Below are 226,401 nucleotides of genomic sequence, written 5' to 3' on the forward strand. Positions count from 1 at the left end.
CTGGTCGGCCCGCGCCTGGAAAGCCTCGGCACCACGCCGCTGAGCGCCGAGGAGGCCAGCCACCTGACCTTCATGCGCAAGCTCGACTGGCCCATGAGCCGGCGCCTGCAGGACGAGCTGCCCTACGTCAGCATCGAATTCCCCGAACGCCCCGAGGACGGCCGCCTGGTCATCCAGCTGCCCGAGCGCCTGCTGCCCAGCGGCCTGACGCCCTGGACCCACGTCATCACCCACGGCGTGGCGCCGACCCTGCTGGCCCTGCTGCTGGGCCTGGCCCTGTACCGCCACCTGGTGGTGCCGCTCAACCGCCTGCGCGACCGCGCCGACGCCCTGCGCGCCGACGACCTCGACAGCCCCGGCCTGCCGCTGCAGGAGCGCCGCGACGAACTGGGCGAACTGGCCCAGGCCTTCGAACACATGGCCGCGCGCCTGCGCCAGAGCCTGGCCCAGCAGCGCCTGCTGCTGCGCACCCTGTCCCACGAACTGCGCACGCCCCTGGCGCGGCTGCGCATCGCCCACGACGGCGAGCTGCCGCCGGAGCAGTTGCGCCAGCGCCTGGGCCGCGAAGTGGCCGACATGCAGCGGCTGCTGGAAGACACCCTCGACCTGGCCTGGATGGACACCGAGCGCCCGCAGTTGCCCACCGAACCGGTGCTGGTGCTCTCGGTGTGGGAAGCGCTGCGCGAGGACGCCTGCTTCGAAAGCGGCTGGGAGCCCGCGCGCCTGCCCTGCTCGCTGGGCACCGAATGCAGCGTGCAGGTACACCTGGACAGCCTGGCCCAGGCCCTGGAGAACCTGCTGCGCAACGCCATCCGCCATTCGCCGGCGGGCGGCCGCGTCAGCCTCGACGGCTGGCGCGAAGGCCGGCACTGGCACCTGTGCCTGCGCGACCAGGGCCCCGGCGTGGCCGAGGCCGACCTGGAACGCATCTTCGAGCCCTACCAGCGCCTGGAAGGCAGCGGCGCCGGCTTCGGCCTGGGCCTGGCCATCGCCCGCCGCGCCATCGAGCTACAGGGCGGCCGCCTGTGGGCCACCAACGCCCACCCCGGCCTGTGCCTGCACCTGCTGTTGCCGGCGGCCTGGAAGTGTTTAGAAAGTTAATGCGCTTTACTCGCAATTGTGAGTAATTATCATCTTCGATCTCTCGCCTTCAGGCTGAACTTCCGGAGATCGAAGATGTCGTCCCGTGCCCAACCCCTAGTCCCCTTCCTGCTGCTGTCCAGCTGCCTGCTGGCCAGCGCCGTCCATGCCGCCAGCCAGGACGAGCAGCCCGTCGAACTGGACAGCCAGACCGTGGTCGCCACCGCCCAGGAAGAAACCAAGCAGGCCCCGGGCGTGTCCGTCATCACCGCCGAGGACATCGCCAAGCGCCCGCCGGCCAACGACCTCTCGCAGATCATCCGCACCATGCCGGGGGTCAACCTCACCGGTAACTCCACCAGCGGCCAGCGCGGCAACAACCGGCAGATCGACATCCGCGGCATGGGCCCGGAGAACACCCTGATCCTGGTCGACGGCAAGCCGGTCAGCAGCCGCAGCTCGGTGCGCTACGGCTGGCGCGGCGAGCGCGACACCCGCGGCGACACCAACTGGGTGCCGGCCGACCAGGTCGAGCGCATCGAAGTCATCCGCGGCCCGGCGGCGGCGCGCTACGGCTCCGGCGCCATGGGCGGGGTGGTGAACATCATCACCAAGCAGGCGGCCAAGCAAACCCACGGCAACCTCACCGTCTACCAGAACTTCCCGCAGCACGGCGACGAAGGCGCCAGCAAGCGCGTGAGCTTCGGCCTCAACGGCCCGCTAACCGATACCCTCAGCTACCGCGTCTACGGCAACCTGGCCAAGACCGACGCCGACGACTGGGACATCAACGCCGGCCACGAATCGGCGCGCACCGGCAACCAGGCCGGCACCCTCCCCGCCGGCCGCGAAGGCGTGCGCAACAAGGACATCAACGGCCAACTGAACTGGAAGTTGGCGCCCAACCAGAGCCTCGAGTTCGAAAGCGGCTTCAGCCGCCAGGGCAACATCTACACCGGCGACACCCAGAACACCAACAGCAACGCCAACGTGAAGAGCATGCTGGGTCACGAGACCAACATCATGTACCGCGAGAACTACTCGGTTACCCACCGCGGCGACTGGGACTTCGGCAGCTCGATGGCCTACCTGCAGTACGAGAAGACGCGCAACAGCCGCATCAACGAAGGCCTGGCCGGCGGCACCGAGGGCATCTTCAGCAACACCGACTTCTACACCTCGACCCTGCGCGACCTGACCGCCCACGGCGAGGTCAACCTGCCGCTGCACGCCTGGCGCGACCAGACACTGACCCTGGGCAGCGAGTGGAACCAGCAGAAGCTCGACGACCCCAGCGCCAACACCCAGACCACCACCGAGGGCGGCTCGGTCGCAGGCCTGACCAGCAGCGGCCGCGACACCACCTCGCAGGCGCAGATCTTCTCGCTGTTCGCCGAAGACAACATCGAGATCCTCCCCGGCACCATGCTCACCCCGGCGCTGCGCTTCGACCACCACAGCATCGTCGGCGACAACTGGAGCCCGTCGCTCAACCTGTCCCACGCGCTGACCGACACCCTCACCCTGAAGGCCGGCATCGCCCGCGCCTACAAGGCGCCGAACCTGTACCAGCTCAACCCCGACTACCTGCTCTACAGCCGCGGCCAGGGCTGCTACGGGCAGAGCACCAGTTGCTACCTGCAGGGCAACGAGAACCTCAAGGCCGAGACCAGCGTCAACAAGGAACTGGGCATCGAGTTCAAGGACGACGGCTGGGTCGCCGGGCTGACCTACTTCCGCAACGACTACAAGAACAAGATCGACTCCGGCCTGACCCCGGTGGGCACCGCCAGCGGCGGCACCGGCAGCTACGCCAACGCCTCGATCTACAAGTGGGAGAACGTGCCCAAGGCGCTGGTCGAGGGCCTGGAAGGCACCCTGAGCATCCCGCTGGCCGCGCAGCTGACCTGGAACAACAACTTCACCTACATGCTGCAGTCGAAGAACAAGGAAACCGGCGACGTACTCTCGGTAACGCCGAAGTACACCCTCAACTCCATGCTCGACTGGCAGGCCAGCGACGACCTCTCGCTGCAGCTGAGCGTGGCCTGGTACGGCAAGCAGAAGCCGAAGAAGTACGACTACCAGGGCAACCGCGTGACCGGCAGCGCCAACGACCAGCTCTCGCCCTACGCGCTGACCGGCGCCAGCGGCACCTACAAGCTCAGCAAGAACCTCAGCCTCACCGCCGGCGTCGACAACATCTTCGACAAGCGCCTGTACCGCGCCGGCAACGCCCAGGGCGTGGCCAACATCGCCGGCGCCGGCGCCGCCACCTACAACGAACCCGGCCGCACCCTCTACACCAGCCTGACCGCGTCCTTCTGAGGACCACCCGGCCCCCGCTCCCGGCGGGGGCCGGCAGACGAGATAGCCTGATGAAAACCACCACCCTGCCCCTGGTCCTGGCGCTGGCACTGGCCGCGCCGGCCCCGGTGGCCCTGGCGCAACCGGCGCCGGACCAGAAGATGGACACCACCTTGCTGCAACGCCAGGACCTGGCCTACCGCTTCACCCAACTGGACCTCGACTCCGCCGACGGCCAGCGCCACTATCGCCTGTGGGTCGGCAAGCCCGAGCGCCCGGCGCCCGTCGCCGGCTACCCGGTGCTGTGGATGCTCGACGGCAACGCCGCCCTCGGCGCGCTCGATGCCGCCAGCCTGGAAAAGCTCGCCAGCGGCCAGGCGCCGCTGCTGGTCGCAGTCGGCTACCAGACCGAGCAGCGCATCGAACGCAACGCCCGCACCTACGACTACACCCCGCCGCTGCCCGGCGAAGCCAGGCAACTCGACCCGCTGACCGGCCAGCCCAGCGGCGGCGTCGACGCCTTCCTCGACCTGCTGCGCCAACGCATGCGCCCCATGGTCGCCGCCGTCGCCCCCATCGACGCCAGCCGGCAGACCCTCTGGGGCCACTCCTACGGCGGCCTGGCCGTGCTCCACGCCCTGTTCACCCGCCCCGGCGAGTTCAGCGCCTACGCCGCCGCCAGCCCCTCGCTGTGGTGGCACGACGGCGCCATCGTCCGCGAAGCCGCCGGCCTGCAACAGCGCCTGGGCGAAAGCCGCCCGCGCCTGCTGCTGATGCGCGGCGGCGACGAACCGGGCAACCCACGCGGCCCGCTGAAAGGCGACGCCGAACGCCCGGCCCGCGAACTGAGCGCCGACCTGGCCAAGGTGCCGGGCCTGCAGGTGCAGTACCAGCGCTTCGACGGCCTGGGGCATGGGCCCATGTTGCCGGCGTCGCTGCGTTATCTGCTGGAGCATTACCCGTAACCGAGGCGCGCCGGGGAGCACGGTCAAACGGCGGATAACCGCGAACGGTTATTCGCCCTACGCCAGGTCCACCCGGTGATGCAGGGCATACAACCGTTCGCGGAAATGACGATGTGCAAGGATGACACCTGACCCCCAGCCCACTCAGGACAGCCCCCTCTCCCTTCAGGGAGAGGGTTGGGGAGAGGGCGCTCTTGAACTCAACACCTACGCCACCGGTAACCCCTGTTCGCGAGCAAGCTCGCTCCTACGAAAAGCCCAAAAGCCAAAAAGCCCAAAAGCCAAAGCCATCCCCTACGCTCTTTCCCCCTTTTTCACACTGGCAATGAAGTTTGCGGCAGGAGCACAATCCAAGGTTCGCCCCTCCCCAGGAAGCCCCCGGATGCCCGACAGCCTGCATGCGGCCCTGCGCCACTTCGTTTCCACCCTGCGCCACGACCCGGCCTTCCGCTCCCTGCGCCTGGTGCAACGGCACAGCCTCGATTGCGGCGTCACCCGCGACCAGCCCGACCCGGTGCGCCACGGCCTCGACCAGGGCGCCATGCTCTGCGCCGAGGTCGATGGCGTGGAAGCCTTCGCCGCCACCAGCGACCTCGGCGAACAAGGCCTGCGCCAGGCCTTCGAGCGCGCCCGCCAGCTCGCCGCCGGCATCGCCGCCCGCGCCCTGCCGCGCCCGGCCCAGGCCGGCGCCGACCTCGGCCGCCAGCGGCGCAGCAGCCCGAACCTCGACACCCCGCTGCCGGACCTGGCGCAATGGCTGGACCTGCTGCGCGCGGAATGCGCCGCGGTGCCGCGCGAGGAACGCATCGTCGACTGGAGCGCCAGCCTGCGCGTGGTGCGCGAACGGCAGCTGTACCTCGACCGCCACGGCAGCGACCTGCTGCACGAGACCCAGCGCCTCTACCCCTGGCTCTCGGTGACCGCCTTCGACGGCCGGCAGAGCCAGACGCGCACCTTCGACGTGGCGCGCCAGGGCGGCGCCGAAGTGGTGCTGCACAGCGGCTTCGCTGGCGCCGCCACGCGCGTCGCCGACGAGGCCCTGCAACTGCTGCTGGCGCCCAACACCCCGGAAGGCACCCGCGACCTGCTGCTGATGCCCGACCAGATGATCCTGCAGATCCACGAATCCATCGGCCACCCGCTGGAGCTGGACCGCATCCTCGGCGACGAGCGCAACTACGCCGGCACCAGCTTCGTCACGCCGGACATGTTCGGCCATTACCAGTACGGCTCGCCGCTGCTCAACGTCAGCTTCGCCCCGGACGTGCCCGACGAACTGGCCAGCTACGCCTACGACGACGAAGGCACCCCCGCCGAGCGCCAACTGCTGATCGCCGGCGGCATCCTCCAGCGTCCCCTGGGCGGCGCCCTGTCCCAGGCCCGCAGCCAGCTCGCCGGGGTGGCCAACAGTCGCGCCAGCAGTTGGAACCGCGCGCCCATCGACCGCATGGCCAACCTCAACGTCGAGCCCGGCGACGAGAACCTGGCGCAACTGATCGGCGGCATCGAAAAAGGCATCCTCATGGCCACCAACCGCTCCTGGTCCATCGACGACGCGCGCAACAAGTTCCAGTTCGGCTGCGAATGGGGCCAGCTGATCGAAAACGGCGAACTCGCCGGCGTGGTGCGCAACCCCAACTACCGCGGCATCTCCGCGCAGTTCTGGCGCAGCCTGGGCGCGGTGGGCGACACCTCCACCTTCAGCGTGCTGGGCACCGCCAACTGCGGCAAGGGCGAGCCCAACCAGGCGATCACCGTCGGCCACGCCTCGCCGGCCTGCGTGTTCAAGGACGTCACCGTGTTCGGAGGGCAGGCCTGATGCAACTGCGACTGTCCCCCGAACACCTGCGCGAACTCGCCGACTGGCTCAAGGGCCGGCTGCGCGGCGACGAGGAATTCAGCCTGTGGCTCGCCGCCGAGGACTCCGACTTCGTGCGCTTCAACCACGCCCGGGTGCGCCAGGCCACCCGCGTGCTGCAGATCGAGGCGCAGCTGCGGCTGATCCGCGGCGCCCGCCACGCCAGTCTGGAGCTGAGCCTGACCGGCGGCGCGGAGGAAGACCGCCAGCGCCTGCAGCAAGGCCTGGAACAACTGCGCGGCACCCTGGAAGTGGTTCCGGAAGACCCCTACCTGCTGCTGGAGGACGAGCCCTGGACCCGCGTCCAGGAAGCCCCCGGCCGCTTGCCGGAAGTCCGCGAGGTGATCGACCAGGTGGACGCCCAGGCGCAAGGCCTGGACCTGGTCGGCATCTACGCCGGCGGCCCGCTGTACCGCGGCTTCGCCAACACCCGCGGCAGCTTCGGCTGGCATGCCGCCGGCAGCGCCAGCCTGGACTGGAGCCTGTTCGCCGACAACGGCGAAGCGGTGAAGACCACCTACGCCGCGCGCGACTGGGATGCCGCAGCCCTGGGCCAGGCCTTCGCCCGCGCCCGCGAGCAGCTGGACTACCTGCAACGCCCACGGCGCACGCTGCAACCCGGCGCCTACCGCGCCTACCTGGCGCCGGCGGCGCTGGAGGAAATCATCTCGCTGCTGTGCTGGGGCGGCTTCTCCGCCCGCGAACTGGCCACCCGCCAGAGCCCGCTGCTGTCGCTGCACCTGGGCCATGCCAGCCTGTCGCCGCAGGTCAGCCTGGAGGAAGCGGCCAGCGCCGGCCTGGAACCGCTGTTCGACAGCGACGGCTTCCTGCGCCGCGACCAGGCGCTGATCGAAGGCGGGCGCATGGTCGGCCAACTGGTCAGCCCGCGCTCGGCGAAGGAGTTCAACCTGCCCGCCTACGGCGCCAACAGCCACGAGACACCGCAGTCCCTGGTCATGGCCGCCGGCGAACTGCCCGAGGACGAAGTACTGGCGCGCCTGGGCACCGGCCTGTACATCGGCAACCTCTGGTACCTGAACTACTCGGACCTGGCCGCCGCGCGCATCACCGGCATGACGCGCTTCGCCAGCTTCTGGGTGGAAGACGGCCGGATAGTCGCGCCCCTGGCCAGCATGCGCTTCGACAACAGCCTCTACAGCCTGCTCGGCGAACACCTGCAGGCGCTGACCCAAGAACGCTCGCTGCGCATCGACACCAACACCTACGGACGCCGCAGCGCAGCCACCCAACTGCTGCCCGGCGCGCTGGTGGAACGTTTCACGCTGACGCTGTAGGGCGTACAACCGTTCGCGGTTGTACGCCGTTACACCCATCTCGACGCTGGCCTCCTGGTCAAGCCCGGAGCGCTCGGAAACGGGAGCTTCGGGTTCGAATCCAGCGCGGCCTGGGGCCAAGGTCAAACGGCGGATAACCGCGAACGGTTATTCGCCCTACGTCACGGTCAGGCCTGGCGTAGGGCGCATAACGCCTACGGCGTTATCCGCCGTTTGGCCTTGGTCCCCGGCGGCTCCGGGGTTGGCCTAGGCGTTGGCTGTGGCCTCGGTGTATCGGCGGATAACCGCGAACGGTTATTCGCCCTACGCCACGCCCAACGCCGTTACCAGTCGCAGTAGCAGCCGGTGGCGAGGGTGCTGGGGGACTTCACCTGGCGGCCTTCGACCAGCGCCTGGATCACCGGCTCGATGAAGCTGTTGGCCGAGGTGCAGGTGGCGCCTTCGCTGTAGGGGCCGAAGTAGGCCAGCTTGCCGTCGCGGTCCCACACCGCCACCGAGGGGCTGGCGGCGATGGGCGGCGGCGAGGGGAATTCCGGCAGCGGCTTCAGGCCCCACAGCTCGCTGGCCAGGCGGCCCTGGGTGCCGGGCTTGCGGTAGGCGTAGAAATCCACGCCCTGGGGCTCGAAGCGCTTGATCAGCGAGGCCAGATGCTGCTGGTTGGCAACGTTGCACGGGCATTCCGGGTCCCAGAAATGCACCACGCGGATGTGCCCCGGGCCGGCCAGTTGCGCCGGCAGTTGCAGCGCCTGGCCATCGAACAGTTGGGTGGTATCGGGATAGCTGCGCAGGTAGCGGCCTTGGAACGACCAGAAGGCGGCGAACAGGATGCCGAGCCAGGCCACGATGAGCACGCCCGCGAGAACGACTTTGCGATTGAGCGACATGATGCGGAAGGGGTGGACAGGAGGGCCGCTAGCTTGCCACGTCCAGCCGCCAGGGCAAGCCTTTCCTGACCGGCAGGCTGTGGCCGCAGCCTGCCGGATGACGACAAAACCAGGCGGCCCCGTTCGCATACGCAGGCTAGAGCGAAGCTCGCAGGCGCCCCAGCCAGCCACTGCCTTCGCCGCTGCAAGGGCTGAAGGTGGGCAATTGCTGCAGCGGCACCCATAGCTCACCCTGCCAGTCCAGCAACGTCACCCGTTGCGAGCGCCAGCTCATCAGCACCCGCCGGGGCCGTTGCGGATCGACGCGGCCCTGGTCGCGCAGCAGCGGAATCACCTGCTCGCCCAGCCAACGCCCCAGGGCTCGGTTCTCCGGGTGACCGAAGCGGATCAACGCCTTGTACAGCGCGGCTTCGTTGACCACCTCCAGCCACTCCTCGGCGCCGGAGGCCGCGCACAACAGCACCGAGCGCGCTTCGTGCGCATCCAGCCGCCGCGCCAGCGCCTGTGGATGATGCAGCCCGAGCAGGCGCGCCAGGTCGTGGGCGACGAACCAGGGTTGGTCATCGATCAGCAGGCCGCGCAGGGGACGGTTGTGGCGGAGGAAGGTGGTGGCGATAAATGCATCGTGCATGGCGTAGCTCCTGGAGAAGAGTAGAGAGCTGCCACTCATCGCTGTCTTCGAAGGGTGGCAGACCGCGCGGGGTTGACAGACCGGCTCCAGGACCGGCAGACCGTGAAGGCCTCCCCGCGCGGACCGCCATTGAAGCGTTGCAGAAGAATCCTGCATTCGCACGGGGACCTGCGAAAACGGTTCGCCGTTTTCACATGCACCAGCGTGGGCGCATCGCGCCTGGAGATCGAGCTGTCAAACCCGGCCACGGGATCGACCGTGACCGGCGGAGAATAGAGAGGCGCGATGTAAGCCCGTAACGGATAGCCATGTGGGAAGCCTCCGAAACGCTGTTCGGGGCATGGTCCGAGCGGGCCCGCTCAACCATCGTCCAGCCTTCGCCTATCGGGAGCACCACCATGAACACACGCCAACATACGGCACGCGCCGTTTCGCTCACCCAGTTGAAAAGAACGCTCGACGCCAGGCTGCGGGAAGTCGCGGCGCGAAAGCACGAGAAACTGGTAGTCGTCAGGGGCAGGATTCCCATGGCGGTCATCCTGGACGTCGAGTCCTACCAGGCCCTGCTCGATGAGTTGTACGACCTGCGCCTGGAGAACCTCGCCCATGATCGCCTGGCCGGTTTCGAACCGGGCCAGGCGATCCGCCATGAGGATCTCGTGGAAAGCTTCAGCGACCGCTGAACACCTCTTCAGGCGCCGCCACATGGGCGAGCGCCGGTGCTCCCATGGAGCACCGGCATCCGTCGCCCCACCTTCGCCACACCCCGCGCCGGTGTTAGCATGCGCGCCCCATGCGCCTGACCGATTTCGACCAACGCCTCGCCGACCTCGGCGCCCTGCCCCGCCATCGCGGGCGGATGCTGCGTGCCTGGCTGCAGGGCCGGGCGCTGGATGCCGGGACCAAGCGCCAGGCCAGCGAGGACTTCCTGCCGCTGGCGGTGCGCACCGCCGTGCCGGAGCTGGCCGCGCAGCTGGAAGGCCTGGCGCGCCTGCATTCCCGCCACCCCGCCGGGGACGGCTCCGAGCGCCTGCTGGTGAGCCTGGCCGACGGGCAGATGGTGGAGAGCGTGCTGCTGCCGCGCGATGGGCTGTGCGTCTCCAGCCAGGTCGGCTGCGCGGTGGGCTGCCGCTTCTGCATGACCGGCCGCAGCGGCCTGCTGCGCCAGGTCAGCGCCGCCGAGATGGTCGCCCAGGTGGTGCTGGCGCGGCGCCTGCGGCGGGTGAAGAAGGTGGTGTTCATGGGCATGGGCGAGCCGGCGCACAACCTCGACAACGTGCTGGAGGCCATCGATGTCCTTGGCAGCGACGGCGGCATCGGCCACAAGCACCTGGTGTTCTCCACGGTGGGCGACCCGCGAGTGTTCGAGCGCCTGCCGCAACAGCGGGTGAAGCCGGCCCTGGCCCTGTCGCTGCACACCACCCGCGCGGACCTGCGCGAACACCTGCTGCCCAAGGCGCCGAAGCTCACCCCGGACGAGTTGGTGGAACTGGGCGAGGCCTACGCCCGCCAGGTCGGCTACCCCATCCAGTACCAGTGGACGCTGCTCAAGGGCGTGAACGATGGCCAGGATGAATTGGACGGCATCCTGCGCCTGCTCAGGGGCAAGTTCGCGGTGCTCAACCTGATCCCCTTCAACGCCCTGGAAGGCGACGCCTACCAGCGCCCGGACGGCGGGCGCATCGTCGAGATCGTGCGCTACCTGCACAGTCGGGGGGTGCTGACCAAGGTGCGCAACAGCGCCGGGCAGGATGTGGAGGGTGGTTGCGGGCAGTTGCGGGCGCGGGTGGTGGAGTTGGTGGATACCAGCCGGCTGAGCATCGCGCCAAGGCGCTCTTCGTAGGAGCGAGCTTGCTCGCGAAGGGAGTTTCCCGGTGACTGTGGTGTTGGGGGTAAGAGCGCCCTCTCCCCAACCCTCTCCCTGAAGGGAGAGGGGGCCGTTCGGAGCGAATGGCACCCTCTCCCTTCAGGGAGAGGGGGCCGTTCGGAGCGAATGGCGAATCCAGAGTTACCCATAGGAGCGGACCTTGTCCGCGATGGCCGGAACCACCGGCGCGGTTCGCGGATGAGATCCGCTCCTACGCTGCCCCACCCGCGCCATTCCCCTGTAGGAGCGCGCCCTGCGCGCGAAATCGCGGGCAGGGCCCGCTCCTACAGGTTGCTGGGGAGCACAGCGTGCCTCCCGTAGGAGCGGACCTTGTCCGCGATAGCCGGAACCACCGGCGCGGTTCGCGGATGAGATCCTACGGGGCTGCGTCCTCGGCGGCGGCGCACGGCGCCAGGGCCTGGCGGGCGTGTTCGATCCAGTCGTGTTCGCTGGCGAAGTCGGTCGAGTAGTCGGCCAGGCCCACGCTCAGCGAGAGCGGCGGCAGCGAGGCTTCGTCGAAGTTGCCGAACAGTTGGGCGATGCGTTCGACGCAGGCCCGGGCGCCGGCGCCGTGGGTCTGGCGGAACAGCACCAGGTATTCGTCCGGGTGCTTGCGGCTGACGTGGTCGGTGTTGCGCACCTCGGCCTTGATCAGGTGGCCCAGGCGCACGCTGAGGGCTTCGGCGGTGAGGTTGCCGTAGCGCAGGCGCAGGCGGGCGTGGTCGTCGATGCGGATCAGCGCCAGGGTCGCCCGCGGCCCGCCGCGCCGGCAGCGGCCGAATTCCTGGGCCAGGCGGTGCAGCCAGACGTCGTAGGACAGCAGCAACTGCTGGTCGAAGCAGTCCACCAGGGAAAAGGCGCGGCGCTGGGCGTGCAGGCGGCGCGCCAGGCTGTAGCTGGTCCAGCCCACCGCCAGCGGGTAGAAGAACAGCATCGGCAGGCAGGCCCAGATCACCCGCCCGGGCGTCTCCAGGTCCACCTGGTAGCCAGTCAGCAAGCCCATCGCCAGGATGCCCGCCGCGTTGGCCAGCAGGCCCTTGAGCATGAAGCCGGGGCCGTTGGCCGCCACGTTGTGCATGGTGACCATCGACAGCAGCAGCGCCGAGGGCAGCAGGCTGAAGTGCATGATCGCCACCCAACCGCCGGCGAACAGCGAATCCAGCAGCAGGTTGCGCAGCTCGGCCCGGTAGGGCACGGCGGCGCGCACGGCGATGAAGCGGGCCAGGCCCGGCCAGAGGAAGCCGTTGACCAGCATCCAGGCCCAGAGCGCGGGGTGCCCGGGATAGGTGAGCACCGCGATGAAAACGAAGCTGAGACCACAGCCCAGGCTGCGTGGCGCGTAGATGCGCCTGGCGAAGGCGATACCGGCGCAAGTACTGCTTTCCATTTCCATACATCAATCCAGAGACGGCCTTCGGCGAAGGGTCGCCAGGCGGCATCGGCAACTGCGCCTGTAAATTGCCAGCATGTCTGACGTGCCTTTCCCGCTGGGCGCGTTATGCTTCCCCATTGGGTGAAAGCGTCAGCCTTCCGTCCACATAGCGGCGACGTTTACCCGCAAGACCGGCAATGTCAAAAAATCGCCATTGCCATGAACATTGATGACTTGCCCCTCGCCAGGCGGGTGGCAAGCGTTGACGAATCGGTCAGGAATGGAAGCCACCGCCTCCCTGCCGGACAGGGTCCCAGGCCATTACCGCACGCGCGCAGCTCTAGCGGCTGCTGCGAATCGAGAAGGGCCGTGCCGTCCCCTGGCTGCCAGGCGCAGCGGGGCACAACCGGCACGGGCGGCCGCACGGCTGGCCAACCTTAAAATACGAACGTATTCTAATGCAGAAGAGGCCTGATGAGTAAGCGCCCCGTCATTGATAGAGGCAAGGTCCTGGATGCCGCCGAAGGCCTGGTCATGCGCGAAGGCGTTGCGGCGCTGTCCATTGGCGAGGTGGCCAAGGCCGCCGGGATCAGCAAGGGTGGCGTGCAATCCTGCTTCGGCACCAAGGATGGGCTGATCGAGGCCATGTTCAACCGATGGAAAGCGGAGTTCGAGGTGGCTGTACGCGACAACGCCCCAGACGAAGCGGAACCGCTCGACAACCTGCGCGCCCACGTGCAACTGCTGGCCGCCAGCGACGAGGCCCTGGCCAAGCGCGCCGCGGCCGTGCTGGCGGCGATGCTCAGCCGGGAGGAACTGCGCCAGCGCTCCAGCGACTGGTACCGCCCCTTGCTGATCCAGGACGGCGGCGACGACGAGCGCAGCCGCAACGCCCGCCTGGCCTTCCTCGCCGCCAAGGGCGCCTTCCTGCTGCGCTCCTTCGGCCTGATGGAGATGAGCGAGGCGGAATGGCAGGCGATCTTCCGCGAGATCGACACACTGCTCCCGCCAGGGGAATGAACGTTCGATGACCGGGGAGGGGCAGGCCTTCCCTTCCCGCAGTGCACCCGCCGCCCGAGAACCCACGCCGATAGTCCACCGGGATAACCCCGGGAAAGTCGCGCCTATTCAATAACTAGACGAAGCAACTAGTTCCATGTGGATATACCCAAGTTATCCACCCACTTCCATAATTCAAAAGTCGAGCCCTATGCAAAACCAGAAGAACGACTCATCCTTCATTCAAGGAATGCCATGCAAGCGAAAGTTCAATACGAGGACTCCGGTCTGCTCTGGATGTATGGTCATCTCAGAAGAATAGGTTGCAGCTTCCCCACCGCCCTGTACCGCAGCATGCGCTTCAGGCTGCTGGGTGATACCGGTGACTTCAGAAGCGAGGTCAGCTGGCAGAAGATCCGCTTCTCCAGGGCCCGGGCCGGCTAGCCCGGCGCGCAACCTCGCCCCCTTCGCGCAGCCGCTACGTTCCTAGCCGCGCGCCCCTGAGCAACACCTGGCCGCCCCGTTGCAGGGACAGCCTCCCGCCTTTTCTACCTCATTCGTCTTCAGGATTGCGCCGCCTACGGGCGGAGTTTCTCAATACGCGGAGAAACTCAAGGACAATAACAACAAGCACGCCAGCAAGAATCGCCAACAGCATATCAATGCCCTCGCTATATCATCGTCGCAATCAATCGTTCTTCGAATGATGAAAAACAAAGTATGCCCCGGGGGCAACTTTGCCCAACATCGGAATCTATTTCTACATCGCAAGAAAAAACCGGCGAACTTCTTCGCCGGCAATCATCACCCCGGAACTTTCAGCCTTCCGCCAGGGGCAGGCGGATGACGAATAGCGCCCCCGTTTCGGCGTTGCTCACGCACAGGCTGCCGCCCATGTTGCGGATCAGGTCGTGGCTCACCGACAGGCCCAGCCCGGTGCCCTGCCCCACCGGCTTGGTGGTGAAGAAGGGTTCGAAGATGCGTTCCAGCAGTGCCGGCTCGATGCCCCCGGCGCTGTCGCACACGTGCAGTTCCAGCCACCCGGGCTCGGCGCAAGGGTGCTGGCCCAGGCGGATCCACCTGTCGCCCTCGCGCTTTTCCAGCAAGGCGTCGCGGGCGTTGGCCAGCAGGTTCACCAGCACCTGTTCCAACTGGTCGGCGAAGCCCATGACCTTCGGCCGCGCCTGGGGCGCCTCCAGCTCCAGGGTGATGCCCTGCTGGGTCATGCTCTCGCCCAGCAGCAGCACCACCGCCTCGCAGCAGGCCTGGGGATCGAACGGGGCCATGTCCAGGTCGGACTTGCGGCTGAACACCCCCATGTGGTTGACCACGCGGGTCAGCCGGTCGACCTGGGCATCCACCCGCTTGAGCTTCTCGCCCAGGTACTGCGGGTCGTCCAGGCGCTGCCAGGCGTTGAACAGCGCCAGGCGCATGACGTGCAGGGGCTGCTTCATCTCGTGGGCCATGCCGCTGACCATCTGCCCCAGGGCGGCCATCTTGGCGCCCTGGGCGAGCTGTTGCTGGGAATGGCGCACCGAGGTGTTGTCGCGGGCGACCGCCTGGACTTCGCGCAGCCGGCCCTGGTCGTCGAACAGCAGGCGGTCGCTCCAGATCAGCCAGCGGCACTCGCGCCCGGGCAGGTTGAAGCGCAGCTCCCAGGATTCCTCGACGCCACCGCCGGCCCCTTCGACCAGGCGGGCGCGCAGGGCGCTGCAATCGCGCTCGGACAGCCAGTAGTCCAGGCGCCGCCCCAGCAGGGCCTCCACCGGCTCGCCGAGGAAGCTGGCGAAGGTGTGGTTGACGAAGGTCAGCACCAGGCTGGCCGAATAGCGGCAGATCAGCGCCGGCGAATCCTCCACCAGCATCCGGTAGCGCTCCTCGCTCTCGGCGATGCGCTGCGCGGCCTGGTGCCGCTCGGTCACGTCCAGCCACAGGCCCACCACTTCCCGCGGCAGGCCCTGGGCGTCGCGCAGCAGCTTGGCCTCGTCGTACAGCCAGTGCCATTGCCCGGCGCCGTCGCGCAGTCGGTATTCGGCGTTGACGCGCCCTTCGCGCAGCAGCGTGCGGCCGCGCTCGAAGAAGCTGCCCAGGTCGTCCGGGTGCACGCGCTCGGCCAGGGCCTGCCAGCTGTTCGCCTGCAGGTCCAGGCCCAGCAGGTTGCCGGCGCTTTCGCTGTAGAACTCCGGAATCAGCTGGCCGTCTTCCACGCGCTGCACGTAGATCACCACCGGCGCCTTGTCGATCAGGTTGCGCAGGCGCGCATGGGTGGCCTCGGCCTGCTGCGCCTGCTGGCGGGCCTCGCTGACGTCGAGCAGCACGCCGTCGAGGAAACCGTGCTCGCTGCCGCCCTGCCAGCGCCCCTGCAGGTGCAGCCAGCGGCGGATGCGGGTCCAGGAGTCCGGGCAGAGGCGCAGGTCCTGCGCCAGCTCCCCGCCGGGGCCCAGTTGGCGCAGGCGTATCAGCAGTTCGTCGGCATCGGCGGGATGCAGCCGCTGCAGCAGTTCCTCCCGCGACAGCCGCGTCTGCCCCTCGGGCAATTCCAGGATGGCCGCCACCGCGGCGGAGAACTCGAAGCCTTCGCGCGCCGCGTCGTAGCGCCAGTAGCCGCCCTGCACCCTGCTCTCCAGCAGGTTCAGCCGGTGCAGGGCATTGCGCAGGCGCTTGCGTTCGAGGCGGCCGAAGACCTGCAGCGCCAGTTGTTCGGCCAGGCACTGCCAGTCGCCGGGCGACAGTCCCGCGCGGCCTTCGTCGAGGCCGTCCGGTTCGCCGATCAGCCAGGCGCCCTGCCCGCCCTGCGGCGTCGCCGGCACCACCCGCAGGCGTTCGCAGCACAGTTGCTTGAGCAAGGCCGAGCCGGGCCCGCCGGCGCCGAGCAGGGTGCTGTCGGCCAGGGCGGCGAGCCCGCAATCCGGCAGGGCCAGGCCTTCGCGCAGCAGGCTGTGGGCGCCGGGGCGGACGTAGCAGGCGAACACCCGCCCGCCGCCGCCCGGCTCCGCCAGGACCAGCGCCATGGATTGCAGCGCGAAGCTGTTGGCCATGACCTCCAGCACTTCGCCCAGCGCGCCCGGCAGCTCGGCCAGGGCGACGTGGCTGAGCCGGGAGAGCAACTGCTTGATCACGTTGAAGCACTGCATCTGCGACTTTTCCCGGTCGCTCTGCCAGTTCAGGTCGGAGATGTCGGTGCCCAGCAGCAGGCAGCCGCGGCCGGCCAGCGGGCTGACCTGCACGCGGAAGACCAGCGGCTGCTGGTCGAGGCTGCGCAGGGCCAGGTCCGCCTGGCGGCCCTGGCGCAATTCCAGCGGCGCCCCGGCGGGCCGGGACCTGCGCTCCAGGTAGTCGCCCAGGCGCGCCGCATCGGCATGTGTCGGCTGCGCCAGGCAGCGGGCGCGGCGCCCGCCCAGGCGGCACACGCGGTCCTCGGCATCCAGCTCGATGCACAGGTCCCAGTGCGCCTGGCTCCATTGCCAGAACGGCTCGTCCAGGCCGCTCTGTGTCTCTTGCATCAGCGCATCGCCACCGGGTACCGGGGCGGCCTTGTCGTTGGACTGGCCACGGAACAGGCCTCGCATCGTCGACCTCACAGCAGCAGGCTGGCCTGGGCCTGCAGCACCGCGGGCAACCGCGGCACCGGGCCAATGCCCGGCAGTGTCAGCACCGGCACCAGCGGGGTGGCATCAGCGGGGTAGCGCACGCAGACGGTGATGCGCGTGTAGCGGCCCTCGGCCACCGGCGCGGCCACGTACTTGCCGCCGCTGCAGCCGGTGTACCAGCGGCTCGGCATCCAGCCCAGGCGGCTCGACACGGCCTGGGCCACGGTGTCCTGCAGGGCCGCCTGGTACTGCTGCGAGCCCAGCGAGTCGTTCACCGACAGCGCCACCCGCGCGCCGGCGGCCGCGGCGTCGTTGAACGACTGCAGCACCAGCATGGGGATGCCGTACGCCAGCACGCCGTACATCACGGTGAAGAACAGGATGAAGGCGGCGGCGAACTCGATGGTCACGGCGCCGCGCTGGCGGCTCGGGTGTTTCTGCTGCATGGGTTCCCCCGGGTAGAGTCGTGGTTGCCTGGCGACGGCCGTGGCCTAGATCAGGAGTTGGGCGCCCGGGGTGCGCAGGTCGATGATGCGCACGTCGAGGGTGCCGGTCTGGATGCCCAGCAGTTGCAGCAGCGGGTCGATCAGCTGGCTGCCCAGGCTGGCGAGCACCGAGGCCAGCGCCTGGGTCAGCAGGCTGGTCAGGTCGCCGAGCGAATTCACCAGGCCGCCGACCACGCCGTCGAGCAGTTTCCCCAGCGGGCAGAGCAGCCAGCCGACCAGGGGCGCCTTGCACAGCAGGCCCTGGGTGTTCAGTTCGACGGACAGGCTCAGGTTCCGCGACAGGCTGGCGATGCCCGCCGCCAGCGAGGCGCCCAGGGGGCTCTGCACGCGCTGCACGGCGCTGGGCAGGTCGGCCGGCGAGGCAATGTCGAAGGCCAGCGGCTGTTCCCCGGGGGCAGCCAGCGCCACGTCGCCCTTGCGGGTATTCACCGACACGCTGGCCAGGTAGGCGTTGCCGTTGCCCAGCAGCTTCACGCTCAGGTCGTTGAGCGCCACCGCCGCCACGCCGGGCTGCGCCTTGACGTTGACTTGGGAGGCTCGCTGGGCGCCGCCGCAGGCGATGCTGTCCAGGGCGGCGTAGCCCTGGGCCACGCTGGCGCCCAGGTCGATATGGGCGTTGACCAGCCCGAGCTTGAGCAGGTCCACGTCGGCCACTACGTTCAGGGCCACCTGCACCGAGCTGGCGCGGGTCCGCCACTGCCCTGTGGCGTCCTTGCCGGGGTAGCCGACGGCGATGGTTGGCGGGCTGATCACCGTGAGCTTCACCGTCAGGCTGGTCAGCCCCGGCACGTTCAGCGTCAGGCCGGGAATCGCCAGCGCATGCTGCTTGTTGGCCACCAGCGCGGTGGTCATCAGCAGGTCCAGCAGGTTGACGTCGGCGCCCAGGGCCGCGTTGCGCGCGCTGTCCGGGGCGATGACGCTGATGATCTGCCCCAGGCTGATGTTCGCCGAGGGCACCTTGATGCTGGCCAGGGCGCTGCGCAGCAGGGCGAGGTTGACGCCGGCGACCTGCGAGGCGTCGGCGGCGTCGATGGCGGCCTGCAGCAGTTGCGCCACGCTGACGTCGGCGTCCAGCAGGCTGTCCACCGAGCCGAGGTCGAGGTCGACGCCGGCCAGTTGCAGCTGTTCGCCCAGGGCGAGCAGGTTGACGTTGGCGCCGGCGATGCCCTGGTAGGTCACCAGGTCGAGGTTCAGCCGGGTGCCCAGCAGGCCGCCGAGCAAGGCGTTGAGCAGAGGTGAATTGCTGCTGTCCAGGCGCAGCAGGCCGCTGCCCGCCGACAGCGCGGCCATGGCCTGGCGCCGGGCCACCGCCTGGGCCTGGAGGGTGACGCTGGTGGGCGTGCCGGCGCCGAACACCGAGGCGACGTTCAGCACCAGGCTCGAAGGCACCGTGCGGCTGGCGACGACCTGCACCGAGTCGTTCCAGCTGCTATTGGCGGCGCGGAACACGCGCCGCTGGCCGCTGCCGTCGAAGACCACGTCGCCCAGGCTTGCGACCAGCCGGCCGTCGTCGGGGAAGCCGTTGCGCCGCGCGCTGGTGATCGCCAGCGCCTGCACGTCGGCGTTCGCCTGGGTAGCGCACATGCCGCTCTGGGTGGCGCTCTCCAGCGCCGCCATGTCTGCCACCCGCTGCAGCTTGCGCTGCTCCAGGTACAGGCGCCCGGTGTCCACCACCAGGGCCATGCAGATCAGCACCAACAGCAGGGTGACTGCCGCCAGCACACCGATAGCGCCGCGCTGCCGCTTGCCGAACATGGACATCTCCTTGACGTCGGGGATCACTTCTTGCCGGTGTTGAAGCCCTGGTTCTCGTCCAGCAGGTACTCGGGGATCGGGTGGCTGTAGCTGTCCAGGTAGCGCCGGTAGGCGCGGTCGCGCTCGGCCGCGGTGGCGGCCTGGCGGTTGGCCGAGGCCTGCCGGCCGCTGGCCTGCAGTTGCAGCCACTGCTCGACTTCCCACTGGTCGCGGACGCTGCTGCCCGCTTGCGGCCGCACCGACTCGGTGGCGCCAAGGCTCAGGGGGGCGGCCAGCAGAAGGCCGCTGAGGATGATCCGTTTCATAGCTAGTCTCCGTTTCCATCGCGGGCCCTGGCCGCCTTGCGGCCGGGCGCCCGCCGTCGATTACCTGATCTGCTGTTCCACCAGCGGCTGCGGCAGGGGCTGCGCCTGCACGCGGACCTGGGCCACGCTGGCGCCGTCTGCTGCCGGCACGGCTGGCAGCGGCGCTGCCACTTGAGCCGCCCGCGGCGCCGGCGCGCCGCTCCTGAGCGCATCGGCGCGCTGGCGGGCCTGGCGCACCTGCTCATCGGACAGCCGCGCCTTCTCGGCCAGCGCCGTGGCCTGGGCGGTCTTGCCCTCCAGCAGCAACAGGCTGAGCAGGTTGCTGGCCGGCAGCTTGTCGTCGCCGTCCAGTTCCAGGGCGGTGAGGAATTCGAAGCGCGCGCCTTCGCGGTCGCCCTTGCGCAGCAGCACCACGCCCAGGTCGTTGCGCACCAGCCGGTCGGTGGGCTGCAACCGCGCCGCCACGCGCAGTTCGCGCTCGGCCTCGGCGATGCGCCCCTCGCGCAGGGCGATCTGGCCCAGGCCGTGGTGCGCCTCGCCGGCCTTGCAGGTGCCGAGCAGGGCCTGGTACTCGGCCCTGGCCTGCGGGCTGCCGATGCGGCGCAGCGCCACGGCCTTGCTTTCGCGCACGTCCAGCGACTGCGCCGGCAGCGTCTGCAGGTGCGCCAGGGCGGCGTGCAGGCGGCCCTCGCGCAACATGCCGCGGGCCATGTCCAGCTGCAGTTCCTGGTCCTGGCTCAGGCGGCTGCCGCAGCTCTGGCCGAGGGCCGGGAAGCTCTCCGCCAGGTTGCCGCGCAGGTCGTCCGGCAGGTTGGCGCAGCCGCCCAGGGCCAGGCCGATAAAGCCCAGCAAGCACAACGTCCTCATCACATTCCCCCCAGTGCCTTGGTGATGGCCATGAACCCCGGCCCGGCCAGGATGATCAGCAGCGCCGGGAACAGCAGGGTGATCATCACCAGGCTCATCTTCGCCGCCAGCTTGCTGATCTTTTCCTGCAGCGAGGTCAGCCGGCGGTCCTCGAACAGGGCCTTGAGCGTCGCCAGCGAGGCCCGTGCGCTGCCGCCCTGGCGCAGCATCTGGCGCAGCACGCCGCAGCAGTCGGCAAGCTCGGCCACCTGCAGGCGCCTGGCCAGCTGGTCCAGCTCGTCGGCCAGGTCCAGGCCGCTGTCGGCGTGGGCCAGCACCAGGTCCAGCTCCTGGGTCAGCAGCGGCACGATGTTGCGGCCCTCCAGTTGCACCACCCGCAACGCCTGTTCCACGGTCAGGCCGGTGTCGAAGAGGATGCGGATCAGTTGGATGAAGACGATGACTTCCTCGGCCAGGCGCCGGCAGCGCTTGTCCGCCAGGTGCGCCAGCACGCGCTTGGGCAGCAGGAAGCCGAGGCCGGCGGCGAAGACCAGCGGCAGCAGCAGGTCGTCCAGGGCGTCGCCGCGCAGCAGGCCGGCCAGCGCCACCAGGGCGCAGGCCAGCAGCGGCAAGGCCAGCTGCGCGGCCTGGTAGAGGCTGCGCGGCAGGTTGCCGTTCCAGCCGGCGCGGGCCAGCAGGTCGCGCACCTCCTGGTCGCCCGGCTGCAGGCGCCGCCCCAGCGGGCCGTCGCCGAGCCGTTCGATGGCCCGGGCGCCCCAGCGCGCGGCGTCCTCGCCGCCCTGCGCGGCGGCGCCCAGGCGTTGTTCGATCAGGTGCTGCTCGCGGTTGGCCGCGCGGCTCTGCGACACCAGCAGGGCCAGCGCCGCGCCGAACAGCAGCAGGGCCAGGAGTACGTACCAGGTTGCGTCCATGTCCGTCTCCTACACGCTCTTGAGCATGCGCCACAGCGTGACGCAGCCGACCGCCTGCAGCCCCAGCGAGGTCAGCAGCAGCGTGCGGCCGAAGCCGTCGCTCCACATGGCCATCAGGTAGCCGGGGTTGCTGGCCAGGATGTACATGCCCAGGCCCAGCGGCAGCACCGCCAGCACCAGGGCGCTGAAGCGCGTCTCGCCGGTCATGGCGCGCAGCTGGCGGCCGATCTTCTCGCGCTCGTGGATGACCTTGATGATGTTGTCCAGCAGGTCCGTGGTGTTGCCGCCGTAGCGGTAGTTCACCGTCACGCCCAGGGCGAGGATGTGCAGCTCTTCCACGTCGTAGAGTTCGGCGATGTCCTGCAGCGCCTCGGGCAGGCTGATGCCCAGCTGCACGTGGCTGCTGGCGCGGGCGAAGATCGAGCGCAGCGGGTCGTCGGCCGCCGCCACCGCCTGCTCGATGGCGTCGCCCAGGGTGCGCCCGGCCTGCAGGCTGCGTACCACCTGGTCGAGGAAGGCCGGCATCTGCCGGATCATCTTCTGCAGGCGGCGCTGGTACAGCAGGCCGAGCAGGCCGTTGAACAGCAGCAGCACCAGCGGCACGGCCAGCAGCACGCCGAACACGTTCAGCAGGCGCCAGCCCGGCACGACCAGCGCCAGCATCGCCAGCCCCGCCCCGACCAGCCAGGGGCGCATCTGCACGATGCCGGCGCGGCGCATGCGCCGCACCAGCCAATGCTGGGTGCGCGGCCGCGCCGCGGCGAGGTCGCCCAGGGCCTGGCCGGGCACCAGGCGGCGCACCACCTGTTCGTTGTTGCGTGCGCGCAGGCCCAGGCCGAGCAGCAGCACGGCCAGGCCCACCAGCGCCAGGCTGGCCACCGCCAGCAACAGCGCCCCGGCGCTCATGCCGCCACCTGGCGCAGCTTCAGCCCCGACGGCACGCCGGTGCGCACGAACCTGCCGCTGGCGCGCCGGTCCAGGCTGAACAGCGAGTTGGTGACGTAGATGCCGTCGCGCACCTCCAGCACTTCCAGCACTTCGCTGATGCAGCGCCGGCCGTTGGCCTGGCGGGTGATCTGCACCACGATGTCCAGCGCCGCGCAGATCATCTGCCGCAGCGTCTGCTCGGGCAGCTTGTGCCCGGCCAGGCCCACCAGCATTTCCATGCGCAGCAGCGAGTCCATCGCCGAGTTGGCGTGCACCGTGCTCATCGAGCCGTCGTGGCCGGTGTTCATCGCCTGCAGCACGTCGAGCACTTCCACCCCGCGGATCTCGCCGAGGATGATGCGGTCCGGGCGCATGCGCAGGGCGTTGCGGATCAGGTCGCGGGCGGTCACCTCGCCGTAGCCCTCGGCGTTCGGCGGGCGCGTCTCCAGGCGCACCACGTGGTCATGGCCCAGCTGCAGTTCGGCGGTGTCCTCGATGGTGACGATGCGCTCGCGCGCGTCGATGAAGCCGCTCAGCACGTTGAGCAGCGTGGTCTTGCCGGTGCCGGTGCCGCCGCTGATGAGGATGTTGCAGCGGTTCTCCACGGCCTGGCGGAGGAACCCCAGCAGCGCCTCGTCGACGCTCTGGTAGGCCAGCAGGTCGGCGCTCTGCAGCAGCTCCTTGCTGAACTTGCGGATGGAGATGCACGGGCCGTCCAGGGCCACCGGCGGGATGATGGCGTTGACCCGGCTGCCGTCGGGCAGGCGCGCGTCGACCATCGGGCTGGATTCGTCCAGGCGCCGCCCCAGGGGCGCCAGGATGCGCTGGATGACGCGGTACACGTGGTGGTCGTCGATGAAGCGCAGGTCGCTCTGGTACAGGCGGCCGCGCTGTTCGATGAAGACGCGGTCGGGGCCGTTGACCAGGATTTCGCTGATGTCCGGGTCGCGCAGCAGCACTTCCAGCGGGCCGAAGCCGGTCAGCTCGTCCACCACTTCCTCGGCCAGGCGGTCCAGCTCGTAGCGGGAGATCGCCAGTTGGCGCCGCGCGGCGTACTCGCCGACCTTCTCGGCGACGTACTGGGCCACCGCCGGGCGCGCGCCCTCCAGCAGGTTCACGCCGTCTTCGTCGATCTCGTCGATGATGTAGCGGTGCAGGCGCATCTTCAGCAGCTGCATTTCCTGCTCGTGCGCGCCGAGGCTGCTGGCGTAGCTCATGGACGCGCGCCCCGGAAGCGGCCGAACCAGGGGAAGCGCCGCCGCGCCTGGCCGCCCACCGCGCCGAGCGGCTCGGCCAGGGCGCGCAGCTTGAGCGCCAGGGGGTCGCGCGGGGCCACCTCGAACAGGCTGCGCCCGAGGTTCTTCGCCCGCAGGCGCGCCTCGGCCGAGGCCGGCAGCACGCCGAAGAGTTCCAGGCCGAACATGCGGCACAGGGCCTGCTCGTCCGGCGGCACCGCGGGCAGGTAGCGCTCCACCAGCAGTTCGATGCGCGGCAGCGCCTGGCTGTTCTCGCGCAGGCGGCGCAGGCTTTCCAGGCCCTTCCGGCACGAGGGCACGCTCTGGTCCACCAGCCACAGCACGCGGCTGGCCTGTTGCAGCAACTGGCGGGCGAGCTCGCCTTCGGGCATGGCGGTGAAGTTGATCAGCACGTGGCTGAAGGCGCCGCGCAGGTTGCCCAGCAGCAGGTACAGCTCGGCGGTGGTCATGCGCTCCAGCACCCCGGGCTCGTCGGTCAGGCTGAGCAGGCGCAGGCCGGAGTCGTGGCGGCTGAAGGCGCTGTCGATCAGCGTCTGGTCGAGGCGGCGCAGGTTGCGCATGGCGTCGGCGAAGGTGAAGGGCGCGTCCATGCCGAGGATGGCCAGGGCCTCGCCGGCCGGCTGGCCGATGTCCACCAGCAGCACCCGGTTGCCCTCCTGGGCTTGCAACGCCAACGCCAGGTGCAGGGCGACGAAGGCGCCGTCGGCGTCCGGCCGGGCGCTGGCCAGGGCGAACAGCTCGCCCTGCTGCACGGCGCTCACCGGCACGCTGGGCAGGCGTCCGCCCAGGCGCCGGACCAACCCGCCCAGTTCGCTGGCGCGGGCGCCGTAGGTGACGAAGTCGCGGGCGCCGGCGCGCATGGCCGCCAGCACCAATTGGTTATCCAGGCCATCGCCCACGGCCACCACCGCCAGCATCGGCCGCGCCGACACCAGGCCCTCGATCAGGGCGCCATGGACCATCAGGTTGGCCTTGTTCAGGCTGATGAAGAGCACGCCGGCGCCGGTCACTTCCAGCAGCGCCAGCAGCTCCTCCAGGGTGCCGCTGGTGGCGGCGACCACCTGGCCGGCGCTGGCCAGGCTGCTCTGCAGCCATTCCAGCTCGCCGGCGTGCTGGGTCAGCGCGACGAAGGTCTGGGCGGCGTTGCGGCTTTGCGCGGCGGGCACGCGGCTGCCACTGCGGCCCAGCGGATCGCCGGCCATCACTGGGACATCCCGCTGGCCGAAGCGCGGCCGTCGTACTGGCCGTTCTCCAGGAAGTAGAACTCGCCGAAGCCGGGGTCGTAGTTGCGCAGGCCCTCGCCGGGCAGCTTGGGCAGCGCGGCATTGGCCGCCAGCGGCTGGACCAGGTGCGGGGTAACCACCATCAGCAGTTCGCGGTCGTCCTTGTCCAGCTGCGAGGAGCGGAAGAACGCGCCCAGCACCGGCAGGTTGCCCAGGCCGGGGAACTTGTCGACGTTGCTCACCGTGTTGCTGCTGATCAGGCCGCTGATCACGAAGCTCTCGCCGTCGGCGAGGATCACGCTGGTGTCGGTGCGCCGCACGTTGAGCGCCGGCACCGCGATGCCGTTGGTCTGGATGCCGGCGGAGAAGTCCAGCTCGCTGACCTCCGGCGCCACCTTCAGGGCGATGCGCCCGGTGGACATCACCGTCGGCGTCAGGGTCAGGCGCACGCCGTATTCCTTGTACTCAATGGTGATGTTGTTGTTATCGCCGTTGGGCACCGGGATGGGGAACTCGCCGCCGGCCAGGAAGGACGCGCTCTGCCCGCTGGTGGCCACCAGGCTGGGGCGCGCCAGGGTGTAGGCGAAGCCGCTGCCTTCGAGCATGTTGAGGAAGCCCAGCACCTTGCTGCTGCCGCCGCCCCAGATGACATTGAAGCCGCTGTCGCTGGTGCCGAAGTTGCCCGTCACGCCGCCGTCGGAGCCCACGCTGATGCCGCTCAGGCTGCCCGGCGCGCCGAGCATGAACAGGTTGGAGCCGCGCCGCACCAGCGAGGTGCTGGCCTGCTTGAGCTTGCTGCGGCTGACCTCGACGAAGCGGATGTCGGTCTGCACCTGGCTGGCCAGGTTGGCGGCGGCGACGGCGTCGCTGGTCGCGCCCACGTCGCGGATCGAGCGCCCGGCCACCTGCACCTGGGCCCGCAGCGGGTCGCCCGGGCAGCCGGTCCAGACCAGCAGGCTGGTCTCGCCCTGGGCCTTGCCGGTGACCAGGAAGTTGCGCTTGTCCAGCAGCTGCACGTCGGCGATCTGCGGGTCGCCAATGGCCAGGCGCTTGATCGGCAGCGGCAGCTGCTGGTCCTGCTGGGCGCCCTGCTGCAGCGCCAGCACCAGCTTCTGCGGCAACTGCGCCAGCCCTTCGCAGGCCTTGGGCGCGGCCTGCGCCGAACCCAGCAGCGCCCATGCCATGACGCCCGCGAGGCAAACGCCCGCCCCACCAGCCGGACGCCGGTATCCCATATTGCAAGCCATCCTAACTACTCCCTCTCCCTGCTTCAGGGGCTGATTCAAGGCGCCTCGTGCGCGACCGTGCCGCCGCGGTAGACCGTCACGCCCGCAGCGGCCCGCGGCCGGGCCGGGCTGCGCGGAGCCGCCGCGGCCACCGGCTGGCGGCGGCCGAGCAGTTGCTCCAGGGTGATGGACTCGGTGTTCGCGGCGGTCAGGGCGGTGTGCTGGTAGCTGCCCTGCTGCTCTTTCTCGTAGAGCTTCTCGTCCTTGCTGCGCACCGCCAGGCGCAACGAGCCGGCCTGGCTGGCCAGCATCAGCCGCGCGGTGGCATTCGCCGGCACCGCCAGCACCGCGGTGCGCGCCACCTTGCGTTCCTTGCCCTGGCCGTCGTCGGCATTGCGCTGCTGGCCGTCGCCGGCCACGGCGATCTGCTCGCCATAGGTGAGGACGCGCACGCCCGGCAGCACCAGCTGGGCGCGGACGTCGCGCTGGATGCCCTGCTGGTCGGCGACGTAGAGCACCACATCGACGTAGTCGCCCGGCAGCACGAAGCCGCCGCCGCCGACCACGTCGTCCACGGCGATGGCCATGGCCCGCTCGTCCGCGCGGATGGTCCGCGCCAGCGGGCCGCCGGGTTCGAGCACGGCGCCGGAAAGGATGCTGCCGGCCGCCACCGGCACCCACACGCGCTGGCCGAGCAAGGCCTCGACCTTGGGGTAGCTGCCCGCCGGCGCGGTCTGCAGGTATTCCAGGCGCAGGTCGTCCTTGCCCAGCAGCGCCAGCGCCGGCAGGTCGCGGGTGACCACCACCACGGGGGTGCGCTGCAGCTTGTCCGGGTCGGTGGGGAGCACGGCAGGAACGGGTTCGCTGGCGACCACCGGCGCCTCGGGCCTGCCGATGGACAACCCCAGGTAACCGACCACCACCGCCCCCAGTAACAGAAGCCCGGCAAACGCCATCAACAATTTACTTTTCATGATGATTATTTCGTTGCAGCCAGCGGAAAGCACATTCGGGAAGCAAGTATCGAAAGCAGACTCGTCGATCTCGCGAGAAGGCCGGCAAGCTACCTTGGCGCCCCGATAAATAAAACGACCAAAAGCTACTATGCCCTTCCTACTAGTTGTAAAAAGTTACTCCCCATAAAAGAATCGGAAGATATACCCGCAACGGAGGCACCATGAACTTCAAGTTGAAAATCCACAAACTCGTCTCTTCCATGAAGGCATTCGCCAAGGACAAGGAAGGGGCCACCGCGATCGAGTACGCGGTCATCGCCGGGCTGATCTCCGTGGCCATCATCGCCACCTTGAAGCTGCTAGGTCCCAAGCTGGTCTCGGTCTTCGAGAAGATCACCAACTCGCTCTGATTTCCCGCCGCGGCAATAGCACCGCCCCACTTCATATCCGCAATCGAAGTGGGGCAAATTCATGAATATCCGCGCGCGCACTGAGCAGGTTCAATCAATAAGACCTGCCCAGCGGAAATGCAAAAGGAAACAGGCGAATACCACTCTCCGCAGAACTTCGGTAAAAGCGATGCTGACCCGATCGGAACTTCCGCTGATATTGCTCGTTGACGACGACCCGGACGCACTGGCCTCGACGGCGGAGTTGTTCGAAAGTCTCTTCAATATAAAAACCGCGGGCTCCGGCCACGAAGCCCTCGGCACGCTGGAGGAAACGCCCCTGCCGGACATCGTCATCGCCGACCTGGGCATGCCGGGCATGAACGGGCATCAGTTGTGCGAAGCGATCAAGTCCGACGCGCGCACCCGCGACATCACCATCATCTTCCTCACCGGCGAGGACACCACCGAAGCCGAGCTGGAGGGCTTCGAGCTGGGCGCGGCCGACTTCATCCCCAAGCCGGTGGAGCCCCGCACCTTCGTCAGCCGGATCAGGTCGCACATGCGCAGGAAGCTGGAGCGCGACAGGCTCCAGGACCTGAGCGAATACCTCGAACTGCGCTCACGGAACCTCACGCAATCCAGCTGAACCGCCGGGGCCCGGCGCCTGCGCAACAAGGTCTGAACACAGTGGCTACGACAAGAAAAGCGAACCTGCACGGGCACCAGGCACTCATCCTCGACGACGAGCCCGACATCGTCGAAGAGGTCGTCGACCTGCTGAACTGCGCCGGCTACCCCTGCCTGGGCGCGCACACCGCGGAACAGGCCCTGGCGCTGTTCCAGGCCAACCCCGGCATCGACATGCTGATCCTCGATTTCGACCTGCAGGACAGCCAGGGCCCGCGGGTGCTGGAGCGCATGCAGGCGCTGGCCGGCAGCGAAAGGTTGTTCGAGGCCATCACCATCAGCGGGCGGGCCGGCAAGGACGAACTGATCGACGTGCTGCGCAGCGGCTTCTGCGACTTCCTCGCCAAGCCGCTGAACCCCGAGCACCTGCTGGCCGCGCTGGAGAAGCTGGCCGAAAAGCTGGAGGAACGGGCCCGCGACCGGCAGCGGGTCATCCGCGCGGAGTCGCGCCTGGACGTGCTGACCGAGAGCCTGAAGTCCCTGGCCAGCGATGCGAAGAAGGCCATCAACTACGCGAGCACTGCGTCCAGGCCCGCCAGGGGCGAGCCCTCGAAGGACGACGAGGCCCTGTTGAACACGCCGGAAGACCAGTTGGCCAACCCCTTCTTCGCCAAGCTCTCCCTGCGCCAGCTCGACGTGGTCAGGCTGATCGGCAAGGGCCTGAGCAACTACCAGATCGCCTGCAAGCTAGGCATCAGCGAGCATACGGTGAAGCTCTACGTCTCCCAGTCGCTGCGCCTCACCGGGCTGAGCAACCGCACGCAGCTGGCGCTCAAGTCATCGCCCAGGCGCAAGGCGAACCACGACCTGTAGGCGCCCGCTTATTGCGGATTACCTCAGCGCCCCCCTGGCATCCACGCCCCCCGGCGCGCCGGAGGAGGCGGCCAGCAGCATGGCCAGCTGGGTGCGGTTACTGACCCGCAGCAGCTTGAATATCTGGGTGATGTAGAGCTTCACCGTGTTCTCGGAAATGCCCAGCTCATGGGCCACCCGGTAGTTCGAATAGCCCTTGCAGATCAACTGCGCGACTTCCTGCTGGCGCTGCGTCAGGTTGAAGAACAGCGGGCTGCTGATGTCGACCTTGTCCGGGGCGGCGTGCTCGTCATCGTCCAGGTCGAAGACGTTCGGGCCGCCGTGGACGTCCATCTTGATCGCGCTGACGTCCTGGAACAGCGAGTTCAGCGACTCCGCGATATGTTCCAGCCGGCCGTTGAGGTGAAGGATCCTGCGTTGCCGGCGGATGCTCTGCAGCAGCTTGCCCTCCACCCGCTCCACCGACTCGATCAGCTCCTGCGGCGACACCGGCTTCATCAGGAAGTCCGAGGCCCCGGCGCGCATCGCCTCGACCACCTTGTCGCTTTCGCCGTACCCGGTGAGGACGATGACTTCGAAGAGGTAGTCGTCGCCCACCGCGCCTTGGATTTCCTTGATGGCGTCCAGGCCCCATTCGCTGCCCAGGTTCAGGTCGCACACCAGGATGCGCAACTTGGCGTTCTTCTTGAACAGCGCGACCGCCTCGGCGATGGAACTGCAACCGACCGAGGAGAAACCGACGCTCTCCAGCACTTCGGAAAGCTCCGATGCGACCAGCGGCTCATCGTCGATGACGAGCACCTCGAACGCCCGGCGTTGTTTGTTTTTCATTTGACTCCCCACACTCGCCCCCTAAGCCCGCAAGCCGCCAGGGCCTTTCCTTTCCAAAAATAAAACGCGGGACTTCACGGGTTGCTTCCCAGTAACCCCATCATTTCTTCCATGGAGTCCAAGTCCCCTGTTTCTGCCAGTTCTCGCAAGTACACCGCCAACTCCCCAGAGGCATCGGCGAGTGTTCGACTCCATTCGATGAGGTCGGTGATGGCGCCCGCTTCCACGAGCGCCTGAAGCTGTTGCCGCTGCCCTCGGCTCAAGGATTCCAACTGCCCGGCCAGCGCTTGCTGACGGCGGTCAGGCTTTTCGGTCACGCCGGCCAGGCCGCCGCGCAGGCGCAGCAGTTGGGCCAGGGTCACGCCCAGGTCGGCCAGGCTGATGGGCTTCACCAGGCTGGCGTCGAACGGCAGGCCGCCCGCCTGGCCGAGGGAATGCATGGTCTGCTGGGTGGCGGACATCAGCACCACCGGCAGCCCGGGCCAGCGCTCGCGCAGCGCCAGCAGGAGCTCACCGCCGTTGCAGCGCGGCATCAGGTAGTCGGTCAGGACCAGGTCCGGCCGCTGCCCGCCCGGGCCCATCAGGCGCTCCAGGCAGTCCTGCCCGTCGACGGCCGCCTCGACGCGGAAGCGACTGGCCTCGAGCAGGTCCACCAGCATGTCGCGGATGTCGGCGTTGTCCTCGACGACCCACACCAGCTGCCCCTCGCCGCGCACCGGCAGGCTCTTCATCGGCAGGTCGAACAGTTGCGGCTGGGCCATGTCCTGCTCGGTGCCGACGGCCAGGGTCAGCTCGAAGAAAACCCGGGTGCCTTCGCCGGGCGCGCTCTGCACCGTCACCCGTCCGCCCATGAGCTGGACCCAGTGCTCGACGATGGCCAGGCCGAGCCCGGCGCCTTCCACGCCGGTGGCGTCGCAGCGGAAGAACGGGGTGAAGAGCTTGGGCAGGTCCTGCTCGGGGATGCCGCAGCCGGTGTCGCTGACGCAGAAGCGCAGCTGCGCCAGGCCCGCCTGCGGCGGCTGCCCGGCGGCCTGCACCTGCAGGGCGATGCGCCCGTCGCGGGTGAACTTGGCGGCGTTGTCCAGCAGGTTGGTCAGCACCTGGCGCAGGCGCTTGGCATCCAGTTGCAGCACCGTGGGAATGTCGCCGCACAGCGTCAGGCGGAAGGCGTTGCGGTTGCGCTGGGCGAGGATGTGCGCGTCCATCGCCACCGCGTCGAGCAGGCCGTGGATGTACACCGGCTGGATGTCCAGGCGGTCGCTGGAAACGCCGCGGGCGTGGTCGATCAGGTCGTTGATCAGGGTCAGCATGTGGCCGGCGCTGCGCAGGATGACACCGGCCTTGCGGGTGCTGCGCCCGCCCTCCTCCAGCAGCAGCTGGGCGTAGCCGATGATGGAGGTCAGCGGCGAACGCAGGTCGTGGCTGACGCGCCCGAGGAAGTCGATCTTCGCCTGGTTGGCGTCCTTGGCCTTCACCAGCGCGGCCTGCAGCTCCGCGGTGCGCCGGGATACCGCCTCTTCCAGCTGCGCCTTCTGCCGGCGTTCGCTCTGCAGGCTCTCGGTTTCCAGGCGTTGCTTGCGCATCTGCTGCTGCAGGGTGAACAGGCCGATGATGCCGATGATGATGCTCAGCCTGAGCATCACCACGTCCACGCTGAACTGCCCGCTGTAGCCCAGGTTGAGCAGGTAGCGGAGGATGAACCAGAAGCTTTCCGCCCAGCTCAGCAGGAACAGCCCCGCCAGCACCTGCCGGCAGAAGTCGCCGCGCAGCCGCAGCGAGAACAGCGACAGCGGCCAGCAGGCCAGGAGGCAGAAGCTCAGCGACAGGTTCAGCGTGCGCACCAGGTTGTTCGGCAGCAGCGGCAGGGCGACGGCCAGCGCCAGGCAGGCGAACACGCCGGCCAGGTACAGGCGCCGCCATGCGCCCTGCCCGGCCAGGCCGAGCAGGCGCCGGGCGGCGACCAGGAAGCCGACCAGGGAAACCAGCCAGAAGGCGATGCGCATGCCCGGGCCGTGGATGAACTGCCCGCTGAACAGGTGGAAGGCCAGGTAGCCCTCCTTTTCCGCCTCCAGGGCGTAGGCCGCGCCCAGCCACACGGCGAGCATGGCGAAGCTCCAGTCCAGGCGCAGCAACAGCAGCACGGTCAGGGTGAGCACGCAGCCGAACAGCATCGCATGGGTCAGTTGCTCGACATTGTCCTGGGCCAGCACGGCGCCCATGTCCCACAGGTTCAGGGCCAGGCTCGGGCGGCTCTCGCTGCGCACCCGCAGCAGCAGCTCGCGGCTCTCCCCGGGGGCCAGCGCCACCGGCAGCAGGTTGCGCCGGCTGTGCAGCGAACGCTCGGCCAGGGGCACCGACAGGCCGATGCGCCAGTGCCCGTCGACGCGCCCGCCGGCCGCGTCCAGGCGGTACAGGTCGACCTCGCCGACGCGCCAGGGCGCCACTTCCAGCCAGCGCTCCCAGGCGAGGGCGTCGGGGTTTTCCAGCCGCAGGCGCAGCCAGAGCGTCGACTCCCGACGCGGCGCCGCCAGGCTGCTGGCATCGGCCGGCCGCCAGTCCGCCTGGCGCCAGGCCTGCTCGGGCGTCAGCGCCTGGCCGGGGGCCTCCTCGAACACTTGGGCGCTGCGGGTCAGGTCGATGTAGGGCGCCTGCAGGTCGCCGCGGTTGAGGAACAGCGACACGCCCATGACCAGCAGCAGCGCCAGGCTCCCCAGCAGGGCCGTGAAGGCGGCGCGCGGGTCAGGGCGCATCGCCGGGCTCCAGGTCCAGGCGCGACTGGCGGAACTGGCTGGGCGAGAGGCCATAGCGCTCGCGGAAGGCGGTGGAGAAGTTGGCCCCGCTGGTGAAACCCACCTCCAGCGCGATGGCCTGGATCGGCAGGCCGGTGCCGCTGAGCAGCACGCAGGCCTCCTTCATGCGTTCCTCGCGCAGGTACTCGAAGACCGTCACGCCCACGCACTGGCGGAAGGCCTCGTTCAGGCGCTTGCTGTTGGTGCCCACGGCCTCGGCCAGCTCCTGCAGTTCCGGGGTGTGCGACAGCGCGCGCAGCAGCACCTGGCGGGCCGACTGGAAGAGGATGCTGTCGAGGTTGCCGGCGTGGCTGGGCGGCATGGGCGAGGCTTGCCGGTCGGTGCCCCAGCGGCGCAGGTGGATGGCCAGGCGCAGGCGGATTTCTTCGAGGTTGAAGGGCTTGGTGATGTAGTCGACGGCGCCCACCAGCAGCCCCTGGACGCGCTCCTCGGGGGTGTTCGCCCCGCTCAGGAACACCACCGGGATGTCCCGCGTATGGGTGTTCGCCTGCATCATCCGGCAGCAGGTCAGGCCGTCCCACACGGGCATCAGCACGTCCATCAGCACCAGGTCCGGGTTGATCATCTGGACTTTCTTGAAGGCGTCCTGGCCGTTGCTCGCCAGGTAGATGCGGCAGCCCTGCTGCTGCAAGTATTCGGCGAGCAGGCGACGCTCGCTCTCCAGATCATCGACGACCAGGATGCGCTGCCCCTCCAGCGCATCGGGAATAAAGCTCGGCATTCCGATGAGTTCCTACACGTCAGTCCCCGCCCGACCGTTACTTTGCCATTACAGAGGGAATTTTCCGTATACGACGAAAATATTTTGCCTGCTGGCAAAGGGCCACAGCACTCCAGCAGAAGCGCTACTTCCTGGCGCCGAGATAATGGCACCGAACGAAGGAGAGGCCCCTTGGCCCGTAGGTACCCCATGCCAGCAGAGTGCGTGACTGTCTCGCCCGCCCGCCCCGGCCGGCGTTCCCCGGAGGGCTGCCGCAGCCCGGCGCCGCCGCCACGGAGCCTGCCCCATGCTTAAGCGGATTCGCACCGACCAGGTTCGCCTGGGCATGTTCATCCAGTCGCTGGAGGGCAGCTGGCTGTCCCACCCCTTCTGGAAGACCCGCTTCATGCTGGAGAACCCCGGCGACCTGCGCGCCCTGCAGAACAGCGGCGTGCAATGGCTGTGGATCGACGACGCCCGCGGCCTGGGCGTCACCGACGCCGTCGCGCCGGCGGCGCAGGGCCCCGGCGCGGCGCCCGCCGCAGGCATCGCCGAGCCGGTCGTGGCGCTGGCCAGCGAGGCGCCGCCGGCCATCTATCCGAACGAGTTCTTCGAAGCCGCGCGCATTCTCGAACGCTCCAAGCTGACGCTGATGGAGCTGTTCCGCGAGGCGCGCATGGGCCGGGCGATCGACCTGGACCTGTGCCTGCCGCTGGTGGAGGACATCTGCGCCTCGCTGGCCCGCGACGCCTCGGCGCTGATCAGCCTGGCGCGGCTGAAGAACAAGGACGAATACACCTACATGCACTCGGTGACGGTGTGCGCGCTGATGGTCGCCCTGGCCCGCCAGCTCGGCCTGGACGTCGAGGCCCAGCGCGAGGCCGGGCTGGCCGGGATGCTCCACGACATCGGCAAGATGGCCATGCCGCCAGCGATCCTCAACAAGCCCGGCAAGCTCGACGAGGCCGAACTCGCCATCATGCGCACCCACCCCGAACGCGGCCACGAGATGCTGCGCCAGCACACCCGGCTGTCGCCCCAGGTGCTGGACGTCTGCCTGCACCACCACGAGCGCTACGACGGCACCGGCTACCCGCACCGCCTGGCCGGCAACCAGATCAGCCTGCTGGCGCGCATGGCGGCGATCTGCGACGTCTACGACGCCATCACCTCGGACCGCCCGTACAAGTGCGCCTGGGAAGCCGCCGGCTCCCTGGCGCGCATGGCCAGCTGGGAGGGGCATTTCGACCCGCAGCTGTTCCAGGCCTTCGTCAAGACCATCGGCATCTACCCCATCGGCAGCCTGGTGCGCCTGGAGTCCGGGCACCTCGGGGTGGTGGTCCAGCAGAACCCGGAGAACCTGACGCGCCCGCAGGTGCAGGTGTTCTTCTGCTCCCACCGGCGCCAGGCCATCGCCAAGGAACTGCGCGACCTGGCCGACGTGCGCATCTACGACCGCATCGTCCAGCGCGAGGACCCGCTGCGCTGGGGCTTCAGGAACCTGGAGCGGCTCTGGCTGCCCGACGGCCTGGTGCCGCCCGGGATGGTCCCCAGCCGGGGCCACGACGACGGGCACGACTGAGGGCGTGCCCAGGCCCCGGCGGCGTTCGGGGCTCAGACGTGGAAGCGGCCGACCAGCGCCTGCAGCTCGCCGCCCAGCCGCGCCAGCTCCACGCTGGAAGCGGCGACCTGCTCGCTGGCCGCGGCGGTCTGCTCGGAAACGTCGCGCACGCTGACCACGCTGCGGCTGATCTCCTCGGCCACCGCGCTTTGTTCCTCGGCGGCGGTGGCTATCTGCTGGTTCATCGCCTGGATGCTGGACACCGTGCGGGTGATGCTGCCCAGCGACTCGCCGGCCTGGCGGCTGAGGGCCACGCTGCTGGCGGTCAGCTCGCGGCTGCCGAGCATGGCGCTGGAGACCTGGCGGGTGCCGTTCTGCAGGCCGGCGACCAGGGCTTCGATCTCCTCGGTGGACTGCCGGGTGCGCAAGGCCAGGCCGCGCACCTCGTCGGCCACCACGGCGAAGCCGCGGCCGGCTTCCCCCGCGCGGGCCGCCTCGATGGCGGCGTTGAGCGCCAGCAGGTTGGTCTGTTCGGCCACCGACTTGATCACGTCCATCACCTTGCCGATCTTCTCGCTCTCCTGCTCCAGGCGCTGCATGGCATCGGCCGAGCGCTCCACCTCCCGGGCCAGGCGCTCGATGCGCTCCACCGCCTGGTTCACCACGCGGTCGCCGTCGCGGGCCTCGCGGTCGGCGGCGGACGCGGCCTGGGAGGCCTGCTCGGCGTTGCGCGCCACTTCCTGCACGGTGGCGGACATCTCGTGCATGGCGGTGGCCACCTGGTCGGTCTCGACCTTCTGGCTGTTGGCGCCGGCGCTGGTCTGTTCGGTGACCGCCGAAAGCTGCTCGGCGGCGCTGGCGATCTGCGTCACGCCATCGCGGATGCCGCCGATCAGGTCGCGCAGGTTCCAGCTCATGCGCTGCATGCTCTGCTGCAGGCTGCCCAGCTCGTCGCGACGGCGGACCTGGATGTTCTGCGACAGGTCGCCCGAGGCGATGCGCTCGACCACCTGCAGGGTGTCGTGCAACGGCCGGGTGATGCGGCGGGTGATGAACCAGGCGGCCAGGGCGCTGGCCAGTATCGCCAGCAGGGCCACGCAGGCCTGGGCCATGCGGCTGAAGGCCGCCACCTCGTCGCGCAGTTCGATCTGCTGGCGGGTCAGCTCTTGGGTGATCTCGCGGGTCTGCTCGGCGACCTTGACCAGCACCTGGCGGGCCTGTTCCACCGTGGCGGTGGCGGCCCGGTAGGCCTCGATGCACTTGGCGTAGCTCTGCTGGTCCGCCGCCACCGCCAACAGCTCGGCGGGGGGCTGTGCGCCGAAGACCTTGGCCTGGCGCGGGAAGTTCTCCATGGCCAGGCGCATCTGTTCGTTCAGCAGCCGCTCGGATTCCGACCCGGGGTGGGCCACGTAGCCCGCCGCGCGGTAGCGGACCAGCAGCAGGTCCTGCATCAGCTGAGTGCCGGCCTGGTAGTAGGCGAAGCGGCGTTCGTCGTGTTCGTCCAGGCCCGCCGCCAGCGCTTGCAGGGCGCTGAGCGCCGCGAAGGCCCGCTCGGCGCGCTCGGCCATCTCGTCGCGAACGGCGCTGGCCGCATGGTTGGCGGCCTGCAGCTTGCCAAGGGCCTGGCGGTAGTCGCCGACCAGTTCGCCCTGTTGCTGCTCCAGGGCGAGCAGGTCCGCGCGGGCGAACAGCTTGCGCGCCCGCATCGCCGCCTGCTGGCGCTCGAAGTCATCCAGCGCCACGCCCAGGCGCTGCTCGCTGGCCGCCTTGGCGCCGTCCAGCAAATAGTCCTGCAACGACAGGCGCAGTTCCGCCAGCGCTTCGTTGAGCGCGCCGTAGACCTCCTGGGCCCGGCTGCGCTGCAGCAGGCTCTCGCGGCTGATCCAGTCGCCCACCGCGAGCAGCGCGGTGAGGCACAGGACCAGGCCGAAGCCCAGCCCCAGCTTGTAGGTGACGCCGAGGTTGTCAAACCAGTTGCGCATGGCGCGAGTCGCTCCCGTTCCGGGGCCCCCGGCACCCGGCGTGCGCGGAACGGGCCAGTGGATCCAGCTGTGCGAAACGGCCCCGCCGGCGATTGCCGGCGGGGCCCGTTGCGGTTGCTAGAAGTTGTTGGCGAGGTCGATGCCGGACTTGCCCGGCGAGAGGATGTTGTTCGGGTCCAGGGCGCGCTTGATGGCGTGCTCCACCCGGCGCTTGACCGGGCCGTAGATCTGCGCCACGCGGTCCTGGAAGGCGGTGTTCACGCGGTACACCGCGTAGCCCTCCTTGGCGAACTCGTCCAGCAGCTCGGCGAAGCAGTCGTGGGCGCGCTGGGTCTCCTCCGGGTCGGTGCGGTCGTAGAGCACGTCGATCACGTGGTGCATGTCGCGCCAGCCGACGATGAACTCGCCGGTGTAGTCCAGACCGTGCTTGTTGAGGATGCGCTTGGCCAGCACCTTCTGCTTGTCGCACTCGCTGCCGCGCGCCTGGCTGACCGGGGCGAACCACATCGAGCCACCGCCGCCGCGCCAGTTGTACAGGCCGAATTCCTGCAGGTTGGGCACGCCGCTCATCAGCTCGGCGCGGTACTTGAACGGCTGGGTGTCGCCGGCCTGCTCCTGGGTGACGATGCGGCCCTTGCCGGACTTCTTCACGGTCTCGGTGACGATCTTCCAGTTCACCTCCACCTGCTCGGCGGTGCCGTACAGCGCCGCGTAGACGTTCCACTGGCCCAGGCCCTTGTCCTTGACGATCTGCTGGACCACGGAATCCGGTGTCGCGCCCTTCTCCTTGATGTAGTCCGAGCGGCGCACGCTGATGCCGCCGGCCTCCCACAGCGCGTTGGCGATCACCACCGCGTTGGGGATGATCTGGGCGATGCGCAGCGGGCGGATCATCTCGACGATGTCGGCGATGTCCGCCTCGTCGTCGTAGACGATGCTGAAGGGCTTGAACACCGGCGGCTTGGGCATCAGCCAGAAGCCCATCTTGGTGCAGATGCCGTAGTTGGCCTGGGTGAACATGCCGTCCAGGGTCGGGCCGTAGCCCCACTTGAACACCTGCCAGGCCTTGTCGCCGGGCACCCCGCCCATGCCGGTGCGGTAGACGTCGCCGTTGGCCAGCACCACTTCCATGCCGCACTGCATGAGGAAGTGCTCGCCGTAGGGGGTGTAGCCCACGCCGCGGTCCATGGTGTTGCCCACCGGGCCGGCGATGGCCGAGGGCGCGGAGAACGACAGCATCAGCGGCAGGTTATTTTCCTGCAGGTAGTCGTAGAGCTGGCCGTAGGTGACGCCGGGCTCGACCAGGGCGGTGCACAGCTCCGGGTCGACGTGGATGATCTTGTTCATCTTCTTCAGGTCGAGGATGACCTGGCCGCGTTGCGCCGGGGCCGCCGAGCCGTAGCCGAAGTTGCGGCCGGTGGAGATGGTCCACAGCGGGATCTTGAACTCGTTGCAGATCTTCACCACGCCCTGCACCTGCTCGAGGCTGGTGGCGGTGACGGCGGCGGAGGGCGCGTGCTCGGCGTTGTCCACCGGCATCATGATCTTGCCGTAGGGGATCAGCTGGTCGTCCTTGGCCAGGACGTTCTCCTCGCCCAGCAGCTTGCGGAACTTGGCCAGCGCCTGCTGGAAGTGGCTGGCGTCGACGCCGCGCGGGAGCACGGCCTTGTTGGTTGCGTCAGTCATGGGAGGTGCTCCTTCAAGCCTGGATCGAGAACGAAACGAAATGCCCGGCCAGCGGGCTCGGGCGGCCGGCCACCAGCGGCGCGGGCGCCGGCGGCTGCGCGCCGAGCGAGGCCAGGCCGTAGCCTAGGGTGGCGGCCCATTGCTCGGCATTGCCGGCGCTGCGGCCGGCGGCGCCCAGGCGCAGGGGCTGGCGGCTGCCCAGCGGGCACTGCTCGCGCAGGTCGAAGCCGGCGCCGCAGGCGTCCAGCTGCAGGCCCAGTTGCAGGGCGTGGCCGTGGGCGGCGTCCGCGGTGATCAGCCGGTGCCGCGAGGCGCGCGCATCGGCACTGTGCTCACCGAGCCACTGCACGCGGGCGCCGGCGCTGCGCGCCAGGTCGACCACCAGCGCGGCGCTGGCGTCGTCCAGCAGGCCGACGATGCGCTGCGGCCGTCCGGCCTCCAGGCGCCGTTGCAGTTCACGGACGAAAGCCAGGCTGGCATCGCTGCGCAGCAGCTCGGCCCGGGCCGCGGCCGGGTTGGCGGCCAGGCCCTGAAGGAAGGCCGAGCCGGCCACCACCGGGCTGATCAGCACCAGCGTCGGCTGTGCCACGGCGCTGCCGGCGACGCCACGCGCCAGGGCCAGGCCGGAGCCGCCCATGGCGATGCCCGCCAGCCCGCCCAGGGCCATGCCCTTGAGCAGGGAACGACGTTCGAGATTCATGGCGCGCTCCTCAGGGCTTGGCCGCCGGCGCGGGCGCCTGCGAGATGTAGTCGGCGACCTGTTGCAGCGCCTTGTCGTCGATGAAGGAGGCGGGCCAGGCCGGCATCGCCCGCAGGCCGTTGCGCGCCACCGCGACTATGTAGGGCGACGGCAGCTGGCGCCCCTTCAGCTCCGGCCCGATGCCGGTCTCGTGGCAGCGGCCGCAGACTTTCTCGTAGACGTTGGCGCCGCCTTTCCACACGCCGTCGCCGTCGGCGAAGGCGCTACCGGCCAGCACGAGCAAGGGCACGCAAAGGCAAGCAGCGAAGGTCCGTTTCACAGCCGGGCTGTCGAAGGATAAGGACATTTCGTACTCCATCTTGTTATTGGATTGGTGGGGCCGGCGGCCGCTCAGAAGGGATAGGGCCGCGGCGAGTGCTGCAGGGTGATCCAGTGGTCGGTGGTGAATTCCTCGATCGCCCAGTCGCCGTTGAAGCGGCCCAGGCCGGAGTTCTTCTCGCCGCCGAAGGGGGCGTTGGGTTCGTCGTTGACCGGCATGTCGTTGACGTGGGTCATGCCCGCGTGGATGCGCTGGGCGAACTGCACGCCGCGCTCCAGGCTCGACGTGAACACCGCGCTGGACAGGCCGTATTCGCTGCCGTTGGCCAGCTCCAGCGCATGCTCGGCGTCGCGCGCGGCCTGGATGCCCACCAGCGGGCCGAAGATTTCCTCGCGGGCGATCTCCATGCCGGCGTGCACGTCGCCGAACACGTGGGGCGGCATGACGTTGCCCTGGGGCTCGCCGCCGACCAGCAGGCGCGCGCCCTCGTCCAGGGCCTTGGCGACCTTCTCGCGCAGGCCTTGCAGCTGGCGGTCGTTGATCACCGGGCCGACCACGGTTTCCGGCTTGCGCGGGTCGCCGTAGGGCAGCGCCTGGACGCGCTCGACGAAGCGCCGGGTGAAGGCTTCCAGCGCCGGCTGCTCGACGATGATGCGGTTGATCGCCATGCAGATCTGCCCCTGGTGGAGGAACTTGCCCACCACCGCGGCGTTCACCGCCTGCTCGATGTCGGCGTCGGCCAGGACCACGAAGGGGCTGTTGCCGCCCAGCTCCAGGGCCACGTGCTTGAGGTGCGCGCCGCCGCTGGCGATGCGGCCGATGTTGCGCCCGACCTGGGTCGAGCCGGTGAAGGAGATGAAGGCCGGCACCGGGTGCTCGACGAAGGCGTCGCCGATCTCGCTGCCGGCGCCGACCACCACGCTGAGCACGCCGGCCGGCAGCCCGGCCTCCTCGAACACGCGCGCCAGCAGCAGGCCGCCGGACACCGGGGTGTCGCTGGCCGGCTTGACCACCACCGCGTTGCCCAGGGCCAGGGCCGGGGCCAGCGAACGCTGGGTGAGGTGCAGCGGGAAGTTCCACGGGCTGATCACCCCGACCACCCCGAGCGGCACGCGGTACACGCGGCTTTCCTTGCCCTGCACGTTGGAGGCGACGATGCGCCCGTGCACGCGGTTCGGCAGGCTGGCCGCCTCCAGGGTGATGGCGCGCGCCGCGCCCCATTCGATCTGTGCCTTGAGCAGGGTGCTGCCGGATTCGCGGACCAGCCAGTCGATGATCTCCTCGCGGCGCGCATCGAGGATGCGCACCGCTTCGAGCATCACCCGGGCGCGCTCGGCGGGCGCGCTGGCGGCCCAGGCCACCTGGGCCTCGGCGGCCTTGGCATAGGCGGCGTCGAGGTCGGCGCGGTCGGCCAGGGCCAGGCGCAGCAGGCTCTGCCCGGTGTAGGGGTCGACGACTTCCATGTGCCGGCCGCTGCTCCCGGCGCGCCAGGCGCCGGCGATCGGCTGCAGGTCGAGGTTCTGGTAGGGCTGGGGTCTGGTGCTCATCGTTGCTGGTGCCTCTTGTCTGGACGAGGGACGGCCGCCGCCGGCCTGGGCGAAGGCCACGGAAACAGGGAAACGGGCTGGGCGAAGGTCAGTCGCCGGGGCGGGCCGGGCGGCGCCGGGCAAGGGCGGGATGGGCTAGCGCACGGGCATGGCGGAAAGCGCGGAAGATGTTCATGTCGAAATCACCGGTTTCTTGTTATGGATTTTTCAGTTGCAAGTGTTTCGGCATTAACAACTATCGTGCCAGCTGCGCTTTTTATAAAAATATCCTTTAAAAACAAATAGTTGTTATTTTATCGGAGGATTTCTGCGGCGCCTTTCGCGCTGGCGGCGCGGCGGCCGCGGAATTTTGTGCAGAGAAAATCGCGGCGCTGGAGAAAGCTCGACGGACGCGGCCAAAAACGGGATTTCGTGCGGTTATCGTACGTTTTGCGCTCGCCGCCCCTCCCCCTCAGACTGGAATCCGATTGACCGCCGTGGCCGGGCCGGCATACTCCCCAGACCAGCCTGCGTCTTCTTGAACTGCCTTATGACTATTACAAATCCGGGCAAGCACGGGCGCGCGGTGGACGAAGAGTTCTTCCGGCACATGCTCAGCCGGCAGAAACGCCTGATCGTCGACCGCGCCTGCCAATTCGATCCACGGGGCCTGCCTTCTGCCGAGCAACTGGCCGAGACCGTGGCCTTCTCTCCCCAGGATGGCAGCATCTGGCTGTGCGGCCAGCGCATGATGCTGCTGCAGGGCTCCGCCTTCGGCGCCATCCGCCGCGAACTGATCGAGGCCCAGGGGCTGGACAAGGCCCGCGGCCTGCTCACCCGCATCGGCTGGCAGGCCGGCGCGCGCGACGCGGCGCAGGTCAGCGAGCAGTGGCCCGAGGGCGACCACGCCAGCCTGTACAGCGCCGGGCCGCGCCTGCACATGCTCGAAGGGATGGTCAACGTCGAGCCGATCAACTTCGAGATCGACACCAGCATCGGCCACTTCTACTCCGAGTTCTTCTGGCACAACTCGCTGGAGGCCGACGAGCACATCGCCACCTACGGCCTGGGCAGCGAGCCCTCGTGCTGGATGGGCATCGGCTACGCCAGCGGCTATGCCTCGTCGCTGCTCGGGCGCCTGGTGGTGTTCCGCGAGGTGGAGTGCCGCGCCATGGGCCACCACGCCTGCCGCATCATCGGCAAGCCGGCGGAGGAATGGGACGACATCGACGCCGACCTGGCCCACCTGGACGCCAGCGACTTCCTCGGCCGCAGCACCTACGGCAGCAGCCAGGCGACCACGGTCGCCACGCTGCCCAGCCCCGACGATGACCAGCCGATGGTCGGCATCTCCGCCGCCTTCATGGCCGCCAGCCAACTGCTGCAGCGGGTGGCGCCGACCCAGGCGACGGTGCTGCTGACCGGGGAATCCGGCGTGGGCAAGGAACTCTTCGCCCGCACCCTGCACCAGGCCAGCAAGCGCAGCCAGGGGCCGCTGGTGGCGCTGAACTGCGCGACCCTGCCGGAGAACCTGGTGGAGGCCGAGCTGTTCGGCGTCGAGCGCGGGGCCTTCACCGGCGCGGAGCGCTCGCGGCCCGGGCGCTTCGAAAGGGCCAACGGCGGCACCCTGTTCCTCGACGAGATCGCCACCCTCAGCCTGGCCGCGCAGAGCAAGATCCTGCGCGTGCTGCAGGAAGGCGAGCTGGAGCGGGTCGGCGGCACCACGGCGATCCGCGTGGACGTGCGGGTGGTCGCGGCCACCAACCTCGACCTGCGCCGCGAGGTGGAGGCCGGGCGCTTCCGCGAGGACCTGTTCTACCGCCTGAACGTCTTCCCCATCCACCTGCCGCCGCTGCGCGAGCGCCGGGAAGACATCCCGCTGCTGATGAGCTACTTCCTGCGCAAGTTCAGCCTGCGCCACGGCCGGCAACTGGCGGGCTTCAGCACGCGCCTGGTCAACGCGCTGCTGACCTACCGCTTCCCGGGCAACATCCGCGAGCTGCAGAACCTCATCGAACGCGGCGTCATCGCCGCCGCCGATGGCGAGGTGATGGACGTCATCCACCTGGCCGAAGGCGGCGCCGCGCCGATAGCCGCGCCCATAGGGCTGACGGCGGAAGGCCGGCTGTCCCGCCCCCTCGCCGAAACCGCCAGCGAACCGCCCGCGCAGGCGCCAGCGACGCCCGAGGCAGCGCCCGGCAAGGCCGTGGAAGAACCCGAACTGGCCAGCCTGCTCGCCTTCGTCTCCGGCCGCAACCCGACCCTCGGCATCTCCCTGGAAGACGTGGAAAGACGCCTGGTGCAAGTGGCGATGGAACGCACCGGCGGCAACATCACCGCCGCCGCGCAGATGCTCGGCATGAGCCGCGCCCAGGTCAGCTACCGGTTGAAGGGGCGCTGAGGCCGCAACTGTCTTGCGAACTGTGCCGAGGCGCTTTTCGTAGGATGGGTTGAGCTTGCGAAACCCATCGGGCCATGGTGATGGGTATCGCTTCGCTCAACCCATCCTACGGGGCGTCATGTTTACCGTAGGAGACCTTGTCCGCGATTCGCGCGCAGGGCGCGCTCCTACAGGGGAATGGCGTAGGCGGGGCAGCGTAGGCGGATCTCATCCGCGAATCGCGCCGGTGGTTCCGGCTATCGCGGAGAAGCTCCGCTCCTACGAAGAACCCCTACCCTCTCAAAGCGGCGTGGTGAACTTGAACCAGAAGGTCTGCCCATCCGGGCGGTTGCGCACGCCCGTATCGTCCTGCCACTTGGCGCTGAAGAACCAGCCGTCCTTGCTCGCGTACTGCACCGCCGGGCCGATGGAGAAGGTCCGGCCGCGGGAATCCTCGACGGTATGGCCATCGAGCTTGTCGTCGCTGATCTGCTGGTAGGCGTGGCCGCCGACGCCGAGCACCCAGCCGTTGCCCATGCCCCAGCCGAGGGTGTAGTCAGCGTGCAGTTCACGGCCGGACTGGTAGTCGGTGGCGCGGTTCTCGAAGTTGTAGTCGTGCATCAGGCGGATGTCGGCGTTGGGCCCCGCCGGGTCCACGTAGGTCATCGCCAGCACCGCCTGCACTGTGTAGTAGTGGGTGCCCAGGTTGATGATGTCGTCCTTGTCGTAGCTGCCGGTGGGCAGCACGAAGTCGACGCCGGTGGCCACGTGGAACTTCTCGCTCGGGTGGAAGCCGATCACCGGCCCCAGGTGGGCGTCGCCGATGCCGCGCTTGTGGTCGTGGGGGCCATTCTTGATGTTCAGGCGCATGTCGGTGAGCGGCAGCAGGGCGTGGAAGCCGAGGTCGCCGCCCAGCACCTTCTGCTCGGTCACCCAGACGAAACGCGGCACCAGGGTGGAAACGCGCAGGTCGATGTCGGCGGCCTTGTGGCCACCGTTGTCGCGCAACGTATCGGCCAGGTAGTTGCCCGCGAACAGCTGGGCGTAGGTGCCAGGCGGTGGAAGGATGCCCATCCCGTAGATCTCGATGCCCATGGGCCAGGAGGAGGTGCCGCCCTCCGTGGCGAGGGCCGAGGTGGCGGCGCCGGCCAGGAGCATGGCGCAGGCGAGGCGGGATACGCGAAGGCGAACGGATTGATCGAACATGGGAGTGCCGGCCTTTTGTTGTTATCGGATTGGCGCGCGGCCACTTGCGTGCCGCGCCGGCGACCCCCAATCAATTACCATGCCACGATTTAAATACTTAAAAATCAATTAGTTATAAATATTCAGCGGACAAGCCAAGCGAATACTCTTAAGAAAATTCCACTCTTCGCGGAAAAGTCTCCAGCCCTGCCCTCCCGCCGTAGATCGGCCACCTGAGCGATCCATGAAAAGTCCAGGTTATCTGTTGGATAGTGACTTCTGCAGCAGAATCCACCCACCAAAAATGCAGGCGCCAATAACAACAACCGAACCGCGACCTGGAGACATGGTGATGGGCATATTCGACTGGAAACACTGGCTGGTCCTGCTGCTGGTGGCGCTGCTGGTATTCGGCAGCAAGCGGGTGAAACACCTGGGCAGCGACCTCGGCGAAGCCATCAAGGGCTTCCGCCGCTCGGTCAACACCGACAACGAGCCGGCGGCGGCGCAGAAGCTGGCCGGGGAAGAAGCCATCGCCGAGCCCCGGCGACTGCAGGAAAGCGCCCGCCAGCAAGCCTGAAAGCCCACAACCTGTAGCGGGCCCTGCCCGCGAAATCGCGCGCAGGGCACGCTCCTACAGGGGAATGGCGCAGGTGGGGCAGCGTAGGAGCGGATCTTATCCGCGAAGCGCGCCGATACATCCGGCTATCGCGGAGAAGCTTCGCTCCTACGTTGCAGGCGAGCACGGCTTTTCGTAGGAGCGAGCTTGCTCGCGAACCGCATGGCGCCGCGCTTGTTCGCGAGCAAGCTCGCTCCTACAAGAGCACCTCGGCCAAGCGCCCCACCGCCTGCTCGAACGCCGCCTTCATCTCCTCCACCACCGCATCGGTATGGGCGAAGGACAGGTACAGCCGGCCATAGGGCGACGGCATCAGCAACAGGCCCGCGCGGCGCAGTTCCAGGTGCAGCGCCTTGCTGAAGCCGGGGTTGGCGATGCGCGCGGCTTCGTCGAAGTCCCGCGGCGCCTGCTCTGCCGGCCAGAGGCCGAAGACGTTGCCGTAGCCGCTGGTGGCCAGGGGCATGCCGCGTTCGCGGAACAGCCGCTCGAGCCAGCTGCGAAGCGCCTCGCCACGCGCCATCAGCGCGGCATAGTCGGCGTCTTCGAGCTGCGCCAGCGTCGCCTGCACCGCCGCGCAGGCCATGGGGTTGCCGCTGAAGGTGCCGCCGCGCAGCACCCGGCCTTCCTCGAAACCGGCCAGGATGTGCGCCTTGCCCAGCACCGCCGAGACCGGCACGCCATTGCCGATGGCCTTGCCGACGCTGGCCAGGTCCGGGTCCAGCCCCTCGTACAGGCTGCTCAGCCCGGCGTGACGGCGAAAGCCCATCAGCACCTCGTCGCTGATCACCAGCGCGCCATGGGCGTGGGCCACGCGCTGCACGTGCGCCAGGTAGCCGGGCGCGGCCATGATGCAGCCGGCATTGGCCAGCATGGGTTCGAGCAGCACGGCGGCGATGTCGCTGTGCTCGGCGAACAGCCGCTCGACGTCGTCGAAGTCGTTGTAGCGCAGCAGCGTCAGGCGCTCGCTCGCCGGGCGCTCGCCAGGGGCGAAAGTGGCTTCGGCGGAACCGACGTTGCCCAGGGTCACCTCGTCGAACCAGCCGTCGAAGCCGGCGGCCATCTTGGCGATGCGCGGCCGGCCGGTGTAGGCGCGCGCCGCGCGGCAGGCCAGGTGCACCGCCTCGCTGCCGGAGTTGGTGAAGATCACCTTGTCGAGCGCGCCGCCGTGGCGCGCCAGGCAGTCGGCGGCGGCATGCTCGCGCACGTGGGCCCAGGACGGCGCGGCGGCATCCTGCAGGGCGGCGCCCACCGCCTCGATCACCGCCGGCTCGGAATGGCCGAGCAGCACCGCGCCGAAGCCCAGCGCGGTATCGATGTAGCGCCGCCCCTGGGCATCCCAGAGGTAGGCTCCCCTGCCCCGCTGGATGAACAGCTTCTCGCCGTCCAGGTCGGGAAGAATGCGCGCGGCGCTGGATACGTCACCCACCAGATGGGCCATGGTCTACTCCTGCATCGCGCCCGCCATGCGGGCGCCTCGTGAAAGGGTCGTAACGGACTGCCCTAGGACAGGCTCCAGGGTGCCTCCCGCAGGCGCTGTTCGAGGAAGTCGCGGAAGACCTTGATCCTCGGGCTCAGGTGCTTGCGGTTGGCATAGATCAGGTACACCGGCTCGCGCAGGTCCGAAGGGTATTCCTCCAGCACCTGCACCAGGCGGCCGGCGCGGATGTCGGCGCCGATATGGAAGTCGGCCAGGCGCACGATGCCGGCGCCGGCCAGGGCCATGTCGCGCAGCAGGTCGCCCTGGGCGAAGGTCGCCGCGGGCGTCACCGGCACGCTCAGGCGCTCCGGGCCTGCGCGGAAGCTCCAGCGGTTCCACGGGCTGTCGAAGCTGAACTGGAAGCAGCGGTGGCGCAGCAACTCCTGCGGATGGCGCGGCGTGCCGCAGCGCGCCAGGTAGGCCGGGGCGGCGCAGGTGATCCACTGCGTCTCGCCCAGGCGCCGGGTCACCCGGCTGGAGTCCGGCAGCACGCCGCTGTGGATGGCCAGGTCCAGGCCCTGCTCGAACTGGTCGACGTACTGCGCGCCGACCTGGATCTCCACCTGCAGCGCCGGGTAGCGGTCGAGGAACTCCGGCAGCCAGGGCGCTATCTGGTGCTTGGCGAAGGTGGTCATGGTGTGGATGCGCAGGGTGCCGCTGACCCGCGTCGGCAGCGCCTCGGCCAGCGAGTCCGCCTCGGCCATCGCCTCCACCACGGCGCGGGCGCTGCGCAGGTAGGCGGCGCCCTCCTCCGTCAGCGTCAGGCTCCGCGTGCCGCGCTGGAACAGGCGCACCTGCAGGCGATCCTCCAGGCGGCTGATCAGCTTGCTGACCGCCGAAGGCGTCATCTCGTGGGCGCGCGCCGCGGCGGAGAAATTGCCGTGCTCGACCGCCCAGATGAAGGCCAGCAGTTGCGAATAGTTGTCCATGTCCGGTCCTCGATGCGCCGTGGCGGCGAGCATAGCGCCCACCGTGCCGGCCCGCTTCAGCGGATGAAGCGCTCGACGTAGTCCTCGCCCAGGCCGATGGACGCATAGTGCCGGCGCGCTGCCTCCAGCTTGGTGAAGACGTCCTCGTAGCCCACCGCCACGCCCTGCGGATCGACGTAGGTGTAGCCGCCCTGGACGTGGAACCAGGTGATCATTTCCTCGACGTCCTCGGGCACGAACAGGGTGTGGGTCTCGCCCGGCGGCTCGAAGGCGAAGGAGCCCTGCTCGGCGATCCAGTCGTGCTCCAGGTACCACCAGCGGCCCTTGAGCACCAGCGCGTGCACGCCGCCGGTGTGGCGATGGCGCGACAGCACGCCGCTCTGGCGCACGCGCAGCAGGTTGATGTAGTAGCCGCCGCTCACGCTCAGCAGCAGCGGCTTGAAGGAGACGCTGGCGGTCACCGGGACCCACAGCCGGTCGTCTTCCAGCCACTGGTCCAGCACGCCGGGCAGGACCATGTCCGGCGCCATGAACGGCACCTGCGGCAGTTGGTAGGGAATCGCCAGTTCGTCCGGCTTCATCGCGATGCTCATCGATCACTCTCTATCAGGCGGTTGGGGAAGGCCACGGCGGGCTCGGCGAGCCGCGCCACGGGCAGGTTAGGTGTGCTCCGGCGGCGGAAAAACCGGGCCGCCGGCACAGGCGTTGTGAAGCGGCGTCACAGCGCCGCCAGTTCGCCGAAGCCGCCCTGCGCGCGCTGCGCGGAGAGCTGCGGCTGGCGCTTCTGCAGGTACAGGCCGATGCCCGCCAGCACGGCGCTCAGGGCCAGGGTGGTGAGCAGTTCTCCGCGGTGGCCGGGGAACACCGACATGATCGCCAGGATGCCGACGATCAGCGCGATGGTCGCCAGGGTCAGCCAGGGGAAGGCCCACATCTCCACCGCCAGGGGCTCGCCGCTGGCGCGCAGCTTGCGGCGCATGCACAGCTGGGTGATGGCGATCACCAGGTACATCAGCAGGGCGATGGCTCCGCTGGAGGCGAGCAGGAAGTCGAACACCTCCTTGGGCAGCAGGTAGTTCGCGCCCAGCGCCAGCAGGGCCACGCCGGCGGTGCTCAGCACCGCGCCCAGCGGCACGCCGCGGCGGTTGGTGCGGCCCCAGGCGCGCGGCGCATCGCCGCGATAGGCCAGCGAGTAGGCCATGCGCGAGGCGGTGTAGATCGCCGAGTTCAGGCAACTGCTCACCGCCACCAGCACCACCACGCTCATGATCTGCGGCGCGTAGGGAATGTTCATCGCCGCCAGCACCGACTGGTAGGAACCCTGCGCCAGCCCCGGCGCGTTCCACGGCACCAGGCACACCACCACCAGCATCGAGCCGAGGTAGAACAGCCCCAGGCGCCAGACCACCGCGCGGATCGCCTTGCGGATATTCGCGCGCGGCTCCTTGGTCTCGGCGGCGGCGATGGTCACGATCTCGCTGCCCTGGAAGCTGAACATCGCCGTGAGCATGGCCGCCACCACCGACACCGGGCCCTTGGGCATGAAACCGCCGTCGGCATACAGGTGCTGCACGCCGGAAGTGGAAGAACCCGGCAGCAAGCCGAAGATCGCCAGCACGCCGAGGACGATGAAGCCGACGATGGAAACCACCTTGAACAACGCCAGCCAGTACTCCAGCTCGCCGAAGTTGCCGACGCTCAGGCAGTTGCACAGCGTCAGCGCCAGGGTGATGCCCAGCGCCGCCACCCAGGGCGCCACGCCCAGCCAGGGCGCGAGGATGTTGCCGGCGACTATGGCCTCGATGCTGATCACCAGCACGTAGAACCACCAGTACAGCCAGCCGATGGAAAACCCGGCCCAGCGCCCCATGGCCTGGTCGGCATAGGACGAGAAGGAACCGGTGTCCGGCCGCGCGGTGGCCATCTCGCCAAGCATCTGCATCACCAGCACGACGATGACCGCAGCCAGCAGATAGGCCAGCAACACCGCCGGCCCGGCGGTGGCGATGGCATTGGAGGAACCGACGAAAAGCCCGGCGCCGATCACGCCGCCGATGGAAATCATGGTCACCTGGCGGCTCTTCAGGCCGTGGCCCAGGCGGTTCTTGGGTGGGTTCTCAGGCGTCGCGTTCATCGACAGCACCTCGGCACGCAGGATTGTTCTTGTGATTGTCCAGGGCCTCATGGGCCCTGGTCTGCGCAGGGTAGGGAGCCGGGGGCGGGGTGATAATCCCCGTTGGTGGCATAGGGGCTGTGAACTGGGTTCACAGCTAGGGATGAGGGATAGCCGAAGGATTCAGCACAGTCGGAACCGCGCTGCTCATTGAAGCAATCGCCATTTGGGTAGTGATGCGCGATTCAACCCGCTCATAGGCTGAACGTCACAGTGTTGGCAGAGGCAAAGAAAAAAGCGTCCGCAGACGGTTCAAATTCGGTCCGAATTCAGGCTACGATACGAAACCGATCGGCAGATTCAACTGTCGACGTGTGAATCCCATCGGTTGCCTGGATATGGAGCCTGGTGGAGTTCGAACACCGTAGAACCTGAGCTCCAGGCCTTGAGTGTTCCCACAGCAATGGAGGTACCGACTCATGCGAGTCGAGACAATTAGTTATTTGAAACGCCATGCGGCTGACCTGGATTTATCCGAGCCAATGGTCGTCACACAGAACGGTGTTCCTGCCTACGTGATTGAGTCATATGCAGAACGAAAGCAACGTGACGAAGCAATTGCGTTGGTGAAGCTGCTTGCGATCGGCTCTCGTCAATACGCAGAAGGCAAACATCGCTCTGTAGATGATCTGAAAGCTCGTCTTTCCAGGAGGTTCGATCAACCAGAATAAGGAGGTTCGATGTCCAAGCTCGTCATCCGTCTCACCGATACCGCAGAACAAAGCATCGAAGACCAAGTACACCACTTGGCTCAATTCCAAGGTTCGCAGGCTGCACTCCAGTCAGTGCTGAGCCTTTTGGATGAGATTGAAGAGAAGATTTCTCTTACACCCCAAGGTTACCCTATCAGCCAGCAGGCAAGCCTTTTGGGGGTGTTGAACTATCGCGAACTCAATACCGGCCCTTATCGCGTCTTTTACGAACTACACGAAGAGCAAGGCGAGGTCGCGGTTATCCTGGTCTTACGCCAGAAGCAGAGTGTGGAACAGCAATTGATTCGCTACTGCTTGGTGGGGCCTATCGGGTGATGGCTCTCTGCGCCCAAGTGCGTATGAGCAAGTATGCCTCGACACTTTTTCGACACCTTCCCGCCCCCCAAAAAGCAAAACCCCCGAAACGCTAGGCATTTCAGGGGCTTGGCAGGGTGTTCTGGAGCGGGCGAAGGGAACATCACGCCGCACTCATATCGTTGATTGATAACGGGTTTATTCCGTTGGCGCTACGGAATCAGGCCAGATCATGTACCGGTCGAACCGCATCGGCAACCAGATACTGTCCGCATTTGTCTGCGGACATTCGCGATCAGTCATCAACGCGCGCTCCAGGCAGGCGAGTTTCATTCTATCGTTTGATGTATAAGATCAACGAAATCAAGGAACACCTTTGGGACGATGGAAAGATCCTCACATGCCCAGCGCGCTCTTGCCCTGCTCCACAAGCAGGGCTTCCTGCGCACCAGCGACTTGGACACCATCGCCGCGCCGCGGGTGGTGCTGACACGTCTGTCTACTTCCGGGCAGTTGGAGCGTGTCGGGCGCGGCCTCTACCGTTTGCCAGGCACCCCCATGTCCGAGCACGAGGACCTTGCCACGATTGCAGTCAAGGTTCCCAAAGCCGTGTTCTGCTTGCTGACGGCACTCCAGTTCCACGAACTGACCACGCAACTGCCTCGCCAGGTTTGGATTGCCATGCCTCGCGGCAGCCACACCCCACGTATCGAGCAGCCGCCGATCAAGATGGTGCAGATGGCGGGTGATGCCTATGCCTCGGGCATTGATGAGCACGAACGCGACGGCGCTAGACTGCGGATCTACAGTGCCGCAAAAACCGTGGCGGACTGCTTCAAGCACCGCAACCAGATCGGCCTGGACGTGGCCATTGAGGCAGCTGCCTGGAGGACACGCAAGGCTTCAGCCGATGACCTATGGCGCCATGCCAAGGTCTGTCGGGTCGCAAATGTCATGCGTCCTTACCTGGAGGCGGTTTCGCATGAGTGACCACGCTGCCTTGATTCACGCTTGCCGGGCGAGCCGATCCGTAAATTCGGATCGAGACGTCGTTGTCAACGAACGGCTCGAATAGGCAGCCCATCATGGCACTGGACCACCTCACGCTCACGACATACCGCGATCGGCATCCTGCATGGCGATTGCTCGCCTCGCCACATGCGCCATTGGTAGCAAGCTTCCTGTACCGGGTGTTCGTTGCACCGAACGTGCGGCTGACGAGCGAAGCGGATCTGGCCGAAATGCTGGAAGACGAGTTGTTTGCCCTGCGCGAACAGCTCGGTGCCGAGGCGTATCCGAAAGCCGCAACCGAATACCTGAATGACTGGTGCGCGCCGGACAAGGGCTGGCTGCGCAAATTCTACAAGCCCGGCACCGACGAGGCCCAGTTCGATCTCACCCCTGCCACGGAAAAGGCCATCGCCTGGCTGGTGTCGCTGACCGAACGGCCTTTCGTCGGTACCGAATCGCGCCTGCTGACCTTGTTCGCGCTGCTGGAGCAGATCAGCACCGGAAGCGAGGCCGATCCAGCCAAGCGCCTGGAGGAACTGCGCCGCAAGCGCGATGAGATCGACGCCGAGATTGGCCGCGTCCTGTCCGGCGATGTGCCGCTCATGGATGACACGGCCATCAAGGATCGCTTCCTGCAATTCCAGCAGTTGGCGCGCGAACTGCTGAGCGATTTTCGCCAGGTGGAACACAACTTCCGCCAACTCGACCGCAGCGTCCGCGAGAAGATCGCGTTGTGGGACGGGAGCAAGGGGGCGCTGCTCGACGAGGTCATGGGCGAGCGCGACGCCATCGGGGATTCCGACCAGGGGCGCAGCTTCCGTGCATTCTGGGACTTCCTGATGTCCAGCCGTCGCCAGGAAGAACTGTCCGCACGGCTCGACCAGATCCTCGGCCTGCCCGCCGTGGTTGCGCTCAAGCCGGAGCCGCGCACCCGCCGGGTGCACCACGATTGGCTGGAAGCGGGCGAACATACCCAACGCACGGTAGCGCAGTTGTCGCAACAACTGCGCCGCTTCCTGGATGACCGGGCCTTCCAGGAAAACCGCCGCATCCTCGAACTCTTGCACGGCATCGAAACCAAGGCGCTGGCCTTGCGCGACATGCCTCCGGCCGGCGACGTGATACGCCTCGACGAGATGGGCGCGGACATCGCCTTGCCGCAGGAACGCCCCCTGTTCGCGCTTCATGCCAAGCCACGCCTGGCGGAACTGGTCCTTGAGGACGGTGACGACGACATCGACACCGCACGCCTGTTCGACCAGCACGTCGTGGACAAGACCCGCCTGCGTCAGGCCCTGCGGCAGGCATTGCGGCAGCAGTCGCAGATCAGCTTGCGCGCGTTGCTGGAGACGCAGCCGCTGCAACAGGGATTGGCCGAGCTGGTGACCTGGCTGGAACTGGCGCACGCGGGCAGCCGCGGGCTGGATGGCCTCAGGGCCACGGTGGATGACGATGTGCAGGAGATCGTCGAATGGGCCATGCAGGACAGCGATGGCTCAACGGTACGACGGCGGGCGCGAATGCCCCGCGTTATTTTTGCGCGTTGAATGCAAGCTGCGACGGATAGAGCGAAGAGCCATGAACGACATGCACCAGGATGATCCAGAAGGCAGTACCGAGTCCCGCCCGCCCGTTGTCGCGGAACTCTCGCAACTGATGGTGCATTTGCTCAAAGGCGTGTTGTACCGTCAGGACGACGAGCGCCTGTGGGCCAGCCTGCTGAGCCTGCAAGCGCGGGTGCGGGAGCAGGCGGCGGTGCTGTTGCTGGATCTGGTACTGGACGAAGCCGAGGGTTACGCCTTCCTCAAAAGTCAGCCGGAGCCGGAGCATGCGGACGCCACACCCCGTCCGCCACGCCTGATCGCGCGACGGCCGCTGTCCTACCCGGTCAGCCTGATGCTGGCCTTGCTGCGCAAGCGCATGGCCGAATCCGACGCCAGCGGCGGCGATACCCGGCTGGTGCTGTCGCGCGAGGAGATCGCCGAATTGATGCGCGTGTTCCTGCCGGACGGCACCAACGAGGCGCGCCTCATCGACCAAGTGGATTCGACCATCACCAAGGTGGTGGAACTGGGTTATCTGCGCAAGCTCAAGCCCGCTGCTGGCGCAGCTCAGCAGGCAACTCGCTACGAGGTACGGCGCATCCTCAAGGCGTTCGTCGATGCACAGTGGCTGGCCGACTTCGATGCACGCCTGGAGGGCTATCGCACCGCATTGTCAGGTGCCGATCGCGACAAGGAAGCCGGCCGATGAACGATTTTTCGCCACAGGAGCTCGATTTCGTGGCCGACGACAGCCGCGTCGGCTTTCGCCTGCAGCGGCTGGAAGTCCTGAACTGGGGCACATTCGACCGGCGTGTCTGGCGCTATGAACTCGATGGGCGCAACGGCCTGCTGACTGGCGACATCGGTTCGGGCAAATCCACCCTGGTCGATGCCGTCACCACGCTGCTGGTGCCGGCGCAACGCATCGCCTACAACAAGGCTGCAGGCGCCGAGACGCGTGAACGATCACTGCGGTCCTACGTGCTGGGCCACTACAAGAGCGAGCGCAACGAAACCACCGGCAGCACCCGCCCGGTGGCGCTACGCGACACCACCAGCTACAGCGTGATCCTGGGTGTATTCCGCAACGAAGGCTACGGCCAGGCGGTCACACTGGCGCAAGTCTTCTGGTTTCGCGAACCACAGGGCCAGCCTGCGCGCTTGTTCGTGGCTGTAGAGCGGGAACTGTCCATCACCGAGCACTTTTCCGGATTCGGCAGCGACATCAACGGCCTGCGCAAGAAGTTACGCGCGATGGGCTGCGAACTGAACGACAGCTTCCCGCCCTACGGCGCCTGGTTCCGCCGCCGCTTCGGCATCGAGCACGAGCAGGCACTGGAACTGTTCCATCAGACGGTTTCCATGAAATCGGTTGGCAATCTGACCGATTTCGTGCGCAGCCACATGCTCGAACCGTTCGACGTAGGGCGCCGCATCGAGGCACTGCTCGGCCATTTCGATGACCTCGACCGCGCCCACCAGTCGGTACTCAAGGCCAAGCGCCAGATCGAGTTGTTGGCTCCGCTGGTGGAGGATGGCCTTCGCCACGGGCAAATCACCGGCGAGATCCAGGCGCTGCGCCAAGGACGCGATGCATTACGCCCGTACTTTGCCGGTTTGAAGGCAGCATTGCTGGAGAGGCGCCTGGAATTGTTGACTCAGGATGCGACGCGCTGGGATGCCCGCATCAAGCAATTGGGAGAGCAACGAGACAACGCCCGAATCGAGCAGGGGAAACTCGAAGGCGCACTGCGCGAGAACGGCGGCGACCGGCTGCAACAACTCGCTGCCGCCATTCAGCAGCAGGAGGCCGAGAAACAGCAACGGCAGGAGAAAGCCGACGCGTACACCACGCTATTGACGCGCATTGGCGAAGCAGCGCCGGGAGACGAAGCTGCTTTCATGACACAAAGATCCACCATCGGAGAACACGCCGAAGCGCTGCGTACAAGCATTGCGGACCACGATACGCAGATCAATGAAGACGGCTATGCGCTGCGGCGGGGTCAGGAAGAACACAAAGCGCTCAGCGACGAGATCGACAGCCTTGCGCGTCGCAAGAGCAATATCGACGCGGCCCAAGTGCGTATCCGCGAGGCATTGTGCACCGCCCTGTCCATCGCAGAGGAAGACCTGCCCTTTGCCGGTGAACTGATCCAGGTGCGCGAGGACGAACGCGACTGGGAGGGCGCGGCCGAACGCCTGCTGCATGGCTTCGGCCTGTCCCTGCTGGTGCCGGATGTGCACTACAAGGACGTGGCCGATTGGGTGGAACGCCAGCACCTTGGCACGCGTCTGGTGTACTTCCACGTGCGTGCGCGCAAGTCCACGCAGGCCGTCAGCCTGCCCCCCCAGTCGCTGGTGCGCAAGCTGCTCATCAAGCCCGACACGCAGCACTACGATTGGCTGGAACGCGAACTGCACCACCGCTTCGACCTGGCCTGCTGCGACAACACCGAGCAGTTCCGCCGCGAGACCCGCGCCATCACCCGCGCCGGACAGATCAAGGACCCGAGCGGACGCCACGAAAAGGACGACCGCCGCCGCATCGACGACCGCAGCCGCTACGTGCTGGGCTGGAGCAACGCCGACAAGCTGCGCATCTTGCGCGACGAACGCGAGGGCTTGGAACAGCAACTGGGCGACATCGGTCTGCGCATTGCCAACACACAGCGATTGCGCGGGCAATGCCAGGCGCAACTGGAGGCCTTGGCCAAGCTCGAAGTCTTCACCCGCTACAGCGAAATCGACTGGCAGGCACCGGCACGCGAGATTGCCCGGCTGACCGAGGAACGCGACCGCCTCAAGGCGGCCTCCGATACCCTGCGGGAACTGGAAAGCCAACTGGCGCAGGTCGTTGAGCGCCTGAAGGAGATCGAAGACGATCTTGGCGAGGCACAAGGCAAACGCGGAGAAATCCGCAGCAAACACGAAACTGCCCAGGCACAGCATGCGCAGGCTCTCGAAATCCAGACGCAAGCCGCACTCGACGACATGTTGCTGCAATCTCTTGAGGGCTGGCGCGCCGAAGTCCTGGGCGACCACCAGCTCACGGTGGAATCCTGCGACAACCGCGAACAGGACGTGCGCAATGGCTTGCAGGCGCGCATCGATGCCGAAGACAAGCGTCTCTCACGCTTGACCGAACGCATCATCAACGCCATGCGCGGTTTCAAGGAGGCCTTCAAGGCAGAGACCGCCGAGATCGACATCAGCCTGGCCGCGCTGCCCGAGTTCGAGCGACTGATGAAGGATTTGCAGCACGACGACCTGCCGCGCTTCGAAGCGCGTTTCAAGGAACTGCTCAACGTCAATACCATCAACGAGATCGCCAACTTCAATGCCCAGCTCGCGCGCGAGCGGGAAACGATCAAGGAGCGGGTCGATGTCATCAACCAATCCTTGCAGGTGATCGACTACAACCCCGGACGCTACATCCGGCTGCTGGCGCAACCCAGCCCCGATGCGGAGATCCGCGACTTCCTGCAGGATCTGCGTGCCTGCACCGAAGGCGCGCTGAGCGGCTCGGAAGACGAACAGTATTCCGAGACCAAGTTCCTGCAGGTCAAAGCCATCATCGACCGCTTCCGGGGGCGTGAGGGACTGGCCGAGATCGACCGGCGCTGGATGCAGAAGGTGACCGACGTGCGCAACGGCTTCCTGTTTTCCGCCAGCGAGCGCTGGCGCGAGGACGATGCCGAGCACGAACACTATTCCGACTCCGGCGGCAAATCCGGCGGGCAGAAGGAGAAGCTGGCCTATACCGTGCTGGCCGCCAGCCTGGCCTACCAGTTCGGCCTGGAATGGGGGGCGGTGCGCTCTCGCTCGTTCCGTTTTGTCGTGATCGACGAAGCCTTCGGGCGCGGCTCGGATGAATCGGCCCAGTATGGGCTGGAACTGTTCCGCCAGCTCAACCTGCAACTGCTGATCATCACGCCGCTGCAGAAGATCCACATCATCGAGCCATACGTGTCCAGCGTCGGCTTCGTGCACAACGAAGGCGGCCGTGAGTCGCGGCTGCGCAGCCTGAGCATCGAGGAATACCGGGCACAGAAGGCTGCCGCCAGGGGCGGCGCTGTATGACATGGAGCCAGCCCGCCGACCTTCGCGCGCAGATCGAACGGCTGTGGCAGCGCGGCGAGTTGCTGCGTGCCGTGGTCGGCGACGGCACGCTGGGCTGGCCGTTGCGTCTGTCGCTGAAATCGCCGTCCGCCGCCGATCTCAGCAACCGTTTCGATGCCGTGCGCGGCTGGGTGCGCGACATCAGCGCCATGCCACTCGTGCGCATCGAATGGCGCGAGTGGACGCACCGGGTGCAGGGACGGCAGCGCCTGCCGGATACGCTCTGGATCGATACGCTGGAAGACGCGCTGGCGATGATCGGTAAGACCGGCGATGCCCACCGATTCCAGGCGCTCTGGCAGCAAACTGCCGAAGCGCAACCCGCACTGCTGCCGTGGCTGCACAGAGCACCGTTGCAGACCTTGGCACTGGCCGAACACTGGCCGCGCCTGCTGGCCGTGGTGGCCTGGGTGCAAACCCATCCGCGCCCCGGCGTCTATCTTCGGCAGGTCGATGCTCCGGGCGTGGACAGCAAGTTCATTGAAGCGCATCGCGGTACGCTGGCTCAGTGGCTGGACCTGGCCTTGCCGACTGAAGCCATTGAGCCTGCTGCAACCGGGATGACCGGGTTTGCCCGTCGCTACGGCTTTCTGGAAAAGCCCGTTCGCATCCGCCTGCGCTTGCTCGATCCGCAACTGCCCCAACTTCCCGGCTGCACCGGCCTGACCGACATCACCCTGGATGAGGACAGCTTCGCCGCGCTCGCACTGCCTGCGCAGCGTGTCTTCATCACCGAAAACGAGGTGAACTTCCTGGCCTTTCCGCCGGTGTCCGGTGCCATCGTCGTGTTCGGTGCTGGCTATGGCTGGGGAGCGCTCGCCCGGGCCGACTGGCTGCATCGCGCCTCTCTGCACTATTGGGGAGACATCGATACCCATGGCTTTGCCATTCTGGACAGCCTGCGCAAGTATTTCCCGCTGGCCGCTTCGTTTCTCATGGACCGCTCCACCCTGATGGCCCACGCACTTCAATGGGGTGAGGAGCCCCTCGACAAACGCCATACGTTGCCCTTGTCCCGACTGGTCGATGATGAACCCGCTCTCTACGACGACTTGCGCGGTGATCGAATCCGGCCACAACTGCGGCTGGAACAGGAACGCATCGGCTATCGCTGGCTGTGCGCGGCGTTGGTCGCAACAGTCCGGGACGATTTCCGGCCGTAGCGGCATTTCCTGCCGGCGTTGTCAGGGCGTGGTCGATTCGACGAACGCCGGCTCGAAGTCCAGCAGGTCGGTGCCGCGCATGCCCAAGCCCCGGGCCACCGCGCGCCAGCCCGCCACGGCCTGGGCCACCTCGTTCCAGATCGCTCCCGCTTGCGCTGGATCCAGCCTGAAATACGGCGCCGCGGCCATCAGCATGTCCCGACTATCGATGACGCCCGCATCCTCGGTCAGCCAGGTCTTGCTCTCCCGACGGTCGCCCGGCATCGGGTTCAGGTCGAAGGCCGGCGACAGGCGCCAGCCGCGCTGGCGCGCGTCGTACAGGAAGCCGGTGTTGCACAGGTGGTCGTCGGTGTTGCAGATCAGGAAATTGAAGACCAGCCGGCGCCACAGCTCATGGATGTCGGCAATCGGATCGGCGCCGGTCTGGAGCAGCACATCCACCAGTTCGGTGTAGGCATGCGTCGCGTCTCGGCCATCGGACTGGAGCATCGTCGCGGCCGACACGTAGGGGATGCGAGCGCCGTCGTCGGTGCGGTCGAAACGCCGGATGACGGCGACCGCCGTGCCGCCGATCACTTCCACGCGCGCCGGCGCCACGCGGATGCCGGCCTCGTCCGCCAGTTGCATGGCCAGCACTTCGCCCCGGATCACGTCGCGCCGATCCGCCTGGCTGGGAAATTTGCCGACCGCCAGGCGTCCATCGGTATCGCGCACCGTGGACTTGGGCCTGGCACCACCCAGCGAGGTGCCTTGCCCCAGCAGGTAGCGCAGGTCCTGCACGCTTTCCGTTCCGTCTTCCAGGGCGCGGGCCGCGTGGAGCACCTTGTCCAGTTCCACCAGGGGCGGTACACGCCGATTCGCTCCTCCGGCGCGCAGGTAGGCGCCAGATTGCGGATCGAACAGGCGCAGCGCGCCGATGCGCGCCTCGTCATCCACCCACATCACGAAGTCCACCGGGTCCAGGGCGGGCGTGTCGCGGTCTTCCTGCCGCAGCTTCGCATGGGCGCGCCGGATCACGCGCTCGCCCCAGGCGTCGGGCGCGGTGTCCTCCAGCGCGAGGAAGAACACCTGCCGGGGGTGCTGCACGCCGGCCACCGGCTGGAGATCGGGCGACAGCGTGAAGAAACGGGCATCCCGCAGCCAGCCTTCGTCGTAGCTGAACGCGCTGCGCCGGCCGCTGCCCAGATGTAGGCGCCCCACGACCAGGCCGCTCGCCCCCAGGTGGACTTCGAGGTCCGGACGTCGTGTGGGCCGAGGCGCTGCCATCAGAATCCCTTCAGGTCATCGGCCGGCGCGGGCACATCGCCTTTGTCGACGACGGGGGCTGCCTGCCGCTTCCTGCCGGCAGAGGTGCGTACCCGCTGCGGCAGTTGCTCCCGCACCAGTTCCATGCCGAGCGCGTCGTTCTCCAGGGTCATCGCCTGGGTCAGTTCATCGAGCCGGCCCAGCACGTGCAGCGCGCGCAGGAAGGTGTGCAGCGCGGTGCCGGGATAGCCATCTTCCATGCGCCTGACGGTGCTCAGGGACGTGCCGATGCGTTGAGCAAGGTCTTCCTGGCTCAGGCGGCGCATGCGCCGCGCCGCCGAGATGTCCTGCCCTAGGCGGCGCAATGCGCGCGCGACAGGCTGCGGCATCGCCACCTGCGCGCCAGAACGCTTTTGCTCGGAAGAAGACATCTTTTACGGCCTCAAATATGAGCTTATTTACCAAATAATCGTTCATATTTGAACGCAAAAATGGAGGGCGGTCAATCCAGCCCATGCCTGCCCCTTGCAGTTCCGGTGACCGCGCTGTTCCATTGCGAGCGGTCCTGTTCGGGGGAGGTAACAACGGGCTGCCAGCACCATTTGAAATCCGACGGGTGATCTCGCCTCTTCACCGCTCGATTGCGTTGCAGGAGCCACCAAACGGCTCTTTCGCACGCGTGCGAGAAACGGGGGGCATGCTTTGTCGATCTGGAGGCAGACCGCTGGAGTCTTGCCCGAAACCTCGTCGCACCCCGTCTAAGCGGCATCACTACACCTGATTCCGCCCGAACCGCGTCTGCTGACAGACCGTCGCTGTCTTGCATGCCGGTGACGACCAGGCTCTAACGCGAGAAGACCGAATCCGTCTTTCGCCTTGATGGCGTCTGTAGCAAAACCTCGTTATCGAGCCATCCTGCCATGAGCAGTCAACCCCTTGAAGCATACCGCCACGCAGAGGCTCGGTGCTGGTGGACAAGTGCCATATCGACAGGCGGCTGCTCTGGTGAACATCCGTCATCCCGGCCTTTCCCACAAGCCAAGCCGCCACCGTCTCGCGCCGTGAAGGTGCGTGCCGGCAGCGATTCCAATCAACGAGGGAAACAGATGTCCTGAATCCGGTTACCAGGGAGCAGCCATGCGAAAGCCACCTTCATCCGGCCCCCAAGCCAAGGTCTTTTACCGTCCGATCGAGGCGGCCATCCGGTGGACGGGGCTGTCACGCTTCGAGCGCCGCATCCTCGATCTCGCCAGGGGGATGAACCGGCTGCCGATGTCGGTGATCTGGTCGGCGATACGGAACTGGATCGACCAGGGGCTGGTGTAGCCATGACCACGGCCGGCGCACCACGGCGCGAAGGCCCGGTTGCGCTGTCGGCGGTGTTCGACGAGGCGCTGCGGCACCTTGAGCCGAAGGAACCGGCGCAGGGCACGGCGCCAAGCCAGGACGGGTTTCTCTACAGCGGCAACCGCCATGAGAGCGTGCCGCGCCGACTGTTCCTCGACCGGCGCCTGACCCCGCTGGAGCGCAACGCCTGGCAGGTGTTCCGCCTGCAGCTCAACGACGACGGCGTGACCGCCTTTCCCACCTACGACCAATTGCGCCCCTACCTGGCCTCGATGCCCTGCGCGGCGCAGGCATCGCACGAGACCGTGGCGCGCGCCCTGACGCTGCTGCGGCTGACGCGCTGGCTGAGCCTGGTGCGACGACGGCGCGACCCGAAGACCGGCCGCATCCAAGGCAACCTCTATGTGCTGCACGACGAACCGCTGTCGCCCTTCGAGGCGATGCAGCTCGATGCCGACTACCTCGGCCTGGTCAGCCAGGCGCTGACCCATGCCGCCAAGGCGGTGCAGATCGTGGGCATGAACACGCTCAAGGAGATTGCCGAAGACCCGCTGCTCAGCGCCGCACGCTGCCGACCCGCCTGCAGGTGCTGGCGCAGCGCATGGCGCTGCATGGCCGAACGACGCCAGGTTATCCACAGGAGGGTGCGGACCACGAATCCGAAGAAGGCCAGGAAGCCCATCTTCGGAATGCTGCGCGCCCGTCTTCGGAATCCGAAGCAGGGCCGAAACCCGCGCCGGACGGCTCTCTTCGGATTCCGAAGGAGGACCGTACAGTACGTAGTGATCGTATAAATGAAGTACGTACAGTACCGCGCGCGAGGGCCTTGCAGAACCTGCGGCTACCCGAGCGTTTCCTGCGCCTGAAGGACGAGCAGCAGGCCGGTGCGCTGGTGGCACTGCAGCAGGTGGACGAGGCCCAGCGGCAGGCCGTACTCGACGAGTGGGCGGCACGCTGCCGAAACGGCGCGGTGCGCAACCCGGCCGGCTATCTCTTCGGCATCATCCAGAAGGCGATCCGCGGGGAGTTCAAGGCGTGGGCGGGCGACGGTGCCACAGTAGCGCCAGCAGTTCGTCCACCGCCATCCGCACCGGCACCGGCACCGGCACCGGCATCCCCCGAGGTGGTGCGTGCCCACCTGGCACGGCTGCGGGCGGCGCTGCGCGACCCCTGACCGAGCGGGCTATCCCCAGGGGATGGCTGGGACAGGGAGCCTTCCGGGAGGCTCATTGGCATAAAATGCCAACACTGCTATTCTGACGCTGTTTCATCGTGGAGGCCAAGACCATGCCCACCCGCAATGTGGTGCTCAGTGAGCATCAACACGCTTTTGTCGAGGCCCTGGTTCAGTCCGGGCGTTACCAGAACGCGAGCGAAGTGCTGCGCGAAGGCCTGCGCCTGATCGAGCGGCGCGAGCAACTCGAAGAAACCAAGCTCAAGGCGCTGCAGAAAGCCGCCAAGACGGGCTGGGCCGATGTGGCCGCCGGCCGCTATACGGATGTGGACGATGACAAGCTCGAAGACTTCATCGGGCAGTTGGGGCAACAAGCCGCCGGTCGGGTGCAGACAGCTCGCTGATGGCGCGATATCGACTATCCGCTGCGGCACAGACGGACCTCATCGACATCCTGGCCTGGACGCACGAACACTTCGGCGACGTAGCACGCAAGCGCTACGAGGCGTTGATCGTGGCCGCGTTGCGCGATGTTTCCGCCCAACCTGACCGGCCCGGTAGTATCGAACGACCGGAGCTTGGCGACGGCGTGCGCTCCTGGCATCTGCACTTGAGCCGGGAGCGTGGCCGCACCGATAGCGGCATCGTACGTCGGCCGCGGCATTTCCTGATCTACCGCACGGAGACCGACGTGACCGTCGTCGGTCGTGTGCTTCACGACGCGATGGAGCTGGCACGACACCTCGACCCCGAGGCGTCCTAGGAATAACCGGCACCTCCTGCGGCACACCTATCCCCAGGGGATAGCCGGCACACACAGCCTTCCGTGCGGAACAAACCGGGCGCGCATGGGCTGCGGTTTGTTGACTGACGGCCTTCCTGCCGATGCCGATGCTGGCGACTCGCCCCTTCACCGCGAGTCGCTCCCATGGCCAACGAACGCACAGAACCCCTGCAACTGAATCTCGGATCGCTGCGCAGCGCGATGTCGCTGACGCTGCACACTCATCACGCTTCGCGCATCTGGCACGGCCGCGCACCGGCGGAGGGACGCGCCGGCATCATCGGCCTCAACGGCTTCATCAGCGCGATGAACAAGATGAAGCGCGGTTCCGAGCAGGATGATCCGTACTCCGATTTCTGGATGCTGCGTATCGAAGACAAGCTGGAGCAGACCAAGAGCACGCTGCAGGCGCTGCGCGAGCAGGTGGACCAGGCGCTGGCCGATGTACCCCCGGCGCTGTCGCTGGGCGAGAACATGAACGTGCAGCCAGTGAAGCTGCCGCTGTTCGTGAACGCCCAACTCGGCTTCATGGCGGTGTACCTGCTGGCCGACTACGACGACCTGGCACGCAAACTCATCCTGGCGCACCACACGGCGCTGATCGACCGCAGCACCTTGGAGCGCTGGCTCAATGATGGCGCGCACGCGTTGCGCAGCCTTTTCTCGCTGGCCCAGCAGTACCGCTACTCGGGCACGACGCGCGACGACTTCGCGGCGAAGAACGCCGCGGCGAGAGCAGCATTGGAGAAGTTCGGCGAACTGCCGCAGGACGTGCTGGAAGGCACGCGCCGCTCGCGCTTCGCGCCACCGATCGCGCGGCGGACAACCAAGCCCGGAATGCCGCCTGTTGCGCCTGCCATCAAGCCCGATGCGCCGGTTCCCACGGACGGCGCAGCCGATGGTGCGGCGGGCGACAAGGGGGCTGGCGCATGACCGCATCGCCCCCCATCAGCCACTCCACGCGCTTCGTGGCGCTGGAACAGGCGGACTTCCAGCGGCTGGAACACGCAGGCTACCTAAAAGGCCTTTTACAGCCTTTTAAGGGTAAGGGGAGTCTGGAGACCTGGGCCAGCCAGTGCGCAGCGCTGCGCGACGACGTGATTGGCCTGGCGCAGCGGCGCGTGCTGCCCCAGGCGCGCGCCTACCCCTTCAGCCTGCTCGACGTGCAACTGGCCCAGCAGGCCACTGGCGCAGGGACGACCTTCCTGCGCTGGCGCAATCTGGACCGTTCCTCCATGGGCGTGTCGTTGTGGGAGGCCCTGCTGGCCAACCCCGCGACGCCGGCGTCGCTGATCGACGAACTGTACGCGATGGAACTGCAGCGCATCGTGCTGAACATGCAGATCAGCCTGACCCACAGCATCGCTCGCCAAGCCCTGGAATGCGCCAGCAAGGCCGCCCAGGCGGAAGCGGCTTACCTGCGGCGTGTCCACGGGCATACCGCGGCCGTTCCACCCACCACCAAGGAGTCACCATGAGCACGCACTTCGTCGGCGAGGGCAACATCGGTTCTGCGCCGGACTATCGCGAATTTCCGAACGGCAACGACGAGCCGCGCCGGCTGCTTCGCCTGAACGTCTACTTCGACAACCCGATCCCGAAGAAGGACGGCGAGTACGAAGATCGCGGCGGCTACTGGGCACCGGTCGAGCTGTGGCATCGCGACGCCGAGCACTGGAAGACGCTGTACCAGAAAGGCATGCGGGTGCTGGTCGAGGGCCGCACCGTGCGCGACGAATGGGAGGACGCCGACGAGAACGAGCGCGTCACGTTCAAGGTCGAGGCGCGGCGCGGCGCGTGGGCATCCTGCCGTACCGCATCGAGTCGGTGGCGCTCAGCGCCAGGCCCGCCGCCGGACAGTAATTCGCCCATCGCCGTTCCCCCGAGGGCGGCTGTAGCAACCGTCATGCGCCCGCGATGCACCAGCGAGCCATCCCCAGGGGGGGCTCCAAGGTCGTCCACGGAGTTCCAGCCGCCCCTCCCGAAACGACGTCCTTGCTGCGCCAGATCCTGCGGTCTATGCGCACCGCTGCGGCAACGGACTGCCTGCCGATCACAAAGCGGCGCCTGCTTCAATCGGCTTCCTTGCTGCCGGCATCTCCTGGCCCTGCCAAGCTGACGCCCATCCGATGAACCGCATATTTCCGAGGAGGCTTCATGCGCGTATTCCTGTGCGAGAAGCCGTCCCAGGGCAAGGACATTGCCCGTGTGCTGGGCGCTGGCCAACGCGGCAACGGCTGCTACAGCGGTGCCGCGGTCGTCGTGACCTGGTGCATCGGTCATCTGGTCGAGGCGGTTCCGCCCGAAGGGTACGGCGAACAATACAAGCGCTGGGCCATCGAGCAACTGCCCATTCTTCCCGAGCGCTGGCGTGTCGAGCCCAAGGCGGCGACCGCGGTGCAATTCAAGGTCGTGCGGCAACTCGTCGCCAAGGCAAGCGAACTGGTGATCGCGACTGACGCCAACCGCGAGGGCGAGATGATCGCCCGCGAGATCATCGACCTGTGCGGCTACCACGGGCCGATTCAGCGCCTGTGGCTGTCGGCGCTCAACGATGCGTCGATCCACAAGGCGCTGGGCGCGCTCAAACCGTCCGCCGAGACGCTGCCACTGTATTTCTCCGCACTCGCCCGATCGCGCGCCGACTGGCTGATCGGCATGAACCTGAGCCGGCTGTTCACCCTGCTCGGGCGCCAGGGAGGCAACTGACGATCCATGTGCCCCCCGATCTGCGCTCGGGCAGCACCCGCGCCTGGTGGGATGTGCCGCCCGAGAGTGTCTATGCCTTCGCCTTCTACGTCTGGCAGCAGGTCCAGCGCTGGCCGACGGATGGCGAACAGAATTACCCGCGCAACCTCCACGCGCTGTCGGCCTATTTCACACCGGCCTGCCAGGCCTTCCTGCGCCAGGACTACGAGCACCGGCGCAGCAGCGGCGAACTGCGCCAGCGGGTGCGCGGCATCTACGAGATTCCGGGGCGCGGCTTCGGCGACAACCCCACGATGCGGGTAAAGACGGTTTCCAGTCGCGACTGGATCGTCACGCTCGATGTCAGCGCGGACGAGTACTACGGCGCCGAGCAGGTCAAGCGGGCCCTGGTGCGCTATCCACTGAAAGTAGTGCGGCTGGACGTCGATTCCCCGCGCAACCCCTTCGGCCTTGCGCTGGACTGCTATGACGGCGCGCCGCAGCGGATCGAGGCACCGTCGCAGGCAGTGCCTCCGTCCGGCACGCCCGGCGGCGGCCTTTCGCAGGGAGGCAACCCTTGAAACACCACGTCTTCACCATCGTGGCGAGCCTGGCCCTTGGCTTCGGCCTGGTACCGGACAGCCATGCCATCGAGATCCTGCGCTGGCAGCGGCTGCCGCTGGCCGTCCCGCTGGTCGTCGGCCAGGAGCGCGTGGTCTTCATCGACCGCAACGTGCGTGTCGGCCTGCCCCCGAGCCAGGGCGAGCGGCTGCGCGTGCAGAGCGCGGGTGGAGCCATCTACCTGCGCGCCAGCGAGACCATCGCGCCGACGCGGCTGCAACTGCAGGACGTGGAATCCGGTGCCATCGTGCTGGTCGACATCGCCGCCACGGACGCCCGGGAAGGCGAGCAGCCGCTGGAGCCTGTACGCATCGTCCTGCAGGACGCCGCCGCGGAGGCCAGCAAAGACACCGCCGCCGGTCCGAGCCAAGCAGCGCAACCCGCCAAGCGTCGGCAGACGCCGGTAGCCGTTGTCCTGACGCGCTACGCTGCGCAGAACCTTTACGCACCGCTGCGCACCGTCGAGCCCGTGGCCGGCATCGGGCGCGTGCCGCTGCGGCGCCCGCTCGCGCTGGACACACTGCTGCCAACGCTGCCGCTCAAGGCGCGGGCGCTGGCAGCCTGGCGACTCGAAGACCAGTGGGTCACCGCGGTGCGCCTGACCAACACCTCGCCTCACCGTATCGATCTCGATCCAAGGGCGCTGCAAGGCGACTTCGTGGCCGCGACCTTCCAGCATCCCGACCTGGGGCCAGCGGGCGCTTCGACCGACACCACGATGGTCTATCTGGTCACGCGCGACCGCGGCCTGGCCGAGTCCCTGATGCCGGTGCTCAGCCCCATCGATGCCGGCACGAACTTGCCGCCGGCCGCCGCTGCGGGGAGGACGTCCGATGAGGAGTAATCCCCTGTTGAAGTGGCTGCTGATTCCGATGGCATTGTTGCTGGTGTTCGTCGGTGCCAGGCTGTTCTCGGGCAGCGACGCCGCACCTGGCAAGCCGGATGTCCCCGGGCAGCTCACTCCGGAGGAAATGAAGGCGCTCGGCATCGCGGGCGACACCCCGCGCGACACCGTCGCCACCCTGGTCGCGCAGGTCAAGCAACTCCGTACCGAATTGCAGACCGCGCTGAGCGACAACCGCCAGCACAAGGCCGAGAACGAGCGCCTGCGTACCCGCGAGGGTGCGATCGACCAGCGCATCCAAAACGCTCTCGACAGCGAACGCCGTCGCCTGGAACAGGAGCGCACCCAGGCCGCCAGCGACCGGCAGCAGACGCAAGGGCTGATGCAGGAACTGCAGCGCCGCCTGGACGAGCTGTCCGGCAAGGGCGATGTCGCCGACCTGCCGATCGGCCTTGGACTGGACGGGCACGACGGCGGGCCGCTCAAGGATGGCGGCATGCGCTGGATCGAACCGGATGATGCCCGGCCCGATCCGAAGGGCGGTTCGAGCAGCCCGCGCTTGCCCGCCTTTCCCTCCAGCTTCGGCCCGGCCTCGCCGGAGCTGTCGGCCGCGGCGGAAGCCGTCAGCGACAGGACGGCGCAGGCCGTTGCCGACACCACCCGGGCGGTCTATACGGTGCCCGCCAATGCCACACTCATGGGCTCGGTCGCCATGACCGCGCTGATCGGGCGCATTCCCATCGACGGCACCGTCAACGACCCGTTTCCCTTCAAGGTGCTGATCGGGGCCGACAACCTGGCGGCCAACGGCATCGAGATTCCCGACGTGGCCGGTGCGGTGGTCAGCGGCACGGCCTCGGGCGACTGGACGCTCTCGTGCGTGCGTGGGCAGGTCCGCTCCATCACCTTCGTGTTCAGCGACGGCACCATCCGCACGGTGCTGGAGGAAGACGGCAAGCGCAGTCGAAGCCAGGACAGCACCAGTCTGCTGGACGGCCTGAGCTGGATCAGCGATCCCTACGGCATCCCGTGCGTCTCGGGCGAGCGCCGCAGCAACGCCCAGCAGTACCTGGGATCGCAGGCGTTGATCACCGCTGCCGGCGCGGGCGCCGCTTCGCTCATCAAGTCTGACAACGGCAGTCACGCCGGCTTCATCCTCTACATGACCGACGCCGCACAGGACCAGGCAGACATCGACAACCTGCGCACAGCACTGAAGAACGCAAAGGGCCCGGGCAACTTCCGCAACCTGTTCATCTACGCGCCCAACGGGAAGAAGGAGGGGATCCAACTGATCCCGGTCAGCGAGGTGGCGGCGAAGGACGACTTCGGGGCGATCAAGAACATCAGTCGCGACGACCAGCTCGCCGCGCTACGCGTCTACCCGCAGCTGCTGGGTGTGGTGCCGCAGAATGCCGGCGGCTTCGGTTCGATCACGGACGCGACGGCGGTGTGGGAGGCGAACGAACTGGCGCCGCTGCAGGCGCGGTTGCGCCAGGTGAATGACTGGGTGGGGGAAGAGGTGATCCGGTTCCGGCCCTTTGAGCTTCCTGTTCAAGAATGACCGTCCATCTCGAACCATCGTGAAAAAACGAAAAACCCCCGCATTGGCGGGGGCTTTTCTAAAATTCGCCGGATTAACTAGCTGCGGCAGCTGCCAGCACCTTGCGTTGGCGCTCGGTGGATTTTTTCATCACATCGTTGTAGACGCGCTTCTTCTCCGCCGAGGAAGCATTACGGATGAAATCAGAGAATTTGGTGGATTTGACCGGCTTGGTCATCGTGAAGAAGCTCATTTCTGATCCTCAGCCTCGCTGTAAAAGCACCTGCTCAAGGGACGCGCGATCATAGGTTTCGGGGACATGACTGTCAATCCGATCTATGTTCGCCTCATAAACCCGGTGCGACCCATCGTTGTTTTTCAACAATAGGTCCACCTCTATCGACCTCCCGAATCGTTGCTTGAGGCGATTCACGACGTCTCTGGCCGCGAAATACTGTCTCACAAACTCTTCGATCGGGATGTTCCTTCCTTCTACTCGCTCGCGTGCTTGGACGAAATTCCAAGCCAGTTCCGGCCGCTGATACACGTACAGGATTAGCACAGCCCTGTTCTTATGCAACGACCGCTCGATGTTCTGCTCGGCGATTTCGTAATTCGCTAGCGTGCCATCAAGTAGAAACGACTGCCGCTGCGCCAATGCAAGATCGTGAATCTTGTCTACCAGAATCGATACACCTCGCTGGAAGAGCCAGGAATTACCTCCTGTGTAGCCTGGAAACTCAGACCTCAACTCGTCAGGATCAATCCGCAGAATCCGGAATCCGTTCTCGTCAAAATGCGACAGCAGCTCAATCGATGCCTCTGTCTTACCTGCCCCAGGCGATCCTGCCATGAATACCGAAACCGGGTTTTCCTCTCGGGCATAGATCTGGGGATCGGTAAGACGCTTTGCAATAGCCTTCTTGTTCGCCCTAGCGAACGCAATCGCGTCATCGCTGATGTCCTGCTCCCTGGCACTGAAGGCCATGACTCCTCCTTTTCACCCAATGTGGACCCAATTTCGCCCACCACTCCCGAGTCATGCAAATCAGCTTTATCTATCAGGAAACCTGCCCCTTTAAAGAAAGCAGGGGATCCTGCCGTAGAACGTCAGCAGATTCGGCTCGATCAAGGAGCCCGCGCAAGTCTGGGCACCCAACGATGCTGGAGCCGCTGCAGGCGCGGCTGCGCCAGGTGAATGACTGGGTGGGGGAAGAGGTGATGCGGTTCCGCGAGTCCGTCCTGCCAGAGTAGCGCCAGACCGAAACGACAAAGCCGCCCTCGAGGCGGCTTTTGTCTGTCCTGCAGACGAGGATTTCCGCCGTTCAGCAATACGAAAAGCCCTAATAAACATACCATTTTCACTCCGCCCAAGCCAGTAGAATCGGCCTGAAATTCCCGTATTTACTGAGCTGGTGACCAGTGGTGCGTGTCACTCCAGGGGATTGCGCATGCGCTCGCCGACGTCGTCCAGCAGCCGGTGCCAGCGGGCTAGGTCGGGGCGCTGGGTGGGGCGCTGGGTGGGGGCCATGAGGGGTGGAAATGACTGTATGCACAGCCAGCACTTCCAACTGAACGGAGGCCGGACAGCACCCGGCGCGCGCAGTCGTCCCCCCGCCACGCCTGCGGGCTAAAGGGGGCACTTTTTCTTCACCCCTGCGGAGCCCTCCAGGCGGCCCAGGCTGGGCGCTGGCTGCACGTTTCGGCGGTGGGAAATACCTGCGAATCCCTGCACCGGAGCCCCTTTTCGTGAGGACGGTAGAGCCGAGGAATGGAGTTCGGGATAGGGGGGGTATTGAGAAAAGAGTAATTTCAGTGATCTGTGCTCGGACCACCGCTGGAAGCCGCGTCGTTCGGGGCTTCGCAGATTACAAAGAGGAGTAACACTGGAGTAATGGGAAAAGTAATTTTTCCGTAAGCATTTAATTTTAAAGGCTTTTTTAATCCTGAAAAATCACTTCAATAAAGAGTAACCAGATTACTTCTATGTTACTCAGAAATTACGCCATCGCCGGAAACCCTTGCGGTTCAACGGCTTGCGGTATTCAGACGGTCAAGATTACTGATGTTACTCTTTTTGCAGCCCCCCAGTACCTGGGATTCATCCCCCGTGCATAGGGCGGGAGCGCAGGCGCGACGGTTGTTCTGTGCGTGCCTGCTGACTGTCGGCTACCTCGGCCATCTGGGGCCCTGAAACGGCCCCCGAAACGGCCCCCAGCTGTTCGCGAAGGTCTCGCTGGGCCGCTGAGAGGCCCGTGGATTCTGGAGCGGGCGAAGGGAACATCACGCCGCACTCAAATCGTTGATTGATAACGGGTTTATTCCGTTGGCGCTACGGAATCAGGCCAGATTATGTACCTGTAGCGAGCCCTCGGCAACTCGGCTTGCCCGCTGCTGCCGCATTGGTGGTTCACGCAGAGCTGTCAGACGCTACCTGTGCGAGATGCAAGAGCCCCCAGCCTTTCCCCGGCTCATCCAGCCACCTCACGTCTCACGCAGGGGCAACGCCGTCCGGCAGGAAGCCACCATGTTCATCGTCATGCAGGCTGAGGTACTCAAGTCGCCATTGATCCACGCGCCGAAGGTCAGCGAGGGTCATGTGCGTATCCGGGACTGGCTCGCAGGCGTCGAGGGCGATTTCCGTTGCCGCATCGGGAGGGCCGTACGCTTCGATGAAAAGCTCTCGCAATTGTCGTACTACGCTTTCGGCGGACTCACGCGCGCCTGGCCCACCCTCGATGGCGTCATAAGCCACCGATATGGACAGCGCATAGGGTTCACCATCAGAAGCCTCGATGCCCCGCTGCTCACCCAGATCGAAGAACAATCCCACCAGATGTCGGGCTTCGGGAGCGAGGATGCGGGCGATCCGGCTCTTGACGTCTCTCTTGCCGACACGCTTCGCAAGCCGGTTCTCGAAGGCGTTGGGGAACGCGGGCCGGCCATAGCGTGCCGCCAGCCATTGCTTCAGGGTGCGCTTCGACTCATCCGAAAGCGACGCCTCAAGAAACCGAGACGCACTCTGGCCAAACTCGACTCTCGGGATGGACCTCTTCTCTGCATGCCGCAACTCCAGCACCATCGAGCCTCCATCCGCCTTGTCATACGCAAGATGCAGCCGCCGGGGGTTCTTGGCATGGGACAGTTGCGGATCCTCACGGGCATCGCCGATCAGATCCGCTACGATGACCTCAATGCAGGGTTCGTGCGGGTGGGGGATGTCACAGTCGTGGGAGATCACGACAGCGAAGCGGCCATCCTCCAGTGACTCGACCAATCCCAGTTGCAGCGATCCATCGCTGGTCAGCAAATCTCCCTGCCGCCATGACGTCTCCCGGTCCAGCATCGCGCGATCCCCGAATCACTGCTCGGGATAGCCCGGAATGGAAGCAGCGGAACGCCAATCATCCGTTGGCGCGGCCTTGCTCTTGGCCAGTCCCGAGCTTTCGTATGCCGCATCCATGGCCTGGGCCTCTGAGATCAGCGTTTGGACATGCTCCATGACAGTCTGGTTTGCAGCGATGAGATCCAGGAGAGACCTGCCGTCAAACGCCTTCATCTTCAGCATCATTGGCGCCCGTTTGACGCCTGCTTCGCGAAAGGCGTCAGCCACTTGGCTGAGTGCCTGTATCCGAGCGAAGTTGTCCGCTTCTGGCGTCGACTCTCCCCCCAGCCATTTGTAGATCGCTTGCCGGGAAACACCAAAGGTCCCGGCGAGATCAGCGATTGCTGGATTGAGCACCTCACGGATGTTGGCCAGATGCTCCGAAGCGCTTCGCAGATCGGGACGAACTGCCTCCTCGCCATCCACCTCGATTTCGACGTGAATGGGAGTCCGCGCCTCCACCAGCCTGCGCCATTCCCCCGCCCGGGTCACATCGAACACGCTGCCAGTACCGCCAACCAACTGTGTGATCCCCATCAGGGCGAAGGCGGCCGTGGCCGCGACCCGAACGGGCACGATCGACGGCGAAGTCCTGATTGTTGGGAACGTCTCGGTGTACATGCGGGTCTCCAGTGCTACGCCCATGCCCGGCGCGCATGGTCTGTGGTGGTTGCCTTGAACACGGACTTGATCGGGGCATGCAACGAGCGCAGTTGTTCTTCGAGCTTGCCGAGGTCGATAGGCATGCGACCTTCGCAAAAATGGTCGGTATCGAGCACACCATGCTCACGTGGCGCGGTCATGGCGAAACGCGGATTCAGTGCCAGCCCGTTCGGCAACATATCGGGAGGGAAACCAAGCTGCGCCGTTGCCCTGTATACCCTTGCAACCAAGGTTCCGCCGGGAACGAGTGGACCAACATCGGTCGAGAATACGGATTCGCTCATTGCGTGCCGGCGAACCGCGTCGAATCCCACCCCATGGACTCCACCGACAAGGTACTGTTCGACGGACTCCCCGTCTGCCGGCACCACCGCATCCAGGTAGCGCAACCCAAGCCGACCCACATGGTCAAGGCTGACTGCCTCATGCACGGCATCCAACCCCCGCAGTAATTCCGGAATGAATGTCTTGTGGGTGTCGTAATGCGTCGTATGAAACGTGATTGTCGAAGGGGACAGGATAAAGCCCGCAGATCGATCGCTCCTGGTCAGGAGCCAGGATACCGTTTGCTGGATCTTTGGTTCGGCTTGTTGTGCCTGGCCTGGCCCGGACACGACCAAGTGAGTGACCTGCTGCGGCTCGAACAAGGGGTACCCTTCACGACGCAGTCGATCTTGTATTTGGTCGACATACTTGACCATGGCCGCCACCGGATTGAAATGCGCCTGTGCCAGCGCGTAGTACACCGGCGCATTGGACATTCGTTCGCTCACAGGCCGCTCCATCTTCTCGGTTGACACTTCAGTTGCCAGTTTACACCATGATTGACATCCATTCCAGGGGACTTGCTCAATGCGGCTGGATCAGGGGGACGCAAGCCAAGGAGAAGGCGCCGTCAAAAGCCTTCCATTACGTCGACACTCCCGCTCGCGTCACCATCGCCGGCTCCCGACGTTCGCCCAGCCGGCTGCCCTTGCCAGCGGGAAACGCTGCGCACCCGCTGTGGCAACGATTCCCTCACCAGTTCCATGCCAAGGGCGTCCTTCTCCAGGGTCATCGCCTGGGCCAGGTCATCAAGCCGGCCCAGCACGTGCAGCGCGCGCAGGAAGGTGTGCAGCGCGGTGCCGGGATAGCCATCTTCCATGCGCCTGACGGTGCTCAAGGACGTGCCGATGCGCTGCGCAAGGTCTTCCTGGCTCAGGCGGCGCATGCGCCTCGCCGCCGAGATGTCCTGCCCCAGGCGGCGCAGCGCACGCGCAACAGGCTGCGGCATCGCCACTTGCGCACCAGAGCGCTTTTGCTCGGAAGAAGACATTTTTTATAGCCTCAAATATGAGCTTATTTTATATATAAGCGTTCATATTTGAACGTAAAAATGGCAAGCAGTCAACCCAATACGTGCCTACCCCTTGCAGTTCTGGTGACCGCGCTGCGCCATTGCGAGCGGCCCTGAGCGGCTCTTTCGCACGAATGAGAGAAACGGGGCGTCATGCTTTGTCGATCTGGAGGTAGATCCCTCGGGTCTTGCGCGAAACCTCGTCGCTCCTTGTCGAAGCGGCATCGCCACGCCTGTTCTGGCCCGAACTGCGTCTTCTGATAGACCGTCGTTGTTTTGCACGCCGGTAACGCCCAGGCTCGAACGCAAGAAGACCGAATCCGTCTTTCGCCGCGATGGCGTCTGTAGCAAAACCTCACTACCAAGCCTCCCCGTCATAGGCGAGAAACATTTTGAAGCATACCGCCACGCGGGGGCTCGGTGTCGGTGGACAAGGTGCCACATCGACTGGGGGGCTGGGGTGAGCATTGCAGCCATTCGCCGTCACTACAACCTTTCCACAAGCCAAGTCGCCACCGCTCCGCGCCGCGAAGGTGTGGGATGGCGCCGACCAGACCACGAGAAAAGCCGATGTCCTGAACCCGTTCACAAGGGAGTAGCCCATGAGAAAGTCATCTTCTTCCGGCGCCCAAGCCAAGGTCTTCTATCGTCCGATCGAGGCGGCCATCCAGTGGGCGGGGCTGTCACGCTTCGAGCGCCGTATCCTTGATGTCGCCGAGGGGAAGAACCGGCTGCCGGAGCACGCTGCACTGGCGCGCTGGCCACAGCTTCGCCTGAACGCGGAACGGATCTACGACGCACTGGTGCATCTCGACCTTCCCTACGGCAAGGATGGCCTCACGAGCAACGATCCCGCCTTGCTCGATGATCCTGGCCTCACGATCCGCCACGTCGATCTGAAGGCTTGGATGATCCGTTTCTATCCCGACCAGCGACCGGCATTCCTGTTCGATGCCTTCGAGCGTCACCTGCATCCGGCCGTCAGTGTCGATGCCGTGCAGGCACTGGTCATGGATCGCGAGGCGTTGAAGCTCCAGCTAGCCGACAAGGTGCAGGCCTGGGACGCGCTCTATGAGCAGTTCCAGACGCTCAGCCAGGAGCACCAGGCGCGCACGGAGCGCGAGAAGCGGTCCGGGATGCCAGGCGCCCGCAGTGAATCCACCTACCTGAACATCGTTGGCGGTCTTCTGACCTTGCTGTTGGGCAAGTCACCCAATGGCGTTCCCTATTCGTCTTTCGAGACGCTGGAATCGGTCATCAATGCGCTGGTAGCCCATTACGGCGACAAATCCGGAATCAGCGAGCGAACGCTGTGGGCGAAGTTTTCGGCAGCCAAGCGTCATCTCGCCACCCAGGACCGCTGACTGCAAGTGCAGACGGCGTGTCTGCACTTGCGGTGACCGCGCGGGAACCGCGCTATTGAATACGGGGCACTTCCATCACCGCCGCTACACAGCGCCAAGGAGTGTCCCTCGTGACTGCCCAGACCATCGCCACCGCGACGCCGAACGAACACCGCATCCTGCGCCGCGCGGAAGTTGAGGCCAAGACCGGCTTCAAACGCGCCCACATCTACAACCTGATCAAGGAGGGCAAGTTTCCCAAGCCCCTGCGCCTCGGGGTACGCGCCATCGGATGGGATTCGGTGGAGATCGATCAGTGGATCACCGATCGACTCAGGGAGCGGGCGTGAGCCCGCGCGCCCCCCGGAATCCCTTCCACGAGGAGTCGCACCATGCAGGTGGTATCCATCATTTCGACCAAGGGTGGCGTCGGCAAGACGACCACCGCAGCGAACCTGGGCGGCTTCATCGCCGATGCGGGACTGCGCGTGCTGCTGCTGGACCTGGACGTACAGCCCACCTTGTCGAGCTACTTCACGCTCGACACGCATGCGCCTGCCGGCATCTATGAGATGCTGGCCTTCAATGAGCAGCGTATCGAGCGATTGGCTTCGCAGACCGCTGTGGCGGGTCTCGACCTGGTGGTGTCGAACGACCATCGCGGCGAACTGAACACACTGCTGCTGCACGCACCCGACGGTCGGCTGCGCCTGCGTCACCTGCTCCCCGCGCTGGCGTCGCACTACGACCTGCTGCTGATCGATACCCAGGGAGCGCGCAGTGTGCTGCTGGAAATGGCGGTACTGGCCTCCAGTCTGGCGCTGTCACCGGTGACGCCGGAAATCCTGGCGGCGCGTGAGCTGAGGCGCGGCACGCTGCAACTGATCGAGGACATCGCTCCGTATCGGCACCTCGGCATCGAGCCGCCACCGCTGCGCTTGCTCATCAACCGGGTGCATCCGGTTTCGTCGAACGCCCGACTGATCCAGCAGGCCCTGCGACAAGTGTTCCAGGCGCACGCTGGCATACAGGTCCTGAACACCGACGTCCCGGCCATCGAAGCCTACCCACGTGCTGCAACACGGGGACTGCCAGTGCATCGCGTCGAGTACCGGCAGCCGGTGGGCCGCACTGCACCTGCGGCGTTGGAGACGATGCGTGCGCTGGCTGGCGAGCTGTTCCCGGCATGGCGGGAGCGCTTTGCGTGCGTTACCGGCAGAGGCCGCGCAGGGGGAGCCAGTCATGGCGAACGCGCATGAACTGGCCCGCGGCCATGCGCGACTGCGTGCGCTGATCGAGTTCGCGCTGGGCGAAGGTTGGCACGTGAAACGCACGCGCGGCGGGCACCTGATGTTCACCAAGCCCGGCTGCGCCGCGATCTATACCAGCTCGACTGCGAGCGATCACCGCGCTAGTCGAAACGCACGCGCGCAGCTTCGCCGCGCCGATCGACAGGCACTGACGGCATCTCGGGAGAGCAGCGATGGCTGATCCGACGCCGCAGGACATGGCCGCCAAGCTGCTGGCCAAGGGCTTCGAACGCAACGGTCCTTCGGCCGCGGCGTTGACCGACCCCATCGCCGACACACCGATGGTGGTGACGCTGGACGAGCTGCGTCCCTATGAACATGACCCACGCGTGACGCGCAACCCGGCCTATGAGGAAATCAAAACCTCTATCCGCGAGCGCGGGCTGGACGCACCGCCCGCGATCACGCGCCGGCCGGGCGAGGCGCACTACATCATCAGGAACGGTGGTAATACGCGGCTCGCCATCCTGCGCGAATTGTGGAGCGAGACCAAGGAGGAACGCTTCTTCCGCATTGCGTGCCTGTTCCGCCCGTGGCCGGCGCGCGGCGAAATCGTGGCGCTGACCGGGCATCTGGCCGAGAACGAGCTGCGCGGCGGGCTGACCTTCATCGAGCGGGCCTTGGGCATCGAGAAGGCGCGCGAGTTCTACGAGCAGGAAAGCGGCCAGGCGCTGTCGCAGAGCGAACTCGCGCGGCGGCTGACTGCCGACGGCTATCCGGTGCCGCAGTCACACATCAGCCGCATGAACGATGCGGTGCGCTATCTGCTGCCGGCGATCCCGACGCTGTTGTACGGCGGATTGGGCCGGCATCAGGTGGACCGGCTCGCAGTGCTGCGCAAGGCGTGCGAGCGCACCTGGGAGCGGCGTGCGCTGGGCCGGCCGCTGACCGTGGACTTCGCTTCGCTGTTTCAGGATGTGCTGTCGCAGTTCGACATGCGGCCGGAGGGCTTCTCGCCCCAGCGCGTGCAGGACGAACTGGTGGGTCAGATGGCCGAGCTGCTGGAAGCGGACTACGACACGCTGGCATTGGAGGTCGATGACAGCGAAAGCCGTCAGCGAGCATTGACCAGCGAGCCGGCCGCGCCGAACCCGGCAACGCCTGTCGCACCTGCGGCGCCAGCCATCACGCCGCAACTGCCGCCCGCGGCGCCAACGCCACGGGACACCTCGCCCGTCGCGCCACCGGCAGAGACACCCTCGGCACCACCTGCCGCTGCACCAAACGCCCGGGACGGGCAGCGCGACGAGCGCCTGCAGGGGCACATCGTGACGCCGGCCCCGACCACCGAGCGCCTGCAGTCCATCCAGCGGATGGTCGCGGATCAGCTCGGCGACAAGCTACCCGACTTTGAGGCAGATGTGCTGCGTGCGATCCCGGTGCAGGTTGGCGGGCTCTTTCCCATCTCGGATGTCTGGTACATCGAGCCGGGCCTGGACGTGCCGGATCGCCTGCGCGTGCATATCGCGCAGTTCGCTCGCGAGATCGCGGGGGAAGCGGCGGTGGCCGACCACATCGAAGCCAGCGATGGCGGCATCGGCTTCGTCTGCGTGACGCCGGCCGTGGGCCAGGCGAAGGCGCTGCCGGCGTTCGCGCGTGCGATGCTGACCCTGCTGCACGCGCTGAGCACCGCGCCGGCACCCGCGACCGGGCTGGACAGCGCGCGGCTGGCCGATGACCTTGGGCCGCTGCTGCATGGTCACGGCGGCTTGGTCACGCGCCTGAGCGATGCCGGGCTGGTGAAGCTGTTCCGTCTGCTGCGCCTGGCGCGCCGGTTGCTGGACCTGCAAGCCGGCGAAGCGGGCCAGGCTTCCTGAGCGCGCAGGAGGCTCCCGCATGTCGGCACCGCACCCGCTCAACCAGGCCGTGATCGCCCAGGCGCTGCATGACCTGCGCAACGGGCAGTTGCGCCGCTGCAAGGCGATGGGCTTCGGCGAGGAGGAGCTGGATGCACTAAAGCACCCCGAACTCGTGAGCATGCTGGTGAATGCCACGGTGTCGTGGTGCTCGGTGTCGGTGAACCGGGAAGTGTTGAAGCGGCTGCTGAGCCAGGTGCACGACGTGGAGCGGGAGATCGCCACGGTGGACCGCATGCTGCGCCTGGGAGCGAGCACGGAGATGGTCAGCAAGTTCTACGGCCTCACGCATCAAGAAGTGGCGCTGCGCCGCGACATCCTCGGACTGCCCAAGCGCAAGGGCCGGCATCCGGTGCTCGACGAGGCGCAGGACGTGGCCCTGTGGGAACGCTGGAAGGCCGGCATCACGGAGCGGCACATCGCACTGAACGACGACATGGCGATGTTGGCGCTGACCATGGACCTGGCCGAGGCCATGACCCTGCCCATGTCGGTGATCTGGTCGGCGATACGGAACTGGATCGACCAGGGGCTGGTGTAGCCATGGCCACGTGCGGCGCACCACGGCGCGATGGCCCGGTTGCGCTGTCGTCGGTGTTCGACGAGGCGCTGCGGCACCTTGAGCCGAAGGAACCGGCGCAGGAAACGGCGCCGGCCGCCGACGGTTTCCTCTACAGCGGCAACCGCCATGAGAGCGTGCCGCGCAGGCTGTTCCTCGACCGGCGCCTGACGCCGCTGGAGCGCAACGCCTGGCAAGTGTTCCGCCTGCAGCTCAACGACGACGGCGTGACCGCCTTTCCCACCTACGACCAGCTCCGCCCCTATCTGGCGTCCATGCCCTGTGCGGCGCAAGCGTCGCACGAGACCGTGGCGCGCGCCCTGACGCTGCTGCGGCTGACGCGCTGGCTGAGCCTGGTGCGACGACGGCGCGACCCGAAGACCGGCCGCATCCAAGGCAATCTCTACGTGCTGCACGACGAACCGCTGTCGCCCTTCGAGGCGATGCAGCTCGATGCCGACTACCTCGGCCTGGTCAGCCAGGCGCTGACCCATGCCGCCAAGGCGGTGCAGATCGTGGGCATGAACACGCTGCGGGAGATCGCCGAAGACCCGCTGCTCAGCGGGCGCACGCTGCCGACCCGATTGCAGGTGCTGGCGCAGCGCATGGCGCGGCATGGCTGGACGACGCCAAGTTATCCACAGGAGGGTGCCGGCCACGAATCCGAAGCAGGGCTGGAACCCGCGCAGGACGGCCATCTTCGGATTCCGAAGGAGGACCGTACAGTACGTATGAATCGTATAAATAAAGAAGTACGTACAGTACCGCGCGCGAGGGCCTTGCAGAACCTGCGGCTACCCGAGCGCTTCCTGCGCTTGAAGGACGAGCAACAGGCCGGTGCGCTGGTGGCCCTGCAGCAAGTGGACGAAGCGCAGCGCCAGGCGGTGCTCGACGAGTGGGCGGCGCGCAGTGGCGGCAGCACGGTGCGCAATCCCGCCGGCTACCTGTTTGGCATCATCCAGAAGGCGATCCGTGGGGAGTTCAAGGCCTGGGCGGGCGACAGCGCCACGGTGCCGCCTGCTTCCCGTCCACCCGCGCCGGCACCGGCGCCATCGACACCGCCGGTATCCCCCGAAGTGGCGCGCGCCCACTTGGCGCGGCTGCGGGCGGCCCTGCGCGACCCGTGACCGGCCGAGCTATCCCCAGGGGATAGCTGGGACAGGGAGCCTTCCGGCGGGTCGATCCGGCTGCACCCTTGCCAAGGTCTCAATTGAGATACAAAATAGGGGCTAATGCATAACAGGAGAAGCAACGATGGCCGCACAGACTTCGATGCTGCACATCCGTGTGGACGATAAGCTCAAGGCCGATGCCGCCGAGAAGCTCGCCGGGGTCGGCCTCACCGTTTCGGACGCCGTGCGCATCCTGCTGACCCGTGTGGTCAAGGAAGGCGCGCTGCCGGCTGGCCTCACGGCGGACCCGGAGGCCTACGATGCCTGGTTCCGGGCGAAGGTCCAGGAGGCGCTGGCCGACACACGGCCGCCGGTGCCGCACCAGCAGGTCATGGACGAGGCGCAGGCCCTGATCGACAGGAAGCGGCGTGCGCGTACTTGAGTGGCGGGAAGCTGCCCGCGCCGACCTGCTGGCGATTGTTGACTACATCTCGGACGACAACCCCGATGCCGCGCAGCGGTTGAAGGACGACATCGAGGCCAAGGCCGCGAAGCTGCCGGAGCGCCCGAAGCTCTACCGGCCTGGCCGCGTGGCCGGCACGCGGGAGATGGTCGTGCGTGCGAACTACGTGGTGGTCTACATGGAGGACACCCGCGCGGTGTCCATCCTGCGCGTGTTGCACGCCGCGCAGCAGTGGCCGCCGGCACGGGAGTGAAGGCGGTTTTCCTCACTGGAGATTCACCATGAATGCCAAGGAGCCTGAAGCAGCCAAACTCAAGGCGCTGCAGGAAGCAGCTTGCATGGGCTGGGCCGACATCACCGCCGGCCGCCATGCCGATGTCGCCGACGGCCAACTCGAAGGTTTCATTGCACAGTTGGGACAGCAGGCGGCGCTTGCCGTCGCTACCCGCCGCGAGGCTATCCCCAGGGGATAGCTGGGACAGCCAGCCTTCCCGGCACGGACAAACCAGGCACACGCCGATTGCGGTTTGTTGACTGACGGCCTTCCGGTCGGTGCCGATGCTGGCGACTCGTTCCGTTAATGCGAGTCGTCACCCATGGCCAATGAACCCCTGCAACTGAATCTCGGCTCGCTGCGCAGCGCGATGTCGCTGACGCTGCACACTCATCATGCTTCGCGCATCTGGCACGGCCGTGCGCCGACCGAGGGACGCGCCGGCATTATCGGTCTCAACGGCTTCATCAGCGCCATGAACAAGATGAAGCGCGGCGCCGAGCAGGACGATCCGTACTCCGATTTCTGGATGCTGCGTATCGAAGACAAGCTGGAGCAGACCAAGAGCACGCTGCAGGCGCTGCGCGAGCAGGTGGACCAGGCACTGGCCGATGTACCCCCGGCGCTGTCGCTGGGCGAGAACATGAACGTGCAGCCGGTGAAGCTGCCGCTGTTCGTGAACGCCCAGCTCGGCTTCATGGCGGTGTATCTGCTGGCCGACTACGACGACCTGGCACGCAAACTCATCCTGGCGCACCACACGGCGCTGATCGACCGCAGCACCTTGGAGCGCTGGCTCAATGATGGTGCGCACGCGCTGCGCAGCCTGTTCTCGCTGGCCCAGCAGTACCGCTACTCGGGCACGACGCGCGACGACTTCGCGGCGAAGAACGCGGCGGCGCGGGCGGCGTTGGAGAAATTCGGCGAGCTGCCGCTGGATGTGCTCGAAGGCACGCGCCGTTCGCGCTTTGCGCCACCGATCGCGCGGCGGACAACCAAGCCCAGCACGCCGCCTGCTGCGCCTGCCATCGTGCCCGATGCGCACGCTCCCACGGGTGGCGCAGCCAATCAGGCGACGGGTAGTGAGGGTGCTGACGCATGACGGCATCGCCCCCCATCGGTCACTCCACGCGCTTCGTGGCGCTGGAACAGGCGGACTTCCAGCGGCTGGAACACGCAGGCTACCTAAAAGGCCTTTTACAGCCTTTTAAGGGTAAGGGGAGTCTGGAGACCTGGGCCAGCCAGTGCACAGCGCTGCGCGACGACGTGATTGGCCTGGCGCAGCGGCGCGTGCTGCCCCAGGCGCGCACCTACCCATTCAGTCTGCTCGACGTGCAACTGGCCCAGCAGGCCACTGGTGCAGGGACGACCTTCCTGCGCTGGCGCAACCTCGACCGTTCCTCCATGGGCGTGGCGTTGTGGGAGGCCCTGCTGGCCAACCCCGCGACGCCGGCCTCGCTGATCGACGAACTGTACGCGATGGAACTGCAGCGCATCGTGCTGAACATGCAGATCAGCCTGACCCACAGCATCGCTCGCCAAGCGCTGGAATGCGCCAACAAGGCCGCGCAGGCCGAAGCGGCTTACCTGCGGCGCGTCCACGGGCATGCCGCGTCCGTTCCACCCACCACCAAGGAGTCACCATGAGCACGCACTTCGTCGGCGAGGGCAACATCGGTTCTGCGCCGGACTACCGCGAATTTCCGAACGGCAACGACGAGCCGCGCCGGCTGCTTCGCCTGAACGTCTACTTCGACAACCCGATCCCGAAGAAGGACGGCGAGTACGAAGATCGCGGCGGTTTCTGGGCACCGGTGGAGCTGTGGCACCGCGACGCCGAGCACTGGAAGACGCTGTACCAGAAAGGCATGCGGGTGCTGGTCGAGGGCCGCACCGTGCGCGACGAATGGGAGGACGCCGACGAGAACGAGCGCGTGACGTTCAAGGTCGAGGCGCGGCGCGTGGGCATCCTGCCGTACCGCATCGAGTCGGTGGCGCTCAGCACCAAGCCGGCCGGCGGACAGTAATTTCGCCCATCGCCGTTCCCCCGAGGGCGGCTGTAGCAACCGTCATACGCCCGCGATGCACCAGCGAGCTATCCCCAGGGGATAGCTCCAAGGTCGTCCACAGAGTTCCAGCCGCCCTCCCGTAACGACGCTCTTGCTGTGCCAGCTCCTGCGGTCTATGCGCACTGCTGCGGCAACGGACCGCCTGCCGATCACAAAGCGGTGTCTGCATCGATCGGCTTCCTTGCTGCCGGCATCTCCTGGCCCCGCCAAGCTGACGCCCATCCGATGAACCGCACATTTTCAAGGAGGCTTCATGCGCGTGTTCCTGTGCGAGAAGCCGTCCCAGGGCAAGGAAATCGCCCGTGTGCTGGGTGCCGGCCAACGCGGCAACGGCTGCTACAGCGGCGCCGGTGTCGTCGTGACCTGGTGCATCGGTCATCTGGTGGAGGCGGTTCCGCCCGAAGGCTACGGCGAGCAATACAAGCGCTGGGCCATCGAGCAACTGCCCATTCTTCCTGAGCGTTGGCGTGTCGAGCCCAAGGCGGCGACCGCAGCGCAATTCAAGGTCGTGCAGCAGCTCGTCGCCAAGGCGGGCGAGCTGGTGATTGCGACCGACGCCGACCGCGAGGGCGAGATGATCGCCCGCGAGATCATCGACCTGTGCGGCTACCGCGGGCCGATTCAGCGCCTGTGGCTGTCGGCGCTCAACGATGCGTCGGTCCGCAAAGCGCTGGGTGCGCTCAAGCCGTCCACCGAGACGCTGCCGCTGTATTTCTCCGCACTCGCCCGATCGCGCGCCGACTGGCTGATCGGGATGAACCTGAGCCGCTTGTTCACACTGCTGGGGCGCCAGGCCGGCTACTCCGGCGTGCTGTCGGTGGGCCGCGTGCAGACACCGACGCTGAAGTTGGTCGTGGACCGCGATCGCGAGATCGCGCGCTTCGTCTGCGTACCGTTCTGGGCCATCGAGGTTGCGCTATCGCATGCAGGCCAGTCCTTCGTCGCAAACTGGACGCCGCCGCAAGGCAGCACCGACGATGCGGGCCGCTGCCTGCAACAGCCGGTGGCGCAGCAGGCCGCCGAGCGCCTGCGCACGGCCGGCTCCGCCCAGGTGCTGTCGGTAGAAACCGAGCGCGTTCGCGAAGGGCCGCCGCTGCCGTTCGACCTGGGCACGCTGCAGGAGGTGTGCTCCAAGCAGTTGGGCCTCGACGTGCAGGAAACGCTGGACATTGCCCAGGCGCTGTACGAGACGCACAAGGCGACAACGTATCCGCGCTCGGATTCGGGCTACCTGCCCGAGAGCATGCTGGCCGAGGTGCCGGCCGTGCTCGACAGCCTGGTCAAGACCGATCCCAGCCTGCGGCCGTTGATCGACCGCCTGGACCGCCAGCAGCGTTCGCGAGCGTGGAACGACGGCAAGGTCACGGCGCATCACGGCATCATCCCCACGCTGGAGCCAGCCAACCTCTCGGCGATGACCGACAAGGAGTTGGCCGTCTACCGGCTGATCCGCGCCCACTACCTCGCGCAGTTCCTGCCGCATCACGAGTTTGACCGGACGGTGGCGCAGCTCACGTTCGGCGGGCAGTCGCTGGTGGCGGTCGGCAAGCAGATCGCGACGGCCGGATGGCGCCAGGTGCTGGCGGCGCCGGCCCTTGACGACACGGACGGAGAGGATGCACGGCGCGGCCAAGTATTGCCAGCGTTGAAGGCTGGCGATGCCTGTCAGGTCGGCGAGGTCGAGCTGAAGGCATTGAAGACGCTGCCGCCCAAGCCCTACACGCAGGGCGAGCTGGTCAAGGCCATGAAGGGCGTCGCCAAGCTCGTGACTGACCCGCGCCTGAAGCAGAAGCTGAAGGACACCACGGGCATCGGCACCGAGGCCACGCGCGCCAACATCATCAGCGGGCTGCTGGCCCGCGGCTATCTCTTGAAGAAAGGCCGCGCCATCCGCGCATCGGATGCGGCCTTCACGTTGATCGACGCCGTGCCGGCGGCCATCGCCGACCCGGGGACCACGGCGGTGTGGGAGCAGGCACTGGACATGATCGAGGCCGGCCAGATGACGTTGGACACCTTCATCGCCAAGCAATCGAGCTGGGTCGCCCAGCTCGTGCAGCAGTACCGCAGCGCCACGCTCGCCATCAAGCTGCCGCCCGCGCCGAACTGCCCGCAATGCGGCGCCCCGATGCGCCGGCGTAGCGGCAAGAGCGGCGCGTTCTGGTCGTGCAGCCGCTACCCGGACTGCAAGGGCACGCAGCCGGTCGAAGATGCCCCGGCAGGCAAGCGCGGCGCATCCGGTCGCACCTCCAGGACACCGCGCCGGCGCCCCAAGGCGAACTGACGCCCACGCCTCCCTCTGCCCCGCCGGCCCTTGCGGACGGCGGGGCAAACCTCCCGCGCCCCGCGGGACTCCCCAGCGCGCGTTCCCTTCTGCAACGGTGTGCGCGTCCTGCACAGGCCAATCACGGCTTGCAGGGCGAGAAGGTCATTGCTCCGTCGAACCGCGCTCGCCGCGGTTCCGTTGATCGAGGTGTTTCCGTCCATCCACGAGCGGTCTCCTGACGCCTTGGCCCGCAAGGCTGCGAGGTGCCAGGAGACCGCTTGCGGTCGACGGTATTCGGTGCCGGTGCCCGCCGGCGGAACAACGGGTTCCCTTTGTGTGTGGATACACGCCAGAGGATGCCGGCCCCAGCCACGAAACGGGCCGGGTGAGATTGCTGACGCAGCGAATGGCTTTGACGACGGCCTGGCCTGCTTGCAGCCCACAGGTGGATTGATTCCTCTCCAGCCGAAGCCTTGCGGGGCTTCGGCGCCTTTGTCGTGGGCGGAAGGATCGTGCACTGCTGCTGCCGGCAGTGCTCGGGCCAAACCGGACGGCGCGCGGTTCCGTTTGATCGGCGACGGCACGGTGCCGCGCTTCCATCCTTCCCGCGTGTGTCGCTGACGGTCGTCAGCACCATGCCCTGGCAGCCTCGGTCCTCAAGGCTGCAACGCGGTTCGCCGCGTTGACCGATCCGGTCCGCTTCGCACCGCCCCCCGCGGACGCGCGTCGCCACGACGCCGGTGTTTTCGATGTTCAACCCTTCGGGACGTATCCGCTCCCGACAGGGCGTGGTGCTCCCGGTCTTCAACCACCAGGAGAAACCCATGTCCCTTTCGTTCGCATCGGCACCTTTGAGTGCTGAACAGGCCCGCGCCGAATCCATCGGCTACCAGGCCCTGGCCTACGTCGGCAAGCGCCTGCCCCTGCAGGTGCTGTGCAGCGCGGCCGGCCATTACATCGGCACCGCCGATGCGGACGGTCCCGTCTCGCGCGAGTCGGTCAGCTACTTCCGCTCGCACCACGCCGCCGAGCACGCCCTGCAAACGGGCCGCTGGCAGCAGCGCCTCAACCCGTGATGTCCAACCACCAGGAGCCCATGTCATGAACCGTGCCCTGCCTCAAGACATACTTGATCAGATCGAGCTGGAACACCAGCACTTCGCCGCCGCGCCCCAAGCCTTCTTCGAGGCGTGGAAACGCGGCGTCAACATCGCCGGAGCCGAATGGTTCGGCGACGGCACCCGCGAGGGCCTGCAGCGTGCCACTACCAAGTGGGATCTGCGGCCGAAGCTGCTGATGCTCAATGACGCCCTCGGCGTGCTGAGCAGCGGTCAGCGGATGTTCCTGTCCGCGATGGTGAGCTTCTACAACGCCCGCGAGGGCGGCGCGATGCTCAAGCGTTGCGGCTTCGAGGGGCTGTCCGACCTCGGCGGTCTCGACCTGGAACGGCGCAAGGTCATCGCCGACCTGACGCTGCACTACAGCGGCTGGTGAGCCACGCACGGCACACCATCGTCCTTTCATCCCACCCCACAAGGGACATGCGTCCCCACGCGGGGCCATGTCCCTCCTTCTTCAAAGGAGCGGCCATGTACCGACACCACACCATCTGCTGATTTTCGCGAGCGCCGGCTGACCGGCTGCCACTTCATTCACTCGCTGGGGTTCAATCCCCAGCAGGGGATTGCCTTGGCCATCCCTTGCTGGAGAGATCCCATGTCCCATTCCAACAATCCCTTCGTCCGTGGCTACGATGGCCTGTCCGTGCGACGGCTGCTCGCCATTTCCTACGACGACGATTGCCCGCTGAGCCATCTCCCGCTGCACGCCTCGCAGGCGCACTTGCCTGACAGCCAGATCGAGCGCCACGCTTGCATCTTCGGCGACGACTTCGCGCTGATCACCGAACGCCAGGACGTGCCGCCCGAGTTGGAGGCGCAATGCCGCAGCCACGGCATCGTCCGCACGGTGGTCTATGCCGTGATGGCAGAAGAGGCGGGCCAGCCGCTCCACGTCGGCGACGCCTGCACCGAGGAAGCCGCACGCGAGGTGGTACGGCGCCTGAAATTCGAGACCGGCTTCTACAGTCGGGCCTGGGAAATCAGCAGCGGCCACCTCACCGACGAGGCGAACCGCTACCTGGCCGAACTGGCGGACATCGCCACGCCGACGCGCTTCCTGTTCATCGCCTTTCGCATCCCGTACTCCCCGGCAATTGGCGTGAAGCTGATCGCCACCCCATGGACGGATGACAATCTGCAACAGGTTGAAGGCATCACCGCCGTGCGCCTGCGGCAGGAACACCGCAGGAAAGGCATGCCCGAATGTCTCGTCGAGGTATTGCACCTGGCCGCGCTGGCCGACGTGCGCATGCTGGTGTTCGACGCCGATGCGCCGATCCTCGAAGGATTGACGCTGTACGAAAACGAGTAGCCCCTCTTGAGCCCCTGCGAGGGGCTCTTCTTCTTGGTGGAACGCGGTGTCAAGCCGATCAAGCGCCTTTGGCCAGCAGATATCCACCCGCTCCGATCATCAACGCGCCCGTCGTCACGCGAACCGGCCGCTTGAAAGGCAAGTCCTTGGACGCGGAAACGACCGCGCGCGCAGCCACCGCGTAAGCGACCTTGACGCCGCCCACGGCGACGACGGTGATTGCGGCGATGAGGCTTGCATCAAAGGCCGTCAGAGCGGAAACGTCGACGAAGACGGGGAACAGTGCCGCATAGAAGAAAACCGCCTTCACATCCCCGAGCGTCAAGATCATGCCAGCGGCAAAGCTTGCCCAGATGCCACCGGTCTCATGATTCCCCCTGGGCTTGGGTGGCTGGTCGCGATGTCGGATCAGTCCCACGCCAATCCATATGAGGTAGGCCGCGGCGACGTAGCGCAGCACGGCGAAGACGCCTCCCATGACTTCGACCGCGGCCACGAGTCCCGCAATTGCCAGAACGACGAAGAGCAGGTCGCCCACGACAATCCCCAGTGCAGTGGCAACACCATGGCGTACCCCAAGCGTTGCGGACCGGACAACCACCAGGGCCACACTCGAACTGGGCATCGCAGCGAGCGCGATCATGGCAAGGAACAGAGACAGGGCAGCGATTGCGGTCATTGGACGGCCGAATCCAGAAGGCGCGGGGCGCGCGAAGAGACATTATCACCGTGTCGTCGGCAGAGGGCGCACCTGACCGCCGTGCAACATCACGCCCGGCCACATTCGGTGCCATACAGCAGGAATGTGGATGGGCGCAAATGCCGATTGCCGCTCGCCCGCACACCACCCTGACGCCACGCTCACTGCCATGTTCTGCTGACTTGCGTCAGCAACATGCCCAGGTCGTCACGGTCTTCAAGACGACGACGCGGTTCCGACCGCGTTGATCACCCCAGTTCGCACCGGCATCCATGCGCGAACGGCCATCGGTTCTCGATGGCGATGCCACCAAGCTGTTCCATCAACCCACGCGGGGGTTCCACACCTTCCCCGCCTTGGGTCGGGTGTGTCTCCGCCTCATTGTTCCCAGGAGATTCACCATGACCACTTCCACCGAAAAGTCCTACTTCGATCTGCACATCACCGGCCTCGGGTACCTTAATCGCATCCGCGAAGTGAAGCCCAAGAAAGGCGATGCGTTCCTGGCCTGCGACATCGCGGCCCTGAACGGTCCCAGCGATGACGTCTCGTATGTGCGTTTCGACACGCGCGTATCGGGTTTGGAAACGCAGCACCTGGTGCGCCGCTGCATTCAGGCGGTCGACGCCGAGAAGAAGGTGATGATCGGCTTCCGCCTGGGCGACCTGTGGACCGACACCTTCACCTACTCCAGGGGCAAGCGTGCCGGCGAGCAGGGTGTGAGCCTCAAGGCCCGCCTGCTGTTCGTCAGCTGGATCAAGGTCGACGGCAAGCTCGTCTACAAGGCAGAACCCAAGCCGACCGAGACCGACGAGCGCGACCCGGAAGTCCCTGTGACGTCCGACGCGCCCGCTGCGCAGCAAGCCTCGGCACCGGAGCCTTCCAAGCCCGTCGCCGATGCTGCCGACGACGCTGCCGATGCCCCCGCATTGGCCGTTGCCGAGTCGTTCTGATCCGCAAGGTCCCATTCCCGGGGCCTTGTCTTCTCTTCGTCAGCAGGAGACCTTCATGATCACCATCCCCGGCCAACTGGCCATCAAGACCATCCACGGCAGGAACGGCGACTTCAACGTCGGCCGCCTGGCGACCTCGATCGGCGAGTTCGTCGTGAAGAACGCCGAACTCGATCAGTACCGCGAGGGCAAGTACGACGGTGATTTCGTCATCGTCGAGATTCGCCCCTCCACGTACAACGCCAACGGCCGCATGGTCATCGAGATCCGCGCCCATCTGGGCGGGATGACGCTGTCCAACATCGACGCCCTGAGCCGCGACGAAGCCCACCGGCTGAGTCCGCAGGAAGTCGATCCAATCGACGAGGAGGCGCAGGCGCCCGTGCCGGCAACGCCCCCGGCCAAGCCGAAGGCGAAGCCGCGCAGTCCGCGCGATCCCCTGGTCGATACCACGCCGTTCGGCAGCGAACCGGCTCCCGTGTCCGCTGCGGCCTCAGCCGAGGCAGACGACGCGGCGCTGTTCGGTGCCTTGTGGCCCCTGGGCGAGACCGTGAAGCTCGATGCGACCGTGGATCGTCGTGTGCTGCGTCAGCAGCGCGACCGTCTCGACAAGCTGGGCTACGAGTTCGCTCCGTTGTCCCAGGACTGGCACCTCAAAGCTGCCTGATCCATCCGCCGCCTTGCGCGGCATTCCGCCACCCGCCGGGGTTCTCCCCCGACGGGGAGGGCTCCGGCCTTTTCTTCAAGGAGACCCTCATGGGCTGGACCTTCGTTCGTCAGACGCGCGATCAGTTGATCCGCGAGCTGATCGCTCCGCAGGCGTCCGAACGCGCTTGCTGCGAAGTCATCGACCACACGCTGGACGGCGACGTTCTGTGGACCGTGGTTCGCGTCACCGCCAGGCAGACGGGCGTCATGGGCCTCACGGCCGGTGAGTCCGTCTGCTACATCGGCTGCCACCTGCTGGAAAGCTCGGGCGGCGATTGGGGCTACAAGTCCCTCGATGAGTCCGTGCATCCCTACTACTACTCGTGCCCGCTGCGCTATCTCGACATGGCGCCGGTGCAAAGCCCCGAGTGGCGCGAGCGGGTTCACCGCTTCCACGCGGGGCGCGCTGTCTAGCGGCACGCATCTTCCTTCACCCAACCGGGGCGAGCACGGCCCCGTGGGCTGTGGTTGCTCCTTCTTTTCCAAGAGGACATCAACATGCCTGCACCTTCTTCCGCGAAACCGCTGTACCGCATCGACGAATGCCCGGACCTCATGGCCGACGGTTGCGTCGGTGACGAGCAGGGCAATCTGGTCTTTCTCTCGATCTGGGCGCGCGACACCGCCGTTCAGGAGTTCCTCGCCCGCCTGACCCTCGGCCGGGATGAACAGGGGCTCGACCAGTTCCACGTCATCACCGGGCAGGGCGCATCCATCCCGGTCTTCGTCGGCAACGTCGAGAACCTGGAAAAGCGCATCACCCGTGCCTATCGGCGAACGCTGTTCGGTTCGCTGACGAATGTGTGGCTGTTCGATCGTCGCTGCGTGAAGCCAGACAAGGCCAACGCCAGCGCGCTGGCGCTTCTGCCCAGGGATTCCGCTCACCGGCGCGACCGGCTGTGGACGCTGGTGCAGGACACCTGCCCGCTGCCACTGCTCGACCACTGGCGCGACACCGTGCTGGCGCTGTTGCAGACACGGCGGATGCTGACCGGTCTTCCCTTGGCCCTCGGGCCGCTGGAAGGCCATCGGCTGGCCCTCGATGTCCCGGCGCTGACGAAGGCGCTGGGCGAGCTGATCCGCAACGGCACCCTCGGCGCCACGCAGTACGAACTGGCCGCGAACGCACCGCTTCGGCGTGTGGCGTGAGCCATCCCAACGGGCATGCGCGCCGCGCGTGCCCGCCTTCCTTCATCCATCACCAGGAGAAATCCATGGCACTCATGTTTCCGCGCCTGGCGCGCAACTTCATACGTAACGGATACTTCCCCACCGACGAGCCGACATTGGAGCGGGCCTTGTCCGCACTGGCGCCGTCTCCCGGCACCATGTCCATCCTCGATCCCTGCGCCGGCGAAGGCGTGGCGATCGCCGAAGCCGCCCACGCCCTCGGGCGCGAGCAGGTCAAGGCCTTCGCCGTCGAGTACGACGCCGAGCGTGCCCGCCACGCACGGCAACTGGTCGATCGCTGCATCCACGGCGACCTGATGGACACGCTGATCTCGCGCCAGTCCTTCGGGCTGCTGTGGCTGAACCCGCCGTATGGCGACCTGAGCAAGGACGTGAACGGCAACATCGGCTATCAGGGCCAGTGTCGTGCGCGGCTGGAAAAGCTGTTTTATCAGCGTGCGCTGCCGCTGCTGCAGTACGGCGGCGTGTTGATCTTCATCGTGCCGTCCTACGTGCTCGACGCCGAGCTGGTCGGATGGCTGACGCGCCACTTCGCCGACCTGCGTATCTACCGTGCGGTGGAGACCCAGTTCAAGCAGGTGGTGATCTTCGGTCGCAGGATCCGTCAGCGCGACCAGGCGTCGGAGTCGGCCAAGGCCGTGCGCGGTCTGCTGCTGCAGATCGGACAGGGCGACGCCGAAGCCGAGGAACTGCCGCTCGAATGGCCGTTCCTGCCGTACACCGTCCCTGCCAGCCCGGCCGAGCCGGAGCACTTCTATCGCGTGACGATGGAGCCCGAGCAGTTCGCCGATGAAGTCGGCCGGCTGCAAGGACTCTGGCCGGCGCTCGATACCCACCTGGGCGCCGCGCAGCAGTCGCTGCGTCCGCCCGCGCGGGCCTTGTCGCACTGGCATCTCGCCCTGGCCTTGGCCGCAGGCGCGATCTCCGGCGTGGTGACGTCCAAGAGCGGGCGCGTGCTCGTCGTCAAAGGTGATACCCACAAGGAGAAGACCCTCCAGACGGAGTACACCGAGCGCGACGACGGCTCCGTGGCCGAGACGCGCATCCTCACCGACAAGTTCGTGCCGGTCATTCGTGCATGGGACTTGACGCTGGGCTCGCCCACGTGGGGCGAAGTGCTGACCATCCGCTGATCGCTGTTCCCTGACGGTTCGCCGTCGCCTTCATCCACCCACCGGGGTCACGTTGCCCCCGATGGGGGTGCCGTGGCCCCTGCTTCCAGAAGGAGAAACCACCATGGCACTCGCAATCCTCAACCTCGCGTCACAAGCACGCTTTTCGCCCGGGCAGGTGGTCATGACCGCCGGCGTCGACGAGCTGGTCCGACAGGGCCGGCTCGACCCCACGCCGTACCTGCGCCGCCATCTTCATGGCGACTGGGGCGACCTGGACGACAGCGATCGACGGCAGAACGATGCCGCGCTGAAGTCCGGCGAGGATCGTCTTTTCTCGTCCTACCAGGTCACGCACGACCTGAAGCTCTGGATCATCACCGAATGGGATCGCAGCGTTACCACGCTGCTGTTGCCCAGCGAATACTGATCCGCATCCAGCGGCACCTACACGTTTCTTTGCCGCGTCTTTCTTCCCACCCACGGGCATGTCACCGCCCCGTGGGGGAGGCGCATGCCCCATTGCCTTGGAGCATCACCATGTCCCTCGATCTCGAAACCGTTCCCGAAACCGCTGTGCAGGGCGACCTGCTCGAAGTGGCCGCTTCACCCCTCACGCTCAGCCTGCAGGACTTCGTGTCCGAGTTCGGCGACGAGCTGCTTGATTCACTCAACCGCGCCAATCCTCCGGTCTACACCGGCCAGATGCGGGTGCATCGGCAAATGATCCTCGCCGCGCTCAAGCGCAAGCTGTTCCCCGCGCAAGCCGATGTGGTCCACGCCGTCACCGAACTGTTGGTCGATCGCGGCGAACGCGCCGCGATCGTCAATGGCGAGATGGGCTGCGGCAAGACGACAGTGGGTATTGCCACCGCCGCCGTGCTCAACGCCGAAGGCTACCGCCGTACCCTGGTGCTCTCGCCACCCCACCTGGTCTACAAGTGGCGGCGCGAGATCCAGGAGACGGTGGCCGGCGCCAAGGTCTGGGTGCTCAATGGCCCGGACACGCTGGTCAAGCTGCTGAAACTGCGCGAGCAGTTGGGCGTGCCGGCCCAGGGCCAGGAGTTCTTCGTCCTGGGCCGCGTACGGATGCGGATGGGGTTCCACTGGAAACCTGTCTTCGTCCGCCGGCGCACGCCTCACGGCGACGTGGGGGCCTGCCCGGATTGCGGGCATGTCATCACCGACCTCGACGGCGAGCCGATCAACCCGGTCGAACTCGAAGCCGAGGAGTCCCGCCGCAAGTGCAGCCACTGCCGTGCACCGCTGTGGTCGTTGATCCGTCCGAGGGGCTTGTCCGCGAGCGACCAGTCCTCCGCTGTCCTCAAAGCCTTGAAGCGCATCCCAACCATCGGGGAAGTCACCGCGCAGAAGCTGATGCAGAAGTTCGGTGACGCCTTCCTCGCGTCGATGCTCGGGGACAACATCCACGAGTTCATCAACCTGATGGACGACCGCGGCGAACTGGTCTTCTCGGACCGGCAAGCCCACCGGATGGAACGCGCGATGGCCAACATGGAGTTCGGCTTCGGCGAGGGCGGCTACCAGCCGTCCGAGTTCATCAAGAGGCAGCTTCCCCAAGGCACGTTCGACCTGCTCATCGCCGACGAGGCGCACGAGTACAAGAACGGCGGCTCCGCTCAGGGCCAGGCCATGGGGGTGTTGGCGGCCAAGGCGCGCAAGACGCTGCTGCTCACCGGCACGCTGATGGGCGGCTACGGTGACGACCTGTTCCACCTGCTGTTCCGAGCCCTGCCGGGGCGGATGATCGAAGACGGCTACCGGCCGACGAAGAGCGGCAGCATGACCTCGGCCGCGATGGCGTTCATGCGCGATCACGGCGTGCTCAAGGACATCTATTCCGAGAGCACCGGCACGGCGCACAAGACGGCCAAGGGCACCAAGGTATCGGTGCGCACGGTCAAGGCGCCGGGCTTCGGTCCGAAGGGCGTGCTGCGTTGCGTCCTGCCGTTCACCGTCTTCCTCAAGTTGAAGGACATCGGTGGCAACGTGCTGCCGCCCTACGACGAGGAGTTCCGCGAAGTCGCCATGGACACGGCGCAGGCCGCGGCCTACCGCGATCTGGCGGGTCGGCTGACCCAGGAGCTGAAGCAGGCCTTGGCGAAGCGCGACACGACACTGCTCGGGGTGGTCCTCAACGTGCTGCTGGCCTGGCCGGACTGCTGCTTTCGATCGGAAACCGTGGTGCATCCGCGCACGCGCAACACCTTGGCGTTCGTGCCGGCTCAGTTCAACGAGCTGGAGGTGATGCCCAAGGAACGCGAGCTGATCGAGATCTGCAAGCGGGAGAAGGCAGAGGGTCGCAAGACCCTGGTCTATTCGGTCTACACCGGCACGCGCGACACCACGTCGCGCTTGAAGGTGCTGCTGGAGCAGGAAGGCTTCAAGGTGGCGGTACTGCGCGCGAGCGTGGATGCCTCCCGCCGCGAGGACTGGATCGCCGAGCAGTTGGACCGTGGCATCGACGTGCTCATCACCAATCCCGAGCTGGTGAAAACCGGCCTGGACCTGCTGGAGTTCCCGACCATCGTGTTCCTCCAGAGCGGGTACAACGTGTACTCGCTGCAGCAGGCCGCCCGGCGTTCCTGGCGCATCGGCCAGAAGCAGCCGGTGCGCGTGATCTACCTCGGCTACGCCAACTCCTCGCAGATGACCTGCCTGGGGTTGATGGCCCGGAAGATCATGGTGTCGCAAAGCACGTCGGGCGACGTGCCGGAGTCCGGGCTCGATGTCCTGAACCAGGACGGTGATTCCGTCGAGGTGGCATTGGCACGACAGCTCGTGGCGGCATGATCCATGCGTTGCATGCCGGCGGCCCTATGGTCGCCGGCATTTTTCCTGGCAAATCGGGAGCCGACGGATTCGCTTTGTTTGCTGTGACAAAGGGCTGGCGTGGCGATGGTGATGGCTCGTTGTTTCAGGACACCGATCCATGCGCCCATCCCGCCAGCCCTTCCGTATCGCCGGACGCAGCCACCTGATCCGTTTGCCCGGCTTGCTCCTGGCCGCCATGGCCAGCGGCTGCGCGACGACGAACGCCGTGCCACCGACGCCCGCATCCGAAGCCATCGACATCGCGTCCGAAGCCGTGGCGGAGGTCGTGCCGGTGACGCGGTATGGCCGCTATACCCTGGTTGAACTCGCGCCGACGGCAGCCCAGCACGACCTGTTGCTGCAGGTGGTGGATGTGGATATCCCCGGCACGCTGGGCGCCACCGTCGGGGATGCGCTCCGGCACCTGGTCCTGCGCTCCGGCTACCGGCTGTGCGACGAGCAGTCCGCCGACCTGCTGGCCTTGCCGCTGCCGGCGGCTCACTACCGGCTCGGCCCGGTCCTGCTGCGCGATGCGCTCTTGACCCTGGCCGGCCCCGCCTGGGATCTGCAGGTCGACGACGGTGAGCGGAAGGTGTGCTTCATCCGCAGCCTCAGGGAGGCTCGTACGCCGCACGAGCCCAAGCCACCGGAAAGCAACCGTTCGCAGGAGACCCCTCCGCTGATCCGGGAGGTTTCGCCATGACCATCCGGGACTCAGCGACGGGCCAGCGCACGACGCTGCTGCGGGTCGCGGCCGCAACCTGGTTGTTGCTCGTCAGCGCTGTGGTGCTGGTGGATCACATGGCCTTGTCCGGGCTGGCGGAACAGACCCAGGCCTTCGCGCCCACCGCGCAGGTGTCCCTGCTCGAAACCCGAGTGGATGGCCTCTCGCATCGGATCGAACAACGCCATACTCAGCCCGCCGCCTTGCCGCAGGCGCGCTACGAGCAAGACACCGCGGCGTTGGACCAACGGCTGGCGGCGATCGAGCTGGCGCAGGCCCATTACGCCGCGACCGATGCGCTGCACGCATTGGAAACCCGCGTCACGCGACTGGAAGCCCGCCCGGTCTCGCGCCAGCCCAAGCTGCCCGCACCACGGCCATCCCAACCTGTGGCGGCCCAACCCAAGCCTGTTGAGCCTTCATTCCGCCTGATCGGAGTGGAACTGCGTGCGGGAGAGCATTTCGTGTCGGTGATGCCTGTCGGTGGCACCGGGCTGGCCGATGTCCGCCTGCTGCGCGCCGGAGAGTCGGCGGGTGGCTGGCGACTGGACGGGATCGAGCGCGATGGCGCCGTCTTCCGGCAGGGAGACGAGATCCGCAGGCTGCCCATCCCGCCCCGATAAGGAGGCCCACACCGATGGTCCCGCGCCACTTGACCCCGCCGTTGCTGGTTGCATTGCTGGCTGCCTCCGCCATGCAGGCGGCGCTCGCGCAGCCCACCGGCGCAACCACCGTGGCCAGGACGGCGCCGAGCCGTGAAGCGCCTGCGGCCATCGCTCGCAGCGACGAACAGCGGGCGCAGGACTGGGGGCTGCGCACGGATGAATGGACGCGCTATCGCGAGTTGATGCAGGGGCCGCTGGGCGTCTACTCGCCCAGCCTCGACCCGCTCACGGCCCTCGGTATCGAAGCACGTTCCGACGAGGAGCGCCGCCGCTACGCGGAATTGCAGGTTCGGGCCGAAGCCCGGCGGGTCGAGAAGACGCTGGCCTACCAGCGTGCCTACGACGCCGCCTGGCAACGGATCGCGCCGGGCATGGCGAGGGTCAACCTACCCGGTGCCAAGCCGACCGGCGCGGGCACCGCCATCGCATCAGGCACCGACCGAACCGCCATCTTCGTGAAGGACGGCTGTACCGCCTGCGACCAGGCCGTGCAGCGGCTGCAGGCGTCGGGCGTCGAGTTCGATGTCTATGTCGTCGGTAGTCGCGCCGACGACGCGCGCATCCGTGAATGGGCACGCCGGGCCCGTATCGACCCGGCGAAAGTGCGCGCACGGCACATCACCCTCAACCACGACGGTGGCCGCTGGTTGTCCCTCGGCCTGCAGGGCGAACTGCCCGCCGTCGTGCGCCAGATTGGCGGCCAATGGCAGCGACAGTAGGCCTCGCCCGTCTCCCGCTCCTGCTGCTGGCTTGCTGGCCACTCGGCCAGGCGAAGGCCGAGGAGGTACCGCCGCCGGCCTACCAGTTCGCGGCACAGCGCGCGGGCATTCCGGCGGCGGTGTTGTACGCGGTGGCCTTGCAGGAGAGTGGCGCCCAGTACCACGGCCGCCTCGTGCCCTGGCCCTGGACGCTCAACGTGGCCGGGGCATCGCGTCGATTCGCCACCCGTACCGAGGCCTGCGCCGGCCTGCACCAGGCATTGCGTGACGTGCCGCGCACCCGCATCGACGCTGGCCTGGGCCAGATCAATTTGGGCTACCAGCGTCACCGCTACGACCACCCCTGCGAACTGCTCGATCCCTATCGGAACCTGGCGCTGGCCGCGCAGATCCTGCGCGAGCAGCACGCGCCTGGCCAGGACTGGCTGATCACGATCGGCCGCTACCACCGTCCCGCTGGTGGCGCACCCGCTGCGCGCTACCGCCAGAGTGTTGGCCGCCACTTGGCCCGCGTACTGGGCGAGCCAGCGCGGGGCTCGGATACCCGGAGAACCCTGCCATGAAGCCTCGAATCTTCCGTCCGGCTGTGCGGTGGCTGATCGGCTTGCTGCCGCTCGTGTCCGTGCCAGCCACCTTCGCGCAATCGCCGCCCTTGATCGTCGTCGAAGATCGCGGCGGTGCCTCCGCGCAGCCTTACTACCGGGCCCTGGACCTGCAACCGCGCACCGGAAGCAGGCCATCTCCCAGGATCGATATGCCACGCCTGCCCGAAGGGCCTTCTGGCGAGGCGGCCATGCTGCCGGTGCGTTCTGCCCATTTGGCCCCTGGCGATGTGGCTCCCCGGGCGATCCAGGCGCCGGGGCTCACGCCGATGTTCCTGGTTGGTGATGACCAGCGCTCCCATGCCTGGCTGCGCCAGCGTGCCCCGGCGCTGCGCGAGCTCGGGGCCGTGGGGTTGGTGGTCCAGGTCGAGTCACCGCAGGCACTGGCGTCACTGCGTGCCCTGGCGCCCGGGCTGATGCTGGCACCGGCGTCCGGGGACGAACTGGCCGAGCGCCTGGGGCTGCGCCACTACCCGGTGCTGGTGACCGCCACCGGCATCGAACAGTGAGAACTGCCCGATGGCCCAGCCGCACGCCGTCGAAGTCCTGCTGCGGCCAGCGGTGGAGCTATACACCGTTGCCGTATGCGCAGGCGCCGCGGTGGTGTGCGTGGTGGCACCTTGGTCGCTCGCGTTGAATCCGGTACTCGGCCTCGGCAGCGCGCTGGCCTTCCTGGCCTTCGGCGCGATTCGCCTGCGCGACGCCTGGGCCATCCTGCGGTACCGCCGCCACATCCGTCGTCTGCCTCGCTACGTGATGACGAGCCGTGACGTGCCAGTGAGCCAGTACCGTCTGTTCGTTGGGCGTGGCTTCCGCTGGGAGCAACGACACACCCATCGGCTGACGCAGACCTACAAGCCCGAGTTCCGGCGCTACGCCGAACCGACGACGTTCTACCGCCTGGCGCGCCGCCTGGAGGAGCGGCTGGAGTTCGCGCCGCCGCCGCTGCCTAGGCTGGCGCGGGCACTGGCCTGGGACAACCCGCTCAACCCGGTCCGGCCTTTGCCGCCAGTGGGTGGCATGCCGCGCCTGCATGGCATCGAGCCGCACGAGACCGACGTCACCCTGCCGCTGGGCGAGCGTGTGGGCCACACCCTGGTGCTCGGTACCACGCGCGTGGGCAAGACGCGCCTGGCCGAACTGTTCATCACGCAGGACATCCGCCGCAAGGTCCATGGCGAGCACGAGGTGGTGATCGTCTTCGATCCCAAGGGCGATGCCGATCTGCTCAAGCGCATGTATGTCGAGGCCAGGCGCGCCGGACGCGAGGGCGAAATGTACGTGTTCCACCTGGGCTGGCCCGACATCTCGGCACGCTACAACGCCGTGGGCCGGTTCGGGCGCATCTCGGAGGTCGCCACGCGCGTTGCGGGGCAGCTTTCCGGCGAGGGCAACAGCGCCGCGTTCCGCGAGTTCGCCTGGCGCTTCGTCAACATCATCGCGCGCGCCCTGGTGGAACTGGGGCAGCGGCCAGACTACCTGCTGATCCAGCGCCATGTCGTCAACATCGACGCGCTGTTCATCGAGTACGCCCAGCACTTCTTCGCCCGAACCGAGCCCAAGGCCTGGGAGGTGATCGTCCAGCTTGAAGGACGCCTCAACGACAAGACCATCCCGCGCCACATGGTCGGGCGAGAGAAGCGGGTGGTGGCACTGGAGCAGTACCTGTCGCAGACGCGAACCTATGACGCGGTGCTCGACGGCCTGCGCTCCGCGGTGCGCTACGACCGCACCTACTTCGACAAGATCGTCGCCTCGCTGTTGCCGCTGCTGGAGAAGCTCACCACCGGCAAGATCGCGCAACTGCTCGCGCCGAACTATTCCGACCTGTCCGACCCGCGCCCGATCTTCGACTGGATGCAGATCATCAGGAAGCGGGCCGTGGTCTATGTGGGACTGGATGCGCTGTCCGACGCCGAAGTGGCGGCGGCCGTCGGCAACAGCATGTTCAGCGACCTGGTGTCGGTAGCGGGGCACATCTACAAGCACGGCATCGACGATGGCTTGCCTGGAGCATCGGCCAATGCCAAGGTCGCCATCAACGTTCATGCGGACGAGTTCAACGAACTGATGGGCGATGAGTTCATCCCGCTCATCAACAAGGGTGGCGGTGCAGGCATGCAGGTCACGGCCTATACGCAGACGCTCTCGGACATCGAGGCGCGCATCGGCAATCGCGCCAAGGCCGGCCAGGTCATCGGCAACTTCAACAACCTGTTCATGCTGCGGGTGCGCGAGACCGCCACCGCCGAACTGCTGACGCGACAACTGCCGAAGGTGGAGGTCTACACCACCACCCTGGTCAGCGGCGCCACCGACAGTTCCGACATCCACGGCCCGACCGACTTCACGAGCAACGCGCAGGACCGCATCAGCACGTCGAGCGTGCCGCTCATCGAGCCCGCACACGTGGTCGGCCTGCCCAAAGGGCAGTGCTTCGCCCTCATCGAAGGCGGTAACCTGTGGAAGGTCCGCATGCCGTTGCCAGCGCCCGATCCGGACGAAGCCATGCCCCGGGACCTGCAACAACTGGCCGGCTACATGCGCCAGCACTACGCCGAGGCGGGCGAATGGTGGGAGGGCAACGGGCTGCTCCGGTTGCACGACGACGACGCGTTGCCAGCGGATCTGGCCGAGGAAGTGCAAGAAGGCACGCCGGATGAAGAGGCCCCATCGTGAAAGAGCCCGCCGCGACCGCCGAGCGACAGCAGGCACGCCAACGCGGCCTGGTCGCCAGCGTGGTCACGCTGCCGTGGCGCCTGTTCGGCGTACTGGTCGCCTCGCTGCTGCTGTCCATCGTCATCGAATGCGTCGGCATGCACCTATTTTGGCCCGACCAGGGCTGGCGCCACGCGCAGGGCATGCTCGACTACGAACTGAACCAGCTCTCCACCCATTTCACCCGGAGCGCCGTCATGCAGGAGCCGGGACGCACCGCGCGCTGGCTGGTGGAGGGCGCCTACGAGTGGGTTTTCGAGAGGACGGGCTTGCTGGATTGGATACACGACGCCTCGGCGCAGGCCAGCGCACCCAGCCGAGGCGTGCACCGGGACTTCCGCTATTACCTCGCCCAGGTCTATGTCTGGACCGAGCGCTATCTGATTGCCGCCGGCTTCACCGTCCTGACATTCATCGTCCGCCTGCTGGTCTTGGTGCTCACGCTGCCGCTGTTCCTGCTCGCGGCCTTCGTCGGCCTGGTCGATGGACTGGTTCGCCGCGACATCCGCAAGTTCGGCGCGGGGCGGGAATCGGGCTTCGTCTACCACCGGGCGAAGGCGGCCTTGATGCCGCTGGCGGTGCTGCCGTGGGTGACCTACCTGGCGCTGCCGGTGTCATTGCACCCCTTGATGATTCTGCTGCCTGCAGCGTTTCTGCTGGGGCTGGCGGTGAACATCGCGGCGGCGAGCTTCAAGAAGTACATTTAGCCGATTGTTGGATCAGGACTACACACTACGAGCTTCATCGACCCCCGAGTCATGGCCACATAGAGGTTCTGGGCACTCATACCCTCGACATTCAGCAGCACCGCGACTTCGGCTTCCAGCCCCTTGAGCAACAGCGTGCTGCCGACGGCGCGTTTGGGTAGCGGGCGCCCCAACAGCCGGTTCTCTTCCCGCACGCGCCGGGCCGCTTCTGCCAGAGGGACGGCCCCCGACGAGGCTTCCCGGAGCGCCTTAAGCACCCCGTAGAGGATGGCCGGCCTATGCACACGTACGTTCGGCAGTGCCCGCAGTTCCGACAACAGCGCGGCGGCCGCAGCAAGAGAGGGCGCGCGCCCGAACGCCAGTGCGCGGCTTTCTGTCTCGTTCGGAGGATTCCTTGCAGTTCCCTTTGCCAACGACTCCAGGCGCCGCGTCAACTCCGCCACGCCCACATTGGTCATGACGCTCTGCGCCAGCGCCAGTAACTGCGCGAGAGCATTCGGTGCCCCCGCATCAAAGTTGCTAGCGAAGGCGATGAGGTCTTGCAGATCGACGGCCTCGACCGTCGAAGCGCCCGGCGTCTGGCTCGCAAAGTTCTGCTGTGCTGCTCGGTTGCGGCTATCGGCGATGATGAGCACGCGCCCGTCAGCGGTTGGCGATGCCGTCCTCGCAGCGGCTAGGCGCTGGGCATGGTCGTTGGGTGGTACGGCCTGCATCCAGGTCACATGCTCCGGTGGCCCACTACGCAGGTCCACCGACTGCCCCGCCGCCAACAACCGGCGAGCCTCCAGCAACCATTGTCCCAGCGCTTCCGCGCCGGCGTTGCGCCATCGCCAGGGCGTTGCCAGTTCCCCGACTACAGGAAAATGCGCGCACACGTGCTGGTTCCAATCGGCCAGTGCATTGCCCCGGAACCCGAAGATCGCCTGCATGGGGTCGCCCAGCACGCAGGTCGGCAAGATCAACGAGAGGAAATAGACGATGTAGTGCTGAGGCACCGAACAATCCTGGTACTCATCCACGATCAGATGCGCATACGAGGCTTTCAGCACCTCACTGACGTGCCCGGCCTGCAGGAGCTTCCAGGCGGCGTCGCGGATAGCCGGGTAGTCCCGCGCAGGTGCAGCCAGCCGCAGAATCTCCGGATCGTGGGCGCTGCGGCCCGAAAAGGTCGAGATGAGCCGGATGGCCCAGCCATCGATCGTGCTCAATCGATAGGCGCTGGCTGGCACACCGGCGCGGTCCAGCCGGCCACGCAAGGCCGCGACCCCGGCATTCGTGTGTGTCAGCACGAGAATGGGCTTGTTGCCCCGATGACCGGCAAGCGCGTGGGCAATCAGCTGTGTCTTGCCGCAGCCGGCCGGTGCGGTGACGGTTCCGCGTTGGATTGCACGAAGGTCGATTTCAACGTGGTCCATCAGCGGCCCACCCGAATACCCGGTCCATCAGCGCACGGAAGCCCTGATCGCAAAGATGCAGGTCCGGTGCAACGATGGTCCTCGCCACGTCCTCCATCCACGAGATAGACTTGAACCAGCCCGCCTTTCGGATGCGCGCTGCCTGGCCAAGGATAGCCCTGTGTTCGACCGGCAGGAGGCCGGTGTTCTGGATCTCGTCCCAGATCTGCTGGAAGGTGAGCGTGTTGTTCGAGACGGTGCGCAGGTGTTCGACGATCAGGTCGCCATGCAATTCGTTGGCGTAGCTGATCAGCCTCTGGCAGGCAGCCGGCGTGAGACTGCCGAACAGCTCGTCCTCCAGCGCCCGGCCCGCGCGGTAGGCGACGACGGTGCCACCGTTCTCGACAAAAGCCTGCTCGACCGCAGGTGTGGGCTTCTTGTCGTCGTCGCGCAGCACCATCACCCGGTAGCCCAGAGACTGGAACGCGGAGGCCCGGGCATACGGTCGATCCGGCTCCCCGCCACCGCAGTCGACGAGGGCCACACCCAATGCAGCCAGTGACGCATTCCCCTGGTCAAGCCTGTATAAGTCCAGCCCGCGCAGCAGGCCTATCTCGCTGGCTCCCTCGCACACGACCACGGAGCCAGCCAGGAAGGCCTCGGGATAGAGGCGGATCGTGCTCTGGATGTCATTGTCGGCGCCGACCAGGCGAGCCTCGTGGCCGAAGGGGCCGCGGCGCAGCACGAAGAGCTGGCCGCCCGACAGTTCTCTCAGTGCCACGGGTGAGTGGGTGGTGAGAAAAACCTGCAGCGGAGCAGCAGCCTCCTTAGCACCGAGGGAGCCCAGGAACCGCGCGATGCGGTGCGGCTCTAGCCCGTACTCCAGTTCATCCGCGAGCACGATCGTCGCCTGACCGGCCGCCTTGCGCTGCAGGCCAGCGACAAGCAGACGCGTGGACCCGACGCCTAGGCTGCGAAGCGGGATGCCGCTCTCGTTATGTAGGGAGATGGTGCCACCACCGAACGACACCGAATGCGAATCTAGCAGCGCCTTGGCCTTGGCACCGATGTGGACGCCCAGCTCCTGAGCGGTAGTGGTGACGATCCCCAGCGCTTCTCCCAACTGTTGTTCGGCCTGGTCTCCGAAGGCACTCCGCGCATCTCTTGCGGCCTTGACAAGGGCGGCCGAAGCGTCGGCTCGCTCTTCCGAGATGCGGTTCAGTACCGAGCCGCGCTGCCATCCCAGGTTGAAGTCCGCCAGCGCGCCGATGCGAGTGGGCGCCAGGGCGACGCGATCCTTCCATGCGAGCGTCTTGACGATGCCTTGCTGTGCGGCGCGGTCGGAGACAAGGGTCCACGAAGGCTCCAGGTCACTAGCGACCGTCAGGTTCAGGCAGAGCACAACCTCCACGCCGGCAGAGGGCTCGTCTTCGACGACGCCAGTGTTGGCGTGGTATCCGCGCAGGAATACACCAAAGCCCTCCAGCGTCCTCATGCTGTCATCGAGGTCGCCGAGCGTCAGCGTGATGCTGATTGGGGTTGTGATGTCCAGGCCGAAGAAGTCCGCATCCGAGAACTGGACATTGCGTCTGGCCCCCAGGCATAAGTCGATCGCGTCCAGCACCGTGGACTTGCCGCTGTCGCCCGGGCCGATCAGGCAGTTGATGCCAGGCGTCGGGCACCAAGTCAGCAGTTGGATGCCGCGGAAGTTGGAGATCTCGATTTTTCTGATTCGTGCCATGCCTATCCCCACGCATTGAAGCCGATGCCACTGCAATCGCAGCACCTCACTATCCGCTCGGGCCGCCTGCCGCAGTCCAACATCAAGCGACGCTACCTCCTAACTTATGCCTTCGCAGCCTCTACCAGCACGTCCTCCACCGAACGCGCCACGACGTACTTCGCCGGATTCTCACCAACCGCCAGCGCCTCAAAATGCGCCTCGCCGCAGGCGATTTTTGCGCGCTCCTTGTTGCGCAGGTCGTCAGTGAACAGGCTGCCTTTGGTCTCCACCACGAAGTACAGTCGCTGCGCTCCACCTTCCTCCACCAGCACGGCCCAGTCCGGGTTGTAGGTTCCCAGCGGCGTGGGCACCTTGAACCAGCCTGGCAGCTTGGCGTAGAGCTTGATGGCGTCGTTCTTTTCCAGCGCGTCGGCGAAGTCGCGCTCGGTGGTGGAGTCGTAGACCACGTGCTCGTAGATGGACTTGCCCGTGTCCATCAGCATGTTCTTCAGGTAGCCGGTCAGCTCTTCCCGCTCGAACAGTTCCTGTGCATAGACGTGCTGATCGCCAAGCTTCTGGTACTTGATGCCGTCGACCAAGGCCAGGCGCTTGCAGCGGTTGATGGTCTCGGCGGTCAGCTCGATGAACTGCTGCGGGTTGCGCTTGAAGTCGTCCAGCCGCCCGCAGCCGCTCAGGATGGTGACGATGCTCCGGCGGGTGAGCTGGGTGCGATCTTGGAGGTCGGTGAGCAGGTCCGGCAGTTCGATGTCCGTCTCATCCAGGACGACGGTTGCCGCGCCCGCTTTCTCCGTCGCCTCCACTCCGGCCTTGCCGATGGCGATGTCGGCCTTGCGCCATTGCAGGCGGGCCTTGGGGATGGCCGGGGCTTGGCGGAGCGAATCAATGCAGTTCTGGATCAGTTTCTCATTGTCGAACTGCACCCGGTAGGTCGTCTTGTGCTTGATGCGATCCCAAAGCTCCTTGAACTCCGGGCTGAGATAGACGCCCTTGCGCACGGCAACCTGCTTGCGCTCGTCGGCGTTCTTGATCTCCAGGCGGCCCGACACCTTGCGCAGTACCTCGGCGATCTGACTACGCTGCGCGTCGAACTCCGTAGGCAGCGCCAGCGTTCCATCCTTCAGCGCCGTCTTCAGCGAGTCCTGCACCTTGCCCTTGGCGTCGATGTGTCCCGCAGCCTTCAAGTGCTCCCATAGCACCTTCGACTGTTCGACACCCAGGGGCACGGTCTGGCCATCGGCCGCCGTCACGGCGATAGCAGCGAACTGGTGTTGCTCGACGATGCCAAACCGGATGCCGGTATCGGCCTCGATCTCCTTCTGCAGGTTCTCGGCGAATTGCTCGTAGCTCTCGGTGGCGATCACGGTCAGGGTGTTGACCTCGAAGCCGCGCACGCGCTCCCCGTCCTGGTTGACCGCGAGGCGCAGCCCCCGGCCGATGGTCTGCCGGCGTTCGCGCTCGGTCTGAATGTCGCGCAGCGTACAGATCTGGAAGACATTGGGGTTGTCCCAGCCCTCCTTGAGCGCCGAGTGGGAGAAGATGAATTTCAGCGGCGTATCGAAGGACAGCAGCTTCTCTTTCTCCTTCATGATCAGGTTGTAGGCACGCTCGGCGTTCTCGCGGTTGCTCGCGTTGTTTTCGCTGGTGTCGGTCCAGCCGCCCTTCTTGTCGATCGAGAAGTAGCCGTTGTGGACTACATCGGCAGCAGAGGTCAAATCAATCTCTTCGAACAGGCTCTGGTAGGCCGGAAGCTTGGCTGCACGGCGATACTCTTCCTCGAAGATGCGCGCGTAGGGCCCTTTGATCGGGTTGCCGTCCGCGTCATAGGAGCGGTACTTAGCCACCTCGTCGATGAAGAACAGCGACAGCACCTTGATCCCGAGCGGGCGCAGCCGTTTCTCCTTGTCGAGGTGCTCCTTGATGGTGCGGCGGATCATCTCGCGCTGCACGGCCAGGGCATCGACATCACCATGCGCTTGCCCCACCCTGAGAAAGGTTTCGCCGCCGGGGTAGCGCAACTCCAGAAACGCTTCGTCCTTGGCAGTACTGATCTCACCGACGCGAAAATCGGCGTAGATGGCGCGCTTGGCGACCTGTTCCAAGTCATCGCCATCGGAAACGGTGACTTCTTGCCGTTTCACGCCACTGGCGGTTGCCACGTCGAGCTCCACGCGGGCGGAGATCGTCCCGCGGCGGTTGGCAACCGACACCAGCCGAACGAACGGTTTGTTGTGGGCGTTCTCAACGGTGGCCGATGCCACTTCGATCTGCTTGACCAGCCTGCGCTCATAGGCATCCACGGCATCGAGCCGGAACACCATGTGATGCTTGTCCACGTGGGTCGCGGAATAGCGCAGGGTGCACAGCGGATTCATTGCATCTAGTGCGGTCTTGCCAGCCCCGGTCAGACCGCCGTCCACGCTCTGCGGCTCGTCGACGATCACGACGGGCCGCGTCGCCTTGATCAGATCGATGGGCTTCTCGCCGCCGGTCTTTTCGCTGTCCTTGTAGAGGTTGTTGACGTCCTTCTTGTTGATGGCGCCCACCGTGACCACCATGATCTGGATGTTTGAGCTGGTGGCGAAGTTGCGCACCTGGCCGAGCTTGCTGGAGTCGTAGAGGAAGTAGTCGAAGGGCACGCCGGCATAGAGCCCCTTGAAGTGCTCCTCGGTGATCTGCAGGGTCTTGTAGACGCCCTCCTTGATCGCCACCGACGGCACCACGATGACGAACTTGGTGAATCCGTAGCGCTTGTTCAGCTCGAAGATGCTGCGCAGGTAAACGTAGGTCTTGCCGGTGCCGGTTTCCATTTCGACGGTGAAATCGCCCGAGACCAACGCGCCGGAAGGCGGCAATCCCCCACGCAACTGGATGTCGGCCAAGTTCTGGTGCAGCTCGTCGTCCAGCAATGTGAGGCGGTTGCCGACGCCCAGGTCCGATTCAGCCACGCCGAGCGTCATTTGCTGCGGCCCTGTGCCGGTGGCTGAATCGTCCGCAACGGGTGCCTTCATGGTCACCGTGAACTCGGTACGGCACACCTCCTGGCCCCGGAACAGATCGCAGACCGCCTCGATGGCCTGCAACTGGTAGTCGAGGTTGGGCTCGAAATGCAGTTTCATCGCCACGCCCTCACAGACTGCGCACGTTCTGGATGCCGTGCTGCTCCAGAATGGCGGCCAAGTTGGTCTTGGCCACGTCGTCGGCGAAGGCGCTGTCGCGGAACACGCAGGTGGTGTCGCCCGCCGGCTGAAGTTCCTCGTGCCAGGCGACGATGCCTTGCGCCAGCGGCTCCACATCGTCGCGGGTGATGTGCTCGGCGAGGCAGGCCATCAGCACGCCGCCGCCCACCGAATGCACGTCCTTGCCATGGATCGAGCGCTTCTCAATTGGTACGCACAAGTCCAGTCCCAGCTTGAGCAGCAGCTCGTAGAGAATGTCCGATTCGGTGCGGCCATCGACCAGATGATCCCGGTGGGCGAACAGTGTCTGCTCCAGATCGGCCGGGTTAGGGTTCCAAGCGCGGATGTTGGAGGTGTCGAGTTTGAAGACGCGGAAGCCCACATCGCCAGTGAAGAGCGGGTCGGCCTCGCGATGGCGCTTACCGGCGCTACGGATACGGGCGCGGGTGACGTCAGCGATGGTCTTCCAGCCCGACGCCGCGGCACCGTCCAGAGGCTCGGGCAACTGCACCAGGATGCAGCGGCGCTTTCCGCCGTCCTCGGCATTTTGGGCAAACACCGCGTCCATGGTCGTCCCCGTGCCGGCGAAGAAATCCACCACCAAATCCGCGGAATCCGGTGCGGTAGCCAGTTGAAGAATGCGGCGCATCAGGCGCGTGGGCTTGGGCGTGTCGAAGACCACGTCGGAGTTGGGGAAGGTCACGGCCGCGAGGAGTTCTTTCTTTGCTTCCTGTGTGTGCCCGACTTCGTCATAGGTCCAGAGAGTTTGAGGGACACGGCCAGATTTCACTTCACTCAAGAAGCGCTTAAGGCGAGGCATGTTGTTGCCATCTGCCCCCCACCAGATGCGTTTGTCCGCGTCCAGTTCATCAAATTTGGCCTTGGAGACACGCCAGTAGGTTCCCGGTGGAGGGCCGTCGATTACCCGACCAGATGGGCAGGTAACGGCGTAAGTTCCTTCACCGTAAAAATTGCGAGCAGATAGATCTCCCGACGTCCAAGGGCCGCGTGCGTCGTCATCAGGATTTGCGTATCGCGCTTCCATTTCTTCGGTACGCGGCAACAGGCGCGGCGTCCAGACCTCCGCGTTCTTCGCATACACCACGATGTAGTCGTGGTCTTCGGAGAAATGCCGTGCGGAGTTTTTTGGCGAAAACACTTTCTGCCAGATCACCGCCGCGACGAAGTTCTCTTCACCGAACACCTCGTTCATTACCGCCCGCAGGTTGTGAATCTCGTGGTCGGCGATGCTGACGAAGATCACACCCTCGTTGCGCAACAGGCTGTGCGCCAGCTTCAGGCGCGGATAGATCATGTTCAGCCAGTCGGTATGAAACCGCCCGCTGGCCTCGGTATTGCTGCTGATCTTCTGCCCGCCTTCGACCTGCCCAGTCAGCTCTAGATAATTTTTGATGTTGTCCTGGAAGTTATCCGGGTACACGAAATCCTTACCGGTGTTGTACGGCGGGTCGATGTAGATCAGCTTGACCTTGCCGGCATAGCTCTTCTGCAGGAGTTTGAGCACTTCGAGGTTGTCGCCCTCGATCATCAGGTTCTGCGTGCTGTCCCAGTCGACACTCTCCTCGGGGCAGGGGCGCAGGGTGCCGGTCGAGGGGGTGAGCGCCAGTTGCCGCGCGCGCCGCTTGCCATGCCAGTTCAGGCCGTATTTCTCGTCAGCGTCGGTAACGGTGGCATCGCCGACCAGCGCCTTGAGCACGTCCACGTTCACCGCCGTGCCATTCTGCCCCTCGGTGATGAGTTCCGGGAACAGCGCCTTGAGTTGCTCGATGTTGCTGGCCACAAGGTCTGCGGACTGGGCCTCCGGGCTGGTCGCATCGATTTTCTGCATCTTTTTCTCCGCCATTCTTTCAATCTTCATAGCTGTTCGCGTGCTGCGGCCAATTCGACCAGCACGCGCTTGAGCGCGAGGTTGAGCTCAACCTGTCGCGCCAGTTGTTTTTCTTTGCCCGCCTGCGTGCGCAAGTGGGCCGCCTCGGACTCCAGCCGTGCGCATTCCTGCAGGGCAAGGCGGCGAGCTGCAGCCTGCTCCGGGCTGTCGGCCGCCTTGAACATCCCGGTCAACTTCGCCGCCAACAGCGCCTGCGCGCTGTCCATCCACCCCTGATACAAGGCGAAAAGCGAGGACCGAGGCTGGCGAGTCAAAGCGATGGCCTGAACGAATGCGGTCAGCGCATCGAGAGACGGCGCGTCCTCGGGCAACGACATGGACACCATGCCGCCGTCCAGCACCACTTTGCTCGCTTCGTTCTGTGCCCAGCGCTTATGTGCGAATGAGAGCGTCATGCTCTGCCCGGAGTACAGCAGCAACAGGACCGGATAGGGGACCGCGCGGTGCACCAGCTCGGCGAGGCGGGCAGCGTTCGCTGGCTTGGCTTTGTCTTGCCCGGGCTGGCTGCGCAGCGTCACGGCAAGCACCGCGATCTCCAGGTACACGCGCTGGTCGTCGCGATAGTCGGGCACGCCGATGGTGTTCGGCTTGAGTGCCGCGACCCACTGTATCTCCTCGACGGTATCGGCGATCAGTCGTTTGTCGGCGGCCGTGGGGGCTCCGTTCTCCAGCAGCAGCTTCTTCGGCACGCGCTGATCGACTCGGCAGCCGTCGGGCAGACCGAGCGAGGCGATGAATCCTGGTACGTCCAGCAGCATGGTTCGCATCACACCCTTGCACGAGCACGCGCCTGGACGCGGGCTTCAAGCACGGCGCGTACCTCGGCGTAGAGGTGGGCATTCGCCTGCTCGCGGTCGGCGAGCACCGCAGCAAGCGCATAGGGCTCTTCGCCATCGCGGCCGTTCGACCATGGGCTGTCCTGGCGAGTCACCACCACGAAGACCTTGTTGCCGTTCGCAAGCGCCTGTTTGAAGCTCCAGCGAGAAACCTGCAACGTGCCGTTCTTGCGTGCGTCGTTGGACAGCCAGCGACCGTTGCTGCGCTCTCCCATGCCTTGCTCACGGTTCCGACGGAAAGCCTGAGTGACCTCGTCCAGGCCACTCGCTGTTACCACGGAGAACCACAGCTTGCTCATGCGGTAGTCCAGCCGCGTGGTACGGACGGCTGGACTGTGCGCCAGGGCAACCGTTATCTCCCGCGTACGGCGACCGCCCGCCCAGAAGCTGTCAGGTAGCGGCAGCTCGAAAAAATGATGCTGGTCGTTGCCGATGCGCTCTTCGGTCAGCAAGGTGACGGTGTGGTCCAGCGAACGAAAGAGGGCAGCATCCTCGACACACCCATAGCCGATCAGACGCAGCAGCTTGTCGCGCCCTTCACCGTTGCCGTCGGGGTTGAGCAAGGTCTCGCAGGCTTGTGGCCAGCTGGCATGCGCGCCGATCAACGCACGCAACAGGTTCGGGGTGGCATTCGGCAGTTCGGCCAGGATCCTAGCCGCCTTATGCGCGACGACTGGGGCAGCATAGCTCGTCCCAATGTCCTCGCTGAACCCTGATCCGCCGGCAAAGCCGCCGTTGAGCGAGACCACGCCCAACCCTGCATGCCGCGGACGTGCAACCGCCCGCATCAGCGCGACATTGCCGGCATGCTCGACGACATCGGGTTTGATCGCGCCATTGATCGATAAGCCGCATCGCGTGAGCGGAAACGGCTGGTCAGTTCGCGCCAATGGTTGATCCTCAAGGGCGTTCGGATGCCGCTGCGCGTCCCTCGTCGCTTCGTTCTGCGCAATACCGCCTACCGTGAGCGCGTTCAGGGCAGTGGCCGGATCAAGCAAGCGCGCGGAGTCGGCAAGCAGATAGTCGGGATAGCGTTCTCGCGCGTCGTCTGGCAGCTCGGAAAGGTGCAGGTTGCCGGTGGGCACCACGAACAGGACACCAAGCTCTCGCGTCAGGCGATCCAGGGTGTAGGCCAGGCCGCGAACGTGGCGCCCGTCATAGACCTTGTTGAGATCGCCATAGCTCAGATTGAAGACACGACACCCGTACTGGCCGTGCAACTCGCGCACAGCCTCCTCCACCGCCTTCTCGACGAACTCGGTCTGGTCGTTGCCGTCGTCATTGAAGACCTTCCCGGAGAAGAGCCGGAGCTGCGGGACGAAGCGCCCGTCGCGGATCGCAGCCCCCACGTCCCCATACAGCGCCAAGCCGGCGACAAAAGTTCCGTGCCAGGGCTCATCGTCATGCGGGGTCCGATGGGGAGAAAGGTAACCTTGTGCATCGCCCACTGCCGGCCCCAGCAAGGGGTGCCCAGGCGTCAGTCCCGAATCGAGTACCGCGACGGACGGAGCGCCGCCATCTGGAGGCAAGACAGCGGGAAACTGGTTGACGTCAGTGAGCAGCAACTGGACGGCAATGCCGAGTCGCGGAGGAAGGTCGACCGTGCGCACGTCGCGATGCCGCAGGACGCGATCCGCTTGCTCTCGCGTACAGCGCATCCGCACCATCAGGAGGGAAGGCTGCGTGAGGCTATCCAGCCGCTCTATGCCGTATTCCTGCAGCCAGCGGGAAAACGCCTCCATAAGCGCCTGGCGTCGATCCTGCCGCTCCTGGGGCCATAGTTCGACGTCGAGCGTGAAGGGCTCCTCGACGGGAAACCCCTGCTCGCGCAGCGCTGCGCCGGTACGATCCTGGGGTGTCCAGTGGTCGAAGTCCTCGATGACGAACAGAAGCTCCTTGCGCGTCACGATGCCGTCGCGGGCGAGCGTGCTAAGACGACTCTCGAACTCGGCGAGACCTTCTTCTGTGGCGAAGGCCAGCACGATCGACTCGTCTTCCTGGCTGACGATCTCAACACCGGGAATAGCGTCGAATGCAGGAACGCTCTTGTCGCCAGCACGCAGTTGAATCTTGAGGAGCTTTCTGTCGTCGAATCCTCCCAGATCTTCTGCGGCGATCCGCTCCCGCGCCACGACGAGCTTCTGCGCCAACATCGCGCCATGCGCTCGGGGGTCGGCCGGCGGCCGAACACCGGGATGTCGTCTTGGATGCCGTTCAGTCGACGGCGCCTCTCGCTGCAGGCGCAGGTGCTCGTAAGCCACAGTCTCTTACCCCCCCAACTCAGCCCTTATGGCGGTATTCGCGAGCCAGCGCGGTATCGATGTGGGCCTTCTCGAGGAACTCCCGTCCGGACAGGATCATTTCCTTCACCGCCCGGCGCAGTACGCGCTCGATATCGGCATGGGACATTCCTTTGAACTGCGAGGCAACCTGGCCGTCGTCCGCCTCGAAATTTCGTCGAATGCCGGACAGCTTCAATGACAGCAGGCGTTTGATCTGCTCCAGACTGGGCAGCTCGAAACGCAAGATCTCGTCGAAACGCCGCCACACCGCCTTGTCCAGCAGGGACTCGTAGTTGGTCGTGGCGATGAGGATGCTCTCCCCACGGTAGCCGTCCATCATCTGCAGGACTGCGTTCACGGAGCGCTTCAGCTCGCCGTGATCGGCGCTGTCGCCACGATCCTTGGTCAGCGCATCGAATTCGTCGAAGAGCGCCACTACCGGCTGACTCGCCACGTAGTCGAACACTTTGCGCAGATTGGCCGCCGTCTCACCCAGGAAGGACGAAATAAGCGAATCGAGCCGGACCAGAACCAGTGGCATCGACAAGCTGTGCGCGATGACCTCCGCAGCCAGCGTCTTGCCGCAACCCGGCGGCCCACAAAACAAGAGCTTCTGCGCGGGATGCATCCCAAAGGATCGCAACACATCGGCACGGTTGTGCTCCATCAGGATCTCATCCAGCGCCGACTTCGTGGCGTCAGAGAGGATGATGTCCTTTTCCTCTCGAACCACGGCACGCTCTTCGAGCAGCGCCAGACCATTGTCCTTGTTCGTGGGCAGATTGGTCACGGCATGCAGCCTGCGGGAGCCAGGACCGGGTTTGGCCTGATCGCCGTATAGCAGGTGCTCGAGATCGTTGGCGAGCAGATGATGGTTCTTCTCGCGCTCTTCCTTGATGACCGCTTCGGAGGCGGAACGGAATCTGGCGAGATCCCCTTGTACGCCGGATTTGATCAGTTGCCTGAGCAATTTTCCGCTAGCCATAAATGTCCCCTAGATTCTTCAACGCATTCTCTCGGTAAGTTTCCTGTTCACTCTTGGGACAGCACTACCATGAATGCCAACACTTCAAAGTCATTGCTTCCGGCGAACTCGCCTTTGATGGCATGCGTGCCGCCCGGCGAAAACAGACTGGCCACTGCGCGTTCCTCGTTCTTGCCAACCACCGACGCTACGCCTGCTGCGAGCAGCTTTTGTGCATGGCGCATGTCTTCGCCGTGCTTGGTGGCCTTGTCGAAGCGAACGCAGGCGCCAGCGTCGGGCAGGTCGCGACCCAGCGCCAGGCGCTTGAGCCGGTCGAGAATGCGTTTGGCCTGGGTGTAGGGCAGCAATACGGCGCCGTCGTCGCCGACGTGGACGAGGTAATGGGGTGCCAAGGGGTAGTCCGATTCCTTGGCTTTGTGTGCCGCCGGGCCCTCGGCGCGCAGGCAAAAGATCACACCAGGCGGAATGTCGGCGTCGATACTGGTGGTGACCGCGTAGGCCCCCAATGGCTGATTATCCAGCTTGCCGGGATGCGCCTTGAGGTGCTGGGCCAGATCGATGCGGAAGTCGGTGAGCGTCAGGTCGGTAATTGATACGCCGGTGGACAGGTCTTCCAGATCGATTACCGTGTCCTGCAACTTGAGCAGCTGCTTGCGCCGGTACTCCAGGTCGTTCATCGGGTTGCCGGACTGCTGCTCGATGAGGTTTTCCTCACCGGTGGCGGAGACGTCGAGCAGCACCATGCGGCCGCTGACACGCTGTTCCAGATTGATGTATTCCTCCAGCTCCATGTTGGGCCAGAAGTTGACCAGCTGGATGCGTTCGTTGGGCGAGCCGATGCGGTCGATCCGGCCGAAGCGCTGGATGATGCGCACCGGGTTCCAGTGGATGTCGTAGTTGATCAGCCAGTCGCAGTCCTGCAGGTTCTGGCCTTCGGAAATGCAGTCGGTGGCGAAGAGCAGGTCCAGCTCGCCCTCGTCGGCCAAATCCGCTGGCCGCTCCTTGGAGCGCGGCGAGAACGCCGTAAGGATGGACGCCAGGTCCTTGCGCAGACGTGGCAGTGTGCTCTGATTTCGGCCCGCACCGGTAACGAGCGCCGACTCGATGCCGAGCGTGGCCTTCGCCCACGGCGCCAGTTGCGCGTAGAGGTATTCGGCGGTGTCGGCGAAGGCGGTGAAGACGATGAACTTGCGGTTGCCGGCATTGATCGGGTTGCGGCATTTGTCCTCGATCATGTTGCGTAAGGCGGCCAGCTTGGCGTCCCGAGCGGCATCGACCTGCTTGGCTGCGGCCAGCAGGGTGGCCAGACGGTTACGGTCTTCGATCAGGTCTTGTTTCCAACGGATGAGGTCAACGTCGCTGAGCAGCACCTTGACCTTGCGCCCGACCAGCAAGGTCTCGAAGGCGGGGTCATCGATGTCGACGTCGGCGATGTCGATTTCCTCGATGTCGGAAGCAGAAGCCTCAATGCGTGCGAGCGTGGTCTCCACGTCGCGAAGCTGGCGCTCGACGGTCAGGGTGAACGAGGACACTGCGCTTTCCATGCGCTTGAGCACGTTGACTCGCAGCAGGTGGATCAGGCTCTCTTCGCGGTCCACTTGGCGGAAGAAGCTTTCACCCCCACGAATCTGGGTGCTGTACTTTGCGTCGTAGGCGGCTTGTTTGTGGGGCAGAACGTAGCGCAATGGCGCATAGCTAGCCAGATTGAGCCGCCGGATTTCGAAGTTGATATCCCGGATGCTGCGGAACTCGCCGGCACGGTCCACATCGGCCTTGATGTTGATCGGTGGCAGACGATCCGGGAAGCGGCCTGTCTCGCTGGTGCCGTAGTACTTCTCGATGTGCTTGCGCGAGCGGGCGATGGTGAGGTGATCCAGTAAGGTGAAGTAGTCGAAGCCCAGCATCTCGACCAGCCTCGCGGGTGTCTTCTCGGACTCGTCGAGGTTCAACCAGCGGTTGAACTGGGTCTGCGCCTTGCGGGTGGTCGCCTCGATACTGGCGATGCCGTGTTCCAGTAAGGCGTTGTCGTCGCCCTCCGTGACGAAGGCGATCTGGTTGCGCAGGTCGGCGAGGCGGTTATTGACGGGCGTGGCCGACAGCATTAGGACGCGCGTCTTGACACCTTCCTTGATGATCCGTCGCATCAGACGGTCATAGCGGGACTCCTTGCCCTTGTGCGTGGCCTTATTGCGGAAGTTGTGGGACTCATCGATCACCACCAGGTCGTAGTTGCCCCAGTTCACGTGCGACAGATCGATGTCGCCAGACGTGCCGCCGTCGCGCGAGAGATCGGTGTGGTTCAGGACGTCGTAGTTGAAGCGGTCGGCCGCCAGGACGTTGCGCTTGTCGTTGGCCTTGTAGAGCGTCCAGTTATCACGCAAGCGCTTGGGTGCCAGTACCAGCACGCGATCGTTGCGCAGCTCGTGGTACTTGATGATCGCCAGGGCCTCGAAGGTTTTGCCGAGGCCCACGCTGTCGGCGATGATGCAGCCGCCGAAGCGGTTGAGCTTGTCGATGGCACCGACCACACCATCACGCTGGAATTTGAAGAGCTTCTTCCACACCACCGTATTGCGGATACCCGTGGCGGACTTGACGATGCGCTCCTCGTCCATTTCATCACCGCTGTCGCGAAACAGATGATGCAAAATGAGTGCGTACAAGGAGAAGGGGTCGCGGTGCTCGCCAATCGTGCGCAGTGCTTCGAGCAGAGCTTCGCGCCCGCTACTGGCGTCCGTGGATTGAGTTCGCAGAGCGGACCATTGATGATCGAACCACTTGGCGAGCTGCGCAGCTTCGTCGGCCGACTCGGAAGCCTGGATCAAGCTCAAAGGGTTTCCCGGAGTCACGCCGAGTCCATCGGTGCTGAAGGCAAAGGAACCGAGGACCGCCTGCTCCGGCAGCCCATGACCATTCCGTATGACTGCTGCCCCTTGCGGCACCGGGCCCGCAGCTCGCCGCAAGTCGACCTTGTCGCCGATCCATTTCGCACACTGGTTGGCCAGCCACCGGACCTGTAGGCGGTTGCGTGCGGCACGATCGCCTTCGACACCTAAGAACCCCAACTCAGCGTCGCCGGAAGGCAGAACGAGCTGGACGCGTTCCAGCGCCGTGAGCGCATCTCGCAGCTCTGCAAACGCGAAGAGGGAGAACGACGGGGTCACGCAGCCGAGCTGGTTGCCTTGCTTTAGGTGGGGGCGCATCAGGTCGATCACGCGGTCTACGCCCGTGTTGTGGATCAGTTTCATGACCGGCGCCCCCCTTTCAACAGATCATCCCCGCCTTCTTGCTGATCGCCCGACGACTGCTGCCGGATCCAGCCGTCGATGTCTGCACGGGAGAAGCGCCATATCCCGCCCACCTTAAAGGCCGGAATCTTCTTGGCTGCTGCCAAGCGATAGACCGTGCGCTTGCCCACCTTGAGATAGGCAGCCACTTCATCGAGGGTCAATATCTGTCCGGGCTCGTCTTTCATTGCTTCCCCACCCGGTGAGGGTGGCACAGGCGGCAGTGGAAATCCTGGCAAGTGTAGAGCAATCCGGTGCATTTCTGAACAGCTAAATGCGCAGTTTGCCGGCGCGAGGTCATCCAGTTCGAGGGGATAGCCCCACCACGGGGGCGAGCGCCACGTCGCGTCAAGCCGCAACCGCGGTGACGACCTCGGCCAGCGGAGAGAAGTAGGCGCACCGCGCCAGCAGGGTTTCCACATAAGTGGCCGGCCCGTCTTGCTCTAGCAGCCAGGTCTTGAACTACCGGCCTTTGTCCGGAAACGACGCTACGCCAACCATCGAGGCAAATCCGGTGCTCCGCCCGTTCCGATTCTTTGCGGCACAACCCGGCCCCACGCCGCAGCATCCCGCCATCCAGACGACTGCGAAACGGCGTGATGACACCCCTTGGCACCCCGACGACTCCCTGCCGCCGTGTGCCGGCCCTGGCCTTGGCGCTGACCATCGCGCTGGCCGGCGCATCGCCCGCATCGGCCGCCGACGGCCTAGCCTCGGAGCGTGAGCAACTCGCCGCGCTCACCCGCCAGCTCGATCTGATCGACCGCCTCGCCGAGCACGCCGCCCATACCGCTCCGCAGGAGCACACCCGCTACCACTTCGACCATGCCCGCCTGCGCAAGGACCTCCAGCGCGTCCGGGCGGGCATTCAGGACTACCTGACGCCGCCGCGCGCCCAGCCGCGCGACCCGGTCGAGCTGTCCGGTGACTACCGCCAGTCCAACCCGCCCTCCGACGAGGAGGCCCCCCAATGAACGCCGCCCAGGTCAGCGCCTTCCAGGCCAATGGCGGCTTCGCCCCCGCCGCCGTGGCCACGGTGGTGCTCGGCCTCGTGTTCGCCGTCCTGCTCCTGTGGGGCGTTTGGGCCATGCGTACCGCCTACACCGGGTGGGCCGAGCAGCGCCTGTCCCAGCGCCAGTTCCTGGGTGTCGTCGTGCGCTTCGTCGCGATGTACCTGGTGCTGACCTATTTCCTCCTGTCCTGACCACCACGAAAGGCCCGACCGCCATGAAGACCCATCCGATTCCCCATCGCGTTGCCACCACCATCCTCGCGCCACTGATGCTGCTGGGCCTGCCGCTGGCGGCCCGGGCGCAGGGCCTGCCGACCATCGAGGACCCCTCGCGCGGGCAGGGCAGCGGCATCATGCAGACGCTGCAGAACTACGGCTACGACATCGTGCTGCTGATCGCGCTCCTCGTGGTCGCCTCGATGTTCGTCGGCGTGTGCTACCACGCCTATACGCGCTACTCGGAAATCCATACCGGTCGCGCCACCTGGGGCCAGTTCGGTCTCACCGTGGCCGTGGGTGCGATCCTGCTGGTGGTCGGTATCTGGCTGCTGACCAAGGCCACTGGCGTGCTCTGAGCGGCGATGGCTGCCTTGAACGATATCGCGCGTGACGGGTTGGTGACCTTCCTGCCGCACAGGCTGAACCGCCAGCCCGTGGTGGTGAGGGGCCTGACCGCCGACGAACTCTGGATCTGCGCCGGCCTGTCTGCGGTGGCGGGGTTCATCGCCGGCGTGCCGCTGGCCTGGGCCACGCACAGCGTCGCCATGGTGCCGACCCTGATCGTGGCCGGCGTGGCGGCTGGCGTGTTCGGTGGTGGCGGCTTCCTGCGCCGGCAGAAGCGCGGCCGCCCGGACACCTGGCTGTACCGGCAACTGCAGTGGCGCCTGGCGCTGCGCCATCCGCTGGCAGCGTCCTGGCTCGGTGGGCACCGTCTCATCACGCGGTCGGGGTACTGGACCACCCGGCGCTCACGCGGAGCAGCCGCCTCATGAGCCGTTTCAGGAACGAAGTCCATCACCTGCAGGCCCATGTGCGCACGCTGCGCCTGAGCGCCGGTGCGTTGTTCATAGTGGCGCTGCTGCTCGGTTTCGGCTGGTGGAGTGCGCCGAGGCAACTGACGATCCACGTTCCCCCCGATCTGCGATCGGGCAGCACCCGCGCCTGGTGGGACGTGCCGCCCGAGAATGTCTATGCATTCGCTTTCTACGTCTGGCAGCAGGTCCAGCGCTGGCCGACGGATGGTGAGCAGGACTACCCGCGCAACCTCCACGCGCTGTCGGCCTATTTCACACCGGCCTGCCAGGCCTTCCTGCGCCAGGACTACGAGCACCGGCGCAGCAGCGGCGAACTGCGGCAGCGGGTGCGCGGCATCTACGAGATTCCGGGGCGCGGCTTTGGCGACAACCCCACGATGCGGGTGAAGACGGTTTCCAGCCGCGACTGGATCGTCACGCTGGACGTCAGCGCGGACGAATACTACGGCGCCGAGCAGGTCAAGCGCGCCCTGGTGCGCTATCCGCTGAAAGTGGTGCGGCTGGACGTCGACCCCCAGCACAACCCCTTCGGCCTTGCGCTGGACTGCTATGACGGCGCGCCGCAGCGGATTGAGGCACCGTCGCCGGCAGTGCCTCCGTCCGGCACGCCCGGCGGCGGCCTTTCGCAGGGAGGCAACCCATGAAACACCACGTCTTCACCATCGTGGCGAGCCTGGCCCTCGGCTTCGGCCTGGTGCCGGACAGCCATGCCATCGAGATCCTGCGCTGGCAGCGGCTGCCGCTGGCCGTCCCGCTGGTCGTCGGCCAGGAGCGCGTGGTCTTCATCGACCGCAACGTGCGTGTCGGCCTGCCCCCGAGCCTGGGCGAGCGGCTGCGCGTGCAGAGCGCGGGTGGCGCCATCTACCTGCGCGCCAGCGAGGCCATCGCGCCGACGCGGCTGCAACTGCAGGACGTGGAATCCGGCGCCATCGTGCTGGTCGACATCGCAGCCACGGAGGCCCGGGAAGGCGAGCCGCCGCTGGAGCCTGTACGCATCGTCCTGCAGGACGCCGCCGAGGAAGCCAGCGGTGACACTGCCGCCGGTCCAACCCAAGCAGCGCAACCCGCCAGGCGTCGGCAAACGCCGGTAGCCGTTGTCCTGACGCGCTACGCGGCGCAGAACCTTTACGCACCGCTGCGCACCGTCGAGCCCGTGGCCGGCATCGGGCGCGTGCCGCTGCGGCGCCCGCTCGCGCTGGACACACTGCTGCCAACGCTGCCGCTCAAGGCGCGGGCGCTGGCGGCCTGGCGACTCGAAGACCAGTGGGTCACCGCGGTGCGCCTGACCAACACCTCGCCTCACCGGATCGATCTCGATCCAAGGGTGCTGCAAGGCGACTTCGTGGCCGCGACCTTCCAGCATCCCGACCTGGGGCCGGCGGGCGCTTCGACCGACACCACGGTGGTCTACCTGGTCACGCGCGGCCGTGGCCTGGCCGAGTCCCTGATGCCAGTGCTCGGCCCCATCGATGCCGGCACGAACCTGCCGCCGGCCGCCGCTGCGGGGAGGACGTCCGATGAGGAGTAATCCCCTGTTGAAGTGGCTGCTGATTCCGATGGCATTGTTGCTGGTGTTCGTCGGTGCCAGGTTGTTCTCGGGCAGCGATGCCGCACCTGGCCAGCCGGATGTCCCGGGGCAGCTCACTCCCGAGGAAATGAAGGCGCTCGGCATCGCGGGCGACACCCCGCGCGATACCGTCGCCACCCTGGTCGCGCAGGTCAAGCAGCTCCGCACCGAGTTGCAGACCGCGCTGAGCGACAACCGCCAGCACAAGGCCGAAAACGAGCGCCTGCGTACCCGCGAGGGTGCGATCGACCAGCGCATCCAGAACGCCCTCGACAGCGAACGCCGCCGCCTGGAACAGGAGCGCATCCAGGCCGCCAGCGACCGGCAGCAGACGCAAGGGCTGATGCAGGAATTGCAGCGCCGCCTGGACGGGCTGTCCGGCAAGGGCGGTGCCGCCGACCTGCCGATCGGCCTTGGACTGGACGGGCATGACGGCGGGCCGCTCAAGGAGGGCGGCATGCGCTGGATCGAACCGGATGACGCCCGGCCCGATCCGAAGGGCGGTTCGAGCAGCCTGCGCTTGCCCGCCTTTCCCTCCAGCTTCGGCCTGGCCTCGCCGGAGCTGACGGCCGCGGCGGAGACCGTCAGCGACAGGACGGCGCAGGCCGATGGCGGCACCACCCGGGCGGTCTATACGGTGCCCACCAATGCCACGCTGATGGGCTCGGTCGCCATGACGGCGCTGATCGGTCGCATCCCCATCGACGGCACCGTCAACGACCCGTTTCCCTTCAAGGTGCTGATCGGGGCAGACAACCTGGCGGCCAACGGCATCGAGATTCCCGACGTGGCCGGTGCGGTGGTCAGCGGCACGGCCTCGGGCGACTGGACGCTTTCGTGCGTGCGTGGGCAGGTCCGCTCCATCACCTTCGTGTTCACCGACGGCACCATCCGCACGGTGCCGGAGGACGACGGCAAGCGCAATCAAAGCCAGAACAGCACCAGTCTGCTGGACGGCCTGGGCTGGATCAGCGATCCCTACGGCATCCCGTGCGTCTCGGGCGAGCGGCGCAGCAATGCCCAGCAGTACCTGGGATCGCAGGCGTTGATCACCGCGGCCGGCGCAGGCGCCGCTTCGCTCATCAAGTCCGACAACGGCAGCGTAGCCGTGGTCGCCAGCAACAACGGTTCGCTGGGCACGGTCGGCATTTCGGGCAACGAGGCCATGGGCCGCATCCTGGCCGGTGGCGTGCGCGACATGGCCGACTGGGTCAACAAGCTCTACGGCCAGGCCTTCGCTGCGGTCTACGTGCAGCCCGGCGCCAGGGTGGCCGTGCACCTGGAGCAGCCGATCACCATCGACCACGACGCCAAGGGGCGCCGGGTGAATCACCTCATGGGAGAAGCACATGCGTCGGACCTGGATTGACCGCCCCCTTGTCCTGCTCGCCGCCGCCGTTCTCGCGGGTTGTGCCACCAGCTCGGAAAAGCTGCTGCCCCGGGGCGAGCACACCATGCTGGACATCTGGCAGCACGAGACTGGCGGCCATAGGGGCGACCAGGCCGGCCGCCTGCTGCTCGACGCACGCCAGGACCTGCGCCGTCCGCTGACCGACGCTGACACCCTCGCGGCGCCCGCCCGGAACGCGGCCTACACCCGCACGGCAGCGAACGAGGTCCAGCGACAGTTCCATCGACTGCCGAACCCCGATCTGGTGATGTATGTCTTTCCGCACCTGGCCGGCACCGACCCGGTACCGGTGCCCGGCTACAGCACCGTCTTCCCGCTCTACCAGCGCGTGCAGTACGCGATGCCGGGCGAGCGGCTGGAGGACTACTGATGGGCTGGCGACTGCCGTGGCCGCGTCGTCCGGCCCCCAGGCCAGTCCAGGCCGACATCGAGCCGGACACCTGGACGCGGCATGTCGCCCGCCTCGCCGCGCACGGCATCGAGGCACCAGGCGCCGCCCTTGGGTCGAATCATCGGCGCCCTGCGACGCAGGCCGACCACGCGGCGCTCTACGACGTGGCGCCGTCCTTCGCCGACCTGCTGCCCTGGGTCGAGTACCTGCCGACCACGCAGTGTATGCTGCTCGAAGATGGCCAATCGGTGGCGGCGTTCTTCGAGTTGCAGCCGGTCGGTACCGAAGGGCGCGAGACCGCCTGGCTGTGGCAGGCCCGCGATGCCCTGGAGAATGCGCTGCAGGACTCCTTCGACGAGTTGGACGAGAACCCCTGGGTGGTGCAGCTCTACGCGCAGGACGAAGCCGATTGGGACCACTACCTGCGCACGCTGGGGGCATACCTGCATCCACGCGCGCAGGGCAGCGCGTTCAGCGAGTTCTACCTGCGCTTCTTCGGTCATCACCTGCGCGCGATCGCCAAGCCGGGCGGCCTGTTCGAGGACACCACGGTCACGCGCCTGCCATGGCGCGGCCAGACCCGGCGCGTGCGCATGGTGGTTTATCGGCGCACCCCGGACGCCGCATCGGCCCGGCGGGGGCAATCGCCCGAGCAGGCCCTGGCGACGATTTGCGACCGCCTGGTCGGCGGCCTGGCGAATGCCGGCGTCAAGGCCCGGCGCCTTGGCGCGGCGGACATTCACGACTGGCTGCTGCGTTGGTTCAACCCGAATCCCGGCGCGCTGGGCAGCACGGCCGAAGACCGGGAACGCTTCTACGCGCTCGCCCGCTACCCGGAGGAACGGGAAGAAGGTGAGATCGAGCTGGCCAGCGGCGACTTCGCACAACGCCTGTTCTTCGGTCAGCCGCGCTCGGATGTCGCCCGCGGCCTGTGGTTCTTCGACGGCATGCCGCACCGGGCCATCGTCATGGACCGCCTGCGCTCGCCGCCCGCGACCGGACACGTGACCGGCGAGACGCGCAAGGGCGGCGATGCGATGAACGCGCTGTTCGACCAGATGCCTGAGGACACGGTGATGTGCCTGACTCTGGTCGCCACGCCGCAGGATGTGCTGGAGGCGCACCTCAACCACCTGGCCCGCAAGGCGGTTGGCGAGACGCTCGCCAGCGAACAGGCACGCCAGGACGTGCAGCAGGCCCGCGGCCTCATCGGCAGCGCGCACAAGCTGTACCGGGGCACGCTGGCGTTCTACCTGCGCGGCCGCGACATGGCGCAGCTCGACGCCCGCAGCCTGCAACTGGTCAATGTCATGCTCAATGCGGGCTTGCAACCGGTGCGCGAAGAGGACGAGGTGGCCCCGCTCAACACCTACCTGCGCTGGCTGCCCTGCCTGTTCGACCCGGCGGCGGACAAGCGGCAGTGGTACACGCAACTGATGTTCGCGCAGCACGCGGCCAATCTGGCGCCGGTGTGGGGGCGCAGCCAGGGCACTGGCCATCCGGGCATCACCTTCTTCAACCGGGGCGGCGGCACGATCACCTTTGATCCACTGAACCGGCTCGACCGGCAGATGAACGCCCACCTGTTCCTCTTCGGCCCGACCGGCTCCGGCAAGAGCGCCACGCTGAACAACATCCTCAACCAGGTCACGGCGATCTACCGGCCCAGGCTGTTCATCGTCGAGGCCGGCAACAGCTTCGGCCTGTTCGGTGACTTCGCCGCTCGGCTGGGCCTGAGCGTGCATCGCGTGAAGCTGGCACCCGGCGCGGGCGTGAGCCTGGCGCCATTCGCCGATGCCTGGCGCCTGGTCGATACACCGGGCCAGGTGCAGACGCTGGACGCCGACGCTCTGGACGAGGACGGCGACACCCATCCGGCCGACGACGGGGATGACCAGCGGGACGTGCTCGGCGAACTCGAAATCACCGCCCGACTGATGATCACCGGCGGCGAGGACAAGGAAGAAGCACGCATGACGCGCGCCGACCGCAGCCTGATTCGCCAGTGCATCCTGGATGCCGCCCAGCGCTGCGTGGCACAGGCGCGCACGGTGCTGACCCGCGACGTGCGCGACGCGCTGCGCGAACGCGCCCGCGACGCCAACCTGCCGGATGCCCGGCGCGCGCGGCTGCTGGAGATGGCCGATGCGATGGACATGCTCTGCCAGGGCGCGGACGGCGAGATGTTCGACCGTCCGGGCACGCCCTGGCCCGAGGCGGACATTACCATCGTGGATCTGGCCACCTTCGCGCGCGAGGGCTACAACGCGCAGCTCTCCATCGCCTACATCTCGCTGATCAACACGGTGAACAACATCGCCGAGCGCGACCAGTTCCTGGGCCGGCCGATCATCAACGTCACCGACGAAGGCCACATCATCACCAAGAACCCGCTGCTCGCGCCCTACGTGGTCAAGATCACCAAGATGTGGCGCAAGCTCGGTGCGTGGTACTGGCTGGCGACGCAGAACATCGACGACCTGCCCAAGGCCGCCGAGCCCATGCTCAACATGATCGAGTGGTGGATCTGCCTGTCGATGCCGCCCGACGAGGTGGAGAAGATCGCCCGGTTCCGCGAACTGTCGCCCGCGCAGAAGGCGCTGATGCTGTCCGCGCGCAAGGAGACGGGCAAGTTCAGCGAGGGCGTCATCCTGTCCAAGTCGATGGAAGTGCTGTTCCGCGCCGTGCCGCCCAGCCTATATCTGGCCCTTGCGCAGACCGAACCGGAAGAAAAGGCCGAACGCTACCAGCTCATGCGCCAGTACGGCATCGGCGAACTGGATGCCGCCTTCAAGGTGGCCGAGAAGATCGACCAGGCGCGTGGCATCGCATCGCCACCGCTGTTCCTGCCGAAATGACCGGAGCGCGTCATGTCCTCGAAGCAAACCACCTTGCCGAGCCGGTCCCAGGCCATTCGCAAGCGCGCCGGGCGCATGCCACGGCTGCCTTGGGTGGTCGCCGGCATCCTTGTAGCCGGCCTGCTGGGCTGGCTCCTGTACCGCACGCCCGGTGCGCCGGCACCGCACACGGGGCCCGAGGTCGCGCAGGCGCATCCGGCCGGCCCACCCTGGCGTCACGGCTCAGCCGATGCGCGCTTCACGCTGACGCTGTACGCCGACCTGGAGTGTCCGTTCTGCAAGGCCTACTACCCGACCCTGATGGCCTGGATCGATGCCCATCCCGAGGCCAGCCTGCGGTGGCATCACCTGCCGCTGGCGATGCACGATCCCGAGGCGAGTCGGCTGGCCCGCATGGCCGAGTGCGCAGGTGAGGCGCAAGGCCACGAGGCGTTCTTCGGTGCCATCGCATGGCTCTACCAAAACACCCGGGGCGATGGCCAGGGGCTGCCGGCAGACCTGACCTGGCCAGGCATAACCACCGCCATCCAGGCATGCCTGGACAGCGATCGCCCCGCAGCCATCGTTCGCGCGCAGGCCGACGAGGCCCTGCGCAGCGGCATCACCGCCACGCCCACCGTGCGGCTGGAAGACAGCCTCACGGGAAGATCACTGCTGCTGTATGGGTTGGTCGAGGGCGATGCGCTGCTGTCTGCACTTGATCTGGTTGCCAGCGATGCGTCGCGCGCTCCAGGGCCCACCCATGCCGCCGACGCGGCACTCAGCGGAGACACCCGCACTCCGCAATGACGACCATCCGGTGATGTCGTCACCCGCACCCGAGTTTGCAGCCTCTCCAGTCCTTGCGATGGGTCCACGCGAGGAGGTCACTTGGCGAGGGTGTGGCCGATCGCCAACAGCCGATTCGCGCTGCTGGCACCTCACTTGACCTCAAGTTAATCTGAGGTTTAACCCTGACGCTGGCAGATCGAGACCTCACAACCGTTGCGGGAGACGGCCGCCCCCAGATCGGCCATCCGGCTTCTGGAAGGCTGCCGCCTTCCAGTGAGGCAATCCCAAGACGTGCCATCATGGCCATCGGGGCCATCGCCACCTAAGCACCCGCCGACGGCGGCACGCTGGCGGTGATCACCAGCGCGGTCCTCTACGCCGTTGTCAATGCTCCCAGCGTCGCCGTCTGGGCCGCCTTCGGCACGACGCCGCGCCGCTGGCTCACGGACCGACGCCACCTGCGCATCTTCAACATCGCAATGGCCGTGCTGCTCGTGATGTCCCTGTATCCGCTGCGGGCGGTACATTCACAGGCTTGGTCAGCGCACCCATCATGGCCTCTATCCATGCTCCGCATTGGGGTTGCCACAACATGAAGACAAACGAACAAGCTTGCCGTCTTGTCCGGGCCCTCGTCCTACTCCCTCGCACCTACCTACGCCTTTTCGGAATCAGGCATCGTGGTTTCTCGCAATCGTTCGACGAAGCTCCGCAACTGCACCGAGTCTTCGGCATCCCGGCGCAACAGGTAGGTCGTCAACGGGGGGACTTCACCGGCCAACGGACGCGAGACGACATCCGGGTGCCGCCACAGGGACAGATGCGTGCGGGTGGTGATCCCGAGGCCGTAGCCCGCCGCCACCAGCGCCATCAGCAGGTCATGGGACGCCACCCTTTCGGCAATCCTGACCTCGCATTCCGCGGCACGCAACAGCCTGTCGAGTTGCCGGCTGCATCCTGCGCACGCGTTCGGGTCACACAGCACCAGTGGATGGGAAAGCAGCTCCATCAGGGAAAGCTCGGGATGGATCAAGGCGGGATGCCGCGCCGGCACCGCGACGACCAGAGGCTCGCTCCACGCCGGCGTGGCCAGCAATCCTTCCCCCGGATGCTCCGCCTTCGCGAACCCCGCGTCGTAGTCCCCCTCTCTCAGGCCTTTCAACTGCTGTGCGAGTGTCACTTCGAAGAGGCTAATCTCGACCTCGGGCGACTCTTCGCGGCAGCGAGCCAGCAGGTTGCTCAAGTGCGATGGCGAGATGCCGTCGGACAGCGCGATTCTCAGGAGCCCGCGGTATCCGGTCGCGGCGGCCCTTGCGCCGGCACGGGCCTGCTCGACCGCTGCCAGCACGCGCCGTGCCTCCTCGAGGAAGACTTGTCCAGCCCAGGTGAGCCGGGTGCCATGGCTGTTACGCTCGAAGAGCCGGACGCCCAGATCATCCTCCAATTGGCGGATGGATCGCGACAGAGGCGACTGTTCGATGTGAAGTCGCTCCGCAGCACGGGTAAAGTTGAGTTCCTCCGCCACGGCGATGAAATACCGGATATGGCGCATCAGCATCGTTGCGCTCCGGAATCTCGCCCCGCGTCCTGCTGGCCCGTGCCGGCAGACAGGTTCGCCACGTCCGGGGACATGAAGGACTCTCCGCTATCGTGCTAGACCGGCTTCACAAATGCCAACACAGCTATGGTTAGCATCGCAATCACGATGCCGAGGTCAGCACCGGGAATTCTTCTTATAGCTGCTCCAGTTCGGATGCAATGACGTATTCGCCCGGAACGGAACCCATGCAAAGCCGAGAGCGCGACGACGAAAACCAGCTTGACCAGCAACCATCGTGATGACAGCCATCCTGCGCTGAGCGCCAGTGATAACCCGAAGATCCAGGTCAACAACAATGCAGGCGTGGTGACAAGGAGATCAAAGCGCTGCAATGCAGCCAGCATCCCAGCTTGTTCTTCCGGTGGGGACTGCGAAATGGCATTTACTATCCTTTCTTGCGCAAGCAAGCCGCCTACCAGAAACACCACCGCTGTCACGTGCGTCGCCACCAAATAGGGATAGAGCGCCGCAATCATCATCAGGCCTGTCCGATATCGTTGAATATTCTCGCCCGTTCACGTAGCCACCGGATATTGAGATAGCCGCCGAATGGCAGGAACGCAACTGCGAACAATCGAAGCATTTCACGTTTATGCCAGCCGCCGCCGGCTACAGTTTGTAAGGCAGTCCATAGGTACGCTAAGAATGCGATCCCATGTATTGGTCCAAGTAGCTTCGAGCCATACGGCCAATCCCCGAAATGCCGGAGAGGTGCCGCAACGAACACTAGCAGGATCAGAGTTGTCGCCTCGACGATCGACGCCTTCTCCAGGCGCCTCAGTTGTTTGGATTCAATACTTCTGATTTGATCGAGTGAGTTCTTTTCTGCCTGTGCGCTTGTGGTCATGACTCATCCGCTGGGTGGCTCAATATGTCAGGGCAATCCAGGCGCCTGATGGATGCAGGCATGCCTCGACCTTGCTCAATGGTTATGTCTTCAGCGACTTTCCTCTCGCCGGAAGCACAAGTATGTCGACATGTCGGAAGTTCGCCAATTGGCTAGAATGCCATCTATCGAAGGATTCTTGCCAATCAAGGGAGCGAGTTCTGTGAAGCAAAGTACAGCACACAGGGTAGCCATCCTGGCGTTTGATGGCGTTGTGCCGTTTGACCTGACGATGGCCTGCGAGATGTTCGGGCGCGTGCCCCTCGCGCCGGGGAAGATCCCATACGAGGTTCTCGTATGCGCCCAGTCGAATCGTATTCGAACAAAGTTGTTCGACATGCGTATCCGCTGGGGCTTGAGCCATGCCGTGAATGCCCAGACTGTCATCATTCCGGGGCTCGACGATGTCCTTTCCCCTATCCCCAACACCCTGCTGGAAGCCATCCGAGCAGCGGAAAAGAATGGTGCGAGGATCGCATCGTTGTGCAGTGGCGCCTTCATCCTGGCACGCACGAGGCTGCTAGATGGCTTGCGTGCCACCACCCACTGGCGTGGTGTACAACTTCTGGCAGATCTCTTCCCACAGGTCACAGTCGACCCCAATGTTCTTTTCGTGGACAACGGTCGGATACTCACCTCGGCAGGCGCGTGCGCCGGAATGGATCTGTGCCTACACATGATTCGACAAGACTGCGGCAATGCCGTTGCAGCAGACACAGCTCGATGTGCCGTCATGCCTCTTGCACGAGATGGCGGGCAGGCGCAGTTCATCGCCTACGATCCCCCTGGCGCACCTTCCAATCTCAGCCCATTGCTGCAATGGATCGAAGAACGGCTAGATCAAGATTTGACCCTGAAGGACATGGCTGGGCAGGCTGCGATGAGCAGCCGCACCTTGAGTCGACGATTTCAGGAACAACTGAACACTAGCCCTCTCCAGTGGCTTCTAAGAGCGCGTGTCAGGCGTGCGCAGACTTTGCTAGAAACGACAAACCTACCCATTGAGCACATCGCTAGTGCAGTGGGCTTTGGAAGCCCCACCTCCCTGCGGGAACATTTCGGTCGGATCGTGGGAGTCAGCCCAACGGCCTATCGAAAATCCTTTAGTCTTGTGCGCTGAACTGCCTGGACGATTTCTCGCTTGAACTCCGCACTGACGCACTGAACTTCCTTCGCTTCGACATGAACACTCCTCAGGGCCTTCATCGGCCTTCTTGTAAGTGTCCGTGATATCGGGGGTGAACCCGACCAGACGCGTCTTCGGACACGTCGAGCAGTTGGCCGATTACTCGGAAAGCGGCAGCCAACCGCAGGAACTTGGGCGGTCGCGCTATCGCCAGCTCATCAAGCCGCCTTGCTGTGTCCCCTATCGCTTCGATGGGTACGCAGTCCGGTGAAAATGGTCAGCGCGGCCACCAGCAGTACCATCGCCGCGGCTAGAAACACGCCACGCGCCCCGCTCGCGTCGAACACTGCGCCGCCCGCTGCCGCACCCACCGCGATCGACAGCTGAATTGTCGCTACCAGCAGGCCGCCGCCGCTCTCGGCCTCGTCCGGCACGGTGAGTGTGATCCAGGTGGACCAGGCCACCGGCACCGCGCCGAAGGCCATGCCCCACAGCGCCACCAGCAGTCCGTCCGCCAGCGGCGCCCGGCCCAGGGCGACGAAGGCCAGCCCCATCAGCCCCATCGCCAGTGGCATCAGCAGCAGGGTCAACCGTAGGTTCCGCTGCAACAGTGCGCCGGCCAGCGAGGTGCCCGCGAAGTTGGCCACGCCGAAGCCGAGTAGGATGACCGACAGCCCGTTCACGCCCACGCCGGCCACGTACTCGAGGAACGGCCGCAGGTAGGTGAAGAAGGCGAAATGGCCGACGAACACCAGCAGCACCGCCACCATGCCGCGCGCCATTTGCGGCCGCCGCATCACTTCCAGCAGCGTGCCTAGGCTGGCCGAGCCGCTGGGCGCCATCCTGGGCAGGGCGCGCCACTGCCAGGCCAGGGCCAGCACGCCGATCGCCGCGGTCATCAGGAACACGTTGCGCCATCCCACGGCGCCGCCCAGGTAGCTTCCCAGCGGCGCCGCCGCGATGGTGGCCAAGGAGACGCCGCTGAAGACGATCGACAGCGCCCGCGGCACGTCCCGCTCCGGCACCAGGCGCATCGCCGTGGCCGCGGCCATGGTCCAGAAGCCGCCCAGGGCGATGCCCAGCAGCCCCCGTCCCAGCAGGACGGCGCTGAGGCCGGGCGCGAAGGCGACCAGCAGGTTCGAGCCGATCAACATCACCGAGAAGACCAGCAGTACCCAGCGCCGGTCGATGCCGCGGGTCGCCGCCGCGATCACCAGGCTGGCGGGCAGGGCCAGCGCCGCGGTGGTGGTGACGGCCTGACCGGCCATGCCCTCGGTCACGCCGAGACTGGCGGCCATTGGAGTCAGCAGGCTGGCCGGCAGGAACTCCGCCGTGACCAAGCCGAACACGCCCAGGGCCAGGGCGAACACGGCGCCCCAGGCCGCCTCCTGCGGGGACGCAGGCGTTGCGTGGCCTGGCTGCGCGGGATGGCTGGACTCGATCATGTCGTCGTTCTCTGCAATGGGAGGTCCGCGCCGCGGCGACGGAACGTTCCAGAATGAGGGGATGCTGCTTCGCAACGAGTCTGGTCGGGCCAACGGGCCGCCACAGCCCCGGCGCAGGTGGCCGGACCGTGGAGCGACTCCCCTGGCTGCATGCCGATAGTCTCGACCCTCACACCAATGTGAGAGTCAAGCGGGTGAAACGGCGTATCCATGCCCCATGAACCGAGCGAGCCCCACGCGCTCCTCTCCATCGGCGAACTGGCGTGCTGCGGCGACGCCAGCGTGCGCTTGATCCGCCACTACGACGAGCACGGCCTGTTGAGCTCCGCGCGTGCCGGCAACGGTTATCGCATGTTCCTCGGGGCCACGGTGTCGCGGGCGCGTGCGCCGGAATGGATCTGTGCCTACACATGATTCGGCAAGACTGCGATCAACGGCCTGTACAAGGCCGAGGTCATCCACCGGTGGTCCTGGCGGAACCTGCAGGACGTCGAGTTGGCCACCCTGGAGTGGGTGGACTGGTTCAACCACAAGCGGTTGCTGGGGCGATCGGCGACATCCCACCGGCCGAGGGCCGAAGCGAACTACTATCAACAGACCCGTGAGCTCGCTATAGCGGCGTGACTTACACCAACGAGTCTCCGAGATTCCCGGGGCGGTTCACACTGATGTCGATCGACTATCGAGGATGGGGTGTACTTCAACAGCCTGTTAGGCCTCTTCTACCAGCATCTGGCGCAGCCGTGCGCGTCGCTGTTCAAGGTCCGCGATCTGCCGCTCTATGGAAGCGAGCCGTCGGCGTTGCACTTCACTCGTTTCAGGACACGCTGCAGCGCCTTCGATCATGCGCATGCAATCGGGAAAACCGCGGATTTCCGCCAAGCTGAAGCCTGTGGCGATCAACCTCTGGATCTGACGGACCTGAGTGACGGCGACTGGGAGAAACATCCGATAGCCGTTTTCCGCGCGTACGGAAGCTAGCAGTCCGTTGTCGTCGTAGTGCCGAATCGAGCGCCGGCTTGCCCCTGTCTTGTGGGCGAGCTCGCCAATGGTCATGGGGCTTTGAGGCTTGGACATGGACCCACTATACCATTTCCCCGCTTGACACTCACATCAATGTGAGGCTTGAGACTAGGTGTGTTCTAGGAACCTAGGAGTACGTGTCTATGTCTTTGTCGAAACTTCGTGGTGCATTCGGCGCACTGATAGCAACATTCGCGCTACTGGCCGCCGCGCCGGCTACGTTCGCCGCAACCCGGAATTACACCGTCACTGCCCCCGATGGAGTGGTGCTGGCCGTCCAGGAAGCTGGTGATCCCGAGGGTTCTCCCATCATTTTCATCCATGGCCTGCTGGGCAGCCGGCTGAACTGGAGTAAGCAATTACAGGACCCTCGACTCCAGCATTATCGATTGATCACTTACGACCTGCGTGGGCACGGCATGTCGGGCAAACCGGCCGAGGCCAGTTCCTACACCGACGGGCGCCGCTGGGCCGATGACCTAGCCGCGATCATCGAATCGACACACGCGCGCAAGCCGGTGCTCGTGGGATGGTCGCTGGGCGGTGCCGTGATATCGAACTACCTGGCAGTCTATGGCGACAAAGCCATCGCCGGTGCCGTCTATGTCGGCGGAGTGATCGAGCTGAAGCCCGACCAGATCGTGGCGCACCCTGAAGTCTATCGCGACATGATCGCTTCGGACTTGCAAACCCATCTGGACGGCGAGCGCGCTTTCCTGCGGCTGTGCTTCCACCGCCAGCCCGACGCGGCCACGTTCTCCTTGCTGCTGGCCAACGCAGCGCTGGCATCGTGGGACATGCAACGTGCCGTGCAGTCGATGACGGTCGAGGCAGGCAAAGGATTGAGCAAGGCCGAGGTTCCGCTCCTGCTGATCTACGGCGCTCAGGATGCGCTCGTGAAGGCCAAGCCCAGCATCGCCAGGGCTACGAGCCTCAACCCACAGATCCGCAGCGAGCTGTATGCCGATTCAGGGCACGCGCCGTTCCTCGAAGAACCGGAGCGCTTCAACCGGGACCTGTCGGATTTCGTTCGTATGGCTCTTTCACGCTAGCGATCCATACCGTACGGAGTTGATGATGTCGGGTATCGACGGCATTGCATCGTGGAACTCAGTTGCTGGATTCTCAGAGTTGCACATCGAGGCGGGCGGCGTGGCGTTTTGCGGCGTCACTGGCGGCTCCGGAGGACCGCCCGTGCTGCTGCTACACGGCTACCCACAAACCCATCTTGCATGGCGTCATGTCGCGCCACGGCTGACACAGTCGTTTACGGTCGTGGCACCAGACCTGCCCGGCTACGGTAGCAGTCGGCCCGACTCGGATCGGCCGCGCTGGACCAAGCGTCGCGTGGCCGACGCCCTGATTGCCTTGATGGCCAAGCTCGGATACCGCCGGTTTGCCGTTGTGGGACACGACCGGGGGGCACGCGCCGGATACCGCCTCGCGCTCGATTATCCAGGCCAGGTGACGCACTTCGCCTCGCTGGCCGTGATTCCGCCCCTGGATGCATGGGATCTGGTAGACGAACGATTTGGACGCGCCAATTTCCATTGGTTCTTTCTGGCCCAGCCATTCGGGCTCCCGGAAAAGCTACTGTCCGCCGACCCGCAGGCATTCATCGATGCTGCGCTGGCCCGTATGGCGGGCGGGCTGGGCAATGTCGAGCCGTTCGCTCTCGATGCCTATCGGCGTGCGTTCCAAGATCCCGATGTTCGGCACGCCATCTGCGAGGACTATCGGGCAGCAGCGCAGGAGGACCGCGCCTGCGATGCGGCCGACCGTGCCGTAGGCAGGAAGCTGTCCTGCCCCGTGCTTGTGCTTTGGCCACAAGGGTGGGAAGGCCCGTCCCCCATCGACATCTGGTGCCGATGGGCCAACAACGTCCAAGGCGTACCCATCCGGGGCGGCCACCTTCAACCGGAGGAGTCGCCAGAAGATGTATTGGCAGCGCTGCTTCCGTTTCTTATGGGCACAGGGGCTTGCGGCATACCGATCGCAGACTCGTCAGCCTAAAAGGCCGTTGAAAAAGTCCTGAGTGATGAACCCTTGCCAAAACTCGGCCTCTCAGAATGTCCTACAAGCGATTTTTCTTGAGTGGGCAAGGGGTAAGGCACCCTCAAAATTACCATTTCTTGACCCTGTCTCGACTTATTCAACGGCCTGCTAAGAATTCGACTAACTTGCACGCGACTGCCTCCGGCTGTTATTCCGGCAAGAATTGACTGCGGTGGACGTAGTTGCGCCCATGAGCAGCATCCGCTCCAGCCAATGGGACGACGCCCTGCATGGCACTCAACAGCCCTCCGTTGGAACGGCTCGATCACACTCACCAGCAGCTTCCCCGGCACAATTTCCTGCACACGCCCCAGAAACGCTTCCCATCGGGTCACGCGTTTCCTGCCTGCAAACTCGGCCGATGCGAAACTCAACTACCCGTGGGCTTCGAGAGCCCCTTGAGTACCCGTCATTTCATGCGTCAGAAGGGCCTCGCCGCAATCAGCTGTTCACGCAGCCACTGATGCCCTAAATCTTCGTCAAAGCGCGGATGCCAACCGACCTGCAGCTGGAACGGATCAAATGCGAATGGGAGGTCGAAGCGGTCGATCATGTGATCAAAGCGGTGTAGGAAGCGCTCAGGCAGTGTCGCCAGGCAGTTCGTGCGCTCAAGTATCGGTGGCACCGCTGTGTAGTACTGCACGGATACCGTGGTGTGTCGATAATGCCCCAGCTCTGCAAGAAAATCATCGATCCCACTGTGATAACTGCCATTAGTAGACACCAGCACATGCTCATAAGCGCAGTATTGCTCCAGCGTCATTGCAGCCGTGCCGCGAGGATGCCCCTTGCGTTGGGCCACCTGAAACCTGTCGTCGACCAGATCATGGGTGCGCAAACCAGGGGGCATGAAGGCTCGGGTGCCGATCACCAGATCGATGCGTCCGCGAGCTGTGAGATCCAGGACCTCATCCCGGGGTATCTGGAGCATGGCCAATCGAAGGCCCACATACGACTGCTTCCGAATGCACTCGATGAGATCCAGTCCAATCGTCATCGCGGCATTGTCATTGATGGCGATCGTGAAATCGCGCTTGGCCGTGCCGGGATCGAAAGCGTAGGGCGCCTCGACAAGATCCTCAAGCCGTGTCAGCAACTCATGCAGGGGTGATTTCAGCTGCGCTGCGCGTGGCGTCAACCGCATACCTCGGCCGCGCTCGGCCGGCACCAGCAAAGGATCATCAAGCACCTGCCGCAAGCGAGCCAGTTGGGCTGAGAGTGCAGGCTGGCTGATGGCTAAGCGTCGTGCTGCACGAGTGACGTTGGCCTCTTCAAGCAGAACATCCAACGACACCAGTAGACCCATGTCGCGCTTCTTCATAACTTGAATCTATTGCTGGCTACTATCGAATATCGATTTTACAGATTCATCCCTGGCGCTGTCCAATCTCGCTGTACACCCCGCTACAGGAGAATAGTCATGCATACCTACGAAACAAAACTTGCTTTGGCCAAGCAGTTCCATGCCGCACTGAGCCGCCGCGACTGGCAGGCGATCCGTAAGCTTCTTACCGACGATGCCACCTGGGTTCTGCCCGGAGACAATCAGATCTCTGGTCCAGCGGTCGGTGCGGAAGCAGTCGTTGCCAGAGCTGAGCTAATTGCCAGCTTCGGCCTGAATTTCGAGCTCAAGCACATTCTGGTAAGCCGGGATAATGTCGCGCTCTCGCTGCATAACACTGCACGCCGGAATGACCTCGTACTGGACGAGCATCTGGCTACGGTCTGCACCTTGCGCGATGGCAAGATCGCTGCTATCGAGACCTACCTGTCCGACCTGCCGGGCATGAATGCCTTTTTTGCCAGGGACTGAAGGTTCGAGGTCAAGGCGACGCCCTCGGTCGAGAGTGGAGCTTGGCCGAGCTTGCCGATGCCCATGCCGTCATGGCCCGATCGGCGAACTCGGCCCGCCATTGCTATCGCGCCGAGTCAGGCCTGCGCTACCGGCTCCTAGGAAACCATCATGGCGTCGACTTGGTCACGTCAGCGCAGTTTACTTGCGCTACGGCCATGACGCCTATATGATTCGTATACGTTTCATATACAACTAGACACATGGGTATCGTGAACATCGACGACGATCTGCATGACCAACTGCGCAAGGCCAGCGCAGTATCGTGCCGGTCGATCAACGCACAGGCAGCCTTCTGGATCAGGATCGGCATGCTGTGCGAAATGAATCCAACGCAAAGCTTCAACGATATCGTTGCCCGTGAACTGCGGGCCGCGGGCGTTGTGGCACAACCCATCAAGATGGGGGCGGCATGACCAAGCGGCCAGAAGAAATTGCGCTGATGGCAGAGTCAGGCCAGCTTTTGGCGCAGGTGTTCAGCCATCTTGATCGGCTGAACCTGATCGGCATGTCCACGATGCAGGTCAACGATCTGGTCGATGACCTCATCGTCCATGAACTCAACGCACGTCCGGCCAGCAAAGGGCAATACGGTTACGCCTACGCGCTAAACGCCTCCCGCAACCATGTGGTCTGCCACGGCGTTCCTTCCGCCGAGGACGTCCTGCAAAACGGAGACATCGTCAATTTCGACATCACGCTGGAAAAGAACGGCTACATCGCCGATTCCAGCAAGACCTATCTGGTGGGCGAGGTGTCGCAGCCGGCGCGGCGGCTCGTGCAAGTAGCTTATGAGGCGATGTGGAAAGGCATCCAGGCCGTCCACCCGGGCGCTACGCTCGGTGACGTGGGCCACGCCATCGAGCGGCATGCCCGCAGGAATGGCTATTCAATCGTTAGGGAATACTGCGGGCACGGCATCGGCCGGGAGATGCACGAGCCGCCACAGGTGTTGCATTGGGGCAAGCCGCGAACGGGGCTAGTACTGCGCGAAGGCATGGTTTTCACCATAGAGCCGATGGTGAACCAAGGACGACGTGCCATTCGAACTGAGGACGACGGCTGGACGGTCGTCACGCGCGACGGGCAACTGTCGGCTCAGTTCGAGCATACCGTTGCCGTCACCGAGAGCGGCGTGCGTGTCTTGACACTGCGCCCGGGCGAAAAAGCGTTGCACTGATCCAGTGTGGTAGCGATACGGACTTTCGCTCAGGACCTGACTTTGCCTTCGGGTAAGAACACGCCGTTGCCGGCGTGCTCTCGGTGCGTGTCAAGGTAGTTGTCGCCTGATCTCATGCAGCTAATCGGTTACTTGTCATGCTGTCGGCTTTGCCTCGGCGCGCCCGCATCGCGGTCGGGATTGAGGGTGACGGCGCCAACGCGGCTCCAGTTGCGGGTCGGTCCGGTCCTGCGCTGCGGATGACGCTGGCGGGCAAGCTCGTATACCCATCTGCGTGCCTGCAACTGGACCTCATCCTGACCGGCATGGCGAACGGCCGGGGCCACGAAGCGCAGCCCGCTGTGCAGGTGCTCGTGGTTGTACCAGTGCACGAACTGCGCCGCCCACGTCCGTGCAACGCCCTTCGGGGGGCGAGCTTTTCGCCGCGTATTAGCTGCGAGGCGCTTCGATTGCGCACCGCCGCGATGTCCGCTTCACCCCTTCCCTGGCAGTGAACGGCAGAAATTCTCAATCAATGGAGTCAATGCATCCGGTGTTTCTAACATAGGCAAATGCCCTGCATCTGGTACTACGGTCATGACGGCTTGCGATACGCGGGGAAGTAATTCTTTCCTCAGTACCTCGGGCGAATCCACGCGATCCCGCTCGCCTGCAATAACAAGCGTAGGTACGTCGATGGCACCTACCTGTCCAGTGATGTCTTCCAAGCTGGTCGCTCTGGGCCAAGCTAGCTTGGCCGCTGGCGCGCCACGCAAGCTGTCCGCGATCACTTGTTCGCGATCCTCCGCTGACAGTGGGAGGGCCGTCAGCACGTTGTCGATAGTCGCCTCCACTGTTTCGCGATTTGCGTAGGCTCCTGCCATCATTTCGCGTGCCTCTTTCGGCAAGATCATTGGCGATGGCGGTGAAGGAGCGATGAGAACCAGCCCGACCAGTCCAACAGGCCGCCGCGACGCCATAAGCTGAGCAACCTTGCCTCCCATAGAGTGACCGATCAGAACGTAGCGCTTCGGGTGCAGCGCTGCGATCACGCCCTCCGCATCGGCTGCAAGGTCTGCCAGCCCGTAGCCCATCGAAGGCGCGTCGGATTGACCCCAGCCGCGATGATCGAGAGCAAGCGTATGGAAGTTCGGCGCCAGCCTGGAGCAGACATGCTTCCAAGTGCGAGACGAGCCGCCCCAGTAATGCAGAAAAACGAGTGACGGATCGCCTTGCCCTTGTTCCTCGACATGGATCTCTATGCCGTTCGATTCGACCTTCATTGGAACATCCTTTTGCTAAAGCCCACCGGGGATCGGCTGGCTACAGTGCTAGGCTAGACCCATTCCGTTCGGCCGATAATTGGCCTAGATTTATTACCACCTGATAATCAGGATATCGAATGAGGTGGTATGGATAGATTGCTCAGCATGGCGGTGTTCGTCTCCGCAGTCGAAGAAGGCAGCTTGGTAAGCGCCGCTCGGCGGTTTGGCCTGTCACCCTCGATGGCGGGCAAGCACGTTTCCGCGATCGAGGGACAGTTGAAAGTTCGGTTGCTTCAACGCAGTACGCGCAAGTTGACGCTAACAGATGTAGGGCGGTCCTACTACACGCGATGCAAGCGCTTACTGGAAGAGTACGAGGACGCGAATCGCGAAGCCCAGGACGCGCAACAGAGTGTGCGTGGAATGTTGCGCGTGGCTGCGCCGACAACCTTTGGGGCACTGCATCTTGGTCGCGTTGTATCGAATTATCTGGCCGAATACCCCGATGTCTCGATCGAGACCACGCTGAGCGATCGCTATGTCGATCTACTGGCAGATGGCATCGACATTGCTATCCGCATCGGCCGTCTGCAAGACTCCGATCTCGTTGCTCGGCGGCTCGCCTCGTGTCGCATGATGTTCTGCGCAGCGCCATCCTTTTTGGCACGACATGGCGAGCCGAAAACCGTCGAACAGCTCCGCCAGGCACCTCGGCTCGCTTTCTCCCAGGCGGTTTCAGCCGGAGACTGGAGCGTCACGGATGCTAACGGCCAGACCCATCACATTGATGGTGCGATCCGGCTCGCTGCAAACAACATGCAGATGCTGCTAGCGGCAGCGCTGACAGGGGCGGGGGTGGTCTACGGCCCCAGCTTCGTGTTCGAGCAGTCCATCGCCAGCGGTGCGCTTCGTGTCCTGCTGGCCGACCACAAAACAACTGATTTGGCGATTCATGCCATCTATCCGAGCAAGCGGCATGTGTCGTTGAAAGTTCGCCGCTTCATCGAGCATCTGAGCATGAGCTTCGGCGACACGCAGCCATGGGATCTCATGCATAGGAGCACTACGGCTTGAGGTTGCCCCTGAGCCCTGGAATGCATAGCCCCAGCCCTGAGAATGCCGGGCGTTGGACGCGCCCCAAACGTAGCGTGGCGGTTGCCTTGCTCAAACAGCAGTCGAGCGCTTGTCTTCGTGGTGCGTCCGCTGGCCTCGCCTCTAGGCCGGCAGAAGCCCGGTTGCCCTGTAGCTCGTGATCAACGTATCGAAGAGACTTAAGTCGGAACGCCCACGTGCCATCAGCTGCGCTCCTGTGATTGCAGCATAGATGGCCTGCGCGCGTTCTTTCGCGATGTTCGGATTAACAATCCCGGCGCTCGCCAAAACCTTAGCCAGCCATGTGATATGCACATCAGAGAATGTTCGAACTTCTTGCCTCACATTCTCTGGAAGGTCATCGTATTCAGCCGTCATGAAACTGCACAGGCAGATGCGGTTGTCGTTCTCCAGCGCCTTCCTGAACATATTGGGATATCTGCGCAAGCAATCTGTGGGGTCCGGAAGCCGATTCAACAGTTCTTCCAATTGCGTCGACGAATTTTCCCAGTATCGCCTGGCAACTGCAGCAGCGAGAGCCGCCTTGCTCGGGAAATGATGGTAAAGACTTGCAGGTTTGACACCGACTTCTTCGGCCAAGCGGCGAACGCTCAAGCCACCGTAACCGTGCGCCTGGGCGATTCGTGTTGCAATGGACAAGATCTTGTCACTGGAGTTCGTGTTTCTCTGACTCTCCACGGCTGTCGCCCTCGACTTGTGTAATGACGCTCCACTGCGGTATCTTGTCTTGCGACCGTCTGGTTACGAGTACGTCGAACGGCCTACCTGCGAGCAAATGCGGGTTGGCTCTTTACGCTGGGGCGCATTTTCATCCTTTCGTACCATGCCAAGAGCGCCGTGCATTCGGCGGGTACCGCCAAGTCGACGATATCAGCGAATATCAGTCCGGCGATGACCGTAATGTCGGCCATGGAGAACGCGTCGCCGGCAACATAAGCTCGCTTGCGAAGCACATCGTCGAAATAATGCATGCCTCGCAAGGCCTTGTCGCGCTGCCTGAGTCCCCATTCCCTGTTCTGGTATTGCTCCACCAGTGGCCCCAAACCCGGCGTTCCATGGTGGAAGTAAACACTGATGGCGTCAAGCAGCTCCAGTTCGGCGCGCTTGCTCATCATGTGAATCATTCCCCTCTCGAACGCTGTGGAGCCCGTCAAAACCGGACCGCCGACAAGCGCATCGAGATACTCCGTGATGGCGGTGCACTCGGCAATGCACGTTCCATCCGCAAGCTCAAGCACCGGAACCGTTCCGGAGTAGTTTTTATCCGAGATGAACCTGGGATCCTTGTGCTCCCCCTTGCGGAGATCAACCATCACGAACTCCACGCGTGACTGGAGGTTTTTTTCTGCTAGGGCGATCCGGACACGCGTCGGGTAAGGGCCCCGAGGGAAGTCGTAGATCTTCAGCGGAAATCCCGCCTCACCATCGACTGGTCCTGCAACCGCACTCATTCGAGAACTCTCCATGTGGTGAATTCGTATCGGTCAACAACCGATAACGATCCGAGAATACCTAACGACCGTTAGTTAGAATGCTATTCCGTAGCAATGGCGATGTCAACTGCATCGCCGTCGCACCTGCCGGTCAAGCCATGTGATCGTTTGCGCTCCCCAGCGACACCTCATTCGCCTCCGACCGCTGGGTTGCATTCATGCGTGACCAAGCGCGCCGGGATGAGGTTCGTCAACGAGATTGTGCGCATCACAAATGAAGCACTGAAGTCCGCTGCCGCGGCTGTTGCTGGACTCTGGCGGCGCAACCTCGGCGAGGGCTCAAGCGCGATCTCGCCCAGCGCAGTCTGCTGCCGGGGATGGTGGAATCGGCGTTGGCGATGGGGCATTGCAACAGTGCCGATGTGTGATCCGCCTGGCATCGGCCTCTCGAGTGCGTGATCGCCTTTGGCGTCACGATGACTCCTCCCCTGGAAATGCTTATTGCTGCCTTCTGATGGCGTTTCAACTCGTCGCCAAGTATTTTGCCGTGAAGTCAAGAAACGCGCGCACTTTGGCGGACGACACCTCGCTGCGTTCCAGGTAGGTCGCGTAGATGTCGGCGTTGGGTAGCTTCCAATCCCCCAGCAATGGAATCAGTTCGCCCCGGGCCAGGTAGGGTGCGATTTCCCATGCTGAGCGGATGGCGATGCCATGGCCGTCCAGCGTCCAGCGCAGCACGGCGTTGCCATCGTTGCTCGATAGCACATTGTCGACTTTGACCGTCTCGGTGGACTTTCCGCGGCGGAAATGCCAAGCGCCGTAGGCCGCATCGTTTTCCCGAACGACCAAGCAGGCGTGACGCACCAAGTCGTGCGGAACGTTCGGCTTACCGTTCCGGGCAACATAGGCCGGCGAAGCGCATACAAGACGGTGATTGCGCAGCAACAACCTTGCATTGATCCGGGTGCTGGGAGGATCGCCGAAGCGGATGCCGATGTCATAACCGTGTTCGCGCAGGTTCAAGGGCTGGTCGGTCAATTGCAGTTGCACCCGTATGGCGGGATAGCGGGCAACGAACGCCGAAATGGCCGGTGCCACCCGCGCACGACCGAAACCGTATGAGGCATTGACACGGAGCAGTCCGGCCGGTTCGGCATGGCCGCGGATCAGCACTTGCTCAAGTTCCTGCAATTCCCCGAGCAGGCGTGATCCCTCGGCCAGGTAGCGTTCGCCCTCCGGCGTGAGTGTCAGGCGTCGTGTCGTGCGATGGGTCAGGCGCACGCCGAGCCGCTTTTCCAAATGCGCCAGGCGCTTGCTGACCGCTGGCGGGGTGACGCCAAGTTCGCGCGCGGCCGCAGCCAAGCTGCGATGGCGCGCCACCAGGGTGAAAAGGCGGATGTCGGAGAACTCGGACATGATGCTCCAATTCGTTCTTATAAGTTATTAATTGAATAAATATAATTCAATAACGCCGTTCTGATGCAGGAATAGAATGGCCGTCGGAACATGGAGGCAAGGGATGTTCGAAGGCTTTTCCGACGTATCCGCCACGGTCGATGGCATCAAGATTCATGCGTTGATGGCCGGCGCCGGGCCGGCGCTGCTTCTGCTGCATGGACACCCTCAGACACACGCAATCTGGCACAAGGTGGCTCCGACGCTGGCGCGGCAATTCACGATTGTCGTTGCGGACCTGCGCGGCTATGGCGACAGCGGGAAGCCGCCAGGCGAGCCAGACCACGCCAACTATGCCAAGCGTCGGATGGCCTTGGACCAAGTGCGATTAATGCAGGCGCTGGGCCTGCCGACGTTCGCGGTGATCGGTCATGACCGGGGTGGTCGGGTCGCGGCGCGGATGGCGCTGGATCATCCAGATGTGGTATCCCACCTGGTCACGCTGGATGTGGCACCCACGCTGGCGATGTACCAGCAGACCTCATTCGAATTCGCGCGCGCCTACTGGCACTGGTTCTTCCTCGTGCGACCGGCACCCTTCCCGGAGACGCTGATCCGGGCCGATCCGGATCTCTACCTGAAGCAGACCATCGGTGCCCGCAGTGCCGGCCTGAAGCCTTTCGCGCCGGAGGCCTATGCCGCCTATCTGCGCTGCTTGTCCGATCCGGCAACCGCACATGGCATCTGCGAGGACTACCGTGCCTCGGTAGGCATCGACCTCGAACACGATCAGGCCGATCTTGCCGCGGGCAAGCAGATTCAATGTCCCTTCCTGGCGTTGTGGGGACGCGATGGCGTGATCGAACGCTGCTTCGATCCTCTGGCCGAGTGGCGCCGCTGGAATCCTGGCGTAAAGGGCATGGCGCTGCCCTGCGGCCACTACATCCCGGAGGAAGCGCCCGAGGTGTTGCTTGATCACGTCCTCGCCTTCCTGCCTTCCTGACTGTCCGCGAGCCTGCCCATGCCAGCGACGACGCTTTACCGGAAACTGGTCGATTCGCACACCGTCGAACGCCTGGACGCCGACAACGTGCTGCTTTATGCCGATCTGCATATCATGAACGAATACACCAGCCCACAGGCTTTCGCGGGACTGGCGCAACGCGGGCTGAGGGTGCGGCGCCCACGCCAGCAACTGGGCGTGGTCGATCACGTCATCCCCACGCGCCCGGTGCCGATTGCTGCGCGCACGATCGACATTGCCCCCGCCGCACGGCAAGCGGCGAACTTTGCCGCCAACTGCGCTGAGCAGGGGATCAAGCTGTTCGACGTGCGTGATCCGATGCAAGGCATCGAGCATGTGGTCGCGCCGGAACTTGGCCTGATCCGTCCCGGCATGGTCGTGTTGTGCGGCGACAGCCATACCACGACCTACGGTGCCCTCGGGGCACTCGGGTTCGGGATCGGCACGTCGGAAGTGGAGCACGTGCTTGCCACGCAGACTCTGGTGTATCGCGTGGCCAAGGACATGCGAATCCAGGTCGATGGTCGGCTGCCTCTGGGGACGACGTCCAAGGACCTGATCTTGCACATCATCGCCAAGATCGGAGCACAAGGCGCGCGTGGCTATGCTGTCGAGTATGTCGGCGAAGCTATCACCGCACTGTCCGCCGAGGCGCGCATGACCTTGTGCAACATGACCGTGGAAGCCGGTGCCCGCGCCGCGCTGATCGCGCCGGACGCGATCACGTCCGACTACGTGTGCGAGCGGATCTGCGATATGGACGACGCTGCGCTGGCGGCCGCTCGTGCCGCATGGAGGCAACTCCGCACGGACGCATCGGCGCGTTTCGATGCCGAGCATCGCTTCGATGCTTCCGAGGTCGCTCCCTATGTCACCTGGGGTACCAGTCCCGACCAGGCGCTGCCGGTGGACGGCACCGTGCCGCCGTTGAGCGATGCCGCGGGTGACATCGAGAGGGCGACTTGGCGTAAGGCACTGGATTACATCGGCTTGGCGCCCGGCACGCCGATCGAAGGTATTCCGATCGACCGCGTGTTCATCGGTTCGTGTACCAACGCCCGCATCGAGGACCTGCGCGAGGCGGCTCGGGTGGTGTGGGGGCGCAAGGTTGCCCCAGGCGTGCGGGCGATGGTGGTGCCTGGCTCCGGGCTGGTTCGTGACCAGGCCGAACGCGAAGGGATCGCGCAGGTGCTGGTCGAGGCGGGATTCGAATGGCGGCAACCGGGCTGTTCGATGTGCCTGGCGATGAACGACGACGTACTCGCGCCGGGCGAGCGGTGCGCCTCCACGACCAATCGCAACTTCGAGGGCCGTCAGGGCCGCGGCAGCCGCACGCATCTGATGAGTCCGGCCATGGCTGCCGCTGCCGCGATTGCCGGACGCATCGTGGACATTCGCAAGGAGTCCCGCGCATGAGCGAAACGCACCGCATCGCAGGCGTGGCGGCGCCATTGCCAATCGGCAACCTGGACACCGATCAGATCATGCCCAAGCAGTTCCTGCTGGGGATCGACAAGAGCGGACTGGCAGACGGACTGCTACATGACCTGCGTTTCGACGCCGAAGGGCGGCTTCGCCCGGACTTCGTGCTCAACCGTCCGGAATATCGCGGCGCGCGCATTCTGTTGGGCGGGGCGAACTTCGGCTGCGGATCGAGCCGGGAGCACGCGGTATGGGGATTGCAGCAGGCCGGGTTTGATGCGGTCGTCGCGCCGAGTTACGGAGAGATCTTCTATTTCAATGCGATGAACAATCGCCTGCTGCTTGTCACCTTGCCGCCGGAGCAGGTCCAGGTGTTGATGGACAGCGTGGCGCATGGCCAGGACAAGCGCTTGACCATCGACTTGGGGGAGCAAATCGTTTCCACTCCGCAGGGCGATGAATATCCCTTCGATTTGCAACCCAGGCAGAAGCGGATGCTGGTCGATGGCTTGGACATGATCGGCATGACCTTGCGCGATGCAGCGGACATCGACCGGTTCGAAGCTGTGCATTGGCAGGTATCTCCATGGTGCAGGATCGATCTTACCCAGGTGCGGGAAAGATGAAACGGTACGCCTCCCAGACCGCGCGCAGTCAAGAATGGACATTGTTGTCGGTGCTAGTACAAGAAAGACAGCGAAGAAGATTGCCATCGTCGGGAAGAGGGGCGGCGGATTATCAGCCTTTAGATGTGCAAACAGAAACAGATGCTAAAGAGTTCAGCCCGCGTGTGGCGTGGGCTTCGTTGATGGCACACCCGATTGACTGGGTGCGCTGGGCCTGTCAGTAATTTCGTGTTTAGGGCATAACATGCACTCAAGGAGTGATGATGCCTCGCAAGACGACGAAGACCCCGCCGGCGGTATTGCCGGCGATCCCGGCCGAACTGCTTGAACAGTTTGGCAACGGCCCAATGACGTCCGAAGCCATCAATGCGGCAACGCTGGCCCTGAAGAAGGCCCTGATCGAACGGGCACTGGGCGGAGAGATGAACCACCACCTGGGCTATCCGGCCGGCGCAGCCAAGCCCGCCTCGGTCACCAACCAGCGCAACGGCAAGGGCGCCAAGACGGTGCTGACCAAGGACGGCCCGATCCGCATCGAGGTTCCCCGCGACCGAGACGGCAGTTTCGAGCCGGTGTTGATTCCCAAGCACGAACGGCGTTTCACAGGCTTTGACGACAAGATCGTCGCCATGTATGCCCGTGGCATGACGGTGCGGGAGATCCAGGACTTTTTGCTGGAGCAGTACGGCACCGAGGTGTCGCCCGACTTCATCAGCTCGGTCACCGACGAGGTCATGGCCGAAGTGACGGCCTGGCAGGCCCGGCCGCTTGAGGTCATGTACCCGGTCGTGTTCTTCGATGCCCTGCGGGTCAAAATCCGCGAGGATGCGGTCGTGCGCAACAAGGCGGTCTACCTGGCCCTGGGCGTGCTGCCGGACGGCGCCCGCGACATCCTGGGGCTGTGGATCGAGAACACCGAGGGCGCCAAGTTCTGGATGCGCGTGTTCAACGACCTGAAGACCCGGGGCGTGAACGACATCCTGATTGCCGTCACCGACGGCCTGAAGGGCATGTCCGAGGCGCTGGCGGCGGTGTTTCCGGCGACGACGCTGCAAACCTGCATCGTTCACCTGATCCGCAACAGCCTGGATTACGCCGGCTGGAAGGACCGCAAGCCGCTGGCTGCGGCCATCCGCCCCATCTATACCGCGCCCAGCGCGGAGGCGGCCCAGGCCGAGTTGGAGGCGTTTGCCCAAGGCCCGTGGGGGCAGAAATTCCCGACCGTCACCGCCGCGTGGCGCAACGCCTGGGACCGCGTGATTCCTTTCTTTGCGTTCCCGCCCGGGGTGCGCAAGGTCATTTACACGACCAACGCCATCCAGAACGTCAACGCACAACTGCGCAAGATCATCAAGACCCGGGGGCACTTCCCTTCTGACGAGGCCGCTACCAAGCTGATCTGGCTGGCGTTGCGCAATATCACCGCCAATTGGAGCCGCCCCGCTCACGACTGGAAGACAGCCATGAACCAGTTCGCTATCCTTTACGAAGACCGATTCGTTCGGCCTGCACACTGATGTTCAACCCGCCTTGAACACGGAATTTCTGACATCCCCGGTGCGCTGGAAGTTGCGCTTGATCTCGTCCCAGCGCGCGCTCTTGCTCGCCGCCCGACAGCTCGCCCGGATAGGTGTCGGCCTTATGCGTCACAGGCCGACCCGATCCAGCAGCGCCAACTCAGCCTCGCTCGCTTCGCCCTTGCTCGGGTTTTAGCATCACCGGCGCCAGCATCAGGCTGTCCCGCACGCTCATGTACGGGAACAGGTTGAACTGCTGGAACACGAAGCCGCTGTGGCTGCGCATCTGGTCCAGTGACTTGCACTGGTAGATGTCCACGCCGTCGGCCAAGATGCTGCCCTTCTGGCTAGTCCGTCACGATGCGCGTGCGGCAACGGAGATCACCGACAAAGACCAAATCCCGGCTTCAGAATCAAGCCGATAACCGTCCGTGGAAGCGGGGCAACTTCACAATGATCTTGGTCGATGGCCCCATCGTCCATGAACTCAAAGCGTGTCCGGCCAGTGAAGGACAGTACGGGTACGTCTACGCGCTCAACGCCTCCCGCAACCATGTGGTTTGCCACGGTGTTCCTTTCTCCGAGGACATCCTGCAGGACGGGGACATCGTCTAGGCCCAAGTCGCAAAAGCCAAATGCGTGGTTGTTGTCATCGCCGATATCAATCCCGGCCAGCAATCAAGCCACATCGGCGTCCGATGTGAACAGCTTGGGCCTCGGAGCCGGATCGGCCCATACCCATCCACTGCACACAGTCGGCTTCTGGCAAGCGCGCAGGTCCGATCAGCGAGTCGGGGCGGACAGGGATGGTGAAAACGGGGCGAAGCGGTCTCCGCTTTTTTTGTCGCGTCGAGGCCTGGTTTCGGTTCGACTGTCACCGGATTGGCTTCCCTCCGGTGTTGTCTCATGGACTCTTGCGCTGTTCCTCATGCCACTCGCACCCGCCCAGCATGGCTTGCTGCGGGCATTGCCATCCTGACGTTGGCCGCCCGCGCCGCCGCAGCGGAAGTATGGGTCGTTACCGACTCGCATCATCCGGTCCTTGGCCAGGCTGACCGACACCTCATCTTGGACGCGGCCGCGGTGCTCGAAGCGGAGCTGGCCGACAACCTGCCCACCGATCCTGAGCGCGCCAGCGCCATCGTCCAGCAACGCCTGAAGCTGGGCGGTACAGACCTGCAGCGAAGGATCGGCACCGCCTACCAGGGCGTTGCCGATGCCTGGAGCCTTGGCGTCGCCAAGGTTCCGGCCATCGTGGTGGATCGCCGATACGTGGTCTATGGCGAGACGGACGTGGCCCGTGCGGTTTCCCGCATCGACCAATACCGGAGGACGCAGCCATGACGAGGCGTCCGTTCGCACCATCCCGGCGCCAGCGGTTGGCCATCGCAGCGCTGTTGCTGGGGTGTTCCGCATCGTCCTTTGCACTGAACACCGCCACCATCGTGGCCTCCACCCTGTCGCCGGATTGCCTGGAGTACCGCGTCACCGGCATCTGCTACTGGCTCTATTGCACCTGGACGGGATGCACCGTGCGCACCTCGGTCAAGGTGCGCCACTACATCCCGGATGCCGTGGTGTCGAGCTACTCGAACACCGGCGAGAACCCTTGGGTCGAGGTGCGGGCGATGAGCCTGCCGAACCCGACCGCGAAGGCCGGCGGCGACGGCACCACCAACGAGGATCACGAGAACAACCTGGCGAAGTTCAAGAACGCCGACGTCATCGGCCATCCCGGTGGCCATGTGTTCAGCCAGTTCGCCAGCGCGTCCGGCTACACCTGCGAGGGCGCAGGCACCGCCTTCATGCCCTATCTGCTGAGCACGCTCGACACGCTGGCATGGCGCTACAACATCCCCGAGGCGCTGTATCCGGAAGCACTGATTCCCGGCCGGCGCGAGATCGGCACGCGCACGGGCCTGAATCTCTGGGGCAACGTCTATCCGCGTGGCGGCTTCCTGCACCAGGTGGATGACCACAAGGCCGCAGCCGTGGTCGCCCAGCGCGCGGGTGACATCGTGACGCGCCGCAACCAGATCCACGTCTACCAACCGCTGCTCGCCAGTTCGCGCGATGGCTACTGGCCGGCCGGCGCCCTGATGGAAACCGATGCCGCCACGGGCAAGTGGCAGGAGCTGACCCCCACGCTGTCCAGCAGTTGCGCGGTATTCCCCCACGGCAATGCCAAGGTGCAGGCCCGGCAAGGCGACTACGCCTGGGCATTGTGGCGTCCTTATAGCTGCTGCCAGCGCCGCGGCCAGGTGTTCCTCGGCAGCGTCGATTTCCTGTGAGACCCGATGCCATGACGACTTCATTTCCGAGCGCCCGTCGATTTCTGTACGTCGCATTGGCCGTTGTCGCAGCGTTGTGCTACTCCAGCGCCGGGGCGCAGACCAGCGTCAACGAGTACGGCGTCCAGCATCAAGGCAGCGTGATAGGCGACGACGTGCTCTACAGCATTGGGGGCGGCCGCGCGGTGTCCATGAGCGGTGCGGCCAACATGCACTCCATCGGCGTTGGCGTCGGCTGGAACAGCAACCTGATCTGTGGCGACATGAGCATCACCACCACGCTGCAGAACCAGTTGAACGGCATCACCAATGGCTTCCAGGCCATCATGTCCTCGGTGATCCAGAACGCCACCGCTGCCGTGGCGTCGCTGCCCGCCTTGATCATCCAGCGCGCCGATCCAGGGCTGTACAACCTGTTGACCAATGGGGTGCTGCAAGCCAGGCTGGATTTCGATCGCAGCAAGCTGACCTGCCGTGCCATCGCCAATCGCATGGCCGACATGGCGGGTGGGCAGCTCGGCTGGGACCAGCTCGCCGAAGGCATGGCGCTGAAGCAGGCCGTCGCGAGCACCGATGCGGTCTCAGCGATCGACGACGCCGAGGCGAACCGTGGCAACAATGGCGTGCCGTGGGTCGGCGGAGACAACGCTGGCGGCGCGGGCCAACGTCCGGTGCGTGTGGTCGGCGACGTGACCCGCGCCGGCTACAACCTGCTCAATGGCCGTGGCGTCGGCGATGCCAGTTCGATTCCGCAAGCCAGTTGCAGCGGCAACCTGGCATGCCAGACCTGGAGTTCGCCCGATGCCGCCGCAGCCTGGGCCATTCGCGTGCTGGGCGAGCAGGAGCAGCGCACCTGCGATGCATGCACCAAGACCGTCACCACGCCGGGCGTTGGCCTGACCCCGCTGATTCAGGAGGAATACGAGGACAAGCTGCAGGCCCTGCAGGAGCTGGTCGCCGGCAGCCGTCCGACCACGGCGCAGAACCTGCAGGCTGCGAGTAGCGCGTCGCTGCCCATCACCCGTGGCGTGATCGAGGCGCTGCGCGACGAGACGGACCAGGACATCCTGGCTCGGCGCCTGGCCTCGGAGGTTGCGCTGGCCAGCGTGCTGGAGAAGGCGCTGCTGCTGCAACGCACGCTGCTGACCGGGCGCAAGGAGCCCAACGTGGCCGCCAACGAACTGGCCCAGAAGGCCGTCACCCACGAAAGCGACATCCTCGATCGCGAGATTCACAACCTGAAAGCAGAGCTGGAGCTGCGCCGCGAACTGGCCAGCAATTCGCCGATGGCGATCATCCAGCGCCACAGCACCCGCGCCGCCGGTGCGCGTGGCATCTACGAGGGTGACCCGGTGCGCAATCGGGTCGATGAACTGCAGCGGCCGCCGTCTGGCGGAAGCCATCCATGAATACCGTGGGGCGGTGCCTGCGCTGGCTGTCCAGCCGGCGTGCCATTCTGGTGCTGGTGTGGGCGGTGTCGCTGCTGATCGCCGCGACTGCCGTCAATGTGGTCGGCATCCGCATCGCGGGCGGCATCGAGGGCTGGCAGCGCTGGATGGCGGCGCAATCCGGGGCCTTCCTGGCCTGGCGGTTGTTGCTCTACGCCGCCACCGCCTGGGGTTGGCTCTGGATGCGACGTCGCCTGCGCGCGCGGGAACCGGAGCGCGCTGCCGGGCAACGCCTGCTGCGCGCGGAGGTTGCGGCCATCGTCGCCGTGATCGTGCTGGAAGCCAGCCTGCTGATGCAGGCACGGTAGCGCGAGGTTCGCCATGACGCTGTTCACCACCGACTACCTGGAGTACTACCTGACACTGGTGTCCTGGGTAGTCCACAACGGCATCTGGTCGGTGCTGGTCGCCAGCGGCATGTTCGCCGTCCCGTTCCTGGCGATCGTCATCCAGGAATGGTTGAAAGCCCGCGCGGAAGGCGCGGACGAGGGCAACAAGGGGGTGCTGTCCTCGGCCCGCATCGAGAACCGCGTCTTCGTCGCCATCGTGGTGATCCTGTTCGCGGGCATTCCCTTCATCGACGTCGATCTCAATACCATCAAGTACGACCGTTCGCGTTCGACCCAATGCCAAGTGAATGTCCCGGAGCCGACCGATACGGGCTGGTCGCAATCGTTCAGCACGATCAACAACCAGTCGGCCAAGGTGCCGGTGTGGTGGTTCGCCATGCACGCGATCTCGCGCGCGATCACCGGCGCCTCGGTCGCGGCCATTCCCTGCGGCACCGACCTGCGGCAGATCCGCATGGACATCGACGCGACCCGCATCGACGACCCGATGCTGGCCCAGGAGGTCAGCGACTTCACCCGCGACTGCTACGGTCCCGCCCGCGCCAAGCTGTTCATGACCCGGCCCAGCCTGAGCGAGGAGCAGATGCACGACGTCACCTGGATCGGCTCCAGCTACTTCGTCGACACCGCCGGCTTCTACGACAGCTACCGCTCCAGGACACCGCGCAATGCCTGGCCGTTCGACGCCACGCGCGACGCCGGCCTGGCCCAGGTGCCCGGCGGAGGCGGCTACCCGACCTGCCGGCAGTGGTGGTCCGACGGCGGCCACGGCCTGCGGGCACGACTGCTGGCCCAGGTCGACCCCAACCTGCTGGCGCGACTGGCCGGCTGGGCGGGCTTCCTGAGCCAGGCCGAGGTCAACGACTCGGTGATCCGCGCCGTCGCCAGCCCTCGCCAGCAGAAGCTTAACCAGGGGGTGGTCTACACGGACTACGGTGGCCAGATCGACATGACGCTGCCCAACATCGTCACCCGCGCCGCCAGCGACGTGGGGCTGACCGTCGGATCACTGGGCTATTTCCCGGCGATGGACGTGGTGCGGCAGGCACTGCCGATGGTGCTGTCCCTGCTCAAGATGGCGCTGGTCATCTGCATCCCGCTGGTGCTGCTGATCGGCACCTATGACCTCAAGACGGTGGTCACGGTGAGCGTGGTGCAGTTCGCGCTGTTCTTCACCGACTTCTGGTTTCAGCTCGCCCGCTGGATCGACTCGACGATCCTGGATGCGCTCTACGGCTGGGGGTGGGGCTGGAACCGGCCGCACACGAACTTCGATCCGCTGGTGGGCCTCAACAACACCTTCGGAGACATGCTGCTGAACTTCGTGATGGCGACGATGTTCTTGATCTTGCCGGCGTTCTGGATGACGGCATTGGTCTGGGCAGGGGTCAGGGCCGGCAATGTTCTGCAAGGACTGGGTACGGGCACTCGCGATGCGGGACAGGCAGGCAGTAAAGGCTCGGGCACGCTGATCAGTGCAGCCAAGCAAAAGTAGGGACCATCACGAGTCAGTCGTCTTCAAACCGCGGGTCAGGATCATCGTTGTACGACGCAGGGTGGTAGAACAGGCTTTCGCGATGATCCTGCTCTTCGGCCCTGCGTCCGAGGAAATCATCGTCGCCTTGCGGCGCCTGCTCCGCCATCCTGGCAGCCAGAACGACGGCAACCAGCATCAGCGCCACCCAGAATGCGGCGTACAGCAGCACACCGAGGATCGCCAGCTTTATCACCCAGGTCAGCACCGTTGCACCGCCTACCGGCAGTCCCTGCGCCATCAGCCATCGATGCACCCGACGCTCCGCGCGCAGCCAACCGCGCCATACGCCGCCCAGCCAGCGGCCGAGTCGCGCTGCGGTGGTCATGCGTGCGGTGTGCTTCATGGTCGGCTACCTCATGGTCGTTCCACGGTCGTTGGGCAAGGCGGTGCCGGTCTCCTTCATCCCTGCCGCGCCGCGAATGCTTCGGCGGTCATGATCAGGCCGGGAAAGTCCTCTCGCATGGCGAGAATGTCCGCATCGCCCGTGATCAACGCATCCGCCTTGCCGACATGCGCGAGCACCAGGAACACCTGGTCCTTCTCGTCGCGGCAGACCGGCAGGTCTGGCCATGGTGCCGGAAGTTCCACCACATCGGCGTAGGGCAGGAAGTCCGCCAGCAACTCCTGCTGTTCCAAGGTCGACAGCTTGAACTTGGGATAGGCCAGGACGCGCAGGAGTTCACTGGCCGTCTCCCGGCAGACCAGCGGCTGCAACTGCTGTTGCTGCCAGGCATGGCGTATCCAGGCCAGGCGTCCTGCATTGAAGACCAGCGCCGACAGCACGATGTTGGTGTCGAGCACGACCCTGCGCATCAGCGCCGCGCCCAGGCCACGGCATCCTCGACGTCCTGCTCGGTGATCCCGAGTTGCTCCAGCTTCTCGCGCACGGCCTGGGCCTTCTGGACCCGCACCGGCGTCAGGATGATCCGGCCGCCCTCGACGGTCACGTCGAAGTACTCCGCCGCATCCACGCCGGACACGGCCGCCTTGGGCAGCGTGATCTGATTTTTCGAAGTGAGCTTGGCAAGCATGGGAGTCTCCGTAAGTTTCAAAGGAAATCTTACTTCCTTACTTCATTCTCGACAAGCATGCCTTGGGGCTCAAGGTTTTCACGGCTTGCTGCGCTTTCAGCGCCGGCTGAAACAGCCTGGTCCGGTGAAAACACAGTGCTTGTTCCGCCCGATCCTGGAGCGCACGGGCTCCGCATTGATTGCGGCACACGAAGCCGACTGCCCCTATACCAAAGGGCTTGTCGAAGGCCAAAGGGCTGGGGAAGGAGCAAGGGAATGGCCTCAAGGGGAAAGGCCCTACCCGAAAAGGCTAAAGGCTCCTCCGGCCAGCCATCACCAGGATGCCGCCATGCTTTCGCTGTTCCAGCGCAAACGGGTGCCGCTGACCACCGCCGCCGCGCCACCTCCCGTCGAGCCCACAGGGCTCACGCCACCGCTGTCGGCCACAGCGCTGCTGGCAGAGCCGCGCCGGCAGCGGCTGCTGGAACACATCTGGCAGCGCACCTCACTGTCGCGTCGGCAGTTCCGCTTGCTGTACCTGGCGCCGCTGGAGCGCTACGCCGAACTGGTCCAGGCGTTCCCGGCCTCGGAGGCACATCACCACGCCTGGCCGGGCGGCATGCTGGACCACGGCCTGGAGATCGTGGCCTACGCGCTCAAACTGAGGCAGTCCCACTTGCTTCCAGCCGGCGCCTCGCCCGAGGCCCAGGCCGCGCAAGCCGAGGCCTGGACCGCCGGGACCGCCTACGCCGCGTTGCTGCACGACATTGGCAAGATCGCGGTCGACCTGCACGTCGAGCAGGCCGATGGCCTGGTCTGGCACCCCTGGCACGGGCCGCTGCGGCAGCCGTACCGCTTTCGTTACCGGACGGATCGCGAGTACCGGCTGCATGGCGCCGCCACGGGACTGCTCTACACCCGTGTGCTCGATGCCGGCATCCTCGACTGGCTGAGCGACTACCAGGACCTGTGGTCGGCGCTGCTGTACGTGCTGGCGGGCCAATACGAGCATGCCGGCACGCTGGGCGAACTGGTCATCAAGGCCGACCAGGCATCGGTGGCCCTGGCGCTCGGCGGTGATCCGGCCAGGGCCATGGCGGCGCCGAAGCATGCGCTGCAGCGCAAGCTGCTCGATGGCCTGCGCTACCTGCTGCGCGAGGAATTCAAGCTGAACCAGCCCGGCGGCCCGTCGGATGGATGGCTGACCCAGGACGCACTCTGGCTCGTCAGCAAGACGGTCAGCGACAAGCTGCGCGCGCACCTCCTGTCGCAGGGCATCGAAGGCATTCCATCGAACAACACTGCCGTCTTCACGGTGCTCCAGGACCATGGCATCGTGCAGCCCGCCCCGGATGGGAAGGCGATCTGGCGGGCGACCGTCACGAGCGGCACAGGCTGGTCGCACAGCTTTACCTTCCTGCGCCTGTCGCCGGCCTTGATCTGGGAGTCGGGAGAGCGTCCCACATCGTTCGCTGGCACGGTCACGACGGAAGAGCCCCTCCCTGGCGAAGATGACGCGTCGACCCCCTCCGGTATCCCGGCCACCTCACCGTCCCCTGGGGTAGCGGATTGCCCGGCAGGGATCGCGGACCCGGTCTCCGATCTGCTGTCGATGCTCGATGCGTCCGACGCAGCCACCACCAGTGCATCGTCCGCCAGCGCGGAACCGCCATCACCATCCACCGCCGCACCTGCGACAGTGACCCATTTGGCGCCGACCAGTCCTGCCACCATGCCGGCTCCCGCGAAGGCCACGCCGTTCGGGGAAGCCTTCATCGCCTGGCTCAGGCAAGGCATCGAGTCGCGCAAGCTCATCATCAACGACGCGAAGGCACTGGTGCATACCGTCGATGGCACGGCGTACCTGGTCAGCCCCGGTGTTTTCCAGCGCTACGCGCAGGAACATCCGGAGATCCAGGTGCTGGCCCGGCAGGACAATCTGCACGACTGGCAATGGGTGCAGAAGCGCTTCGAGAAGCTGGGACTGCACCGCAAACAGGACAGCGGCCTGAACATCTGGACCTGCGAAGTCACCGGGCCGCGCAAGTCGCGGCGGTTGCACGGCTATCTGTTGATGGCGCCTTCGGCATTGTTCGCGGAAGTCCCGCCGGACAACCCCTACCTGTCCCTGGTGCGTGGCTAAGAGTCTCCTCGCTACACACGGGCAACGCACCTGCCGACCCTATGTCTTGCATCGTCGATCCCCCTCATGCTCGATGGGCGACCCAACCCTTGAAGGTGAACGCGCAATAGAAAAGGTCGATGTCCGTGAATCCAGCCTCGCGGAGCAGATCGACATCCTGCGCGGGCGAAAGCACGGGCAGCCGTTCCTTGATCGCCGCGATGCTGCCTTCGGCTTGACGCACTGGTACGCCGGAAGCAGCCGCAAACGCCGCATTGCGCGAGAGCCATCTGTCCCTGACGGGATCGTCGCCGGGAAAACTGTGATGCGTGACGACAAGGGACGCACCGGGCTTGAGTCGCAGGTGTATTTGCTGCAGCGTCTTCAGCCGCTCGGCTGGCGGCAGGAAATGCAGTGTCAGCAGGCAGGTCGCGCCATCGAAGGGCCCCTTGGGGGCGCTGTCGATATAGATGCGCGCGTCGGCCGGCGCGCGTTCGGCCAGCAGCACGCCCGCCATCCGGTGCAGGTCGCGCAGGCCCGGCACGATCCTCGCGGTTCTTTCCGCATAACCCGATACCGCCGTCGGGTCGGAGAACGACGTCATCGAGCGCGGCCTTCCGCTTGTGCTGGCTCGATCGTCTCGGGCCAAAGCAGTGATCGGTGAATCTGGGCGCCGGTCATGGCACCGTTGCCCACGGCCAGCGACACCGAATGCGGTGCCCGCGCGACATCGCCGCAGGCAAAGATCCCAGGCACCGAGGTCTTGCTCTCGGCATCCGTGCGGATCTGGATGCCCATGGGCGTTTCTTCCAGTGCACAGCCGATTGTCCTGGCCAAAGGGTCGGAGGGAACGGTTCGCGTTGCAACAAACAGGCCCGCAAAGCTCAGTCGCCTTCCGTCCACCAATGTCACGTCGGCATGCCCCTCGATTTTGTCGATGCGCGCCTCTTCGATGACCACGCCTCGGCGTTCCAAAGTGGACCTGATTTCCTCATTGAGTTCCAATGCACCGTTGACGAACAAGGTGACATCCCCCCAATCCGTGAGCAGTTCAGCCTGATGGATGGACATCGGGCTGGCACCGACGATGCCGATGCGGCCTTGTCCAAGTTCATAGCCATGGCAGTACGGGCAGTGAAAAACCGTCTTCCCCCAGCGTTGCGCGAGCCCGTCGATGGCTGGAAGCTGGTCGGTCACCCCCGTCGCCAACAGAATGCGTCGCCCCAGGTGCGACTCGCCATCAGCCGTCGTGACGGTGAATTCATTCGCCTGCCCGGCGACAGCTTCCACCCGACCTTCAAGCCAGGTCAGCGTTGGATAGGCTTGAAGCTGGCGGCGTGCGTTTGCAGCGATTTCACCTGGCGGCACACCATCCTGACCGAGAAATCCGTGTGAATGGCTGGCGAAGCGGTTGCGCCGCTGGCCCGCATCGATCACCAGCACTGACCTGCGTGCGCGCACCAGTTGCAGGGTCGCGGCCATTCCTGAGTAGCTTCCGCCGACGACGATCACATCGTGATTCATGATTGATTCCTTGAATGTCGTAAAGCCGCATGCCGGCGTGCGAAGTCAGAGGCCAGATCGGCAAGGGTGATTTCCGAGAACCGCTTCAGCAGCAGCGCCTCGGCTTCGGCAAACGTGCCTTCGAGTGCCGCATTGACCGTCTGCTCGACCAGACACTCCGGTGTCTCGTTGCGGTTGCCGATGGCAAACGTCGCCGGCTCGCCCAGGGCTTCGTGCAACTGACGCAGGGTGACGCTGCCAAGGTCGGCGTGGATACGCCATCCTCCTGAGTGACCTCGTTCGGAGGTGACGATCCCCGCTTGCCGCAGGTATCCCATCGTGCGCCGAACGACGACCGGGTTGGTTCCCAGGCATAGCGCCAAGGTTTCTGAGGTAACGGGTCCATCCTGCTCGGCCATGTGCAGCAGCGCATGCAGGACAGACGAGAGGCGGCTGTCTCTTTTCATGAAACAAATGATGTTACGAAAAAGGTCGCGTGTCAAATGCGAGGTGGCAATGAACGCCTGGCAAGTCACAACCTTGACGTACAAGAACGTTGTTGACGCCTCACCGCCATGACGGCATGGCTATTCGGCGTCGTTCTCTTCCTCGGACAGTTGCGCCTCGGTCGCGGCCATCAGTGCCGCGGCCGAGCACCCCAGCCCCTTCGCGATCCGCAGGATCAACACCAGCGTGGGCATGTGCTCGCCGCGCTCGATCTTGCCCATGTGCGACCGGGCGATGCCCGCCTGTTCCGCGAGCACCTCCTGGGCCAGCCCCTGCGCGGTCCGTGCCTCGCGCACGGCAACGCCGAAAGCGCGCGCTGGCTCGCTTTCATAGGTTCTTGTCCCTGCGGGTCTGCCGCGTTGCACCGATCGCTTCTGCATCAACAGAAGCGTCACGCGCCAAGCGAATTTAAACCACGTTAAACTTATCTCATCAACCGGTCGCGCCCGGTTTTTTCCAGTGTCGGCGTTGTACAGGTGACACGATGATCGCTTCCGAGCCCTTGAACATTGCCCTGTCGGACTGCCTGGCCTATCCCCGGTTGTCGGTGCCGATGGCGGAACATCGCCGGCGCCATCCGGACCACCCCATTCGCCTTCATAAAGAACGCCTGGAGGACCTGCATCGAGGACTGCTCGCGGGGGCTTTCGAGGCGGGCCTCTGCCAGTCGCCCGCAGCCCCTGAAGGCATCGATGTCCGCCCCGTCTGGCGCGATGCGCTGGCACTGGCCGTGTCTGCCCATCACCCCTTGCTGGCCTTCGCGTCAGTGTCCCTGGAGCAGGCCGCCGACCACCCTTGGATCGCCCTGGATGCCCGCGACTGTGTGGGCTACTGCGGGCAGATCGACACGCTGCTGACGGCGGCCGGCGTCTTCCCCTCGGACGTCACGACGGCCACATCGTTCGGGTTGATGATGACCCTGGTGGCCGCCAGCTACGGCGTCTGCCTGGCACCCGCCGCCCGCATCGAGGGCCATCGTTCCCTTGGCGTTGTCCAGCGTCCCTTGCAAGAGGGCGCGCTGACGCTCACCACCTACTTCCTGAGCCGTCGAAATACGGACAGCACCCACCTGGAGCGGTTCTTCCAATCGCTCCAGGCAAGCGCCTGACCGAACTTCGGCGCGACCCTGGCTTGATCAGTCTCCGGGCGTCGCTTCGGCGACATCGGCAGCGACTGCTTCGCGCACCAGCCGCTGCACGCTTTGCCGGACCTGCTCAGGAAACTCGGTCGTCACGACTGGCTCGCTCGCCTGCATGCACTGTGCGGCCACCAGCCGCGCGGCAAGGTGCAGGTTCGTTGGGTTGACGGCTTCGATGGCCGGCCGTGTCCCGAGGGCCTCATATGAGCGCAGGAGAGCGTGGTAGATGTCCCAGGTGTCGATGCCCCGTGGCAGTTGCTTCAGGACGGACTGGACCAGCCTGCGCTTGAGCGGATCGAGTTGCCAGTCTGGCACTCGCTGCCCGCGATGCCCCATGTGGATCGACAGCAGGTTGCCGGCCTGGATCTCGTAGGTGATCCAGCGGCGCGACTTGCCCGCGAGCCTGGCGTAGTCCGCCACCGAGAGGTTGTGCGGCGCCTCGAAGATCTCCAGCACCTGCAGGCGTTCACGCTGCGCGTCCGACAGGCGCGGCCGTGCGTACTCGGGCATGCGCACGGCCGACAGCCGCTGCACCGATGCCGGCGCTTCGGGTTTGTCGGGCGCCGGCGCGGTCACGATCAGCTGCGGCGCGGTGAGGTCGAGCACCGGCGGCTGCACCGTCGCCTGGCCGGCAATGGTCGGCAGGCCCTGAAGCGTGATGGTCAGATGCCGGCTGGCAACCTCGACCTCATTCTGCTCAAACAGGTCCAGGCGATCGGCCCAGTCCTGCATCATGACGCGGCGCTGCTCGACGTATTCGGCATGGTTGTAGGTCGCGCTGATCCTGTCTGGATCGGCATGCGAAAGCTGGGCGTCCACCCATTTCTTCGGGTAGCCGAGTTCGTTCAACGCCGTCGAGATAGTTGCCCGGATGCCGTGCCCCGTGAGTTGGTCCTCGTAGCCCATGCGCTTGAGCGCGGCGTTGAGCGTGTTCTCGCTGATCGGGTTCTTCAGGCACCAGTCGCCGGGAATGAGATGAACCTGGGCCGGCTTGAAGTTGTCGAGCAGGTGGCGAACGATCTCCTGCGCCTGCACCGACAGCGGCACGATGTAGGGCGGGATGTCGATGATGCGCTTGCGCTTCTTCCTGGTGAGCAGCTTTCGCTGCTTGAGCCTGGCCACGGGGATGATCCACAGGCCCCGGTCGAGGTCGAACTGATCGGGCGTGGCGAAGCGCAGTTCGCCAGTGCGCACACCGGTGAGCATCAACAGCCGCAAGCCCAACTGCGTGTTCAGGCGCCCGCGGTACTTGCGCAGCGTCTGCAGCATGGCCGGCAGCTCGTGCATGCGCAGGAACGGGTTGTGTTCGACCGGCGGCAAAGGCAACGCGACCACTTCCAGGTCCCTGGACGGGTTCTCGCCCATGTTGGGGATCGCCACCGTGGCGTAGGTGAACAACTGGGTGAACCAGGTCCGCAGCTTCTCGGCCACCGACAGCGAGCCGCGCTTTTCCACCTTGCCGATGATGTCCAGCAGGTGCGCACGGGTGATCTCGTAGATGGTCAGGTGCCGCAGCGACGGAAACACGTCCTTCTTGAAGACGCGCCCGATCTGCTCCAGGCTGGTCTGCCGTCCTTCCTCCAGCGAGAGACGGCGATGAGCCAACCATTGCTCGTAGACGGCCATGAAGGTGTGTTCGCCGGCCAGGACGATCGCGTGCCGCTTGCGCTTGCGTTCGCTGTGGGGATTGACGCCCTTGGCGAGCAGCGAGCGGGCTTCATCGCGAAGTGCGCGGGCGTCCTTCAGCGAGAGCGCTGGATACGTGCCGAAGGACATGCGGTCGCGCTTGCCGCCCCACGAGAAGCGGAAGTGCCACGCCTTTGCACCGGTGGCTGAAACAAAGAGCGAAAGGCCGTCTGCGTCGGCCAGGGTGTACGGCTTGCCGGTCGCCTTGGCCTGGCGAACCGTGAGGTCCGAAAGCATGATCCCAACTCCTTGAAAGCGAGTTGAGTGCCATGTTTCCCATTGGGCCCCGGCTCCCCCAGCAACAATGCGGAACTGGGAAGCTCCGCATTGCGATGTACCACCTAATGTACCGGTTTTGACCGGCTGTCAGTGGATTTCGCTGGACGTCACTGGATCGAAGATTCCGAAAAAATCGAACCGTGACAATGACTTGCAACACTCCATGGACGTCCTTGGAACACCATGGAAAGCTGAAGTGGAGCGGGCGAAGGGAATCGAACCCTCGTCATGAGCTTGGGAAGCTCAGGTAATGCCATTATACGACGCCCGCTTGGGGGTGCCTTTTTACCAGAAGGCGCGGGCGGAGTGAAGCCTTGGTGCTGCACTTCGGCGCATTCGCCGATTCGGCTGTGCCGGGGGATGCCAAATGCCAGCATCGGCGGTATCTTCCGCTCCCATCGATTTCCCGCTGGGTTCAAGGCGAGGCAGGTTCATGGGCAATACCCTGGTGCGCGCGGCCGTGTTCGGCCTTTCGGTGCTGTGTTCGACGGCGGCGTTCGCGCGGGTCGAGGTTGCGCCGGTGCAGAACAAGTCGCTGGGGCTCACCCTGGCGGTGCGCGTCACCGAGGACATCGCGCCGGGGGACTACGAGCGCCTGCTGCAGGGGCTGAAGCGCAACCCCGGCAAGTTCGCCCGCAAGATCGCCCTGCTCGATTCCATCGGCGGCAGCCTGGGCGAGGCCATCAAGATGGGTCGGCTGCTGCGCGAGGCCGGGTTCGACACCTGGGTGCCGCGCAACAGCGTGTGCCAGGGCACCTGCGTCTACCTGCTGGCCGCCGGGCACACGCGGCGGGTGCGCGGCTATGTCGGCCTGCACCGTCCCTACTTCCCCGGCGGCGATTCCTGGCTGGCCGACGGCGCCAGCCGCTACAGCCCGGCCGCCTATCTGCGCGAGATGGACGTGCCCGTCGCCCTGCTGGACGACATGGCGGCCATCGAGCCGGGGCGCATGCGCGTGCTTTCCGCGCAGGACCTCGCGCGTTACCGGCTCGATTGAGCCACCTGGCACGACGGTACGCCTTGTAACAGCCCGCGCCGGGATTCCGTCGCCACGCCCGCCAGCCCTCCTCCCGCCCCTTGGCGCCAGGCTAGAGCCGCCGGGGGCCTGCGCCCCGGGAATGGCCGGGCGCCATTATCGGGAATGGTTCTTGCTGTCGATCCGTGCGGAAGACCCAACTTACGCACGGATAGAAGAAAATCGGAGCAACCTGCATGTTCAAGACCTTCGGCAAGACCCTGCTCGCCGTGACTCTGGCGGGCGCTGTGGCTGGTATGGCGCAGGCGGACAACAAAGTGCTGCACGTTTACAACTGGTCCGACTACATCGCCCCTGACACGGTCGACAAGTTCACCAAGGCCACCGGCATCAAGGTCGTCTACGACGTCTACGACAGCAACGAAGTGCTGGAAGCCAAGCTGCTGGCCGGCAAGTCCGGCTACGACGTGGTGGTGCCGTCGAACAACTTCCTCGCCAAGCAGATCAAGGCCGGCGTCTACATGCCGCTGGACAGGTCCAAGCTGCCGAACTGGAAGAACCTCAACCCGGACCTGATGAAGACCCTCGAGATCAGCGACCCGGGCAACAAGTTCGCCATTCCCTACATGTGGGGCACCATCGGCCTGGGCTACAACCCGGACAAGGTCAAGGCCGTGCTCGGCGACAACGCCCCGGTGGATTCCTGGGACCTGGTGTTCAAGCCCGAGAACATCCAGAAGCTCAAGCAGTGCGGCGTGAGCTTCCTCGACTCGCCCACCGAGATGCTGCCGGCGGCCCTGCACTACCTGGGCTACAAGCCCGACAGCAATGATCCGAAGGAGATCAAGGCGGCCACCGCGCTGTACCAGAAGATCCGCCCATACATCACCTACTTCCATTCCTCCAAGTACATCTCGGACCTGGCCAACGGCAACATCTGCGTCGCCGTCGGCTACTCGGGCGACGTCTACCAGGCCAAGGCCCGCGCCGCGGAAGCGAAGAACAACGTCCACGTGCTCTACAACATTCCGAAGGAAGGCGCCGGCGCCTTCTTCGACACCGTGGCCATTCCGAAGGACGCCGAGAACCCCGAAGGCGCGCTGCAGTGGGTCAACTTCCTGCTCGAGCCGCAGGTGATCGCCGAGATCAGCAACGTCACCTCCTTCCCCAACGGCAACGCTGCCGCCACCGCGCTGGTGAACGAGGAAATCCGCAACGACCCGGGCATCTATCCGAAGGAAGAGGTGATGAAGAAGCTGTACGCCTTCCCGGACCTGCCGGCCAACACCCAGCGCCTGATGACCCGCAGCTGGACCACCATCAAGACCGGCAAGTAAGCCGCACCCGGGAGATAACGCACCAGGATGGTGCAATGGCAAGAAAAACGCCCCCTTTTCGCCCAGCGAGAGGGGGCGTCTCGCTTTCCGCTTCCCGCCCGGCGGCGCTGCCTTCCGTCGTCCGCGGGCTCGAATTCCCATCGTACTCCAGGCATGATGGCGCCGAGACATCACTGCATTTTCCCGCGCAACGGAAGCCATCGGTCGGGCCGGGCAAGCGCACCGCCATGGACCGAGGCGCCAGCGCGCCGGGCCGGCGCGTGCCTGCGCCCGCCCCCGCCGCACCGTCCCGGGGCGCACCCAGGAGCCCAGGCATGACCGCCTACCCCGACACCAACCCGCCACCGCTGCCCGAGCGCCCCGCCGAGGACTACCTGGCCGAGCGCGTCGCCACGCTGTTCTCCACCAGCCCGTCCACCGCGGTGGGCAACGTGTTCTCCGGTACCATGGTGTTCGGCGTCTACCATGCCAGCGCGCCCCTGCTCGGGCGCTGCCTGTGGCTCGCCGTGCTGGTGCTGCTGATGAGCGTGCGCCTGGGCCTGGTGTACGCCTGGCGGCGCAACCCGCAGCGCCTGGCGCCGCAGACCTGGGCGCGCCTGACCATGCTGCAGTGCGGCGCCGTGGGGCTGGCCTGGGGCATCGGCGCCATCTGGCTGATGAGCTACGGCACGCCCTACGAGGACGTGATCTACGGCTGCATCGCCCTGGCCTCGGTGATGGTGGCCATGAGCAACGTGTCCTACTGGCCGGCGCACCTGGCCTTCCACGTGCCCATGTTCTTCTTCCTGGGCATCGCCTATTTCCGCGACCCCGAGCCCCAGGCGACCTTCCTGGCGGTCTCCGCCTGGGTGGTCTGCCCGTTCATCGCGGAAATGGGCCGGCGCCTGCAGATCCGCTTCAACGAGGCGCTCAAGCTGGCCTGGGAACACCAGGTGCTGGCGCACAAGTACGCGCTGGCCAACCAGGAGCTGGCGGTGCTCAGCCGCACCGACGACCTCACCCGCATCGCCAACAAGCGCCACCTGGACGAGACGCTCAAGCGCGAATGGCACCGCTGCGCACGGCACGCCGAGCCGCTGAGCGTGCTGATGCTGGATATCGACCACTTCAAGCTCTACAACGACGGCTACGGCCACCTCGCCGGCGACGTCGGCATCCGCCGCGTGGCCGAGGCCATCCGCGACAACGTGCGCGAGCACTGCGACTTCGTCGCGCGCTTCGGCGGCGAGGAGTTCACCGTGGTCATGCCCGGCGCCGACCTGGCCAGCGCCTGCGCCATCGGCGAGCGCATCCGCGCCGCCGTCGAGGCCCTGCAACTGCCCCACGCCTGGGCCGCCCGCGGCCACCTGACGGTGAGCATCGGCGTGGCCTCCACCGCCCAGGGCCCGGTGGCCAGCCAGGAAGCCCTGGTGGGCAACGCCGACGTGGCCCTGTACGCCGCCAAGCACGGCGGGCGCAACCGGGTGGAAGCCTTCAGCGGCGACCCGGCCAAGGCGCCGCTGCCGCCCGGCAAGGTCGAACTGCCCGGCTGACCAGCCGGGCGCCAGCGCCCCGCAGGAAAGCTTCAGACGCGGCGCCCGCTCAAGGGTGCGGCCGGCGCGTGCCCGGCGATTTTCCGTGAAAATGTTCAGTATAATTTTCACGGAAAGGCCTGATCCGTAAAAAATAATGGACCGATATTTATCGAATTAAAGAAAAAATCCTTTAAATACAGCATCTTGAAAATGAAATCGCCATGAATTTCGGCCATTATTTTTAACGATCGAAAGCGAAATTGTTTGACATATTTTACGGCTCTGGCAGGCTGATGGGCAGGCTTCGACCGTTTGCGGGCGCTTCCAGCCCCGCTACGGCAGTGCTCGGAGCCCCAGGTAGCGCCCTCCCGGCCGCGCCTGCACATAAACGACAGGCCGAGCCTGTCCCAAGGTGACATATGTCCAACAGCAACATTGGCAATAACAATCAGAAACTCCGCAAGCCCGTCGTCCTGATGTCCATGGGCGCCCAGGAACGCAAGGGCCACGACTATCAGGTGATGACCCACAAGTACATCACCCCGATCACCGACATCGCCGGTTGCGTGCCGGTCCTGGTGCCGACCTGCTGCGGCATCGACGATCTCGAGCAGTACCTCGACATGGCCGACGGCGTTTACCTCACCGGCGCCGGCAGCAACATCGATCCGGCCCTCTACGGCCAGGAAAACGAAACCCCCGGCAAGGCCCAGGACAAGCAGCGCGACCTCTTCGACCTGCCCCTGATCAAGGCCGCCATCGCCCGTGGCCTGCCGATCTTCGGCATCTGCCGCGGCATGCAGGAAATCAACGTGGCGCTGGGCGGCGACATTTACCAGAAGGTCTACGCCGAGCCCGGCTTCAACGACCACCGGGAAAACCCCGAAGACCCGGTCGAGGTGCAATACGCCCCGGCGCACAGCGTGCGCGTGGCGCAGAACACCTGGCTGCACAAGCTGCTGCAGACCGACTCGATCCAGGTCAACTCGCTGCACGGCCAGGGCCTGAAGAACCTCGGCAAGGGCCTGGAGCCCATCGCCCACGCCGAAGACGGCCTGGTCGAGGCGATCCACGCGCCGAGCCTGTCGCCCTTCCTCTTCGCGGTGCAGTGGCACCCGGAATGGCAGGCGCTGAAGAACCCCGATTCGGTGAAGATCTTCCAGGCCTTCGGCGACGCGTGCCGCCAGCAGGTCAAGAAGAAACAGGCCCGCTACGGCAACGCTGCCTGAGCGGGTGCCGAAAGGCGCTGATGAAAAAGCCGCTCCTCCTCATGGGGGAGCGGCTTTTTCGTTTGTGCGGCGTTCGGGCCACTGCAGAGGCTGGCAGTTGCCTGCGCGTCCGCGATAGCCGGTGATATCGGCGTGATTCGCGGATGAGCGAGCATGGCTTTTCGTAGGATGGTGTTGAGCGAAGCGATACCCATCACCACCGCATGGGTTTCGCCAAGGCTCAACCCATCCTGCGAAAAGCGCTTCGGCGCAGCCGCCAAGACAGTTGCGCCTACGTTGCAGGCGAGCGCGGCTTTTCGTAGGAGCGAGGGGGCGCCTGGTCCTTGCTCGCGAATGGAGTTTGCCGGTGGCGTGAAGTGCCAGGCTCAAGAACACCCTCTCCCCAACCCTCTCCCGCAAGCGGGAGAGGGGGCTGTCCTGAGCGGCCTGGAGGTCAGGCACCATCCTTCCCCTTCGCCACTCTCGCGAACGCTGGGATAGACAGGCGTTTCAGGCTGACTCTGGATTCACCACTCACGCCGAACGGCCCCCTCTCCCTCCGGGAGAGGACTGGGGTGAGGGAACGGAGTCAACCGATACACCGCAGTCGCAAGGCACCCTTCGCGAGCAAGCTCGCTCCTACCCTCACCATTCCCGCGAACGCTGGGATAGACAGGCATTTCAGGCTGACTCTGGATTCACCACTCACGCCAAACGGCCCCCTCTCCCTCCGGGAGAGGGCTGGGGTGAGGGAACGGAGGCAACCGATACACCGCAACCGCCAGGAGGTTCGCGAGCAAGCTCGCTCCTACACTCCCATCATCACTGCGACGTCCCCGCCGCCGGGAACACCCGCTGAATCCGGTCGGCCAGCGCCAACGCCCGCTCGCTCTTGGTGAACAGCAACAGATAGTCATGATCGGACTTGGCCGCCGGGGCGATGCGGTACTCCAGCGGCCCCTGCACCACCTGCTGGCCCACCGGCACGCGGAAGGTGGCCACGCATTCGAGCACGCCGCTGTCCGGGTCCTTCTCGAGGATGGCCGCGTCGCGCAGCTCCACGTCCTTGAGCAGGTCGCCGCGGCCGGACAGCGGGCCGTCGGTGAACACCTTCACCAACTGGTCGCGCATGTCCTTGCTGGCGCACACCTCCGCCTCCTTGCCGCCGCAGGCGCCGAGCAGCACCGCGACACCGATCATTGGCAACAGCTTGTAGTTCATCATTCACCCATGGCGTGACTTGGTGGGAGTTGGAGTCACCGCCTCGGGAAAAATTCCCACGCCTCAGCGCTTTCCGTAATCCGTCCCACGCAACGCGAAGCGCGCAGCCAGCCGCCGCGGCAGCCCCCAGTCGCGCTGCATGCCCGCCGCGGCCAGGAGGATGGCCGCCACGCCCAGCCACTGCGCCAGGCCCAGGCGGTGGCCGAACACCACCCAGTCCACCAGGATCGCCGCCACCGGGTAGATGAACGACAGCGCGCCGGTCAGCGCCGTCGGCAACTTCTGGATGGCGCCGTAGAGCAGCACGTACATCAGCCCGGTATGGACGATGCCAAGGGTGGCCATGCAGGCCCAGGCCGACGGCTGCTGCGGCAGCGCCGAGAGGTTGGCCAGGGGCGCCAGCAGCAGCACGCCGCTGCACACCTGCACCAGTGCGATCACATGCGGCGGCACTGCCTGCAGGCGCTTGACGATCAGCGCGGCGAAGGCATACAGCAGCGCCGCGCCCAGGGCCAGGGCGATGCCGCCCAGGTAGTCGCTGCCCGGCCCGCCGCTGCCGTGGGCGCTGACGATGGCCAGCATGCCGGCGAAGGACAGCCCCAGCCAGCCGAGCTTGCGCGCGCTGAGCTTTTCGCCGAGGAACACCGCGGCCAGCAGCACCCAGTTGCCGACGATGGCCACCCCGCTGAGCAGCGCCAGGCCGAAGGCGGAAAGGCTCAGCACGCCCGGGCGCAGCATCCCGAGCAGGGCGCAGGCGACCAGCAAGGTGGCGGCGCCGAACACGCAGCGCCAGAACACCACGTCCAGCACCGGCTGGCCGGACACCAGCACCAGCCAACCGATGGTGCCGCAGATCAGCATGGCCGCGGTCATCTCCAGGGTGCCGCGTTGAAAGGACTTGTCCATGGGGCTTCCTCCTGCAAGGTGTGCCTACAGCATGACAAGGCATCACCCCGCCCTTCCATCGCAAACGGAAGGCATCCGCCAAATATCGCCTTTACTATCAAGGCATCCGCCCGCAATCGCCTAACGAGCCGAAAATGACCGACGAAATCGACCAACTGCTGATCGCCGCCCTGATGGAAGACTCGCGCCTGTCGCTCAAGGCCCTGGCCCAGGTCAGCGGGCTCTCCGCGCCCAGCGTCGGCGAGCGCCTGCGCAAGCTGGAGGACCGCGGGGTGATCCGCGGCTACACCCTGGAGGTGGACCCGAAGGCCTTCGGCTACCTGCTGCAGGCCATCGTCCGCGTGCGCCCGCTGCCCGGCCGGCTGCACGAGGTGGAACGGCAGATCCAGGCCATCCCCGAGTTCACCGAGTGCGACAAGATCACCGGCGACGACTGCTTCGTCGCCCGCCTGTGCGTGCGCGACATGGAGCAGCTGGACACCCTGCTCGACCGCCTCAACGCCTACGCCGAGACCAGCACCGCCATCGTCAAGAAGACCCCCGTCAAGCGCCGCCTGCCGCCCATGGCCTGAGGCGGGCGCCAGCAGCAATAGGCAAGAATGCGGCAGCATCGAGCGCCGTCCTTACAGGGCGCGGCGCCCATACTGGTGGCGTCCGCCGCTGCGCGAGGCAGCGGCGCCTTCCCTGCCCCTTCCCGAGGATTGCTCGCCATGCGCTACAGAAAGTTCGGCAACACCGGTCTGTTCGTCTCGGAACTCTGCCTGGGCACCATGACCTTCGGCGGCGAAGGCCAGCTGTGGAGCCAGATCGGCAAGCTGCAGCAGGCCGAGGCCGAGCAGCTGGTCGGCGCGGCCCTGGCGGCCGGCATCAACTTCATCGACACCGCCGACGTGTATTCCGAGGGCCGCTCCGAGGTCATCACCGGCCAGGCCCTGAAGAACCTCGGCGTGCCCCGCGAGGACGTGGTGGTCGCCACCAAGGTGTTCGGCGAGACCGGCACCCGCGGCGCCAACTCCCGCGGCCTGTCGCGCTACCACATCGCCGGCGGCGTGCAGGCCAGCCTGGAGCGCCTGCAACTGGACCACATCGACCTCTACCAGGTGCACGGCTTCGACCCGGCCACGCCGATCGAGGAAACCCTGCGCGCCCTCGACGACCTGGTGCGCCAGGGCCTGGTGCGCTACGTCGGCGTCTCCAACTGGGCGGCCTGGCAGATCATGAAGGCCCTGGGCACCGCCGAGCGCCTCGGCCTGGCCCGCTTCGAGTCGCTGCAGGCCTACTACAGCATCGCCGGCCGCGACCTGGAGCGCGAACTGGTGCCGCTGCTGCGCAGCGAGAAAGTCGGCCTGATGGTCTGGAGCCCGCTGGCCGGCGGCCTGCTCAGCGGCAAGTATGGCCGCAGCGGCGAGGCCGAGGCCGGCAGCCGGCGCACCCAGTTCGACTTCCCGCCGGTGAACCGCGAACGCGCCTACGACTGCATCGACGCCATGCGCGGCATCGCCGAAGCCAAGGGCGTATCGGTGGCGCAGGTGGCCCTGGCCTGGCTGCTGCACCAGGAAGTGGTGACCAGCGTGATCATCGGCGCCAAGCGCCTGGAGCAATTGGAGGACAACATCGCCGCCACCCAGGTCGAGCTGAACGCCGAAGAACTGGCCACTCTCGACCAGGTCAGCGCGCTGCCAGCCGAGTACCCCGGCTGGATGCTCGAGCGCCAGGGCGAGTACCGCCGCGGCCAGCTGGGCGGGCGCTGAGCCGCCACACGGGCAGGGCCCCGGCCACCCCGGCGCCCTGCCCCGGGCTACCGCTCATGCGGAAATCCTGAGCATTCGCCGCCGTCGTCAGTCGCATCCATCAGGCAGGCCCCGCGCCTGCCTTTTCGCTTGCGCCCTTCCCACAGCAGAGGACTGACGACATGAGCGTGAACATCGACAACCTGACCATCGGCCTGCCCGTCCCCCGCTCGGCCACCAACCCGGTGGCCCTGGAGATCCCCGGCAGCCAGGCGCTGCAGCAGTACCCGGAGCTGGTCACACGCCTGCCCGACGGCAGCGTGCAGTTCACCGCGCCGACCCTCGGAGCATCCAGCAAGAGCACCCAGCGCACCCGCTGCGAATGGAAGGAGGCGAAGTACTGGCTGCTGGAAAGCGCGCGCGAGCACAGCAACCGCCAGGAGATGACGCTGACGCGGGTGAACTCGGCGCAGAAGGTGGTGATCTCGCAGATGCACGTGCTCAACGACGACAGCCCGGTGGTCAAGGTGTTCTGGAACAAGGGCAAGATCACCCTGGGCTTTCGTCAGCACTTCGACCAGCCCGACCCGGTGAGCAGCACGGTGCTGGACAAGGTGCCGCTGGGCGCGCGCTTCAGCATCCTCATCCACGCCACCGCCTCGGCCGTGATCACGGTGCAGGCCAGCTGCGACGGGCGCACCTCCAACCTCGCGCCCATGACCCTCGACCCGGACTGGGCCGGCCACGCCTTCGACTTCCATGGCGGGGTGTACAACCAGGTCGACTACACCAGCGCCACCCTGGCCACGGACGGTTCGGTGTGCATCATCCATGACCTGCAGCTGAGCCACGTCTAGCGTGCGGCTTTGCTTCCGCGCCCGAACGCGGCAAGCTCGGGGGCCCAGCCAAGGAAACCGCCATGACCGCCCCCGAGCCCCAGCTACGCCTCACCGGCGAGCACGCCGAACTCCTGCCCCTGGCCCGCGAACAGGCCGGCGAACTCCTCGCCGCGGCGACCGACGGCGAGCTGTGGAAGCTCAAGGTCACGGTGGTGCCGGGGCCGGGCAGCATCGACGCCTACCTGGACAAGGCCCTGGCCGGGCGCGACGCCGGCACGGTGCTGCCCTTCGCCATCCGCGACCGGCGCAGCGGGCGCATCGTCGGCAGCACGCGCTTGTGGAAGATCGACCGCGCCAACCGCAAGCTGGAGATCGGCCACACCTGGCTGGCCGCCTCGGCGCAGCGCACGGCGATCAACACCGAGGCCAAGTTCCTGCTGCTGGAATACGCCTTCGAAGTCATGCACTGCGTGCGCGTGCAGTTCACCACCGACGTGCTCAACGAGAAGTCCCGCGCCGCCCTCCTGCGCCTGGGCGCGGTGCAGGAGGGCATCGTCCGCCACGAGCGGATCATGCCCGACGGGCGCAAGCGCGACTCGGTGCGCTTCAGCATCATCGACGACGAGTGGCCGGCGGTGAAGGCTGCCCTGCTCGCGCGCCTGGGCCGCGCCTGAGCGTCACGCGACGTGCGCTATCTCAACCCTTCCCCGCCCGTGCCAGGCAGCGCTGGTAGCGCTCGTCCACCCGCTGGGCGAACCAGGCGGTGGTGAGGTTGCGGGTGATCTTCGGGCTGTGCAGGGTGATGCCCGGCAGCACCGCCCGGGCCAGGGGCTTGCCTTCGTTCTTCTCGGCCAGGGCGAAGACCTTGGCGTAGAGCTTCGTCTCGCCGAATTCGGCGCGCTCGCCCTGCTCCAGGTCGCGGCGGATCTGGCTGTCGCTCAGACCCAGGCGCGGGCCCAGGGTGCGCACCGCCAGTTCGGTGGCGCCGGCGGCGCTGGAGTCGTAGCGGATCAGGTCGCCGTCCAGCGCCAACGGGATGCCGGTGGCCAGGCTCACCGCGCGCTGGAAGGCGGCGTTGCGGCTGGCGTACCAGCCGGCGTTGAAGTCGGCGAAGCGGTACAGCGGCCGCTGGTAGTCCGCCGGGTAGCCCAGCAGGTGGGCGATGCCGAAGTACAGGCCGCCGCGGCGGCTGAACACTTCCTGGCGCACGCTGCCCTTCAGCGGGTACGGGTAACCCTCGGCGTGCTGTTCGGCGAAGGCCACGCTGACCTGCATGGGCCCGCCGGTGCGCACCGGGTTGAAGCGGCCGAACAGCTGCTGGCCGAGCGGCACCATGCCGATGAAGTCGTCGAAGATGGCGCTCAGCTCGCGCTCGCTGCGCACCGCGTCCAGGCGCTGGCTGTAGCTCTTGCCGGTGGGCGACTTCAGCGCCAGGGCGGCGTCGAGCAGGAAGCTGGGGATGTGCAGGCGCGCGGCGCGCTTCTGCATCTCGCCGCGGGCGATGCGGCCCAGGCCCGGCACCTGCGGGTCGGCCTGGAAGTTGGATTCCTGCTCGGTGATCGCCAGCACCGAGCAGAGGTTCTCGGTGCTCGGGCGGATGCGCTGGGCGGCGAAGGCCGCCTGGATGTCCGTGGCCCAACCGCTGCGGTCGCTCACCTTGGCCGGCAGCAGTTGCGCCAGGGTGGCGCGCACCTGCGCCGGCGTCGGCTCCGGCGCCTGGCGGGCGGACTGCGAGCTGCAGCCGGCCAGGGCCAGCAGGCCGAGGGCGATGCCCAGGGCGCGCCAGGGCATTTTGGCGGGACGGGCGAGCACAATGGCGATGGCGGACATGGACGCTTCCTGACGACGAGACGCCGCGACCATCGCAGAAATGCCCTTTCCAGGCCAGCCCAAGGCGCCGACTTGCAGGCCCCCGGCCAGCCTCTAAGCTCGAATTCATGGTCCCGGGATTGGAGGTGAACGATGGACATCAAGGAACTCCGCAAACAGGGCAAGGACGCCCGCGACAAGTGCCCGCGCAGCAGCCACGCCGAACCCGGGAAAATCGACCGCGACCCGCTGCCGCTGATCGAGGCCTCCAGCGCCGGCCGCGTGCAGTCGCTGGTGGCGCTGCGCTACGGGCGCATGCTGGTGTCGCCCTTCACCTTCTTCCGCGGCAGCGCCCTGCTCCAGGCCCACGACCTCTCGGGCACCCCGGACATGGGCATGGAATTGCCGATCTGCGGAGACTGCCACCTGATGAATTTCGGCGGCTTCGCCTCCCCCGAGCGCAACCTGCTGTTCAACGTCAACGACTTCGACGAGGTCCACCCCGGCCCCTGGGAATGGGACCTCAAGCGCCTGGTGGCGAGCTTCCTGATCGCCGCCCGCGACCTGCGCCACGGCGAGAGCGTGGAAGAGAACGCCTGCCACGAGCTGGTCGCCTCCTACCAGCAGAACATGGCCGAGTGCGCCGAGATGGGCGCCCTGGAGCTGTGGTATGGGCGCATCGACTACGAGGTGGCGCTGGAGCAGGAGAAGGAAAAGGACCTGCGCGAGCACGTGCAGCGCGCCATCGAGAAGGCCAACCGGCGCACCCACGCCGAGTTGCTGCCGAAGATCGCCGAGCGCGACGCCAAGGGCCGCCTGCAGATTCGCGACGACCTGCCGGAAATCTTCCACCTGCACGCCTCGACCTCGCTGCTGGACAAGGACGACGACTGGATGGACCTGGAGCACTGGCAGGACCTGCACGACACCTTCATGCGCGACTACCGCTCCACCCTGCAGGCCGACCGCCGCGACCTGCTCGACCGCTTCGAGGTGCAGGACCTGGTGTTCAAGGTAGTAGGCGTGGGCAGCGTCGGCACCCGCTGCCTGGTGGCGCTGCTGATCGACGCCCAGGAACAGCCGCTGTTCCTGCAGTACAAGGAAGCCCGTCCCTCGGTGCTGGCCGGCTACGTGCGCAGCAAGCTGCGCACCCGCCACCAGGGCCAGCGGGTGGTGGACGGCCAGCGCCTGATGCAGTCGGCCAGCGACCTCTTCCTCGGCTGGACCACCGGCCCCGGCGGCCGCCACTTCTACGTGCGCCAGTTGCGCGACATGAAGGTTTCGGCGGAACTGGAGACCTTCGACGAAAACGCCTTCCTCGCCTACGCCCGCGTGTGCGGCCGGGCCCTGGCCTGCGCCCACGCCAAGTCCGGCGGCCAGGCGGCGCGGATCGCCGGCTACATCGGCAAGAGCGATGCGCTGAACGATGCGCTGGTGCATTACGCCAAGGCTTATGCGTTGCAGAACGAGCGGGATTTCGAGCGGTTCCAGCGCGCTTGCCGCAAGGGGCAGCTGGAGGCGCGTTCGGAGGCGGATTTCGTCGCGGATCGGATGCCGTAGGGCGTATAACCGTTCGCGGTTATACGCCGCTACACCGAAGCCACAGCCAACGCCAAGGTCAGCCCCGGAGCCGCCGGGAACCATGGCCAAGCGGCGGATAACGTGGAACGTTATCCGCCCTACGCCTGGTGAATGGAGTTCTACCGGGCGGTTCGGCGTGCACCCTCAAGAGCGCCCTCTCCCTAACCCTCTCCCTGAAGGGAGAGGGGACCGTTGGGCAGAAACGGGAACGCTGGAGTTAGCCGGCAGTTGCGGAGTTGGAGGCGCGTTCGAAGGCGGATTTCGTGGTGGATCAGATGCCGTGAGGGGGATTGGTGGTTGTAGGAGCGAGCTTGCTCGCGAATGGAGTTCTACCGGGAGGTCCGGAGCGCATCCTCAAGAACGCCCTCTCCCTAACCCTCTCCCTGAAGGGAGAGGGGACCGTTGGGCAGATACTGATACTTCGGCGTTAGCCGGCTAGCACAGTGATTACCGGCTGAAACCATTCCTCCTCTCGGCACGGACAAGCCCCCTCTCCCTTCAGGGAGAGGGCTGGGGAGAGGGGGCCGGAATCCCTCTGATACTCCATCGCCGAAGGTAGACACCATTCGCGAGCAAGCTCGCTCCTACGAAAAGCGCCATAGCGTAGGGCCGTTCGCGGTTATACGCCGTTAGATCAAGCTCCCCCCTCCAGCGACTCCGTCCCCAGCTCGTTCCACACTTCCTCCGCCAGGTGGAAGGTGGCGTTGGCCGCCGGGATGCCGCAGTAGATCGCGCTTTGCAGCAGCACTTCCTTGATCTCCTCGCGGCTCACGCCGTTGTTGCGGGCGGCGCGCAGGTGCAGTTTCAGTTCGCCTTCGCGGTTCATGCCGATGAGCATGGCGATGGTCACCAGGCTGCGGGTGTGGCGCGGCAGGCCGGGGCGGGTCCAGATGTCGCCCCAGGCGTGGCGGGTGATCATTTCCTGGAATTCTTCGTTGAAGGCGGTGCGGTTCTGCAGGCTGCGGTCGACGTGGGCGTCGCCCAGCACCGCGCGGCGGACCTGCATGCCGGCTTCGTAGCGTTGTTTCTCGTCCATCGGGTTCTCTCTCGCTTGTCTGTCGCGCCTCAGCCGAGGCGCGCGTGTTCTTCCAGGGCGCGTTCCACCCAGCGGCGGCACTGGCCCAGGTAGTGGGCCGGATCCAGCAGCCGGTCCAGCTCGGCTTCGCTCAATTGCGCGCAGACCTCGGCGTTGCCGCCCAGCACCTGGCGCAGGTGCGCGCCTTCGGCTACGGCCTGGCGGCAGCATTGCTCCACCAGGTGGTGCGCGGCGTCGCGGCCGATGCGCCGGGCCAGGGCGATGCTCACCGCCTCGGCCAGCACCAGGCCGCGGGTCAGGTCGAGGTTGCGGGCCATGCGCTGGGCGTCCACTTCCAGGCCCGGCACCACCAGCAGCGCCTGCTGCAGTGCGCCGGAGACCAGGCAGCAAAGCTCCGGCAGGCTTTCCCATTCGGCGTGCCACAGGCCGAGGCTGCGCTCGTGTTCCTGGGGCATGGCGCTCAGCATCGTCGCCACCAGGCCCGGCGCGCGGGTGGCGGCGCCGATCAGCACGGCGGCGCCCACCGGGTTGCGCTTGTGCGGCATGGTCGAGGAGCCGCCCTTGCCCGGCGCGGAGGGCTCGAAGACTTCGCCGGCCTCGGTCTGCATCAGCAGGCTGAGGTCGCGGCCGAGCTTGCCCAGGCTGCCGGCCACCAGGCCGAGCCAGGCGGCGAACTCGACGAGGCGGTCGCGCTGGGTGTGCCAGGGCTGTTCCGGCAGTTGCAGGCGCAGCTCCTCGGCCAGCGCCTCGGCCACGGCGAAACCGTCGTCGCCCAGCGCCGCCAGGCTGCCGGAGGCGCCGCCGAACTGCAGGCTGAGCAGGCGCGGCTTGAGTTCGGCCAGGCGCTCGCGGTGGCGGGTGACCGCGCCGAGCCAGCCGGCGATCTTCATGCCCAGGGTCACCGGGGTGGCGTGTTGCAGCCAGGTGCGCCCGGCCATGGGCACGTAGGCGTGCTGGCGCGCCTGCTCGGCCAGGGCCGCGCCCAGGCGCGCCAGGTCGTCTTCCAGCAGGCCGACGGCGGCGCGCAGTTGCAGCACCAGGCCGCTGTCCATGGCGTCCTGGCTGGTGGCGCCGAAGTGCACGTAGCGCTCGGCCTCCACGTCCGTCGCGGCGACCTGCCGGCCCAGCGCCTTGGCCATGGGGATGGCCGAGTTGCCGGCGCTGCAGATGGCCGTGGCCAGGGCGTCGAAGTCGTACAGCTCGGCGCGGCAGGCGGCCTCGATGGGCACCACCGCGCTGGCCGGGATCACCCCGCAGCGCGCCTCGGCGCGGGCCAGGGCGGCCTCGAAGTCGAGCATGCCCTGCAGGCGCGCGCGGTCGCAGAACAGCTCGCGCATCGCCGGCTGGGTGAAGTAGGCGTCGAAAAGTCGGTTGCTCACGCAAGGGCTCCAGTTTTCTTCGTCATCAGGCACAGCCTACGCCATGCCGTGAACGCCGACGGGCGGACCGCTCGCGCGGCCCGCCCGTTCAGGCGCCGGAACGCATCAGAAGTCGAAGAACACCGTCTCGCCTTCGCCCTGGATGCGGATGTCGAAACGATAGGCCAGTTGGCCGTTCACTTCGCAGCGGCGGGCCACCAGGGTCTCGCGGCGCGGCGCCTGTTCGATCAGGTTGAGCACCGGGTCCTTGGCGTTGGCCTCGGCCTCGTCCTCGAAGTACAGGCGCGTCTGCAGGTGGATGTTGATGCCGCGGGCGAACAGCGACACGTTGATGTGCGGCGCCTGCGGGCGGCCGTCGGCGGCCTTGGTCACGCCCGGCTTGATGGTCTTGAGCGTCCACTCGCCGGCATCGAAGGTGGTGGCGGTGCGGCCGAAGCCGTTGAACGCCTTCTCGGCGTCGTAGCGGCTGTCGTAGTTGCCTTCGTGGTCGGCCTGCCAGAACTCCAGGAAGGAGTCGCGCACCAGGTGGCCGTTGCCGTCGTAGACGTGGCCCAGCAGCAGGATGTGCTCGCCGGCGGCGCCGGGCTTGGCCATCTGGTTCCAGATTTCCAGGTCGCGGGTCGGGTTGCCGGCCGCTTCCAGGGCCAGGCCGATGTGCACGTAGGGGCCGGCGGTCTGCGAGGGGGTTTCGGGGAGCAGTTGAACGGGCATGGCGAAGCTCCTCAGCGATTCTCGAAGTGGGTCTGGCGCTGGCCGCGCAGGACGATGTCGAAGCGGTAGGCCAGGCAATCCATGGGGTTGGCCATGCCCATGTCCAGGCGCGCGATCAGGCTCTGCACCGCCTCGGGGTTGGCGATCGACTTGACGATGGGGCACATGGGGATCAGCGGGTCGCCCTCGAAGTACAGCTGGGTGATCAGCCGGGTGGCGATGGACGGGCCGCTGATGGAGAAGTGGATGTGCGCCGGGCGCCAGTCGTTGGGGCCGTTGCGCCACGGGTAGGGGCCGGGCTTGATGGTGCGGAAGATGTAGCGGCCGTCGCTGTCGGTGATGGCGCGGCCGACGCCGCCGAAGTTCGGGTCCAGCGGCGCCAGGTAGCGGTCGTTCTTGTGCCGGTAGCGGCCGCCGGCGTTGGCCTGCCACATTTCCACCAGGGTGTTGGGCACCGGCTTGCCGTACTGGTCGACGACGCGGCCGTGGACGACGATACGCTCGCCGATGGGCAGCGCGCCGGTGTTGAAGTTGAGCAGCAGGTCGTTGTCGTGCTCGCCGAACTTCAGGTGCGAGAAGTCCGGGCCGGTGGTCTCGGAGATCGACTGCGGGATGCTCACCAGCGCCTGGCGCGGGGAGCGGGCGACGGAGGTCTTGTAGTCGGGGGTGAGGGCTTTGGGGTGCCAGTTGCGGTCACGGATGACGAACCGGCTGTTGTCCACTTCGGACATGGCGGTCTCCTGTTGTTGGAGTTATAGGAGCCTGTAGGGCACCAGGCATGTGCTCCGCAGTTTCCGCCAGCTCGGCGCGTAGGAAAATTGAAAAGCTGCCCGCCATCCTTAACCAGATGGTTATGGATAAACCCCTTCGCGGTACTCCTGGCCCACCTCGCGCAGCACCTCCTGGCACCAGTGCGCGCCGAGGGACAGCGGCAGCGAGGCGTTGCTGCAGATGCCCACCGAGCCGCCGGCCTCCTGCAGCTGCGGCGCCAGCTCGGCCAGCTCGCCCTTGCCCAGGGCCGCGCGCACCGCGTCCAGCGGCGCCATCCACACTGCGTCGCTGTCGTCGACGTAGCGCCGGCTCAGACTCAGCGAGAGGGTTTCCAGGCGCCGCGACGACTGGCGCAGGCCGTGCTCGACGAACAGGCTGTCGACGCGCTTGCGGATGGTGGTGCCGGCGGTGGGCAGCACCAGCGGGTATGCCTCCAGCTCCGCCGCGTCCAGCGGCCGTCCCAGCAGCGGGTGGCCGGCGCGCACCACCAGGGTCAGCGGCTCGTTGTACAGGTGTTCGAAGGTCAGGCCCTGGATCTGCGGGCTGTCGGTCATGCGCCCGACCACCAGGTCCAGCTCGCCGACGCGCAGTTGCGAGAGCAGGTGCGCGCTGGGCCCGGTGACCACGCTGACCACCAGCGCCCCGTGGCGCGCGTGCAGGCGCCGCACCACTTCCGGGAGGAAGGCGCCCTCCACGGTGGAAAGTACGCCCAGGCGCGCGCTGCTGGCCGCGTATTCGCCGCCGCGCAGGCTCTCCACGCCGTCGCGCAAGGCCTGCACGCAGGGCCCGGCGTAGCGCAGGAAGGCGATGCCGGCCTCGGTCAGCACGGCGCCGCCCTTGCCGCGCTCGAACAGGCTGGCGTCGAGCACTTCCTCCAGCTCCTTGAGCGTCTTCGACACCGCCGGCTGGCTCACCGCCAGGCGGTCGGCGGCGCGCGCCAGGCTGCCCAGGCGGGCCACTTCGAGGAAGCACAGCAGGTGGCGGAACTTGATGCGTGAGTCGATGTTCATCGGTTACCCCGGAAGGCCCTGGGCGACTGCCCGGTGCCGCGCTTGAAGAATCGCGAGAAGTACGCCGGCTCCGAGAAGCCCAGCTGGTCGGAGACCTCCTGCACGGTCATGTCCGTGTACACCAGGTTGCGCTTGGCCTCCAGCAGCAGGCGCTGGCTGATCAGCTGCAGCGCCGAGACCCCGGCCAGGCGCCGGCACAGGGCGTTGAGGTGCGCCGCGCTGATGCCCAGGAGCTCGGCGTAGCGCTCGATTGGCAGGTGCTCGCGCAAGTGTTTCTCCACCAGCCGACGGAACGCCTGAAGGTGCTCGCGGCCGCGGTCCGGCGCGGCGCTGGCGGCATGGCTGGCCTGCAGGTGGCGGCGGCCCAGCCACACCAGCAGGGCGCTGACCAGCGAGCGCAGCATCAGTTCGCGGCCCGGCTCCTGGCGGGAATATTCGCGCTCGATGGAGTCGAACAGGGTGCTCAGGTAGCGCTCGTCCTCGCCCACCGCGTAGCACTGCGGCTGCTCCAGCACGGCGCGGTCGAACTGGCGCAGCAGTTCCTCGGCGAAGGGCTGGGCCAGGCTGAGGACGTAGCCGTCGATCTGCGCGGTGAAGCGGAAACCGTGCACGCACAGGGGTGGCGAGACCTGCACTGTGGCCTCGCGCACGCGGGTGACGCTGCCCTCCACTTCCAGCTCGGCTTCGCCGGCGCGCACGTAGAGCAGTTGCACCAGGTCGGCGTGGCGGTGCGGGCGGATCTCCCAGTCGTAGAGGCTGCTGCGCGACGGGATGGTCTCGCAGTGCAGGGGGTCGGGTGTCGGCCAGGCGTGGGTCTCGCCGTAGAGCTGGAACACCGGGACCGGATTCGAAGCGGGCGTCTTGTGCATTTATAGGCCGCCGGGGCTATCCACGAAAAATCCAGGTTATCTGTTGGATATTGCCTTCTGCGCGGCGATTCATCCACCAAAAATGCAGGTGCCAATAACAACTACGCGGCCAGGGGGCGTGCCTACGACCAGGCCCCGGCCCGCGACGACGAGGAAAACAACAATGAAAACCCAGGTTGCCATCATCGGCGCCGGCCCTTCCGGCCTGCTGCTCGGCCAACTGCTGCAACGCGCCGGCATCGACAACGTCATCCTCGAACGCCAGAGCCCGGACTACGTGCTCGGGCGCATCCGCGCCGGGGTGCTGGAGCAGGGCACCGTGGACCTGCTGCGCGAGGCCGGCGCCCACGCCCGCATGGACGCCGAGGGCCTGCCCCACGACGGCTTCGAGCTGGTGCTGGACGGCCGCCGCGAGCGCATCGACCTCAAGGGCCTGACCGGCGGCAAGAACGTGATGGTCTACGGCCAGACCGAAGTCACCCGCGACCTCATGGAAGCCCGCCAGGCCAGCGGCGCCCTGAGCATCTACGAAGCCGGCGACGTGCAGCTGCACGAGGTGCAGGGCGAGAAGCCCTACGTCACCTTCACCAAGGACGGCGAGACGGCGCGCCTGGACTGCGACTACATCGCCGGCTGCGACGGCTTCCACGGCGTATCGCGGCAGACCATCCCGGCGGACAAGCTGAAGATCTACGAACGCGTCTACCCCTTCGGCTGGCTCGGCCTGCTCAGCGACACCCCGCCGGTCAACCACGAACTCATCTACGCCAGCAGCGAGCGCGGCTTCAGCCTCAGCAGCATGCGCTCGGCCACCCGCAGCCGCTACTACCTGCAGGTGGGCCTGGAGGAGAAGGTCGAGGACTGGTCCGACGAGCGCTTCTGGGACGAACTCAAGCGCCGCCTGCCGGCCGACGCCGCCGCGCGCCTGGTCACCGGCCCGTCGCTGGAGAAGAGCATCGCCCCGCTGCGCAGCTTCGTGGTGGAGCCGCTGCAGTACGGCAAGCTGTTCCTGGTCGGCGACGCCGGGCACATAGTCCCGCCCACCGGCGCCAAGGGCCTGAACCTGGCGGCCAGCGACGTCGACGCCCTGTACCGCATCCTGGTGAAGGTCTACGGTGAAGGCCGCGTCGAGCTGCTGCAACGTTACTCGGAAGTCGCCCTGCGGCGCATCTGGAAGGCCGAGCGCTTCTCCTGGTGGATGACCAGCATGCTGCACAAATTCCCCGACAACGACGCCTTCACCCAGAAGATGCTCGATACTGAACTGGCCTACTTCCTCGACTCCCAGGCCGGGCGCACCTGCATCGCCGAGAACTACGTCGGCCTGCCCTTCGAACGCATCGACTGAAGGCAGCACGGCGAGCCCCCGAAGGAGCGCGGGGGCTTGCCCTCGGCGGAAAAATTACGCAGAGTGTAAGGCAATTACGAAAACAACAGTGCCCGCCACGACGCGCACGCTGCCTGCGAGTGAGAGTCCATGGACCTCTACACCTACTACCGCTCCACCTCCAGCTACCGCGTGCGCATCGCCCTGGCCCTCAAGGGCCTGCAGCCCCGGCACGTCCCGGTCAACCTGCTGCAGGGCGAGCACCGCCAAGGCGCTTACCTGGCGCTGAACCCGCAAGGCCGTGTGCCGGCCCTGCGCACCGACGAAGGCGAACTGCTGATCCAGTCGCCGGCGATCATCGAATACCTCGAAGAACGCTACCCCGAGCCCGCCCTGCTGCCGGCCGACGCCCTGCAGCGCGCCCACCAGCGCGGCGTGGCGGCGCTCATCGGTTGCGACATCCACCCGCTGCACAACGTCGCCGTGCTCAACCGCCTGCGCGCCCTGGGCATAGACGAAGACGGCGTGAACCAGTGGATCGCCCACTGGATCGGCGAAGGGCTGAAGGCCGTGGAAGCGCTGATCGGCGACCAAGGCTTCTGCTGCGGCCCGCAGCCGGGCCTGGCCGACGTCTACCTGCTGCCGCAGCTGTACGCCGCCCGCCGCTTCGAGGTGGACCTGAGCCCATTCCCGCGCATACTCAGGGTAGAGCGCCTGGCCCTGGAGCACCCGGCCTTCCGCCAGGCCCACCCGGACGTCCAGGCCGACAAGCCGGCCTGAGGAGCGCGCCATGCACAGCCTCGGATTCAAAGTCACCATCGGCGACTTCCTCGCCCGCAGCGTACGCGGCGTGCCCTGCTCGCCGCCGCGCCAGCCGCGCAGCTGACTCCCCACGACTTTCCGAATCCCGGACGCGCACAAGAAGAAGCGCGTCCACCGCGAGGAACACGAACATGGCAGACCTCTTCGACAACCCCATGGGCCTCATGGGCTTCGAATTCATCGAATTCGCCTCCCCCACCCCCGGCGTGATGGAACCCATCTTCGCCAGCCTGGGCTTCACCAAGGTGGCCAGCCACCGCTCCAAGGACGTGCACCTGTACCGCCAGGGCGAGATCAACCTGATCCTCAACAACGAGCCCAAGAGCCTGGCGGCCTACTTCGCCGCCGAGCACGGCCCCTCGGTGTGCGGCATGGCCTTCCGTGTGAAGAACGCCCACCAGGCCTACGCCCGCGCCCTGGAGCTGGGCGCGCAGCCGGTGGAAATCCCCACCGGGCCGATGGAACTGCGCCTGCCGGCGATCAAGGGCATCGGCGGCGCGCCGCTGTACCTGATCGACCGCTTCGGCGAGGGCTCGTCGATCTACGACATCGACTTCGAGTTCATCGAGGGCGTGGACCGCCACCCCAAAGGCGCCGGCCTGAAGATCATCGACCACCTCACCCACAACGTGTACCGCGGGCGCATGGCCTACTGGGCGGACTTCTACGAGAAGCTGTTCAACTTCCGCGAGATCCGCTACTTCGACATCAAGGGCGAGTACACCGGCCTGACCTCCAAGGCCATGACCGCGCCGGACGGCATGATCCGCATCCCGCTCAACGAGGAATCCTCCAAGGGCGCCGGGCAGATCGAGGAATTCCTCATGCAGTTCAACGGCGAGGGCATCCAGCACGTGGCCTTCCTCACCGACGACCTGGTGAAGACCTGGGACGCCCTCAAGGGCCTGGACATGCGCTTCATGACCGCGCCGCCGGCGACCTACTACGAAATGCTCGAAGAGCGCCTGCCCAACCACGGCGAGCCGGTGGAGGAACTGCGCAACCGCGGCATCCTCCTCGACGGCACCTCCGAGGGCGGCAGCCGCCGGTTGCTGCTGCAGATATTCTCGGAAACCCTGATGGGCCCGGTGTTCTTCGAGTTCATCCAGCGCAAGGGCGACGACGGCTTCGGCGAAGGCAACTTCAAGGCGCTGTTCGAGTCGATCGAACGCGACCAGATTCGCCGTGGGGTGTTGGAGACGAAGTGAGCCAGACCCACCGCTCCGAAGCGCTCTCGTAGGATGGGTTGAGCTTGCGATACCCATCGGGCCACGGTGATGGGTATCGCTTCGCTCAACCCATCCTACGGAGCTTTGTTTGGCCCTGTAGGGCGCATAACGCCTACGGCGTTATCCGCCATCGTCCCCGGCAACGGTGTTCCGGCCAACGGCGGATAACCGCGAACGGTTATCCGCCCTACTCCGGCCTGCGCCCCGCCATCCGCGCGGTAATCGCTGCCGCCGCTTCCTTCAGCAACTCCGCCGCCCGCCCCTGGGTCTCCGCACGAAAGGCACTCGCCGCCCCCACCACCGTCACCACCCCGGCCAGTTGCTCACCCACCGCAAATACCGGCGCCGACAGCGCATTCACCCCCGGCATCAACAGCCCATGCACATGGTGCAAGCCGGAAGCCCGGATCTCCGCCGTCTGCTTGTGCAGTTCCGCCTCGTCCAACGCACCAGGCATGCCCTTCTCCTCCTCGCGCAGCGGCGCGGTCTCGCCGTCGGGCAGGTAGGCGTTGAACACCAGGCCGGTGGACGAGCCCAATAGAGGCAGCACCGAGCCCACCCGGGTGACCAGGGTCACCGCGCGCAGCGGCTGCTCCACCTGCACCACGGTCGGGCCCTTGTTGCCCCACACGGCGAGGAAGCAGGTTTCGTTCAGCTCGTCGCGCAGCGCGCTCAGGTGCGTCGTGGCGGCGCGCACCACGTCCAGCCGGCCGATGGCGGCCAGGCCGACGAACAGCGCCTCCGGGCCCAGGGCATAGTGGTTGGTGGCCGCGTCCTGCTCGGCGAAACCGCTGGCGATCAGCGCCTGCAGGTAGCGGTGGACCTTGGCCGCGGGCATGCCCACGTGCTCGGCCAGGCGCGACAGCGAAGTGGCCGGGGCCAGGTCGGCCAGGCCCTTGAGGATGTCGGTGCCGACTTCGGCGGCCTGCACTTTCTGGCGTTTCGGCGCGTCGCCGGTGTCCCTGGGAATGGCCATGCAATGACTCGTTCGTCGATGGAGGCGCTGTTATAGCTTGACCCCTTCCGGCGTTCAAATTACGTTATTCGTAATTCGATTACAAAAACAACGAGGTCGCCATGTCGTCCGCCGAATCGCTCACCTACCTGTCGGGTTTCAACAACCAGTTCAGCAGCGAGGCCCTGCCCGGCGCCCTGCCCCAGGGGCAGAATTCGCCGCAGCAGGTGCCCTTCGGGCTCTACGCCGAGCAGCTTTCCGGCACCGCCTTCACCGTGCCGCGCAGCGAGGCCCGGCGCACCTGGCTGTACCGCATCAGGCCCTCGGCCAGCCACCCGCGCTTCGAGCGCCTGGCGCGGCAGATTCCCGGCCGCGAACTGGGCCAGGTGAACCCCAACCGCCTGCGCTGGAACCCCCAGGACATCCCCGGCGAGCCCACCGACTTCCTCGACGGCCTGCTGACCCTCGCCGCCACCGCCGACGCCGAGCAGGCCAGCGGCGTCAGCGTGCACCTGTACCGCGCCAACCGCTCCATGGACCGGGTGTTCTACGACGCCGACGGCGAGCTGCTGATCGTCCCGCAACAGGGCCGCCTGCGCCTGGCCACCGAGCTGGGCCGGCTGGACGTCGAGCCGCTGGAGATCGTGGTGATCCCGCGCGGCATGAAGTTCCGCGTCGAACTGCTGGATGCGACCGCCAGCGGCTACATCTGCGAGAACCACGGCGCCGCCCTGCGCATCCCCGACCTGGGCCCGATCGGCAGCAACGGCCTGGCCAACCCGCGCGACTTCCTCGCCCCGGTGGCCCACTACGAAGACATCGACGCGCCGGTGCAGCTGGTGCAGAAATTCCTCGGCGAGCTGTGGGCCTGCGAGCTGGACCACTCGCCGCTGGACGTGGTCGCCTGGCACGGCAACAACGTGCCCTACAAGTACGACCTGCGCCTGTTCAATACCCTCGGCACGGTCAGCTACGACCACCCGGACCCGTCGATCTTCACCGTGCTCACCTCGCCCAGCGACACCCACGGCATGGCCAACGTCGACTTCGTGATCTTCCCACCGCGCTGGATGGTGGCCGAGAACACCTTCCGCCCGCCATGGTTCCACCGCAACCTGATGAACGAATTCATGGGCCTGCTCCAGGGCGCCTACGACGCCAAGGCCGACGGCTTCGCCCCCGGCGGCGCCTCGCTGCACAACTGCATGAGCGCCCACGGCCCGGACAACGCCAGCACCGTGCAGGCCATCGCCGCCGAGCTGAAACCGCACAAGATCGAAAACACCATGGCCTTCATGTTCGAGACCGGCCGCGTGCTGCGCCCGAGCCGCTACGCTCTCGAATGCCCGCAACTGCAGCGCGACTACGACGCCTGCTGGAGCGGCATGGCCAAGACCTTCCAGAGGAACTGAACCCCATGAACCAGGCAGACACCCGCCGCAGCTGGCTCGACTCCGCCAACGGCCACCCCGACTTCCCCCTGCAGAACCTGCCGCTGGGCGTGTTCAGCAGCCCCGGCCGCGAGCCGCGCGGCGGCGTGGCCATCGGCGAGCACATCCTCGACCTGAAGGCGGCGCTGGCCGCCGACCTGTTCGAAGGCGAGGCCCGCCACGCCGCCGAAGCCGCCAGCGGCGCCAGCCTCAACGCCTTCTTCGCCCTCGGCGCCGGCCCGCGCCGCGTGCTGCGCGAGCAGTTGCAGGCGTTGCTGGCCGAAGGCAGCCCGCAGCAGGCGCGGATGCAGGAGCTGGGCGCCAGCCTGCTGCCGGCCCAGGCCAGCTGCCAGCTGCACCTGCCGGCCCAGGTAGGCGACTACACCGACTTCTACGTCGGCATCCACCACGCCAACAACGTCGGCCGCCTGTTCCGCCCGGACAACCCGCTGCTGCCCAACTACAAGCACGTGCCCATCGGCTACCACGGCCGCGCCTCCACCGTGGTCGCCTCCGGCGCCGCGGTGCGCCGGCCCAACGGCCAGACCCTGGCGCCGGGCGCCGAGGCCCCGGGCTTCGGTCCGAGCAAGCGGCTGGACTACGAACTGGAGCTGGGCATCTGGATCGGCCCGGGCAACGAGATGGGCGAGGCCATCGGCATCGGCCAGGCCGAGCAGCACGTGGCCGGCTACTGCCTGCTCAACGACTGGTCGGCGCGCGACGTACAGGCCTGGGAGTACCAGCCGCTGGGCCCGTTCCTGGCGAAGAACTTCGCCACCAGCGTGTCGCCCTGGGTGGTCACCGCCGAGGCCCTGGCGCCGTTCCGCAAGGCCCAGCCGGCGCGCCCGGAAGGCGACCCGCAGCCGCTGCCCTACCTGCTGGACGAGCACGACCAGGCCCAGGGCGCGTTCGACATCCAGCTGGAAGTGCTGCTACAGACCGCCGCCATGCGCGAGCAGGGCATCGAGCCGCTGCGCCTGGCGCTGAGCAACACGCAGAACATGTACTGGACGGTGGCGCAGATGGTCGCCCACCACAGCGTCGGCGGTTGCAAGCTGCAGGCCGGCGACCTGTTCGGCTCCGGCACCCTCTCCGGGCCCGCGCCGGAAGCCTTCGGCAGCCTGCTGGAGAGCACCTTCGGCGGCAAGCAGCCGCTGCAGCTGCCCGGCGGCGAGCAGCGCACCTTCCTGCAGGACGGCGATGAAGTGATCTTCCGCGCCTGGTGCGAACGCGAAGGCTACCCGCGCATCGGCTTCGGCGAGTGCCGCGGAGTCATCCTGCCGGCGCGTTGAAACACCTGTTCGCGGTTATCCGCCGATACACCGGGGCCTCGGCCAACGCCCAGGTCAACCCCGGAGCTGCCGGGGACCAAGGCCAAACGGCGGATAACGCCGTAGGCGTTATGCGCCCTACGCCAGGCCCGACCTTGACGTAGGGCGAATAACCGTTCGCGGTTATCCTCCGCCTGACCTTGGCCCCGCATCGCGCGGAGCCAACCTTGGCGTCCCTCTACCCCGCCGGTGACAACGTCCCCAACAGCGACACGACGGCCACCGCGGCCACCCCGCACACCCACTCCAGCACCACGCTGCGCCGCAGCGCCAGCAGGCGCTTCTCACGGAAGGCCAGCGCCACGCGGTTGAGCAGGGCCAGGGCGAGCATCCCCGCCACCAGCAGCAGCTTGATCGTCAGCACCAGCCCGAAGGTGGAGGTGCGCGGGTCCGGCCATTGCCCGACCAGCGCCCAGACGTTCACCAACCCGCTGGCCGCAACCCCGGCCACCAACAGGTAGCCGACGCCGCTGAAGCGCCGCAGCGCCTCGCCATGGGTGGAATCCGGCGCGCGGTACAGCAGCGCCGCCAACAACAGCAAGCCGCCGAGCCAGGCGCCGGCGCAGAGCAGGTGCAGGGCCTGGTTGAGCATCAGGCCGACGCCGGCCCAGCCATCGAGCATGGCGCCATGGCCCACCGGCGCCAGGCTGGCCAGCACCGCGCCGGCCAGCAGCACGCGCAGCGGGTTGTCCGCCGACAGCGGCAGGCACAGCGCAACCAGCAGCGCGACGTTCGCCAGCAGGTGCCAGGCCCAGACCTGGCCGAAGAAGGTCTGCCCCAGCACCAGCCGCAGCGTCGGCCCATCCAGCGCGGCGGACCAGTCGCCGGCCATGCTCGCCGCCACCAGGCCGAGCCAGGCCAGGCCGCCGAGCAGCGCCAGCGCGGCGGCGATGCGTTGCCCGGCCAGCACGCGGCCGTCCAGCGCAGCGAGCACGGCGGGCTCCTGGCGGCGCAGCACCGCACGGAACAGCGCCACGCCGAACAGCGTCAGGGTCAGGGAAAGGTGCAGAAAGCGGCAGAAGACCAGGGCGTCATCCATGGCGGATGCGGCTCATGGTTCAGGGCGCGACCTTGAAGGCGTAGCTGCCGTTGCTCTTGTGGGTGTCCACCGAAACGGCGTGCCATTCCACCTTGTACTCGCCGGCGGGCAGCGGCTGGTCGAAGGTCACCACCAGCACCTTGGCGTCGCCCTCGGTGGTGGCGATGCCGGCCACCTTCACGGCCTTGCCGTCGGTGGCGGTGACGGTGACCTTGGTGAACTTCGCCTCGACGCCCTCGGAGAAGGTCAGGCGCAGCTCCCTGGGGGCGGCGGCGGTGCTGTCGGCGGCGGGGGTTTCGCTCTTCAGGTGGGCGTGGGCGAAGACGGCGGGGGCGTTGAGAAGGGCGAGCAGGCCAAGGGTGGCGAGCAGGGGGGAACGGCGCATGGCGGGACCTCGAATGGATTGCGGCGCCCGGCAGCTTAGCAAACCCGGCAGCTTAGCAAAGAGGTTGGGGGTGTAGGGGGTTGGTGCTTGCTGGTGGCTTTGGTGCGGTGGTTTTACTCCGCTCCCTCTCCCCAGCCCTCTCCCTGAAGGGAGAGGGGGCTTGTCCGTGCCAGCGGAGAGAATGGTGTTCGCCGGCTGACTCAGGAGTACCCAAGCACACCGAACGGTCCCCTCTCCCTTCAGGGAGAGGGTTAGGGAGAGGGCGCTCTAGAACCCAGCCACCCAACTCCCCTGGAAGCACCATTCGCGAGCAAGACAACATCACCCCTGCAACCGACTCACATCCCCCGGATCGATAGACGCCCCAGCCCCCAACGCCTCCCGCTGCTGCGCCAAACGCGCCCCCTCCTGCGCCGTCAACGCAAAAAGCTTCTCCGGATCAGCCTGCCGCAACTGCAACGCCAGCTTTTCCATCCCCTCGGCCACCACGATGTCATGCTGCCGCGCAGCCAGGCCGGCGAGGATGGTCTGGGCCGCCACCGCCGGGTCGATGCCGTTGTCGATGTTGGTGTCCGAGCGGCCGCGCTGGGTGCCGTTGCCTTCCAGGGAATTCAGCGCGATGGCGGTGCGCACCGAGCCCGGCAGGATCACGCTGACGCCGATGCCGTAGGCCGCCTCCACTTCCGCGCGCAGCGCCTCGAAGTAGCCGACCACCGCGTGCTTGGCGCCGCAGTAGCCGGTGCGCAGCGGCGCGCCGACCTTGCCGGCCACCGAGCTGACCACCGCCAGTTGCCCGCCGCGCTGTTCCACCAGGCGCGGCAGCAGGGCCTGGGTCAGGGCCACGGGGGCCAGGTAGTCCACTTCCATCAGTTGGCGGTAGACCGCAAGGCCGGTGTCCAGGGCCAGGCTGCGCTGGCTGACGCCGGCGTTGTTCACCAGCAGGTCGATGCGCCCGCGCCAGGCCCAGGCCTGCTCCACCAGGGCCGGCAGGCGCTCGTAGTCGGTGCTTTCGAAGGGCAGCACCAGGGCCCGCTGCGGGGCGCGTCCGGCCAGCGCCTGCAGGGCCTCGACGCGGCGGCCGGAGAGGATCACCTCGGCGCCCTGCTCCAGCAATGCCAGCGCCAGCGCCTCGCCGATGCCGGAAGAGGCGCCGGTTATCCACACTACCTTGGCTGCGAAACTCATCTTGTTGTTCTCCTTGGCCTGCGGGCGCACGCCGCCCGCGTTGCCAGGCAGGCTAGGCCAGCGCGTGGCGCAGGACTGCCGGAAACCCGACAATTGCCATGGCTTGCAGCGGCCGGGCAAGGCGGTCAAAGTGCCTCGACCCACTGCCCGAACCCGCCCCATGACCGACACCGAAGCGCTGCTGCAACAGCTGGACGCCAACCCCTGGTTCGCCCGCCTCGCCCCCGCGGTGCGCCATGCCCTGGCCGCCGAGGGCCGGCGCCTGCGCCTGCGCGCCGGCGAGTTCGTGTTCCGCCAGGGCGACCGCGGCGAGCACTTCCTCACCCTGCTGCAGGGCAAGCTGAAGGCCTCGACCCTGCGCGAGGACGGCAAGGAGGCGATCCTCGCGGTGCTGGAGCCCGGCCACTGGTTCGGCGAGGCCTCGATGCTCGACGGCCTGCCGCGCACCCACGACGTGCTCGCCAGCCGCGACAGCGAGGTGCTGGGCGTGGACCAGGCGACCTTCGACCGGCTGATGCTCGACAACGGCTTCGCCCGCGCCGTCTGCGTGCTCCAGGCGCAGCACACGCGCCTGGTCTACCGCCTGCTGGAAGACGCCATGCTGCGCTCCACCCGCGCCCGCATCGCCAGCCGCCTGGAACAGCTGGCGCGCGGCGACGGCAGCATCGACGGCGAGCAGCGCCAGCTGGTGCGCATCAGCCAGGACGAGCTGGCGATGATGCTCGGCATCAGCCGCCAGACGCTGTCCCTGGAACTGCGCGAACTGGTGGCCGGCGGCGCGCTGGAGCTGGGCTACCGGCAGCTGCGCATCGTCTCGCTGGAGCGGCTGCGGGAGATGGCGGCGCAAACGTAAAGGATGGGCTGGGCGTAGGGCGTATAACCGTTCGCGGTTATCCGCCGTTTGGCCCAGGTCACAGCCACGCCAAGGTCAGCCTTGGAGCCGCCTGGACTACGGTCAAACGGCGGATAACGCCGTAGGCGTTATGCGCCCTACGTCGTGGTCGGGCTTGGTGCGGTTACGTTTCCAACTCCCGCAGGCGCTGTTCGAGGAAACGTCGTTCCGGTTCCAGGCGCGTCAGCGTTAGCGCGCGCTGGTACGCCTCGCGGGCTTCGGCGGGGCGGTCCAGGCGTCGGCAGAAATCGGCGCGGGCGGCGTGGGCCAGGTGGTAGTCGGCCAGTTCGCCGCGGGCGAGGATGGCGTCCAGCGCTGCCAGCCCGGCCTCGGGGCCGTCGCGCATGGCCAGGGCCACGGCGCGGTTGAGTTCCACCACCGGCGAGGGCTGCAGTTGCAGCAGCGCGTCGTACAGCGCCACCATCCTCGGCCAGTCGGTGCTGGCCAGGTCCGCCGCCTCGGCGTGCACCGCGGCCAGGGCCGCCTGCAAGGTGTAGGAACCGAAGCGGTGGCTGGCCAGGGCCAGGCCGACCAGGCGCTGGCCCTCGGCGATCAGCCCGGCGTCCCAGCGCGAGCGGTCCTGGTGCTCCAGCAGCACCAGCTCGCCGTGCTCGTCGCTGCGCGCGGCACGCCGCGACTCCTGCAACAGCATCAGCGCCAGCAGGCCCAGCACTTCCGGCTCCGGCAGCAGCTCCAGCAACTGGCGGCCCAGGCGGATGGCCTCGGCGCAGAGGTCGGCGCGGGTCAGGGATTCGCCGCTGGAGGCCGCGTAGCCCTCGTTGAACACCAGGTACACCACGCGCAGCACGCTGGCCAGGCGCTGCGGCAACTCGGCCGGCTCCGGCACCTGGTAGGGAATGCGCGCATCGCGAATCTTCTGCTTGGCGCGGACGATGCGCTGGGCGATGGTCGCGGGCTGCACCAGAAAGGCCCGGGCGATTTCCTCGGTGCGCAGGTCGCAGACTTCGCGCAGGGTCAGCGCCACCTGGGCGTCGGCGGCCAGCGCCGGGTGGCAGCAGGTGAATACCAGGCGCAGGCGGTCGTCCTCCAGGCCTTCATGCTCGGCCTCTTCCTCGCCCTGGGCGTCGATCTCCAGCTGGCGGGCGATCTGCTCCAGCGAGGCGTCGAAGCGCACCCGCCGGCGCAGGTGGTCGATGGCCTTGAAGCGCCCGGCGGAGACCAGCCAGGCCCGCGGGTTATGCGGCAGGCCATCGCGCCCCCACTGCTCCACGGCGGCGGCGAAGGCGTCGTGCAACGCTTCCTCGGCGCGGTCGAAGTCGCCCAGCAGGCGGATCAGCGTGGCCAGCACGCGCCGCGATTCGCGGCGGTAGATTTCATCCACCGTATCGCGCAGCGACGGCGGCGCGTAGTCATGCATGCGGCCGGCTCATGGCTGGGCGTCGAACAGCAGTTGCCCGGTGTGCATGTCGAAGGGAATGGAGAAATGCTCGTGGACGATCTTCCATTCCCCGTCCACCCGCCGCAGGCCTATGCTCGCCCGCACCCAGGAGGCCTTCTCCTCGCCCTTCTCGTCCTTGCCGCCGCAGTACGACAGGTAGTGGCCGAAGGCGACGTCGCCGCCCTGCTCCACCGCCAGGTGGTGGCGCTCGAAGCGCGTCTGCTGGCAGGCCTGCAGGCAGGCGCGCCAGTGCTGCGCGTAGGCCTCGCGGCCGACGAACTGCAGCTGGGCCACGGCGTCGAAGGCCAGCACGTCGTCGCTGTAGTGGCGGACGATGGCCGCGACGTCGCCGGCCTGTACCGCCTCCAGCCAGCCGTCCAGCAGGCGCTGGATGGCCGGGTCGATGGGACTTCCCATGGCGATTCCTCCTCCTCAGGACGCGCAGCAGCCGTGCGGCGGTTGCTCGTCGTCGTAGCGGTCATGGTAGCGCAGCCAGTTCATGCCCTTGCCGTCGAGGTCGGCCATGCCGCCCCAGCCCTCGCCGCGGCCCAGGGGCGTGAGGTCGAGCAGGTGGTAGGTGAACAGCGGCGCCTCCAGCCCGCGGCCGTAGGCGGAGTAGCTGTGGTAGACGCTGTCGCCGTCGCGCAGGAACACGCTCATGCCCGGCTGCTCGCCCTGGATGTGGTAGTCCTGGCCCAGGCGCCGCAGCTCGTCCAGGTCGCGGTAGTTGTATTCGATCGGCGCCACCTTCTCGTCGAGGGTGACGTGGAAGTCGTAGTTGAAGTCGCTGCCGAAGGACGAGTACCAGGGCAGCCGCCAGCCCATGCGCGCGCGGAACGGCGCGATCTCCGCCAGCGGCGCGCGGGACACCAGGGCCAGGGTGGTGCCGCGGGCGTGCAGGTGCTCCAGGCGGCCGAGGTTGTCGACCAGGAAGGAGCAGCCCTCGCAGCCCTCGCCGCGGTCGCGGTGGAACATGAAGTGGTAGACGATCAGCTGCGGCCGGCCCTCGAACAGGTCGAGCAGGCGCAGCGGGCCGTTGGGGCCTTCGAAGCGGTAGTCCTTGTCGATGCGCACCAGCGGCAGCTTGCGCCGCTCGGCGTTCAGCGCGTCGCGGGCGTGGGTGGCCTCGCGCTCCAGCCGCCACAGGCGCTTGCGCGCGGCCAGCCAGTCTTCGCGGGGCACCACGGGCGGCAGGGTGAAGTTGTCGATGCTCATGCTTGGCTCTCCTCTTCGCGCGGCTCGCCGCCGCGGCGGGTGGCGGGGCTCAGCCCCGGGCGGCGAAGTGCTGCTCCCAGTCGCGGATCGGCCGCACCTCGATGCAGCCCAGGCGCCCCGGCGGGATCTTCGCGGCGATCTGGATGGCCTCGTTGAGGTCGCGCGCCTCGATCAGGTAGAAGCCGCCGAGCTGCTCGCGGGTCTCGGCGAAGGGCCCGTCGGTGACCGACAACTGGCCGTCGCGGTGGCGCAGGGTGGTGGCGCTGTCCACCGATTGCAGGGCCTCCACCGCCAGCAGCTGGCCGCGCTCGCGCAGCTGCTGCTCGTAGCCCAGGCACTCTTCCACCACGGCGCGGTAGTCATGGGCGGGCAGCTGCGCGGCGGCTTTCTCGTCCAGGTAGATCAGGCACAGGTATTTCATCCTCGGCTCCTCCGGCGGTGGGACGCAGATACCTATAGTCGCGCCGGACATACAGGGATCGACACCGGACCGGAAAAAACGCGGCGGGCAGACCAACGGTCAGCCAGGGCGTGGCGGAAAGAGACGATTCGCCGCTTCGGAACGGCCAGAAAAATTGATCTAAATCAATCGACTAGATCCCACAAAACTGATCGGGATTAAGAAACATCTGATATCTGACAGATGGCCACTCGGAAATAGTTGTAGGTGTTTTCCGAAGAAGGGCCGACGCCTGGGCAGAGGCTGTTCCACTACCCACGACACGCACCTTGAGGGGAAACACCACCGACAATCTCGATCACTGGGTGAACACCATGAAACTCTCGACTCTGCTCTTCGCTGTAGGCGCGCTTCCGGGCATCGTCCTCGCCGCCCCGACCGTGACCTTCCAGGGCGAGGTCACCGCGCAGACCTGCCAGGCCACCATCAACGGCGAAACCAACAGCATCGTGCTGTTGCCCACCGTCACCGCCACCGAGCTGAGCGGCGCCGGCGCCAAGGCCGGCCTGACTCCCTTCACCATCTCCGTCAGCGATTGCCAGGCACCGACCGGCGACCTGCAGATCACCACCAACTTCCTCGGCCACAACGTCACCACTGGCGGCAACCTGGGCAACATCGCCGCCAGTAACCCGGCTGGCAACGTCGCCATCCAGCTGACCAGCGACGCTGCCGGCACCACGCCGATCGTGCTCAACGGCGTGACCCCGGTGTCCGGCCTGGTGCTGTCCGACGGCGAGACCAGCGCCAGCTACCAGTTCGGTGCCCAGTACATCTCCGAAGACGGCGGCGCCACCGCCGGAGCCGTGACCGCGGTAGCCGAGTACACGCTCAGCTACCTGTAAGCACCCCACGTCCGCCTGCCGGCTGATGGCACGGCGGGCGGACGCTATTCCCGAACTCCGTCTCGGCGTGCGCTGTGTCGCGCGCGGGAGGTTGTCATGTCCACGAATCTGAAACACTTGTCCACTGCCCTCGCCCTGCTCGGTATCCTGTGCCTAGGCCAGGCACAGGCCAGCGTAGTGATGACCGGGACGCGGGTGATCTACCCCGCCGCCGCCAGGGAAAAGACCATCCAGCTGACCAATACCGACGCACACCCCAACCTGGTGCAGGTCTGGCTGGACAAGGGCAACCCGAAGTCCACCGTGGAAAGTGCCGATGCGCCCTTCGTCGCCAGCCCGCAGATCTTCCGCATGGAGCCCCACGCCGGGCAGATGGTACGGCTGGTCTATACCGGCGAGGGCCTGCCGCAAGACCGCGAGTCGGTGTTCTACCTCAATTTCAGCCAGGTGCCGGCGATCAAGGTCCGCGACCAGGACGCCAACAAGCTGGTACTGATGTTCAACAGCCGCCTCAAGGTGTTCTATCGACCCAAGGGCCTGGCCGGCTCGCCGGACGACCTGGCTGGACAGCTGTCCTTTCAGTTGCGTGACGGCTCCCTGCAGGTCACCAACCCCACCGGCTATCACGCGGTGGTGCGCCAGGCCAGCCTGCTGCTGAACGGCAAGAGCGTGCCCCTGGCCGATTCGCTGATGGTGCCGCCGCACTCGCAGACCCAGTGGCGCCCACGCACCCCGCTCGACGCCCCGGGCAAAGCCCGCCTGCGCCTGACGCTGGTCAACGACTACGGCGTCGACGTCACCCGCGAACTGCCCCTGCTGCCCTGATACGGAAGCGCGCCATGGCCTTCCCATTCACGCCTCCGCGTCGCGTCGCGCGCCAGTCGGCAGGACTCGCCGGGCCGGTCCTGCTGCTGTGCTCCGCCGTCGCCATGGCGGTGGGGGGCAGCAAGTCCACGGAGGAGTTGCTGGCGGACAGCTACGTCTTCGATTCCAGCCTGTTCCGCGGCGGCCCGCTGAGCCAGGCGACGCTGTCGCGCTTCAACAAGGTCAACGCAGTCGCCCCGGGTACCTACAAGGTCGACCTGTTCATCAATAACCGTTTCGTCGACCGCACGGACATACGCTTCGTCAATGTCGCCGACAGCCAGGTGCAACCCTGCCTGACGCCAGACCAGTTGCAAGCCTCTGGCATCAATGCCGAGAACATCGGCGACGGCACACCGGAGCATGCTGCCAAAGGTGACTGCGTGCTGCTCGATCAGGCGCTGAAAGGCAGCTCCAGTCAGTTGGACATGGCCCGCCTGCGCCTGGACCTGAGCGTGCCCCAGAGCCTGATGAAACGCATGCCACGCGGCTACGTGAACCCTGCCGACCTGGACGCCGGCAGCGCCATCGGCTTCGTCAACTACATCGGCAATTACTACCACGTGTCCTACACCGGGGATTATTCCGGCAGCCAGGACTCGGCCTACCTGTCGCTCAATGGCGGGGTGAACCTGGGCATGTGGCAGTACCGCCAGCAGTCGAACCTGACCTACGACCGCGACTACGGCAATCATTGGCAGAACATCCGCAGCTATGTGCAGCGGCCGCTGCCGTCCATGGACAGCCAATTGTCGCTCGGCCAGACCTACACCACCGGACGTTTCTTCTCCGGCCTGGCCTACACCGGCCTGAACCTGTCCAGCGACGAGCGCATGCTGCCGGACTCCATGCGCGGCTACGCGCCAATCGTGCGCGGCGTGGCGCGGACCAACGCCAGGGTATCGATCCGCCAGAACGGCCAGGAGATCTACCAGACCACCGTGGCCCCCGGCCCCTTCGAGATCGCCGACCTCTACCCGACCAGCTACAACGGCGACCTGGAGGTCGAGGTGACCGAGGCCGACGGCTCCACCAGCCGCTTCAGCGTGCCCTTCTCGGCAGTGCCCGAATCCCTGCGCCCGGGCATCTCGCGCTACAGTTTCTCCCTGGGCCGCACCCGTGACATCGGCGACGACTCGCTGTTCGGCGACCTCACCTACCAGCGCGGCCTGAGCAATACCGTCACCGCCAACAGCGGCGTACGCGTCGCCGACGGCTACCAGGCGCTGATGCTCGGTGGCGTGTACGCCAGCAGCCTGGGCGCCTTCGGCCTGGATCTGACCTACTCGCGCGCCGACCTGCCGGACATCGGCTACCTCGACGGCTGGATGGCGCACCTGTCCTACAGCCGCACCTTCCAGCCGACCAACACCACCCTGTCCATCGCCGGCTACCGCTACTCCACCAGCGGCTACCGCGACCTCGGCGACGTGCTCGGGGTGCGCGACGCGGCGCGCGATGGCTATACCTGGCAATCCAACACCTACCTGCAGCAGTCACGCTTCGAGGTCTCGGTCAACCAGAGCCTGGGGCGCTACGGCAACCTGTTCCTCTCCGGCTCGACGCAGAACTACCGCGACGGCCGCGACCGCGATACCCAGTTGCAGTTGGGCTACGGCAACGCCTTCAGCAACGGTGTGAGCGTCAACCTATCCGTCGCCCGCCAGCGCATCGGCGGCTACGACTCGCGGGTGCCGGGCGGCTATGACCAGAACGACCCGTCCTACCCTGGCTTCGGCTACAACGGCAGCATTTCCGGCAACGTCGACACCATCACCACCCTCTCGGTGTCCCTGCCGCTGGGCAGCCAGGCCAACACCCGCACGCCAACCCTGAGCAACTCCTACAGCCACAGCACCAGCGGTGGCAGCCAGTACCAGAGCACAGTCTCCGGCATGGCCGACCAGGACCAGACTCTGAGCTACAGCCTGGGCGTCACCCGCGACCAGGAAATGCGCCAGACGGTATGGAACGGCAACCTGCAGAAGCGCCTGCCCAGCACCAGCCTGGGCTTGAGCGCCTCGCGCGGCGACGACTACTGGCAGGCCGCGGGCAACGCCCAGGGCGCCCTGGCCATCCACTCCGGCGGGGTCACCTTCGGGCCCTACCTGGGCGACACCTTCGCCCTTGTCGAGGCCAAGGGCGCCACTGGAGCCAAGGTGCTCAACGCCCAGGGCACCACCATCGACGGCAACGGCTACGCCCTGGTGCCTGCGGTCACGCCGTACCGCTACAACAGCGTGGCCCTCGACCCCCAGGGCATGCAGGGCAAGGCCGAACTGGAAGATGGCGAGCAGCGCGTGGCGCCCTATGCCGGCGCCGCAGTGAAGGTCAGGTTCAAGACCCGTACCGGCAATGCCCTGCTGATCCGCACCCGCCTGGCCAACGGCCAGGCCGTGCCGCCGGGCGCCGAGGCCTACGACGAAAGCGGCAGCGTGATCGGCATGGTCGGCCAGGGCAGCCAGGTCTACGTGCGCAGCGACAAGCTCCGGGGCCGCCTGAGCCTGCGCTGGGGCGAGGACAGCGACGAGCGCTGCAGCCTGCCCTACGACACCACCGGAAAGGACCTGGAACAGGTGCTGATCCGCCTGGAAGCCACCTGCACCCCCGAATGACGGCCGCCAAGGAGACAAGCATGCACAGACGACCTATCCTCTCCGCCGCCCTGCTGTCCTGCACCCTGCTGGGCTTGCCGCTGCTCGGCCACGCCGCCTGCACCATGAGCGGCAAGGCCCAGACCGAAGACACCCGCACGGCGCAGATTCCTTTCGGCAAAATCAACCTCACCGACACTTACCTGCAGCCGGTGGGCAGCCTGCTGGGCAGCGCCCTGGTGCCGCCGACCAACTACACCTACGGCGGCGCCACCGCCTCGACGGTGCTGTGGACCTGCGCCAAGACCGACCTGCCGAACCTCTACTTCCTGGTCGCGACCAATGGCGACAGCCGCGTCGGCGGCCAGCACGAAACCGGCGCGGTCGACGGCTTGAGCGGGGTCTACGCCACCTACTTCTCCTACGTCGGGCTCAAGCTGACCATGTCCGGGGTCACCGTCAGCCGCTACTGGCAGAAGGTCCCGCTCACCACCTACGTCGAATCCGGCAACAACATCCAGATTCGCCTGCAGGACATTCCCCCCCTGCAGGCCGAACTGTACCGCATCAGCACACTCCCCCCCTCCGGCGCCTATGCCTGCGGCGGCCCGCTGGCCCCGCCGCGCAACTACACCTGCGTGCAGCCCAACGCCTACATCCAACTGGTAGGACCGGGCATCAGCCACGACGAAATCGGTGAGGACAGCTACAGCCACTACGATTTCTGGGGTGTCGACAACGGTTTCGGCTACGGTATGCGCGACGCTGCCAGCATCACCCAGACCGCCACCTGCGTGGCGCGCAACGCCACCCCGCTGGTGCTCTTCCAGAGTATCTCGGTGCAGCAATTGCAGGCCGGCGCCAGTACCCAGGCAAACTTCAACGTACAGATCGAATGCAGCAACTCGGCGGCCTCAGGCACCGCCAGCGGGCAAACAGCCATCGGCATCCAGGTGTCGCCGGGCGCCTACAGCGCGGCCCAGAGCCTGGGCCTGGTCAACGGCAGCGGTGGCGTGGAGGCCCTGGTCTCGGACAACTACGGCAACGATCCGAACCTGGCCCAGGGGGTCGGCATCACCCTGAGGAATGCCGGAACCGGCACCGCGATGGTCTTCGTCGGTCAGCCCGGCAACACCGGCAACCTGCCCAGCCAGTACCCGACCGGGCCCAACGCCGGCTGGTACCCGGTGCTGGATGGCGCCAATCCCCTGGGTAGTTCGCAGTCCGGCTACACCAACTACCTGCAGACCTTCACCGCCAGCCTGCAGCAACTGCCGGGCAATACCGCCACGCCCGGCAAGGTACACGCCACAGCCTACGTCCTGGTGAAGGTGCAATGAACACCCTTGCCCGGCTCCTGCTGCTCGCCCTGCTGGCCGCCGGGCTGCCGGCGGCCCAGGCCGGGGTGCTGGCCGGCGGCACCCGGGTGATCTACGACGAGGGCCTGCGCGAACGCTCGCTGATGCTGGCCAACACCAATCCCTACCCGGTGGTGGTGCAGACCTGGGTGGACGGCGGCGGCGGCGCGCCGGAAAACGCGCAGGCGCCGTTCATCGTGTTGCCGGCGGTGTTCCGTATGCAACCGGGCGGCCTGCAGGGCCTGCGCATCATCCACACCGGCGAGGCGCTGCCGCGCGACCGCGAATCGGTATTCTGGCTGAACCTCTATGAAATCCCCCCCCTCGCCGGGCGCAAGGAGCCCGACCCGGCGCGCGTGGAGCTGGCGATGAACACCCAGCTGAAGCTGTTCTATCGCCCGGCGAAGCTGCCGCTGCCGCCGGACCAGGTCGCCGGAAAGCTGACCTTCGACCTGCGCCGCGAGGGCGACGCCTGGTTCCTGGTGTGCCGCAACCCAACGCCCTACCATGCCTCCTTCACCACCCTGGGCCTCAGCGGCGACGGCCGTACCCTGGCCGCGCAGCAGCAGATGGACATGATGACTCCGCCCTTCAGCGAAAAACGCTACCAGCTCGAAGAGGGCGCCCTCCCCAATGGCGCACGGGTCAGCTTCAGGCTGGTGGACGACACCGGCTTCCCGATTCCCGGCGAAGCGCCGCTGGCCCCCTGAGGCGGGCGGTTACTGGAACAGATTGGCCTTCACGCAGAAGGTCAGCAGGGCCTGGTCGCTATCCACCTCCAGCTTGCGCATGGCCGAGATCTTCTGCGCGCTGACGGTCTTCACGCTGCGGTTGAGCACCCGCGCGATGTCACGCACGCTCAGCCCGGAGACGAAGTGGCGCAGCACCTCGAATTCCTTCAGCGACAAACGGGCGATACGCCCTTCCACGTCGTCGTGGCTGGCCAGTACGCTGTTCGGATCCTGCATGCCGGGCCCACGGTAGGCACGGCCCTGGAGTATGACGTCGAGGGCCCTGAGGATCTCGTCGAGGTCACCGCTCTTCAACACCACGCCGGACACACCGAGGTCATACAGGCTGGAAAGGATCAGGCTGTTGCTGAGCATGGTGAAGATCAGCACCCGGGTACGTGGGAAGTTGCGCAGCAGGTAGTCCATCAGCTTCAGGCCATCACCATAGCGCTCGTCCCCGGGCATGCTGTAGTCGGTGATGACGATGTCCGGATCGGTCTGCTGATACAGCGTCACCAGTTCGCTGGGGCTGGAGGCTTCGCCCACCACCTGAAAGCGGCCGTCGCGCTCGAGCATGTCGCATACGCCCATGCGCACGATCGGATGGTCATCGGCTACCACGACTTTGAACTTGTCCATAAACCTCTCTTGGATCCTGACTGCATTGCCGAACCACTGGCCCCGCCGTCGGCGGGGACCTCGTCAGCCCGCTTCCCTCAGGCGCTCCAGCGCCTGCTCGATGCGTCCGAGTACCTGCGCCGTCTCGCTGGCCGTACATCCCAGGCGGCCCTCCATGAGGCCTTCCTCGACCTCCCGGCAGGCCATTACCAGCGCCTGTGCGCGCGCCACCGCCAGGGCCCCGGCCATGCGGTGCACGCCCTGCCGCAGCGCCTCCGCGTCGCCCCGGCCGGCAGCCTCGCGGGTCGCCGCCAGATCCTTGCCCATGGTCTCCAGGAACAGCGAGCGCATGCGCTCGGGCACCTGCAAGGGCTCCTCCGCCATGGCCGGCTCGCTGGACTCCTGCGGCGCAACCAGGCCGGGCTTACCGACCAGTTCGCCGAGCAGATCGTTGAGGGTCCGCAGGCTGATCGGCTTGACCAGCCAGGCATCCATTCCCACCGCCCGGCAGCGCTCGCCCTCTTCACGCAAGGCGTTGGCGGTGACGCCGATGATCGGGAGAGTCTCTCCGCGCCCGCGCAACGCCTGGGTCAGCTCATACCCATTCATGTTAGGCATGTTGACGTCGCTGAGCAGCACATCGAAGTGGCGGTCGTCGAATAACCGCAGGGCCTCCCGACCATCGCTGGCCAGGCTCACGCTGCAGCCCAGCTCTTCGAGCTGCTCGCACAACAGCGTCTGGTTGATCGGATTGTCCTCGGCAACCAGCACGTGCAGACCCAGGCCCTCGGAGCGGATGTTCGCGGTCGCGCGGGCCGGCGCCGGCAGCTCGCTACCCTGGGCCAGCGCCAGGGCCAGGGCAATGCCCGTCAGGCTATAGAGGCTGACGTACCAGCCATCCTCGCGCAGCTCAGGCTGGGTGGGTGCATCAGCCGTCGCACATACCCGCGGCCCCGACCAGGCTCGGGGCTCCGCCGCCGGTAGTAGTTCCAGCAATACCGCTCCCCCGTAGCCGTCGGACGATGGCTCGCCGCCAAGCACATTGCAGCCCCAGCACTCCAGCCAGGCAGCAACGCTGTCGGCCAGTTCGCGGACCGGCGAATGGACGTATACGGGGCCGGGCCGCAGGCACGCCGGATGGAAGGCCAACCCCTGGCGCCCACCCTCGGGCAGTTCGAGCAACAGGCTGAAGCTGCTGCCCAAGCCCACTTCGCTGACCACTCGCAAGCTGCCGCCCATCATCTCGGCCAGGCGCCAGCTGATCGACAACCCCAAGCCGGTACCGCTGGTGTGGTGTACCCCGGGCACCTGGTAGAAAGCCTCGAACAAGCGCCCCTGTTGTTCCTCGGCTATGCCAGCGCCGGTGTCGGCGACCTGCCATTGCAGATTGGCACGGCCGTTCTCGCGGGCCAGCAACTTCAGGCGCAGCACCACACGACCGATATCGGTGAACTTCAGCGCGTTGCTCACCAGGTTGTTGAGGATCTGGCGGATGCGTGCGGCGTCGCCCAGCAGTTGCGCCGGCACCCCCGCATCAATGCAAGCATAGAATTGCAAGCCCTTCGCCGCGGCGCTGGCGGCATAGTTGCGCAGCACTTCCTCCACAAGCTCCGCGGGGTTGAATGCGGCGGGGTTCAGGGCCATCTGCCCGGCCTCGATCTTGGAAACGTCGAGCACGTCGCTGATCAACTGCAGGAGGGTCGACGAGGAGTTCTGGATGGTGCGCAGGTAGGCTCGCTGCCGGCTGTCCAGGTCGGTCAGGCCGAGCAGTTCCAGAGTGCCGAGCACACCATACAGGGGGGTGCGGATCTCATGGCTCATGCTCGCCAGGAACAGCGTCTTGGCCTGGCTGGCGGCATCGGCCGCGCGCTTTGCGCTGGCCAGCGCCTCCTCCGCCTCGCAGTGCACGGTGATATCGTTGAACACGCACAGCACCGCCTCGACACCGGCATAGCGAGTCGCCGCGAAGGCTGCCTGCAGGTAGCGTCCGCCGACCTGGATGCAGATGCCCCCGGGCACCTGGCCATGCGACTCGAAAAGGTTCCAGCCGGCGGTCAGGGCGAGGATGTCCGCCTCGTCGCCCAACCACTGCGCGGCCAGGTGATTGCAGGTGACCAGTTTCCGACCGTCGTGGCTGAGCACCACCAGAGCCACGGGCGCGGTCTGGATCAGGGTACGGCTGAAGGTATCGCTCTCGACCAGTTGCCGGTGCGCCCGGTGCACCGGGCGCACCACGCGGCGGGCATACCAGCGCAAGCCCAACCAGCCGGTCAGCAGGAAGCCGGGCAAGAGCAGCAGCAGGCCCGCCAACAGCCACTGGGCCTGGCGGAAGAAACTGGCGTAGTCGATCCGGTAGACGGCAGTCCAGCCGCTCTCCGGCTGGCTGCGCAACTGGATCAGAATGCCCTGGCGACTCAGGTTCAGGCCATCGACCAGGTCCGCCGGCGGTGCTGTCCCCACCAGTATCTCGCCATCCGGCGAAGCCAGGCTGAAGGACGCGAAGGCCGGACGCTCCATCAATTGTTCGAAATCGTTGATACGCCCCAGGTCGAGCAGGCTCGCGGCGACGATCGAGCGGCGCGTTTCGCCCTGCCACCACAGCGGAGCGGGCAGCTCAACGCCGACGTAGCCGAGCAGCTCCCGGGCCTGACCGCGGTAGTGGTCGGCACGCGCCCAGTGCACGCGCAGGTCGTCGCTCCCTGGTGGCCGCTCGTGCAGACGCGCGAGGATACGCGCGGCGAGCTCCGGGTAGGTATCGCGCGGACCGTCATGCGTCGCCGAGGTATCGATGGCCGGCACCGCCAGGTTGGTGTCGCCGTTCAGGTCGAAGACCAGCAGCTGCGGCGCCGGGTATGGCGAGATACTCCAGAAGCTGCCATAGAAGTTGGCCAGCAGCACGCCCAGGGAGAAGGGTCCCCACGAACCGCCTTCGTCCAGCTCGCGCCCGGTGGCCAGGATGAAAGGCATGGCAAAGGAGAACTCGCGCCCTTCATAGATTTCCAGGCCGCTTTCCCGCGTCAGCAGCCGACGTTGCAATGGCACGACATCCTGGTCCTTCTTCTGGGTGGCATCATCGCTTTTCTGGGCAATGCGGGCGAGAAAGGTCTCATGCTCGCGGATATCCCCCATCAGGCGGGTGAAGTGGAAGCTGACTTTGTCCTTCTCTTCCTCGACCACCCGCCCCAGCGCCCAGTAGCAGATGCCGAACAGCGACACGGCCAGCACCGCTACGCAGAGCAGGCCGATGTTCAGGCCCTGCGAAATGCTCGCCCATTTCAGCAACAATCTGTTGTCGTGTTCCACGGAGCGATCGGACTTCACGAGACACGGTTCCTTCAGCAGCGACAATGCGCTGACTGTAGATGCCCGCGACCGATTCCGCGACAGCCGGCGCTAGCCACCGGCGCTTGGCCCGTCCTCTTGCAACTGCTGCTCGAATACGCGGGCGGTGACCGCCTCGGAAATCAGGAAGCCTTGCACCCGGTCGCAACCCAGGCGGCGCAGCAGGCTCAACTCCTCCCAGGTCTCCACGCCCTCGGCGACCACGTCCAGGCGTAGCTGGCGGCCCAGTTCGATGCTGCTTGCCACGGCGGCGGCCAGATCGCTGTCCTCCACGCAGCCATGCACCAGGGAGCGGTCGATCTTCAGCTCGGTGAAGGGTGTCGAGACCAGGTTGTACAGCGAACTGTAGCCTTGCCCAAAGTCGTCCTGGGCCAGGCCGAAGCCCTTCATGCGCAGGCGGCAGGCTCCGGCGTAGTAGTTGCCCGGCAATGTCGTGGCACTGTTCTCGGTCAGCTCGAAGCACAGCGAACCGGGGTTGGCACCATGATCGCCAACGAATTCGCCGAGGCGATCCGGCAGGTCCGGGATGTCCAGCAACTGGGTCGGCAGGTTCACCGACACCGGCACTTCGTAGCCCGACTCACGCCACAGCGTCTGGGCCCGCAGGGTCTGCTCGAGCATGTGCCAGAGCAGCGTTTCCTGCAGGCCATGGGCCTCGATGTCGGCCATGAAACAACCTGGCAGAAGTAGCCCCTGCTGTGGATGCAGCCAGCGTACCAGTGCCTCGGCACCAACGATGCGCCCCGTGTGCAGGGACTTCTTGGCCTGGAACCAGGCCTGCAGTTGATCTTTGTCCAGTGCTTCGGACAGAGCTGAACGGCCGCTGCGGCCGACTCCGACGTGGGACTCCACCCCCTGCCGCAGGCGTTTATCCAGGCGCGCCAGCAGGCGGCCGATGGCGCTGGGCAGAGCCGGCTTGGGCAGCAAATCGATCACCGACAGGCCAAGGCTCTGCGCCACCAGGCTGGCGCTGACCATCATGCGTCGCGAAGTCGAGCTCATCAGCGCCAGTTGCGGGCGATGCTCCAGGCGCGACAGTTGCTGAATCATCTGCACGCCGTCCATACCCGGCATCATCAGGTCGCTGAGCATCAGATCGAACTCCTCCCGCTCCAGCCAACGCAGGGCGTCTGCTCCATCGCCGGCGCCCACCAGGTATTCCACGCCTCGCTCACGGAACAGGTTGAGCAGATACTCGCGCTGGAACGGCTGGTCCTCGACCACCAGCACCCGATAGGATTGCGTGCTCATAACTCCACCTCGAGCGCCGCCACCAGGCAGCGCTGCAGCGAGTCCAGGTCCACCGGCTTGAGCAGGCAATCACTCATGCCGGCGGCCATGCAACGCTCGCGTTCCTCGCGCATGGCATTGGCGGTGGCGCCGATGATCGGCTGCTGGCAGCCACGTCGACGCAGTTCGGCAGCCAGTTGGTAGCCGTTCAAGCGCGGCATGTTGATGTCGGTGAGCACCGCGTCGAAACGTTCCGGGCGCCAGCGCTGCAGCGCCTCCTGACCGTCGGAGGCCAGTTCCACCACGCAGCCGAGCGCCTCCAACTGATCCTTGAGGATCAACTGGTTGATCACGTTGTCCTCGGCAACCAGCACACGAATACCCAGGTCGCGCACCGGTTTGGCCGGTCCCTGGCAGGCGACGGCGCTGCTTACGCAGCCCTGAGCCAGACCCAGGGCACGGCGCAACCCATCCAGGCTGTTGAGCCCCACCAGCCAGTCGCAGCCTTGCAGGCGCGGCTCGACATAACCCTCCACGGAGAGGATCACCCGGCAGCCGGGCCACTGCGGCACCGACGCCTGAGGAGCCTCCGGCAACTGCACCTCCACCAGCAGGGTGCGCTCGTCCGCCTCGGCCAGCACCTCGGGTACGGCGACCCGGGCCCGCCCGCCCCAGCGTGCGATCCAGCCACACAGGCTGTCCGCCAACTCACGCACCGGGGCCAATACTTGCACCGCGCAACCGACCAGTTCCTGGGTCTCGGTGGGCGCGGCGATACGCTCCAACGGCAGGCCGAGGCTGAAGCTGCTACCCAGGCCCGGCTCGCTGACCAGCTTCAGGCTGCCGTTCATCAGTTGCGTCAGGCGCTGGCAGATCGACAGGCCCAGGCCCGTGCCGCCAACCTGGTGCACCGAACGGCGCACCTGGTAGAAAGGCTCGAACAGGCGGGCCTGCTCCTCGGTGCCGATTCCCGAGCCGGTATCGGTGACCTGCCAGGTCAGCATCATGCGCTCGGCATCCGCTGCGCCAGCCTTCACCCGCACTACGATACGTCCGCTATCGGTGAACTTCACCGCATTGCTCAGCAGGTTGTTGAGGACCTGCCGGATGCACGCGGCGTCGCCACGCATCCGCGCCGGCAGCTCCGGGTCAAGGCAGGCGTATATCTGCAGGCCCTTGGCCTGGGCCGCGGCGGCAAAGGACTGAACCGCGTCCTCGGTCAGTTCCACCGGGGAAAACTCCACCGGCTCCAGGTCCAATTGCCCGGCTTCGATCTTGGATACGTCGAGCACATCGCTGATCAATTGCAGCAGGGTCGACGAGGAGCGCTGGATAGCCTGCAGATAGCCGGTCTGCTGCAGGTCCAGCTCGGTACGGCCGAGCAGTTCGAGCGTACCGAGCACCCCGTACAGGGGCGTGCGGATCTCATGGCTCATGGTGGCCAGGAACAACGTCTTGGCCTCGTTGGCAGCATCGGCCAGCTGCTTGGCACGGGCCAGCTCCGCCTCGGTCTGCTTGCGCGCGCTGATGTCGCTGAAGGCACAGAACAGTACGTCTTCGCCCTTGTAGCGAGTGGTCGCGTAGCAGAGGTAAAGATGCAACCCGGCCTCGGTCTCGATCTCCTCCCCGGTCGCCTCGCCAGACCCGGCGAAAGCACGGGAAATCCAGCGCGGCCCCTCGCGGGCGATCACCCGGCCATCACCCAGCCACTGCTTCGCCTGCGGATTCTCCAGCACCACCGCGGCATCGACACGGCGCAGCACGCACAAGGCCACAGGCGCCGTCTGGATCACCGCGCGGGAGAAGGCCTCGCTCTCCTTCAGTGCCTCGAGGCGCTGCTGCGCCGGCCGGATCAGCCGCTGGTCGATACGCCGCCCCAGCCGGTACAGCAACATGCCGACGCTCAGCGCCAGGCTGAAAGCCAGCACCAGAGGCAACCACAACGCCACGAGCAACTGCCCGATGCCCAGGTAATAGACCAGCATCCAGTTCGAGGCGCCCAGGTGCTTGAGCAGCACCATGCGCTGCGGTAGCGGGCCGTAGCCGGTGATGTCGAAGCTGTCGCCATCCCAGAGCGTGCGAAGGGCATCGACCTGGGTGCTCCCGGCGTCGCTGGCGAAAACGACCTGATGTCGCCGGTCGAGAAGCAGGTACTCGCCGGCACCCGCCCCATGCAACACCGCGTCGAGGTCGTCACCACGGATCTCCAGCCCCAGCCAGCCGGCATCATGGCCGTCGCCCAGGGGCTCGAACAGGAACAACCGGCGCTCGCTGTCCTCGGCGTCTGCCAGCCAGTGCACGCGCACCGCCGGCGCCGTCGACGACGCCTGGCGTAGCGCTTCGAGCACTGCCACGGGCAATGGCGATTCGGGCATGCCGGTAGGGATCAGGCGGTCGACCACCGGGCGCGCGCCAGCCTCGACGACGTACAGCAGCCCCAGGCGCTTGTCCTGCAGCTCGGCGAGGTCGCGGGCGGAAAGCAGCAGCCCCTGGCCGGCATTCAACGACAGGATCGTCGGCACGTGTTCCTGCCCGCGGCTCAGGGCCTCGCCGACCAACGTCCTGCCCACCGATACGGGCATCACGTTGCGGCTGAGATGGTCAATCAACGACTCACGATGGCTCAGGTACAGCTGGGCCTCGTACATGGCGGCGTTCATGGTGCGGCGCCTGAGCGACACTTCGTGGTTGAACGCCATGCTCAAGGCGAACGCCAGGCTGCACAGCAGGCAGAACATCAATGCGCAACTGAGCATGCGCAGTAGCTTGCGCGCAGCGCTGGGCGTGGAGAAACCGGCATCGAGCGGCTGTAGGAATTGCTTGAGTTTCATGCCGCCAGCATGTAGGCATGGCGCCACCCCCTCTATCAGACGATTCTAATTGTGACGTCCAGCACATATAACGAAAGCAGCCCTCAGCCCTCCAGCAACCCGCTGGCCCGCTGCACCCGCCGCTCGATGGCCGCCTCCAGCACCCACTGGCCGCGCCCGGCGCTGGCCAGGCTGAACCAGCTGCGCGCGCGGGTGATGCCGGTGTAGACCAGCTCGCGGGTGAGGATGGGGTTGAGCGCGTCGGGCAGCACCAGGGCGGCGTGGGTGAACTCCGAGCCCTGGGACTTGTGCACGGTCATGGCGAACACCGTTTCCACCGCCTGCAGGCGGCTGGGCAGCACCCACTTGATGCCGCCGCGGCCGTCGGCGAAGGCCACGCGCAGCGGCCATTTGCGCTCGCCACCCTCCTCCCGGGGCAGCGCCAGGGTGATGCCGATGTCGCCGTTCATCAGGCCCAGGCCGTAGTCGTTGCGCGTGACCAGCAGCGGGCGGCCGAGGTACCAGGCGCCGCTGTGGGGCTGGATCAGCCCCTCGTCCTGCAGCAGGTCGGCGATGCGCAGGTTCAGCCCGTCCACGCCCCAGGGGCCGCGGCGCAGGGCGCAGAGCACCTGGAACTGGCCGTGGGCGGCGAGCACGCGCCCGGCCCAGGCGTCGAAGTCGGCCTGGGCGGCGTCCGGCGCCGGGCGGGTGTCGCGCAGCACCTGCAGGTAGTGGCGGTAGCCCTGGGGCGGGGCCACATCCGGGCGGGCGGCGGCATCGAGGAAATAACGGCCGCCGCCTTCCACCACCAGTTCGCGCAGGCCGCGGTCGTCGCGGGCGTCCAGGGCCAGGCGCGCCAGGTCGGCGTAGCCCCGTTCCCAGACCGCGCGCATGGCCGCCACGTCGCCGGCGTTGACCGCCTCGGCGAGCTGGCCGATGCCGCTGGCGGAACTGAAGCGGTGGCTGTGGCGGAGCATGGCCACGGCCTGGTCGAGGGGCTGGCCGTGGGCGTCGAGCAGATCATCGTCGACCTGCTCGCCGCTGACCGCCTGCAGCCAGTCGCGGGTCGCCGCGCGGTAGTGGCCCTCGCGGGCGCGGCTGCACAGCTCGCCGAGCACCGCGCCGGCCTCCACCGAGGCCAGTTGGTCCTTGTCGCCGAGCAGGATCAGCCGCGCCTTGTCCGGCAGCGCGCCGAGCAGCGCGGCCATCATTTCCAGGTCGACCATGGAGGCTTCGTCCACCACCAGCAGGTCCAGCGCCAGCGGGTTGCCGGGATGGTGGCGGAACTGGCGGCTGTCCGGGCGGCTGCCGAGCAGGCGGTGCAGGGTGGTGACTTCCTTGGGCACCTGCTGGCGTATCTGCTCGCCGTTGGCGAAGGCGCCGAGGTCCAGGCGGTCCACGGCGTTGGCGATGGATTCGTTGAGCCGCGCCGCCGCCTTGCCGGTGGGCGCCGCCAGGCGGATGCGCAGCGGCCGCCCGCCCTCGCCGCCCAGGGCCAGGCTCTGCAGCAGCGCCAACAGGCGCACCACTGTGGTGGTCTTGCCGGTGCCGGGGCCGCCGGTGACGATGCCGAAGGCGTTGCCGGCGGCCAGGGCGCAGGCCAGTTTCTGCCAGTCCGCCGGGGCGCCGGGGCGTTTCGGGAAGAGCGCGTCCAGGGCCTGGCGCAGGGCATCCACCGGCAATGCCGCGCGCAGGGCTTCGCCGCGGGCCAGGCGCTGGTCGATGCCGGCGCGCACCTCGCGTTCGTACTGCCAGTAGCGACGCAGGTACAGGCGCGAACCGGCCAGCACCAGCGGCGTGGCGCCGGGGCCCTCGCCCACCAGGCGCTGGTCGGCCAGGGCGGCCTGCCAGGCGGCCAGGTCGAGGCCGTCGAGCAGTTCGCCGGGCAGCGTCAGCGGCGTGCCTTCCAGTTCGCCGTCCGGCGGCAGCGACAGGGCGAAGCGGCTGTCGGCGAGGGTCGCGGCCAGGTCCAGGCACACGTGGCCGCGGCCCAGCTGGTGGCTGGCCAGGGCGGCGGCGAGGATCAGCAGCGGCTCGGCGTCGGGCGCCTGTTCCACCAGGAAGGCCGCGAAGGCGCGGTCCAGCTCGCGCAGCCAGCCGCGTTCGGCCCATTGGCCGAGCAGTTCCAGCAGTTGCTCGCGGGTCATGCCGGCACCTCCTCGGCGTGCTGGCTGAACAGCGCTTCCAGCGCCTGCATCAGCGCCTTGGGCGGGCATTCGTGGAATACGCCGAGCTCGCCGCCGCGCAGGAACAGGTAGAGCGCGCCGCCCACGTGGCGGTCATAGTCGTAGTCCGCCAGGCGCGCCTTGAGCAGGCGGTGCAGGGCGAACAGGTAGAGCGCGTACTGCAGGTCGTAGCGGTGCTCCAGCACCGCCGCGCGCAGGGCCGGCGCGGTGTAGGCGGCGGCGTCGGGGCCGAGCCAGTTGGATTTGTAGTCGGCCACGTAGTAGCGCCCCTCGTGTTCGAAGACCAGGTCGATGAAGCCCTTGAGCATGCCGCCCAGCTGCGTCGGCTGCAGCGCCGGGCGCGCCTCGCCGGGCAGCACGTGGGCGCGCACGGCGGCGTCGAGGCGGGTGCTGTCGGTGGGTTTCACGGCGAACCAGAACTCCATTTCCTTCTGGTAGCTGGCCAGCGCCGCCAGTTGCACCGGCGCCGCGCCGGGCACCGCCAGTTCGGCCTGGAGGAAGGCCGGCAGCCACTGCGCCAGGGGCTCGATCCAGGCTTCCCAGCCGCGCAGCTGGCAGCGCCGGGCGATCAGGTCGCGCAGCGCCTCGGGTTGCTCCGCCACGGCGGCGAAGCCCTCGTCGGCGGCCCATTCCAGCAGGCCATGGAGGAAGCTGCCGGGGTTGGGCCCGCGCGGGAAGGCGTGCAGGCTGCCGGCGGCCGGCGCGGCCTGGGCCAGTTCCGCCGCAGCGCTGTCGGCGTCGCCTTCGCGCAGGGTGGCCTCTTCGGCGCTGATGGGTTCGCTGGCAGGCGCCGGGGCGTCGCCTTCGGCGTCCAGGGTGGCCAAGGCGGAATAGCTGGCGATCCACCATTTCTCCGCCACCCGTCGCTGCGGCTCGCGGGCCTGGCCGAGCTGGCCGGCGCGGGCCTCGTCGTAGGCCGTGGCGTCCACCGCCGGAACCGGTTCGATGCGAATGCCGGGGCAGCCGCCGCCCAGGGCCTGCAGGCTGCCGGCGAAGCCGTCCAGGGCGATGGCCGCGCCGCCGCCGAGCAGGTAGCCGAAGGCGCCCTTGTGCAGCTCGGGGTTCTTCGCGTTGCCCGCCACCAGCGGCGCCACGCCCAGCCACAGGGCGTGGCGGGCGCGGGTCAGGGCCACGTAGAGCAGGCGCATGTCCTCGCCCAGGCGTTCGTCGTTGGCCAGGCGGTAGGCCGCCTCGGCCAGGTCCTTGCCGCGCGCCAGTTCGATCACCTTGCCGTCCTCGCCCTGGAAGCTGGGCGGCGTCTGGCTCTTGCCGTCCAGCTCCTTCCAGCTGCAGATGAACGGCAGCAGCACCAGCGGGTATTCCAGGCCCTTGGACTTGTGGATGGTCACCACCTTGATCAGGTCGGCGTCGCTTTCCAGACGGAGGATTTCCTCGCTCGACGGGCTGGCCAGCTGCTCGGCCAGCACCCGCAGCAGGGCATGCTCGCCGTCCAGCTCGGCGGCCTCGCGCTGCAGCCATTCGGCCAGGTGCAGCAGGTTGGTCAGGCTGCGCTCGCCGTCGGCGCGCCGCAGCAGCCGCGCCGGCAGTTCGAAGTCGGCCAGCAGCCGGCGCAGCATGGGCAGCACGCCCTGCTGCTGCCACTGGCTGCGGTAGTCGCGGAAGCGCATGAGCATGCCTTCCCAGAACTGTTCGTCCTGGTTCAGCCGCTCCAGGGTCTGCCAGCCCAGGCCCAGGGTGCGGGTGGCCAGGGCGCTGCGCAGCAGGGCGTCGTTGCCCGGCTCGGCGCAGGCGCGCAGCCAGTGCAGCAGGTCGCCGGCCTCGGGGCTGTCGAACACCGAGTCGCGGTCGGACAGGTAGACGCTGGCCAGGCGCCGCGCCGCCAGTTCCGCGCGCACCGCCTCGGCCTCGCTGCGCCCGCGCACCAGGATGGCGATGTCCGCCGGGCGCAGCGCGCGGCCCGTGCCATCGGCCTTGTACAGCCCGGCGCGGCCCTGCTGGGCCAGGCTCAGCCAGTGGCGGATGGCGCTGGCGGCGCCGGCGGCCATCTGCTCGCGGTAGAGCCGGCTGCCGACCACCTGGCCGTCGTTCTCCAGTTGCCAGAGAGTCAGCGCCGCGGCTTCCTCGCCGTCGATCAGCAGGCGTTCGTCGCGGCCCTTGGCGGCCACCGCCTGGAACGGCACCGGGTTGTCGCCCTGCGCGGCGAAGCGGAAGGCGCCGCGCTCATGGCCCTCGGCGAAGGCGAAGCAGTGGTTCACCGCCTCCACCACGGCGAGGGTCGAGCGGTAGTTGGTGCCCAGGGTGTAGTGGCGCCCGGCGGTGGCGGCGCGGGCGCGCAGGTAGGTGTGGATGTCGGCGCCGCGGAAGGCGTAGATCGCCTGCTTGGGGTCGCCGATCATGAACAGGCCGCAATCCCTGGGGTTGTCGGCGATGCGGTAGATGCGCTCGAAGATGCGGTACTGCAGCGGGTCGGTGTCCTGGAATTCGTCGATCAGCGCCACCGGGAACTGCAGGCGGATGCGCTCGGCCAGGTGCTCGCCGCCGGGGCCGGCCAGGGCGCGGTCCAGGCGCGCCAGCAGGTCGTCGAAGCCCAGTTCGGCGCGGCGCTGCTTCTCCGCCTCCAGGGCGCGGCTGACTTCGCCCAGGGCGTGCAGCAGCAGTTGCGGGGCGATGTCCGGCTGCTGCTCGGCGGCCTCCAGCCAGGCATCGATGGCCTGGAACGCGGCATGCTCGGGCACCTGCGTCTTGGCCTTCACCTTGATCCGCGTCTGGCCGAAGCGGTGGAGGTTTTCCGGCGCTTCGCCGCCCAGGCTCCAGGCTTCCAGTGCCTGCAGCCAGCCTTCGAACACGGCGTCGTCGTCCTTGTTGCGGTAGCTGTTGCCGTTGAGCTGCGGGCGCAGGTCGATCAGCAGTTGGCGCAGGCCCTGGGCGTCGGCGGCCCAGGCGGCGCGGGCCTGCTGCTCCAGTTCGTCCAGGCGCGCGTAGAAGGCGCCGGTTTCCTCCAGCAGCTCGCGCAGCGAGCCGGGCGCGCTCAGCGGCTGGTCGGCATAGCGGAAGCCGGCTTCCTGCTGCGCCAGCAAGGGCTGCAGCAGGCGCGCCAGGGCCTCGGGGCCGCCCTTGTAGATGTCGCCGACCACCTTCGCCGCCGGCGCCGGCAGCGGGTAGAAGTTGCGCCGCCAGTAGTCGCGCACCACTTCGGCGAGCAGTTCGCTCTGGTCGGTGATCAGGTCCTGGGTGAACAGGCTGCCGCTGTCGAAGGCGTGCTCGCGGAGCATGCGGTAGCACCAGCTGTGGATGGTCGACACGGCGGCCTCGTCCATCCATTCGGCGGCCAGGCGCAGCAGGCGCGCGCAGCCGGGCCAGCGCTGCTCCGGGTAGCTGGCGCGCAGCTCGACCAGCAGCGCGTCGTGCTGCAGCGCTGGCTCGGCGAAGCAGGCGGCGGCCTCGCCCAGGCGCGCGCGGATGCGTTCGCGCAGCTCCTGGGTGGCGGCGTCGGTGAAGGTCACCACGAGGATTTCCGGCGGGCTCAGCGGCCGGCCGAAGGCCAGTTCGCCGCCATGGTCGAGCACCAGGCGCAGGTACAGCAGGGCGATGGTGAAGGTCTTGCCGGTGCCGGCGCTGGCCTCGATCAGGCGGCTGCCGTGCAGGGGGAATTCCAGGGCGCGCAGTTCGCGGCTCATTGGCCTTGCTCCTCGTCGTCGCGGCGTTGCAGCAGCTGGTACAGCGGGCCGTAGAGGTTCTCGGCCCAGCTGGCGAATTCGCCGCTGGCGTTGAGGCTGGCGAAGTCCGGGTAGACCCGCGCCAGGGCCGGCGAGGCAGCCGCCTCGCCGCTGCTGCCGAAGCCGCCGTCGTAGCGCTTGGCCGCCTCGCTGGCGGCGCGGGCTTCGTCACCGCCGGCACCCAGCCAGGCGAAGGCCGCCTTGCAGGCCACCGGCAATGGCCGGCGCAGGCCTTCGAGCCAGGCGGTGATCAGCGCGTCCAGGTGGCCACGGGCGATGTCCGCGGACAGCGGCGGCAGCTCCAGGGTGCCGGTCTGGCTGACCAGCAGACTGCGCACCGGCGCGCCGCACAGTTGCAAGCCCAGGTGACGCACCCAGTGGCGCACCAGGCTGTGCCACTTGTAGCCGCGGCCTTCGTGCAGCTTGCCGCTGACCAGCTGCACGCTGGCCCACTGGCCCTCGGCGTTACGCCGCAGGCCGCCGAGCCAGTCGCCCAGTTCCACGCCGCTGGCCGCGTGGCTGTGGATAAGCTCGCGCTGGCCTTCCTCGGCCTCGCTCCAGTGCTCCAGTTCCTCGCGGTAGCGCGTCAGCAGTTCGCCCAGCGGCGCGCTCAGCTGGCGGGCGCTGAAGGCGCCAAAGGCCGCCAGCGGCAGGCGCCCCTCGCCGCGCAGGCGCGCCAGCTGCCCCTCGATGCGGCCGGGCAGTTCGCCGTCGGCCCAGTGCTGCTCGATCCACGGGCGCAGGCGCTCGCACAGTTCGAACTGCAGCTGCCAGACCTGCAGGCCGTCGAGGGCGAAGGTTTCCTCGTCGTGGCCGGTCAGGTCTTCCTCGGCGAAGCGCACCTTCAGGCGCTGCTGGAAGAAGGCGTTGACCGGGCTGGCGAGGAAGTCGGCGAGCACGCGCAGGCCGATGGGCGCGTCCGGCAGCAGTTCGGGCAGCGGCGCCTCGGCCTGTTCCGCCGGCTCGTCGTCGCGGTGCACCTCGCGCCATTCGCGGGCGTAGGTGTAGAAGCCGTCGACGCCCTCGCCCCGGCCTTCGAAGTAGCGGCGGCTGAAGGGTTGCAGCGGGTGTTCGGTGGTCAGCGCGTGGAGCAGCGCCTTGCCGTCGCCGGGCTGGCCGGCCAGCGACCAGCCGGCCGCCAGGTGGTCGCGCAGCTGGCCGATCAGCACCGAGGGCGGGCGCTCGCTGTTGTCGCGGATGCTGCGGCCCACCCAGCTGACGTACAGCTGGTCGCGCGCCGAGAGCACGGCTTCGAGCAGCAGGTAGCGGTCGTCCTCGCGCCGCGAGCGGTCGCCGGGGCGGTAGTCGTTGCGCATCAGGTCGAAGTCCAGCGGCGGCTGCTGGCGCGGGTAGTCGCCGTCGTTCATGCCCAGCAGGCAGACCACGCGGAAGGGAATGGCGCGCATCGGCATCAGCGTGCAGAAGCTCACCGCGCCGGCCAAGAAGCGCTGGTTCAGGCCGCCGGCGTCGAGGCCGCCGAGCCAGGCCTCGCGCACCACCGACAGCGGCAGCGGTTCGCCGAAGGCGGCGCGCCCGCAGGTTTCCAGCCAGCGTTCGAGCAGTTGCAGCAGTTGCTGGCGCAGCAGTTCGTCGTGCTCGTCGCGGGTCAGGAAGAAGTCGTCGAGCAGTTGGCGCAGGCGCTCGCGCCAGACCTCGGGCGGCGCCGGCTCGGCCAGGCGCTCACAGGCCTCGGCCAGGCGTTGCAGCAGGCCGGCCAGGGGGCCGAGCACGGCGGCGTCCAGGCCGCCGATCTCAGCGTAGGGCTGGATGCCCTGGAAGGCCTCGCCCTCGCCCACCGCAAAGCCCAGCAGCATGCGCCGCAGGCCGAAGCGCCAGGTGTTGGCCTCTTCGGCGGCGGGCAGACCGAGGTCTTCGCGCTGCCCGCCGTCCAGGCCCCAGCGCACCCCGGCGCCGTCGATCCAGCGTTGCAGCAGCGGCAGGTCGGCCTCGCCGATGCCGAAGCGCGCGCGCAGGGCGCCGACGTCCAGCAGGTCGAGGATCTCGCTCACCGCGAAGCGGCTGTCGGGCAGTTGCAGCAGGTGTTCCAGGGCCACCAGCAGCGGCTCGCGGCCACGCTGGCCCTGGTCGGCCAGGGTGAAGGGGATGAAGCGCCGGTCGTCGCGCCCGAGCTGGCCGAACACCGCCTGGATGTGCGGCGCGTAGGCGTCGATGTCGGGGACCATGACGATGACGTCGCGCGGGCGCAGCGTAGGGTCGGCGTCGAAGCGCGCCAGCAGTTGGTCGTGCAGCACCTCCACCTCGCGCTGGGCGCTGTGGGCCAGGTGGAAGCGGATGGAGCGGTCCCGCGCCGGCTCCAGCGCCGGCCATTGCGCGCGGGTCTCGGCCAGCGGGCGCAGTTCGAGGATGTCGTCCTGCAACTGGCCGAGCAGGTGCGCCGGCGACTCCTCGCTGAACAGGTCGATGCGCCCGCCGCTGACCTCGCCGAAGCGGCTGCGGTAGCTCTCGGGGTTGTCGTACTGGTCGAGCAGGTTGATGTAGTCGCGGCCCTGCTTGCCCCAGGCGGCCAGCAGCGGCTGGGCGTACTGGTGCTGGAGGTCGTCGTCCAGTTGCAGCGGCACGCCGGGGCGGCGCTGCTGGCGGCGGTACTCGTGGCGCAGCAGGTCCTTGTCGGCGACGATGTCGGCCCAGTGGTGGCGGCAGGGGTTGTGCACGCACAGCAGCACCTGGGCCACCTGCGCCAGCGCGGCCAGGGCTTCCACCGTCTGCGCCGGCATGGCGGAGATGCCGAACACCACCACCCGGCGCGGCAGGCCCTTGGGCGGCGCGCCTTCGCGCAGGCGTTCGAGGAAGCGCCGGTGCACGCCGGCGCGGCTGCCGGCCAGGCCGTCCTCGCCTACTTCGGCTAGCAGGGCGCGCCACAGCTCGGCCTGCCAGCGTTCGTCGTCGTTCAGCGGGCGGAGGTTGCCGCCGGCGGTGCGCAGCTGGTCGCGGTGCTCGCTCCAGTCCTCCAGCCAGTCGGCGCGGTACACCTGGTACTGGTCGAACAGGTCGGCCAGGCGCTCGGCCAACTGGTAGCGCTTGCGCAGGTCGGCGTCGTCGGCGAGGAAGCGGCGCAGGGCCTGGAACTCCTCGCGCGCCAGGAGGGTCGGCAGCAGGCGCATCAGGCGCCAGGTGAGCGGCGCCTTGTCCAGCACCGAGACTTCCGGCACCTGGTCCTTGCCCAGCGCGCCGCGGTAGGCGCGCCAGAGGAACTGCGCGGGCAGCTGCACGTCCAGCGCCGCGGTGATGCCGCAGCCGCCGTCGGCGACGTCGCGGCCCAGGGCCAGTTTCAGCCACTGGGCGATGCCGTTGCTCTGCACCAGGATGGTTTCGCTTTCCAGCGGCGCCAGCGGGTAGCGCGCCATCCAGGCCACCAGCAGGTCGCGCAGCGCCTCGGGGTGGTTGCCGTGGATGACCATCAGGCCGGGGCTCAGGGCTTCGCTCATCGTTTCTCCAGGTTTGCCGGGGGGCCCGGCAATTTGAGCAGAAGCCGGGGTGGGGTGGGAGGGTTTTCCCAAGATGGGGGATTGTATCGGGGTGGGGCGACGTTCTGTGTCGTGAAGCGCGTGCTTTGGCTGGGCCAGGCGTAGGGCGCATAACGCCTACGGCGTTATCCGCCGTTTGACCTCGATCCCAGGCGCGCTTCGGGTTGGGCCACGGGGCACTTGCTTCCGGGCACTCCGAACTCGACCGCGAAGCCGGGCATGAGCTGGGTGAAACGGCGGATAACCGCGAACGGTTATTCGCCCTACGCCAAGGCTGGGGCAGGTGTAGGGTGCATAACGCCTACGGCGTTATCCGCCGTTTGACCTCGATCCCAGGCGCGCTTCGGGTTGGGCCACGAAGCACCTGCTTCCAGGCACTCCGAGCTCGACCGCGAAGCCGGGCATAAGCTCTGTGAAACGGCGGATAACCGCGAACGGTTATTCGCCCTACGCCAAGGCTGGGCCAGGCGTAGGGCGCATAACGCCTACGGCGTTATCCGCCGCTTGACCTCGATCCCAGGCGCTTCGGGTTGGGCCACGGAGCACTTGCTTCCAGGCACTCCGAGCTCGACCGCGAAGCCGGGCATGAGCTGGGTGAAACGGCGGATAACCGCGAACGGTTATTCGCCCTACGCCAAGGCTGGGGCAGGTGTAGGGCGCATAACGCCTACGGCGTTATCCGCCGTTTGACCTCGATCCCAGGCGCGCTTCGGGTCGGGCCACGGATCACCTGCTTCCGGGCACTCCGGGCTCGACCGCGAAGCCGGCCCTACACAGCTGGACCTCCTACGCCGAGACGCTGGAGGCGTTCAAGGCCTTCCCGCCGGTGTGAGGCCCGCGCGGGCGAGCCCACACTTCAACAATATTGCACTCAAACAGCAATAACATTCATTGGATATGGATCGTCACGCTGTCTAGGATGGCCGTCGGCCTCGCCCCTGCGACAGAACGCCGCTCGACCAACCATAAGGAAGCGCCCGCCCGACCGGCCCCAGGCCGGAATCGTGATGCGCGGTGCCTGCGTGACATGCATCCATTGACTGCCCCCCTTCCCGGCGCCTCCCGCGAGGTGCCGCGATGAAAGCCGCTGCCTTCGGTTCCTGGCTGCACCGCCTGGCGCCCTGCGCCGGCCCCTCGTCCAACCGCGACTGGCTGCGCGCCGTGCTCGGCTGCGGGTTCGCCCTGGGCCTGTGCATGCCCTTGTGCGCCTGGCTGTTCGGCGTCGACACCATGCTGCGCATCGGCCCGCCGCTGGCCGCCTCCGCCCTGCTGGCCATCGCCGTGCCGTCCAGCCCGCTGGCGCAGCCCTGGTCGCTGCTGGGCGGCAACCTGGTGGCCGCGCTGGTGGGCCTGCTGCTCGGCCACTGGCTCGGTCACAGCTGGCCGCAGGCGTCGCTGTCCATGGTGGTGGCGGTGTTGCTGATGCTCGGCCTGCGCTGCCTGCACCCGCCGAGCACGGCCATGGCCTTCAGCCTGGCCGTGGGCGGGCCGCTGGTGGACCAGCATCTGCTGCACCTGCTGCTGCCGGTGGGCGTGGCCTCGCTGGCGCTGATCGGCGTGGCCCTGGTCTACAACAACCTCACCCGCGCGCCCTACCCGCGCAAGCTCGCCGTCCCGGCCAGCAACCCGCACCTGACCGCCGACCCGCTGCCCGGCGAGCGCCTGGGCCTGCACGCCGACGACCTGGAAAGCGCCCTGGCCAGCGCCGGCGGCTTCGTCGACGTGACGCCCGAGGACCTCGAACGCCTGCTGCTAGCCGCCGAGAAGCACGCCAGCGAACGCCTGCTGGGCGGCATCCGCGCGCGCGACATCATGTCCCGCGATATCCGCTCGGTCAGCCCGGACGCGCGCATCGAGGAGGCCTGGGGCCTGCTCGACAAGCACCACCTCAAGGCCCTGCCGGTGCTCGACCGCGGCCACCTGGTGGGCATCCTCACCTTGAGCGACCTGTTCCGCGGTCAGCGCCGCCTGCGCTCGCCCTTCGGCCAGCGCGTCGGCAACCTGATGACGCACCGCGTGCAATCGCTGCGCGAGGACGCCCAGCTGCCGGAGCTGATCCAGCTGCTCTCCGACCAGGGCCGCCACTGCCTGCCGGTGGTCGACGGCGCCGGCCGGCTGGTCGGCATGCTCAGCCAGACCGACCTGATCGCCGCCTTCCGCCACCTCTGGCTGCAGCCGCAGGTGCAGGCCGAGCGCGCCCTGCAGGTGGCGGTCTAGGCCTCGTAGTCCCAGCGCTGCGACCAGTCGATGTCCCCGGCCACCAGCTCGCGGAGGATGGCCAGGGCGTTCTGCAGCGCCGGCGAGTCCTTCTCGCGGGAATACACCAGGTAGGTCGGGTAGATGAACTCCGGCGCCAGCGGCACCCGCTCCAGCACCCCTGCCTTCAGGTAGCTGTGCACCACCCGCGTGCGGAAGTAGCCGCTGCCGCCGCATTGCAGCAGGTGCTGCAGGGCCAGCGGGCCGAGGCTGAAGCTGGTGGCGGCGTGGGCCCGGTCGGGCAGCGCGGCGTCGTGCTGGCGGCGGAATTCCTCGCCCCAGTCGATGTAGATGTAGGGCTCCGGTTGCTGCGTCGAGCGCACCAGGATCAGCTTCTCCTCCAGCAACTGCTCCACCTGCATGCCCGGCCAGTAGTCCGGGCGGTAGACCAGCGCGGCGTCGAGCACGCCCAGCTCCAGCTGCTTCTGCAGGCGCTCGCCGCTGCCGATCTCGGCGTGCAGGGCCAGGGCCGGCATGCGCTGGCGCAGGCGCACCGTCCAGGCGAGCATCAGCGGGTTGCTCAGGCTCAGCTCGCCGCCGATGTTGAGCACCTCGCGGTAGCCCGCCGGCAGCGGCAGGTCGCGGCGCGCCGCGTCCCAGGTCTGCACCAGTTGGTTGGCGTAGCCGAGGAAGCGCTCGCCGTCATCGGTCAGCCGGGCGCCGGCGCGGCTGCGCTGGAACAGCCGGCAGCCCAGCTGCGTCTCGAGGTTGTGCACCCGCGCGGTGACCGTGGTCTGGGTCACGTGCAGGCGCTGCGCGGCGGCGACGAAGCTGCCGCCACGGGCGATTTCCAGGAAGGTGCGCGCCAGTTCGATGTCCATGGGAAGCGGTCACGGCGGGGGATGCCGCAGTCTAGTCGAAGTCCAGTTCCTCATGGCGCTGGCGGGTGAAGCGCAGCAGCCAGAGGCAGATGAGGAAGCCGCAGGCGGCCAGCAGCGCGGCCACCAGGAAGATGCTGGCGTAGTCCGAGTGCGCGGCCACCGCGCCCATCAGCGGGCCGGCCAGGCCCAGGGCCAGGTCGAAGAACAGCGCGTAGGCGCCCAGCGCCGAACTGCGGCTGGCGGCGGGGATGCGCAGCACCGCCTCGACGCCCAGCGCCGGGTACACCAGCGACAGCCCGGCGCCGGTCAGCGCCGTGCCGAGCAGGGCGAAGGCCGGGCTCGGCGCCTGCCACAACAGCAGCAGGCCGGCGCTTTCCACCAGCAGGCAGAGCACCGCCACGTTGAAGCCGCCGAAGCGGTTGATGGTCCAGGACAGCAGCAGCCGCGCGCCGACGAAGCTGATGCCGAACAGGCTCAGGCACCAGGCCGGGTCGGCCCAGCCGCGGCTGCCGTAGTAGAGGGTGATGAAGGTGGCCAGGCTGCCGAAGCCGATGGAACCCAGGGCCACGCACATACCGTAGGGCAGCACCCGGCCAAGCACGGTGAAGAAGGCCATGCGCGTGCCGGCGATGATCGGCGCCGGCGCCTTGCCACGGGCCAGCAGCAGGCCCAGGCCGGCCAGCGCCAGGATGCCGGCGCCCAGGCTCCACAGCCCCAGCTGCGCGGCCATGCCCACGCCCAGCGGCGCGCCCAGGGCGATGCCGCCGTAGCAGACGATGCCGTTCCAGGAGATCACCCGCGCGGTGTTCTGCGCACCGACCCGGGCGATGCCCCAGCTCGCCGTGCCGATGCCCATCAGGCCCTGGGCGAAGCCGATCAGCAGGCGGCTGCCCAGCAGCAGCGCCAGGCTCATCCAGGCCAGCGCCTGCAGGCTGGTGGCCAGCAGCACCAGCGCCCCGCCGCCGGCCAGGCTGAGCAGGCCGTAGATCACCGCGCGCTTGGCCCCCAGGGTGTCGGTCAGGCGCCCGGCCAGCGGCCGCGAGGCGAGGGTCGCCAGGTACTGCGCGCCGATCACCAGGCCGGCGGTGGTGGCGTCGAAGCCCAGGTCATGGTGGACGAAGCCGGGCAGCACCGGCAGCAGGAAGCCGATGCACAGGAACAGCAGGAAGGTGAAACCGACGATCGAGACGATCTGCAGGGTGACGGCGTGCGGACGCTGCTCGGGAGAGCTCATGAACGGGCCTGGCGCGAGGGGATGTCAGGGACTGCGCCATCATTGCCCGATGCCGGGAAAATTGAAAGCCACCTATCGATTCCGCGGCCGACCGGCCCGCGCCGAACGCCTATAGTTGATGCACGACCGACCACAGGAGGCCCGCCATGGACACCACACCCCACACCTTCGCCGAACTGTTCAAGCAACTGGGCCTGCCCAGCGGCCGCCAGGAGATCGACGCCTTCCTCGCCGCGCACCGCCTGCCCGCGGACCAGGCCCTGGCCGACGCGCCCTTCTGGAACGAGGCCCAGGCGGCCTTCATCCGCGAGGCCCTGGAAGAGGACTCGGACTGGGCCGAGGAAGTCGACGAACTGGCCGCGCGGCTGTCCCACTGAGCGCCGGGCGGCCTTTGACGGCGACTCCCATCTGCGGCCTAATGCACGCCCCCGACCGCCACCGCCGACCATGTCCGAGAAGCCGTTTTCCGCCGCCCAGCACCGCGCCAGCACCCTGCACCTGCCGGCCGGGCCCTGGTCGACGGTGCTCGACTGCCTGTGCGCGCGCTTCCCGGCGATCCCCCGCCAGACTTGGCTGCAGCGCCTGGCCCGCGGCCGCGTGCTGGACGCCGAGGGCAAGCCGCTGGACGCCAGCACACCGCACCGCGAGGGCCTGCGCGTGCACTACTTCCGCGAGGTGGAGGCGGAAACGCCGATCCCCTTCGAAGAACGCATCCTGCACGTCGACGAGCACCTGGTGGTGGCCGACAAGCCGCACTTCCTGCCGGTGACGCCCTCCGGCCAGTACGTCGAACAGACCCTGCTGGCGCGCCTGGCTCGGCGCCTGGACAACCCGCTGCTGGTGCCGCTGCACCGCATCGACCGGCCCACCGCCGGGCTGGTGCTGTTCTCCGCCAACCCGGCCAGCCGCGCGGCCTACCAGGCGCTGTTCCGCGAGCGGCGCATGCACAAGCGCTACGAGGCCATCGCCCCGCCGCTGCCGCAGTTGGACTTCCCCCATGTGCGGCGCAGTCGCCTGGTGGACGGCGAGCCCTTCATCCTCATGCGCGAGGCCGAGGGCGCGATCAACAGCGAAACCCGCATCGAGGTGCTGGAGCGCCGCGAGCACTGGTGGCGCTACGCGCTCTACCCGGTGAGCGGCAAGCGCCACCAGCTGCGCGTGCACATGGCCGCCCTGGGGGCGGCGCTGCGCAACGATCCGCTTTATCCACAGCTGCTGCCGGAAGAGCAGCGGCGCAGCGACGACTATTCCCGCCCGCTGCAGTTGCTGGCCCGGCACCTGGCCTTCGACGACCCGCTGACGGGCCGGCCGCGGCAGTTCGACAGCCAGTTACAGCTGGACTGGTGAGCCGGGTCTTTCATCGATTTCATCAATAGTCGAAAGCAGGAAGTTCCATTTCCGTTGATGGTGGCCGTTGCGTTTTCATAGCTCCGTCCTCCACTGACGGAACGCAAGGAGCCCGCCATGAGCTATACCGCGAAGTCCTTCTCGGCGCTGGTCAACGCCCTGCGCGCCAATGGCATCACCCGCCCGGAGCAGATGGCCCGGCAGCCCTTCCGCAACGCCCAGGGCTACTGGTCGGCGGAGGTGAAGGCATGAACATGAACGCACGGCATGCTCTTCAATCGCCGCTGGGCGAGGATGGGTCGGTGTTGTTCTATCTGCTGGCGGTGGCCTGGTTGTTGTGTTCGGGGGTTTGAACGAGTGGGCCTTGGCCTCTCGCACCGCCCACCTCGCTATTGCGAACGCGGAACACGGTTCCATCGCGGACAGAGTCCTACCTCTCCGACAAACACAATGCCCCGTAGGATGGGTTGAGCGAAGCGATACCCATCATCACGACCGCATGGGTTTCGCCAAAGCTCAACCCACCCTACGAAGAGCGCCAGTTGCTTCTATGGCCCCAGGGAAGCATGGGCGTAGGAGCGGACCTTGTCCGCGATCGGGTTCACCGGCCACGCCGGACGCCCCGGTCGCACCTGCGCTCCGCCCCCGCTATTTCTTCAGGCACCCACTCATGAACGTCTTGCGCTCATCGCCCTTCAGCGCCTTGGCCGCGGCGTCCTTGTTGCACTGGGCCATCTTCTCCTGCTGCGGCGTCAGCTTCTTGCCGGTATCGCCGCCGCCGGCTTTCAGGCAGCTGCTCATGAAGGTCTTGCGCTCATCACCTTTCAGCGACTTGGCGGTGGCGTCGGCGTTGCAGGTCTTCATCTTTTCCTGCTGGGCGGTGTTGGCGGCGAAACCCTGCACCGAGAACAACAGCGCGCACAGCAGCAGGGGAAGGCGGAGCTTGATCATGGAGCGGTCTCCTCGAATGTTGATCGCTTCCTGAGCGTAGCCTGCTGTTACATTTGTGCGAGCCCACCCGCGTGCCCCGGTCACGGCTGACAGCGCCCCGCCAGCGGTTATAATCGCGCCTGCTATGCTTTCCCCGCATATCCCCCCATCAGCCACACGCCATCAGGAACACAGGTGACGAAAGACGAACTGCGCGCCGAACTGGAGCGCCAGGAACAGCGTTACAAGGATGTCTATGGCGGCGAGGTCACCCTCTACGCCGCCCAGCCCGACCCCGACAAGAAGCCCTGGCGCAAGCGCCCGACCGTGCAGGACAAGGCCTTCGACCGGGAACTGGAGAAGATGCAGACCGACCTGCAGAAGGCCCAGCAACGCCAGGCCGAACAGGACGCGAACTGAGCCGCGACGGCCCCCCGAAAACGTTGCAGCGCATTGCCCGCAGCGCTGCAAGCCCCGTGCGACCGGGTGTCGCTGGATTCCGAGAATCGCTTCAGGTTTCAGACGACATCCTATCGCTTCTGGCATAATCGCCGCCCCGTCACCGACCGGTCACAGAAACTTCATGTTCGATCTCTTCAGCGGACTCGACCTCTGGGTAGGCATCAGCCTGGTGCTGGCGCTGGGCTTCGTCCTGGCCTTCGAGTTCATCAACGGCTTCCATGACACCGCCAACGCGGTGGCCACGGTGATCTACACCAAGGCCATGTCGCCCTACCGCGCGGTCATCCTCTCCGGCATCTTCAACTTCCTCGGCGTGCTGCTCGGTGGCGTCGGCGTGGCCTATGCCATCGTGCACCTGCTACCGGTGGAACTGCTGATCAACGTCAACAGCGGCCACGGCCTGGCCATGGTGTTCTCGCTGCTGGCCGCGGCCATCGCCTGGAACCTGGGCACCTGGTACTTCGGCATCCCCGCCTCCAGTTCGCACACCCTGATCGGCTCGATCCTCGGCGTGGGCCTGGCCAACGCCGTCATCACCGGTGTGCCGCTGGCCGACGGGGTGAACTGGCAGAAGGCGATCGACATCGCCATGTCGCTGATCTTCTCGCCGCTGGCCGGCTTCATCGTCGCGGCCCTGGTGCTGATCGGCCTGAAGTGGATGTACCCGCTGTCGAAGATGCACAAGACCCCGGAAACCCGCCGCGAAGTCGACGAGAAGAAGCACCCGCCGTTCTGGAACCGCCTGGTGCTGGTGCTCTCGGCCATGACCGTGAGCTTCGTCCACGGCTCCAACGACGGCCAGAAGGGCATCGGCCTGATCATGCTGGTGCTGATCGGCATCGTCCCCGCCAAGTTCGTCCTCGACCTCAATAGCACCACCTACCAGATCGAACGCACCCGCGACGCCGCCATCCACCTCAGCCAGTTCTACCAGCGCCACACCGACGTGCTCGGCGACATGCTCGCCCTGGGCAAGGGCGCCGACGGCGAGATGCCCGAGCTGTACCGCTGCGAAGCGAAGCAGACCGAATCCACCCTCAAGGGCCTGCTGAGCGACATCAAGGGCATCTCCAGCTACAACGAGCTGTCCGCCGACAGCCGCGTGCAGGTGCGCCGCTACCTGCTGTGCCTGGACGACACCGCGAAGAAGGTCGGCAAGCTCGACAGCCTGCCGGCGCGCGAGAAGGCCGACCTGGAGAAGCTGCGCAAGGACCTGACCAGCACCACCGAATACGCGCCCTTCTGGGTGATCATCGCGGTGGCCCTGGCCCTGGGCGTGGGCACCATGGTCGGCTGGAAGCGCGTGGTGCTCACCGTCGGCGAGAAGATCGGCAAGCAGGGCATGACCTACGCCCAGGGCATCAGCGCCCAGCTCACCGCCACCGCGGCGATCGGCATGGCCAACCTCTACAGCCTGCCGGTGTCCACCACCCACGTGCTGTCCTCGGGCGTGGCCGGCACCATGGTCGCCAACCGCAGTGGCCTGCAGGGCGGCACCGTGCGCAACATCCTGATGGCCTGGATCCTCACCCTGCCCACCTCCATGGCCCTGGCCGCCGGCCTGTTCTGGCTGGCCTCGCGCTTCTACTGACGGCCCCACCGACGCCTGCCCCGCGCAGGCGTCGCCTGGCCATCCGGGCCTGACCTGAGCAGGACACGAGCGAATGCTGGCGACATGGATGCTGCTCGGTTGGCTGGCCGCCTGTGCCTACCAGGACCTGCGCCGCCGCAAGGTGGACAACCTGCTGACCTTCGGCGGCCTGGCCGCGGCCGCCGCCTACCTGTACCTGCACGGCCACAGCCTGACCCAGCATTCCGTGGCGGCCGCCCTTGCCGCGGCGGCCCTGGGCCTCGCGCTGAGCCTGCCCGGCTACCGGCTCGGCAAGCTGGGCGCGGCGGACGTCAAGCTGCTGGCCGCGCTGGGCCTGGCCAGCGACCCCGACACCCTGCTCTACAGCCTGGGCCTGGCCTGCCTGGCGACGCTGCTGCTGATGCTGGGCAGCAGGCTTTCGATCGACTCGAACAGGCTTCCGCAGCCCGTCGTGGCGCGGCTGAAATCCTTCGATGTCAGCCGTTCCAAGTCATTTCCCTTCGTTTTCTCGATCTTTGCCGGCTATCTGCTGCAACTGACGTTCACCTGAACGATGCCCGCGGGATCCGTCATTCTTTTCTGACGTCATTTTCCCATCACAAAGCTAAAGTCCTACAGAAAACGGCCGATACAACCTGC

At 66.5% G+C, this 226,401-nt stretch carries 208 protein-coding genes, 1 tRNA gene and 7 pseudogenes (1 of these 216 only partly in view); 122 read left to right on the top strand and 94 right to left on the bottom strand.

What is annotated here, in order from left to right; translation table 11 throughout:
- The 5 genes from PM1_RS23460 to PM1_RS23480 all read left to right on the top strand — a co-directional run.
- Positions 1-1,101, top strand: partial view of a HAMP domain-containing sensor histidine kinase gene (locus PM1_RS23460; RefSeq protein WP_009618337.1) — the 3' portion only. It extends 246 nt beyond the left edge of the window; the window shows 1,101 of its 1,347 coding nt (coding positions 247-1,347); its start codon lies beyond the left edge, outside the window; it ends in the stop codon at positions 1,099-1,101.
- A gap of 75 nt (positions 1,102-1,176) precedes the next feature.
- Complete coding sequence (locus PM1_RS23465; RefSeq protein ID WP_009618335.1) at positions 1,177-3,408, top strand: TonB-dependent siderophore receptor; 2,232 nt, start codon at positions 1,177-1,179, stop codon at positions 3,406-3,408.
- A gap of 50 nt (positions 3,409-3,458) precedes the next feature.
- Positions 3,459-4,352 carry an alpha/beta hydrolase gene (locus PM1_RS23470; RefSeq protein WP_009618333.1) on the top strand — a complete coding sequence of 298 codons (894 nt, stop codon included), beginning with the start codon at positions 3,459-3,461 and terminating at the stop codon, positions 4,350-4,352.
- A gap of 382 nt (positions 4,353-4,734) precedes the next feature.
- The gene (locus PM1_RS23475; protein WP_009618331.1) at positions 4,735-6,171 is read left to right on the top strand and encodes a TldD/PmbA family protein; all 1,437 of its coding nucleotides are present in this window, start codon (positions 4,735-4,737) and stop codon (positions 6,169-6,171) included.
- Positions 6,171-7,505 carry a TldD/PmbA family protein gene (locus PM1_RS23480; protein ID WP_009618329.1) on the top strand — a complete coding sequence of 445 codons (1,335 nt, stop codon included), beginning with the start codon at positions 6,171-6,173 and terminating at the stop codon, positions 7,503-7,505. Before PM1_RS23475 ends, PM1_RS23480 begins: the two co-directional genes overlap by 1 nt.
- Positions 7,506-7,828: 323 nt before the next feature.
- Here the strand turns inward: PM1_RS23480 and PM1_RS23485 are convergent, their stop codons facing one another.
- Together PM1_RS23485 and PM1_RS23490 are read right to left on the bottom strand one after the other, a co-directional pair.
- The gene (locus PM1_RS23485) at positions 7,829-8,389 is read right to left on the bottom strand and encodes a DUF6436 domain-containing protein (RefSeq protein WP_009618327.1); all 561 of its coding nucleotides are present in this window, start codon (positions 8,387-8,389) and stop codon (positions 7,829-7,831) included.
- A 136-nt stretch (positions 8,390-8,525) separates the two neighbouring features.
- Positions 8,526-9,020: a BRO-N domain-containing protein gene (locus PM1_RS23490; protein ID WP_009618325.1), complete on the bottom strand. Its 495-nt coding sequence runs from the start codon at positions 9,018-9,020 to the stop codon at positions 8,526-8,528.
- Between the two features lie 398 nt (positions 9,021-9,418).
- Here PM1_RS23490 and PM1_RS23495 point away from each other — a divergent pair, with 398 nt between their 5' ends.
- Both PM1_RS23495 and PM1_RS23500 read left to right on the top strand, forming a co-directional pair.
- Positions 9,419-9,703: a type II toxin-antitoxin system prevent-host-death family antitoxin gene (locus PM1_RS23495; RefSeq protein ID WP_009618323.1), complete on the top strand. Its 285-nt coding sequence runs from the start codon at positions 9,419-9,421 to the stop codon at positions 9,701-9,703.
- Positions 9,704-9,813: 110 nt separating this feature from the next.
- Entirely contained in the window at positions 9,814-10,863 is a 1,050-nt protein-coding gene (locus PM1_RS23500; protein WP_009618321.1) for an RNA methyltransferase, read from the top strand.
- A 400-nt stretch (positions 10,864-11,263) separates the two neighbouring features.
- On the opposite strand, the gene PM1_RS23505 is transcribed toward PM1_RS23500, so the two are convergent.
- Positions 11,264-12,274, bottom strand: a complete 1,011-nt coding sequence (locus PM1_RS23505) for an MASE2 domain-containing protein (RefSeq protein ID WP_161788511.1) — start codon at positions 12,272-12,274, stop codon at positions 11,264-11,266.
- A gap of 459 nt (positions 12,275-12,733) precedes the next feature.
- Here PM1_RS23505 and PM1_RS23510 point away from each other — a divergent pair, with 459 nt between their 5' ends.
- Together PM1_RS23510 and PM1_RS23515 are read left to right on the top strand one after the other, a co-directional pair.
- On the top strand, positions 12,734-13,279 hold the full coding sequence (locus PM1_RS23510; RefSeq protein WP_009618318.1) for a TetR/AcrR family transcriptional regulator: 546 nt from the start codon (positions 12,734-12,736) through the stop codon (positions 13,277-13,279).
- Positions 13,280-13,513: 234 nt separating this feature from the next.
- Positions 13,514-13,702 (top strand): hypothetical protein, encoded by a 189-nt coding sequence (locus PM1_RS23515; RefSeq protein ID WP_009618311.1) that lies wholly within the window; start codon positions 13,514-13,516, stop codon positions 13,700-13,702.
- A gap of 374 nt (positions 13,703-14,076) precedes the next feature.
- On the opposite strand, the gene PM1_RS23520 is transcribed toward PM1_RS23515, so the two are convergent.
- Genes PM1_RS23520 through cpaB form a run of 11 tightly spaced genes read right to left on the bottom strand, consistent with a single transcriptional unit; the run spans position 14,077 to position 26,798 of the window.
- Complete coding sequence (locus PM1_RS23520) at positions 14,077-16,827, bottom strand: PAS domain-containing sensor histidine kinase (protein WP_009618309.1); 2,751 nt, start codon at positions 16,825-16,827, stop codon at positions 14,077-14,079.
- 8 nt (positions 16,828-16,835) lie between these two features.
- Positions 16,836-17,294, bottom strand: a complete 459-nt coding sequence (locus tag PM1_RS23525) for a TadE/TadG family type IV pilus assembly protein (protein ID WP_009618307.1) — start codon at positions 17,292-17,294, stop codon at positions 16,836-16,838.
- A gap of 45 nt (positions 17,295-17,339) precedes the next feature.
- Positions 17,340-19,109, bottom strand: coding sequence for a pilus assembly protein TadG-related protein (locus tag PM1_RS23530; RefSeq protein ID WP_009618305.1), 1,770 nt, complete (start codon positions 19,107-19,109; stop codon positions 17,340-17,342).
- A 23-nt stretch (positions 19,110-19,132) separates the two neighbouring features.
- A complete protein-coding gene (locus PM1_RS23535) occupies positions 19,133-19,414 on the bottom strand; it encodes a DUF3613 domain-containing protein (RefSeq protein ID WP_009618303.1) in 282 nt (93 codons plus the stop codon).
- A 60-nt stretch (positions 19,415-19,474) separates the two neighbouring features.
- Positions 19,475-20,281, bottom strand: coding sequence for a lipoprotein (locus tag PM1_RS23540; RefSeq protein ID WP_009618296.1), 807 nt, complete (start codon positions 20,279-20,281; stop codon positions 19,475-19,477).
- On the bottom strand, positions 20,281-21,192 hold the full coding sequence (locus PM1_RS23545; protein ID WP_009618294.1) for a type II secretion system F family protein: 912 nt from the start codon (positions 21,190-21,192) through the stop codon (positions 20,281-20,283). The genes PM1_RS23540 and PM1_RS23545 overlap by 1 nt, the downstream gene beginning before the upstream one ends.
- A gap of 9 nt (positions 21,193-21,201) precedes the next feature.
- Positions 21,202-22,098: a type II secretion system F family protein gene (locus tag PM1_RS23550; RefSeq protein ID WP_009618292.1), complete on the bottom strand. Its 897-nt coding sequence runs from the start codon at positions 22,096-22,098 to the stop codon at positions 21,202-21,204.
- On the bottom strand, positions 22,095-23,336 hold the full coding sequence (tadA, locus tag PM1_RS23555; protein WP_009618290.1) for a type 4b pilus Flp biogenesis ATPase TadA: 1,242 nt from the start codon (positions 23,334-23,336) through the stop codon (positions 22,095-22,097). Before tadA ends, PM1_RS23550 begins: the two co-directional genes overlap by 4 nt.
- The gene (gene tadZ / locus PM1_RS23560; RefSeq protein ID WP_009618289.1) at positions 23,333-24,577 is read right to left on the bottom strand and encodes a type 4b pilus Flp biogenesis protein TadZ; all 1,245 of its coding nucleotides are present in this window, start codon (positions 24,575-24,577) and stop codon (positions 23,333-23,335) included. Before tadZ ends, tadA begins: the two co-directional genes overlap by 4 nt.
- On the bottom strand, positions 24,577-25,845 hold the full coding sequence (locus PM1_RS23565) for a type II and III secretion system protein family protein (protein WP_009618288.1): 1,269 nt from the start codon (positions 25,843-25,845) through the stop codon (positions 24,577-24,579). The genes tadZ and PM1_RS23565 overlap by 1 nt, the downstream gene beginning before the upstream one ends.
- A gap of 35 nt (positions 25,846-25,880) precedes the next feature.
- The gene (gene cpaB / locus PM1_RS23570) at positions 25,881-26,798 is read right to left on the bottom strand and encodes a Flp pilus assembly protein CpaB (RefSeq protein WP_009618287.1); all 918 of its coding nucleotides are present in this window, start codon (positions 26,796-26,798) and stop codon (positions 25,881-25,883) included.
- Positions 26,799-27,001: 203 nt separating this feature from the next.
- On the opposite strand from cpaB, the gene PM1_RS31170 reads away from it, so the two are divergent.
- The 3 genes from PM1_RS31170 to PM1_RS23585 all read left to right on the top strand — a co-directional run bounded on the left by PM1_RS31170 (position 27,002) and on the right by PM1_RS23585 (position 28,672).
- On the top strand, positions 27,002-27,190 hold the full coding sequence (locus PM1_RS31170) for a Flp family type IVb pilin (RefSeq protein ID WP_009618286.1): 189 nt from the start codon (positions 27,002-27,004) through the stop codon (positions 27,188-27,190).
- A gap of 169 nt (positions 27,191-27,359) precedes the next feature.
- A complete protein-coding gene (locus PM1_RS23580; protein WP_009618285.1) occupies positions 27,360-27,818 on the top strand; it encodes a response regulator in 459 nt (152 codons plus the stop codon).
- Positions 27,819-27,859: 41 nt separating this feature from the next.
- The gene (locus PM1_RS23585) at positions 27,860-28,672 is read left to right on the top strand and encodes a response regulator (RefSeq protein WP_009618283.1); all 813 of its coding nucleotides are present in this window, start codon (positions 27,860-27,862) and stop codon (positions 28,670-28,672) included.
- 18 nt (positions 28,673-28,690) lie between these two features.
- Here PM1_RS23585 and PM1_RS23590 read toward each other — a convergent pair whose 3' ends face one another.
- From PM1_RS23590 to PM1_RS23600, 3 genes are all read right to left on the bottom strand, one after another.
- Entirely contained in the window at positions 28,691-29,503 is an 813-nt protein-coding gene (locus PM1_RS23590; protein ID WP_009618281.1) for a response regulator transcription factor, read from the bottom strand.
- Between the two features lie 74 nt (positions 29,504-29,577).
- Positions 29,578-32,253, bottom strand: a complete 2,676-nt coding sequence (locus PM1_RS23595; protein ID WP_009618280.1) for a hybrid sensor histidine kinase/response regulator — start codon at positions 32,251-32,253, stop codon at positions 29,578-29,580.
- A complete protein-coding gene (locus tag PM1_RS23600) occupies positions 32,243-33,034 on the bottom strand; it encodes a response regulator transcription factor (protein ID WP_009618278.1) in 792 nt (263 codons plus the stop codon). The genes PM1_RS23595 and PM1_RS23600 overlap by 11 nt, the downstream gene beginning before the upstream one ends.
- A gap of 286 nt (positions 33,035-33,320) precedes the next feature.
- On the opposite strand from PM1_RS23600, the gene PM1_RS23605 reads away from it, so the two are divergent.
- On the top strand, positions 33,321-34,595 hold the full coding sequence (locus PM1_RS23605) for an HD-GYP domain-containing protein (protein ID WP_009618276.1): 1,275 nt from the start codon (positions 33,321-33,323) through the stop codon (positions 34,593-34,595).
- A gap of 32 nt (positions 34,596-34,627) precedes the next feature.
- On the opposite strand, the gene PM1_RS23610 is transcribed toward PM1_RS23605, so the two are convergent.
- The 5 genes from PM1_RS23610 to PM1_RS23630 form a co-directional block, all read right to left on the bottom strand.
- Complete coding sequence (locus PM1_RS23610; protein ID WP_009618275.1) at positions 34,628-36,556, bottom strand: methyl-accepting chemotaxis protein; 1,929 nt, start codon at positions 36,554-36,556, stop codon at positions 34,628-34,630.
- 117 nt (positions 36,557-36,673) lie between these two features.
- Positions 36,674-38,242, bottom strand: a complete 1,569-nt coding sequence (locus PM1_RS23615; protein WP_009618274.1) for an FAD-binding oxidoreductase — start codon at positions 38,240-38,242, stop codon at positions 36,674-36,676.
- Positions 38,243-38,255: 13 nt separating this feature from the next.
- Entirely contained in the window at positions 38,256-38,942 is a 687-nt protein-coding gene (locus PM1_RS23620) for a hypothetical protein (RefSeq protein ID WP_009618273.1), read from the bottom strand.
- Positions 38,943-38,952: 10 nt separating this feature from the next.
- Positions 38,953-39,288 (bottom strand): c-type cytochrome, encoded by a 336-nt coding sequence (locus tag PM1_RS23625; protein WP_009618272.1) that lies wholly within the window; start codon positions 39,286-39,288, stop codon positions 38,953-38,955.
- A 44-nt stretch (positions 39,289-39,332) separates the two neighbouring features.
- Positions 39,333-40,808 (bottom strand): aldehyde dehydrogenase family protein, encoded by a 1,476-nt coding sequence (locus PM1_RS23630; protein WP_009618271.1) that lies wholly within the window; start codon positions 40,806-40,808, stop codon positions 39,333-39,335.
- A 529-nt stretch (positions 40,809-41,337) separates the two neighbouring features.
- Here PM1_RS23630 and PM1_RS23635 point away from each other — a divergent pair.
- A complete protein-coding gene (locus PM1_RS23635; RefSeq protein WP_009618269.1) occupies positions 41,338-43,188 on the top strand; it encodes a sigma-54-dependent Fis family transcriptional regulator in 1,851 nt (616 codons plus the stop codon).
- 279 nt (positions 43,189-43,467) lie between these two features.
- Here the strand turns inward: PM1_RS23635 and PM1_RS23640 are convergent, their stop codons facing one another.
- Positions 43,468-44,325: a SphA family protein gene (locus tag PM1_RS23640; protein WP_134163477.1), complete on the bottom strand. Its 858-nt coding sequence runs from the start codon at positions 44,323-44,325 to the stop codon at positions 43,468-43,470.
- A gap of 379 nt (positions 44,326-44,704) precedes the next feature.
- Between PM1_RS23640 and tatA the strand changes: the two are divergent.
- Positions 44,705-44,863: pseudogene (gene tatA, locus PM1_RS23645) on the top strand (twin-arginine translocase TatA/TatE family subunit); the annotation flags it as partial.
- A gap of 304 nt (positions 44,864-45,167) precedes the next feature.
- Here tatA and PM1_RS23650 read toward each other — a convergent pair.
- From PM1_RS23650 to PM1_RS23665, 4 genes are all read right to left on the bottom strand, one after another.
- Positions 45,168-46,409 carry an aspartate aminotransferase family protein gene (locus tag PM1_RS23650; RefSeq protein WP_009618263.1) on the bottom strand — a complete coding sequence of 414 codons (1,242 nt, stop codon included), beginning with the start codon at positions 46,407-46,409 and terminating at the stop codon, positions 45,168-45,170.
- Positions 46,410-46,471: 62 nt separating this feature from the next.
- Positions 46,472-47,377 (bottom strand): LysR family transcriptional regulator, encoded by a 906-nt coding sequence (locus PM1_RS23655; RefSeq protein ID WP_009618261.1) that lies wholly within the window; start codon positions 47,375-47,377, stop codon positions 46,472-46,474.
- A gap of 56 nt (positions 47,378-47,433) precedes the next feature.
- The gene (locus tag PM1_RS23660) at positions 47,434-47,970 is read right to left on the bottom strand and encodes a 2,4'-dihydroxyacetophenone dioxygenase family protein (protein ID WP_009618259.1); all 537 of its coding nucleotides are present in this window, start codon (positions 47,968-47,970) and stop codon (positions 47,434-47,436) included.
- Between the two features lie 125 nt (positions 47,971-48,095).
- Positions 48,096-49,511 carry an amino acid permease gene (locus tag PM1_RS23665; RefSeq protein ID WP_009618257.1) on the bottom strand — a complete coding sequence of 472 codons (1,416 nt, stop codon included), beginning with the start codon at positions 49,509-49,511 and terminating at the stop codon, positions 48,096-48,098.
- Positions 49,512-49,969: 458 nt separating this feature from the next.
- Between PM1_RS23665 and PM1_RS23670 the strand changes: the two genes are divergently transcribed.
- The 7 genes from PM1_RS23670 (at position 49,970) to PM1_RS23700 (ending at position 58,397) form a co-directional block, all read left to right on the top strand.
- Positions 49,970-50,221, top strand: a complete 252-nt coding sequence (locus PM1_RS23670; protein WP_081884705.1) for a type II toxin-antitoxin system Phd/YefM family antitoxin — start codon at positions 49,970-49,972, stop codon at positions 50,219-50,221.
- Positions 50,222-50,230: 9 nt separating this feature from the next.
- Complete coding sequence (locus tag PM1_RS23675) at positions 50,231-50,578, top strand: type II toxin-antitoxin system RelE/ParE family toxin (RefSeq protein WP_009618255.1); 348 nt, start codon at positions 50,231-50,233, stop codon at positions 50,576-50,578.
- Positions 50,579-50,941: 363 nt separating this feature from the next.
- Positions 50,942-51,547: a type IV toxin-antitoxin system AbiEi family antitoxin domain-containing protein gene (locus tag PM1_RS23680; RefSeq protein WP_009618253.1), complete on the top strand. Its 606-nt coding sequence runs from the start codon at positions 50,942-50,944 to the stop codon at positions 51,545-51,547.
- 95 nt (positions 51,548-51,642) lie between these two features.
- Complete coding sequence (locus PM1_RS23685; RefSeq protein ID WP_009618251.1) at positions 51,643-53,115, top strand: DUF3375 domain-containing protein; 1,473 nt, start codon at positions 51,643-51,645, stop codon at positions 53,113-53,115.
- A gap of 31 nt (positions 53,116-53,146) precedes the next feature.
- Complete coding sequence (locus PM1_RS23690) at positions 53,147-53,821, top strand: DUF4194 domain-containing protein (RefSeq protein WP_009618249.1); 675 nt, start codon at positions 53,147-53,149, stop codon at positions 53,819-53,821.
- Positions 53,818-57,195: an ATP-binding protein gene (locus tag PM1_RS23695; protein ID WP_009618248.1), complete on the top strand. Its 3,378-nt coding sequence runs from the start codon at positions 53,818-53,820 to the stop codon at positions 57,193-57,195. Before PM1_RS23690 ends, PM1_RS23695 begins: the two co-directional genes overlap by 4 nt.
- A complete protein-coding gene (locus PM1_RS23700) occupies positions 57,192-58,397 on the top strand; it encodes a DUF3322 domain-containing protein (protein ID WP_009618246.1) in 1,206 nt (401 codons plus the stop codon). The genes PM1_RS23695 and PM1_RS23700 overlap by 4 nt, the downstream gene beginning before the upstream one ends.
- 21 nt (positions 58,398-58,418) lie before the next feature.
- Here PM1_RS23700 and PM1_RS23705 read toward each other — a convergent pair whose 3' ends face one another.
- Both PM1_RS23705 and PM1_RS23710 read right to left on the bottom strand, forming a co-directional pair.
- Complete coding sequence (locus PM1_RS23705; protein ID WP_009618244.1) at positions 58,419-59,663, bottom strand: type II toxin-antitoxin system HipA family toxin; 1,245 nt, start codon at positions 59,661-59,663, stop codon at positions 58,419-58,421.
- Complete coding sequence (locus tag PM1_RS23710) at positions 59,663-60,073, bottom strand: helix-turn-helix domain-containing protein (protein ID WP_009618242.1); 411 nt, start codon at positions 60,071-60,073, stop codon at positions 59,663-59,665. The genes PM1_RS23705 and PM1_RS23710 overlap by 1 nt, the downstream gene beginning before the upstream one ends.
- Positions 60,074-60,881: 808 nt before the next feature.
- Between PM1_RS23710 and PM1_RS23715 the strand changes: the two are divergent.
- The 12 genes and pseudogenes from PM1_RS23715 to PM1_RS23770 all read left to right on the top strand — a co-directional run.
- Positions 60,882-60,968, top strand: a pseudogene (locus tag PM1_RS23715) (coproporphyrinogen III oxidase); the annotation flags it as partial.
- A 2-nt stretch (positions 60,969-60,970) separates the two neighbouring features.
- Positions 60,971-61,783: an STY4528 family pathogenicity island replication protein gene (locus PM1_RS23720; protein ID WP_009618239.1), complete on the top strand. Its 813-nt coding sequence runs from the start codon at positions 60,971-60,973 to the stop codon at positions 61,781-61,783.
- 32 nt (positions 61,784-61,815) lie between these two features.
- Positions 61,816-62,163: a hypothetical protein gene (locus PM1_RS23725; RefSeq protein WP_238603216.1), complete on the top strand. Its 348-nt coding sequence runs from the start codon at positions 61,816-61,818 to the stop codon at positions 62,161-62,163.
- A 113-nt stretch (positions 62,164-62,276) separates the two neighbouring features.
- Positions 62,277-62,567, top strand: coding sequence for a type II toxin-antitoxin system ParD family antitoxin (locus PM1_RS23730; RefSeq protein ID WP_009618238.1), 291 nt, complete (start codon positions 62,277-62,279; stop codon positions 62,565-62,567).
- Positions 62,567-62,926, top strand: a complete 360-nt coding sequence (locus PM1_RS23735) for a type II toxin-antitoxin system RelE/ParE family toxin (protein WP_009618237.1) — start codon at positions 62,567-62,569, stop codon at positions 62,924-62,926. Before PM1_RS23730 ends, PM1_RS23735 begins: the two co-directional genes overlap by 1 nt.
- 165 nt (positions 62,927-63,091) lie before the next feature.
- Complete coding sequence (locus PM1_RS23740; RefSeq protein WP_009618236.1) at positions 63,092-63,880, top strand: PFL_4669 family integrating conjugative element protein; 789 nt, start codon at positions 63,092-63,094, stop codon at positions 63,878-63,880.
- Complete coding sequence (locus tag PM1_RS23745) at positions 63,877-64,425, top strand: DUF3158 family protein (RefSeq protein WP_009618235.1); 549 nt, start codon at positions 63,877-63,879, stop codon at positions 64,423-64,425. The genes PM1_RS23740 and PM1_RS23745 overlap by 4 nt, the downstream gene beginning before the upstream one ends.
- Positions 64,422-64,810 (top strand): annotated as a pseudogene (locus tag PM1_RS23750) (single-stranded DNA-binding protein). Before PM1_RS23745 ends, PM1_RS23750 begins: the two are co-directional and overlap by 4 nt.
- Positions 64,811-65,104: 294 nt before the next feature.
- Positions 65,105-65,650 (top strand): annotated as a pseudogene (locus tag PM1_RS23755) (toprim domain-containing protein); the annotation flags it as partial.
- Positions 65,647-66,216: pseudogene (locus PM1_RS23760) on the top strand (PFL_4703 family integrating conjugative element protein); the annotation flags it as partial. The pseudogenes PM1_RS23755 and PM1_RS23760, both read left to right, overlap by 4 nt.
- The gene (locus PM1_RS23765; protein ID WP_009618230.1) at positions 66,213-67,100 is read left to right on the top strand and encodes a TIGR03749 family integrating conjugative element protein; all 888 of its coding nucleotides are present in this window, start codon (positions 66,213-66,215) and stop codon (positions 67,098-67,100) included. The pseudogene PM1_RS23760 and the gene PM1_RS23765, both read left to right, overlap by 4 nt.
- Positions 67,090-68,247: pseudogene (locus PM1_RS23770) on the top strand (TIGR03752 family integrating conjugative element protein); the annotation flags it as partial. The gene PM1_RS23765 and the pseudogene PM1_RS23770, both read left to right, overlap by 11 nt.
- A 490-nt stretch (positions 68,248-68,737) precedes the next feature.
- On the opposite strand, the gene PM1_RS23775 reads toward PM1_RS23770, so the two are convergent.
- The 6 genes from PM1_RS23775 to PM1_RS23805 all read right to left on the bottom strand — a co-directional run bounded on the left by PM1_RS23775 (position 68,738) and on the right by PM1_RS23805 (position 74,006).
- Positions 68,738-68,896 carry a hypothetical protein gene (locus tag PM1_RS23775; RefSeq protein WP_009618228.1) on the bottom strand — a complete coding sequence of 53 codons (159 nt, stop codon included), beginning with the start codon at positions 68,894-68,896 and terminating at the stop codon, positions 68,738-68,740.
- Positions 68,897-68,905: 9 nt separating this feature from the next.
- Positions 68,906-69,631 carry a zeta toxin family protein gene (locus PM1_RS23780; RefSeq protein WP_009618227.1) on the bottom strand — a complete coding sequence of 242 codons (726 nt, stop codon included), beginning with the start codon at positions 69,629-69,631 and terminating at the stop codon, positions 68,906-68,908.
- A gap of 1,503 nt (positions 69,632-71,134) precedes the next feature.
- Positions 71,135-71,989, bottom strand: a complete 855-nt coding sequence (locus PM1_RS23790) for a hypothetical protein (RefSeq protein ID WP_009618225.1) — start codon at positions 71,987-71,989, stop codon at positions 71,135-71,137.
- 15 nt (positions 71,990-72,004) lie between these two features.
- The gene (locus PM1_RS23795; RefSeq protein WP_009618224.1) at positions 72,005-72,649 is read right to left on the bottom strand and encodes a transcriptional regulator; all 645 of its coding nucleotides are present in this window, start codon (positions 72,647-72,649) and stop codon (positions 72,005-72,007) included.
- Between the two features lie 14 nt (positions 72,650-72,663).
- Positions 72,664-73,464 (bottom strand): TIGR04255 family protein, encoded by an 801-nt coding sequence (locus PM1_RS23800; protein ID WP_202883186.1) that lies wholly within the window; start codon positions 73,462-73,464, stop codon positions 72,664-72,666.
- Between the two features lie 122 nt (positions 73,465-73,586).
- A complete protein-coding gene (locus PM1_RS23805) occupies positions 73,587-74,006 on the bottom strand; it encodes a helix-turn-helix domain-containing protein (protein WP_009618220.1) in 420 nt (139 codons plus the stop codon).
- 623 nt (positions 74,007-74,629) lie between these two features.
- Between PM1_RS23805 and PM1_RS23810 the strand changes: the two genes are divergently transcribed.
- From PM1_RS23810 to PM1_RS23890, 17 genes are all read left to right on the top strand, one after another.
- Positions 74,630-75,391 carry a hypothetical protein gene (locus tag PM1_RS23810; protein ID WP_009618218.1) on the top strand — a complete coding sequence of 254 codons (762 nt, stop codon included), beginning with the start codon at positions 74,630-74,632 and terminating at the stop codon, positions 75,389-75,391.
- Positions 75,392-75,501: 110 nt separating this feature from the next.
- Positions 75,502-75,720, top strand: coding sequence for an AlpA family transcriptional regulator (locus PM1_RS23815; RefSeq protein ID WP_009461157.1), 219 nt, complete (start codon positions 75,502-75,504; stop codon positions 75,718-75,720).
- A gap of 42 nt (positions 75,721-75,762) precedes the next feature.
- On the top strand, positions 75,763-76,629 hold the full coding sequence (locus PM1_RS23820) for a ParA family protein (RefSeq protein WP_009618216.1): 867 nt from the start codon (positions 75,763-75,765) through the stop codon (positions 76,627-76,629).
- Positions 76,613-76,861, top strand: coding sequence for a hypothetical protein (locus tag PM1_RS23825; protein ID WP_009618214.1), 249 nt, complete (start codon positions 76,613-76,615; stop codon positions 76,859-76,861). The genes PM1_RS23820 and PM1_RS23825 overlap by 17 nt, the downstream gene beginning before the upstream one ends.
- Positions 76,854-78,497, top strand: coding sequence for a ParB family protein (locus PM1_RS23830; protein ID WP_009618213.1), 1,644 nt, complete (start codon positions 76,854-76,856; stop codon positions 78,495-78,497). The genes PM1_RS23825 and PM1_RS23830 overlap by 8 nt, the downstream gene beginning before the upstream one ends.
- A gap of 19 nt (positions 78,498-78,516) precedes the next feature.
- Complete coding sequence (locus PM1_RS23835; protein ID WP_009618212.1) at positions 78,517-79,077, top strand: DUF2857 domain-containing protein; 561 nt, start codon at positions 78,517-78,519, stop codon at positions 79,075-79,077.
- A 2-nt stretch (positions 79,078-79,079) separates the two neighbouring features.
- Positions 79,080-80,222: an STY4528 family pathogenicity island replication protein gene (locus PM1_RS23840; protein WP_009618211.1), complete on the top strand. Its 1,143-nt coding sequence runs from the start codon at positions 79,080-79,082 to the stop codon at positions 80,220-80,222.
- Positions 80,223-80,349: 127 nt separating this feature from the next.
- Positions 80,350-80,649, top strand: coding sequence for a type II toxin-antitoxin system RelB family antitoxin (gene relB / locus PM1_RS23845; RefSeq protein WP_009618210.1), 300 nt, complete (start codon positions 80,350-80,352; stop codon positions 80,647-80,649).
- Positions 80,636-80,923 (top strand): type II toxin-antitoxin system RelE/ParE family toxin, encoded by a 288-nt coding sequence (locus tag PM1_RS23850; RefSeq protein ID WP_009618209.1) that lies wholly within the window; start codon positions 80,636-80,638, stop codon positions 80,921-80,923. The genes relB and PM1_RS23850 overlap by 14 nt, the downstream gene beginning before the upstream one ends.
- A gap of 28 nt (positions 80,924-80,951) precedes the next feature.
- Entirely contained in the window at positions 80,952-81,143 is a 192-nt protein-coding gene (locus PM1_RS23855) for a hypothetical protein (protein ID WP_009618207.1), read from the top strand.
- Between the two features lie 123 nt (positions 81,144-81,266).
- Positions 81,267-82,046 carry a PFL_4669 family integrating conjugative element protein gene (locus PM1_RS23860; protein WP_009618206.1) on the top strand — a complete coding sequence of 260 codons (780 nt, stop codon included), beginning with the start codon at positions 81,267-81,269 and terminating at the stop codon, positions 82,044-82,046.
- On the top strand, positions 82,043-82,591 hold the full coding sequence (locus PM1_RS23865) for a DUF3158 family protein (RefSeq protein WP_009618205.1): 549 nt from the start codon (positions 82,043-82,045) through the stop codon (positions 82,589-82,591). Before PM1_RS23860 ends, PM1_RS23865 begins: the two co-directional genes overlap by 4 nt.
- Positions 82,588-82,971, top strand: coding sequence for a single-stranded DNA-binding protein (locus PM1_RS23870; protein ID WP_003141056.1), 384 nt, complete (start codon positions 82,588-82,590; stop codon positions 82,969-82,971). The genes PM1_RS23865 and PM1_RS23870 overlap by 4 nt, the downstream gene beginning before the upstream one ends.
- Positions 82,972-83,266: 295 nt before the next feature.
- Positions 83,267-85,297: a DNA topoisomerase III gene (locus PM1_RS23875; RefSeq protein ID WP_009618204.1), complete on the top strand. Its 2,031-nt coding sequence runs from the start codon at positions 83,267-83,269 to the stop codon at positions 85,295-85,297.
- Positions 85,298-86,103: 806 nt separating this feature from the next.
- On the top strand, positions 86,104-86,355 hold the full coding sequence (locus PM1_RS23880) for a hypothetical protein (protein ID WP_009618203.1): 252 nt from the start codon (positions 86,104-86,106) through the stop codon (positions 86,353-86,355).
- Between the two features lie 25 nt (positions 86,356-86,380).
- Positions 86,381-86,773, top strand: coding sequence for a hypothetical protein (locus PM1_RS23885; RefSeq protein ID WP_009618202.1), 393 nt, complete (start codon positions 86,381-86,383; stop codon positions 86,771-86,773).
- A 222-nt stretch (positions 86,774-86,995) separates the two neighbouring features.
- Complete coding sequence (locus PM1_RS23890) at positions 86,996-87,712, top strand: DUF5983 family protein (protein ID WP_009618201.1); 717 nt, start codon at positions 86,996-86,998, stop codon at positions 87,710-87,712.
- Positions 87,713-87,770: 58 nt separating this feature from the next.
- Here PM1_RS23890 and PM1_RS23895 read toward each other — a convergent pair whose 3' ends face one another.
- Entirely contained in the window at positions 87,771-88,391 is a 621-nt protein-coding gene (locus PM1_RS23895; protein WP_024128194.1) for a LysE family translocator, read from the bottom strand.
- A gap of 422 nt (positions 88,392-88,813) precedes the next feature.
- Here PM1_RS23895 and PM1_RS23900 point away from each other — a divergent pair, with 422 nt between their 5' ends.
- From PM1_RS23900 to PM1_RS23965, 14 genes are all read left to right on the top strand, one after another.
- On the top strand, positions 88,814-89,365 hold the full coding sequence (locus tag PM1_RS23900; RefSeq protein WP_009618199.1) for an STY4534 family ICE replication protein: 552 nt from the start codon (positions 88,814-88,816) through the stop codon (positions 89,363-89,365).
- Positions 89,366-89,420: 55 nt separating this feature from the next.
- Complete coding sequence (locus PM1_RS23905) at positions 89,421-90,032, top strand: DUF3275 family protein (protein WP_009618198.1); 612 nt, start codon at positions 89,421-89,423, stop codon at positions 90,030-90,032.
- Between the two features lie 89 nt (positions 90,033-90,121).
- Positions 90,122-90,487, top strand: coding sequence for a hypothetical protein (locus PM1_RS23910; RefSeq protein WP_009618196.1), 366 nt, complete (start codon positions 90,122-90,124; stop codon positions 90,485-90,487).
- 84 nt (positions 90,488-90,571) lie between these two features.
- Positions 90,572-91,222 carry a hypothetical protein gene (locus PM1_RS23915; RefSeq protein WP_009618194.1) on the top strand — a complete coding sequence of 217 codons (651 nt, stop codon included), beginning with the start codon at positions 90,572-90,574 and terminating at the stop codon, positions 91,220-91,222.
- Between the two features lie 65 nt (positions 91,223-91,287).
- Positions 91,288-92,397 carry a DUF6094 domain-containing protein gene (locus PM1_RS23920; protein WP_009618192.1) on the top strand — a complete coding sequence of 370 codons (1,110 nt, stop codon included), beginning with the start codon at positions 91,288-91,290 and terminating at the stop codon, positions 92,395-92,397.
- Positions 92,398-92,500: 103 nt separating this feature from the next.
- Positions 92,501-92,806 carry a hypothetical protein gene (locus PM1_RS23925; protein ID WP_009618190.1) on the top strand — a complete coding sequence of 102 codons (306 nt, stop codon included), beginning with the start codon at positions 92,501-92,503 and terminating at the stop codon, positions 92,804-92,806.
- A 110-nt stretch (positions 92,807-92,916) separates the two neighbouring features.
- On the top strand, positions 92,917-95,190 hold the full coding sequence (locus PM1_RS23930) for a helicase-related protein (RefSeq protein ID WP_009618188.1): 2,274 nt from the start codon (positions 92,917-92,919) through the stop codon (positions 95,188-95,190).
- 139 nt (positions 95,191-95,329) lie between these two features.
- A complete protein-coding gene (gene pilL2, locus PM1_RS23935; RefSeq protein ID WP_009618186.1) occupies positions 95,330-95,914 on the top strand; it encodes a PFGI-1 class ICE element type IV pilus protein PilL2 in 585 nt (194 codons plus the stop codon).
- Positions 95,911-96,558: a hypothetical protein gene (locus PM1_RS23940; protein WP_009618184.1), complete on the top strand. Its 648-nt coding sequence runs from the start codon at positions 95,911-95,913 to the stop codon at positions 96,556-96,558. The genes pilL2 and PM1_RS23940 overlap by 4 nt, the downstream gene beginning before the upstream one ends.
- A gap of 71 nt (positions 96,559-96,629) precedes the next feature.
- Positions 96,630-97,319 carry a TIGR03759 family integrating conjugative element protein gene (locus PM1_RS23945; RefSeq protein WP_372241093.1) on the top strand — a complete coding sequence of 230 codons (690 nt, stop codon included), beginning with the start codon at positions 96,630-96,632 and terminating at the stop codon, positions 97,317-97,319.
- Complete coding sequence (locus tag PM1_RS23950) at positions 97,304-97,882, top strand: transglycosylase SLT domain-containing protein (RefSeq protein WP_009618180.1); 579 nt, start codon at positions 97,304-97,306, stop codon at positions 97,880-97,882. The genes PM1_RS23945 and PM1_RS23950 overlap by 16 nt, the downstream gene beginning before the upstream one ends.
- Complete coding sequence (locus tag PM1_RS23955; protein ID WP_024128192.1) at positions 97,879-98,430, top strand: integrating conjugative element protein; 552 nt, start codon at positions 97,879-97,881, stop codon at positions 98,428-98,430. The genes PM1_RS23950 and PM1_RS23955 overlap by 4 nt, the downstream gene beginning before the upstream one ends.
- 10 nt (positions 98,431-98,440) lie before the next feature.
- Entirely contained in the window at positions 98,441-100,600 is a 2,160-nt protein-coding gene (gene traD, locus PM1_RS23960) for a type IV conjugative transfer system coupling protein TraD (protein ID WP_009618178.1), read from the top strand.
- On the top strand, positions 100,597-101,346 hold the full coding sequence (locus tag PM1_RS23965) for a TIGR03747 family integrating conjugative element membrane protein (RefSeq protein WP_009618177.1): 750 nt from the start codon (positions 100,597-100,599) through the stop codon (positions 101,344-101,346). Before traD ends, PM1_RS23965 begins: the two co-directional genes overlap by 4 nt.
- Here PM1_RS23965 and PM1_RS23970 read toward each other — a convergent pair.
- The 9 genes from PM1_RS23970 to mads1 form a co-directional block, all read right to left on the bottom strand.
- The gene (locus PM1_RS23970; protein WP_009618176.1) at positions 101,343-102,761 is read right to left on the bottom strand and encodes a UvrD-helicase domain-containing protein; all 1,419 of its coding nucleotides are present in this window, start codon (positions 102,759-102,761) and stop codon (positions 101,343-101,345) included. The genes PM1_RS23965 and PM1_RS23970 overlap by 4 nt on opposite strands.
- Positions 102,748-104,481, bottom strand: coding sequence for an ATP-dependent nuclease (locus tag PM1_RS23975; RefSeq protein ID WP_009618175.1), 1,734 nt, complete (start codon positions 104,479-104,481; stop codon positions 102,748-102,750). Before PM1_RS23975 ends, PM1_RS23970 begins: the two co-directional genes overlap by 14 nt.
- A gap of 104 nt (positions 104,482-104,585) precedes the next feature.
- The gene (locus PM1_RS23980; RefSeq protein ID WP_009618170.1) at positions 104,586-107,600 is read right to left on the bottom strand and encodes a type III restriction-modification system endonuclease; all 3,015 of its coding nucleotides are present in this window, start codon (positions 107,598-107,600) and stop codon (positions 104,586-104,588) included.
- Between the two features lie 10 nt (positions 107,601-107,610).
- Entirely contained in the window at positions 107,611-109,509 is a 1,899-nt protein-coding gene (locus tag PM1_RS23985) for a site-specific DNA-methyltransferase (RefSeq protein WP_009618168.1), read from the bottom strand.
- 26 nt (positions 109,510-109,535) lie between these two features.
- Positions 109,536-110,327, bottom strand: a complete 792-nt coding sequence (locus PM1_RS23990) for a DUF4391 domain-containing protein (RefSeq protein WP_043300197.1) — start codon at positions 110,325-110,327, stop codon at positions 109,536-109,538.
- A gap of 8 nt (positions 110,328-110,335) precedes the next feature.
- Positions 110,336-112,558, bottom strand: a complete 2,223-nt coding sequence (locus PM1_RS23995) for a S8 family peptidase (protein WP_009618164.1) — start codon at positions 112,556-112,558, stop codon at positions 110,336-110,338.
- A 127-nt stretch (positions 112,559-112,685) separates the two neighbouring features.
- Positions 112,686-113,657 carry an AAA family ATPase gene (locus tag PM1_RS24000; protein ID WP_242935539.1) on the bottom strand — a complete coding sequence of 324 codons (972 nt, stop codon included), beginning with the start codon at positions 113,655-113,657 and terminating at the stop codon, positions 112,686-112,688.
- Between the two features lie 62 nt (positions 113,658-113,719).
- On the bottom strand, positions 113,720-116,920 hold the full coding sequence (locus tag PM1_RS24005; RefSeq protein ID WP_009618160.1) for a helicase-related protein: 3,201 nt from the start codon (positions 116,918-116,920) through the stop codon (positions 113,720-113,722).
- Positions 116,917-117,147: a methylation-associated defense system helix-turn-helix domain-containing protein MAD1 gene (gene mads1 / locus PM1_RS24010; RefSeq protein WP_009618159.1), complete on the bottom strand. Its 231-nt coding sequence runs from the start codon at positions 117,145-117,147 to the stop codon at positions 116,917-116,919. The genes PM1_RS24005 and mads1 overlap by 4 nt, the downstream gene beginning before the upstream one ends.
- 411 nt (positions 117,148-117,558) lie before the next feature.
- Here mads1 and PM1_RS24015 point away from each other — a divergent pair, with 411 nt between their 5' ends.
- The 10 genes from PM1_RS24015 to PM1_RS24060 are packed head-to-tail and all read left to right on the top strand — an operon-like array spanning position 117,559 to position 126,021.
- Positions 117,559-117,933 carry an integrative conjugative element protein, RAQPRD family gene (locus PM1_RS24015; protein WP_009618157.1) on the top strand — a complete coding sequence of 125 codons (375 nt, stop codon included), beginning with the start codon at positions 117,559-117,561 and terminating at the stop codon, positions 117,931-117,933.
- On the top strand, positions 117,930-118,163 hold the full coding sequence (locus tag PM1_RS24020; protein ID WP_009463356.1) for a TIGR03758 family integrating conjugative element protein: 234 nt from the start codon (positions 117,930-117,932) through the stop codon (positions 118,161-118,163). Before PM1_RS24015 ends, PM1_RS24020 begins: the two co-directional genes overlap by 4 nt.
- A gap of 23 nt (positions 118,164-118,186) precedes the next feature.
- Complete coding sequence (locus tag PM1_RS24025) at positions 118,187-118,546, top strand: TIGR03745 family integrating conjugative element membrane protein (RefSeq protein ID WP_009618155.1); 360 nt, start codon at positions 118,187-118,189, stop codon at positions 118,544-118,546.
- A 6-nt stretch (positions 118,547-118,552) separates the two neighbouring features.
- Positions 118,553-118,963: a TIGR03750 family conjugal transfer protein gene (locus tag PM1_RS24030; protein WP_009463352.1), complete on the top strand. Its 411-nt coding sequence runs from the start codon at positions 118,553-118,555 to the stop codon at positions 118,961-118,963.
- On the top strand, positions 118,960-119,649 hold the full coding sequence (locus PM1_RS24035; RefSeq protein ID WP_009618153.1) for a PFL_4703 family integrating conjugative element protein: 690 nt from the start codon (positions 118,960-118,962) through the stop codon (positions 119,647-119,649). The genes PM1_RS24030 and PM1_RS24035 overlap by 4 nt, the downstream gene beginning before the upstream one ends.
- Positions 119,646-120,533 (top strand): TIGR03749 family integrating conjugative element protein, encoded by an 888-nt coding sequence (locus PM1_RS24040; RefSeq protein ID WP_009618151.1) that lies wholly within the window; start codon positions 119,646-119,648, stop codon positions 120,531-120,533. The genes PM1_RS24035 and PM1_RS24040 overlap by 4 nt, the downstream gene beginning before the upstream one ends.
- Positions 120,523-121,941: a TIGR03752 family integrating conjugative element protein gene (locus tag PM1_RS24045; RefSeq protein ID WP_009618150.1), complete on the top strand. Its 1,419-nt coding sequence runs from the start codon at positions 120,523-120,525 to the stop codon at positions 121,939-121,941. The genes PM1_RS24040 and PM1_RS24045 overlap by 11 nt, the downstream gene beginning before the upstream one ends.
- A complete protein-coding gene (locus tag PM1_RS24050) occupies positions 121,922-122,353 on the top strand; it encodes a TIGR03751 family conjugal transfer lipoprotein (RefSeq protein ID WP_009618148.1) in 432 nt (143 codons plus the stop codon). The genes PM1_RS24045 and PM1_RS24050 overlap by 20 nt, the downstream gene beginning before the upstream one ends.
- Positions 122,353-125,232, top strand: a complete 2,880-nt coding sequence (locus tag PM1_RS24055; protein WP_009618146.1) for a conjugative transfer ATPase — start codon at positions 122,353-122,355, stop codon at positions 125,230-125,232. Before PM1_RS24050 ends, PM1_RS24055 begins: the two co-directional genes overlap by 1 nt.
- Positions 125,233-125,244: 12 nt before the next feature.
- On the top strand, positions 125,245-126,021 hold the full coding sequence (locus tag PM1_RS24060; RefSeq protein WP_009618143.1) for a DsbA family protein: 777 nt from the start codon (positions 125,245-125,247) through the stop codon (positions 126,019-126,021).
- A gap of 637 nt (positions 126,022-126,658) precedes the next feature.
- Here the strand turns inward: PM1_RS24060 and PM1_RS24065 are convergent.
- From PM1_RS24065 to PM1_RS24075, 3 genes are all read right to left on the bottom strand, one after another.
- Positions 126,659-127,561 (bottom strand): LysR family transcriptional regulator, encoded by a 903-nt coding sequence (locus PM1_RS24065; protein WP_009618141.1) that lies wholly within the window; start codon positions 127,559-127,561, stop codon positions 126,659-126,661.
- 95 nt (positions 127,562-127,656) lie between these two features.
- Entirely contained in the window at positions 127,657-128,082 is a 426-nt protein-coding gene (locus tag PM1_RS24070) for a CopD family protein (protein WP_201267685.1), read from the bottom strand.
- Entirely contained in the window at positions 128,082-128,450 is a 369-nt protein-coding gene (locus tag PM1_RS24075; protein ID WP_027350538.1) for a DUF3817 domain-containing protein, read from the bottom strand. Before PM1_RS24075 ends, PM1_RS24070 begins: the two co-directional genes overlap by 1 nt.
- Positions 128,451-128,580: 130 nt before the next feature.
- On the opposite strand from PM1_RS24075, the gene PM1_RS24080 reads away from it, so the two are divergent.
- The gene (locus PM1_RS24080; RefSeq protein ID WP_238603215.1) at positions 128,581-129,609 is read left to right on the top strand and encodes a GlxA family transcriptional regulator; all 1,029 of its coding nucleotides are present in this window, start codon (positions 128,581-128,583) and stop codon (positions 129,607-129,609) included.
- A gap of 224 nt (positions 129,610-129,833) precedes the next feature.
- Here PM1_RS24080 and PM1_RS24085 read toward each other — a convergent pair whose 3' ends face one another.
- Positions 129,834-131,060, bottom strand: coding sequence for an MFS transporter (locus PM1_RS24085; protein WP_009618137.1), 1,227 nt, complete (start codon positions 131,058-131,060; stop codon positions 129,834-129,836).
- Positions 131,061-131,270: 210 nt separating this feature from the next.
- Between PM1_RS24085 and PM1_RS24090 the strand changes: the two genes are divergently transcribed.
- Complete coding sequence (locus PM1_RS24090) at positions 131,271-131,474, top strand: MerR family DNA-binding transcriptional regulator (protein WP_009618136.1); 204 nt, start codon at positions 131,271-131,273, stop codon at positions 131,472-131,474.
- Positions 131,475-131,489: 15 nt separating this feature from the next.
- Positions 131,490-131,684: pseudogene (locus PM1_RS24095) on the top strand (integrase core domain-containing protein); the annotation flags it as partial.
- 87 nt (positions 131,685-131,771) lie between these two features.
- On the opposite strand, the gene PM1_RS24100 reads toward PM1_RS24095, so the two are convergent.
- Positions 131,772-132,137: a MerR family transcriptional regulator gene (locus PM1_RS24100; protein WP_012492788.1), complete on the bottom strand. Its 366-nt coding sequence runs from the start codon at positions 132,135-132,137 to the stop codon at positions 131,772-131,774.
- An 89-nt stretch (positions 132,138-132,226) separates the two neighbouring features.
- On the opposite strand from PM1_RS24100, the gene PM1_RS24105 reads away from it, so the two are divergent.
- On the top strand, positions 132,227-133,135 hold the full coding sequence (locus tag PM1_RS24105; protein ID WP_009618135.1) for an alpha/beta fold hydrolase: 909 nt from the start codon (positions 132,227-132,229) through the stop codon (positions 133,133-133,135).
- 25 nt (positions 133,136-133,160) lie between these two features.
- A complete protein-coding gene (locus PM1_RS24110; RefSeq protein ID WP_009618134.1) occupies positions 133,161-134,096 on the top strand; it encodes an alpha/beta fold hydrolase in 936 nt (311 codons plus the stop codon).
- 463 nt (positions 134,097-134,559) lie between these two features.
- Here the strand turns inward: PM1_RS24110 and PM1_RS24115 are convergent, their stop codons facing one another.
- Positions 134,560-135,459 carry a LysR family transcriptional regulator gene (locus PM1_RS24115; RefSeq protein ID WP_024128188.1) on the bottom strand — a complete coding sequence of 300 codons (900 nt, stop codon included), beginning with the start codon at positions 135,457-135,459 and terminating at the stop codon, positions 134,560-134,562.
- Positions 135,460-135,558: 99 nt separating this feature from the next.
- On the opposite strand from PM1_RS24115, the gene PM1_RS24120 reads away from it, so the two are divergent.
- From PM1_RS24120 to map, 3 genes are all read left to right on the top strand, one after another.
- Entirely contained in the window at positions 135,559-135,951 is a 393-nt protein-coding gene (locus PM1_RS24120; protein ID WP_009618132.1) for a nuclear transport factor 2 family protein, read from the top strand.
- A 242-nt stretch (positions 135,952-136,193) separates the two neighbouring features.
- Complete coding sequence (locus PM1_RS24125; RefSeq protein WP_009618131.1) at positions 136,194-136,406, top strand: ParD-like family protein; 213 nt, start codon at positions 136,194-136,196, stop codon at positions 136,404-136,406.
- Positions 136,403-137,170, top strand: a complete 768-nt coding sequence (gene map, locus PM1_RS24130; protein WP_009618130.1) for a type I methionyl aminopeptidase — start codon at positions 136,403-136,405, stop codon at positions 137,168-137,170. The genes PM1_RS24125 and map overlap by 4 nt, the downstream gene beginning before the upstream one ends.
- A gap of 128 nt (positions 137,171-137,298) precedes the next feature.
- Here the strand turns inward: map and PM1_RS24135 are convergent, their stop codons facing one another.
- Entirely contained in the window at positions 137,299-137,541 is a 243-nt protein-coding gene (locus PM1_RS24135) for a hypothetical protein (RefSeq protein ID WP_052754977.1), read from the bottom strand.
- 102 nt (positions 137,542-137,643) lie between these two features.
- Positions 137,644-138,432: an alpha/beta fold hydrolase gene (locus PM1_RS24140; protein WP_009618129.1), complete on the bottom strand. Its 789-nt coding sequence runs from the start codon at positions 138,430-138,432 to the stop codon at positions 137,644-137,646.
- Positions 138,433-138,579: 147 nt separating this feature from the next.
- On the opposite strand from PM1_RS24140, the gene PM1_RS24145 reads away from it, so the two are divergent.
- Positions 138,580-139,488: a LysR family transcriptional regulator gene (locus tag PM1_RS24145; RefSeq protein WP_238603214.1), complete on the top strand. Its 909-nt coding sequence runs from the start codon at positions 138,580-138,582 to the stop codon at positions 139,486-139,488.
- 141 nt (positions 139,489-139,629) lie between these two features.
- Here PM1_RS24145 and PM1_RS24150 read toward each other — a convergent pair whose 3' ends face one another.
- From PM1_RS24150 to PM1_RS24160, 3 genes are all read right to left on the bottom strand, one after another.
- On the bottom strand, positions 139,630-140,166 hold the full coding sequence (locus tag PM1_RS24150) for a TetR/AcrR family transcriptional regulator (RefSeq protein ID WP_178132229.1): 537 nt from the start codon (positions 140,164-140,166) through the stop codon (positions 139,630-139,632).
- Between the two features lie 122 nt (positions 140,167-140,288).
- A complete protein-coding gene (locus PM1_RS24155) occupies positions 140,289-140,978 on the bottom strand; it encodes a glutathione S-transferase (protein WP_009618127.1) in 690 nt (229 codons plus the stop codon).
- Positions 140,979-141,482: 504 nt separating this feature from the next.
- Positions 141,483-142,376, bottom strand: coding sequence for a LysR family transcriptional regulator (locus PM1_RS24160; RefSeq protein ID WP_009618126.1), 894 nt, complete (start codon positions 142,374-142,376; stop codon positions 141,483-141,485).
- Between the two features lie 103 nt (positions 142,377-142,479).
- On the opposite strand from PM1_RS24160, the gene PM1_RS24165 reads away from it, so the two are divergent.
- The 4 genes from PM1_RS24165 to PM1_RS24180 all read left to right on the top strand — a co-directional run bounded on the left by PM1_RS24165 (position 142,480) and on the right by PM1_RS24180 (position 146,944).
- Positions 142,480-143,358: an alpha/beta fold hydrolase gene (locus PM1_RS24165; protein ID WP_009618125.1), complete on the top strand. Its 879-nt coding sequence runs from the start codon at positions 142,480-142,482 to the stop codon at positions 143,356-143,358.
- An 18-nt stretch (positions 143,359-143,376) separates the two neighbouring features.
- On the top strand, positions 143,377-144,795 hold the full coding sequence (gene leuC / locus PM1_RS24170; RefSeq protein ID WP_009618124.1) for a 3-isopropylmalate dehydratase large subunit: 1,419 nt from the start codon (positions 143,377-143,379) through the stop codon (positions 144,793-144,795).
- Positions 144,792-145,427 (top strand): 3-isopropylmalate dehydratase small subunit, encoded by a 636-nt coding sequence (gene leuD / locus PM1_RS24175; protein ID WP_009618116.1) that lies wholly within the window; start codon positions 144,792-144,794, stop codon positions 145,425-145,427. Before leuC ends, leuD begins: the two co-directional genes overlap by 4 nt.
- A gap of 263 nt (positions 145,428-145,690) precedes the next feature.
- Positions 145,691-146,944 (top strand): IS256 family transposase, encoded by a 1,254-nt coding sequence (locus PM1_RS24180; RefSeq protein ID WP_009618115.1) that lies wholly within the window; start codon positions 145,691-145,693, stop codon positions 146,942-146,944.
- A 160-nt stretch (positions 146,945-147,104) separates the two neighbouring features.
- Here PM1_RS24180 and PM1_RS24185 read toward each other — a convergent pair whose 3' ends face one another.
- A complete protein-coding gene (locus PM1_RS24185) occupies positions 147,105-147,275 on the bottom strand; it encodes a putative ATP-binding component of ABC transporter (RefSeq protein WP_009618114.1) in 171 nt (56 codons plus the stop codon).
- 575 nt (positions 147,276-147,850) lie between these two features.
- On the opposite strand from PM1_RS24185, the gene PM1_RS24195 reads away from it, so the two are divergent.
- Genes PM1_RS24195 through PM1_RS24215 form a run of 5 tightly spaced genes read left to right on the top strand, consistent with a single transcriptional unit; the run spans position 147,851 to position 152,528 of the window.
- Positions 147,851-148,288: a TIGR03757 family integrating conjugative element protein gene (locus PM1_RS24195; protein ID WP_024128185.1), complete on the top strand. Its 438-nt coding sequence runs from the start codon at positions 147,851-147,853 to the stop codon at positions 148,286-148,288.
- Complete coding sequence (locus tag PM1_RS24200; RefSeq protein WP_009618112.1) at positions 148,285-149,235, top strand: TIGR03756 family integrating conjugative element protein; 951 nt, start codon at positions 148,285-148,287, stop codon at positions 149,233-149,235. Before PM1_RS24195 ends, PM1_RS24200 begins: the two co-directional genes overlap by 4 nt.
- A gap of 11 nt (positions 149,236-149,246) precedes the next feature.
- Complete coding sequence (locus PM1_RS24205) at positions 149,247-150,644, top strand: integrating conjugative element protein (protein WP_009618111.1); 1,398 nt, start codon at positions 149,247-149,249, stop codon at positions 150,642-150,644.
- Positions 150,641-150,991: a hypothetical protein gene (locus tag PM1_RS24210; RefSeq protein WP_009618109.1), complete on the top strand. Its 351-nt coding sequence runs from the start codon at positions 150,641-150,643 to the stop codon at positions 150,989-150,991. The genes PM1_RS24205 and PM1_RS24210 overlap by 4 nt, the downstream gene beginning before the upstream one ends.
- A gap of 13 nt (positions 150,992-151,004) precedes the next feature.
- Positions 151,005-152,528, top strand: a complete 1,524-nt coding sequence (locus PM1_RS24215) for a conjugal transfer protein TraG N-terminal domain-containing protein (protein ID WP_009618107.1) — start codon at positions 151,005-151,007, stop codon at positions 152,526-152,528.
- A gap of 13 nt (positions 152,529-152,541) precedes the next feature.
- Here the strand turns inward: PM1_RS24215 and PM1_RS24220 are convergent, their stop codons facing one another.
- From PM1_RS24220 to PM1_RS24230, 3 genes are read right to left on the bottom strand one after another with little or no spacing between them, the layout of a single operon-like run.
- Positions 152,542-152,913 carry a DUF3742 family protein gene (locus PM1_RS24220; protein ID WP_009618105.1) on the bottom strand — a complete coding sequence of 124 codons (372 nt, stop codon included), beginning with the start codon at positions 152,911-152,913 and terminating at the stop codon, positions 152,542-152,544.
- 56 nt (positions 152,914-152,969) lie between these two features.
- Positions 152,970-153,371, bottom strand: a complete 402-nt coding sequence (locus PM1_RS24225; RefSeq protein WP_230584641.1) for a putative toxin-antitoxin system toxin component, PIN family — start codon at positions 153,369-153,371, stop codon at positions 152,970-152,972.
- Between the two features lie 11 nt (positions 153,372-153,382).
- On the bottom strand, positions 153,383-153,601 hold the full coding sequence (locus tag PM1_RS24230; protein ID WP_009618101.1) for an AbrB/MazE/SpoVT family DNA-binding domain-containing protein: 219 nt from the start codon (positions 153,599-153,601) through the stop codon (positions 153,383-153,385).
- A 328-nt stretch (positions 153,602-153,929) separates the two neighbouring features.
- Here PM1_RS24230 and mobH point away from each other — a divergent pair, with 328 nt between their 5' ends.
- Positions 153,930-155,723, top strand: a complete 1,794-nt coding sequence (mobH, locus tag PM1_RS24235) for a MobH family relaxase (protein ID WP_009618099.1) — start codon at positions 153,930-153,932, stop codon at positions 155,721-155,723.
- A gap of 64 nt (positions 155,724-155,787) precedes the next feature.
- Here mobH and PM1_RS24240 read toward each other — a convergent pair whose 3' ends face one another.
- The 4 genes from PM1_RS24240 to PM1_RS24255 all read right to left on the bottom strand — a co-directional run bounded on the left by PM1_RS24240 (position 155,788) and on the right by PM1_RS24255 (position 158,092).
- Entirely contained in the window at positions 155,788-156,306 is a 519-nt protein-coding gene (locus tag PM1_RS24240; protein ID WP_006489022.1) for a class I SAM-dependent methyltransferase, read from the bottom strand.
- A complete protein-coding gene (locus tag PM1_RS24245) occupies positions 156,303-157,226 on the bottom strand; it encodes an NAD(P)/FAD-dependent oxidoreductase (protein WP_009618096.1) in 924 nt (307 codons plus the stop codon). The genes PM1_RS24240 and PM1_RS24245 overlap by 4 nt, the downstream gene beginning before the upstream one ends.
- Complete coding sequence (locus PM1_RS24250) at positions 157,223-157,672, bottom strand: Rrf2 family transcriptional regulator (protein WP_009618094.1); 450 nt, start codon at positions 157,670-157,672, stop codon at positions 157,223-157,225. The genes PM1_RS24245 and PM1_RS24250 overlap by 4 nt, the downstream gene beginning before the upstream one ends.
- A gap of 120 nt (positions 157,673-157,792) precedes the next feature.
- Positions 157,793-158,092, bottom strand: coding sequence for a helix-turn-helix domain-containing protein (locus PM1_RS24255; protein WP_009618091.1), 300 nt, complete (start codon positions 158,090-158,092; stop codon positions 157,793-157,795).
- A 104-nt stretch (positions 158,093-158,196) separates the two neighbouring features.
- Between PM1_RS24255 and PM1_RS24260 the strand changes: the two genes are divergently transcribed.
- On the top strand, positions 158,197-158,820 hold the full coding sequence (locus tag PM1_RS24260) for a LysR family substrate-binding domain-containing protein (RefSeq protein WP_009618084.1): 624 nt from the start codon (positions 158,197-158,199) through the stop codon (positions 158,818-158,820).
- Between the two features lie 27 nt (positions 158,821-158,847).
- On the opposite strand, the gene PM1_RS24265 is transcribed toward PM1_RS24260, so the two are convergent.
- On the bottom strand, positions 158,848-160,773 hold the full coding sequence (locus tag PM1_RS24265) for a tyrosine-type recombinase/integrase (RefSeq protein ID WP_009618082.1): 1,926 nt from the start codon (positions 160,771-160,773) through the stop codon (positions 158,848-158,850).
- A 239-nt stretch (positions 160,774-161,012) separates the two neighbouring features.
- Positions 161,013-161,086, bottom strand: a tRNA-Gly gene (locus PM1_RS24270).
- A gap of 162 nt (positions 161,087-161,248) precedes the next feature.
- Between PM1_RS24270 and PM1_RS24275 the strand changes: the two genes are divergently transcribed.
- From PM1_RS24275 to PM1_RS24285, 3 genes are all read left to right on the top strand, one after another.
- Positions 161,249-161,812 (top strand): COG3904 family protein, encoded by a 564-nt coding sequence (locus PM1_RS24275; protein ID WP_009618080.1) that lies wholly within the window; start codon positions 161,249-161,251, stop codon positions 161,810-161,812.
- A gap of 215 nt (positions 161,813-162,027) precedes the next feature.
- Positions 162,028-163,128: a polyamine ABC transporter substrate-binding protein gene (locus tag PM1_RS24280; protein ID WP_009618079.1), complete on the top strand. Its 1,101-nt coding sequence runs from the start codon at positions 162,028-162,030 to the stop codon at positions 163,126-163,128.
- 314 nt (positions 163,129-163,442) lie between these two features.
- On the top strand, positions 163,443-164,660 hold the full coding sequence (locus tag PM1_RS24285) for a GGDEF domain-containing protein (RefSeq protein WP_009618077.1): 1,218 nt from the start codon (positions 163,443-163,445) through the stop codon (positions 164,658-164,660).
- 107 nt (positions 164,661-164,767) lie between these two features.
- On the opposite strand, the gene PM1_RS24290 is transcribed toward PM1_RS24285, so the two are convergent.
- Positions 164,768-165,151 carry a hypothetical protein gene (locus PM1_RS24290; protein WP_242935551.1) on the bottom strand — a complete coding sequence of 128 codons (384 nt, stop codon included), beginning with the start codon at positions 165,149-165,151 and terminating at the stop codon, positions 164,768-164,770.
- Between PM1_RS24290 and PM1_RS24295 the strand changes: the two genes are divergently transcribed.
- Positions 165,062-165,871 carry a gamma-glutamyl-gamma-aminobutyrate hydrolase family protein gene (locus PM1_RS24295; RefSeq protein WP_009618075.1) on the top strand — a complete coding sequence of 270 codons (810 nt, stop codon included), beginning with the start codon at positions 165,062-165,064 and terminating at the stop codon, positions 165,869-165,871. The two genes, PM1_RS24290 and PM1_RS24295, sit on opposite strands and share 90 nt — an antisense overlap.
- An 801-nt stretch (positions 165,872-166,672) precedes the next feature.
- Here the strand turns inward: PM1_RS24295 and PM1_RS24300 are convergent.
- Complete coding sequence (locus PM1_RS24300) at positions 166,673-167,074, bottom strand: hypothetical protein (RefSeq protein ID WP_009618073.1); 402 nt, start codon at positions 167,072-167,074, stop codon at positions 166,673-166,675.
- A 60-nt stretch (positions 167,075-167,134) separates the two neighbouring features.
- On the bottom strand, positions 167,135-167,977 hold the full coding sequence (locus PM1_RS24305) for a DMT family transporter (RefSeq protein WP_009618071.1): 843 nt from the start codon (positions 167,975-167,977) through the stop codon (positions 167,135-167,137).
- A gap of 134 nt (positions 167,978-168,111) precedes the next feature.
- Between PM1_RS24305 and PM1_RS24310 the strand changes: the two genes are divergently transcribed.
- From PM1_RS24310 to PM1_RS24325, 4 genes are all read left to right on the top strand, one after another.
- On the top strand, positions 168,112-168,549 hold the full coding sequence (locus PM1_RS24310; protein ID WP_009618069.1) for an Lrp/AsnC family transcriptional regulator: 438 nt from the start codon (positions 168,112-168,114) through the stop codon (positions 168,547-168,549).
- 138 nt (positions 168,550-168,687) lie between these two features.
- Positions 168,688-169,728, top strand: coding sequence for an aldo/keto reductase (locus PM1_RS24315; RefSeq protein WP_009618067.1), 1,041 nt, complete (start codon positions 168,688-168,690; stop codon positions 169,726-169,728).
- A gap of 161 nt (positions 169,729-169,889) precedes the next feature.
- Positions 169,890-170,564 (top strand): polysaccharide lyase family 7 protein, encoded by a 675-nt coding sequence (locus PM1_RS24320; RefSeq protein WP_009618066.1) that lies wholly within the window; start codon positions 169,890-169,892, stop codon positions 170,562-170,564.
- A 62-nt stretch (positions 170,565-170,626) separates the two neighbouring features.
- Complete coding sequence (locus tag PM1_RS24325) at positions 170,627-171,220, top strand: GNAT family N-acetyltransferase (RefSeq protein ID WP_009618065.1); 594 nt, start codon at positions 170,627-170,629, stop codon at positions 171,218-171,220.
- 22 nt (positions 171,221-171,242) lie between these two features.
- On the opposite strand, the gene PM1_RS24330 is transcribed toward PM1_RS24325, so the two are convergent.
- Entirely contained in the window at positions 171,243-172,337 is a 1,095-nt protein-coding gene (locus PM1_RS24330) for a DUF1615 domain-containing protein (protein ID WP_024128182.1), read from the bottom strand.
- A gap of 171 nt (positions 172,338-172,508) precedes the next feature.
- Here PM1_RS24330 and PM1_RS24335 point away from each other — a divergent pair, with 171 nt between their 5' ends.
- Positions 172,509-173,915 carry a DUF2252 domain-containing protein gene (locus tag PM1_RS24335; protein ID WP_009618063.1) on the top strand — a complete coding sequence of 469 codons (1,407 nt, stop codon included), beginning with the start codon at positions 172,509-172,511 and terminating at the stop codon, positions 173,913-173,915.
- Positions 173,916-174,570: 655 nt separating this feature from the next.
- On the opposite strand, the gene pcaC is transcribed toward PM1_RS24335, so the two are convergent.
- The 6 genes from pcaC to PM1_RS24365 form a co-directional block, all read right to left on the bottom strand.
- Positions 174,571-174,972: a 4-carboxymuconolactone decarboxylase gene (pcaC, locus tag PM1_RS24340; RefSeq protein ID WP_009618062.1), complete on the bottom strand. Its 402-nt coding sequence runs from the start codon at positions 174,970-174,972 to the stop codon at positions 174,571-174,573.
- A gap of 29 nt (positions 174,973-175,001) precedes the next feature.
- Positions 175,002-176,351, bottom strand: coding sequence for a 3-carboxy-cis,cis-muconate cycloisomerase (locus PM1_RS24345; RefSeq protein ID WP_009618061.1), 1,350 nt, complete (start codon positions 176,349-176,351; stop codon positions 175,002-175,004).
- Positions 176,352-176,456: 105 nt separating this feature from the next.
- Complete coding sequence (pcaG, locus tag PM1_RS24350; RefSeq protein ID WP_009618058.1) at positions 176,457-177,062, bottom strand: protocatechuate 3,4-dioxygenase subunit alpha; 606 nt, start codon at positions 177,060-177,062, stop codon at positions 176,457-176,459.
- 11 nt (positions 177,063-177,073) lie between these two features.
- On the bottom strand, positions 177,074-177,793 hold the full coding sequence (gene pcaH / locus PM1_RS24355; RefSeq protein WP_009618056.1) for a protocatechuate 3,4-dioxygenase subunit beta: 720 nt from the start codon (positions 177,791-177,793) through the stop codon (positions 177,074-177,076).
- A 120-nt stretch (positions 177,794-177,913) separates the two neighbouring features.
- Complete coding sequence (gene pcaQ / locus PM1_RS24360; RefSeq protein WP_009618054.1) at positions 177,914-178,843, bottom strand: pca operon transcription factor PcaQ; 930 nt, start codon at positions 178,841-178,843, stop codon at positions 177,914-177,916.
- Complete coding sequence (locus tag PM1_RS24365) at positions 178,840-179,712, bottom strand: helix-turn-helix domain-containing protein (RefSeq protein ID WP_009618052.1); 873 nt, start codon at positions 179,710-179,712, stop codon at positions 178,840-178,842. Before PM1_RS24365 ends, pcaQ begins: the two co-directional genes overlap by 4 nt.
- 163 nt (positions 179,713-179,875) lie before the next feature.
- On the opposite strand from PM1_RS24365, the gene pobA reads away from it, so the two are divergent.
- The 3 genes from pobA (at position 179,876) to hppD (ending at position 183,069) form a co-directional block, all read left to right on the top strand.
- Positions 179,876-181,060: a 4-hydroxybenzoate 3-monooxygenase gene (gene pobA / locus PM1_RS24370; protein WP_009618043.1), complete on the top strand. Its 1,185-nt coding sequence runs from the start codon at positions 179,876-179,878 to the stop codon at positions 181,058-181,060.
- A 129-nt stretch (positions 181,061-181,189) separates the two neighbouring features.
- On the top strand, positions 181,190-181,819 hold the full coding sequence (gene maiA, locus PM1_RS24375) for a maleylacetoacetate isomerase (RefSeq protein WP_009618041.1): 630 nt from the start codon (positions 181,190-181,192) through the stop codon (positions 181,817-181,819).
- A gap of 173 nt (positions 181,820-181,992) precedes the next feature.
- Positions 181,993-183,069: a 4-hydroxyphenylpyruvate dioxygenase gene (hppD, locus tag PM1_RS24380; RefSeq protein WP_009618038.1), complete on the top strand. Its 1,077-nt coding sequence runs from the start codon at positions 181,993-181,995 to the stop codon at positions 183,067-183,069.
- Between the two features lie 208 nt (positions 183,070-183,277).
- Here hppD and PM1_RS24385 read toward each other — a convergent pair whose 3' ends face one another.
- Positions 183,278-184,066 carry an IclR family transcriptional regulator gene (locus PM1_RS24385; RefSeq protein WP_009618036.1) on the bottom strand — a complete coding sequence of 263 codons (789 nt, stop codon included), beginning with the start codon at positions 184,064-184,066 and terminating at the stop codon, positions 183,278-183,280.
- Between the two features lie 101 nt (positions 184,067-184,167).
- On the opposite strand from PM1_RS24385, the gene hmgA reads away from it, so the two are divergent.
- Both hmgA and fahA read left to right on the top strand, forming a co-directional pair.
- Positions 184,168-185,457, top strand: a complete 1,290-nt coding sequence (gene hmgA, locus PM1_RS24390; protein ID WP_009618035.1) for a homogentisate 1,2-dioxygenase — start codon at positions 184,168-184,170, stop codon at positions 185,455-185,457.
- A gap of 5 nt (positions 185,458-185,462) precedes the next feature.
- Positions 185,463-186,767, top strand: coding sequence for a fumarylacetoacetase (gene fahA / locus PM1_RS24395; RefSeq protein WP_009618033.1), 1,305 nt, complete (start codon positions 185,463-185,465; stop codon positions 186,765-186,767).
- A gap of 217 nt (positions 186,768-186,984) precedes the next feature.
- Here the strand turns inward: fahA and copD are convergent, their stop codons facing one another.
- The 3 genes from copD to PM1_RS24410 all read right to left on the bottom strand — a co-directional run bounded on the left by copD (position 186,985) and on the right by PM1_RS24410 (position 189,415).
- Positions 186,985-187,845 (bottom strand): copper homeostasis membrane protein CopD, encoded by an 861-nt coding sequence (gene copD / locus PM1_RS24400; protein WP_009618031.1) that lies wholly within the window; start codon positions 187,843-187,845, stop codon positions 186,985-186,987.
- 19 nt (positions 187,846-187,864) lie between these two features.
- Positions 187,865-188,230, bottom strand: a complete 366-nt coding sequence (gene copC / locus PM1_RS24405; protein WP_009618030.1) for a copper homeostasis periplasmic binding protein CopC — start codon at positions 188,228-188,230, stop codon at positions 187,865-187,867.
- A gap of 321 nt (positions 188,231-188,551) precedes the next feature.
- Positions 188,552-189,415: an SDR family NAD(P)-dependent oxidoreductase gene (locus tag PM1_RS24410; protein ID WP_009618029.1), complete on the bottom strand. Its 864-nt coding sequence runs from the start codon at positions 189,413-189,415 to the stop codon at positions 188,552-188,554.
- 160 nt (positions 189,416-189,575) lie between these two features.
- Here PM1_RS24410 and PM1_RS24415 point away from each other — a divergent pair, with 160 nt between their 5' ends.
- Positions 189,576-190,268 carry a Crp/Fnr family transcriptional regulator gene (locus PM1_RS24415; RefSeq protein ID WP_009618028.1) on the top strand — a complete coding sequence of 231 codons (693 nt, stop codon included), beginning with the start codon at positions 189,576-189,578 and terminating at the stop codon, positions 190,266-190,268.
- A 163-nt stretch (positions 190,269-190,431) separates the two neighbouring features.
- On the opposite strand, the gene PM1_RS24420 is transcribed toward PM1_RS24415, so the two are convergent.
- From PM1_RS24420 to PM1_RS24435, 4 genes are read right to left on the bottom strand one after another with little or no spacing between them, the layout of a single operon-like run.
- Positions 190,432-191,685 carry an RNA polymerase sigma factor gene (locus PM1_RS24420; protein ID WP_009618027.1) on the bottom strand — a complete coding sequence of 418 codons (1,254 nt, stop codon included), beginning with the start codon at positions 191,683-191,685 and terminating at the stop codon, positions 190,432-190,434.
- A 9-nt stretch (positions 191,686-191,694) separates the two neighbouring features.
- A complete protein-coding gene (locus PM1_RS24425) occupies positions 191,695-192,123 on the bottom strand; it encodes a YybH family protein (protein WP_009618025.1) in 429 nt (142 codons plus the stop codon).
- A 15-nt stretch (positions 192,124-192,138) separates the two neighbouring features.
- Entirely contained in the window at positions 192,139-192,921 is a 783-nt protein-coding gene (locus PM1_RS24430; RefSeq protein ID WP_009618023.1) for a DUF899 domain-containing protein, read from the bottom strand.
- A gap of 49 nt (positions 192,922-192,970) precedes the next feature.
- On the bottom strand, positions 192,971-193,342 hold the full coding sequence (locus PM1_RS24435; RefSeq protein WP_009618022.1) for a YciI family protein: 372 nt from the start codon (positions 193,340-193,342) through the stop codon (positions 192,971-192,973).
- Positions 193,343-193,695: 353 nt separating this feature from the next.
- Here PM1_RS24435 and PM1_RS24440 point away from each other — a divergent pair, with 353 nt between their 5' ends.
- The 5 genes from PM1_RS24440 (at position 193,696) to PM1_RS24460 (ending at position 199,752) form a co-directional block, all read left to right on the top strand.
- The gene (locus PM1_RS24440) at positions 193,696-194,226 is read left to right on the top strand and encodes a fimbrial protein (RefSeq protein WP_009618021.1); all 531 of its coding nucleotides are present in this window, start codon (positions 193,696-193,698) and stop codon (positions 194,224-194,226) included.
- Positions 194,227-194,322: 96 nt separating this feature from the next.
- On the top strand, positions 194,323-195,051 hold the full coding sequence (locus tag PM1_RS24445) for a fimbrial biogenesis chaperone (protein WP_009618020.1): 729 nt from the start codon (positions 194,323-194,325) through the stop codon (positions 195,049-195,051).
- Positions 195,052-195,065: 14 nt separating this feature from the next.
- Positions 195,066-197,705 (top strand): fimbria/pilus outer membrane usher protein, encoded by a 2,640-nt coding sequence (locus PM1_RS24450; protein ID WP_009618019.1) that lies wholly within the window; start codon positions 195,066-195,068, stop codon positions 197,703-197,705.
- A 20-nt stretch (positions 197,706-197,725) separates the two neighbouring features.
- Positions 197,726-199,024: a fimbrial protein gene (locus tag PM1_RS24455; RefSeq protein WP_009618017.1), complete on the top strand. Its 1,299-nt coding sequence runs from the start codon at positions 197,726-197,728 to the stop codon at positions 199,022-199,024.
- Positions 199,021-199,752 carry a fimbrial biogenesis chaperone gene (locus tag PM1_RS24460; RefSeq protein ID WP_009618016.1) on the top strand — a complete coding sequence of 244 codons (732 nt, stop codon included), beginning with the start codon at positions 199,021-199,023 and terminating at the stop codon, positions 199,750-199,752. The genes PM1_RS24455 and PM1_RS24460 overlap by 4 nt, the downstream gene beginning before the upstream one ends.
- Positions 199,753-199,761: 9 nt before the next feature.
- Here the strand turns inward: PM1_RS24460 and PM1_RS24465 are convergent, their stop codons facing one another.
- The 7 genes from PM1_RS24465 to recC form a co-directional block, all read right to left on the bottom strand.
- On the bottom strand, positions 199,762-200,412 hold the full coding sequence (locus tag PM1_RS24465; protein ID WP_009618015.1) for a response regulator transcription factor: 651 nt from the start codon (positions 200,410-200,412) through the stop codon (positions 199,762-199,764).
- Between the two features lie 63 nt (positions 200,413-200,475).
- On the bottom strand, positions 200,476-203,739 hold the full coding sequence (locus PM1_RS24470; RefSeq protein ID WP_238603213.1) for a hybrid sensor histidine kinase/response regulator: 3,264 nt from the start codon (positions 203,737-203,739) through the stop codon (positions 200,476-200,478).
- Positions 203,740-203,784: 45 nt separating this feature from the next.
- On the bottom strand, positions 203,785-204,984 hold the full coding sequence (locus PM1_RS24475; RefSeq protein WP_009618012.1) for an EAL domain-containing response regulator: 1,200 nt from the start codon (positions 204,982-204,984) through the stop codon (positions 203,785-203,787).
- Positions 204,981-207,794, bottom strand: a complete 2,814-nt coding sequence (locus PM1_RS24480; RefSeq protein WP_009618011.1) for an ATP-binding protein — start codon at positions 207,792-207,794, stop codon at positions 204,981-204,983. Before PM1_RS24480 ends, PM1_RS24475 begins: the two co-directional genes overlap by 4 nt.
- Positions 207,795-207,877: 83 nt before the next feature.
- The gene (gene recD, locus PM1_RS24485; protein ID WP_009618010.1) at positions 207,878-209,920 is read right to left on the bottom strand and encodes an exodeoxyribonuclease V subunit alpha; all 2,043 of its coding nucleotides are present in this window, start codon (positions 209,918-209,920) and stop codon (positions 207,878-207,880) included.
- Entirely contained in the window at positions 209,917-213,597 is a 3,681-nt protein-coding gene (gene recB / locus PM1_RS24490) for an exodeoxyribonuclease V subunit beta (protein WP_009618009.1), read from the bottom strand. Before recB ends, recD begins: the two co-directional genes overlap by 4 nt.
- Positions 213,594-217,082 (bottom strand): exodeoxyribonuclease V subunit gamma, encoded by a 3,489-nt coding sequence (gene recC, locus PM1_RS24495; protein WP_009618008.1) that lies wholly within the window; start codon positions 217,080-217,082, stop codon positions 213,594-213,596. The genes recB and recC overlap by 4 nt, the downstream gene beginning before the upstream one ends.
- Positions 217,083-218,198: 1,116 nt before the next feature.
- Between recC and PM1_RS24500 the strand changes: the two genes are divergently transcribed.
- A complete protein-coding gene (locus PM1_RS24500; RefSeq protein ID WP_009618007.1) occupies positions 218,199-219,338 on the top strand; it encodes an HPP family protein in 1,140 nt (379 codons plus the stop codon).
- Here PM1_RS24500 and PM1_RS24505 read toward each other — a convergent pair.
- Together PM1_RS24505 and PM1_RS24510 are read right to left on the bottom strand one after the other, a co-directional pair.
- Positions 219,335-220,198, bottom strand: a complete 864-nt coding sequence (locus PM1_RS24505; RefSeq protein WP_009618006.1) for a LysR family transcriptional regulator — start codon at positions 220,196-220,198, stop codon at positions 219,335-219,337. The genes PM1_RS24500 and PM1_RS24505 overlap by 4 nt on opposite strands.
- Before the next feature lie 31 nt (positions 220,199-220,229).
- Positions 220,230-221,432, bottom strand: coding sequence for an MFS transporter (locus PM1_RS24510; RefSeq protein ID WP_174407155.1), 1,203 nt, complete (start codon positions 221,430-221,432; stop codon positions 220,230-220,232).
- Positions 221,433-221,578: 146 nt separating this feature from the next.
- Between PM1_RS24510 and PM1_RS24515 the strand changes: the two genes are divergently transcribed.
- The 3 genes from PM1_RS24515 (at position 221,579) to PM1_RS31175 (ending at position 223,031) form a co-directional block, all read left to right on the top strand.
- The gene (locus tag PM1_RS24515; RefSeq protein ID WP_009618004.1) at positions 221,579-221,809 is read left to right on the top strand and encodes a DUF2789 domain-containing protein; all 231 of its coding nucleotides are present in this window, start codon (positions 221,579-221,581) and stop codon (positions 221,807-221,809) included.
- 70 nt (positions 221,810-221,879) lie between these two features.
- The gene (locus PM1_RS24520) at positions 221,880-222,779 is read left to right on the top strand and encodes a pseudouridine synthase (protein ID WP_009618003.1); all 900 of its coding nucleotides are present in this window, start codon (positions 221,880-221,882) and stop codon (positions 222,777-222,779) included.
- Positions 222,780-222,896: 117 nt separating this feature from the next.
- Positions 222,897-223,031: a hypothetical protein gene (locus tag PM1_RS31175; protein ID WP_009618002.1), complete on the top strand. Its 135-nt coding sequence runs from the start codon at positions 222,897-222,899 to the stop codon at positions 223,029-223,031.
- A gap of 396 nt (positions 223,032-223,427) precedes the next feature.
- On the opposite strand, the gene PM1_RS24525 is transcribed toward PM1_RS31175, so the two are convergent.
- Positions 223,428-223,730: a PsiF family protein gene (locus PM1_RS24525; protein WP_009618000.1), complete on the bottom strand. Its 303-nt coding sequence runs from the start codon at positions 223,728-223,730 to the stop codon at positions 223,428-223,430.
- Positions 223,731-223,904: 174 nt separating this feature from the next.
- On the opposite strand from PM1_RS24525, the gene PM1_RS24530 reads away from it, so the two are divergent.
- From PM1_RS24530 to PM1_RS24540, 3 genes are all read left to right on the top strand, one after another.
- On the top strand, positions 223,905-224,129 hold the full coding sequence (locus tag PM1_RS24530) for a hypothetical protein (protein WP_009617998.1): 225 nt from the start codon (positions 223,905-223,907) through the stop codon (positions 224,127-224,129).
- Positions 224,130-224,292: 163 nt separating this feature from the next.
- Positions 224,293-225,762 carry an inorganic phosphate transporter gene (locus tag PM1_RS24535; RefSeq protein ID WP_009617996.1) on the top strand — a complete coding sequence of 490 codons (1,470 nt, stop codon included), beginning with the start codon at positions 224,293-224,295 and terminating at the stop codon, positions 225,760-225,762.
- 73 nt (positions 225,763-225,835) lie between these two features.
- On the top strand, positions 225,836-226,312 hold the full coding sequence (locus tag PM1_RS24540; RefSeq protein WP_009617994.1) for a prepilin peptidase: 477 nt from the start codon (positions 225,836-225,838) through the stop codon (positions 226,310-226,312).
- Positions 226,313-226,401 lie beyond the last annotated feature (89 nt).

Source organism: Pseudomonas sp. M1, from assembly GCF_022760135.1.
Taxonomy (GTDB): Bacteria; Pseudomonadota; Gammaproteobacteria; order Pseudomonadales; family Pseudomonadaceae; genus Pseudomonas; species Pseudomonas citronellolis.

Bases quoted from the DNA above. Each gene is read 5' to 3' on its own strand.
- PM1_RS23465 (WP_009618335.1), top strand. From the start codon at position 1,177: ATGTCGTCCCGTGCCCAACCCCTAGTCCCCTTCCTGCTGCTGTCCAGC.
- PM1_RS23470 (WP_009618333.1), top strand. From the start codon at position 3,459: ATGAAAACCACCACCCTGCCCCTGGTCCTGGCGCTGGCACTGGCCGCG.
- PM1_RS23475 (WP_009618331.1), top strand. From the start codon at position 4,735: ATGCCCGACAGCCTGCATGCGGCCCTGCGCCACTTCGTTTCCACCCTG.
- PM1_RS23480 (WP_009618329.1), top strand. From the start codon at position 6,171: ATGCAACTGCGACTGTCCCCCGAACACCTGCGCGAACTCGCCGACTGG.
- PM1_RS23485 (WP_009618327.1), bottom strand. From the start codon at position 8,389: ATGTCGCTCAATCGCAAAGTCGTTCTCGCGGGCGTGCTCATCGTGGCC.
- PM1_RS23490 (WP_009618325.1), bottom strand. From the start codon at position 9,020: ATGCACGATGCATTTATCGCCACCACCTTCCTCCGCCACAACCGTCCC.
- PM1_RS23495 (WP_009618323.1), top strand. From the start codon at position 9,419: ATGAACACACGCCAACATACGGCACGCGCCGTTTCGCTCACCCAGTTG.
- PM1_RS23500 (WP_009618321.1), top strand. From the start codon at position 9,814: ATGCGCCTGACCGATTTCGACCAACGCCTCGCCGACCTCGGCGCCCTG.
- PM1_RS23505 (WP_161788511.1), bottom strand. From the start codon at position 12,274: ATGGAAAGCAGTACTTGCGCCGGTATCGCCTTCGCCAGGCGCATCTAC.
- PM1_RS23510 (WP_009618318.1), top strand. From the start codon at position 12,734: ATGAGTAAGCGCCCCGTCATTGATAGAGGCAAGGTCCTGGATGCCGCC.
- PM1_RS23515 (WP_009618311.1), top strand. From the start codon at position 13,514: ATGCAAGCGAAAGTTCAATACGAGGACTCCGGTCTGCTCTGGATGTAT.
- PM1_RS23520 (WP_009618309.1), bottom strand. From the start codon at position 16,827: ATGCGAGGCCTGTTCCGTGGCCAGTCCAACGACAAGGCCGCCCCGGTA.
- PM1_RS23525 (WP_009618307.1), bottom strand. From the start codon at position 17,294: ATGCAGCAGAAACACCCGAGCCGCCAGCGCGGCGCCGTGACCATCGAG.
- PM1_RS23530 (WP_009618305.1), bottom strand. From the start codon at position 19,109: ATGTTCGGCAAGCGGCAGCGCGGCGCTATCGGTGTGCTGGCGGCAGTC.
- PM1_RS23535 (WP_009618303.1), bottom strand. From the start codon at position 19,414: ATGAAACGGATCATCCTCAGCGGCCTTCTGCTGGCCGCCCCCCTGAGC.
- PM1_RS23540 (WP_009618296.1), bottom strand. From the start codon at position 20,281: ATGAGGACGTTGTGCTTGCTGGGCTTTATCGGCCTGGCCCTGGGCGGC.
- PM1_RS23545 (WP_009618294.1), bottom strand. From the start codon at position 21,192: ATGGACGCAACCTGGTACGTACTCCTGGCCCTGCTGCTGTTCGGCGCG.
- PM1_RS23550 (WP_009618292.1), bottom strand. From the start codon at position 22,098: ATGAGCGCCGGGGCGCTGTTGCTGGCGGTGGCCAGCCTGGCGCTGGTG.
- tadA (WP_009618290.1), bottom strand. From the start codon at position 23,336: ATGAGCTACGCCAGCAGCCTCGGCGCGCACGAGCAGGAAATGCAGCTG.
- tadZ (WP_009618289.1), bottom strand. From the start codon at position 24,577: ATGGCCGGCGATCCGCTGGGCCGCAGTGGCAGCCGCGTGCCCGCCGCG.
- PM1_RS23565 (WP_009618288.1), bottom strand. From the start codon at position 25,845: ATGGCTTGCAATATGGGATACCGGCGTCCGGCTGGTGGGGCGGGCGTT.
- cpaB (WP_009618287.1), bottom strand. From the start codon at position 26,798: ATGAAAAGTAAATTGTTGATGGCGTTTGCCGGGCTTCTGTTACTGGGG.
- PM1_RS31170 (WP_009618286.1), top strand. From the start codon at position 27,002: ATGAACTTCAAGTTGAAAATCCACAAACTCGTCTCTTCCATGAAGGCA.
- PM1_RS23580 (WP_009618285.1), top strand. From the start codon at position 27,360: ATGCTGACCCGATCGGAACTTCCGCTGATATTGCTCGTTGACGACGAC.
- PM1_RS23590 (WP_009618281.1), bottom strand. From the start codon at position 29,503: ATGAAAAACAAACAACGCCGGGCGTTCGAGGTGCTCGTCATCGACGAT.
- PM1_RS23595 (WP_009618280.1), bottom strand. From the start codon at position 32,253: ATGCGCCCTGACCCGCGCGCCGCCTTCACGGCCCTGCTGGGGAGCCTG.
- PM1_RS23600 (WP_009618278.1), bottom strand. From the start codon at position 33,034: ATGCCGAGCTTTATTCCCGATGCGCTGGAGGGGCAGCGCATCCTGGTC.
- PM1_RS23605 (WP_009618276.1), top strand. From the start codon at position 33,321: ATGCTTAAGCGGATTCGCACCGACCAGGTTCGCCTGGGCATGTTCATC.
- PM1_RS23610 (WP_009618275.1), bottom strand. From the start codon at position 36,556: ATGCGCAACTGGTTTGACAACCTCGGCGTCACCTACAAGCTGGGGCTG.
- PM1_RS23615 (WP_009618274.1), bottom strand. From the start codon at position 38,242: ATGACTGACGCAACCAACAAGGCCGTGCTCCCGCGCGGCGTCGACGCC.
- PM1_RS23620 (WP_009618273.1), bottom strand. From the start codon at position 38,942: ATGAATCTCGAACGTCGTTCCCTGCTCAAGGGCATGGCCCTGGGCGGG.
- PM1_RS23625 (WP_009618272.1), bottom strand. From the start codon at position 39,288: ATGTCCTTATCCTTCGACAGCCCGGCTGTGAAACGGACCTTCGCTGCT.
- PM1_RS23630 (WP_009618271.1), bottom strand. From the start codon at position 40,808: ATGAGCACCAGACCCCAGCCCTACCAGAACCTCGACCTGCAGCCGATC.
- PM1_RS23635 (WP_009618269.1), top strand. From the start codon at position 41,338: ATGACTATTACAAATCCGGGCAAGCACGGGCGCGCGGTGGACGAAGAG.
- PM1_RS23640 (WP_134163477.1), bottom strand. From the start codon at position 44,325: ATGCTCCTGGCCGGCGCCGCCACCTCGGCCCTCGCCACGGAGGGCGGC.
- PM1_RS23650 (WP_009618263.1), bottom strand. From the start codon at position 46,409: ATGGCCCATCTGGTGGGTGACGTATCCAGCGCCGCGCGCATTCTTCCC.
- PM1_RS23655 (WP_009618261.1), bottom strand. From the start codon at position 47,377: ATGGACAACTATTCGCAACTGCTGGCCTTCATCTGGGCGGTCGAGCAC.
- PM1_RS23660 (WP_009618259.1), bottom strand. From the start codon at position 47,970: ATGAGCATCGCGATGAAGCCGGACGAACTGGCGATTCCCTACCAACTG.
- PM1_RS23665 (WP_009618257.1), bottom strand. From the start codon at position 49,511: ATGAACGCGACGCCTGAGAACCCACCCAAGAACCGCCTGGGCCACGGC.
- PM1_RS23670 (WP_081884705.1), top strand. From the start codon at position 49,970: ATGCGAGTCGAGACAATTAGTTATTTGAAACGCCATGCGGCTGACCTG.
- PM1_RS23675 (WP_009618255.1), top strand. From the start codon at position 50,231: ATGTCCAAGCTCGTCATCCGTCTCACCGATACCGCAGAACAAAGCATC.
- PM1_RS23680 (WP_009618253.1), top strand. From the start codon at position 50,942: ATGGAAAGATCCTCACATGCCCAGCGCGCTCTTGCCCTGCTCCACAAG.
- PM1_RS23685 (WP_009618251.1), top strand. From the start codon at position 51,643: ATGGCACTGGACCACCTCACGCTCACGACATACCGCGATCGGCATCCT.
- PM1_RS23690 (WP_009618249.1), top strand. From the start codon at position 53,147: ATGAACGACATGCACCAGGATGATCCAGAAGGCAGTACCGAGTCCCGC.
- PM1_RS23695 (WP_009618248.1), top strand. From the start codon at position 53,818: ATGAACGATTTTTCGCCACAGGAGCTCGATTTCGTGGCCGACGACAGC.
- PM1_RS23700 (WP_009618246.1), top strand. From the start codon at position 57,192: ATGACATGGAGCCAGCCCGCCGACCTTCGCGCGCAGATCGAACGGCTG.
- PM1_RS23705 (WP_009618244.1), bottom strand. From the start codon at position 59,663: ATGGCAGCGCCTCGGCCCACACGACGTCCGGACCTCGAAGTCCACCTG.
- PM1_RS23710 (WP_009618242.1), bottom strand. From the start codon at position 60,073: ATGTCTTCTTCCGAGCAAAAGCGTTCTGGCGCGCAGGTGGCGATGCCG.
- PM1_RS23720 (WP_009618239.1), top strand. From the start codon at position 60,971: ATGACCACGGCCGGCGCACCACGGCGCGAAGGCCCGGTTGCGCTGTCG.
- PM1_RS23730 (WP_009618238.1), top strand. From the start codon at position 62,277: ATGCCCACCCGCAATGTGGTGCTCAGTGAGCATCAACACGCTTTTGTC.
- PM1_RS23735 (WP_009618237.1), top strand. From the start codon at position 62,567: ATGGCGCGATATCGACTATCCGCTGCGGCACAGACGGACCTCATCGAC.
- PM1_RS23740 (WP_009618236.1), top strand. From the start codon at position 63,092: ATGGCCAACGAACGCACAGAACCCCTGCAACTGAATCTCGGATCGCTG.
- PM1_RS23745 (WP_009618235.1), top strand. From the start codon at position 63,877: ATGACCGCATCGCCCCCCATCAGCCACTCCACGCGCTTCGTGGCGCTG.
- PM1_RS23775 (WP_009618228.1), bottom strand. From the start codon at position 68,896: ATGAGCTTCTTCACGATGACCAAGCCGGTCAAATCCACCAAATTCTCT.
- PM1_RS23780 (WP_009618227.1), bottom strand. From the start codon at position 69,631: ATGGCCTTCAGTGCCAGGGAGCAGGACATCAGCGATGACGCGATTGCG.
- PM1_RS23790 (WP_009618225.1), bottom strand. From the start codon at position 71,989: ATGCTGGACCGGGAGACGTCATGGCGGCAGGGAGATTTGCTGACCAGC.
- PM1_RS23795 (WP_009618224.1), bottom strand. From the start codon at position 72,649: ATGTACACCGAGACGTTCCCAACAATCAGGACTTCGCCGTCGATCGTG.
- PM1_RS23805 (WP_009618220.1), bottom strand. From the start codon at position 74,006: ATGTCTTCTTCCGAGCAAAAGCGCTCTGGTGCGCAAGTGGCGATGCCG.
- PM1_RS23810 (WP_009618218.1), top strand. From the start codon at position 74,630: ATGAGAAAGTCATCTTCTTCCGGCGCCCAAGCCAAGGTCTTCTATCGT.
- PM1_RS23820 (WP_009618216.1), top strand. From the start codon at position 75,763: ATGCAGGTGGTATCCATCATTTCGACCAAGGGTGGCGTCGGCAAGACG.
- PM1_RS23825 (WP_009618214.1), top strand. From the start codon at position 76,613: ATGGCGAACGCGCATGAACTGGCCCGCGGCCATGCGCGACTGCGTGCG.
- PM1_RS23830 (WP_009618213.1), top strand. From the start codon at position 76,854: ATGGCTGATCCGACGCCGCAGGACATGGCCGCCAAGCTGCTGGCCAAG.
- PM1_RS23835 (WP_009618212.1), top strand. From the start codon at position 78,517: ATGTCGGCACCGCACCCGCTCAACCAGGCCGTGATCGCCCAGGCGCTG.
- PM1_RS23840 (WP_009618211.1), top strand. From the start codon at position 79,080: ATGGCCACGTGCGGCGCACCACGGCGCGATGGCCCGGTTGCGCTGTCG.
- relB (WP_009618210.1), top strand. From the start codon at position 80,350: ATGGCCGCACAGACTTCGATGCTGCACATCCGTGTGGACGATAAGCTC.
- PM1_RS23855 (WP_009618207.1), top strand. From the start codon at position 80,952: ATGAATGCCAAGGAGCCTGAAGCAGCCAAACTCAAGGCGCTGCAGGAA.
- PM1_RS23860 (WP_009618206.1), top strand. From the start codon at position 81,267: ATGGCCAATGAACCCCTGCAACTGAATCTCGGCTCGCTGCGCAGCGCG.
- PM1_RS23865 (WP_009618205.1), top strand. From the start codon at position 82,043: ATGACGGCATCGCCCCCCATCGGTCACTCCACGCGCTTCGTGGCGCTG.
- PM1_RS23870 (WP_003141056.1), top strand. From the start codon at position 82,588: ATGAGCACGCACTTCGTCGGCGAGGGCAACATCGGTTCTGCGCCGGAC.
- PM1_RS23875 (WP_009618204.1), top strand. From the start codon at position 83,267: ATGCGCGTGTTCCTGTGCGAGAAGCCGTCCCAGGGCAAGGAAATCGCC.
- PM1_RS23880 (WP_009618203.1), top strand. From the start codon at position 86,104: ATGTCCCTTTCGTTCGCATCGGCACCTTTGAGTGCTGAACAGGCCCGC.
- PM1_RS23885 (WP_009618202.1), top strand. From the start codon at position 86,381: ATGAACCGTGCCCTGCCTCAAGACATACTTGATCAGATCGAGCTGGAA.
- PM1_RS23890 (WP_009618201.1), top strand. From the start codon at position 86,996: ATGTCCCATTCCAACAATCCCTTCGTCCGTGGCTACGATGGCCTGTCC.
- PM1_RS23895 (WP_024128194.1), bottom strand. From the start codon at position 88,391: ATGACCGCAATCGCTGCCCTGTCTCTGTTCCTTGCCATGATCGCGCTC.
- PM1_RS23900 (WP_009618199.1), top strand. From the start codon at position 88,814: ATGACCACTTCCACCGAAAAGTCCTACTTCGATCTGCACATCACCGGC.
- PM1_RS23905 (WP_009618198.1), top strand. From the start codon at position 89,421: ATGATCACCATCCCCGGCCAACTGGCCATCAAGACCATCCACGGCAGG.
- PM1_RS23910 (WP_009618196.1), top strand. From the start codon at position 90,122: ATGGGCTGGACCTTCGTTCGTCAGACGCGCGATCAGTTGATCCGCGAG.
- PM1_RS23915 (WP_009618194.1), top strand. From the start codon at position 90,572: ATGCCTGCACCTTCTTCCGCGAAACCGCTGTACCGCATCGACGAATGC.
- PM1_RS23920 (WP_009618192.1), top strand. From the start codon at position 91,288: ATGGCACTCATGTTTCCGCGCCTGGCGCGCAACTTCATACGTAACGGA.
- PM1_RS23925 (WP_009618190.1), top strand. From the start codon at position 92,501: ATGGCACTCGCAATCCTCAACCTCGCGTCACAAGCACGCTTTTCGCCC.
- PM1_RS23930 (WP_009618188.1), top strand. From the start codon at position 92,917: ATGTCCCTCGATCTCGAAACCGTTCCCGAAACCGCTGTGCAGGGCGAC.
- pilL2 (WP_009618186.1), top strand. From the start codon at position 95,330: ATGCGCCCATCCCGCCAGCCCTTCCGTATCGCCGGACGCAGCCACCTG.
- PM1_RS23940 (WP_009618184.1), top strand. From the start codon at position 95,911: ATGACCATCCGGGACTCAGCGACGGGCCAGCGCACGACGCTGCTGCGG.
- PM1_RS23945 (WP_372241093.1), top strand. From the start codon at position 96,630: ATGCAGGCGGCGCTCGCGCAGCCCACCGGCGCAACCACCGTGGCCAGG.
- PM1_RS23950 (WP_009618180.1), top strand. From the start codon at position 97,304: ATGGCAGCGACAGTAGGCCTCGCCCGTCTCCCGCTCCTGCTGCTGGCT.
- PM1_RS23955 (WP_024128192.1), top strand. From the start codon at position 97,879: ATGAAGCCTCGAATCTTCCGTCCGGCTGTGCGGTGGCTGATCGGCTTG.
- traD (WP_009618178.1), top strand. From the start codon at position 98,441: ATGGCCCAGCCGCACGCCGTCGAAGTCCTGCTGCGGCCAGCGGTGGAG.
- PM1_RS23970 (WP_009618176.1), bottom strand. From the start codon at position 102,761: ATGGACCACGTTGAAATCGACCTTCGTGCAATCCAACGCGGAACCGTC.
- PM1_RS23975 (WP_009618175.1), bottom strand. From the start codon at position 104,481: ATGGCACGAATCAGAAAAATCGAGATCTCCAACTTCCGCGGCATCCAA.
- PM1_RS23980 (WP_009618170.1), bottom strand. From the start codon at position 107,600: ATGAAACTGCATTTCGAGCCCAACCTCGACTACCAGTTGCAGGCCATC.
- PM1_RS23985 (WP_009618168.1), bottom strand. From the start codon at position 109,509: ATGCAGAAAATCGATGCGACCAGCCCGGAGGCCCAGTCCGCAGACCTT.
- PM1_RS23990 (WP_043300197.1), bottom strand. From the start codon at position 110,327: ATGCTGCTGGACGTACCAGGATTCATCGCCTCGCTCGGTCTGCCCGAC.
- PM1_RS23995 (WP_009618164.1), bottom strand. From the start codon at position 112,558: ATGTTGGCGCAGAAGCTCGTCGTGGCGCGGGAGCGGATCGCCGCAGAA.
- PM1_RS24005 (WP_009618160.1), bottom strand. From the start codon at position 116,920: ATGAAACTGATCCACAACACGGGCGTAGACCGCGTGATCGACCTGATG.
- mads1 (WP_009618159.1), bottom strand. From the start codon at position 117,147: ATGAAAGACGAGCCCGGACAGATATTGACCCTCGATGAAGTGGCTGCC.
- PM1_RS24015 (WP_009618157.1), top strand. From the start codon at position 117,559: ATGACACCCCTTGGCACCCCGACGACTCCCTGCCGCCGTGTGCCGGCC.
- PM1_RS24020 (WP_009463356.1), top strand. From the start codon at position 117,930: ATGAACGCCGCCCAGGTCAGCGCCTTCCAGGCCAATGGCGGCTTCGCC.
- PM1_RS24025 (WP_009618155.1), top strand. From the start codon at position 118,187: ATGAAGACCCATCCGATTCCCCATCGCGTTGCCACCACCATCCTCGCG.
- PM1_RS24030 (WP_009463352.1), top strand. From the start codon at position 118,553: ATGGCTGCCTTGAACGATATCGCGCGTGACGGGTTGGTGACCTTCCTG.
- PM1_RS24035 (WP_009618153.1), top strand. From the start codon at position 118,960: ATGAGCCGTTTCAGGAACGAAGTCCATCACCTGCAGGCCCATGTGCGC.
- PM1_RS24040 (WP_009618151.1), top strand. From the start codon at position 119,646: ATGAAACACCACGTCTTCACCATCGTGGCGAGCCTGGCCCTCGGCTTC.
- PM1_RS24045 (WP_009618150.1), top strand. From the start codon at position 120,523: ATGAGGAGTAATCCCCTGTTGAAGTGGCTGCTGATTCCGATGGCATTG.
- PM1_RS24050 (WP_009618148.1), top strand. From the start codon at position 121,922: ATGCGTCGGACCTGGATTGACCGCCCCCTTGTCCTGCTCGCCGCCGCC.
- PM1_RS24055 (WP_009618146.1), top strand. From the start codon at position 122,353: ATGGGCTGGCGACTGCCGTGGCCGCGTCGTCCGGCCCCCAGGCCAGTC.
- PM1_RS24060 (WP_009618143.1), top strand. From the start codon at position 125,245: ATGTCCTCGAAGCAAACCACCTTGCCGAGCCGGTCCCAGGCCATTCGC.
- PM1_RS24065 (WP_009618141.1), bottom strand. From the start codon at position 127,561: ATGCTGATGCGCCATATCCGGTATTTCATCGCCGTGGCGGAGGAACTC.
- PM1_RS24070 (WP_201267685.1), bottom strand. From the start codon at position 128,082: ATGATGATTGCGGCGCTCTATCCCTATTTGGTGGCGACGCACGTGACA.
- PM1_RS24075 (WP_027350538.1), bottom strand. From the start codon at position 128,450: ATGACCACAAGCGCACAGGCAGAAAAGAACTCACTCGATCAAATCAGA.
- PM1_RS24080 (WP_238603215.1), top strand. From the start codon at position 128,581: ATGTCGGAAGTTCGCCAATTGGCTAGAATGCCATCTATCGAAGGATTC.
- PM1_RS24085 (WP_009618137.1), bottom strand. From the start codon at position 131,060: ATGATCGAGTCCAGCCATCCCGCGCAGCCAGGCCACGCAACGCCTGCG.
- PM1_RS24090 (WP_009618136.1), top strand. From the start codon at position 131,271: ATGCCCCATGAACCGAGCGAGCCCCACGCGCTCCTCTCCATCGGCGAA.
- PM1_RS24100 (WP_012492788.1), bottom strand. From the start codon at position 132,137: ATGTCCAAGCCTCAAAGCCCCATGACCATTGGCGAGCTCGCCCACAAG.
- PM1_RS24105 (WP_009618135.1), top strand. From the start codon at position 132,227: ATGTCTTTGTCGAAACTTCGTGGTGCATTCGGCGCACTGATAGCAACA.
- PM1_RS24110 (WP_009618134.1), top strand. From the start codon at position 133,161: ATGTCGGGTATCGACGGCATTGCATCGTGGAACTCAGTTGCTGGATTC.
- PM1_RS24115 (WP_024128188.1), bottom strand. From the start codon at position 135,459: ATGAAGAAGCGCGACATGGGTCTACTGGTGTCGTTGGATGTTCTGCTT.
- PM1_RS24120 (WP_009618132.1), top strand. From the start codon at position 135,559: ATGCATACCTACGAAACAAAACTTGCTTTGGCCAAGCAGTTCCATGCC.
- PM1_RS24125 (WP_009618131.1), top strand. From the start codon at position 136,194: ATGGGTATCGTGAACATCGACGACGATCTGCATGACCAACTGCGCAAG.
- map (WP_009618130.1), top strand. From the start codon at position 136,403: ATGACCAAGCGGCCAGAAGAAATTGCGCTGATGGCAGAGTCAGGCCAG.
- PM1_RS24140 (WP_009618129.1), bottom strand. From the start codon at position 138,432: ATGAAGGTCGAATCGAACGGCATAGAGATCCATGTCGAGGAACAAGGG.
- PM1_RS24145 (WP_238603214.1), top strand. From the start codon at position 138,580: ATGGCGGTGTTCGTCTCCGCAGTCGAAGAAGGCAGCTTGGTAAGCGCC.
- PM1_RS24155 (WP_009618127.1), bottom strand. From the start codon at position 140,978: ATGAGTGCGGTTGCAGGACCAGTCGATGGTGAGGCGGGATTTCCGCTG.
- PM1_RS24160 (WP_009618126.1), bottom strand. From the start codon at position 142,376: ATGTCCGAGTTCTCCGACATCCGCCTTTTCACCCTGGTGGCGCGCCAT.
- PM1_RS24165 (WP_009618125.1), top strand. From the start codon at position 142,480: ATGTTCGAAGGCTTTTCCGACGTATCCGCCACGGTCGATGGCATCAAG.
- leuC (WP_009618124.1), top strand. From the start codon at position 143,377: ATGCCAGCGACGACGCTTTACCGGAAACTGGTCGATTCGCACACCGTC.
- leuD (WP_009618116.1), top strand. From the start codon at position 144,792: ATGAGCGAAACGCACCGCATCGCAGGCGTGGCGGCGCCATTGCCAATC.
- PM1_RS24180 (WP_009618115.1), top strand. From the start codon at position 145,691: ATGCCTCGCAAGACGACGAAGACCCCGCCGGCGGTATTGCCGGCGATC.
- PM1_RS24195 (WP_024128185.1), top strand. From the start codon at position 147,851: ATGGACTCTTGCGCTGTTCCTCATGCCACTCGCACCCGCCCAGCATGG.
- PM1_RS24200 (WP_009618112.1), top strand. From the start codon at position 148,285: ATGACGAGGCGTCCGTTCGCACCATCCCGGCGCCAGCGGTTGGCCATC.
- PM1_RS24205 (WP_009618111.1), top strand. From the start codon at position 149,247: ATGACGACTTCATTTCCGAGCGCCCGTCGATTTCTGTACGTCGCATTG.
- PM1_RS24210 (WP_009618109.1), top strand. From the start codon at position 150,641: ATGAATACCGTGGGGCGGTGCCTGCGCTGGCTGTCCAGCCGGCGTGCC.
- PM1_RS24215 (WP_009618107.1), top strand. From the start codon at position 151,005: ATGACGCTGTTCACCACCGACTACCTGGAGTACTACCTGACACTGGTG.
- PM1_RS24220 (WP_009618105.1), bottom strand. From the start codon at position 152,913: ATGAAGCACACCGCACGCATGACCACCGCAGCGCGACTCGGCCGCTGG.
- PM1_RS24230 (WP_009618101.1), bottom strand. From the start codon at position 153,601: ATGCTTGCCAAGCTCACTTCGAAAAATCAGATCACGCTGCCCAAGGCG.
- mobH (WP_009618099.1), top strand. From the start codon at position 153,930: ATGCTTTCGCTGTTCCAGCGCAAACGGGTGCCGCTGACCACCGCCGCC.
- PM1_RS24240 (WP_006489022.1), bottom strand. From the start codon at position 156,306: ATGACGTCGTTCTCCGACCCGACGGCGGTATCGGGTTATGCGGAAAGA.
- PM1_RS24245 (WP_009618096.1), bottom strand. From the start codon at position 157,226: ATGAATCACGATGTGATCGTCGTCGGCGGAAGCTACTCAGGAATGGCC.
- PM1_RS24250 (WP_009618094.1), bottom strand. From the start codon at position 157,672: ATGAAAAGAGACAGCCGCCTCTCGTCTGTCCTGCATGCGCTGCTGCAC.
- PM1_RS24255 (WP_009618091.1), bottom strand. From the start codon at position 158,092: ATGCAGAAGCGATCGGTGCAACGCGGCAGACCCGCAGGGACAAGAACC.
- PM1_RS24260 (WP_009618084.1), top strand. From the start codon at position 158,197: ATGATCGCTTCCGAGCCCTTGAACATTGCCCTGTCGGACTGCCTGGCC.
- PM1_RS24265 (WP_009618082.1), bottom strand. From the start codon at position 160,773: ATGCTTTCGGACCTCACGGTTCGCCAGGCCAAGGCGACCGGCAAGCCG.
- PM1_RS24275 (WP_009618080.1), top strand. From the start codon at position 161,249: ATGGGCAATACCCTGGTGCGCGCGGCCGTGTTCGGCCTTTCGGTGCTG.
- PM1_RS24280 (WP_009618079.1), top strand. From the start codon at position 162,028: ATGTTCAAGACCTTCGGCAAGACCCTGCTCGCCGTGACTCTGGCGGGC.
- PM1_RS24285 (WP_009618077.1), top strand. From the start codon at position 163,443: ATGACCGCCTACCCCGACACCAACCCGCCACCGCTGCCCGAGCGCCCC.
- PM1_RS24295 (WP_009618075.1), top strand. From the start codon at position 165,062: ATGTCCAACAGCAACATTGGCAATAACAATCAGAAACTCCGCAAGCCC.
- PM1_RS24300 (WP_009618073.1), bottom strand. From the start codon at position 167,074: ATGATGAACTACAAGCTGTTGCCAATGATCGGTGTCGCGGTGCTGCTC.
- PM1_RS24305 (WP_009618071.1), bottom strand. From the start codon at position 167,977: ATGGACAAGTCCTTTCAACGCGGCACCCTGGAGATGACCGCGGCCATG.
- PM1_RS24310 (WP_009618069.1), top strand. From the start codon at position 168,112: ATGACCGACGAAATCGACCAACTGCTGATCGCCGCCCTGATGGAAGAC.
- PM1_RS24315 (WP_009618067.1), top strand. From the start codon at position 168,688: ATGCGCTACAGAAAGTTCGGCAACACCGGTCTGTTCGTCTCGGAACTC.
- PM1_RS24320 (WP_009618066.1), top strand. From the start codon at position 169,890: ATGAGCGTGAACATCGACAACCTGACCATCGGCCTGCCCGTCCCCCGC.
- PM1_RS24325 (WP_009618065.1), top strand. From the start codon at position 170,627: ATGACCGCCCCCGAGCCCCAGCTACGCCTCACCGGCGAGCACGCCGAA.
- PM1_RS24330 (WP_024128182.1), bottom strand. From the start codon at position 172,337: ATGCCCTGGCGCGCCCTGGGCATCGCCCTCGGCCTGCTGGCCCTGGCC.
- PM1_RS24335 (WP_009618063.1), top strand. From the start codon at position 172,509: ATGGACATCAAGGAACTCCGCAAACAGGGCAAGGACGCCCGCGACAAG.
- pcaC (WP_009618062.1), bottom strand. From the start codon at position 174,972: ATGGACGAGAAACAACGCTACGAAGCCGGCATGCAGGTCCGCCGCGCG.
- pcaG (WP_009618058.1), bottom strand. From the start codon at position 177,062: ATGCCCGTTCAACTGCTCCCCGAAACCCCCTCGCAGACCGCCGGCCCC.
- pcaH (WP_009618056.1), bottom strand. From the start codon at position 177,793: ATGTCCGAAGTGGACAACAGCCGGTTCGTCATCCGTGACCGCAACTGG.
- pcaQ (WP_009618054.1), bottom strand. From the start codon at position 178,843: ATGAACATCGACTCACGCATCAAGTTCCGCCACCTGCTGTGCTTCCTC.
- PM1_RS24365 (WP_009618052.1), bottom strand. From the start codon at position 179,712: ATGCACAAGACGCCCGCTTCGAATCCGGTCCCGGTGTTCCAGCTCTAC.
- pobA (WP_009618043.1), top strand. From the start codon at position 179,876: ATGAAAACCCAGGTTGCCATCATCGGCGCCGGCCCTTCCGGCCTGCTG.
- maiA (WP_009618041.1), top strand. From the start codon at position 181,190: ATGGACCTCTACACCTACTACCGCTCCACCTCCAGCTACCGCGTGCGC.
- hppD (WP_009618038.1), top strand. From the start codon at position 181,993: ATGGCAGACCTCTTCGACAACCCCATGGGCCTCATGGGCTTCGAATTC.
- PM1_RS24385 (WP_009618036.1), bottom strand. From the start codon at position 184,066: ATGGCCATTCCCAGGGACACCGGCGACGCGCCGAAACGCCAGAAAGTG.
- hmgA (WP_009618035.1), top strand. From the start codon at position 184,168: ATGTCGTCCGCCGAATCGCTCACCTACCTGTCGGGTTTCAACAACCAG.
- fahA (WP_009618033.1), top strand. From the start codon at position 185,463: ATGAACCAGGCAGACACCCGCCGCAGCTGGCTCGACTCCGCCAACGGC.
- copD (WP_009618031.1), bottom strand. From the start codon at position 187,845: ATGGATGACGCCCTGGTCTTCTGCCGCTTTCTGCACCTTTCCCTGACC.
- copC (WP_009618030.1), bottom strand. From the start codon at position 188,230: ATGCGCCGTTCCCCCCTGCTCGCCACCCTTGGCCTGCTCGCCCTTCTC.
- PM1_RS24410 (WP_009618029.1), bottom strand. From the start codon at position 189,415: ATGAGTTTCGCAGCCAAGGTAGTGTGGATAACCGGCGCCTCTTCCGGC.
- PM1_RS24415 (WP_009618028.1), top strand. From the start codon at position 189,576: ATGACCGACACCGAAGCGCTGCTGCAACAGCTGGACGCCAACCCCTGG.
- PM1_RS24420 (WP_009618027.1), bottom strand. From the start codon at position 191,685: ATGCATGACTACGCGCCGCCGTCGCTGCGCGATACGGTGGATGAAATC.
- PM1_RS24425 (WP_009618025.1), bottom strand. From the start codon at position 192,123: ATGGGAAGTCCCATCGACCCGGCCATCCAGCGCCTGCTGGACGGCTGG.
- PM1_RS24430 (WP_009618023.1), bottom strand. From the start codon at position 192,921: ATGAGCATCGACAACTTCACCCTGCCGCCCGTGGTGCCCCGCGAAGAC.
- PM1_RS24435 (WP_009618022.1), bottom strand. From the start codon at position 193,342: ATGAAATACCTGTGCCTGATCTACCTGGACGAGAAAGCCGCCGCGCAG.
- PM1_RS24440 (WP_009618021.1), top strand. From the start codon at position 193,696: ATGAAACTCTCGACTCTGCTCTTCGCTGTAGGCGCGCTTCCGGGCATC.
- PM1_RS24445 (WP_009618020.1), top strand. From the start codon at position 194,323: ATGTCCACGAATCTGAAACACTTGTCCACTGCCCTCGCCCTGCTCGGT.
- PM1_RS24450 (WP_009618019.1), top strand. From the start codon at position 195,066: ATGGCCTTCCCATTCACGCCTCCGCGTCGCGTCGCGCGCCAGTCGGCA.
- PM1_RS24455 (WP_009618017.1), top strand. From the start codon at position 197,726: ATGCACAGACGACCTATCCTCTCCGCCGCCCTGCTGTCCTGCACCCTG.
- PM1_RS24460 (WP_009618016.1), top strand. From the start codon at position 199,021: ATGAACACCCTTGCCCGGCTCCTGCTGCTCGCCCTGCTGGCCGCCGGG.
- PM1_RS24465 (WP_009618015.1), bottom strand. From the start codon at position 200,412: ATGGACAAGTTCAAAGTCGTGGTAGCCGATGACCATCCGATCGTGCGC.
- PM1_RS24475 (WP_009618012.1), bottom strand. From the start codon at position 204,984: ATGAGCACGCAATCCTATCGGGTGCTGGTGGTCGAGGACCAGCCGTTC.
- PM1_RS24480 (WP_009618011.1), bottom strand. From the start codon at position 207,794: ATGAAACTCAAGCAATTCCTACAGCCGCTCGATGCCGGTTTCTCCACG.
- recD (WP_009618010.1), bottom strand. From the start codon at position 209,920: ATGACCCGCGAGCAACTGCTGGAACTGCTCGGCCAATGGGCCGAACGC.
- recB (WP_009618009.1), bottom strand. From the start codon at position 213,597: ATGAGCCGCGAACTGCGCGCCCTGGAATTCCCCCTGCACGGCAGCCGC.
- recC (WP_009618008.1), bottom strand. From the start codon at position 217,082: ATGAGCGAAGCCCTGAGCCCCGGCCTGATGGTCATCCACGGCAACCAC.
- PM1_RS24500 (WP_009618007.1), top strand. From the start codon at position 218,199: ATGAAAGCCGCTGCCTTCGGTTCCTGGCTGCACCGCCTGGCGCCCTGC.
- PM1_RS24505 (WP_009618006.1), bottom strand. From the start codon at position 220,198: ATGGACATCGAACTGGCGCGCACCTTCCTGGAAATCGCCCGTGGCGGC.
- PM1_RS24510 (WP_174407155.1), bottom strand. From the start codon at position 221,432: ATGAGCTCTCCCGAGCAGCGTCCGCACGCCGTCACCCTGCAGATCGTC.
- PM1_RS24515 (WP_009618004.1), top strand. From the start codon at position 221,579: ATGGACACCACACCCCACACCTTCGCCGAACTGTTCAAGCAACTGGGC.
- PM1_RS24520 (WP_009618003.1), top strand. From the start codon at position 221,880: ATGTCCGAGAAGCCGTTTTCCGCCGCCCAGCACCGCGCCAGCACCCTG.
- PM1_RS31175 (WP_009618002.1), top strand. From the start codon at position 222,897: ATGAGCTATACCGCGAAGTCCTTCTCGGCGCTGGTCAACGCCCTGCGC.
- PM1_RS24525 (WP_009618000.1), bottom strand. From the start codon at position 223,730: ATGATCAAGCTCCGCCTTCCCCTGCTGCTGTGCGCGCTGTTGTTCTCG.
- PM1_RS24535 (WP_009617996.1), top strand. From the start codon at position 224,293: ATGTTCGATCTCTTCAGCGGACTCGACCTCTGGGTAGGCATCAGCCTG.
- PM1_RS24540 (WP_009617994.1), top strand. From the start codon at position 225,836: ATGCTGGCGACATGGATGCTGCTCGGTTGGCTGGCCGCCTGTGCCTAC.